Source organism: Glycomyces algeriensis (genome assembly GCF_027622855.1).
GTDB lineage: Bacteria > Actinomycetota > Actinomycetes > Mycobacteriales > Micromonosporaceae > Glycomyces > Glycomyces algeriensis.
The window spans coordinates 1-185436 of record NZ_JAPZVR010000008.1; the positions used below are offsets into that span (position 1 = coordinate 1).

Sequence of the window (185436 nt, forward strand, 5' to 3'; positions counted from 1 at the left end):
TTTGTTTGGTGGTGAGAGCGGAAGTGACACACCCGGTCCCATTCCGAACCCGGTCGTTACGGCTTCCAGCGCCGATGGTACTGCACTCGAGAGGGTGTGGGAGAGCAGGACACCGCCAAACATTTACGTAAAGGAAAGGCCCCCACCTCACGGTGGGGGCCTTTTCGCATGCTCTGATTCAGGAAGAAGTCGAGAGCGCGTCTCTCATCCTCGCCACACCGACTCCGATGCCGAAGATCGCCCCTGTCACCAGGAATGTCAGTAGCGAGACGGTCACTAGCGCGATCGCGATTCCGATCGCACCTACGACGCTGAAAAATGTGCTCACGTGGCCTCCTCCGTTGCAGGCTCGACGACTGGGGTACTTGCCCTCCCTGTATTGTCCCACATCGCTGGATAGGACGTAGCGGGCGTCACAAGTTAGTTAGGTCACAGTAGTGGATAGAGATTCAGTTTCGCGTCTTCCTGGCACAGGGCTGCCATCGTCGGCTTCGCGGCGGTTGGCCGCTGTCGGGAGGGATCCGATCAACCTGCATCGAGCACTCGCGCATGCGCCGGCGCTGCTGGCACCGGTGCTCGACCTCATTCATGCGCTGCGGTTCGACGCGGCGGTGTCACGCGGGCTCCGTGAGCTGATGATCTGCCGCATCGCTCAGCTCGAGGACTCCGCATACGAACTGGCGCATCATCTTCCGATGGCGGCCGAGTCCGGTCTGGACTCCGAGCAGCTCGGGGCGCTCGAGCGGTGGCGTGAGGCCGAATGCTTCAGTGCGCCGCAGCGGGCAGTGCTCGGGTACGCCGAGCACCTGGGTGCCGGGGCGGCGCGTGACGACGCGGCGCTCGACGCGTGCTTCAGCCCGTCCGAGCAGACCGAGCTCACGGTCACCGGGGCCACGTACATCGCGTTGGCGCGGATGCTGCGGGCACTCGATGTGCAGATCGACGAGGGACTTTCCGGTTGATCGCATGCCCGGCGGGGTAAGGCTGATTGCGGCAAACAGTGATCTACAGGGCGAATCCATCTTAGGATTTCGGCACGTATGGTACCGGTTCGAGTCGGCAGCGGGAGTGAATGATGGCCACGGACAATGACGGTCTGAAGCGCGGGGCGCCCCAGGTGGGCACTGCTTCGGCGGTGTTCGTCTCGATCGCCGCCGCTCTCGGCGGGTTCCTGTTCGGGTACGACACGGCCGTGATCAACGGGACCACCGGCGCGCTCGAGACGCAATGGGGGATCGGCTCGGTCGAGACCGGTGTGGTCGTCTCCTCGGCGCTCCTTGGTTGTGCGGTCGGCGCCTGGTTCGCGGGCTCGCTCGCGAACAAGTTCGGGCGGCCGAGGGTCATGATGCTCGCGGCGGTCATCTTCTTCATCACCTCGCTGGGCAGTGCCTTGGCGACGGGACCGGTGGACTTGACCGTCTGGCGTGTGGTCGGCGGTCTGGCGATCGGTGCGGCGAGCGTCATCGCTCCCGCGTACATCGCCGAGATCGCGCCGGCGCACCTGCGCGGGCGGCTCGGTTCGCTGCAGCAGTTCGCGATCGTGCTCGGTATCTTCTCGGCGCTGCTGGTGAACTACGGCATCCAGGCTTCTGCGGGCGGCGCGAGCGGTGAGGTCCCTTGGGGCGGTACGGCTTGGCGGTGGATGTTCGCCGCGGCAGCGGTGCCGGCGTTCGTGTACTTCATGTGCTCGCTGAACATCCCCGAGTCGCCGCGGTACCTCGTGGCGAAGCACCAGGAGGACAAGGCCAAGGAGATCCTGGTCAAGTACGTCGGCGGGGACGTCGACACGAAGATCGTGGAGATCCGGGAGTCGCTCCACAGCGACCGGCCGCCGCGCATCTCCGATGTGCGCGGTCCGCGCTTCGGGCTCCTGCCGATCGTGTGGGTGGGCATCTTCCTGTCGATGTTCCAGCAGTTCGTCGGCATCAACGTCATCTTCTACTACTCGACCTCGCTGTGGCAGTCGGTCGGGTTCAGCGAGAACGACGCGTTCCTCACCAGCGTCATCAACTCGATCGTGAACATCGCCGGTACGATCCTCGCGATCTACCTGGTGGACAAGGTGGGCCGCAAGAAGCTCCTGATGTGGGGCTCGATGCTCATGTTCATCGCGCTCGGCACGATGGCGCTCATCTTCGCGACGGCGAACGTGGACGCGGAGAACAACCCGGTGCTCGGCGACGCCCAGGGCGTCATCGCGCTCATCGCGGCGAACGTGTTCGTCTTCGGGTTCGCGTTCACCTGGGGCCCGGTCGTGTGGGTGCTGCTGGGGGAGATGTTCCCCAACCGGATCCGCGCCTCGGCGCTCGGTGTGGCCGCGGCTGCGCAGTGGATCTCGAACTGGCTCATCACCGTCACGTTCCCGGAGCTCGCGCAGACCGGCCTGTTCCTGGCGTACGGCCTCTACGCGGCGTTCGCGCTGATCTCGTTCTTCTTCGTGGGCAAGATGATCAAGGAGACCAACGGCGTCGAGCTGGAGGACATGGAGGCGCTCGATTCGGGCTCCTACAAGTCCGGCATGTGACACGCGCACAGCAATGAGGGCCGCCCCTTCCGGGGCGGCCCTCATTCGTTTCCTTGCGGTGAAACGCTATTCGTAGGCGATCGCGCCCAGGATGTTGGTCTTCGCGGCTCTTGCCGCAGGGGCGATGGCGGCGAGGAGTCCGACGAGGACGGCCGCTGCCAGGTACCCGGCGATGAGCGTGACGGGGACGGCGAAGACGTCGACGCCGCTGTCGGCCAGCGCGTTCTGGAGCGCCCAGCCGAGCCCGAGGCCTACGGCGATGCCGAGGACCGCTCCGAAGAGGGCGATGGTGACGCTCTCGACGATGACCATGCGGACGGTCTGCCCGCGGGTCATGCCGATCGCCCTGAGCATGCCCAGTTCGCGGGTGCGCTCGAGGACCGACAGGATCAGCGTGTTGACGACGCCGATGACGGCGACGATCATCGCCAGGCCGAGGAGCAGCTGGATCGCGATGATCGCGAAGTCGAAGAACACCGTGACCTCGGCGACGAACTCTTCGTGGTTCTGGGCGCTGACCTCGGGTTCTCCGGCGAGCGCGTCGTCGACGGCCGCGGTGACGGCGTCGATGTCGGCGCCGTCGGCCACGTCGACCAGGGCCATCATCGGCTTGGTCGTGTAGAACTCCTCGACGTAGGCGGGGGAGACGTACCAGCCGTCGGTGTTCTCGTTGTCGGCGAGGATCGCGCTGACGGTGAACTCGTGCGCTTCGGTGCCGCGGCTGAAGGTGGCGTTCACGGTGTCGCCGATGCCGACGCCGAGCTCGTCGGCGGCCGACTGGTTGACGGCGATCTCGTCGTCGGCGAGTGCCCCGGTGCCGCCGTCGGCGATCTCGCCGCCGAAGAGGTCGACGATCCCGCCGAAGTCGGTGGTGGTGTTGACGTACTGCTCGGTGCCGTCGATGTCGGCGATGTCGTAGTAGACCTCCACTGCGGCTTCGACGTCGTCGATGGCGCGGATGTCGTCCATGACCGCGGGGTCGAACGACGCGGGGAGCTCGGATACGGCCGGGCCGGTGACGAAGAGCTCGGCCTTGACCGCTTCGCCGAAGTAGTCCTCGATGCTGGCCTTTACGCTGGTGAGCAGGGTCGCGGTCGCGGTCACGAGGGTCACGCCGATCATGAGCGCGGAGGCGGTGACGGCGGTGCGCCGCGGGTTGCGTCCGGCGTTTCGGCGGCCGAGCTTCCCGGCGAAGTTCCACGACCACAGCCGGCCGAGCGCCCCCACGAGGGGCTTGGAGAGCCAGGCGGTGAGCATGGTGACGCCGACGAATACCAGGCCGGCGCCGACGGCGGTGCCCGCGAGGTCGGCTTTGTCGCCGCCGAGGTTGTGGGTCAGGCCCAGGGCCATGGCCGCGCCGCCCGCGAGGGTGACGATCGTGCCGGTGACGGTGATGCCCGTGATCGGCCGGTCGGCCTTGGCGGCGGCGCGCATCGCTTCGACGGGCGGGACCTTGGAGGCCCTGACGGCGGGGACGAGGGCGGCCAGCACGGTCACGCCGATCCCGACCGCCAGCGCGGCGAGGATGGCGGTAGGCGGCACGGCGACGCTGACCTGGCCCGCGTCGAGGAACGAGTTCGCGATCGCGGCGGTCAGGCCGGCGCCTCCCGCGACGCCCACGGCGGCGCCGACGACGGCGGCCACGGTGCCGAGGATGAGGGCTTCGGCGAGGATCGAGCGCACGACCTGGCCGCGGCCGGCGCCGATGGCGCGCATCATCGCGATCTCCTTGAGGCGACCGGCGATGACGATCGAGAAGGTGTTGGCGATGAGGAACACCGAGACGAACACGGCGATGAGGCCGAAGCCGAGCAGGAAGTTGCCGACGAGCCCGGTCAGCTCGGCGGACTGGGCGGTCGCCTCGGCGTTGTAGTCCTCCCAGGTCCTGACCTGCGATTCGGCGCCGACAACGGGTTCGAGTGCGGCGGCGAGGTCGTCGGCGTCGGTGCCGGGGGCCGCCTGGATGGCGAGGGCCGAGTAGGCGTCCTCGCCGTCGAAGAGGAGGCGCTGGGCTTCGGCGGTGGTGAAGGTGATCTCGGTGCCGCCGCTGATGGAGTCGCGGCCGCCGGAGTAGCCGTAGACGCCGACGATCTCGTACGCGGTCTGGTCGGTGGTCGGCGTGTACGCGGTGACCGTCTCGCCCAGGCCGAGGCCGGAGTCGGCGGCGAACTTGGCGGAGACGGCGACTTCGCCGTCAGCCTCCGGGGCTCGGCCGTCCCGCAGTTCGCGGTCGTGGGCCTCGTCGGCCCAGTTGGCGGCCATGGTGGGGGCGAGCCCGCCGACGACCTTGCCGTTGTCGCCGATGGCGCTGATCGTGCCGGAGACGGTGAGGCCGATCCGTTCGACGCCCTCGGTGGCTTCGACGTTGGCGAGGGTCTCGGCGGAGACGCCCTGCTGGATCAGGCTGTCGCCCCGGGATTCGGGTGCGACCGGTTGGACGAGCACGTCGGAGCCGGCGAACGACTCGGCGTTCAGTGCATCCACAGTGGCCTGGATGGAGGCGGTCAGGACCAGGGCGGCGGCGATGAACGCCGAGCCGAGGACGACCGCGAGACTGGTGAGCGCGAGGCGGGCCTTGCGGGCCGCCATGCCCTTGAGTGCGGCGCGGAGCATGGGGTCAGGCGGCCTCTCCGGCGAGCGGGACGCGGGTCTCGAAGCCGCGCATCGTGTCGATGACGTCGTCGGCGGTGGGATTCGGAAGGTCGCGGACGATCTGCCCGTCAGCGAGGAACACGACCCGGTCGGCGTAGGCGGCGGCGGACGGGTCGTGGGTGACCATGACGATGGTCTGCCCGAAGTCGTCGACGGACTTGCGCAGGAAGCCGAGGACCTCGCCGCTGGAGCGGGTGTCGAGGTTGCCGGTGGGCTCGTCGGCGAAGACGACCTCAGGGCGGGTGGCGAGGGCGCGGGCGCAGGCGACGCGCTGCTGCTGGCCGCCCGAGAGCTCGGTCGGCTTGTGCGACAGGCGTTCCTGGAGGTCGAGGGTGCGGATGATCTGGCTGATCCACGCCGGGTCGGCCTTCGCGCTGGCGATGGAGGCCGGGAGGAGGATGTTCTCTTCCGCCGTCAAGGTGGGGAGCAGGTTGAACTGCTGGAAGATGAAGCCGATCTTGTCGCGGCGGAGCTTCGTGAGGGCCTTGTCGCCCAGGCCGGTGATGACCGTGCCGCCGATGTCGACGGTGCCGCGGTCGGTGGTGTCGAGGCCGGCGAGGCAGTGCATGAGCGTCGACTTGCCCGAGCCCGAGGGGCCCATGATGGCGGTGAACTGGCCGGAGGCGAACGCCACGGACACATCGCGCAGGGCCACGACCTGGGCTTCGCCGGAGCCGTAGGCGCGCCACAGTCCGGTGGCGGTGACGGCGGCGCGGCTGTGCTGCTGCTGCAGACCGGGGGTCCGCTGCGGGGCGTGGGGAGTGCTGAGTGGCACGGGAGCGCCTTTCTGATCGGGTGTCTTTCCTGTTGCCACAAGGCTATTGAGCGCCGCTCCCGGGCGCTTCGGTCCGCGGGCCGGAGTTCCGTCCTCCCCGAGGCGGAGCCTCCGGCGCCGGGTCGGCCGAAAGACGGAGCCCGGAACGGCCCGTGGCTCGGCCTTCCGGCCGTCCCCGGGCAGACGGGAGGGGCGGCGTCTGACAACGCCGCCCCTCACCTGGTTTCCGGTATGAAGCTATTCGTAGGCGATCGCGTTCAGCACGTTGAGCTTCGCCGCGCGGGCCGCCGGGGCGATCGCCGCGAGGAGGCCCACGGCCACGGCCGCGACCAGGTACGTGACGATGAGGGCCCACGGGAGCGCGAAGCTCGTCAGGCCCTCCTCCTCGAGCGCCTGCTGCACGGTCCAGCCGAGGCCGATGCCGACCGCGATGCCCAGGACCGCGCCGAAGAGGCAGATGATGACGCTCTCGACGGTGATCATGCGCCGGGCCTGCCCGCGGGTCATGCCGATCGCGCGGAGCAGCCCCAGTTCCCGGGTGCGTTCGAGGACCGACAGGACCAGGGTGTTGACGACGCCGATGATCGCGATGATGATCGCCAGCGCGAGCAGGATCTGCACGGACGCCAGGAGGACGTCGAGCTGACCGGTCTGCTGCTCCACGAACTGGGCGTTGTTGGTGACGCTCACTTCGGGCTCGTCGGCGAGGATGTCCTCCACCTCGGACTGGACCGCGCCGACGTCGGCGCCGTCGTCGACCTGGATGTACGCCTGCATCGGCTTCGGCACGGTGAAGTTCGGGATCTGCGCCGGCGAGACCCACCAGCCGTCCGTCAGCTGCGAGTCGTCGAGGATCGCGGTGACCTGCAGCTGCGCGGTGACGTCGTTGGCGAACGCCACTTCGACGGTGTCGCCGAGCGCCAGGCCCCGGTCTTCGGCGGCGGACTCGTTCACCACGAGGCCGTCGTCCGGGAGGTTCTCGACCGACCCGTCCGCGACGGTGCCGCTGAAGATGCCGAGGCTGGTCGGGAGGTCCTCGCTGGCGTAGAGCATGGTCGGCTCGGCGTCGATCTCGGCGCCGAAGAACTCGCCGTAGAGGTCGCCGACCGCCGCCACGTCGGGCAGGGCCTTGATCTCGGCGAGTGTCTCGGGCATGAACGTGGGGATGTTGGCCCCCTGCTGCCCCATGACGATGAGGTCGGACTCGAGGTTGGAGTCCGTGAGCTCCGTCGTGGTCTCCTTGAAGCTGGAGACGAGCGTGGCGATGCCGGTGACGAGTGCGACGGCGATCATCAGCGCGGACGCGGTGATCGCGGTGCGCCGCGGGTTGCGTCCGGCGTTGAGCTTGCCGAGGCGGCCCGCGAAGGACCACGACATGACCGCGCCGAGCAGCGCGACCAGCGGCCGCGACAGGATCGGCGTGAGCAGTGTGATGCCGACGAACGCGATGCCGACGCCGCTGAGGAACCCGCCCAGGCCGAGGTCGCCGAGGTTGTCGGTGAGGCCGAGCGCGATCAGCACGCCGCCCACACCGGTGACCGCGAGGCCCGCGATGGTGATGCCGCGCAAGGGCTTCGGCGGGTTGACGGCGTCGCGCATCGCCGCCACCGGCGGCACGCCGGAGGCCTTGATCGCGGGGACGAACGCGGAGAGCACGGTGACGCCGATGCCGACGGCGAGCGCCCACAGGGCCGTGGCCGGGACCTGCAGCTGGACCGCCAGGCCGCCCATCACGGTGGAGCTGACCAGCTGGGACAGGCCCCAGCCGAGCAGGACGCCGAGGCCGAGGCCGAGGATGGAGGCGATGACGCCGATGACGGCGGCTTCGGCGAGGACCGAGCCGACGACCTGGTTGCGGGCCGCGCCGATGGCGCGCAGGAGCGCGAGTTCGCGCTGGCGCTGGGCGACGATGATCGTGAAGGTGTTGATGATGAGGAACACCGAGACGAACACGGCGACGAGTCCGAAGCCGAGGAAGATGTAGCCCATGATGTCGGCGACCGCGGCGAAGCCCTGGGCGGCTTCCTCGCTGGCCTCTTCGCCGGTCTGGACGCGGTAGTCGGAGCCGATCGCGGCGGCGATGTCGTCGGTGGAGGCGTCGCCGCCTTCGACGTAGATCGCCATGTAGGCGTCTTCGCCCTGGGCGAGCAGGCGCTGCGCCTCGGTGACGGTGAAGCCCATCTGGGTCTCGCCGGCGATGGAGTCGCGGTCGCCGCTGAGGCCGAAGACGCCGACGATCTCGTACTCGGCGCGGTCGGCGGTGTAGGAGTAGGCGGTGACGGTGTCGCCGATGTCGAGCCCGGCGTCCTTCACGAACTGGGTGGAGACGATGACCTCGTCGTCGGCCTGCGGGCTGGTGCCGTCGCGGATCTCGTTGAGGCCGGTCGACTGGTCGTTCCAGTTGAAGCCGATGGTGGGGGCGAAGGCGCCGACGAGCTTGCCGTCGTCGCCGATGGCGTTGATCTGGCCGGAGACGTCGCCTTCGGCGGATTCGACGCCGTCGACGCCGCGGACGGTCTCGAGGACGTCGCCGGGGATGAGGGTCGCGCTGGGCGTGTTGCCTTGGGCGGCGGCGGGGTCCTCCGCGGAGGACACGACGGCGTCGACGTCGGTGAAGGCGTCGGCGATGACGCCGGTGACCGACTTCTCCATGGTGGCGGTGAGGATCATCGCGGCGGCGACGAACATCGTGCCGAGGACGACGGCGAGGCTGGTGAGGACGAGGCGGGCTTTGCGGCTCGCCATGCCCTTGAGGGTGGCGCGCAGCATGGCTAGGCGTGCTCCCCTTGTGCGGCGGCGACGAGCTCTTCGAAGTGCTTCATCTTGTCGATGACCTTGTCTGCGGTCGGTTCGGACATGTCCTCGACGATCTGGCCGTCCGCGAGGAAGACCACGCGGTCGGCGTAGGCGGCGGCGGACGGGTCGTGGGTGACCATGACGATGGTCTGCCCGAAGTCGTCGACGCTGGTGCGCAGGAAGCGGAGCACTTCGGCGCCCGAGCGGGTGTCGAGGTTGCCGGTGGGCTCGTCGGCGAAGACCACTTCGGGGCGGGTGGCGAGGGCGCGGGCGCAGGCGACGCGCTGCTGCTGGCCGCCCGAGAGCTCGGTCGGCTTGTGGGAGAGGCGGTCGGCCAGGTTGAGGGTCTTGATGATCTGGTCGAGCCAGGCCGGGTCCGCCTTGGCCCCGGCGATGGCCGCGGGCAGGGTGATGTTCTCTTCGGCGGTGAGCGTGGGGAGCAGGTTGAACTGCTGGAAGATGAAGCCGATCTTGTCGCGGCGGAGCTTCGTGAGGGCCTTGTCGTTCAGGCCGGTGACGGCGGTGCCGCCGATGTGGACGGTGCCGCGGTCGGTGGTGTCGAGGCCGGCGAGGCAGTGCATGAGTGTCGACTTGCCCGAGCCCGAGGGGCCCATGATGGCGGTGAACGCGCCGGATTCGAACTGGACCGAGACGTCGCGGAGAGCGACGACCTGGGCCTCGCCCATGCCGTAGGCCTTCCAGAGGCCTTCGGCTGATACGGCGGTGGTCTTGACGGGGGATGTGGTGGACACGACGCTCTCGCTTTCGGTGCAGGTGTCGATGTGCCGAGGGATATCGGTGTGTGTTTGGTTTCCCGGTCCGCGAGACGCCGCTCGCGAAGTCGTTGTGCCAGAGGAGCGCTGACTAATGACGTCGGCTCGCCTGATTGTGACATCATACCTGATGTCATTCGGCGTCGTGGCGCTCATGGCCATGTTCGACGATATTGGACGGCGGGCAGGCGCGCATCCGCTTCGCGGACGGTCTTCGTCTACGTCGAGAGGCGGAGTCGGGAGGCGAGGCGCGGTACCGGGGTAGGACGGACCCGGGGGCGGCCTCAGTCGGTGCTGCCGGGCTTGACCAGGCCGCTCTCGTAGGCGAGGACGACGGCCTGGACGCGGTCTCGGACGCCGAGCTTGGTGAGCAGGTGGCCGACGTGGGTCTTCACGGTGGTCTCGCCGACGGTGAGGGTCTCGGCGATCTCCGCGTTCGTGAGGCCTTTCGCCAGGAGCAGCAGGACCTCGCGCTCGCGGGCGGTCAGGCAGTCGACGATCGCGGGCTTGACGTCGCCGTCGCTGCCGCGGTGCTCGGCGAAGCGCCCCAGGAGGGTCGAGAGGATGTGCGGCGCGACGACCGCGCCTCCCCTGTGGACGGTGCGGATGGCCTCGACCAGGTCCGCGGCGGGCGCGTCCTTGGTGAGGAACCCTGCCGCGCCGGCCCGCAGCGCCCCGACGACGTACTCGTCGAGGTCGAACGTGGTGAGCACGAGGACCCGGGTGGGCAGGTTGGCCTGCACGATGTCGGCCGTGGCGGCGACGCCGTCGCGGCGGGGCATGCGGATGTCCATGAGCACGACGTCGGGCACGAGCCGCCTGGTGAGGTCGAAGGCCTCGACGCCGTCGCCGGCCTCGCCGACGATGTCGATGTCGGTCTCGGCGCCGAGGACCATCTTGAAGCCCGCGCGCAGCAGCTGCTGGTCGTCGGCGAGGAGGAGGCGGATCGGCCGGTCGTTCAACGTATGACTCCCTGGAGGTGGGCGTTCTTGGGGAAGCGGGCCTCGACGAGGTAGCCGCCGCCGGGCCGGGGCCCGGCTTCGAGGGAGCCGCCGTACAGCGTGGCGCGCTCCCGCATGCCGATGAGGCCGTGGCCGCCGGAGAACCCCGAGACGACGGGAGCGCCGTGGCCGGAGTCGCCCACGGAGATCCGGAACTCGGCGTCGCCGTAGTCGACCACGACGCCGGCCCTGGCCTGCGGCCCGGCGTGCTTGATGGTGTTCGTGAGGGCCTCCTGGGCGATGCGGTAGACCGCCAGGCTCACGCCCGTCGGCAGCGGGTACTCCTCGCCGCGGACGGTGTAGCGCACCGGCAGGCCGGCGTCCTTGGTCTGCGCCACCAGCGCCCGCAGCGAGTCCACTGTAGGCTGCGGCTCGAGGTCGGCGCTGCCGCCTTCGTCGCGTCCCTGCCGCAGCACGGTGAGGATGTCCCGCATCTCCCGCAGTGCGGTGCGCGCGGTCTGGTTCACCGTGGTGAGCGCGTCCTCGGCCGCCTCGGGGTCGTGGCGAAGGACCCGCTTGGCCCCTTCGGACATGACCCCGATGACCGAGATGTGGTGGGCGACCACGTCGTGCAGCTCTCGGGCGATGCGCCGCTGCTCGTCCGCGACGGCCTGCGCCGCGAGCGCCTCCTGGCGCTCCTCGGCGAACCGGGCGCGCTCGGAGAGCTCCACGACCTTCTCGCGCCGGTTGCGGATGACCCAGCCGATCCAGAAGACGGTGGACGCCAGGGCGATGTTGAGCATCGTGATCAGGGAGCTCGTGAGGTGGTCCCCGCCCCTGAAGGCGGCGGACTGCACGAACAGCACCACCGGCACCCAGATCGCGGCAGCGGCCACCAGCGCCCGGGGAAGCGGCAGGTACGCGGCGGCGGTGTAGGTGAGGACGAACATGCCGACGCCGCTGTCCATCACCATGCCCTCCAGCGGCGCGACGAAGAACGCGACGCCCATGACGAGCAGCGACAGGACGATGCCGCCCCACAACCACGCGCGGCGCAGGCTGATCGCGGCGAACGGGACGGCCATGAGCCCGGCCTGGGCCCAGGTGAGCGTCAGGTCGGGGGTGAGTGCCGCCGAGACCCCGTAGAAGCCGAGGTACCCGGCGGCGGAGACGATCGCCAGGAGCGTGTCGGCCAGGAGCGGCCGCTCGCGGATCCGGCGCTTCAGGCGTGTGAAAGTGGAGGCGGCATGCACGCTCTACACCGTATCCGCCGTTCCCGCCCGTTTCATCGAACGCGAGAATGATCCGCGAGTACGCCTCAGGTAGGAGGAGTGCCCTCCACCGGCAGCCCGTCCACGGGCATCGCCAGGCCCGGCAGCACGGTCGTCAGCGGGTACGCCGGCGGCTCGCCGCCGAACTCCGGGCACAGCTTCTGGTGCGCGCACCAACCGCACAGCTTCGACTTCTGCGGCCGGAAGTCGCCGGTGGCGATCGCCTCGCGCATCACCGACCACAGTGCCTTGAGGGTCTTCTCGAACCCCTCCAGCTCGCGCTCGTCGGGGGAGTAGTCGAGCATCTGCCCGTCCCCGAGGTACATGAGCCGCAGCAGGGTCGGCACCGTCCCCCGGGTGCGCCACCACACGAGGGCGTAGAACTTCATCTGGAACAGCGCCTTGTCCGCGAACCGGTCCGGCGGGCGCTTCCCCGTCTTGTAGTCCACGAGCCGCACGAGCCCGGCCGGATTGACGTCGGCGCGGTCGATGAACCCCTTGAGCGAGGTGCCGTCGTCCAGCGTGGTCGTCACCAGGCACTCGGTGCGGTGCGGCTGGAGCCGCTGCGGGTCCTCCATCGCGAAGTACGTCTCGACCAGGCGCCGCACGTTCCGCAGCCAGTCCGACTCGTCGTCGAGCCCTTCGAACAGCGCCGCGTACTCGCCCGAGGCCTGGAGCTTCGCCCATTCCGGCTCGATCATCGCCAGCGCCTGCCGCGGGGTGCGCCTCCCGGCGTCCAGCTCGTACAACCGCTCGAGCACCGAGTGCACGAGCGTGCCCTGCACCTGGGCCTTCGACGGCGGCTCCGGCAGGCGGTCGACCGCCCGGAACCGGTACAGCAGCGGGCACTGCTTGAAATCCCCGGCGCGCGAAGGGGAGAGCTGGGTCGGACGGGTGGCTGCCATGCCCCGAGCATATGACGGGCCCCCGACATCCCGGCTCGCCGCACCCCCAACCAAACATAACGCGTGTACTGTTTAGACATGACCATCGACGCGAACGCCGCCCGCTCCTTCGGCCCCGCCGCCGACCTCTACGACGCCATCCGGCCCACCTACCCCGCCGAAGCCCTCCGCTGGCAGACCGGCGACACCCCGCAGGACATCGTCGACCTAGGCGCCGGCACCGGCCTCCTCACCCGCGGCCTCATCGCGCAAGGCCACCGCGTCACCGCCGTCGAACCGGACGACCAGATGCGCGCCAAGCTCACCGCCTCCAGCCCCGGCCTCGCCGCCGCCCACGCCGGCGCCGCCGAAGCCCTCCCGCTGCCCGACGCCAGCGCCGACATCGTCACCGCCGGCCAGGCCTTCCACTGGTTCGACCGCGAACGCGCCCTCCCCGAGATCCGCCGCGTCCTGCGCCCCGGCGGCCTCCTCGCCCCCATCTGGAACGTCCGCGACGACCGCACCGGCTGGGTCGGCGCCCTCACCGTGGCCATCGGCTCCTCCCAAGGCGAGCGCGACGCCCTCGCCGCCACCGAGCCGGGCTACTTCGGGCACGGCTTCGGCGAACCCGAGTACCGCGTCTTCCGCCACGACATGCCTCTCGACCGGGCCGGCCTCCGCCGCCTCGTGCAGTCCCGCTCCTACTACCTCACCGCCGACGACAATGGGCAGGAGCGCATCCTCGCCGTCGTCGACGAGGTCGCCGACACCCACCCCGACCTCCGCGGCAGGGAGACCTTCGCGATGCCGTACCAGACGTACGCGATCAAGGTCCGCCCCGCCTAGGGGATCGGAATCCTCTCAGGCTCGCCCGCCCGCATGGTTCCCCAGGGCCGCGAGGCGGGCGGGCGCGTAGCATTGCCGCCGATGTCGACTGCAAACGCGCTGGCCTTCCGCCGATCCGGATTCACCCTGGTCCGCTTCAAGGGCATCCCCGTCACCCTCGGCTACACCTGGCTGCTCCTGGCCGCCGTGGTCGTGGTCGTCTACGCCCCGATCGTGCAGCGCTCGGTCCCGGGACTGAGCACCGGCGCCGCGCTCGTCGTCGCGGCCCTGTTCGCCGTCACCCTCCTCATATCGGTGTTCCTCCACGAGCTCGGCCACGCCCTCGTGAGCCTGCGCGCCGGCATCGGCGTGCGCCAGATCAACCTCGACGCCCTCGGCGGCTTCACCGAGATGGAGCGCGAGGCCCCCCGGCCCGGGACGGCCGCCGCGATCGCCCTCGCCGGGCCGGCCGTCTCCGCCGTCCTCGGCGGCATCGGCCTCGCCGGGCTCTTCCTCACCGAACCGGGCTCCCTCATCTGGCAGTTCGCGTTCCAGATCTGCGTCGCCAACCTGCTCGTCGCCGTCTACAACCTGCTCCCGGGGCTGCCGCTCGACGGCGGCAAGGCCCTCCAGGCGGGGATCTGGGCCGCCACCGGCGACCGCTGGACCGGGTTCCGCGTCGCGGGGTGGGCCGGGCGCGTCGTCGCCGTCGGCACCATCGCGGCCGGCCTGTGGCTGTACGCCTCGAACTGGTTCTCCGCGTTCGGCCTGATCCTCCTCATCTTCGTGGCCTTCGAGCTGTGGCGCGGCGCGACCAGCGCGATCCGCGCCGCCCGCATGGGCCCGCGCGTCAAGGCGCTCGACGCCGCACTGCTGGCCCGACCGATCGTCCTGGTGCCCGCCTCGGCGACGCTGGGGGAGGCGCTGAGCGCCGCTGAGGGGCGCGAGATCGTCGCCGTCGACGGCAAGCCCGTCGGCGTCCTCGACCGCGCCGCCGCCGAGGCGGTCCCCGCCGACCAGGTGGCCGCGATGCCCCTGTCCGGGCTGCTGCGCTCGGCCGGGCAGGTCCCGGGGCTCAAGGCCGAACTCAAGGGCCAGGCGCTGGTGGACGTGATCGGCAAGAGCGGCGCGGAGCGGTTCTTCGTGGTCGATGAGGGCCGCCTGACAGGGCTGCTCTACACCGCAGACGTGGTCAAAGCCCTCCGTTAAGATGCTTCGGACCTATAGAAGGAGTTCACCGAAGTGGCATTTGACCTGCTGGGGCCGGGCGACCGCGTCCAGCTGACCGACGCGAAGGGCCGCATGGCCACGATCACCCTCGCGGAAGGCGGCGCGTTCCACACCCACCGGGGCAGGCTCTTCCACGACGACCTCATCGGCAAGCCCGACGGCGTCACGGTCACCACGGAGGGCGGCACCGCTTACCTGGCGCTGCGCCCGCTCCTGCCGGACTACGGCCTGTCGATGCGCCGCGGCGCCCAGGTCATCTACCCCAAGGACATCGCGCAGATCCTCACGTTCGGCGACATCTACCCCGGTTCGCGGGTCGTGGAGGCCGGGGCCGGGTCGGGCGCGCTGACGAACTGGCTGCTGCGGGCCACCGGCCCGACGGGGCACGTCTACTCCTGGGAGCTGCGCGAGGACTTCGCGAAGATCGCCGAGGAGAACGTCAGGGGCTACTACGGCGAGGTGCCCGAGCACTGGACCCTGACGGTGGGGGACGTGGCCGAGGCCGATCTCGAGCCGGTCGACCGGGTCGTGCTCGACATGCTCTCGCCGTGGGAGGTGCTGGACACTGTGGAGCGCATCCTGCGGCCCGGGGGCGTGTTCATCGGGTACGTCGCCACCACCACGCAGATGTCGGAGCTCGTGGAGGCCCTGCGGGAGCGCAAGACCTTCACCGAGCCGGCGGCCTGGGAGTCGCTCATGCGCGGCTGGCACCTCGAGGGCCTGGCGGTGCGCCCCGACCACCGGATGATCGCCCACACCGCGTTCCTCATCACCGCCCGCAAGCTGGCCCCGGGGACGGTGGCGCCGATGCGGAAGCTGAAGCCTTCGAAGGGGCAGCAGGCGCTGCGGGAGCGCAAGGAGCGGATCGCCGCCGAGGCCGAGGCCCGGGCGACCGAGGCGCTGCGGGCCACTGAGGACGACGCCGCCGGTTCGTAACGATCCGGTCACATTCTGAGTCGGATTCACGACTCTGCAAGTGCTGAAACGAGATTCGGGCGGGTGACGCGATCGCGTCACCCGCCCGAATCCGGTTCCCGCTAGTCGTCCGCGCCGGGGCCGGCGACTGCGGTCTTGTCCTGCCGGTCGCGGACGTAGATGCACTCGCCGGGGCAGTCGTGGGCCGCGTTCACGATGTCCAGGCGCAGGTGTTCGGGCACGTTGACTTGCGAACCGGCCGTAGTCAACAGCTCACCGTTAGGATCTTTCACGTAGGCGAGCCCGTCGATGTCGAACTCGAAGACCGAGGGCGCGTACTGCACGCAGAGCCCGTCGCCGGTGCAGGCGTCCTGGTCGATCGATACCTCGAGTTCACGTTCCTCAGCCATGTCCCCCAGATTAAATGAACTCAAGATGGTGGACCAATGTCGGTGTCGAGTCTTACTATTGGCCTCCCCAGCCAGCTACGGTTGGAGTAAGAAAACCATCTCCTGGGAGGTGTGACCCGTGGCACGAAGCAACGATGACCGTCGACAGAACCTGGGCCAGGGCTCAGAGCACGACGAACTGTCTGGACAGGTCGAAGAGCTCCAGGAAGAACTGGCCGCGGCGCGACGCCGTCTCACCGAAACGCCCCGACACATGCACATTCTGGAGGAGCGGCTCGCTGCAGCCCAATCCCAGATCGACCGCCTGTCGGAGCAGAACGAGCGGCTCGTGGCCACCTTGAAGGAGGCCCGCGAGCAGATCGTCTCGCTGAAAGAGGAGATCGACCGGCTCGCACAACCGCCGTCCGGTTACGGCGTATTCCTGGGCGCCCGTGAGGACGGCACTGTCGACGTCTTCACCTCCGGGAGGAAGTTCCGCGTCTCGCTCGCGCCGTCGATCGACGTCGAAGAGCTCGAACGCGGCCAGGAAGTCCTGCTCAACGACGCCATGAACGTGGTCGAGGTGCTCGCGTACGAGCGCATCGGCGAGGTCGTGACGCTCAAGGAGCTCATCGAGACCACCGACGGCAGCCCGCCGGACCGTGCGCTGGTGACCAGCCACGCCGACGAGGAGCGGGTCGTGCTGCTCTCCGAGGCGCTCATCAACGGGCCCCTGCGCGCCGGCGACTCGGTCATGATCGAGCCGCGCGCCGGGTACGCCTACGAGCGCATCCAGAAGAGCGAGGTCGAAGAGCTCGTCCTCGAAGAGGTCCCCGACGTCGACTACTACGACATCGGCGGCCTCGACGGACAGATCGAGATGATCCGGGACGCGGTGGAACTGCCGTTCCTGCACGCCGACCTCTTCCGCGAGCACGAGCTGCGGCCGCCGAAGGGCATCCTGCTGTACGGCCCGCCGGGCTGCGGCAAGACGCTCATCGCCAAGGCCGTCGCCAACTCGCTGGCCAAGAAGGTCGCCGAGATGCGCGGCGAGGAGGCCTCCGGCCGGAGCTACTTCCTCAACATCAAAGGCCCCGAGCTGCTGAACAAGTACGTCGGCGAGACCGAGCGGCACATCCGCCTGGTCTTCCAGCGGGCCCGCGAGAAGGCCAGCGAGGGCATGCCCGTCATCGTCTTCTTCGACGAGATGGACTCGATATTCCGCACCCGCGGATCGGGCGTCTCCTCGGACGTCGAGAACACCATCGTCCCCCAGCTCCTGTCGGAGATCGACGGCGTGGAGGGCCTGGAGAACGTCATCGTCATCGGCGCCTCGAACCGCGAGGACATGATCGACCCGGCGATCCTGCGGCCCGGCCGCCTGGACGTCAAGATCAAGATCGAGCGGCCCGACGCCGAATCGGCGAAGGACATCTTCTCGAAGTACATCACCTCGACCCTGCCGCTGCACGACGACGACCTCGCCGAGCACGACAAGGACCGCGACGCCACCGTGCAGTCGATGATCCAGGCGGTCGTCGAGCGGATGTACTCCGAAGTGGACGAGAACCGCTTCCTGGAGGTCACCTACGCCGACGGCGACAAGGAAGTGCTCTACTTCAAGGACTTCAACTCCGGCGCGATGATCGAGAACATCGTCGCGCGGGCGAAGAAGATGGCCATCAAGGACTTCCTGACGCACCAGTCGAAGGGCATCCGGATGAGCCACCTCATCGACTCCACAGTCGACGAGTTCCGCGAGAACGAGGACCTCCCCAACACCACCAACCCCGACGACTGGGCCCGCATCTCCGGCAAGAAGGGCGAGCGGATCGTCTACATCCGCACGCTCGTCTCCGGCAAGGGCGCGGACTCCGGCCGCAGCATCGACACCGTGTCGAACACCGGCCAGTACCTGTAGTACCCGCAACGACCAGCGCTTCGATCGGCCGGCGGACGCCCGCCGGCCGATCGGCGCACCTCAGAACGTGTCAGACCCCGCGGCACCGGGTAACCGGTCGCCATGAGGACCCAGAACCTGAACGGTGCGAGACTCGGCGGCCCGGAAAACCAAACGTCTCCGATCGGAGGGAGCGCCGCCGCGCCCGAAGGGACTAGGCTCGAGAGCATGACCGTACGCCGCATTATGGGCACCGAGATCGAATACGGGATCTCCGTGCCGGGCCAGCCGGGCGCCAACCCGATGGTGACCTCCTCCCAGATCGTGAACGCCTACGCCGCCCGCCCCGAGCTCTCCAAGGGCGGACGGGCCAGGTGGGACTACGAGGAGGAGACCCCCCTGCGCGACGCGCGCGGCTTCACCTACACCGGGGCCCTCTACGACCCCGCGGAGAACCTCGCCGACGAGGACTCCGGTCTCGCGAACGTCATCCTCACCAACGGCGCCCGCCTCTACGTCGACCACGCGCACCCCGAGTACTCGACCCCCGAGGTCACCAACCCGCGCGAGATCGTCCTCTTCGACAAGGCCGGCGAGATGACCATGGCCGAAGCCGCCCTCCGCGCGGCCCACACCCCCGGCATCGGTCCGATCAACCTGTACAAGAACAACACCGACAACAAGGGCGCCTCCTACGGCGCGCACGAGAACTACCTCATGTCGCGCCAGACCCCCTTCGCCGACATCGTCGCCCACTTCACGCCGTTCCTGGTCACCCGCCAGATCTACTGCGGCGCCGGGCGCATCGGCATCGGCCAGGACGCCTCCGAGCACCGCTTCCAGATCTCCCAGCGCGCCGACTTCTTCGAAGTCGAAGTGGGCCTGGAGACCACACTGAAGCGGCCCATCATCAACACCCGCGACGAACCGCACGCCGACGCCGAGCGGTACCGCCGCCTCCACGTCATCATCGGCGACGCCAACCTCGCCGAGTACGCCACCTTCCTCAAGGTCGGCACCGCCTCCATCGTGCTCGCCATGATCGAGTCCGGCGCCTTCGACGGCACCCTCGGCATCGCCGAGCCCGTCGCCGAACTCCGCGCCGTCAGCCACGACCCCAGCCTCAAGCACAAGATCGAACTGCGCAACGGCAAGCGCGTCACCGCCATCGAACTCCAGCAGTCCATCCTGGAGCAGGCCGAGGCCTACTGCGGCGCCGACGCCGACCCCGACACCCGCGAGGTCCTCGACCAGTGGGCGTACGTGCTCGACGCGCTGGCCCGGGACCCCATGGAACTGGCCGACATGCTCGACTGGCCCGCCAAGCTCTCGCTCCTGAACCGCTACCGCGAACGCGAGAACCTCGACTGGGGCGCCGCCAAACTCCAGGCCATCGACCTGCAGTACCACGACGTGCGCCCCGAGAAAGGCCTCTACCACCGGCTCGTCGCCCGCGGCAAGATGAAGCGGCTCCTCACCGACACCGAGATCATCGACGCGATGACCGAGCCGCCCAGCGACACCCGCGCGTTCTTCCGCGGCCGCTGCCTCGCCCGCTACCCCTCCGAGGTCGTCGCGGCCTCCTGGGACTCCGTCATCTTCGACGTGGGCGCCGACTCGCTCGTGCGAGTGCCCATGATGGAGCCCGAGAAGGGCACCAAAGCCCATGTGGGGGAGTTGTTCGAGCGCTGCGAGGCCGCCAAGGACCTCCTGGACATCATCACCGCCGAATGAGGCGCATGGTTCGTCCGCGGGAATAAAGCACGGCAGTGCAGCGTCGTATCTGGCGTGCTGTCGTACTCTCGCGGTACGGTTTAGGCACCGTCAAGGTAGAAGGGAACACCTATGGCAGCGAAGGACTCCGGCGGGCAGTCGCAGTCGCAGCGGTCGCGGCAGGAAGCAGATGCCGAGGCCACCGAGGCCGCTGTAGACCCCGAGATTGCCGAACGCCACGAAGCCATCACCGAAGAAGTAGACGACCTGCTCGACGAGATCGATGAAGTCCTGGAGACCAACTCCGAGGAGTTCGTCCGCTCGTTCGTGCAAAAGGGCGGCCAGTAGCAGCCCCCCTGCCGGTGTAGGGCCACCTGATGCGACGCCTAGAGGCGCATCGGGGGCTCTGCCCCACCCAGGCCCTCCGGCCCCCCGGGTCCGAAGCGGCCAACCGCGCCGCAGCCGGCGCACTTTCTAAATAGAGGACTAGGGAGGTCATGTCGTGACAGGTCAAGGATTCCCAGGCAAACTGCCCAACGCGTATATGACGGCTGGAACCTCCTCCTTCTCGGAGTTCCTCATGCAGGTGGCACCCGAAATGCTGCCGGGGCGCAGGCCCCTGCCGCCCGGCGACTTCGCCGCCGTCAGCGCCCACGCCACCACCATCGTCGCCCTGCGCACCGCCGAAGGCGTCGTCATGGCCGGCGACCGCCGCGCGACCATGGGCAACTACATCTCCAGCCGCGACATCGAGAAGGTCTTCCCGGCCGACGGCTACTCGCTCGTCGGCATCGCGGGCACGGCCGGCCTCGGCATCGAACTGGTCAAGCTCTACCAGCTCGAACTCGAGCACTACGAGAAGATCGAAGGCGCCCCGCTCACCTTGAACGGCAAGGCCAACCGCCTCGCCACCATGCTGCGCGGCAACCTCGGCATAGCCCTCCAGGGCCTCGCCGTCGTCCCCCTCTTCGCCGGCTTCGACGTCGACGCCGACACCATCGAGGAAGCCGGCAAGATCTACAGCTTCGACGTCGTCGGCGGCATCTACGCCGAACGCGACTTCGACTCCATCGGCTCCGGCTCCATGTTCGCCAAGAGCTCCCTCAAGAAGCGCTACCGCCGCGACATCGGCACCGACGAAGCCGTCAAGATCGCCGTCGAATCGCTCTACGACGCGGCCGACGACGACTCCGCCACCGGCGGACCCGACCCGACCCGCGACCTCTACCCCGTCGTCATGACCGCCACCGCCGAAGGATCCAAGCGGATCGACGAGGCCGTCGTGGCCGACGTCGCCCGCACGGTCATAGCCGCCCGCACCGAGAACCCCTACGGATAAGGAGAGGAGCCGGACATGGCCATGCAGTTCTACACCAGTCCCGAGCAGATCATGCGGGACCGGGCCGAGTTCGCCCGCAAGAACATCTCCCGCGGCCGCAACGTCGTGGTGGTCTCCTGCGCGGACGGCGTCCTCCTGGTCGCCGAGAACGTCTCCTCGGCCCTCCACAAGGTCTACGAGCTCTACGACCGCATCGGCTTCGCCGCCGTCGGCAAGTACAACGAGTTCGAGAACCTCCGCACCGCCGGCGTCCGGATGGCCGACCTGCGCGGCTACTCCTACGACCGCCGGGACGTCAACGCCGCCAGCCTCGCCAAGGCCTACGCCCAGACCCTCGGCGCGATCTTCTCGGAGCAGACCAAGCCCTTCGAGGTCGAGATCTGCGTCGCCGGAGTCGGCACCGGACCCGAAGCGGACGAGCTCTACCGGCTCACCTTCGACGGCTCCATCAACGACGAGCCAGGCTACCTCGCCATGGGCGGCGACGCCGACCAGCTGAAAGAGGTCCTGGCCGACGGCCACGACCCCGAGGCCCCGCTCGCCGACGCGTTCGCGCTGGCGCTGCGGGCGCTCTCCAGCTCGGGCGGCAACGGCACGCCGCGCGAGCTGACCAAGGAGGTCCTGGAGGTGGCGGTCCTGGAGCGGGCGCGCCCCGGCCGGGCCTTCCGCCGCATCGAGGGCCTGGCCCTGGACGCGCTGCTGGCCGGTCCCGCATCGGCGGCCGAACCCGAGGCCGAAGCGGCCGCGGACGAGGCCTCGGAGACCGACGAGGCCTGACGGCCGCCCTGCAACGCACCGCTTGAGGCCGGGCCGAGCGGGTACCCGCGCTTCCGCGGGCCCGCCGGCCCGGCCGGCAACCGCCCCAGGCGATTGCCGGCTTCGACCGACCGACACTCCTTCGAGTACCTGCCGTCCCTCTCAAGTGGACGGACCGTCCCGGCGGGACCGCACCAAGCCAGGTGCATACCGCCGTAAATCGAACAATCTCCATAGTGCCCGTCGCGGTATGGAACCGTTCGACCGCGAGGGGTGTTCTCCTCAACCGAATCGGGGTAGGGTTTCGACATGGACAGGCGCATTTTCGGACTGGAGACCGAATACGGGGTCACTTGCACTTTTAGGGGACAGCGCCGCCTGTCTCCGGACGAAGTGGCCCGCTACCTCTTCAGGCGTGTGGTCTCCTGGGGCCGCTCCTCCAACGTGTTCCTCCGCAACGGCGCCCGCCTCTACCTCGACGTGGGCTCCCACCCCGAGTACGCCACCCCTGAGTGCGACTCGATCGAGGACCTGGTCAAGCACGACCGGGCCGGTGAACGCATCCTCGAAGGCCTCATGATCGACGCGGAGAAGCGCCTGCACGACGAAGGCATCGCCGGGGACATCTACCTGTTCAAGAACAACACCGACTCCGCCGGCAACTCGTACGGCTGCCACGAGAACTACCTCGTCAGCCGCCACGGCGAGTTCGGGCGCCTCGCCGAGGTGCTCATCCCGTTCCTGGTCACCCGCCAGCTCATCTGCGGGGCCGGGAAGGTCCTCCAGACCCCGCGCGGCGCGCGCTTCTGCCTGTCGCAGCGCGCCGAGCACATCTGGGAGGGCGTCTCCTCGGCCACGACCCGCTCGCGGCCGATCATCAACACCCGCGACGAGCCGCACGCCGACGCCGAGCGGTACCGCCGCCTGCACGTCATCGTGGGGGACTCGAACATCAACGAGGTCACCACGATGCTCAAGGTCGGCTCGGCCGACCTGGTGCTGCGGATGATCGAGACCGGTGTGACGATGCGCGACCTCACCCTGGAGAACCCGATCCGGGCTATCCGCGAGATCAGCCACGACACGACCGGCAAGCGCCTGGTGCGCTTGGCGAGCGGCCGCGAGGCGTCCGCACTGGACATCCAGCGCGAGTACCTCGAGAAGGCCATCGACTTCGTCGACCAGCGCGGTGCCGACGCGGGCACCAAGCGGGTCATCGACCTGTGGGGCCGCGTGCTCCAGGCCGTGGAGTCCGAGGACCTCGACTCGGTCTCGCGCGAGATCGACTGGGTCGCGAAGTACAAGCTCATCGAGCGCTACCGCGAGAAGCGGGGCCTGGCGCTCTCGAGCCCGCGCGTGGCCCAGCTCGACCTGGCGTACCACGACATCCGGCGCGGCCGGGGCCTGCACCACCTGATGGAGAAGCGCGGCGAGGCCGAGCGGATCACGCACGACGTGGAGGTCTTCGAAGCGAAGGAAGTGCCGCCGCAGACCACGCGGGCGCGCCTGCGCGGGGAGTTCATCCGCAAGGCGCAGGAGAAGCGCCGCGACTTCACTGTGGACTGGGTGCACCTGAAGCTCAACGACCAGGCGCAGCGGACGGTCCTGTGCAAGGACCCGTTCCGGTCGCGTGACGAGCGGGTCGACAAGCTCATCGCCAGCATGTGAGGCGAGCGATGACCGATCGGAACGGCGCGGCCGAGCCGCAGCACGCCGAGGAGCCTGCAGGGGAGGGGCGAGGCCCGGCAGGGCGCCGCCCGGACCCGCTGAGCTCGCTCGACCCGGTGGCCGCCTACGAGCGGCGCACGACGCGGATCCGCGACGAGATCGCACGCAACCGCCGCGGCGAGTACACGGTCCCGACCTGGGTCCTGGCCGTGGCACTGGCAGCGGTCGTCGGCCTCTGGCTCCTGGTCCTCTTCGTGCTCTAGCAACAACACCGATCGATGAACGCCCCGCCCGCGCTACAGCGCGGGCGGGGCGGTTCGCGTTCGGGGCACACCGAGTGTCCGATCGGCGCCGGGGAAGGGCCCCCGGTTGCAAAGGTAGTGCGGCGATCCTGAAGGGGAGCTGAAGCACCTGACATGCGGTCCGCGAAGTGCAGTGGTTGCGGCGCACGCCAAGAGCGCGATCGGCGCTGGGAAAAAGGGCCCCCGGTTTCGAGGCTAGTTCCCTGAACCTGAAGGGGAGCTGAAGCGGGATGACATCCGGTCCGCGGACCACCGTCTGCGCTGCGCTTGCGCGGGTGTTCGGCGCGGTGGGGGAGCTGTGCTCAGTCGCGGCGGGTGGCTATCTGGGCCGCGTGCCTTCCCGCTGCGGCTGCGGCGACGAAGTACACCCGGTCGCGGTCGAGGCCTCTGCCCATGGTGGACAGCTTGACCGGCAGGGCCTCCATGGCCTCGACCAGGCCGGAGCAGTCGATCTCGATCTGGCGGTGCCGCTCCGGGAGCTCCGAAAGCTGGCGCCTGATGCGGCCTTCGAGGGCCGCCGGGAGCTCGTCAGGCACCGGCACATCGGCCGCCGCCAGCGCGACCTTCGCGTACGCCGTCATCGAGTGGTGCGAGATGCCCTGGTGCCGTTCGCGCGCATCGCCTTCGGAGATCCGCAGCGACGCCACGGGCCTGCCGCCGAGTACCGACGCGGCGTTGACCGCTTCGCCCGCCGCGGTCCCCGAGAAGCCCCACACCGTGCCGGTCCCGAGGTTCCCCGGTCCCTGCGCCACGATCGCGATGTCGGCGCCGCCGACCACCCGCGCCGCGATCAGCGCATTGTGGACGTTAGTGGCCTCGAGGTCCCCGCCGAAGCACTGACCCGCGGTCACCGTCGTGCAGAGCCGTGGCGAGAGCTGGTCGAGCTGGCGCGAGAACCACGCCGGCAGCGCACCGCCGTCGGTCATCACATAGGCGACCCGCGCCTCCGGCGCGGTCGCGTGGATGCCGGCGAGCACCGGGGCGAGCGCCGAGTGCAGGTCCGCCACGACCACGGGCATCCCGCCGAGGTCCTCGCAGGCCTCCACGGCCGCACGGTGCGGCGAGTCGTCCTCGTCTACGGCCAGGCGCATCGCCTGCATCGGCGTGTACCGGGCCTTGACGATGTGCCCCGGCCCCTCCACGTCCGCAGGGAGCCGGTCCGGCACGGCCACGACCAGCGCGTACCCGCCCGTGCCCAGGCCCTTCGCGATGGCGTTGCAGTTGAGCAGCACCCGGTCGCCGACCTCGGGCGCCCCCACGAGCTCGTCGTACGCCAGGCCCCGGCACGAGAACGCGTCCTCGCCCTCGCGGGCCTCGACATCGACTTCGAGTTCGGTGCACCCGCGCCAACCGCCGCGCACGCCGGTGACGGTCCCGTTTCGCCATCTGATCACGCCCGGACAGTATCAAGCGCAACCGGAACCGGTGCAGCACGGCGAGCCCGCACCGGCCCCCGCCCGGTCCCGCCACGCGCGCGGGCAGGCGTGCTGGCAGCGCCTCCACCGCCTGGCATAGGCTGGGCGGGTGTCCAACGATCGCACTGAACGACTGGTGAACCTGGTGCTCTGCCTGCTGTCCTCGCGGCGGTTCCAGACCTCCACCAAGATCGCCAGGACCGTGCCCGGCTACGAGCACAACCACGACGACAAGAAGGCCCACGACGCGTTCCAGCGCAAGTTCGAACGCGACAAGGCCGAGCTGCGCCGCATCGGCATCCCGCTGCAGTCCGGCATCGACTACCTCGGGGACGGCGAACCGGGCTACCGGATCGCCCGCTCCGACTTCGAGCTGCCGCAGATCGAGTTCACCGACGCCGAGGCCGCCGCCGTGGCCGCCGCCGCGCGCCTGTGGCAGCAGCCCGAGCTCCAGTCCGGCTCCTCCGACGCGCTCCGCAAGCTCCGGGCCGCCGGCATCGACGTCGAGTCGCACGCCGCCGCGTCCCCGGTCAAGTCCCTGCCCGGCGCCGAAGCGGCCCTCGCGCCGTTCCTCGAAGCGGTCGCCTCGCGCCGCGTCGTCGTCTTCGACTACTTCGGCCCCCGGGACGAGTCCGCCCAGCAGCGCCGCATCCAGCCCTGGGGCTGCGCGGCCTGGCGCGGCCGCTGGTACGTCGCCGGCTACGACCTCGACCGCGGCGCCCAGCGCTGCTTCCGGCTCTCGCGCATCAGCGGGAAGGTCCGCCTCACCGGCCCTGAAGGCGCCTTCACGATCCCCGACGGCGTGGACGTCCTCGGTTTCGCGTCCGCCTCCGAGGAGCACCAGCTGCCGAGCCGCGCCACGGTCCTCGTCCGGCCCAAGCGCGCCTGGGGCGTGCGCCGCCGCGCCGACCAGATCGGCCCGCGCACCGCCGAAGGCGACCAGGCCTGCTTCTCGTACACCGACACCGCCGCGACCGCCGCCTGGCTGGCCTCGTTCGGCGCGGACGTCCTCGTGACCGAACCGCCCGAACTGGTCAAAGAGACCATCGCCTGCCTGCAGGCCCTCGCCGACGAGGAGACCCCGTGACCCAGAACCGGCTCGCCCGCCTGCTCAACCTCGTCCCGTACCTCGTCGCCCGGCCCGAAGGGGTCCCGATGGCCGAGCTCGCGGCCGACTTCGGCGTCGACGCCGACCAGATCCAGTCCGACCTCACCATGCTGTGGATGTGCGGACTGCCCGGTTACGGCCCCGGCGACCTCATCGACCTCGCGTTCGACGCCGACGAGGTCCGCGTCCTGTTCGCCGCCGGCATGGACCGCCCGGTCCGCCTCGCCGCCCACGAGGCCCTCGCGCTCTCGGTCGCCCTGCGGGTCCTCGCCGACACGCCCGGCGTCGGCGACCGCGCCGCGATCGCCTCAGCGCTCGACAAGCTCGCCGCCGCCGCGGGCGAGGCCCCCGCCGACGTCACCGTCCGCGACACGGTCACCGACCCCCGGGCCGAACGGTATGCGGCGCTCGTCGCCTCCGGACACGCCGCCCGCATCACCTACTACTCGGCCAGCCGCGACACCACCTCCGAACGCGTCGTCGACCCCATCGAGGTCGTCGCCGCCGACGGGCACGCCTACCTGCGCGCCTGGTGCCGCACGGCGGGGGAGATCCGGCAGTTCCGCATCGACCGCATCGACGCGTGCTCCGAACTCGACGAGCCCTCCGAACCGCTGCGCCTCACCAACCAGCCCGCGCCGACCGCGTTCCTCGCCTCCGAGCTGCCGCGCATCCAGCTGCGGCTCGGGCCCGGCGCGAAGAACGTCATCGACTCCTACCCGTGCGACGAGGTCCTCGGCGAGAGCGACGGCCGCCGCCGCGTCACCATGCGCGTCCGCGACCTCGACTGGGCCCGCCGCTTCGTCCTCGGCCTCGGCGGCGAAGCCGAAGTCCTCGCCCCCGAGGAACTGCGCGACGCCGTCCGCCAGACCGCCCGCGCCGCGCTGGCCCGGTACCAGCCCGCCTGAGGGCGTTCCCGGAACCCGGGCTCCCGAACTCCGGCCGACCCGCCGCCGGGCCCGCTCGAACCGGGCGGCGCCCGGCGCTAGACTGACCCGATGATCTGGGCGATATCGGTCGTGCTGGCACTCGCCGGACTCGTGCTTCTGGCCATAGCTGCCACACGCCTCCTCGGCGGCCTCAAACAACTCGGATTCGGCCTCGAACGTGTCCAAGAACGCGCCGGAGAGCTACAGGACCTGCAAGAACGCCTGAACGCGACGCTCGCGGAGGCCGAACGCACGGCCGCGTCACTCCCCAAGAAGTGACGCATCTCCGTCTCCGCCGCCACATTCTGATAAAGATCAGGGTTCCCGAAGCCTCCAGTGTTGACGGAAGTGTCAAACGTCGGTCATGCTTGTCCGGCTCGACGATGTCGTAGCCACGCCACCGCAGGTGAACCCGGTACCAAGCCGAGACTCAGCCTCCGTGGCAGCCGCCTCCCAAGCGGCATACGATGGTTAACGTCACCGACATATATCCGGAGGGACCGAACAATGGGTGCATTGAAGCCCTGGCACATCATCATTCTCGTCGTTGTCATCTTGCTGGTGTTCGGCTCCAGGAAGCTTCCCGACATGGCGCGTGGTCTGGGTCGCTCTATGCGGATCCTCAAGTCGGAGACCGAGGCCATGAAGAAGGACGGGACCAACCCCGACGACGACGGCGACACCCGCGCTGAGCCCAAGCACACGCGCGAGCCGCTCGACCCGCCGGCGCCGGTCAACGAGTCCGTGATCGACGGCGAATCGGTCGACCACAAGAAGACCCGCTAGCCCGGAATCGGCCGTAACGAATATGGCTGACGCACCGCCGAGGCGTGCCAGGCGAGAACGCCAACCGTCGAAGTTCCAGCGCGCCGCCGACGGCTCCATGACACTCATGGAGCACATCGCCGACCTGCGGAACCGCTTGCTCATCTCGGTCATCGTGATTCTGGTCGGCACCGCTGTCGCGTTCTACTTCGCCGACGACCTCATCAAGTTCCTGTCGGCCCCGTACTGCTCGGCGCTCGGCTCCGGGGGGGTCGAGGAGACGGGGGACGGGGCGAAATGCGAAGCGGTGCTGAACTCGCCGATCTCGCACATCACCCTGATGCTGAAGATCGCGCTCTACTCAGCGCTCGTCGGGACGGCGCCGGTCTGGCTGTACCAGCTGTGGGCCTTCATCGCGCCCGGCCTGCACCGGAACGAGCGCAAATACGCCTACCTGTTCATCGGCATCGCCGCCCCGCTGTTCCTCGCGGGCGCAGTCCTCGCCTACTTCGTGGTCGCCCACGGCATGGAGTTCATCATGCTGCTGGCGAGCCAGGATTTCGTCATCCTGCTGAACCTCGAGGACTACCTCACCTTCTTCATCTCGGTGATGATGGTGTTCGGCATCGGCTTCGAGTTCCCGCTGATCATGTTGATGCTCAACGTGATCGGGTTGGTCAACGCCAAGCGGATGCTCGGCTGGTGGCGGATCGTGGTCGTGGTGAGCTTCATCTTCACAGCGGTCTTCACACCGACGCCCGACCCGTTCGGCATGACGGCGCTCGCGATCTGCATGCTCATCCTGTACCTGGCAGCCTGCGGTGTCGCGTTCCTCAACGACAAGCGCAAGGGCATCACCTACGACGACGACGGTCTCGACGACGAAGAGGCCAGCGACATCGGTTCCTCCGATGTAGACCTGGCCGCTGACGCCAGCATCGGCGCCAGCAGCCTTGACGACGATGACTATCCCGGGGAGCCCGAGCGGCGAGGCCGCTTCGGACGCCGCGCGGAAGGCTACGACGACATCACCTGAGTCCGCTGAGGACACAGGATCGAGCACTGAATGAGGGCCCCACTGCAAAAGCGGTGGGGCCCTCATTGCGTCTGAACTTGCGTCTGGAAAGCGCCGGCTAGCAGCCGCTGCGCACCAGCCGTAGCACCGCGTCGAGGCCGACCATCCGGCCCGCCTCGGCGTGCGGCAGCAGGTAGCAGCGGGCGCCGATCCGCGCCGCGCCCGCGTCGGCCATGGTGTCGCCCACCATGAGCACCCGGCTCGGCTCCACGTCGAGCGCGTGGCAGGCCGCGTAGAACATCTTCTCGTCAGGCTTGCAGTAGCCGACCTCGTAGGACAGGATCCACTCGTCGATGAACCGGTCGATGCCCAAGCGCCGCAGAATCGGACGCGCGTCGAAACCGATGTTCGAGACCAGCGCGATCGGATACCCCTGGGCCTTCAGCGAGACGAGGGTGCCGATCGTGTCGGCGTACGCGACCCAGCCCTCAGGGGAGGCCATGCGGTCGTACAGCGCCTCCGCGAGGCCCTCGAACACCCCGTGGGCCTGCCCCGCGAGCTCGGAGTACGCCTCGCGGTGGGCGTCCTCGTCGAGGTCGCGGTCGGCCCAGGCGTCGGCGAAATGCGGCCGCACCCGCGGCTCCATGCCCGAACCGGGCCAGCCCTGCGCGCCGATCGCATCCGCCAGCGCGGTCACGGCGAGCGGGTTCAGCCGCTTCCCGCAGGACTCGGCAGCGAGCGACACCGAACGGGTCAGTGGTTCGAGCTGCGCCAAGGTGCCGTGGAAATCGAACAGGACCGCGTCGACCCCACCGCGTCCCGCATCGTCATCTCCTGGTGAGGAATCCCGGTGCACAAACGGACGATACCCGGCCGTGTAGGCGTCGTCACAGCCGGGTACGGAAGCGCGTTACCGGAGTGCTCTTGTCGGGGCGGCAGACTAGTGTTGTGGCCATGGTTACCGCCGACGTTCCTTACGCCGACGACCGCTCCCCGGCACAACGCCACGCCGCCGCGCAGGCGCGTCGGCAGTGGCCGCAGCTGGCGGCCTTCGCAGGGGACTACCCGTTCGAACTCGACGACTTCCAGGTCGAGGCCTGCCGCATCCTCGAGAGCGGCCACGGCGTGCTCGTGTGCGCGCCCACGGGCGCGGGCAAGACCGTGGTGGGCGAGTTCGCCGTGCACCTGGCGCTGGCCGAGGGCCGGAAGTGCTTCTACACCACCCCCATCAAGGCGCTGTCGAACCAGAAGTTCAACGACCTCGTCGCCGCGCACGGCGCCGAGAACGTCGGGCTGCTGACCGGCGACACGGTCGTCAACGGCGAGGCCCCGATCGTCGTGATGACGACCGAGGTGCTGCGCAACATGATCTACGCGGGCTCCTCCACATTGCAGGGACTGCGCTATGTGGTCATGGACGAGGTGCACTACCTCGCCGACCGCTTCCGCGGGGCCGTGTGGGAGGAGATCATCATCGAACTCCCGCAGGAGGTCCGGGTCGTCTCCCTCTCGGCGACGGTCTCGAACGCGGAGGAGTTCGGCGACTGGCTCAAGAGCGTCCGCGGCTCCACTGAGGTCGTGGTCTCCGAGACCCGCCCGGTGCCGCTGTGGCAGCACATGATGGTGGGCGGCGCGCTGCTCGACCTGTTCGAGCCCGACGGCGACTACGTCTCCAAGGAACTGCTCAAGAAGGACGCCCGTGCGCGCGAGCGCAACGAGGGCCGCACCGGCGGCCGGCGCCGCGGCGGACGCCCCTATGTGGACCGCGGCCGGGTGATCTCCCGGCTCGACCAGGCGTCGCTGCTGCCGGCCATCTACTTCATCTTCTCGCGCGCCGGTTGCGATGCGGCCGTTGACGAATGCGTGCGCGCCGGACTGCGGCTCACCGACGGTCGCGAGCGGGACGAGATCGTGGGCTACGCGACCGGCTCCGTCTCCCACATCGACCCCGCCGACCTCGAAGCGGTCGGTTTCGAGCGGTGGCTCGCGGGCCTGGCGGCCGGCATCGCCGCCCACCACGCGGGGCTCCTCCCCGTGTTCAAGGAGGTCGTAGAGAAGCTCTTCGAGCGCGGCCTCCTGAAGGCCGTCTTCGCCACCGAGACGCTCGCGCTGGGCATCAACATGCCCGCGCGGTCGGTGGTCCTGGAGCGGCTCATCAAGTACGACGGGTCCGACCACGTCATGCTCACCCCCGGCCAGTACACGCAGCTGACCGGCCGGGCCGGGCGGCGCGGCATCGACGTCGAGGGCCACGCCGTCACCGTCTGGGCCGAGGACGTGCGCCCTAAGGAGCTCGCCGGGCTCGCCTCCAAGCGCACCTACCCGCTGAACTCCAGCTTCGCGCCGTCGTACAACATGGCCGTGAACCTCATCGGCGCCGCTGGAGTCGAACGCGCGCAAGAGGTGCTGGCCTCATCCTTCGCGCAGTTCCAGTCCGACTCCGAGGCCGTGCACATCGCCGAGCAGGCCCGCACGCTCAACCGCCGGGCCGCCGAGGCCGCCGAGGCGGCCTCCTGCCACAAGGGCGACTTCCTCGCGTACTACGACATCACGCAGCAGCTCGCGCAGGCCGAGCGCGGCGCGCAGAAGCGCCGCAAGGGCGCACTGCGCGACGAGGCGCGCACCAACCTGGAGAAGCTCCGCGGCGGCGACGTCATCTGGATCTCCCGCGGCAAGCGCACCGGCTGGGCCGTGTTCCTGCGGCCCACCGGCGGCTCGCGCCACCACGACCCGCGCTGGTCGGTGCTCACCGCCGACGGCTGGGCCGGGACGCTCGAGAGCGCCGCGTTCGACGGCGGCGTCGAGGTCGCCACCCGCATCAACGTGCCAAAGCGCTTCGACCGGCGCGACCCGAAGTCCCGCACCGACCTCGCCTCGAGCCTGCGCGAGGCCACGCGCGACCGCTCGCGGCCGACCCGGCGCGGCGGCGCGGCCGAGACCCCGGAGATCGCGCGCCTGCGCGAGGAGGTCAAGGACCACCCGTGCCGGTCCTGCCCGGACGCCGGGCAGCACACCGTGCACGCGTCCCGCTGGTCGCGGCTCAAGCGCGAGGCGGAGCTGCTGCGCAGCCGCTCCGAGCGGCGCGAGCACTCGCTGGCGCGGCAGTTCACGGCCGTTCGCGAGGTCCTCAGCGAGTTCGGGTACCTCGACGGCGAGACCGTCACCAGCGACGGGCGGCTGCTGCGCAACCTGTTCGTGGAGACGGACCTCCTGGTCGCGCAGTGCCTGCGCGACGGGATCTGGGAGGGTCTGGACGCGCCGTCGCTGGCGGCGATCGCGTCGACGGTCATCTACGAGTCCCGGTTCGAGGAGGACGAGTTCTTCGTGGCGGTGCCCGGGCCGATCGTGGACCCGGTGGCCAAGACCGTGCGGCGCTGGGAGGCGATCCGGCGCGCGGAGAACACGCGCGGCCTGTCGCTGATCTCGCGTCCGCAGATGGGTCTGGCCTGGCCGATCTACCGGTGGACGCGCGGCGAGGAGCTCTCGAAGGCGCTGGCGGCGGCCGACGGCCCGTGGCCGATGCCCGGCGGCGACTTCGTGCGGTGGGCGCGGCGCACGGCCGACCTGCTGCACCAAATGGGGACTGCTGCAAGATATCTCGACACCGAGTCATCCCATAAGCTTGCGGACGCCGCTTACGACGCGGTCGACGCGATCCGCCGAGGCGTCGTCGCCGACGTCTGAGTCCTGACGCCGCGGTCCGCCCGCAGGCGCTGAACCGGAAGGAATCCCTGTGCACCGCAGTCGAATCTCGACCGTCCTGATCGACACGCAGGAAGCCGACGCGGCGACGGCGTTCTGGTCTGCCGCGCTGGGCGTGCGGGCGCGGCCGAACGCGGGGGAGGAGCAGTTCACCGAACTCGAAGGCGCGCTGCCGGGACTCGTGACCGTGGTGCAGCGCCTCGACGACGGCGAGCCGCGCATGCACGTCGACATGGAGACCGACGACCTCGACGCCGAGACCGCACGGCTCATCGCGCTGGGCGCCACCGAGGTCTCGCGCTGGCTCGAGTGCCGGACCCTGCGGGCGCCGGGCGGCCACATCGTGTGCGTGATCCCGGTCCACTCGGACCGCGCGGAGTTCGAGGCGGCGGCGACGGTCTGGGAGTAGCCGGAGGGGTGGGGCGGACGGCGTGCGGCCGGCGCCGCCCGCCTCAACCGGGTGCCCCGGGTTACCCGCCCATTCCCACCTTCACCACTACCAGTGAAATAAGGCTACTGTCCCATACGGGTACGACAACAGACCTGAACTGCGAAAACGCTTGATACCGGGCTAGTGGACCGGGGCTTCGATCGCCTCGTGGAACCGCTTGAGGGCCGAGCCGACGCCCCATGCTGCCGCGAGGGCTTCGACCTGCGCGGGGTCCTTCGGGGCCTTCGGCAGGGTCGCGTCGATCAGGGGGACGTCGACGTCCGCCACCACCGTGGAGGCCCTGACCGCCCTGTCGAGGTAGTCGCCCGCCTCGATGATCGCCTTGCGCTGGCGGTCGGGCAGGTCCGAGCCGTCGTCGGCCGCAGCCGCCTTGAGACCCGCGATGCCGCCGAAGGTGTTCACGAGCGTGACGGCGGTCTTCGCGCCGATGCCCTTGACGCCCGGGAGCCCGTCGGACGGGTCGCCGCGCAGCACCGCGAAGTCCACGTAGTGCGCCGGGGCCACGCCGAACTTCGTCGCGACCGCCTCGCCGCCGAACAATTCTGCTTTAGATATCCCGCGCGCGAGGTATACGACCTTGCGGTCGCGCTCGTCGTCGACGAGCTGGAACAGGTCCCGGTCGCCGGTCACCACCAGCACCGGTTCGGCGGTGCGCGCCGCGAGCGTCGCGATCACGTCGTCCGCTTCGTACTCCGGGTGCGTCGCCGTCGCGATGCCCAGGGCCGGCAGCAGCGCTTCGATGGCCGCGACCTGGTCGTCCATGCCCTCCGGGGTGTCCTCGGAGCCGTCCGGGAGCGCCCGCGCGGCCTTGTACCCGGGCATCAGGTCGATCCGCCAGTCCGGCCGCCAGTTCCCCTCCAGGCAGCACACCATGCCGGTGGGCTCGTACTTGCGCGCCAGCACGGCCAAGCCGTCGAAGAAGCCCCGCACCGCCCCCGAGCGCCGCCCGTCCGGAGCCTTGATCGAGGAGGGGAGCCCGTAGTAGGCGCGGTACCACAGCGAGGCGGCGTCGATGAGCATCAGCATGCCCACCACTGTCTCACGACTGTGCACATTGTCGGTCCGCAAGCACCCTCGCGGACCATGCGAACCGCGAATCGGCTCCGCCGTGCCGCGACACAGCGTGAGAACGCCGCTTCGACCCCTTGATTTAGTGCGAAACCTGCCACATTTTCCACCGGCTGGAACAACGATGGGGGTGTCCGGCCGGAATGATCGGCGCATCAGCGAACTATGAGGAGCCCTCAGGTGAACACCAACGCCCGCCGCGCCGCCGCCGCACTGGCCCTGATCGGGACCGGTCTGGCCGGCGCCGCCTGCACGTCGGACTCCGGCGACGACTCCACCCTGACCGTCTGCACGAACGTCCCGTTCGAGCCGTTCGAGTACATGGACGGCAGCGACTACGTCGGCTTCGACATGGACCTCATGAACCTCCTCGCCGAGCGGCTCGACCAGACCGTCGAGGTCGTCGAGATCGACTTCGACTCCATCGGCTCCGGCTCGGCCCTGAACGCCGGCACCTGCGACATCGCCGCCGCCGGCCTCTCCATCACCGAGGAGCGCCAGGAGGCCATGGGCATGTCCGAGGCCTACTACCGCGCCGACCAGGCACTCGTCGTCCCCGGCGGGTCGAGCGTCGCCGCCCTCGAGGACCTCTCCGGCATGCGGGTCGCCGTCCAGTCCGGCACCACCGGCGAGACCTGGACCAACGACCACGCCGAGGAGTACGGCTACGAGCCCGTCGCCTTCGAGACCATGGGCGACATCGCCTCCGCGCTCACCTCCGGCAGCGTCGACGCCTCCATCGCCGACCTCGCCACCTGGAACGCCATGATCGCCAACACCCCCGAACTCACCCTCGTGCAGCCCATCGAGACCGAGGAGCACTACGGCTTCGCCGTCCAGAAGGACGACACCGAGCTCCTCGACGAGGTCAACGCCATGCTCAAGGAGGCCTTCGAGGACGGCACCTACGCCGAGCTGTACGAGAAGTGGATCGGCGAGCCCTACACCGGGGACGCCGGTCAGTAGTGGGCGCCGCAACCGAAGCCACCGAACGGCGCATGACGCCGACCCAGCGCCGCCGCCTCTCCCGCGGCATCCAGTACGCCGTCGTCGCCGCCGTCGTGATCGCGCTGGCGGTCGTGGCCGACTGGGGCCGCATCGCCGACTCCTTCTTCCAGGTCGACATCGCCGCCGCGATGTTCCCCGAGGTGTGGACGCCGTTCTGGAACACGATCGTCTACACCCTGCTCGCGTTCGTGTTCGGCATGGTCGTCGGCGTCCCGATCGCGCTCATGCGAGTCTCGGACTTCGGCCCCTACCGGTGGTTCGCCACCGCCTACGTCGAGGTCTTCCGCGGCCTGCCCGCACTGCTCGTGCTGTTCCTCGTCGGCTTCGGCGTGCCGGCGGCCTTCCCGGGCATCCAGTACCCCGGCGGGGTCTACGGCCAGGTCGCCATCGGCCTGGGCCTCACCTCCTCGGCCTACATCGCCGAGAGCGTCCGCGCCGGCATCCAGGCCGTCCCCAAGGGCCAGGTCGAGGCCGCCAGGTCGCTGGGCATGAGCCACACCCGCACCATGATCACCGTGGTCCTGCCGCAGGCCCTGCGGATCGTCATCCCGCCCCTCACCAACGAGCTCGTGATGCTCACCAAGGACTCCAGCCTCGTGTTCGTCCTCGGCGTCACCACCGCGACCATGGAGCTGTCCAAGTTCGCCCGCAACGAGCTCACGTCGGAGGCCAACGCCACCCCGCTGCTCGTCGGCGGCCTGCTCTACCTGCTGCTGACCATCCCCCTCGGTCTGCTGGCCCGCCGCCTGGAGAAGCGAGGAGAAGCCCGATGAACACCGAAGCGACCCCGATCGTCGAGATCCAGGGCCTGCACAAGCGATTCGGCGACAACGAGGTCCTCAAGGGCATCGACCTCCAGATCGCCGAAGGCGAGGTCGTGTGCCTCATCGGCCCCTCCGGGTCCGGCAAGTCCACGCTCCTGCGCTGCGTCAACCTCCTGGAGACCCCCACCGAGGGCACCATCGTCGCGGCCGGCCACGACTTGACCGCCCGCGACGCCGACCTGGACCTCGCCCGCCGCGACATCGGCATGGTGTTCCAGCACTTCAACCTGTTCAGCCACATGACGATCCTCGACAACCTCGTCGTGCCGCAGGTGCGCGTCTGCAAGATCCCCAAGGCGAAAGCCGTCGCCGAGGCCCGGCGGCTCCTCGCCGAGGTCGGCATCGAAGGCAAGGAGCAGGCCAAGCCCTCGCAGCTGTCCGGCGGGCAGCAGCAGCGCGTCGCCATCGCCCGCGCCCTCGCCGTCAAACCCCGGCTCATGCTCTTCGACGAACCCACCAGCGCCCTCGACCCCGAGATCGTCGGCGAAGTCCTCGCCGTCATGAAAGGCCTAGCGGCCGAAGGCATGACGATGCTCGTGGTCACCCACGAGATGAGCTTCGCCCGCGAGGTCGCCGACCGCGTGCTGTTCCTCGACGGCGGCGTCATCGTCGAATCCGGGCCGCCCGCCGACGTCCTCGCCAACCCCAAGACCGAACGGGCCCGCAGCTTCCTCCACCGCGTCCTGCACCCCGTCGACTGACATCATGGGAGGCATGAGCCTCCTCCAGAAGACCGTTCCCGCAACGGCCGAGCGCGTCCTGTGGCGCGGCGGCCGCGTGCTCAGTCCGACGAGTCCCGCCGCCACGGCCCTGCTCACCGTCGCCGACCGCATCACCTGGGTCGGCCCCGAAGCCGACGCACCCGCCGCCGACCGCACCGAAGACCTCGGCGGCGGGCTCGTGACCCCCGCGTTCGTCGACTCCCACGTGCACCTCACCGCCACCGGCGGCGCCCTCGCGGGCCTGCACTTCGCCGCCGACCGCTCCGCCGCCGCCGTCCTCGACCACCTCGACGCCTTCGCCCGCACCGCCCCCGCCGACGCGCTCATCCTCGCCGGAGGCTGGGACGAGACCACCTGGGACGACCCCGCCCTCCCGACCGGCGAAGCGATCGAACGCGCCGCCGGCGGACGCGTCGCCTACCTCTCGCGCGCCTGCGGCCACACCGGCATCGCCACCCCCCGCCTCCTCGCCGAGCACCCCGAACTCGCCGCACACGACGGCTACGACCCCTCCGGCGTGCTCACCCGCGCCGCCCACAAGGCCGCCCGCGCCACCCTCGGCGCCCGCGTCCCCGTCAGCCAGCGCCTCGCGCTCGCCGAGTACGCGCTGGCCCGCGCCGCCCGCAGCGGCATCGCCGCCGTCGTCGAGCACTTCATACCGGTCGCGGCCGACCCCTTGGGGGAGAAGGAGTTCCAAGGCCTCGTCGAGCTCGGGCAGCAGCCCGGCAACCCCTCCGTGCACGGCTGGTGGGGAGAGCTGCGCGCCGCCGCGAAGGCCCGCGACCTCGGCGCCCACGGCTGCGGCGGCGACCTCTCCGCCGACGGCTCCCTCGGCGCCCGCACCGCGTTCCTGCGCGAGCCCTACCGCGACGCCGACACCCTCGGCGCCGAGTACCTGACCGCCGCCGACGTCGCCGCGCACCTCCTCGACTGCCACGAGGCGGGCCTGCCCGCGGCGTTCCACGCCATCGGCGACGGCGCGATCGCCAACGTCCTCGCAGGTCTGGACGCCGTCGAGCCCGTGCTCGGGCTCGACGCGATCCGCCATGCGCGCCACCGGATCGAGCACGCCGAACTGCTCGACGCCGCGCTCATCGCCCGCATGGTCCACCACGGCGTCCACGCCTCCGTGCAGCCCGCGTTCGACGCCGCCTGGGGCGGCCCCGACGGCATGTACGCGACCCGGCTCGGGCGCGAGCGGGCCCTCGCCGCGAACCCGTTCTCGAAACTCGCCGGCGTCGGCGTCCCGCTCGCCTTCGGATCCGACGCCCCGGTGACCGCCCTGGACCCCTGGGGCGGCGTGAGAGCCGCCGTGCGCCACCGCAACCCGGTTTCGCGGCTCGCGATGGCCGCGGCCTTCACCGCGGCCACCAGAGGCGGCTGGAGGGCCCTGGGGGTGGACGACGCCGGGGCGCTCGCCCCGCACACCCGCGCGAATTTCGCGGTGTGGGAGCTCACGGACGGGGGACTTCCAGACCTGAGCGACCCGCACGTCCCCGATCCGAAGTGCTCGATGACCGTCGCCGACGGCCAGCTGATCTGGTCGGCTGCCTGGCCAGCGCCGACTCCGCGCGACCACTGACGCGAGAAAATTTGTGGAACCAAAATTCCGACCCGGTTGACGCCATCGGCGCAGTTTGGCTTACGGTGGTCTGGTCCTCGGCGGACGACCGGAAACGGAAGCCCGCCGAACGTCGGGGGCGACTCGACTTGCTTTGCTCCCACGCAGACTGGACAAGGTGGCAGCGCGGCCGCACTGCTACCGGCGGCCAGGTCCAGATCGCGGGGGTCGGCGGAGGAAGGCGGGCCGGTCGCCGGTGGTGGACCCGCAGCAGACGCAGGAGATCCCTAGACAACAGCTCGTAGACGCTCAGCCAGACGGGTGCGAGTTGGTCCGAAGATCACCAGCTGACGCGGCAGGGGACACCGGCCGTACAGGGACTGGGAGAAACCCGTGCGAGGGGCGTAGCCGGACACAGCTACGCCCCTTTGCCATACCCGAAGTAGGCTAGAGCCCCGAAGGCGAGGGCCCCTCGCCGCAGCCGTGGCCCGGCACCGCGTACCAGCGAGGAGCGCCCTACTTGAGCACCGTGATCGACGACGACCGCGACGCCGCCCCCGCGCCCGAGGCGACGCCTCCCGCGCCCAAGCGCCGCCCGCTCCTGCTGACCGACTCCCCGCTCGGCCGCCGTCTCACCCTCCCCGCCGCGCTCGTGCTCGCGATCGCCTCCGGCCTCCTGGCCGTCCTCGCCTTCCCGCCCTACGGCGCCTGGCCCCTCGCGGCCGTCTCCGTCGCCGGATTCGGCGCCGCCGTCCACCGCCGCGCCCCCGGCGGCCTCGGCGCCGCCTTCGGCATTGGTTTCGTCTATGGGATGGCGTTCTTCCTGCCCCTCCTCGCCTGGTCCTCCACGCAGGTCGGCCAGTGGCCCTGGCTGTTCCTGTGCGCGCTCGAAGCACTCGGCATGGGCCTGCTCGGCATGTTCCTCGCCGCCTGCTCGCGCCTCGTCGACACCCGCCGCTGGACCCTCGCGCCCCTCACCGGCGTCGCCTGGGTCGCCGAAGAGGCCCTGCGCTCACGCCAGCCCTTCGGCGGCTTCCCCTGGGGCAACCTCGCCTTCAGCCAAGCCGAATCGCCCACCGCGGCCGCCATCTGGCTCGGCGGCGCCCCCTTCCTGAGCTTCCTCGTCGCCCTCTCCGGCGGCCTCCTCCTCGCCGCGGGCTTCGCGCTCGGCAGGCACCTCCAGGGCCCCCAGGACGCCCCTCGCGGCGCCGGGATCCGCAAGGCCGCCGCCTTCACCGCCGCCGCGGCCCTGACCGCGCTGGCCCCCCTGGCCCTGCCGGTCAACGCGACCGCCCCCGACGGCGACACCGTCAACGTCGCGGTCGTCCAAGGGAACGTCCCGCGCCTGGGCCTCAGCTTCAACGAGCAGCGCCGCGCGGTCCTCGACAACCACGTGCAGGCCACCCTCGACCTCGCCGCCGACGTCGACGAAGGCCGCGCCGAACGCCCCGACCTCGTCATGTGGCCCGAGAACGCCTCCGACATCGACCCCCTCGCCAACCAGGACGCCTACGACCTCATCAGCGAGGCCGCCGCCGCGATCGACACGCCCATCGTCCTCGGCGGCATCGTCCACAACGAGGACGGCACCCGCTCGAACATGACCATCGTCTGGGACCCCGAAGACGGCCCGGTCTACATGTACTCCAAGCGCCACCCCGTGCCCTTCGCCGAATACGTCCCCTACAAGGGCTTCTTCAGCACCGTCGCCGGATGGATCGACCCGCGCATGTCCGAAGGCCTCGACAACGTCGCCGGATTCGAGCACGGCCAGAACGCCGGCATCGTCGAGGTCGGCGACTACACCCTCACCGGCCTCATCTGCTTCGAGATCGCCTTCGACGCCGAGACCCGCGACTCCGTCCGCGACGGCGCCCAACTCATGGCCGTCGGCACCAACAACGCCACCTTCGACACCAACGAGGCCCAGCAGCAGCTCGCCATGGTCGCCCTCCGCTCCATCGAGCACGGCCGCGACGGCCTCATGGCCTCCACCGTCGGCGTCTCCGCCTTCACCAGCCACACCGGCGAGGTCTCCCAGGCCACCGAGTTCAACACCGCCGCCGTCATCCAATCGGATCTGACCCTCTCTGACCGCTCGACTCCTGCCTCCACAGTGGGTATCCTTCCTGAAGCGGTCCTCACCGGAGCGGCACTGGTGGCCCTGGCCTGCGCCATCTTGACCAACCTCAAGCACCGCCGCAGCCAGACCTAGAAAGCCGAAGCCATGAGCCAGCAACCGGACCGGTGCCCCGCCGGCACTGACACCAGTCCGGCCATTGTGGCCATTCCGACGTACAACGAGCGCGACAACATCGAGACCACCGTCGACCTCGCCCTCACCGGCTGCGACCGCATCGACATCCTCATCGTCGACGACTCCTCGCCCGACGGCACCGGCGACATCGCCGACGCCCTCGCCGCCGCCCACGACCGCGTCCACGTCCTCCACCGACCCCAGAAACAGGGCCTCGGCGCCGCCTACCTCGCCGCCTTCGACTGGGCCGCGCAGCGCGGTTACCGCACCGTCGTCGAAATGGACGCCGACGGCTCCCACGACCCCGCCGACCTGCCCCGGCTCCTCGCCGCCCTCGACGACGGCGCCGACGTCGCCATCGGCTCCCGCTACATCCCCGGCGGCGCCGTCCGCAACTGGGCCCGCCACCGCCTCCTCCTCTCCCGCGGCGCCGGCGTCTTCACCCGCGCCATGCTCGGCCTGCGCGTCAAGGACGTCACCGCCGGCTACCGCGCCTACCGCCTCGACGGCCTCCAGAAACTCCAGCTCGACACCGTCAACTCCGTCGGCTACTGCTTCCAGATCGACCTCACCTGGCGCGCCGTCAAAGCCGGCTTCGACATCCGCGAAGTCCCCATCGTCTTCACCGAGCGCCGCGCCGGCGCCTCCAAGATGAGCGGCGCCATCACCGTTGAGGCCCTTTGGAACGTGAGCCGCTGGGGCCTGGCCCACCGCGCACGCCAACTCAAGAGCGCCCTCCGGCGTGGCAGAATCGAAGGGTGACGTACCAGCAGCAGCCTCCCGCGGCGCCCAAACGCGCTCCGCTCGCCTTCCGGCTCGCGCTGGCCGCCTGGGTCATCGCCGAGGCCGCCGCCTTCTTCGGCCTGGCCTACCTCATCGGCTTCTTCTACACGATCCTCATCGCCGTGGGCACCACCGTGCTCGGCGTGGTCCTGGTGACGAACGCGGGCAAGAAGTCCTTCCGGGCCGCCCGCGACTACCTCAACTCCGGCGGCGACCCCACCCGCGAGCTCCCGAACGGCTACGTGATCGCCGGTGCCGTGTGCCTCATCATCCCGGGGTTCGTCACCGACTTCGTCGGCCTGCTCCTGTTCTTCCCGCCCACCCGGCTGATCTTCCGGGGCCTCGGTCGCTGGCTCGCCGCGAGCGCCCCGGTGATGCGCTTCGGCGGCGGGGACGTCATCGACGGCGAAGTGATCGACGAGCGCAGCGCAGGCGACGTGAGGACAGGCGAGCGCGGCTTCGACGCGGACGCGCCGGTCAAGTACGGGGACACGAAAAACGGGCCCAGGTCCATCGACCCGGGCCCGTGAGCCTCATCGGCGCCCGATCACGGGCGCCTCGCGTTCGCTAGCCCTCGACCGCGCTATCGGGCGGCTCGCTAGCGCTCGCCGCGACGCGCGCGCATCTCCTGCAGGCGCTCGTCGAGGATCTCCTCGAGCTCCTCCATCGAGCGGCGCTCCAGCAGCATGTCCCAGTGGGTGCGCGGCGGCTTGACCTTCTTGGTCTCCGGCTCCTCGCCGTCGACCAGCTTGGCCGTGGAGCCGTCGAGACGGCACTCCCACGTCAGCGGGATCTCTGCTTCGACCGCGAACGGCACCTCGAAGCGGTGCCCCTGCGGGCAGACGTAGTCGCGGGTCTGGCGCGGGGCCAGCTCCGTGTTGCGGTCAGACTCGTAGCTGACGGCACCGAGACGGGAGCCCCTCAGCATTCTGTCGCCCATGTTCCCCTGCACTTCCTCTGGAGCAATCGCTCTGCCACACGCTCGCCGGCCCGGTCAGCCCTGGGCCTGCGCATTCTCTCCCCAGCCGATCACGCCGATTCCTGGGGTTTTCGCTTCGTACAACGCCGGGACGCGGCCGGATCCTTCCCGGCACCGCCCGTACCGGGCGCCGCTGTCGCGATGCGGACCCCCAAGTGTGGCCCGGCGCTCCTGCGGCCGCCCACGGACGTCCCCTTGAAGTGTGACACAACACCGGTCGGTATCCGCGCGACCGAGCACGTGAGATGCCGCTCGTCCCGTTCCGCGCCCGGGATCCCCCTGGTAAACGCCGTCCAGCCTGCTCTCGCCGGGCGGGTGCGAAGGGGGCGCGGGGGACCGGTGAACGCCGAACGGGTCGCACCAGGCGTGGAGGCGCCCAGTAGGGTGTGCATCAGGCTAGACGCGTTCACTGCTCGCAAGCGTCGCCCAGAGGGAGTATTCACATGCACGTTCTTGGAATCGACTTCGGAACCTCGAACACCGTTGCGGTTCTGCGTTCGGCCGACGGACGCGTACGACCCCTGCTGTTCGACGGCGCCCCCATCCTGCCCTCGGCGGTGTACTACAACTCCGACGGCCGCATGCTCGTCGGCCGCGACGCCGAGCGCAACGCCCGCATGGACCCGGCCCGCTTCGAGCCGAACCCGAAGCGCCGCATCGACGACGGCTCCCTGTTCCTCGGCACCTCCGAGATCCCGGTGCCGCAGGTCTTCGCATACGTGCTGCAGCAGGTGGCCCTCGAGGCCCAGCGCCAGGCGGGCCAGATGCCCGGCCAGGTCCGCCTCACCCACCCCGCCCGCTGGGGCGAGCGCCGCCGCTCCATCCTCGTCGACTCCGCCCGCCTCGCCGGACTCCCCGCCCCCCAGCTCATCCCCGAGCCCGTGGCCGCGGCCTCCTACTTCACCTCGGTGCTCGGCACCGCCGTCCCGCCCGGGCGCTCGCTCGCGATCTACGACCTCGGCGGCGGCACCTTCGACGCCACTGTCGTGCGCCGCACCCAGACCGGGTTCGAGGTCCTCGCGGAAGAGGGCATCGGCGACATCGGCGGCCTCGACTTCGACCACGGCATCGTCGAGCACCTCGGCAAGACCTACGGCGCCTCCCACCCCGACGACTGGAAGCGCCTCCTCAGCCCCGCCGACGACCGCGACCGCCGCTACCGCCGCATGCTCTACGAGGACGTGCGCGGCGCGAAGGAGACCCTCTCGCGCACCGCGAGCGCCGACATCCACCTGCCCGCGCTGGAGGTCGACGCCCACCTGACCCGCGCCGAGTTCGAGGAGATCGCCCGCCCGCCGCTGGAACGCACCGTGGACTGCCTCCAGCGCGCGATCCAGGCCGCCCGCATGAACCCGGCCGACCTCGTCGGCATCTTCCTCGTCGGCGGCTCCTCGCGCATCCCCGCGATCTCCCAGCTCATCCACTCCAAGCTGGGGGTCCCGCCGCAGACCTTCGAGCAGCCCGAGACCGTCGTCGTCGAAGGCGCCGTGCGCGCCGCCTCCGGCCCGGCCCCCTCCGAGCAGCCGATGACCCGCCCCACCTCGGGCGGCCCCGTCTCGCCCGCCGGGCACATGTCCGCGCCCCGCCCGCCGGTCCAGGCGCCCGTCCAGGCCCCGCAGATGCTGCCGCCCCAGACGAACTACCCGCAGCCGTCCCAGGCCCCGCAGCAGACCTACCAGCAGCCGCAGGCGCAGCACCCTGTGAAGCGACCGCTGACGCAGGAGCCGGCGGTCCTGGTCACGGGCGCCGCTGTGATCGTCCTGATCGTCATCTTCTTCGTGCTCCTGTCGACGATCCTCAACGGCTAGCGCGACACCGCCGCGCCCGGAGCGTCACCGCGAGGCGGTGAAGCCGGCGCGGCGGTTCAGTTCGCCGATCTGGCGGTCGAGCCAGTCGATCTCCGTGAGGTTCGTCGACCGGTGGATCTGCATGAGGCCCTTGCGGAACGGTGAGTCGAGCCGCTCGGGCGGAATCGGTACGCCCTGCTCGTCGAAGAACAGCTGCGCGGGCTGGTCGAGGAACTCGCGCCGGCGCGCGAGCACGAGCGCCTGCTCGCGCGGGTTCTCCAGGTGGTGCAGGAACGCGAGCAGCACGTACCACTTGTTGTCGTCGGTGATGAACCCCGCCTCGGGGTCGCGCAGCCACCGGCGCAGCTGGTCGGTGCCCGACTGGGTGATCTCGAGCATGTGGCGCGGCGCCGCGACCGACCCCGGCGCGGTGCGCCGGGTGAGGCACTCCGCGTCCTCGAGCTTCTTGATCGTGGGGTAGAGCGTCCCGTCGGCGACCGGCCTGACGTGCCCGGCGAGGCTCGCGACCCGATTCTTGAGGTCGTAGCCGTGGAGCGGGAAGTCCCGCAGGAATCCGAGAATGGCCATCTTCAGCATGCGTCCATTATGGCAGTAATAACAAGATATATCGACTCCGAGGTAGAATACCTCGTTGTCAGTCAACGTGATCGGTCGTCGAGCAGCACGAGCACGGGCTTCGCCCGCGCACTCGCCAAGAAGGACAAAGCCTCCCGTTTTCGCTGCTCAGCAAGCGAATACGGGAGGCATAGGCGGCGCTCTCGAGGGGCGTCAGAGGATGTCGAAGAACCAGAGGGCGAGATAGCCTGCGGCGGCGATGAATGCGATGACCGCGAGGAGGACGAGCCATCCGGCGGCGGCTTCCATGATGCCGGGGCGGCCGCTGTCGCCGGTCGCGGCGGCGACGGGCTCCCAGACGGTGTCGTCGATGATCCGCATGGGGGCCAGGGCTTTCGCGGGCGGGTACCAGGCGCGCGCCTGCGATTTGACCGCGGTGCGGTTGGCGGGCTGCAGGCGCCCGCGCCGGTTGTAGGCGAACAGGGCCACTTCGGACTCGTCCGCGAGGGCCGCGATGTCGGGGTCCACGGGCATCGTGGCGTATAGGCGCCGTTTGCGGTCGGGGGAGCCGGTGCCGACGATCATCGGGATGTCGGCGGCCGTGATCGCCAGCCCGGGGGACTTGGCGGCGACCACGGACTTCGTGGACTCGACGGTCGCCTCCCACTGGGGGCTGCCGATGACCTCGCCTTCGACCTTGTCGAGGTGCTTGAGGTGGGCCTGGACGAGGCTCAGGAGCGCAAAGGTCTGCGGCGGCACATCGGACGGCATGTTCATGTGTGGAAGTGTCACATACGGTCGGGCTCGGTCCGCGACCGTGCTTCTGCGCGCCGTGGTTCAGAAGGGCTCGATCTCGGCCCCGAGCAGTTGGAGCCGCTGGGCGAGCTGCTCGTAGCCGCGGTGGATGACGTCGACGTGCCGCAGTTCGGAGGTGCCCTGCGCGCGCAGCATCGCGAGCAGGAGCACCACGGCCGGCCGCAGCGCGGGCGGGCACACGACCTCGGCGCCGGTCCATTGCACCGGGCCTTCGACCTGGAGCCGGTGGGGGTCGAGCAGCCGCACCTTCGCGCCGAGCCGGTTGAGCTCGGTCAGGTAGATCGCGCGGTTCTCGTACACCCAGTCGTGGATCATCGTCCCGCCCTTGGCGCAGGAGGCGATGACCGCGAAGAACGGCAGGTTGTCGATGTTGAGGCCCGGGAAGGGCATCGGGTGGATCTTGTCCGCCGCCGCGCGCAGGGGCGAGGGGTGGACGGTGAGGTCGACCAGGCGGGTGCGGCCGTTGGCGGCCAGGTACTCGTCGCTCCTGGAGTACGCCAGGCCCATCTCCTCGGCGAGGGCGAGCTCGATCTCCACGAACTCGATCGGAGTGCGGCGCACGGTGATCTCGGATTCGGTGACGATCGCGGCCGAGACGAGGCTCCAGGCCTCGATCGGGTCCTCGGCGGGCGCGTAGTCCACGGTCGTGTCGATCTCGGCGCGGCCGTAGACGGTGAGGGTCGTGGTGCCGACGCCGTCGATGCGCACGCCGAGCTTCTCGATGTACCAGCACAGGTCCTGCACCTGGTAGTTGCAGGAGGCGTTGCGGATGACGGTGACGTCGGGGAAGCGGGCGGCGGCCATGATCGCGTTCGCGGTCACGGTGTCGCCGCGTTCGGTCAGGACGATCGTGCCGGGCCGCTCCACGTGCTCCTTGACGGTGGCCCGGTAGCTGCCCTGCGAGCGTTCGACGGAGAGCCCGAAGCGGCGCAGGGCGGTGAGGTGCGGTTCGACGGTGCGGTCGCCCAGTTCGCAGCCGCCGGCGAAGGGCAGCTCGAACTCGGGGTAGTCGTGCAGGAGCGGCCCGAGGAACATGATGATCGAGCGGGTGCGGCGGGCCGCGTCCGCGTCGATGCGGGTGAGGTCGAGGCGTTCGGGCGGCTGGAGGCGCAGGTCGCCGTCGGGGCCGAGCCATTCGTAGGCGACGCCCATGGAGCCCAGGACCCGTAGGATGCGGTTGACCTCCTCGATGCGGGCGACGCGCCGCAGCACGGTCGGGCCCCGGTTGAGGAGGCTGGCGCACAGGAGTGCGACCCCGGCGTTCTTGGAGGTCTTCACGTCGATCGACCCGGTCAGGGCGGTGCCTCCGCGCACGCGCAGGTGCCGGGGGCCGGTGTGCGCGGGATCGCCGCCGTAGTCGAACATTCGCTCAGCGTAACGGAGTTCAGTGTCCAGTAGGGTCGATCACGTTCACTGGTTAGCCCAGCTCAGCACTGGTGTACGCGGCCGCGCCGCAGCTCACGCCTGCGTTTCCGGAAGCGGCCCGATGCCCTCTGCGGCGCGCACCTGCTCGTTCAGCAGGTCCATGACGGCCGCGACGGAAGGGCGCCGCGCGCCTCCGCGGAGCGTCACGGCCTGGAAGTGCCGGAACGGGGTGAACGGCCCGGAGACGGGGACGCGCACGAGGTCGAGGTGGTGGGGGAGGTCGACGAGGCGGGGGATGAGCGCGACGCCCATCTTGTGGGCGACCATGACGGCGATGACGTTCCACTCGCGCGCCTCGCCGGTGACCGTGGGCCGGAACCCGGCGTTCGAGCAGGCGGTGAGGACGTGGCGGCGGTGCATGGAGCCGGGCACGCCGATGATCCACGGCTCGCGCTCGAGTTCGCGCAGGTCGACCGCCTCGCTCTCGGCGCACCAGTGCCCGCCGGGCACGACGAGGTCGAAGGGGTCGTTGAAGACCGTCTGGGCGTCGAAGCGGATGTCCTCGGGCGGCGGGTTGTCGGGCGTGGCCTCGACGAGCGCGAGGTCGCCCTCCCCGGCGAAGAGCAGGTCGAAGCATTCCGAGGCCTCGGCCTCGCGCAGCCGCAGTTGGAGCGCGGGGTACCGCTCGCGGGCGGCGTCGACCAGCGGCGCCAGCAGTGTGGCGATGGCCGTGGGGAACCCGCACAGGCGCAGCATCCCGGACGGCTCGCCCTCGGTGGCCTGGAGTTCGGCCTCGGCCAGGCGCCACATCGCCTCGATGGCGTCGATGTGGGCGATGAGGACCTGCGCGGCCGAGGAGAGCCTGACGCCGCGCCCGACCGGTTCGAGGAGCGACACCCCGAGGTCCTTGGCGAGCAGCCGGATCTGCTGCGACGCCGCTGAAGTGGACATGTGCAGGGCTTTCGCCGCGCCGGAGACGGTGCCGTGGTGGGCGATCGCCCGCAGCACGTGCAGTCTCCTCAGGTCGATCACGGTGTGGCCCCAATCGCTTAAGTGTTCGCTTCACGATGAGTTTCGCAAACTAGCGTCACCGAGGTGTTGTAGCCCGGACGATTGGGACCTTAACCTCGTATTGAGCGTGAGAACGGTGCGTGAATGCCGCTGCGGGCGGTATCGGCCGGCGCTCATCCCTGGAACGAAACCCGAAGCCTTGTAAGGAGGACGCGGTGATGCAGTGCTGCCCGTTTTGCGGTTGGCCCGACGACGATCCGGTGACGACCGTGTCCCGGCACCGGAGCGCCTCGGGCGTGACGGTGTGGACGCGCTGCATCTGCGGGTCGCTCCAGACGCGCATCCTGCGCGGGGCGGTCATGGAGGTCTGCGCGCGGAGCAGACTGAGCGGCCATCCGGCCGCGACCCTGTAACCCCTCGGTCCTCCTCCTCTCTTCTCCTTGACGCCACCGCGCCATCGCCGGCGCGGGGCACCTTCCTGCCTGCCTTTCGTTCTTTCGAGGAAACCTCATGCACGACTTCGACATCCGCATCATGTTCCAGATCATCGGTGCGCTCCTCTACATCACCAACTTCCTGCTCCTGCAGACCCACCGCATCCACGCGACCAAGCCGGCCTCGCTGCTGCTGGTCATCTCCGCCTGCTCGATCCTGCTCACCGCCGCGATCATCGGCCACGACTGGGGCCTGATCCTCCTCGAGGGCACCTGGCTGTTCCTGGTGACCACGACCTTCGCCATCCGGCAGCGGTCGGCCCGCCGCCAGGCCGTCCTCGAGCGCGAGGCCGCGGACTCGGCCGTGGCGCCGATCCGCCCGGCCCCCGTGGTCGAGCTCGAGCCGGTGCAGGCGCCTGTGGTGCGCGAGCGCGAACTGGCGGGCGCCGCCGCCTAGCGGCCGGAGCCGGTTAGGCTCGGGGCGTGGCAATCCGAGTGCTGATCGCAGACGACCAGGAGATGGTCCGGGCAGGGTTCCGGGCCATCATCGACGCCCAGCCCGACATGGAAGTGGTGGCCGACGCCCCGGACGGGGTGGTCGCGGTGTCCGAGGCGCGGCGGCTCAAGCCGGACGTGTGCCTCTTCGACATCCGCATGCCGCGCCTGGACGGGCTCGAGGCCACCCGCACGCTGCTGGCCGGGGCGAACGGCACCGCCCCGCGGATCGTCGTCGTCACCACGTTCGACACCGACGAGTACGTGTACGGCGCGCTGCGCTCGGGCGCGACCGGGTTCCTGCTCAAGGACTCCGGGCCGACCCTGCTGGTCGAGGCGGTCCGCGCCGCGGCGAGCGGCGAGTCGCTCATCTCCCCGTCCGTGACGGTGCGTCTCCTCGAGCGACTCACCGAGCCGGTCCCCGAGGGGCCCAAGGCCTCACACGTGCTGACCGAGCGCGAACTCGACGTCGTGGAACTCGTGGCGCGCGGCAAGACCAACGCCGAGATCGCCGAGACCCTGTTCGTCTCGGTCTCCACGGTCAAGACGCACCTGGAGGCCGTGCGCGCGAAGCTCGGGGTCCGCAACCGCGTGGGCATCGCGGCGTGGGCCTGGGAACACGGCGTCGTCGGCTGACATGCGCACGCTCGCCGTCGCCAGCGCGGAGACCGAGACCGTGGTGAACCGGTCGCGGTTCGTCTGCACGCTCTACCGGGTCGGGTCCGATGCCGAAGCGCGGGAGCGTATCGGTGCGCACCGGCGGTTGCATTGGGAGGCGTCGCACAACTGCACGGCTTATGTCCTGGACGACGGGCAGTCGGCTCGTTCCAGTGACGACGGCGAGCCGGCGGGGACTGCGGGTGTGCCGATGCTGGAGGTGTTGCGGGGGCGTGGTCTCACTGATGTGCTGGCGGTGGTGACCCGTTATTTCGGTGGGGTGAAGCTGGGTGCGGGCGGGTTGGTGCGGGCGTACGGTGGGGCGGTCTCGGCTGCGGTGGATGCGGCGGGGACGGTGGAGTTGGCGCATTGGCAGCGTTTGACGGTGCGGGTGGATTACGGTCCGGCGGGGAGCATCGAGGGTCTGCTGCGGTTGCGTGAGGACGTGCGTCTTGTCAACGTGGAGTTCGGTGCCGAGGTGGTGTTCGACGTGGCCTGCTCGGACGTGGAGTTGCTGGTCGACTGGTTTGCGTCCCAGTCTGCGGGCGCGGCTGAGGTGGAGCCTGCGGGGACGTTCCGGGTGGAGTTGTAGCATGCCAGTTGTGACCGATAACAAGACTGTTGCTGAGCTCCCGAACCCGTTCATCCTCGAGCGCGCCGATCCGCAGATCACCAGGCACACGGACGGGCGGTACTACTTCACCGCCACGGTTCCTGCCTATGACCGGATCGTGCTGCGCGGGGCCGACTCCCTGCTGGGGCTTCGCGATGCCGAGGAGACGACGATCTGGGTCCAGCACCCGGAGGGCCCGATGGGTTCGCACATCTGGGCTCCGGAGCTGCACTGGATCGACGGCGCCTGGTACGTGTACTTCGCGGCGGGCGAGGCCGAGTCGGCCACCGCCGATGTGTGGCGGATCCGCATGTACGTCCTCGAGAACCGCAACCCCGACCCCCTGGTCGGCGAGTGGACCGAGAAGGGGCAGATCGAGACCCCGATCGACTCGTTCTCCCTGGATGCGACGACGTTCGCGCACAACGGCGCCCGCTACCTGTGCTGGGCGCAGCACGACCCGGGTCTGGAAGGGTCGAACACGAGCCTGTTCCTGGCCGAGCTCGCGGACCCGTGGACGATCAAGGGCGCGCCGGTGGAGCTCTCCCGTCCGGAGCTGGCGTGGGAGACGATCCGGTTCGCCGTCAACGAGGGGCCTTACGCGATCGTGCGCAACGGCAGGGTCTTCATCACCTACTCGGCGTCCGGTACCGGTGCCGAGTACTGCATGGGGCTGCTGACCGCCGATGCGGATGCGGACCTCCTGGACCCTGCTTCGTGGACGAAGCACCCGGAGCCGGTGTTCACGACGAACGCGGCGAACGGGATCTTCGGGCCCGGGCATAACGCGTTCACGGTGGACGAGGACGGGAACGACCTGCTGGTGTTCCATGCGCGTGCGTATGAGGAGATCGTGGGCGACCCGCTGGACAACCCCGATCGGCACTGCCGGGTGCAGCCGTTCGGCTGGAACGAGGACGGCACGCCCGACTTCGGGGAGCCGCTTCCGGAGACCGAGGAGTAGTACATGACCGACCGGACCATCGTCATCACGGGTGCGACCGACGGGCTCGGCCGCGCCCTCGCCACTGTTCTCGCCCGTGAACCCGACACGCTGATCCTCCACGGCCGCAACCAGGCCCGGCTGGACGAGCTCGCCGGGGAACTGGCCGACGCTCCGGCGGTGGTGCACACCGTGCGGGCCGATCTCGCCGAGCTCGCGCAGGTGGACGACCTGGCCGATGCGGTCGCGGGGATCACGGACCGGGTCACGGTCCTGGTGAACAATGCGGGGATCGGCGGCGGTGAACCCGACGGGGAGGACCGGCGGGTGAGCGCCGACGGGTACGAGCTGCGTTTCGCCGTGAACCACCTCGCGGCGTTCGCGTTGACGCAGCGGCTGCTGCCGCTGCTGGAGCGGGGCGCTCCCGCGCGGGTCGTGAACGTGGCGTCGCTCGGCCAGGTGCCGATGGACTTCGACGACCCGTTCATCGAGCGCGACTACTCGGGGGCGCGGGCGTACCGCCAGTCGAAGCTGGCGATGATCACGACCGGGTTCACACTCGCCGAGCGGTTGGACGCCGCGCGGGTGACGGTGAACAGCCTGCATCCGGCGACGTACATGCCGACGAAGATGGTCCTCGAGTGGGTCGGGCACAGCGTCGATTCGCTGGAGACGGGTGTGGCGGCGACGCTGCGGCTCATCCTGGACCCGGAGCTCGACGGGGTGACGGGGGAGTTCTTCGATCGCATGACCCTGTCACGGGCGCTGCCGGAGGCCTATGACCCGGAGGTGCGGCGGCGGCTGTGGGATCTGAGCGTCCGGCTGACCGAGCGGGCGGCCTAAATCAATTAGTCGTCGGTGCTGCGGCGCAGCTTCTTGACGTCCGAACGGCGGCGCTTGTCCTCCAGGCGTCGCCGTTTCGCGCCCTTGGAGGGCTTCCGGTCCTTGCGCGGGGGCGGGGGTGCGGCGATGGCGCGGCGCATGAGTTCGGCGAGGCGTTCCTGGGCGGCTTCGCGGTTGCGCAGTTGGGAGCGGAACTCTGAGGCGGCGATGACGACCGTGCCGTCGACGAGCCGGTCGCCGAGGCGCGCGAGGGCCCGTTCGACGAGTGCGGGCGGGAGTGCCTTGGTGCCGGCGAGGTCGAACACGAGCTCCACGCGGGAGTCGGTGGTGTTGACGCCTTGGCCGCCGGGCCCTGAGGACCGCGAGAAGCGCCACCGCAGTTCGCTGTCGGGGAGGGCGATGGTCTCGGTGATCTGGACGGGCATGGCGGTCTCTCAGCGGTCGAGGGCGGTGTGGGCCCAGCGGACGAGCATGTCGAAGATCGGGCGGCGGCGGTCGAGCACTGCGGCGTCCTCGGCGGCGGTGTCGTAGTCGGCGCTGGCGATCGGCCGGCCCGCGGCGAGTCCGGTGAGCATCGCCGGGGCGAGCCAACAGTACTTGGCGGCGCCGGTGGCGGCGACGGCTTTTCGGGTGGCGGGTTCGTCGCGGATCCCGGCTTCGGCGAGGCCGGCGAGGTAGGCGTCGGTGAGGGCGGCTTCGGTCTCGGCGAGGCGCTCGACGGGTTGGAGGCCGTCGAAGAAGGTGTCGGCGATGAGGTTGGCGAGGTCTTCGCCGATGGCGCCGCGGCCGGTGAAGGACCAGTCGAGGAGGACGGGCTGCTCGCCGCGCCGGACGAGGTTCATGGGCCAGACGTCGAGGTGGCAGCTGGTCTGCGGGAGGTGTTCGGCGATGTGGAAGAGGTCGTCTCGGCGTTCCCAGATCAGGCGGAGGCCCTCGCGGGTGTCCTTCGGCCAGTGGGCGGCGGCTGCCGGGTGGTCCCAGGGGATCGCGGGGAAGTCGCGGCGGCCCGCGTACTGGCGCAGGAAGCGGCGTGACTGCCAGGGCTGCTCGGGTTTGTCGCGTTGCAGCGCTTGGACGATGCCGAGGCGATGGGCGAAGTCGGCGAGCATCGGCACGGTCCAGTCGCGGCCGTGGACGCCGTCGACGGCTTCGAGCCAGAGTTCGCGGCTGCCGTCGGGGCGTTCGCCCGCGGCGAGGAGCGCGGGCGCCCCGATGCCGGCTTCGGCACCGTAGGCCGCGGCGAATCCGGTGGTGTAGGCGAGGTATTCGCGCTGCCAGGAGTTCCAGTGCCGGGGGTCGGCGGAGGCCTTCCAGTGCTCGCCGCCGGTGCCGTTCGGGGTGAGGTGCTTGAGGACCGCGTCGCCGCCGGGTCCGGCGACGCGCCAGATGCCGCCGGTGGCCTGGTTGCCGGTGTTGTGCTGGAGTGCGGCGGCCGTGTGGACCGCGGCGCCGATGGGGGAGTGGAGGAGGTCGGTGAGCACCGGCCGATTCTGCCACCACTCCCGCAGACCGCTTGCACGGCCGGGCTAGTGGCCGGTTTCGAGGAGTTCGGCCGTCGATTCGGCGGCCCGGCCGCCGTTGCCGCGGCTCGGAGGCGTGATGTCGTCGCCGGTGCACGAGGCGGTCTCGGTGCCGCAGGAGCGCACGTCGAAGGCGACGATCGTGCGCAGCGGACCGGGCCCGGGCTCGGCGACGTTGTAGCGGGTCCAGGCGGCGAAGGCGCTCGGCGCGGCCTGGAGGTACGGGTCGGTGGCGTAGGCCTGGCCGGTGCGGGGGTCGCCGGACCAGTCCTCGTTGACGGGGACGCAGGCGGGGACGAACAGCGCGCCCGGTTCCGGAGCGACCCGGACCGGTCCTCGGACGACCGTGCCCGGAGCGCCCTGGTGCTCGGTCGGGATCGCGTACTCGGGCCGCAGGTGGAGGTCTTCGAGGGCCGCGTACAGGTTCGGATCGTCGCAGTCGTGGTACTGGCCGCCCATCATGGGGCTCCACCAGTTCGGGCCCCACACGCCGGTCTCGTCGGAGTCGCCCAGGTTCAGGCCGACGCCGAGGTGGTCGACGAGGGCGGTGCCGTCGGCGGGGTCGAGCGCGGCCGTCTGGGTGACGAAGAGCTTGTCGGGGTCCCACTTGCCCGGCTCCGGGTGGAGCGGCGGGTGCCGGTCGCTGCGCGAGCAGGCCTGGACCGCCGTGGTGCCGCCAGGGGTGGCGAGCCGGGCGTTGAGGCAGTTCGTCCCCGCTGCGGTGGTGGCGTCCGCGGCGATCGCGAGGCGGTGGCCGCTCCCGAACGCGTCGGTGTAGGCCTCGACGCGGACCTCGGTGAGCGCCAAAGGTGCCTCCCACGCGAGTTCGAGGACCAGCTCCCCGGATTCGAGCCGCGCGGTCGCGGCACTCGCGGGCTCGTCGATGCCGCCGGTCAGGCCGGCGGTGTCACGGACCGCGGGCGCGGCGGCGATCTCCGCCGCATTCCAGTCGCGGCGCTCGGTCTGCGCAGGAGCGAGGCCGCGCACACCGTCCCAAGCGGCCGCCCAGTCGGTGTGCCACGCGGTCAGTGCGAGCACGGCCGCCAGGATCGCGGTCCACCGGGCCCGCACGGGCGGGCCGTCGAGAGCGTCCTTGTGGAGGAGTCGGGGCATCCGGCGATGCTACCGACTCCCCGGTTCCCTTGGGGGCCAGCGCTAGTCGGTGAAGTCTTCCAGGGACATGACGACGGTGCCGGTCTCGTCGGAGGCGTCGAGGTCGACCTTGAAGACCATCGCCCAGTCCTTGTCGCCGGCCGGGTCGTCGATGGTCTGGCGCCAGGTCCAGGTCCGGCCGGTCTTGGCGATGTCGTAGTAGTCGTTGCCGCGGGCGGGGCCGGCGGTGCCGATGTCGTCGTGGGCTTGGAAGTACCGCTCCAGGGCGGCGTCCCATTTGGAGACGGGCCAGCCGGTGTCGAGTGCGGCCAGGGCGTCGACGCGGTCGGCGGCGGCGAGTTCGACGTGGCGGAACGCGGCGTTGCGGACGGCGATGGTGAAGGCCCGCTCGTTGTCGGTGAACGCCCGGGCGGGGCGGCCGGTGTCGAGGTTCTCGTCTTCGGCGGGGTTGGTGAGCTGCTCCCACTCGTTGATGAGGGAGGAGTCGGTCTGGCGGATGGTCTCGCCGAGCCAGGCGGTGAGGTCGTCGAGTTCGTCGCCGCCGGTGTGCTCGGGGAGTGTCTGGATGAGTGCCTTGTAGGCGCTGGAGAGGTAGCGCAGCAGCAGGCCTTCGCCGCGCTGGATGCCGTAGAGCCCGATGTACTCGCCGAAGCTCATGCGGCCCTCCCAGATCTCGCGGAGGATCGACTTGGGTTCGAGCTGGTAGTCGGCGGCCCACGGGTGGCTGGTGCGGTAGGCGCTGAAGGCGTCGTCGAGGAGTTCGGCGAGTGGCTTCGGGTAGTCCACTTCGGCGTCTTCGAGCTGGTTCATGCGGTCGTAGTAGTCGAGGCCGTCGGCTTTCATCGCCTCGATCGCGGCGCCTTTGGCCTTGCTGCGCTGCGCGGCGAGGATCTGCCCGGGGCCTTCCAGGGTGGCTTCGACGATGGAGACGACGTCCATCGCGTACGTGTCCGACTCGGTGTCGAGCAGTTCCAGGGCTGCGAGGGCGAACGGGGCGAGCGGCTGGTTGAGTGCGAAGTGGTCGGGCATGTCGACGGTGAGGTCGACCTTGCCGTCCTCGATGAGGATGATCCCGGCGTCGCGGAGGGTGCGGGCGATGGTCAGTGCGGTGCGGGCCATCTTCAGCTGGGTGGCGCGGTCGGCGTGGGAGTCCTCGATGAGGGTCCGCACGTGCGTGAAGGTGTTGCCGGGGCGGGCGAGGAGGTTGATGAGCATCGCGTGGGTCATGCGCATGCGCGACTGCAGCGGTTCGGGGGGTGCCTCGGAGAGTGCGGCGAACGTCTCGTCGGACCATCCGACGAACCCCTCGGGGGGTTTCTTCTTCGCCATCTTCTTGCGCTTCTTGGGATCGAGGCCGAACTTCTGCATGGCCTTCTCGTTCTCGACTACGTGGTCGGGGGCCTCGCAGACGACGAAGCCCTCGGTGTCGAACCCGGCGCGGCCGGCGCGGCCGGCGATCTGGTGGAACTCGCGCGAGCGCAGGCGGCGCGTGCGGCGGCCGTCGTACTTCGTGAGGCCGGTGAACAGGACGGTGCGGATCGGCACGTTGATGCCGACGCCGAGCGTGTCCGTGCCGCAGATGACCTTGAGCAGGCCTTGCTGGGCGAGGCGTTCGACGAGGCGCCGGTATTTCGGGAGCATGCCGGCGTGGTGCACGCCGATGCCGGAGCGGACGAGCCGGGCGAGGGTCTGCCCGAACTTGGTGGTGAACCGGAATCCGCCCAGGGCGGCGCTGATCGCGGTCTTCGCGTCCTTGTCCACGAGGTTGAGGCTGGACAGCGCTTGCGCGGTATCCAGGGCCGAGGCCTGCGTGAAGTGCACGATGTACGCCGGGGCGCGGTTGTTGTCGACGAGGTTCTCGACGGTCTCGTGCAAGGGGGTCTTGCGGTACTCGTAGTGCAGGGGCACGGGGCGGGTCGCGGAGGCGATGAGCGCGGTCTCGCGCCCGGTGCGGCGGGTCAGGTCGGTCTGGAAGAACTCGGTGTCGCCGAGTGTGGCGGACATGAGCGTGAACTGGGCGCGGTGGAGCTCCAGGAGCGGCACCTGCCAGGCCCAGCCCCGGTCGGGTTCGGCGTAGAAGTGGAACTCGTCGGCCACGACCGAATCGCAGTCCAGGGCCGCGCCCTCGCGGAGTGCGAGGTTCGCGAGGATCTCGGCGGTGCAGCAGATCAGCGGCGCGTCGGGGTTGACCGCGGCGTCGCCGGTGAGCATGCCGACGTTCTCGTGCCCGAACTGCTCGCACAGCTCGAAGAACTTCTCGCTCACCAGCGCTTTGATCGGCGCGGTGTAGAAGGAGGTGCGCTGGTTCGCGAGCGCGTTGAAGTGCGCGGCGGCGGCGATGAGGGACTTGCCGGACCCGGTGGGGGTGCTGATGATCGTGTTCTGGCCGGTGCAGATGGCCAGGAGGGCCTCTTCCTGGTGCTCGTAGAGGACGATCCCGGTGTCTTCGGCCCATTGCGCGAAGGCCGTGTAGACGTCGTCGGGTTCGGGCGTGTTCGAGGACGGCAGGTAGTCGATGAGGCTCACGGGGTTCAATGGTGCCCGTTCGCTCTGGCGCGGGGCGAGCCGGGTCGCTCAGTGGTCGTAGGTCACCAGGACGGGGGCGTGGTCGGACCAGCGCTGGTCGTGGGCGGCGGCGCGGTCGACCCAGGCTTTGGTGGCCTTGTCGGCGAGGGGGGTGGTGGCGACGTGGAGGTCGATGCGCCAGCCGGCGTCGTTGTCGAAGGCGCGGCCGCGGAAGGACCACCAGGAGTAGGGGCCTTCGACGCCGGGGTGGAGGGCGCGGACGACGTCGACGAAGGTGCCGGTGGCGTAGAGGTCGGTGAGCCAGGCGCGTTCGTTGGGGAGGAAGCCGGCGGTCTTCTTGTTGGACTTCCAGTTCTTGAGGTCGGCTTCGGCGTGGGCGATGTTCCAGTCGCCGCAGACGAGGAGTTCGCGGCCGGCGGCCTGGGCTTTGGGGGCGGCTTCGGCGAGGTATTCGGCGAAGACGGCCATGAAGCGCTCCTTCTCGACCTGGCGGGGGGTGTCGGTCTCGCCGGAGGGGAGGTAGAGGCTGGCGACGGTGAGGCCGGGGAGGTCGACTTCGGCGTAGCGGCCGTGGTCGTCGAAGCCGCCGCCGAAGCCGGTGCGGACCGCTTCGGGTTCGGTGCGGGTGAGGACGGCGACGCCGGCGCGGCCTTTGGCGACGGTGGAGGGGGCGACGTGCCAGTGCCAGCCGCCGGCTTCGAGGGCTTCGGCGGGGATCTGGTCGTGGGCGGCGCGGACTTCCTGGAGGAGCACCACGTCCGCTTGGGTCTGCTCGAGCCAGGGGATGATGCCCTTCTTGGCGGCGGCTCGGATTCCGTTGACGTTGGCGGTGGCGATGGTGCGCATCGGCCCAGCCTAACGCGGTCGGGGGCGGTCGACTGGACGCGGCGCGGCGGGGTGTGGCGAAGGTCCGGCGGCCAGGGAGCCGGAGGGGGCGCCGGGACCCCATAGACTGCTGGCATGACTTGGGAGGCGGGCGTGCTGGTGCGCCGGGGCGGTGCGTGGGTGCGGGGTTGTGCGGCCGTGCTGGCGGTGGTCTGCGCGGTGCTGGCGGCGCCTCCTGCGGTGGCCGCGGCGGCCGAGGAGGACGAGGCCGCGGGCATCATCGTGGTCGGGGTGCCGGGCCTGGCGTGGACGGACCTCGACGCGTCGGTGACGCCGAACATGTGGGCGATGGCGGGCGCGGGGGCGTCGGCGTCGATGAGTGTGCGCACCATCGGGTCGTGGACGTGCCCTGAGGCGGGCTGGTTGAGCTTGGGCGCGGGTGAGCGCGCCGGCGGTGCGGCACCGCGCGATGCGCAGTGCGCGGCGCAGTCGCGGCTGCCGGCGCCGGTGGAGGACGGCGAGGGCTGGTCGGTTCAGGACTGGCAGGCGCTCGTGGACGCGAACGAGTCGTTCAACTACGGGGCCCGGTTGGGGTCGCTGGCCGATGCGGTGGCGGCGATGGCCGCCGAGCAGGAGGCGGCGGCCTTGGAGGCCGAGCATGCGGGCGAGCCGGTCGTGGCGCCTGATCCGGGCGCGTGCGTTGCGGGCATCGGCGACGGCGCCGCGCTGGCGGCTGCGGACACGGCCGGGCGGATCTCGTTCTGGGCGCCCGATCTGGGGTCGCTGGGTGCGGCCATGAGTACGTGCGATGTCGTGGTCGTGGACCCGGGCGTGATCGTGGGCGACACGGCCGACGAGGCGCCGGACACGGGCACGGACTACGACCAGTTGGGTCAGGACGACGTCGGCGTCGGGTCGGACGAGCCGTCAGGTGCGCTCGACGACGGCGAGATCGAACCGGAGGCGGCGTCGGTGCGCGAGCGCGCGGCCGCCGAGGCCGACGCGGCGGTCGGTGAAGTGCAGGCGGCGCTCCCGGAGGACTGGCGGCTGCTGGTCGCCGGTGTCGCGGACGCGTCGGCGCCGTCGGCGCTGCACCCGGTCCTGTACTCGGGTGCCGGTGTGGAGCCCGGTGAGCTGACGTCGGCGACGACGGGCCGTGACGGGTACGTGCAGCTGGTGGACGTGACGGCGACGGCGCTGGGCGCGATCGGCGCTGACGTGCCCGCGACGGTGGCGGGCGCCCCGATCCAGGTGCTGCCCAACGGGGACCATTCGAGCGCGTCGGCGGTCGCGCGGGGCATCGACGAGACGGACGCGTCGCAGTCGGTGATCGCGGTGAGCTTCGTGTTCTATTCGGTGCTGTCGGCGCTGGGCGTGCTCGGGGTGGCGGCGGCCGTGTGGCTGCTGTGCGGCTCGGACCGGTTCCGGGGCTTGGCGCGGACCGTGTGCCTGGCGGTCGCGGCGATGCCGGTGGCCGGCGTGGCCGCGGGCATCCCGCACTGGTGGCGGGCCGAGGAGCCGACCCTGGCGTTCTGGGGACTCATCGCCGGCGGCATGGCCGTGCTCACGGTGGCGGCGTCACTGCCGTGGACGCGGCACGGCGCCCGACCGGTCCTGGTGATCGCCGGGACCGCGGCACTGCTGATCGCCGTGGACCAGGTGTCGGGCGCGACCTGGCCACTGCACACCCCCATGGGGTACACGGCGCAGGCCGGCGCGCGCTTCACGGGCCTGGGCAACTACGCGTTCAGCATCTTCGCGGCCGCCGTGATCCTCCTGGTCGCGTTCCTGCCGTGGAAGGGCCGGGCCCGCGTCTGGGGGCCGGTCGCCATCGGCGTGTGCGCGGTGGTCATCGTCGGCGCCCCGAACCTGGGCCGGGACATGGGCGGGACCCTCACCCTCGTGGCCGCCGGCATCCTGTGCTGCTGGAAGCTCTGGGGCCGCAGACTCACCGTCAAAGCCGTGATCCTGGCCGGCGGCATCGCGTTCGCGGTGTTCGCCATCGGCGGGTTCCTCGACTACCTGCGCCCGCAGGAGGACCAGACCCACCTGGGCCGGTTCGTCGGCTCGGTCCTGGACGGGACCGCCGCCAACATCCTCATCCGCAAGGCCGACGCCGCCATCGGCACCATCGGGCGCCCGCTCACCTGGTTGTCGCTCGCCGCGCTCATCGGCGCGGTCGTCATCTGGCGCCGCCGCGCCCCGATCCGCACCGACGAAGTGGGCGCCGCCGTCATCGGCCTCACGGCCGTCGCCGTCCTCGGCGCGGTCGTCAACGACTCCGGGATCGCCGTCACCGGGTTCACCACCGCCCTCGGCTTCGGCCTCCTCGCCGTCGCCGTCGGACCCCGCACCGAACGTGCCCAACCGGCCACACCGGACCCCGTCGCAGCCGCCCCCACCAGCGGAAACTGACCCGCGCACCCCGGGTCCGCCCAGCGCGGGCCCGGCGCCGGGTAGGGTGAGGCCCATGCGCGTGGCCACGTGGAACATCAACTCGCTCAAAGCCCGCCTCGACCGGCTCCTCGCCTGGCTCGAGACCGCCGAGCCGGACGTGGTCTGCCTCCAAGAACTCAAATGCGCCGACGCGGACGTGCCGATCGAGGCGATCAGCGCCGCCGGGTACGACACGGCGTCGTGGGGCCTTGGCCGCTGGAACGGCGTCGCGATCCTCTCCAAGGTCGGCATCGCGGACGTGCGCCGCGGCATCAGCGGCCAGCCCGCGTTCGGCGACGAGACCGAACCGCGCGCGATCACCGCGACCTGCGGGCCCGTGCGCGTCCAGTCCCTCTACATCCCCAACGGCCGCGACGTCGCCGACCCGCACTTCCCGTACAAGCTCGCGTTCCTCAAGGCCCTCGCCGCGGACGCCGCCGCCGACGCCGCCGGCGATCTCCCGTTCGCCGCCATGGGCGACTTCAACATCTGCCCCACCGACGACGACGTGTGGGACGTCGACGAATGGCCGGGCACCACCCACGTCACCAAGGATGAACGCGACGCCCTCGCCGCCGTGCAGGCCGCGGGGCTCGCCGACGTCTTCCCGCGCCCCCTCAAGCACGCGCACCCGTTCACGTTCTGGGACTACCGCAACCTCGACTTCCCGAAGAACCGCGGCCTGCGCATCGACCTGGCGCTGGCCAACCCCGCCTTCAAGGCGGCGGTCACCGACGCGTACGTCGACCGCAACGAACGCAAAGGCAAAGGCGCCTCCGACCACGCCCCCCTCGTGGTCGACCTCGACCTGTAAACCCGGCCGCCGCCCCGCCAGGGCGGACGACCCGACCCTCCGGAAGTAGACCTCCACCCGTGCGCAGCAAGCAGATCCTCCCCGTAGTACTCCTCGCCGTCCTCGTGGCGTTCTTCCCGGCGCCGGCCTCGGCCGAACCCGACGAGAAGACCCTCGAATCGGACCTCGCCGCGGCCATCGACAAGGTCGCCGACGCCGAGGACGCGGTCGACGCCGCCAACGCGCGCGCCGCCGAACTCGAGGTCAAGATCGCCGACACGCAGGCGCTGTTCGACGAACTCACCGTCGACCTCAACGAGTACGCGGTCTACCTCCACACCGAGGGCGAACTCGAGACCACCAACGCGATCCTCTCCTCCGAGAACAGCCGCGACCTGGTCGACGCCATGACCTACACCGGGTTCCTCGGCAGCGAGCGCGCCGCGCTCATGAACGAGGCCGGGGCCCTCCTCGACGAGCTCGAGGCCCAGCGGGCCGCGCACGCCGACGAGATCAAGACCGCCGAGGACGCCCTCGAGGACGCCGAGAAGGCCGCCGACGAGCTCGAAGAGCAGCTCGAGGACCTGCGCGCCGAAGAGGCCGCCGGGCCCGGCTCCGACGGCGGCGCCCCCGCCGCCGAAGGCTACGGCGGCGACGGCGGCGGCTGCACCGAGGACGACCCCACCACCGACGGGTGCCTCACCCCCCGCACCCTCCACATGTACAACGAGACCAAAGAGGCCGGGTTCGACCACTACGTGTCCTGCTACCGCTCCGGCGGCAGCGGCGAGCACCCGCTGGGCCGGGCCTGCGACTGGGCCGCCGACGAGTCCGGGTTCCAGAACGAGGACGCCTCCGGCTCCGACAAGGAGTACGGCGACCAGCTCGCCGCCTGGTACGTCAACAACGCCGACAGCCTCGGCGTCGAGTACGTGATCTGGTACCGCGAGTTCTGGTCCTCCTCCTCGGGCTGGCGCTCCTACTCCGGCGCCGGCGGCGACCCCGCCTCCGACCACACCAACCACGTCCACGTCTCCATGCGCTAGAAGGCGACACGATGACCAGCATCCGCGACCAGTACCGCACCGCCGCCCGCACCGCCCTCGCCCTCGTCGAGGACACCGCGGTCGCCAAGGCCTGGGCCGAGCCGTCCGCGCTCGCGGGTTTCACCGTCGGCGGCCTCGCCGCCCACCTCGCCCAGCAGATCACCTCGGTCACCGCCGGCCTCGCCGCCGACCACGCCGGCAAAGCGCACGTGACCCTGTTCGAGCACTACGACCGGGCCGCCTGGCTCGCCGCCGACCTCGACAACGACTACAACACCGGCATCCGCGACGGCGGTGAGCAGGCCGCCGAAGCCGGACCCGCCCACGTCGCCGCCCAGACCCGGGCCGCCCTCACCGCGCTCGACACCGCCCTCGCCGTTATGGACGGCACCGAGACCAGCGGCAACACGCGCTGGCCGTACGCGATGACCCTCGACGACTTCCTGCGCACCCGCATCATGGAGATCGTCGTCCACGGCGACGACCTCGCCTACTCCGTCGCGATCGACACCCCCGCGTTCGACCAGGACGTGTTCGACACGGCCGCGTGGATGCTCGCCCGCCTCGCCGCCAAACGCCACGGCCAGGCGAACCTCGTGCGCGCCCTCGCCCGCGCCGAGCGCGCCCCGGAGTCCATCAGCGGCCTGTGACGCCCCGCCCAGGGTGTGGCCGCCCGCTTTCGGGGTGTGCTACGGTTCGCCCCATGTCTACGGCAGTTCGTTGGTATCGCGGCTTTACGCCGGCTCCGGGTGGAGCCAGGCGGCGCACGCGCTGACCGACGAACACACCCGGAGCCAGCAAGGCAGCGACACGAGTCGCTGCCTTTCGTCGTAAGGCGGGGCCGGCACCGGGGAGACCACGAGTGGACGGGACCCGCCTCGCCACCAGAGATGGGAACCGCACCCGATGACCGCCGACCGCTCACCGCAGACCAACGACCTGCGCGTCACCGCCTTCCAGCCGCTCGTCGCACCCGCCGCGCTCCGCGCCGAACTCCCGCTCGGCGACGCGCGCGCCGCCCTCGTCGAACGCACCCGCAATGAGGTCAAAGCCGTCCTCGACGGCACCGACGACCGCCTCCTGGTCGTCGTCGGCCCCTGCTCCGTGCACGACGCGGTCGCCGCCAAGGACTACGCGCAGCGCCTCGCCGCCGCCGCGGCCCCGCTCGGCGACGCGCTCATGGTCGTCATGCGCGTCTACTTCGAGAAGCCCCGCACCACCGTCGGCTGGAAGGGCCTCATCAACGACCCCCACCTGGACGGCACCCACGACGTCGAGCTCGGCCTGCGCCTGGCCCGCCAAGTGCTCCTCGACGTCCTCGACACCGGCCTGCCGGTCGGCTGCGAGTTCCTCGAGCCCACCAGCCCGCAGCACATCGCCGACGCCGTCTCCTGGGGCGCGATCGGCGCCCGCACCACCGAGTCCCAGGTGCACCGCCAGCTCGCCTCGGGCCTGTCGATGCCCGTCGGATTCAAGAACACCACCGACGGCGACCTGGCCTCGGCCATCGACGGCTGCCGCGCCGCCGCCGGCGACCACGTGTTCTTCGGCGTCGACGAGGACGGGCGCGCCTCCATCGTCTCCACCAGCGGCAACCCCGACTGCCACATCATCCTGCGCGGCGGCCGCGGCGGCCCCAACTACGGGCCCGACGACGTGCGCGACGCCCTCGCGCTCCTGGCCAAGCACGACATGCCGCAGCGCCTCGTCGTGGACGCCAGCCACGCCAACTCCGGCAAGGACCACGTCCGCCAGGCCGAGGTCGTGCGCGAGGTCGCCGCCCGCATCGGAGCGGGGGAGCAGGGCATCGCCGGCCTGATGATCGAGAGCTTCATCGAACCCGGCCGCCAAGAGCCCGCCCCCCTCGAGACCCTCGTCTACGGCAAGTCCGTGACCGACGCCTGCGTCGGCTGGGACGACACCGAAGCGCTCCTGGGCGAACTCGCCGCAGCCGTCCGCCAGTCCCGGACCTGACACGCGAGAGCGGGGCCCGCAGCTTGCGCTGCGGGCCCCGCTCTCGCGTTGCGCGCCTAAGCGATGCGGATCGTGTTCCAGCTCATCGCCGGCAGCTCCACAAAGGCCACACCGTCCTTGACGGTGATGCCGCCGTTGGCCACCGGGGCCACCCGGGTCTGGTCCTGCAGCGTGTTCTTCGCGTCCGGGTCCGCATCGGTCAGCGTCGAGCACGTCACGTCCCCGAGCCCGCCGAGCGAACCCAGGTCGATCTCCAGCGTCAGCGGCGTCTCGAGCTCGCGGTTGACCGCGAACACCGTGAACGTGCCGTCCTCGTTCGCGACCGCCACCGAGTGGAGCGCGGCCACGTCCCCGTACTTCTCGGTCGCGAACACCGGCGAGTCCGCGTTGACGCGCAGCACCTTGCCGCGCCCGAACTTCGAGGCCTCCGCGAACGGGAAGAACGTTGTCTGGCGCCACGCCGGCCCGTCCGGCTCGGTCATGATCGGCGCGATCACGTTCACCAGCTGCGCCAGGCACGCCGCGGTGACGCGGTCGCAGCGGCGTAGCAGCGTGATCAGCAGCGACCCGAACACGACCGCGTCCATCGCCGAGTACACGTCCTCGAGCTGCCGCGGCGCGACCGCCCACGGCTCCTCACGCTCACCGGTGGGCGCGTTCTGGTACCACACGTTCCACTCGTCGAACGAGATGTTGATCTTCTTGTCGCTCTTCAGCTTCGCGCCCACGGCGTCCGCAGTGGCGGTGACGCCGTCGATGAACAGCTCCATGTCCTGCGCCGAGGCCATGAACGACTTGAAGTCGCCGTTCTGCGGCTGGTAGTAGGCGTGGGCGGAGATGTAGTCCACCGACTCGTACGACTGCGTCAGGACCTCGGCCTCCCAAGCCCCGAACTCCGGCATGCCGCGCGAAGAGGACCCGCACGCGACCAGGTCCAGCTCAGGGTCGATGTACCGCATCGACCGCGCGACCTGGTCGGCGGTGCGGCCGTACTCGTGGGCGGTCTTCTGCCCGATCTGCCAGGGGCCGTCCATCTCGTTGCCAAGGCACCACAGCTTGATCCCGTAGGGCTCCTCGTCGCCGTGGGTGCGGCGCAGGTCCGACCAGTAGGTGCCGCCGGGGTGGTTGGCGTACTCGAGGAGGTCGAGGGCCTCCTGCAGGCCCCGGGTGCCGAGGTTGACGGCCATGTTCGGCTCGACGCCGACCGTGCGGCAGAACTTCATGAACTCCGAGAGCCCGAACTGGTTGGTCTCGGTGGTGCCCCAGGCGAGGTCCAGGCGGCGCGGCCGGTCCTCCTTGGGCCCGGTGCCGTCCTCCCAGCGGTAGCCGGAGACGAAGTTCCCGCCGGGGTAGCGGACCATCGTCGGTCCCAGCTCGCTGATGAGGTCGAGGACGTCCTGGCGCAGGCCGTCGGCGTTCGCGCTGGCGTGCCCCGGCTCGTAGATGCCGGTGTAGACGCACCGGCCCAGGTGCTCGACGAACGAGCCGAACAGCCGCTCGGGCACGTCGGCGACGGTGAAGCGCGGATCGAACTCGATGCGCGCGCGGTGGTGCTCGGCCATAATCGCCTCCTGGAAGGGTTCACTGGTGCTCGCCGGCGGCCCGCAGGGCGCGCGAGCGCTTGCCGGGCCGGTTGCGGTGACGCTACCAGACCCGAACTTTACCGTTACAGGAACGCTCGCGGGGCCGTCGCGACCTCGTCACAGCTCCTGCGACGTCGAGGCCCGTGCGACCAGTTCGGGCTGGAAGACCACGTTGCGGTGGGTGTGCCCGGCGCCCTCGCCGATCTCGTCGAACAAGAGCTGCGCGGCTGTGCGCCCCAGCTGCGAGCGCGGCTGGCGGATCGATGACAGCGGCACGGCCGCGGCGGCCGCGAAGTCGATGTCGTCGTAGCCGATGATCGCGCACTCCTGCGGGACCTTCACGCCGTGCATCGTCAACGCCTGCAAGGCACCCAGCGCCACGAGGTCGTTCGCGCAGAACATCGCGGTGGGCCGCTCCTCGAGACCGAGCATCTGCTCCACGGCCTCGCGCCCGGCGGCGAAGTTCAGCCCGGCGGTGGTGAAGACGTCGAGCGCTACACCGGTCTCGTCGCACACCTCGCGGCAGCCGGCGAGGCGGTCGGCGACCTGCGGGATCGAGGCCGGTCCGCCGACGAACGCGATCCGGGTGTGCCCGCGGTCGGCCAGGTGCTGGGCCGCGAGGCGGCCGCCGTGCACGTCGTCGACGGCGACGGAGCAGTGCGGGTGCCGCCCGGCGCCGCGGTCGACGAGCACGAGGGGGATGTCGTGGCCCGAGAGCCGCTCGATCCAGGAGGCGGAGGTGTCGTCGACGGGGGTGATGAGCAGGCCCAGGACCCGCTGCTCCTCGAGGATCTCGAGGTGGCGGCGCTCGCGGCGCACGTCCTCGCCGGAGTCGCAGACGGTGACGACGCCGCCGGCGGACTCGATGAGCGGTTCGGCGCCGCGCACGACGTCGGTGAAGAACGGGTTGGCCACGTCCAGCACGACCACCGCGACGGTGCGCGAGCGCCCGGCCCGCAGCTGGCGGGCGGAGTCGTTGCGGACGTAGCCGAGTTCGGCGATCGCGGCCTGCACCCGCGAGCGGGTCTCCTCGGCCACGGCCTCGGGCCGGTTGAGGACGTTGGAGACCGTTCCGACCGACACGCCCGCGGCGCGCGCGACGTCCTTCATGCTGGTTGTGGTCATCGTCACCTCACGAATGCTATCGGGAGCCCAGGGTAGTGCAGGGGTGCGCATCGACGGATCGACTGCTCTCACTGCCGGGCAGTGCCCGGCCCGTCGTTTGAAACGGTTCAACGGTAATCCCGGAGCTTGAGGAGCATATACCGAACCGTGTTCGAATTTCTTCCCGGTCTTGCCTTGACAACCTGAGGCCCGAGGGTTTTAACTTATCGAAATCCCTTCATGAATCGATTCAAAATGTGCGGGGCATCGACCGCGCACATCCCAGAGGAGGAACCCCTTGGCAGCCCCGACCAACGGCTTGCAAGCGCCTTCAAAGGCGCGCGTGTGCTTCACGCTCCGCGTCCAGCCCGATCGGCTCGACGAATACCGCGAACGCCACGCCGCCGTCTGGCCCGACATGCTCGCCGCACTCGCCGAGACCGGCTGGTCCAACTACTCGCTCTTCCTCGGCGACGACGGCCTCCTCGTCGGCTACCTGGAGACCGACGACTTCGACGCCGCCCGCTCCCAGATGGCCGACCGCGAGGTCAACGCCCGCTGGCAGGCCGAGATGGCCCCGTTCTTCGAAGGCACCGGCGGCGCCAACGCCGACGACGCCTTCAACATCCTCCCCGAAGTGTTCAACCTCGAGACCCAACTGGCCCAGGCCGCAGGTGAAGGAGCCGGCAAATGAGCGACCGCACTGAGAACGCCAAGCAGGTCCTCGCGGCCCAGACCATCGAACTGCCCTCCTGGGCCTTCGGCAACTCCGGCACCCGCTTCAAGGTCTTCGCCCAGCACGGCGTCCCCCGCGACCCCTACGAGAAGATCGCCGACGCCGCCCAGGTCAACCAGTACACCGGCGCCGCCGGATCCGTCGCCCTCCACATCCCCTGGGACAAGGTCGACGACTACCAGGCCCTCGCCGCCCACGCCGCCGACCACGGCATCGCCATCGGCACCATCAACTCCAACACCTTCCAAGACGACGACTACATGCTCGGCTCCGTCTGCCACCCCGACCCGGCCGTCCGCCGCAAGGCCACCGCGCACCTCCTCGAATGCGTCGACATCATGGACGCCACCGGCTCGCGCGACCTCAAGCTCTGGTTCGCCGACGGCACCAACTACCCCGGCCAGGACTCCATCGCCGACCGCCAGGACCGCCTCGCCGACGTCCTCGCCGAGGTCTACGCCCGCCTCGGCGACGACCAGCGCCTCCTCCTCGAATACAAGCTGTTCGAGCCGGCGTTCTACACCACCGACGTCCCCGACTGGGGCACCGCCTACGCGCACTGCCTCAAGCTCGGCCCCAAGGCGCAGGTCGTGATCGACACCGGCCACCACGCCCCGGGCACCAACATCGAGTTCATCGTCGCGCTGCTGCAGCGCGAAGGAAAGCTCGGCGGGTTCGACTTCAACTCGCGGTTCTACGCCGACGACGACCTCATGGTCGGCTCGGCCGACCCGTTCCAGCTGTTCCGGATCATGCACGAGCTGGCGCTGCGCGGCGCCGTGGGCCCGGACTCGGGCATCGCGTACATGCTCGACCAGTGCCACAACATCGAGCCGAAGATCCCCGGCCAGATCCGCTCGGTCATGAACGTCCAGGAGGCGACGGCCAAGGCGCTGCTCATCGACACCGACGCGCTCGCCGAGGCGCAGGCCGCCGGGGACGTGCTGGGCGCCAACGCCGTGCTCATGGACGCGTACAACACCGACGTGCGCCCGCTGCTCGCCGAGCTCCGCGAAGAGCAGGGCCTCGCGGCCGACCCGATGGCCGCCTACGCCGCCTCGGGGTACGCCGAGAAGATCAAAGCCGACCGCCAGGGCGGCCAGGCCGCCGGTTGGGGGGCCTAGGCGAATGGGTGCGGTACAGGACCTCATCGCCCGGTCGAATCGGCTGGGCGCGGACAAGCGGAACACGAACTTCGCGGGCGGCAACACGTCGGCGAAGGGGACGGAGACCGACCCGGTCACGGGTGAGCCGGTGGAGCTGTTGTGGGTCAAGGGCTCCGGCGGTGACCTCGGCACCTTGACCGAGGCCGGTCTGGCGGTGCTGCGGTTGGACCGGATGCGGGCCATGGTCGGCACCTACCCGGGTGTGGACGCCGAGGACGCGATGGTCGGCCGGTTCGACTACTGCCTGCACGGCCGCGGCGGGGCCGCACCGAGCATCGACACTGCGATGCACGGCCTGGTCGACGCTGCGCATGTCGACCACCTCCACCCCGACTCCGGGATCGCGTTCGCCACGGCCGCCGACGGTCCGGCCCTGACCAAGGAGTGTTTCGGCGACCGCGTGGTGTGGGTCGACTGGCGTCGCCCCGGGTTCCAACTGGGCCTGGACATCGCCGCGATCAAAGCCGCGAACCCGCAGGCCATCGGGTGCATCCTGGGCGGTCACGGCATCACCGCCTGGGGCGACACTTCCGAAGCGTGCGAAGCGAACTCCCTGGAGATCATCCGCGGCTGCGAAGCGTTCATCGCCGAACGCGGCAAGGCCGACCCGTTCGGCAAGCGGATCGCCGAGCCCCTGCCTGAACAGGCCCGCGCCGAGCGGGCCGCGGCCCTCGCCCCGGTCATCCGCGGCCTGGCCTCCCACGACAAGCGCCAGGTCGGGCACTTCACCGACGACGCCGTCGTCCTCGACTTCCTCGCCTCCGAGCGGATGCCCGAACTTGCGGCCCTGGGCACCTCGTGCCCGGACCACTTCCTGCGCACCAAGGTCCGGCCCATGGTCCTGGACCTTCCGCCAACCGCGCCCCTCGCAGACACGATCGCGCGCCTCCAAGAACTCCACACCGCCTACCGCGAGGACTACGCCGCCTACTACCAGCGGTTCGCCAGCGCGGACTCGCCGGCGATGCGCGGCGCGGACCCGGCGATCGTCCTCGTCCCCGGCGTCGGCATGTTCTCCTTCGGGCCCGACAAGAAGACCGCCCGCGTCGCCGGCGAGTTCTACGTCAACGCCATCAACGTGATGCGCGGCGCCGAAGCGATCTCCACGTACGCGCCGATCGACGAAGCCGAGAAGTTCCGCATCGAGTACTGGGACCTCGAAGAGGCCAAACTCCAGCGGCTCCCGGCGCCCAAGCCCCTCGCCGGACGCATCGCCCTCGTCACCGGCGCCGCCGGCGGCATCGGGAAGGCCACCGCCGAACGGCTCGCCGCTGAAGGCGCCTGCGTCGTCATCGCCGACCTCGATCTCGCGAAAGCGCAGGCGACCGCCGCCGAGATCGGCAACGCCGACACCGCGGTCGGCATCGCCTGCAACGTGACCGACGAAGCGGACGTCACCGCCGCGATCAACGCCGCGGCGCTCGCGTTCGGCGGTGTCGACCTCATCGTCAACAACGCCGGGCTCTCACTCTCCAAGCCCCTGCTGGAGACCACGGCCGCCGACTGGGACCTGCAGCATGACGTGATGGCGAAGGGCTCGTTCCTCGTCTCCCGGGAAGCCGCCCGCCTGATGGTCGCGCAGCGGATGGGCGGGGACATCGTCTACATCGCCTCCAAGAACTCCGTGTTCGCCGGGCCCAACAACATCGCGTACTCCGCGACCAAGGCCGACCAGGCCCACCAGGTCCGCCTCCTCGCCGCCGAACTCGGCGAACACGGCATCCGCGTCAACGGCATCAACCCCGACGGCGTCGTCCGCGGCTCCGGCATCTTCGCCGGCGGCTGGGGCGCCGAACGCGCCGCCGTCTACGGCGTCAAAGAAGAGAAGCTCGGCGAGTACTACGCCGGCCGCACCCTTCTCAAGAAAGAGGTGCTGCCGTCCTCGGTCGCCGACGCCGTCTACGCGCTCGTCGGACCCGACCTCGGCCTGACCACCGGCGTCCACCTCCCCGTCGACTCGGGCAACCCGCAAGGATTCCTGCGGTGACGCTCCTGGCCGCCGTCGACCTCGGCGCGACCTCCGGTCGCGTCATGGCCGCGCGCCTGCGCGGGGACCGGATCGAACTCGCCGAGGCCGCCCGGTTCCCCAACCGTTCGGTCAAAGTGCGCGGACGCCTCTACTGGGACGTCCTCGGCCTCTGGTCGGGCGTCCTCGAAGGCTTGCGCGCCGTCGGCGACGCCGCCGCGATCGGCGTCGACTCCTGGGCGGTCGACTACGGCCTGATCGATGCCGACGGCCACCTCGTGGCCAACCCCGTCAGCTACCGCGACGCCCGCGGCGCCGCCGCGAAAGCACGCGTCCTCGAACACGTCAGCGCCGCCGACCTGTTCGCCGCCACCGGCATCCAGCCCCAGCCGTTCAACACCGTCTTCCAACTCGCCGCCGAGACCGCCAGCGCCGACCGGGCGCTGCTGATCCCGGACCTCATCGGGTACTGGCTGTCCGGGGTCCGGGCGTGGGAGGCGACGAACGCCTCCACGACCGGGCTCGTGGACCTGGGGACCGGCGACTGGTCGGCCGGGCTGGCCGGGCGGGTCGGGGTCGACCTGGGTCTGCTCGGTCCGGTCACGGCGACCGGGACGGTGCTGGGTCCGGTGCTGCCGGAGGTCGCCGAGGCGACGGGGCTCGCCGCGTCGACGCAGGTGGTCGCGACGGCCAGCCACGACACGGCTGCCGCGGTCGCTGCGGTGCCGTATGAAGGGGATCGTGCCGCGTACATCTCGTGCGGGACGTGGTCGCTCGTCGGTGTCGAACGCGATGTTCCCGTCACGAGCGCTGAGGCGCTGGAGGCGGGGTTCACGAACGAGCGGGGCGCGGACGGTTCGATCCGGTTCCTGCGCAATGTCGCCGGGTTGTGGCTGCTCAACGAGTCGGTCAACGTGTGGCGGGCGCAGGGGCTCGCGGTGGACCTCGGGGGGCTGCTCGCCGAGGCGGCGGCCGTGGAGCGGCTGCGGTCGGTCGTGGACCCCGATGATGTGCGGTTCGCCGACCCGGGGGACATGCCGGCGCGGATTCGCGCCTATTGTTCCGAGACCGGGCAGCCGGTTCCGGAGACGTCGGCGGAGGTGGCGGCGTGCGTGCTGGACTCGCTCGCGCTGGCCCATCGCCGGGCGGTCGCGTCGCTGGAGGCCTTGACCGGGGATCCGGTTGAAACGTTGCACATCGTCGGTGGCGGTGCGAACAACGCGCTGCTGTGCCAGTTGACGGCCGATGCCACCGGTCGCACGGTCCTGGCCGGTCCTGACGAGGCCACCGCTTTGGGCAATGCCCTTGTCCAGGCCCAGGCGCTGGGGCTCATCGCTCCCGGTGCCCCGGCGCGGCGGGCGGTCGCCCGCGCCTCTGCCCGGCCGCGCCGCTACGAGCCCCGGGGCGCGGATGCGCCCTGGGGGCGTGCGGTGGCGCGGCTCCAGCCCGCCCGTGTCGCCTGAGGCGGCGCGGGGCAAGCGAACTGAATAGATCCTGAAGGCCCGCTTCGGCGGGACCCCTCTTATAAGAAGGAGCAATCAACGATGATGCGCAACCCTCACGGCCTCCGGCGCCGTTCGATCCTCACCGGTGCTTCGGCCGCCGCGGTCCTCGCCGCTGCCGCCGCGTGCGGTGAGGACGGTCCGGCCGGCACTGCCGACGACCCGATCGAGATCAACTTCGAGTGGTGGGGCGACGAGACCCGCGCCGAGCTCACGCAGCAGGCGGTCGACCTGTTCCAGGAGAAGAACGCCGGCATCAAGGTGCAGACGAACTTCGCGGACTTCCCGACGTACTGGGAGGGCATGACCGGTCGGATGGCCTCGCGGGACCTGCCCGACGTGTTCCAGATGGACTACTCGCGGCTGCGCCAGTTCGGCACCAGCGGCCTGCTCCTGCCCCTTGAAGGGGTCGTCAAGACCGACGACTTCCGGGCGGGTTTCCTGGACACCGCGACGCTCGACGGGCAGCTGCTCGCGGTCCCGGTCGCGGGCAACACCCTCGGCCTGATCTACCGCGCGGACTGGTTCGAGGGCAACGGCATCGCCGCGCCCGCGCCCGGTTACAGCTGGGACCAGTACGCGGCCGACATCTCGACGCTGACCCCCGCGCTCGGCGAGGGCAAGTGGGGCGGCGGCGACTGGGCGGGCGTGTACCACTTCATGGAGCTGTGGCTGCGCCAGCAGGGCGGCAGCTTCTACACCGAGGACGGCAAGGCCCTCAACTTCGAGGCGGCGCAGCTCGCCGAGTGGTGGACCTCCACCGCCGAGCTGTACGCGGCGGGGATGGTCCCGCCGGTGGAGACCACCATCGAATGGGTCGAGGGCGGCCTCGTCCAGGACAAGCTGGGCTCTGAGATCGGGTGGGACAACTTCATGCCCGGTTACGCGCCGACGGTGGAGGCCAACGGCGGGGCGCTCGCGCTCGCCGCGCCGCCGTCGCTGGACCCGGCGAACCTGGGCCTGTACCTGAAGCCGTCGATGCAGTTCGTGATCTCGGGTGCGACCGAGCAGGCCGAGGCTTCCGCGAAGCTCATCGACTTCCTCCTCGGCGACGCCGAGGCGATCAAGATCCTCGGCACCAGCCGCGGTGTTCCGGCGACCAACGCCGGCCTCGCGGGCGTGGAGATCGACCCGGCCACCCAGGCCGTGCTCGACTACGAGGAGTCCGTCGCCCAGTACCTGACCACGCCGCCGCCGGCCCCGCCGGCCGCGACCGGCGCGATCGAGGTCAAGTTCGGCGAGATCTACCAGCAGGTCCAGTACGGCGAGATGACCGCGCCGGAGGCTGCCGAACTGTTCTTCACCGAGGCCGAGACGCTGCTCGCCGCCGAGCAGTAAACCGATTTAAGGATCCTTCACCGTGTCAGCTTCACCCTCCACGACCGCGCGTCCCGCGGCGAAAGGGGCCGGAGCGCCGACCGCAGGCGGGGGACGGGGTTCGGCCAAGCGCCGCACCCCGATCTCCCGCCGCGGGGAGCGGCTCGTCGGCTATACCTTCATGACCCCTTGGATCATCGGGTCGCTCGTCTTCACCGTCGGGCCGATGCTGTGGTCGCTGTACCTGTCGTTCACCGACTACCACCTCATCCTCGGCGGCGACTTCATCGGCCTGGACAACTACCGGGCGATGTTCGACGACCCGATGTTCGGCCGGGCCGTCAAGGTGACGCTGCTGTACGTGCTGCTGGCCGTGCCGTTGAAGCTCATCGCGTCGCTGGCGGTGGCGATGCTCCTGACGCAGTCGCGGCGGGGCATCGGGTTCTACCGGGCGGCGTTCTACATGCCTTCGCTGATCGCCATGAGCGTGGGCATCGCGATCGTGTGGAAGGCGCTGTTCGCCGCCGGCGGCCCGCAGGACCAGTTCATGTCCTGGTTCGGGTGGGAGGGCGGCGGGTTCATCGGGAACCCGTCGGTGTCGATCCTGATGCTGGTGCTGCTCAGCGTGTGGACGTTCGGCGCGCCGATGGTCATCTTCATGGCCGGGCTCCTGCAGGTCCCGGCCGAGCTGCACGAGGCTGCCGAAGTTGACGGGGCGGGGAAGTGGCACCGGTTCGTGCACATCACGATCCCGATGCTGTCGCCGGTGATCTTCTTCAACGTGCTCATGGAGACCGTGCACGCGTTCCAGCTGTTCGGTCCGGCGTTCATCATCGGCGGCACGGCCGGCGGTCCCGCCTGGTCGACGCTGTTCTACACCGTCCGCATCTACGCGCTGGCGTTCGTGGACCTGCGCATGGGCTACGCGTCGGCGTGGGCGTGGATGCTGGTGCTCGCGGTCGGCGTGGTCACGCTGATCATGTTCCGGGCGGCGAAGAACCTCGTGTACTACGCAGGGGAGGACAACAAATGAGCGTCGCGACCGAAGCGCCGCGGGTGATCGCGCGCAAGAGGCGGACCGGGGCCGACCGGGCGAAGTCCGTGGCGTGGCACGTCGCCCTGCTGGCGGTGCTCGTGGTGGTGCTGTACCCGGCGTTCTGGGTGCTGACCGCGTCGGTGCGGGAGACCTCGGACATCCTGACGACGATCTCGCCGATCCCGACGTCGATCACGTGGGAGAACTTCGCGTCGGCCTTCGACGGGCTGGCGGGGATCCCGCTGTGGCGGTTCTTCTGGAACTCGTTCGTGATCGCCGCGCTGTCGGTGGTCGGCATCCTCGCGTCCTGCTCGATCACGGCGTACGCGCTGGGGCGCCTGGAGTTCCCCGGGCGCAAGGCGATGTTCGCGGTGGTCATCGCGACGCTGCTGCTGCCGGGCCAGGTCATGCTCATCCCGCAGTACCTGATCTTCGCGGAGATGGACGTGGTCAACACGATCTTCCCGCTGGTCATCGGGAAGTTCCTGGGGTTGGACGCGTTCTTCGTGTTCATGTACGTGCAGTTCCTGCGGGGGATCCCGCGCGAACTGGACCAGGCGGCGACGATCGACGGGGCCGGGCACTTCCGGATCTTCTTCTCGATCATGCTGCCGCTGCTGCGCCCGGCGATCGTGACCTCCTCGATCTTCACGTTCATCTGGTCGTGGAACGACTTCATGGGGCCCTTGATCTACCTGCACGAGATCGAGAAGTTCCCGCTGCCGCGCCTGCTGCAGTCCTACAACAACACCGAGGCCGTCTCCAACTACGGCGGCATGATGGCGATGACGCTGCTGTCGCTCGTCCCGGTGGTGCTGTTCTTCCTGGTGTTCCAGAAGTTCCTCATCAAGGGCATCGCCACGTCCGGTGTGAAGGGCTAGCGTGGCGGTCGTGGCACGCAGGAGGCAGGCATTCGGCGAGGGGTTCGCGCTCCTGGCCGAGTGCCTGCTGACCGGTGTGTGGCTGGTGCTGGCGGCACTGCCTGTGGTGACGCTGCCGGCGGCGCTGGCGGCGGCGGCGCGGCACGTGGCCGCCTACGTCGACGGCGAGTCGACCGGCTGGGGCGGCTTCTGGGCGGACTTCCGCATCGCGTGGCGCGAGTCGTGGCGTACGGGCCTCACGGTTGTGGGCGCCGCGCTGCTGCTGGCGCTGAACCTGCTCGTGCTGGCCCAGGAGGGCGTCCCGGGCCGCCCGGGGTTCGCGCTGGCGACGTTCGTCGTCGCGGGCCTGGCGGCGGCGGTGCTGCTGCGCGCGGCGGCCGCGTGGGCGCCGGGGGCGCGGTGGCGGTCCCTGTTCGCCGGGGCGCTCGCCGAGACGCGGGGCGACGCGTCGGGCACGGGCATCCTGGTCGGCGGCGTGGCGGTGCTCGCGGTGTGCGCGTGGATGCTGTGGCTGCTGGTGGTGCCCATGTCGGGCTGCTTGATCGGCGCGGCGGTCGCGGTGCGGCGGCGGCGCTTCGCCCGCGAAGCGGAGGACCGGGAGGTCTGATCCGAGGGCCGTGACGCCCCGGGACGGTCCGTTCGGGCCGCCTCGGGGTTGTTTCCTGTCACGTTTTCGGGACCGCCCCGCACCCATGTACCTCCCTAGTGGACGGTGTGGTGCGGGTCCCAGCTCGACCGCTCCCTCCCGGACCCGCCCGGAGGCCCCTTCAGCGGTGCGCAAATTCCGCGGTACAGGTGTCGGAGCCTCCGGTTAGAATCCAGATACACACCCACCGAACCGGACTTGACGAACCGCCCGCCGCACCGTCGGGCGAGAGGAGACCGACCCAGGGCACGCGGTCGCGCAGCGTCAGCGGGCCCCGCCGAGAGGACCGCCTTGAGCAAACCAGCAGCAGCGCCGCTCCCCGGTTGGGGCGTGTGGACGTGGCCCAACCTGGTCACCGCCGTGCGCCTCCTCGGCATCCCGCTGGTGTGCTACCTCCTGCTGGCCACCCAGTACTACTGGCAGGCCGCGATCATCCTCGCCGTCGGCGGCGGCACCGACTGGGTCGACGGCCAGCTCGCCCGGCGCCTGAACCAGGTCTCCAAGCTCGGCCGGCTCCTCGACCCGTTCGTCGACCGGCTGTACATCCTCTCCTCCCTGCTCATGCTCACCTTCCTGGGCCTCCTGCCGTGGCTGTTCGCGATCGTGGTGCTCCTGCGCGACGCCGTCATGGTCTCGATGGTCATCGTCCTGCGCTGGCACGGCTACGCGCCCCCGCAGGTCCACTTCCTCGGCAAGTGCGCCACCGCGATGGTGTTCATGTCCTTCCCGGTGCTCGTCATCGCCGGCCTCGTGGCCGACGCCGACGCCTGGGCCGCCCCGCTCGGCTGGGCGCTGGCCTGGTGGGGGCTGGGCCTGTACTGGCTCGCCGCCTTCGTGTACCTGCGCCAGGCCGCCGGGCTCCTGCGGACCGGCCGCCCGCAACCGAGCGTGGCCGCGTGAGTCCCGCGCGCCCATGATCACGAGCCGCGGCCCCGCCGCAGGCCGCCCGCGCCCGGGCGATACCGTCATGATCGTCCGACCCGCCTCCCGGCGGGGTTGCCAAGAAGGGAGCGCCAGGTGATTCCGGAGCAGTTGCGTTACACCGCGGAGCACGAGTGGATCGAAGCGCGAGAGGGCAAGGTCGTGCGCATCGGCATCACCGAGTTCGCGCAGAACGCGCTCGGCGACGTGGTATTCGTCCAGCTCCCGGAGGCAGGCGCCGAGGTTCGGGCCGGAGAGGTGGTCGGCGAAGTCGAGTCGACCAAGAGCGTCTCCGACGTGTACGCTCCGTTGACCGGTAAGATTCTTTCGTGCAATGACGAATTGTCGGAATCCCCGGAATTGGTGAACAGCGACCCCTATGCGGCGGGCTGGATGTTCGACATCGAGGTCGAGGATGCCGGCGCGCTCGCTGCTTTGCTCGACGCCGGAGCGTATGCGAAGCTTACGGAGTGACCAGAGGGTCCAGACTTGCAGAAGGTGGCAATCCATGACGCGTTCGAATGACGAGTTCCCTCCGCCGGATGTGACGGCCACGATGAACCTGTCCGCTCTCCAGGAGAGCGGCGAGGTCGACGCGGAGACGAACGCCGCGAACCTGGCGAGCTCGCTTCCCGCGGGAACCGCGCTGCTGCTCGTCCGCCGCGGACCGAACGCGGGCGCTCGCTTCCTGCTCAACCAGGAGGTGACCACCTCCGGGCGGCACCCCGATTCCGACATCTTCCTCGACGACGTGACCGTATCGCGGCGCCACGCCGAGTTCCACCGCGACGCGGCCGGATTCACCGTCCGCGACGTCGGCAGCCTCAACGGCACCTACGTCAACCGCGAGCGCGTGGAGACCGCGGGCCTGGGCAACGGCGACGAGGTCCAGATCGGCAAGTGGCGACCCGTTGGAGGCGAACCGGTGCGGATGATGACCGTAGTCGGGGTCCGCGTGGAACTCCCGAGCAACCAGCCGGTGGTCCTGCTCAAGGAGACCGAAGGCCACCGGTACCTGCCGATCTGGATCGGCACCGTCGAGGCCGCCGCGATCGCCTACCAGCAGCAGGACGTGCAGCTCTCCCGTCCGCTCACCCACGACCTCCTGCGCGACGTGCTCGACGCCCTCGACGTCACCCTCACCGCCGTCGAGATCACCGAACTGCGCGACACCGTCTACTTCGCCGAACTCGTGCTCGACGGCCGCACCCGCGTCTCCTCCCGCTCCTCCGACGCGATCGCGCTCGCCCTGCGGGCCGAAGCCCCCATCTGGTGCGCCGACGCCGTCCTCGACGAAGCCGGCGTGGTCCTCCCCGACACCCAGGAGGACGAAGTGGAGAAGTTCCGCGAGTTCCTCGAAGAGGTCACGCCCGAGGACTTCGGCGAGGGCGAGTAACCCCCCGCGAGCTGCCCGAGCTTTTCTCTCGTTCAGCCCATGGTGGAGGGTCGGGAAGCTTACGCTCACCTCGACACCACCTAGGGGAGGAAAGCCATGGACGCCCACAGTGAACCCGCAGGCCGACCGGCCGTCCCCCCCAACCAGATCCGCGGCTGGAGAGGCACCGCCGCCTGCCGCGTCGTCGGCATCTCCTACCGCCAACTCGACTACTGGGCCCGCACCGGCCTCGTCGAACCCTCCATCCGCCGCGCCTCCGGATCGGGCTCCAACCGGCTCTACTCCTTCCGCGACATCATCGTCCTGAAGGTCATCAAGCGCCTCCTCGACGCCGGCGTCTCCCTCCAGAACATCCGCAAGGCCGTCGAGGCCCTGCGCTCCCGCGGCGTCAAGGACCTCGCCGAGATCACCCTCATGTCCGACGGCTCCACCGTCTACGAATGCCGCTCCGCCGGCGAGGTCATCGACCTCCTCCGCGGCGGCCAGGGCGTCTTCGGCATCGCCGTGCGCACCACCGTCACCGAAGTCATGGGCCGCCTCGCCACGCTCCCGGGCGAAGCCCCGGTCAAGACCCCCACGCGCCTGCACCCGCCCGAGCAGACCCAAGGGCGCCACACCGGGGCCGTGCCCGGTCGACGACGCACCGCCTCCTGACCTACCATGGCCGCAGAGCCGCAAAACCGGGCGGGAGAGATCGTGGGCCACACGCGCTACACGGCACCGAAGGGGCAAGTCCCTCACTTCAAACTCTCAGGTACCAGGACCGCCCGGCACAGGCCGCTCTGGAGCTAGCAAGGCGCTGGTGACAGACGGGGGAGACCGCAACCGCCGTCGACCTGTCACCGGAGAGCCCCATGACCGACCGCTCATTCGCCGCCCGCCACATCGGCACCAGCGCCGCCGACCAGGACGCCATGCTCAAGACCGTCGGCCAGCCCGGCCTCGACGCGCTCATGGACGCCTGCATGCCCGCCCTCATCCGCTCCAGGGACGGCCTCGCCCTCCCCGCGGCCGTCTCCGAGACCCAGGCCCAGGCCGAACTCGCCGAACTCGCCGCCCAGAACCGCCCCGCCCGCTCCATGATCGGCCTCGGCTACTACGGCACCCACACCCCCGCCGTCATCCGCCGCAACGTCCTGGAGAACCCCTCCTGGTACACCGCGTACACGCCCTACCAGGCCGAGATCTCCCAAGGCCGCCTCGAAGCGCTCCTGAACTTCCAGACCATGTGCACCGACCTGACCGGCCTCGACATCGCCGGCGCGAGCCTCCTCGACGAGGCCACCGCCGCCGCCGAAGCCATGCTCCTCGCCCGCCGCGGCGCCAAGAAGACGGCCGGGGACGTCTTCGCCGTCGACCACCGCGTCCTCCCGCAGACCCTCGCGGTCCTGCGCACCCGCGCCGAACCGGTCGGCATCACCCTCCGCACCGCCGACCTCACCGACCCCGCCGCGATCCCCGACGGCGCCTTCGGCATCCTCCTGCAGTACCCCGGCGCCGACGGCACCGTCCACGACTGGACGCCCACCATCGAAGCCGCCCACGCGGCCGGCGCCCTCGTCACCGTCGCCGCCGACCTCCTCGCCCTCACCCTCCTGACCGCCCCCGGCGAACTCGGCGCCGACATCGCCGTCGGCTCCACCCAGCGCCTGGGCATGCCCATGGGCTTCGGCGGACCCCACGCCGGCTACATGGCCGTCCGCGACAGCCTCCAGCGCCAGCTCCCCGGCCGGCTCGTCGGCGTCTCCCGCGACTCCTCCGGCGCCCCCGCCCTGCGCCTCGCACTCCAAGCCCGCGAGCAGCACATCCGCCGCGAGAAGGCCACCAGCAACATCTGCACCGCCCAGGTGCTCCCGGCCGTCATCGCCGCCTCCTACGCCGTCTGGCACGGCCCCGAAGGCCTGCGCGGCATCGCCGAGCACGCCGCCCGGTCCGCCGCCCGCCTCGCCGCGTCCCTCGAGGCCGCCGGCATCACCCTCGCCGGCGACGCCTGCTTCGACACCGTCACCGCGACCGCGCCCGGCCACGCCGACGCGATCGTCGCAGCAGCCGCCGCCGCAGGCGTCAACCTCCACCGCGCCGACGCCGACACCGTCACCATCGCGTGCGACGAGACCACCACCGACGCCGACCTCCACGCCGTCTGCGACGCCTTCGGCGCGAGCCTCGCCGCCACCGCCGCGATCCGCATCCCCACCGGACTGCGCCGCGAGTCCGCGTACCTCACGCACCCGGTGTTCACCGCCCACCACTCCGAGACCGCGATGATGCGCTACCTCAAACGCCTGGCCGACAAGGACTACGGCCTCGACCGCGGCATGATCCCGCTCGGCTCCTGCACCATGAAGCTCAACGCCGCCGCCGAGATGGAGCCGATCAGCTGGCCCGAGTTCGCCGACGTCCACCCCCTCGCCCCCGCCGACCAGACCCGCGGCTGGCAGGCCCTCATCGAGCAGCTCGAGACCTGGCTCGCCGAAGTCTGCGGCTACGCCGCCGTCTCCGTCCAGCCCAACGCCGGCTCCCAAGGCGAACTCGCTGGACTCCTCGCCATCCGCGCCTGGCAGCACGACCGCGGCGAGACCGACCGCGACCTCTGCCTCATCCCCGCCAGCGCCCACGGCACCAACGCCGCCTCCGCGGTCCTCGCCGGGATGCGCGTCGTCGTCGTCGCATGCGACGAGACCGGGAACGTCGACCTCGCCGACCTCGACGCGAAGATCGAGCAGCACGCGGACCGCCTCGCGGCCATCATGGTCACCTACCCGTCCACGCACGGCGTGTACGAGGAGACGATCGTGGAGGTGTGCGCGAAGGTCCACGACGCGGGCGGGCAGGTGTACGTCGACGGCGCGAACCTCAACGCGCTGCTGGGGTGGGCGAAGCCGGGCCGGTTCGGGGCGGACGTGTCGCACCTGAACCTGCACAAGACGTTCTGCATCCCGCACGGCGGCGGCGGGCCCGGTGTGGGTCCGGTGGCCGTGGCCGAGCACCTGGTGCCGTTCCTGCCTTCGGACCCGATGGCGGCCGAGGCCGGGCCGGTGGGCCCGGTGTCGCAGGCGCGGTGGGGTTCGGCGGGGATCCTGCAGATCCCGTGGATGTACCTGCGGATGATGGGCGCCGAAGGCGTCACCGCGGCGACGGCGTCGGCGGTGCTGGCGGCGAACTACATCGCGGCGCGGCTGCGCGAGCACTACCCGGTGCTGTACACCGGCAAGCACGGGCTCGTCGCGCACGAGTGCATCCTCGACCTGCGGGAGCTGTCGCGGACCTCGGGCGTCACCGTGGAGGACGTGGCGAAGCGGCTCATCGACTACGGGTTCCACGCGCCGACGATGTCGTTCCCGGTGGCGGGGACGCTCATGGTCGAGCCGACCGAGTCGGAGGACCTGGCCGAGCTGGACCGGTTCTGCGACGCGATGATCGCCATCCGCGCCGAGATCGACGCGGTCGCGTCCGGCCAGGTCGCGGTGGAGGACTCGGCGCTGCGCGCCGCCCCGCACACCGCGGCCGTGGTCACGGCCGACGCGTGGGACCGGGCGTATGCGCGGTCGGCGGCCGCGTGGCCGGCCGGGACCGGGCAGGCGCACGCGTCGCAGGGTTCGACGAGCGCGGCGAAGTACTGGCCGCCGGTCGGGCGTATCGACAATGCGTGGGGGGACCGGAACCTGGCGTGCACGTGCCCGCCTGTCGAGGCCTTCGGGGAGTAGCCGAACGCGGGCCCCGCTCACCACAGTGGGCGGGGCCTGAGGCAGGGGCTTTACACTGGGCGCCGACGATTCCCCCCAGGAGTGAAGCTGATGGTTTTCGGTACCACGCACAAGGTGAGGTCGCACCGGCTCGGGCGGCGACGCAAGAAGGGCGGCAATCGCATGGTGGTGGCCCCCTGGATCGTGATCACCCTCGTGTGCGTGGTCGTCGCCTCGGGCCTGACCTGGGGTTTCGTGGCCCTCATGCGCTCGGGCTGCTCGGGCCCGATCTACCGGGTGAGCGTCGCGGCCGCGCCGAGCCTGGCCGGGACCCTGCAGGACGCCGCGCAGGCGTGGGAGGCGACCGGGCCGGAGGCGAGCACGGGGCAGTGCATCGGCGCGGAGATCCGCGAGGTGGGGGCCGCCGAGGCCTCACGGGCCATCAGCGGCGACTGGGACGAGGTCTCGCTGGGCAAGCGGCCCATCGCGTGGGTCCCGGACTCGCAGGCGTGGGCGTCGTGGCTGGCCTCGAACGAGACCACCGCCGGGTACGTGAACTCGGACCCGCTCGTGCTCGGCCAGGCCGCCTCGGTGCTCGCCGTCCCGTCGTCGAAGGCCGCTGAACTGGGCTGGGAGGGCGCGCCGCCGACGTGGGCCGATGTCCTCGCCGCCGCCCAGGAGGGGACCATCACGCTCGCCGCCGCGAATCCGCGCACGTCCACCGAGGGCCTGGTGGCGATGCTGAACGCCACCGGCGACGGTTCGGGGACGTTCGCCCCTGAGGCCATGGACACGTGGAAGGCCGCGATCGGCAGCACCGCGCTGGCCGACAGCGCCGGTGAGCAGCTCGCGGCCTATATCGACGCGCCTGATCCGGCCCGGGTGGTCACGGCCCTGGACTACCAGGTGGAGGACTTCAACCGCGACAACGCCCCGGCCGATCCGCTCGTGGCGGTGACGCCGTCCGATTCGCGGGTGAGCGCCGTGGCCACGTACCTGGTGCTCGGCGGGGGCTGGGTCTCGGAGTCGGATGCGGCGATCGCGGAGGCGTTCGGCGGCTACCTCGAGGGCGAGGTCGGCTCCGGCGGGTTCGAGGACACCGAGCTGGCGCCCGTGGACGACCCCGCGGCGGCGCTGGCGCAGACCACGCCCGAGGTCGTGGGCGAGGCCGTGCGGACCTGGCAGGTCGGGCGCGAGGACCTGCACGTGCTGTTCCTGGTCGACCGGTCCTCGACCACGAACGGCGAGACCGTCGCGTACAACGGTGAGGACCTCACGGCGGGGGACGCGGCGGTGCAGACGGCGATCGCGACCGTGCGAGCCATGGAGTCGACCTATCGGGTCGGCATGTGGGAGTACGGGGTCGGCGCGGGGGAGGACGTGCCGTACCGGGAGGTCTCGGGCTTGACCGAGCTCTCGGAGGACGGGCGCGGCAACCTGGAGACCGACCTGTACGACGTCTCCGACAACAGCTATGAGGGCGGTTCGCCGCTGTACGACACGCTGGTGGCCGCGAGCGAGTTCATGAACGGGCAGGCCGCCGACGGCGCGCTGTCGGTGATCGTGGTGCTGACCAATGCGAGTCAGGACGAGGTCAGCGCGGGCAGCGCGGAGGCCACCGCGGAGCAGCTGGCCGGCCCGACGGTGGTGTACACGGTCGGGTTCGGCGAGACGGACCCGGCGAATTTGACGACGCTCGCCGAGGCCACCGGGGGCGCCTATATCGACGCGCCGGAGGAGGGCGACGTGCTCGCCGCCATCGGCGGCTGAACGAGCGTCCGGTGAGGTGAGCCACACGGCTCGGGCCGCGGGGCCCGGACCCGGTGATACTGGAGCCATGCCGAACTTCCGCGCCGTCCGCCCCGCCCCGCCAGGGGCGCCCGCGGCGTGCCGGGACCGGCTCGTCGAGGTTGACCGGCTCGAATGGCGCCTGGGCGACGGCGGCGATCCGGCCGTGCTCGCCGCCGGGTTCCGCGCCCGCCACCTCGCCGGCACTGCCGGCCATGCGGAGCACGCCGAGCATGACGGTTCGGTCTGCGGCGTGGCGGTGCTCGTCTCGGCCGCCGCCGGGGCGTTCATGATCGGGGGCGCGACCGGCGCCCCCAGCCCGGTTCCGGCCGTGCCGGACCTCGCGCTCGTCGCCTACGCGCACGGCCCCGCCCGCGAGCGCGACACGCCCGGCCCGTTCACCGTCGACGCGTGGGAGGCCTCCTGGTCGGGCGCCGACCACGCCAAGGCCGTCACCGCCGTCCAGGACGCCATCGCCCGCGGCGACGTGTACGTCGCCAACATCGTGGGCCACCGGCGCGCCCGCTGGAGCGGCGACCCCGCCGCCCTCGCCGAAGCGGCCTCCACAGTGACCGGTGCGACCTGGGGCGGCGTCCTCGCCGGCGACGACTGGCTCGTCGCCTCCGGGTCGCCCGAGTGCTTCCTCACCGCCGACGACGCGACCGCGGCGACCTACCCCATCAAAGGCACCGCACCGGCCACAGAGGACGGACGGGCCGCACTGCTGTCCTCCGTCAAAGAACGCGCCGAGCACGTCATGATCGTCGACCTCGAACGCAACGACCTCGCGCAAGTGGCCGCCCCCGGCACCGTCACGGTGAAGGACCTCTTCCATATCGGCCGCTGGGCCAACCTGTGGCAGGCCGAGTCCACCGTCACCGCCGACCTCGCCCCCGGCACCGGCTTCACCGACCTCCTGCGCGCCATGTGCCCGCCCGGATCGGTCACCGGCGCACCCAAACTCGCCGTCCTCGACCTCGTCGGCGGCCTCGAACCGGTCGGCCGCGGCCCCGCGATGGGCGCCTTCGGGTACCTCACCGGCCGCCAGGCCCGCCTGGGCGTCACCATCCGCACCGTCGCCCTCGACGCCGAGCACGCCCACATCTGGTCCGGCGGCGGCATCACCTGGCGCTCCGACCCCGAAGCCGAAGTGGCCGAAGCCGAAGCGAAAGCCGCCGGCGTCGCCGCCGCCCTCGCCTAAGCGCGCGCCGAACGCCAGATCGCCAGCGTCTGCTCCTTCGCCTGCTCCCGCAACGCATCCGGCCACTCCGCCCGGTACAGGCGCAGCCGCGGCGTCGAGGAGTCGAGCTCGACCACGCACCCCAGCGCCATCGGCGGATCGGGGTGCACGCGGCGCAGCCACACGGTCCCGTTATTGCCGTCGTCCCCGCTCACTTGAATAGTGCGATGCTCCAATTGGAACTGCCCTAGGATTTTCGGCTCGCTCATGCCCGAGTCCTCACCGTTTGTGTCCCACCGTTAGAAGGAACCGCGGAGGACTCGTGTCAGCGAAGCGCCCGCGCGGGCCCGCCTCAATCTTTGCCACCCCCGCGCAGCCGTGTCAATACCCGGCCGGGCACCTGCGAGGGTGAACTCCACTGGGAGCGGTCCATTGCGGAGGCCCCGCACGAACCCGTACGTTCACCCGTCCGGGTGTGAAAAGCTGAGGCACGTGAGCGATGACGAGGATTTCAACGACATAGCCGAAGCCGCCTTCGACCTGGCCCGCACCGGCGAAGCCGAGCGACTGATCCGCTTCGTCACCACGGGCCTTCCGGTCGACCTGGTGAACGGCTCCGGCGACTCCCTGCTGATGCTGGCCGCCTACCACGGCCACGCCGACACCGTCCGCGCCCTGATCAAGGCCGGCGCCGACATCGAACGACGCAACGACCGCGACCAGTCCCCGCTCGCCGGAGCGGTCTTCAAGGACTACCGCGACGTCGTCGCCGTCCTCCTCGACGCCGGCGCCGACCCCGACGCCGGCACCCCCTCCGCCCGCCAGATCGCCGCCATGTTCGCCAGAGACACCTTCACGTAGTCAGAGGGCCTGCATGCCCTGCGGCAACCGCCCCCAGGCGTGCAGGTCCGTCAAATGCGCCTCCAGCGACGCCGCGAACGCCCCCGCCGCCTTCGTCAGCGGCGCCTCCCGCCGCGCCGCCAGCGCGATCGTGCGGCTCGCCCCCGGCGGCGCCAGCGGCGTCGCCCGCAGCCCCGGGCGCCCCGCCGCGATCATCGCCGGCAGCAGCGCGATCCCCAGCCCCGCCTCCACCAGGGACGCCACCGCGTCCGTCGCGCCACCGTCCACGCCCGTGCGCGGCGTGAACCCCGCCGCCTCGCACGTGGAGATCGTCAGGTCCCGCAGGTCGTAGCCGTGCGCAGGGAGCACGAACGCCTGCTCCCGCAGCTGCGGCAGCCCGATGAACCCCTGCCGCGTCAGCGGCGGCAGGTGCGCCGCCGAGGCCACCACGAGCGCCTCCGACAGGAGCGGCTGCACGCTCAACCCGGCCACCTCGGCCATGTCGCCCACCGTGAACGCCAGGTCCAGGTCCCCGGCCGACAGGTGGTCGGTCAGCGGCCCCGAGCCGTCCTCGGTCAACGTCACCGTCACCCCCGGGTGCGCCTCCAGGTACCGGGTCAGCAGCGGCGCGATCAGCCACGAGCACAGCGACGGCGTCGCCCCCAGGCGCAGGTGCCCGGCGCGCACGGCGAGCACGTCGTCGATGTCCGACCGGGCCGCCGTCACCGCCGCCGTGATCCGCCGGGCGTGCGGCAGCAGGGTCTGGCCCGCGTCGGTCAGTTCGATCCGGCCCCGCGCGCGCGTGAACAGCGGCGCGCCCAGCTCGGATTCGAGCGCCTGGATCTGCTTGCTCAATGACGGTTGTGTCACACCGAGGTCTTCGGCCGCATGAGTGAAATGCCGGGTTTGTGCGACAGCGAGAAAGGCCTGGAGTTGCTGCGGACGCATGTTCATAACCTAACGGCATCAAAGAGGGCCACGCCATGAATTGGACCCGTGACCCGCATCGCGTCTAGCCTCTGGACGTGTCTACGGATTTGCAGAAACGCCCCGCCGCGAGGCCGGACCGACGCCCCCGAGCGCCCCAAGCACCATGGCGCTCCAACATCGGCCTGAAGATCGCCATGGCGGTCTCCGGCATCCTCCTCGTGCTGTTCCTCGTCGCCCACATGGCCGGCAACCTGCACGTGTTCGAGGGCCGCGAGGAGATGAACGAGTACGCCCACGGCCTGCGCACCCTCGGTGAACCGCTCCTGCCCCACGAGAGCATCCTGTGGATCCTGCGCATCGGCCTCATCGCCTGCGCCGTCGTCCACATCTGGTCCGCCGTCGTCCTCACCCGCCGCGCCCTCCAGGCCCGCCCCGTCCGGTACGCGTCCAAGAAGCCCGCCAAGGGCGAGTCGCGCCACGCCGTCGCCACCATGCGCTGGGGCGCGATCGTCGTCTTCCTCTTCATCATCTGGCACCTGCTGGACCTCACGTTCCGCACCGTGAACCCGGTCAAGGACGTCCCCGACGCCTACGGCGCCGTCATCGCCACGTTCAGCCCCGAGCGCTGGCCGGTCACCGTGTTCTACCTGCTGGCGCTGTTCGCGCTGTTCTTCCACCTGCGCCACGGCATCTGGTCGGCCGTGCAGACCATCGCCGGCCCGGACACGAAGTGGCGCAAGCGCACTCAGGCGATCGGCCTTTTCGTCGCCCTCATCATCGTCTTGGGGTTCGCCATCGTCCCCATCTCGGTCACGTTCGGACTGGTGAACTGATATGAGCACTGACTTCTACCGCGAGGGCGCACCCGCCCTGGACACCAAGGCCCCCGCCGGGCCCATCGCCGAGCGCTGGGAGAAGCGGCGCTTCTCCGGGCGCCTGGTCAACCCGGCCAACCGCCGCAAGCTGCGCGTCATCGTCGTCGGCACCGGCCTGGCCGGCGCGTCCGCCGCCGCCACGCTCGGCGAGCTGGGCTACCGGGTCGCCAACTACTGCTTCCAGGACTCCTCGCGCCGGGCGCACTCGATCGCCGCGCAGGGCGGCATCAACGCCGCGAAGAACTACCGCAACGACGGCGACAGCGTCCACCGCCTGTTCTACGACACCGTCAAGGGCGGCGACTTCCGCTCCCGCGAGTCGAACGTGCACCGCCTCGCCGAGGTCTCCACCGAGATCATCGACCAGTGCGTCGCCCAGGGCGTCCCGTTCGCCCGCGAGTACGGCGGCCTGCTCGACAACCGCTCCTTCGGCGGCGCGCAGGTCTCGCGCACGTTCTACGCCCGCGGCCAGACCGGCCAGCAGCTGCTCCTGGGCGCCTACCAGGCCCTGCAGCGCCAGGTCGCGGCCGGCACCGTGGACCTGCACACCCGCCACGAGATGCTCGAGCTCATCATCGTCGAAGGCAAGGCCCGCGGCATCGTCGTGCGCGACCTGGTCACCGGCGAGATCTCCACCGAGCTCGCCGACGCGGTCGTCCTCGCCACCGGCGGGTACGGCAACGTGTACTTCCTGTCGACGAACGCCATGGGCTGCAACGTCACCGCCGGCTGGCGCGCGCACCGCAAGGGCGCCTACTTCGCCAACCCCTGCTACACGCAGATCCACCCGACCTGCATCCCGCAGTCGGGCGAGCACCAGTCGAAGCTCACGCTCATGTCCGAGAGCCTGCGCAACGACGGCCGCGTGTGGGTGCCCAAGAAGAAGGGCGACGACCGCCACCCGGCCGACATCCCCGAGGACGAGCGCGACTACTACCTCGAGCGCCGCTACCCGGCGTTCGGCAACCTCGTGCCCCGCGACATCGCCTCCCGCGCCGCCAAGGTGGTGTGCGACGAGGGCCACGGGGTCGGCCCCGGCGGGCTCGGCGTCTACCTCGACTTCGCCGGCGCGATCGAGCGCCTGGGCAAGAAGGCCGTGGAGGCCAAGTACGGCAACCTGTTCGACATGTACGAGCGGATCACCGGCGAGAACCCGTACGAGCGCCCCATGCGCATCTACCCGGCCGTGCACTACACGATGGGCGGGCTCTGGGTCGACTACGACCTCTCCTCGAACATCCCCGGCCTGTTCGTGACCGGCGAGGCGAACTTCTCCGACCACGGCGCCAACCGCCTGGGCGCCTCGGCGCTCATGCAGGGCCTCTCGGACGGCTACTTCGTCCTGCCGAACACGATCTCGGACTACCTCGCCGACGGGCCGTTCGACGCCCTCGACGAGACCCATGAGGACGTCGTCGCCGCCCGCAAGGACGTGGACGACCGCATCAGCTTCTTCCTCAACAACGACGGCGACCGCACCGTCGACTCGTTCCACCGCGAACTGGGCAAGATCATGTGGGAGTACTGCGGGATGGAGCGCACCGACGAGGGCCTGCGCAAGGCCATCGGGCTCATCCGCGGCCTCAAGGAGGAGTTCTACCGCCGCGTCAAGGTCACCGGCAAGGCCGAAGCGCTCAACCAGGAGCTCGAGAAGGCCGGCCGCGTCGCCGACTTCCTCGAACTCGGCGAGCTCATGTGCATCGACGCCCTGCACCGCACCGAGTCGTGCGGCGGGCACTTCCGCGCCGAGTCCCAGACCGAGGACGGCGAGGCCAAGCGCGACGACGACAACTTCTCGTACGTCGCGGCCTGGGAGTACGGGGAGGACGCGCCCGTCCTCCACAAGGAAGCCCTCGAGTTCGAATACGTCAAGCCCACCCAACGGAGCTACAAGTGAAGCTGTCCCTGCGCATCTGGCGCCAGCCCGACGCCCAAGCCCCGGGCGAGATGGTCTCCTACGAGATCGACGAGGTCTCCGAGGACGCCTCGTTCCTGGAGATGCTCGACGTCCTCAACGAGCGCCTCATCAGCGAAGGCGACGACCCGGTCGCGTTCGACCACGACTGCCGTGAAGGCATCTGCGGCGCCTGCTCGCTGGTGATCGACGGCCAGCCGCACGGCCCGCAGGCCGCCACCACGACCTGCCAGCTGCACATGCGCAAGTTCAAGGACGGCGACTCGATCGACATCGAGCCGTACCGCGCCGGCGCGTTCCCGGTGATCAAGGACCTCGTCGTCGACCGCTCGGCGTTCGACCGGATCATCCAGGCCGGCGGGTACATCTCCGCGCCGACCGGGACCGCCCCGGACGCGCACGCCGTGCCGATCCCCAAGCAGGACGCCGACGCCGCGTTCAGCGCCGCCGCGTGCATCGGCTGCGGCGCCTGCGTCGCCGCCTGCCCCAACGGCTCGGGCATGCTCTTCATGGGCGCCAAGGTCACCCACCTGAGCCTCATGCCGCAGGGCCAGCCCGAGCGGGCCACGCGCGTGCTCGGCATGGTCGCCGCCCACGACGACGCCGGCTTCGGCGGGTGCACCAACACCGGCGAGTGCGCCGCCGCGTGCCCCAAGGAGATCGGGCTCGACGTCATCGGCAAGCTCAACCGCGACTTCCGCAAGGCCGCGGTCCGCGCCGCTTAACGGACAGCGCATGGAAGAAGCCCCCCGGCGCAAGCCGGGGGGCTTCTCGTTTCTCCTGCCCCGCGTGAGCGGGGAGACCCCAGGGGATGTCTACGCCCCACGTGAGTGGGTAATGCCGCCCCATGTAAACAACGAACCGGGCGCGGTCTGGTCGCGGCGCTTGACCGTGACCCGTGTCTCTCTTCGGGAACCTTGCAGTTGACGCAGCGTCAGCCAATACCGTCGTAACCGCACCGCGAACGAAGGAGCGCCATCGATGGACGTCTGGACGACCGCCGAGGTCGCCCGCCTGGCCGGCGTCTCGGCGCGCACCCTGCGCCACTACGACGCCATCGGCCTCCTCGAGCCGGCCTCCCACGACCGCGGCGGCCAGCGCCGCTACGGCCGGCCCGAGCTGCTGCGGCTGCAGCAGATCCTCCTGCTCAAACGCCTCGGCCTGCGGCTGGACGTCGTGGCCGAGATCCTCGCGGGCGACCTCGACACCGTCGCCGCCCTCCAGCGGCACGCCGCCGAGATCGACACCGAGCGCTCCCGCCTCGACCGCCTCGCGGCCACCGTCGAGGCGACCATCCGACAACTCGAAGGAGGCCAGCCCATGGCGCCCGAAACCTGGTTCGGCGGACTCGACCCCGCCACCGAGGCCCACTACCGCGACGAGGCCCGCAGACGCTGGGGCAACGCCGTCGTCGAACGCGCCTGGAGCGTCCTGCAGGACCTCACCCCTGAGGAGCGCCGGGCGATCCCCGAGGCGTTCAACGACATCAACGCCCGCCTGGCCGCACTCCGCGCCGCCGGGAAGGCCGCGGACGACCAGGCGGTGCAGGAGGTCGTCGTCGACCACTACTGGCTCATCGCCAAGCACTGGGGCGACGAGCCGACCGCCGAGGCCTACCGGGGCCTGGGCGTGCTCTACACCGACGAGCCGCGCTTCAAGGACACGTACGAGCAGGTGGGGGAGGGCTTCGCCGCGTACATGCGCGAGGCGATGAACGCCTACGCCGCCGCGAACCTCTGACCCGCGCAGTGGCGGTCGGAGCCGCTGCTTCCCGCGCCCTGTTGTGTATGATCGTGTGCATGACTCGGCATAACATCAACATCGACGACGATGTCTGGCGGATCGCCGCCGCATCGGGCAATGCCAGCGCCTACATCGAGCAGGCGGTCAAGGATCGCTATCTGCATGAGCTTGAGAACGCGGCCGGCGTGATCGTGGCGGCACTGCCGCAATCGGAGATCGACGACTGGCGTGCCTGGGGAACCTCGATCGCCGACGACGCCACGGGCGGTCAGCGGTGAGCCATGTGCCCGGGCAGGTTTACCGCCGCATGGATCGGCCCGATGCGCTGGTCGTGGTGCTCTCCTCCGAGCAGAGCAACCACCGCACCGGCTGGGTGACCGTATGCATGTACAGCCTCACCGGCCTGGTGGGGAATCTGGCCGATGCGAGTCAGTTCCACAGCCTTGCTCCCGCGCCCGGCTATGTCACCTGGACCATCCACCAGTCGGTTCCGGCCGCCGAGCTCGTTGCGCCGGTGGGCGACGTCGAGACTGCTGCGATCGCTGCGGCCCGGTTCGCCATGGAAGCTCGTTTCAGCCATTAGCGCAGGGAGACCAGAGCACGGGCGGCCCGATAGGGCCGCCCGTTGTCGTTTCGTCCCGTTAGGCTGTGCGGCATGCGCGCACCCCGAGTCCTGTACCGCTGGTATGCGAGGCGCTTGCGCCGCAAGCTCGACGGCGGCCTGCTGCCGGGGCATGTGGCCGTGGCGATGGACGGGAACCGGCGGTGGGCCCGGCAGCAGGGCTTCGACGATCCCGGCGTCGGCCACCGGTACGGGGCCGAGCACTTGGAGGACCTCCTCGACTGGTGCGCCGGGATCGGCATCGGGCACGTCACCGTCTACGTGGCCTCCCAGGACAACCTCACCAAGCGCGCCACCGGCGAGGTGGCGCACCTGATGGCGATGATCGAGGAGATCGTCGCCGAGCGCCTCATGCGCCCGGGGAACCGGTGGCGGCTGCACCTCGCCGGGCGCCTGGACCACCTGCCCGACTCGACCGCGCACGCGCTCAAGGCCGCTGTCGAAGCGACGAGCGGCCGCACGACCGGGCACCTGACGATCGCGATCGGCTACGACGGCCAGGCCGAGATCGTGGACGCCGTCAAGTCCCTGCTGGAGGCCGAGGCCTCCCGCGGCACCGCCGCGGGCGACCTCGCCGAGCGGTTGACGGCGTCCGACATCGGCGCCCACCGGTACACCCCCGACCTGCCCGACGCGGACCTCATCATCCGCACCAGCGGCGAGCGGCGGCTCTCGAGCTTCCTGCTGTGGCAGTCGGCGGGAGCCGAGCTGTACTTCTGCGACGTCTACTGGCCGGGGTTCCGGCAGGTCGACTTCCTGCGGGCGCTGCGGGACTACGCCAGGCGCCGTTCGGCCTAGGGCCTGTCGGTCACCGCCGCTTCCTGATGCACGGGAGAGGCGCTAGACCGTCCAGGGCGGGGTGATCTTCGCGTCCTCCTTGCCGGGCATGTACGCCTGCATGCCGGCCGGGCCGGTGCAGAGCGCGGTGAAGCCGTCCGGGCCGGGGGTGATCTGGCGGGTCGCGTCGGCGGCGATCACGATCGTGTCGCCGGCGGCGAGGTCGGCCGCCTCGCCGTCCACGGTCACGGTGAGGGCGCCGCCGAGGACGGTCCAGACCTGCTCGGCGTCGATGTAGTGAACGGGACCGGTGGTCCCGGGCGCGGCCTCGACCTTCCACAGCGGGGCGGCGGCGCCGCCGAGCGCGGGGGAGGCGAGGGTGGTCATGACGGCCGCGGGGGTCTCGGCGCGGCGGGATTCGGTGCTGCGGACGATGCGCAAGAGGCGTACTCCTAAGATGGACAACATGGTTACCCAGATAGTAAACCAAGTTGTCGAACATGGTTGAGGCGACCCCCGGGTACGAGCTCCCGCTGCGCCTCTTCGCGGCATTCCGCTCCATCATCGACGAGGTCCACGCCGAACTCGCCCGCGAAGGCCACCCCGACATCCGGCCCATGCACGGGTTCGTCTTCCAGGCCATCGGCGTCCACGGCACCACCGCCGTCGAACTCGGCGCCCGCCTCGGCGTCAGCAAGCAGGCCGCCGGCAAGACCATCGCGAACCTCGAGCAAGGCGGCTACGTCGAACGCGCCGCCGACGCCCGCGACGCCCGCCGCAAAGTCGTGCGCCTCACCGGCAGGGGCGTCGACGTCCTCGACCGCTCCGCCCGCCTCTTCGACCAGATCCAGACCCGCTGGGCCGAGGCCATCGGCGAGGACCGGCTCGCCGCACTCCACGCCGACCTGCGCACCCTCACCCCCGGTGAGCTCTTCCAGCTCGACACGCCCGGCTGGTTCGGCGCCGACCGCTAACCGCGGGCCCTCGCCGTGGGCCGCGATGAACCGATGCGCCGCCAGCACCAGCGGCTCGTGCTCGGCCGCCGCATGCCGCGTCCGCAGCCGGTCGCACAACTCCGCCAGCGCCGCCGCGAGGTCGGTGAGGATCGGCCCCTGCTTGCCGGTGGCCGTGAGCGCCATGAGCATCGCCAACCAGGCCGGCCCGTGGTCGCGGAAGTTCAAATGCAGGTTCCGCTCCCCGGCCCGGTCGGCCGCGGTGAGCAGGTAGTGCACCTCGGTGGCGATACGCCACGCCAGGTTCGGGTGCGTCGGGGCCAGCACGTCCACCGCGGGCTCGGCGGTATGGAGCGCCACGGCCGCGAGTCCGGGATCGCAGCGGGCGCTGATCGTCGCCGGCGCGTCCCGCCCGGCCGGGTCGGGGCACAGGCGCTCGATCAGGCGCGGATCCAGGAACGCGCCCATGCGCATCGCCGTCTCCAGCGCCGCGCGCAGCGACAACGGAATCGGCGCCGCCGGCGGCACCACGCCCGGGAAGTACCGGTTGAGGAGATCGACCGCGCCCTTCGCGTGCGCCGGACGCCCGGCGGCCGCGTGCAGCGCCGCCGCCAACCGCAGGCTGTCGCGCAGGAGCACCGCCGTGCCGTCCAGGCCGATGCCATCGGCACCGAACCCGCCCGGCGCGGCCTGCCGGGCCGCGATGAGCATCCGGGCCGCCTGGTCGGCCGCCCCGACGGCCAGGTCCGGGTCCGCCGCGCGGGCGAACACCCGCGCGGCCCGCGCGATCGCATCGGCCAGGATCGTGAACCCCGGACTCGCCGGATCGGCCGGGTCCACATCGTCGAGCAGCCCCAGCGCCGCGTCCGCCTCCGTCGCCGCCGTCAAGAGCCGGCCCGCGCCGACCGCGGCCTCGGCCAGGTCCAGGCGCGCCGCGGCCCGCTCCACCGGCCCGGCCTCCAGGCCCGCAGTGATCACTACCCGCTCCCGCTGCACCGCGTACGCCAGTGCGACCTCGCCCACCGCCGAGTGCGACGCCGCCAGGTCCGCCAAGAGCTCCGCGAAGTCGCTCCGCGTGCCCCGGTCTTCGGGATGCACGGCCAGGCAGCCGCGGAACTCACCCACCGCATGCGCATAGACGGCAAGGGCGCCTTGATGATTGCCCGCGGCCGCCAGCTTCGCGGCATCGCGGTGCGTCCGTCGGGCATGGCGCCGATTGGGCATGCGGACTCCTCAGCGAGGGATCGAGGCGGTCAATCGCGCCGTCGGGACGAACGGCGCGTCGGCTTCGGGCCCTTCATCGTAGACGCACCCCGCCGACGCGCGGATCCGCCGATCAGCCGATGACGACCTGCTCGGGCCCCGGGTGCCCCAGGAACCGGTCGTGCGAGATCTCCCACCCGTACGCCCCGGCATTGGCGAACACCAGCCGGTCCCCGACGGCCAGCGCCGAGACGAACTGGCCCCCGTTGAGCACGTCCCGCGGCGTGCACAGCTCACCGCACACCCGCACCTCCACATCGGACCACACCGGGCCGGTGCGCGGACCCGGCACCACCGTGAACGGATGCGAGTACCCCCACGCCGCCGGCAGCCGGAAATGATGCGTCCCGCCGCGCACCACCGCGAACGCCTGCCCCCGCACCGTCTTCAAGTCCAGGACCTCGGCCACGTACCAGCCCGCCGGCGCCGCCGCGTACCGGCCCGGCTCGAACACCAGCTCCGCCCCGCCCGCGTCCAGCCCCCGCAGCCCCTCGGCCAGCGCGGCCAGATCGATCCGCGCGCCCCGCGGATCCGCCCCGAGCCCGCCGCCCACGTTCACATACCGCAGCGCGAACCGGCCCCGGGCCGCCGCCCGCGACCACGCGACCGCATCGCGCACATGCCACGCGTACGCCTCGGCCTCAAGGCAGTTCGACACCGCGTGCAGATGGAACCCGACCACGTCCAGACCCAGGTCCAGTGCCCGCTCCAGCGCCGCCGGCACCTGCGCCTCGTCGATCCCGAACGGCGTGGGCACCCCCGTCATCTGATGCGTCCCCGGCAGCGCCCGCCCCCGGTTGACGCGCAGCGCCACCGGCCCGGCGAACCCGGCCGCCGCCAGGCCCTCGAGCTCGCGCACACTCTCGGCGTGCATCCACAACGGCACCTCGCACGCCGCCGCCGCGGCCAGATCCGCCGGGGTCTTCGCCGGACCCGAGAACGCCAACCGCTTCGCCCCCGCAGCCCGGGCCGCGGCCAGCTCACCGCCGGAGGCGCACTCGACCCCGTCCGCCGCGGCCGCCGCCGCGGCCAGCACCGCCGGGTTCGCGCAGGCCTTCATCGCGTACAGCACCGTGTGCCCCAGCGCCTCGCGCACCGAACCCAGGAACGCGGTGACCCCGGCCGGGTCGTAGATCCACGCGCTGGCGGGCGACTGCAGGGCCCTGACATGCCGGTCGAGAGTCGGGTGGGCATGGACCCGGGCGGTGGCGAGCGGATTGTCCACTATGGTCTCGATCTCCTCGCCCGGGTGCAGGCGCATGGTCAGCAATGCCTTCGTGGCCTGCTTCGGCCCCAGGTAGGCCTCGCGTTCGGCGGCCGAGAGCCGGCCGCCGATCTCATCGGCCAGGTCGGCCCAGAACGCGGCCCCGTCCAGGCCGAGGTCGCGTTCGAGGACGGCGACGAGTGACGCGAAGTGGTTCTGGAACAGCGTGTAGGCCACTTTGGACCGGACCTGGTCCATGCTCGCGGCGTTCACCGGGCTGTCTTCGGGCAATTCCAGGTCCCACGGCAGCGTGGGCAGGTGGATGCGGGCGCCGCCGAGGTCGCGCGAGACCGGGAAGACCGGGTCGGGCCCGCGCATCGCGATGATGCTGTTCTGCAGGTGCGCCTCCAGGCCGATGCCGGCCTCGGCCTTGGTGAGCACCGGGTGGGCGAACAGGCGCGCGTACGCGCGGATCCACGCGTCCGGATCGCCGGACCAGCGGGCGTACTCGGCCGCGAGACTCAAACCGGTCACCGGGGAAGTCGCCGTCAGCGCCGTCGCCGGCACGTACACGAGGTCGCTCGGCTCGATCGAGGCGAGCGGGGACCGGGCGAGCGCGGTGAGCTCCCTTGACCCCGGCAGCCATACACCGGCAGTGTCGGCGAGGATCCGGTGCTCGGATTCGAGCCCGTTGTGGCCGATGCGGTCGATCGCCTGCAGCAGCGCGGCCAGGCGCGGGCCCAGCAGCGCGGTCGCGGGGGAGATGTCGCGCCGCGTGGAGGTGACGTGGATGCCCAGCGCGAGTTTCAGGAACCCGGGCGCGTCGTGCCCGGCGAGGGTGCGGATCGCGGCGGTCGGCCAGGCCGGGACGGTCGCGTCCAGCACCTCGAGCCGCCCGGACGCGAACAGGTCCCGGTAGCCCGGCAGGACGCGGTGCTCCAGCTGCCACGGGTGGACCGGCAGCACCGGGTCGGGCAGGTCGAGGCCGCGCAGCATCGGGTGATTGCGGAGGTCGTCGCCGGAGCGCTCCAGGACCCCGGCGCGGTCGGCGACGAGGCGGACGCGGATCGGTCGGGTCGCCTCCAGGTCGTACCGCTCGCGGTCGCGGCGGTCCCAGCCCAGGCGGGTGCGCGCGCACGGATGCAGCTGGTGCCCTTCGGTCGCGAGGGTCTCGAGCAGCCGCGCGGTGGTGTGCACGTCCCGCCCGCACGCGGCGACGAGCTCGGCGAGGGTCCCGGCCCCGGCCCGCGCCGCCAGCGCCGCGAGGTGCCCGCCGCGCCGCTCGGCCCGCACCCGGGCGTGCGCCAGGCCGTCTCGCGCGGAGTGGAGTTCGGCGGCGAGGTACGCGGGCACGCCCGCGCCGATGATCGCCTCGAGGGCCATCACCGGGTCCTCGTCGGGCCCGTCGACTTCGAGCTGGTTGAAGGCCCGTTCCCGGGCGCCTTCGGGCCGGGGCCGGTCGCGGAAGCCGCCGAGGTTCTCGCGCCATGCGGCGGCCTTGATCTGCGAGGCGAGGTTCACGCCGCCGCCACGGGGTTCTCGACGCTCACCCAGATGTCCTCGGTCGGCTTGGCGGCCAAGCGCATCGCAGTGGTGGCCTTGATCGGCCACGGGTGCCGCAGGACCGCGTCGGCGATCCACGGGTCGAGGTCGAGGTCGCGGACCGCGCTGGCGACCGTGGACCACCACTTCCCCGGGTCGGTGTCGGACCACTCGGCGAGTGCCCCGACGATCGCGGTGAGCGTCGTGGGGAAGAGCGCCGCGAGGAGTTTCGTCAGGCGCGCTTCAGGATCGGCCTCAACGAGGTCGCCCTCGACATCCGCCCACCCGTCAGCTGCAGGGACCCGGACGCCGCCGAAGTCCCGGTACACCAAGCTGACCGGCCGGTCCCCGGTGAAGGACGCGAGCGTGTTCTGCCCGTGCGCCTCGAGGGCGACGCCGGTCGCGGCGAACAGCCGCAGTGGCGCGAGCGCGACTCGGGTGAACGCGGCCCACCAGGCCTCCGGGTCGTCGCCGGTGAAGGCGACGGCGATCGGGCGGCCGTCGGACGGGCACGGCTCCGCGAGCGCCGCGAACGGGACCGTCCGGGGATGGCCGAGCGTATGCGGGGCGGGGCGCACGATCGCGGCCAGCCTCCGGTCGCGCTCGCCGTCGGCGGCCACGGCGCTGACGGCGGCTTCGGGCACGAGCGTGATGCCGCAACGGCGGGCCTCAGGGGCCAGCAGCTGCGCGATCGCCGGACCGTTGTGCATGGAGGCGGGCGAGACGTGCCGGACGGCAGAGGTCAACTGGAGGTCCACTGCGGTCTTGACGTGCTGACCGCCGATCGAGACGGTCCGCAGGCTCATCAGCGGCGCAGCGCCTTCGTGGACGTGGACTGGCGCGTCGAGTCCGTACCTGCGTGCCTGCCAGGGGTGCACGGGCACGCCGGTTCCCCCGGCGGGCGGGTTCGCGCCGTTGCGCCGGACCGTGTCGAAGGCGTACTCGCCCAGCGCGAACCTGGCCCGGTGCTCAGGCGCGTAGGCGCGGATCTCGTCGTCGGTGAGCTCGCCCCGGCTCCTGGCGAGCGGGTGGGTCGGATGCCCGAGCAGGACCGCCTGCTCGAACCAAACGCTCGGATCGGCGTGGAACGCGCTGGCGGCGGCCCACAGGTCGGTCGGGTGCGGCCGTGCCGCTTCGAGTGCGAGCGCGGTGCCGCGCACGGCGGCGGCGATCTCGGCGGTGAACCGCTCGGCGTGCGGCGAACCGGCGCTCAGCGACGCGGCGAGTTCGACCGCGGTGGCCCCGGTCGCCTTGCCCGGCAATGGTTCACGCTCGGCGGCGGCCTTGAGCCGGTCGGCGACGATCGCATCGGCGCGGCGTGCGAAGGAGGAACCCGCGGCCGGTTCCGGCTCGGCGCTCCTTGCGGTCCTCCGGGGTGCGGCGGGTCCGGCAGTGGCCGCAGCCGACGAGGCGAAACCGCTGCCGCCCGCGCTGCCCGGCCGGCGTCGGCCGTCGTCGATCGCGTCGGCGCGGCGAGCCATGGGTGACTCCGCGGTTGCGGTGGGGCCGTTGCCGTCCGGGCCGGCCGGCACGAGGCGCCCGTCGTCGATCGCGCCGGCAGGCCGATCGGCTCCGGATGCCGCATCAGTGGCCGAGCCTGAGCCGCTGCCTTCGGCGCCGGCCGCGCCGGGACCGCCGTTCGCTTCACTGCCGCCGGTGACCGATCGTCCGGGATCCGAACCGGTGGCGGGAACGGTGCCGCTGTCGCCGGTTCGGCCGCCGCGCTTCGGAGCGTCCGTGTTCGCGGCGGCGTCGGCGTCTCGGTCGGTGGCGTTCACAGCCTGCACTGTACTGGCGGAACCCGCCGGTGTGGAGGGTGCGATTGCTCACGGAGCGTGCGGTTACCCTGCGGCAGAGCCGAACTCGGCCTCCTGATCGCCGATGCGGAGACGGCGCCCGCGCTCGCCCGGAACCCGTCCGCGCGGAGGCCGTGGCAGCAGCGTTCGCGCGCGAGATCCCTGAGTCGATCGAACGGCCGGTCTCACCTGAGGCGAGGCCGGGGACGGCGGCCTCAGGTGCGCACGGCCGGGGTCCGGTCGTCGGTGCGCGGGCCCGGGATGGCGGCGAGGCGCATCCGCAGGGCCTGGAGCACCGGCAGGTCGTAGACCATGCCGCCGGCGGCGAGCCACAGTCCGATGTCGGTGGCGGCCTGGCCGACGGCGACGTCGTGGACGGCGGCGGTCTCGCCCGCGCGGGCGGTCTCGGGGAGGGTCGGCCACAGCACCCAGCCCTGCACGTTCGCGTCCGGCAGCGCCGCGTCGAGGGCCTTGACGGCGTCGGCGAGGTTCACCGAGTCCACATCGGCGCTGTCGCGACCGACCGGCGCGCACAGCAGTGCGATCCGGTCGCCGCAGACGATCGCGTGCGGCACGCGCGTCTCCATGTCGACCGGCAGCGCCACGAACAGCCTGGCCGCGGGCAGGTTGGTGAGGACTTCCCGCAGGAGCTTCCCGGTGGACCGGTCGGCCTTCGGGCGGGTGCCGGCGGGCCCGAACGCGTTGAACTGGCGCAGGGCCCCGCCCACGGAGCGGCGCAGCGCGAGCGTGTACCGCAGGCGCTTAACCGTCCACGCCAGTGCGGCGCCGGTGAGCACGTACAGGCCCAGGGCCCAGCCCCAGGGCGTGGAGAGCCCGGCGAGCCAGATGACGGCGGCGGCGAACAGGACCGCGATGACGAGCCGGCCGGTGGGCGGGTTCGGTGCGGAGTCGGGGCGGCGTCTGAGGGCCCGGCTGGTCTGGACGAGCACGATGATGGCGATGGCGATCGTGACGGGGATGGCGAGGGCCAGGAACAGCCAGCCGTCGGCGGCGAACGCCTGCCCGAGGTAGCCGAGTCCGCAGAAGGCCCAGACGGCGGCGACGGCCGCGGTGAGTCCGGCCGCGGCCCAGGTGGAGGGCCGGTGGACGGGCCTGGTGAGGCGGAGGCGGGCGTGCCAGGGGACGGCGATGAGGGCGCCTTCGGTGGGGAAGCCCTGCGCGGCCGGCTGCGGTGCGGGCGAGACGTTCCAGCCGCGGACTTTGCGGTGGGAGGGCTTGGCGGCGGCCCTGCCGTAGCGGCGGGCGGCGCGGCGGCCGAAGCGCAGCAGGTCGTACTCGCGGCGCAGCCCTGGGTGGGAGAGGGTCTCCCAGGCGCCTTGGACGAGGTGGAACTCGTCTTCGTCGCCGCCGCGGTCGGGGTGGGTCTCGCGCAGGCGGCGGCGGTAGGCGGCTTGGATGTCGGCCTTCGGGGCCTGCGGGCTCACCCCGAGGACGCGGTAGTGGTCTGGTTCGTTCACCACGCGGCTCCCGGTCGTTCGTGCGGGGACGGGCCGGTGCCCGAGAGGGGAGGCGGGCGTCGGTCTCGACGGTAATGGAGTCAATCTACCGCCGTATTGCCGCTTCGGGTGTCGCCAGGTCCGACATTTTCATACGGATGCGTCTCATTCATCGCGGCATGCGACGGCGATAGTGACACAGTGGAGTCGCCTTGTGCCGACGGGTGCGACCGGGTGCACGTCGCCAGTGCGCCGATGCCGTTCCGCGTCAGCGACTTTCGCACTGAGTGCGCGCTTGCCGTGCTCGGTGTCCCATTCGGCGGCCCATTGGCGCGTTGCCCAGTGGTGGCGACATCGGACAGTGCGCAATGTCGCCGGCCTCCATTGCCGATCGGGTCCCTTGCGGGCCGGAGGCGTCGGTGCCGGGCCGCGGACCGCGGTCCGACCGGTGCGGCGGGCGGCGTGCCGGGGCCGGCCCGAGCGGTCGGTCAGCCCTGCCAGAACCGGGCGAGCGCGGACGCGGCGGGGTCGTCGACGTCGGCGATCGCGTACTCGGAGGCCTCGACCGAGCTGCCGGAGTTCACCCACGGCTCGGCTTCGGCCGAGCCGAGCACGTCCAGGTCGACCCACGGGTAGCCGTCGACCGGCTCGGGGACGTCCAGGTCCAGTTCGGGCGGGAAGCTCGGCGGGTTGTCGGCCTCGTCGACGAGCATGTCCTCGTACGTCGCGGCGTAGGCCGTCTCGTCGCCCGCGGGGGCGTCGTCGGCGTCATCGGCTGCGTCGTCTTCGAAACCGGCGTCGACGCTGAAGTCCTCTTCGAGCGCCTCGTCGCCCTCGAAGTCGGTGTCGGCCCCGTCGAACGCGAACGCGTCGAGGTCCTCGTCGCCGGGAACCTCCCCGTCGTCGAACTCGTCCAATCCGGGGGCGTCCGCGTCGTCGTCGAGGCCGTCGGCGTCGAAGTCCGCGTTGCCTTCGGGCTCGAAGGCGTCGAACTCATCCATCACGCATCCTCCTCGCCTGGGACGAGGGTGCGGGCCTTGGCCAGCACCTCGTCGAGCTGTTTGACCTTGGCGGCCATGGAGTCGCGGCGCTGCTTGAGCGCCGCCTGCTTCTTCGCCCGGGCGGCCTGGTCGGCCTTCTGGGCGTTCTCGGCGGCCGAGATCCGGGCGTCGAACTCAGCGGCGCGGCGCTCGAGGGCGTCGTCCAGCGTGGAGTTGAACACGAACTCGACCTCGGTGAACCGGAAGCTGATCTCCTCGTTGAGATTGGCCCGCGCCTCGGCGATGACCCGCTGGATCCACTGCTTCGCGGCCTGGCGGTTGCCCTGGATCTTGCGGCGGTAGAGCAGGAACGCGGCGGCGGCGAGGCCGATGCCGACACCGGAGGCGGTCAGGGCGATCGCCCCGACCCCGGCGACGGCGCCGAGGCCGATCGCGCCGGCGCCCATGGTGACCGCGCGTCCGGCCATCATCGCGACACCCGCAGAGGAGGCCACGAGGAGCGCGCCGTCGGAGTTGTCGCCGCGGCGGGCCCGCCCGGAGGCGGCCGTGCGCAGGCCGGCGGAGATCGAGTTGGTGGCCTGGCGCAGCTCGTCGTCGTTGAACACCTGCCGCAGCACGCGTTCGGCCAGGAGCACGAACCGCTGGTGCAGTTCGCCCGAAAGGCGCGCGGCGATGCCCTGCAGGGCGATGTCGACCCGGTTCGGCAGGGATTCGAGCGCGGCCTTGTTGGCCTTCTCGACCTCGTCGAGGAGGGCCTCCTCGAGCTCCTGCAGGTGGGTGCGCAGGCGGCCCTGGACCTCGATCTTGGCGCGCTGGGTCTCGACGCGGAGGGCGAGGTTCGCCTTCTTCGTCTCGGTGCGCCGCAGTGCGAGGGCCTGCTTCTTCTCCTCCTTGAGGCGGTTGGCCGCCTCAGGGTCGGGGTCGTAGGCCTTCATGTCCGCGGCGGCCGAGACCGACAGCCGCTGGAACTCGGTGCGCACCGCGCGCACGACGTTCGCCGCGACGAGGGCCTTGCCGGCGGTCGCGACCTTGACCAGGGCCCGCTGCATCTTGCCGATGCCGGACTCCTTGGCCAGGGCCTGGCGGGTGGGGCCCTGCGAGTTGAGGGCGTGCTCGGCGAGCATCGCCGACACCGGGTAGTGCGGGGCGTTGCGGAACCGCGGGGCGTGCGCCTCGATGAGCGACCGGTTCTCCTCCATGACCGTGCGCCACCCGGGGTAGGTGTCGGTCTTGGTCAGCGCGAACACCACGAAGTTGACGCGCTTGGAGGCCTCGGTGAGGAAGTCCAGCTCGGTCTTGGCCATCGGGGACGACGCGTCGGTGACCATGATCAGGCACGTGGCCCGCCCGACCGCTTCGAGCGCGATCTGCGCGTGGTCGGGGTCGAGGCCGCCCGTGCCGGGCGTGTCCACCACGGACATGTGCTTGAGCAGCGCCGACGGGTGGCCCACGAGCATGCGCCGCGGCGGCACCATCCCCGGGGGCATCGTCCCCAGGCGGGTCGCCCAGTTGCGCAGGTCGCCCACGCCCAGGAGCATCGGGTCGGCCGCGCCGGGCTGCCAGGCGCGCACCGAGGCCTGCTCGGCCCACGCGAACTCGAGGTACGCCGTGGTCGCCACCTGGGCGTCCACAGGAGACAGACCGGGCATGCCGAGGAGGGCGTTCACCAGTGACGACTTGCCGCGCTTGGTCTCGCCCACGACGACGGCGACCGGCTTGTCCGGCTGCCAGCGCGACACCTCGTCGACTTCGGCCGCGGCCTTGGCGTCCACGGTCCGCAGGGACGCGTTGCCGGCCTTGGCCGCGCGCACGCACAGCTTGTGGATCTGCTGGGCCGGGTTCGGCTTGGCGGGGGCGGCGGCCTTCTTCGCCGGGGCCGGCTTCGCGGCCGGCGGCGGGGTGGCGGTGTCGGTCATGCCCGCACCTGGCCGCGGTAGACGGTGACGATGGGGTGGCGCAGGAGGCGGCCGCGGTCGGTGTACCCGATCTGCTCGGTGCGGGCGATGATGCCGTCCTCGGCGGGGGACCCGGCGGCGATCGTGCCGCCGGCCTCGTGCACCGACGGGTCGAAGCGCTGCCCGGTCGCGTCGACCTGGGCCACGCCGACCTTCGCGAACGCGCCGTCCAAGTGCTGGGCCAACGCGGGGGAGGTGGCGCGGTCGCGCATCCAGATGCACGCCTCCACCAGGGCGTTGCGGTCCGACATCGCCTGGGCGGACTGGGCGGGACCCTGCAGCTGCTGCACCGGGATCGGACCCGACGGGGCGGGCGCGAACGGCGCACCGGAGACCGGCGGCGCCGGCGGGGAGACCGGCCCCGGCCCGGCCGGAGCAGGCGCGATCGACCGTCCGGTGAGGACGGCCACGATCGCGGCGACGAGGACCGACCCGGCCCCGACGGCCAAGGTCACCGGATCGAACCCGCCGGTGAGGAACACCGCGCCAAGGGCGGCGGCGGCGAAGCCCACGAGGGCTCCCACCAGCGGTCCGCCGAGTCGATTCGTCACAATGCTCTCCTTAGGTCGTGCAGTCGTCCCGCGCGGGGGCCGGGTTCGGGGGCTCATCCGAGCCGCTGGGCGAGTAGATGGAAACCACGATGCACCACGTTCGCCACCCGCGCCTGGGCCGGCGTCGCGCCGCCGTTGGCGAACGCCCGCCAGCGCGCGGCGGCCTCGATGGCGGCGCGCCGCAGCTGCGGGCGGGCCTCACCGGGCAGGCCGAGGACGACGCTCGCGTCGTCGGTCAGCGCCAGGCGCGCGACCTCGGCCTCCATGGCCTCGGGCAGGGCGACCTGACCGGTGGTGACCTGGGCGGCGGCCTCCAGGAGCGGCAGCCGGTGGTACTCGGGGCGGGCGACGATCGACTCGACCGCGCCCCGCAGCAGGTCGCGGTCGGCGGCCGGGCCCGAGGCCGCGGCGGCGTCCAGGCGGGCGAGCGCCCACCCGGCCTTGATGACGTCGGCGCGGACCCCGAAGATCTGGTGCAGCGTCTGGCGCAGGCGCGGGAACCCCGAGGCCGCGAACAGCAGCCGCACGAGCTCACCGGTCGCCAGGTGCGGGTTCGCGCCCAGGTGCGCGATCGCGAAGTGGATGCCGTACAGGTCGAGCCGCTCCAGCAGGCGCTGGCGCTGGTGCTGGTCCACCGGGCCCTCGGTCGACAGGAACAGGCCCGCGGAGGCGAGCATCAGGGCCCGCTTGTCCTCGTCCAGCCCGGCGAGGGTCCGCAGTGCCTCGCAGTCGGCGGCCGTCAGCAGGCCCGCTTCGGCGGTCTCGGCGAGCAGCCCCACGACCGGGACCACGTCGCACACCGACCGGCGCAGGACCGCGGCCTGGTCCCCGGCGATCGGGCCGGCCACCGGCCACGGGTCCTGGCCCGGGCCGGGCGCGAGCTTGTCCGCCTTGTTGTACAGGCCCAGTGCGTTCATGGGGGAGGACGACAGCTGCTGGGAGGCCTTCGCGAACGCCTGCAGCGCTTCGACGTCGTCGGCGCGGACCTGCTGGGTGAACACGTAGATGATCGCCTCGGCGGACTCGACCGCGGCGCGGGAGTCGTCGTCGACGTCGTCGGCGATCGGCGCGGCGAACAGCATCTCGCGCGCGGCATCGGAGATGTCGGTGTTGACCGACTGCAGACCCGGGGTGTCCACCACGGTCAAGTCCCGCAACCGGTCCGAGGACAGCTGCACGTCGATCATCGCGGCCTCGTCGGCCGGGATCGGCAGGGTCGTCGGGATCATCCCGTTCGCGTCCAGCGGCACCGCGTGCTTGGTCCCGTTGCGCGCCACCACGTCCACGCGGTCGGCCGGGCCGTACCGGAACTGGGTCACCACGCGCGTGCACTCACCGGCCGCGGTCGGCGCCACGCGGCGTCCGATCAACGCGTTGACCAGTGTCGACTTTCCGGCTTTCAACCGGCCGGCGACCGCGACGCGCAGCGGCTGACCGAGCCTGGAGGCCACCTCCTCGACCACGGGGCGAGACGCGCCGCTGACCTTGCCGGCCAGCTCTTCGCACATGCCCGCCACACTCGTGGTGAGTTGCCCTGCCACCATGCTCTCGCGTCCGCCCTCTCATCGTTCACTTGGCACCTCGCCGCCGACGCCGGTCTGCGGCATCGAAGGTTCCGCAATATCATGAGAGGCGTCGGCGTTCCGTCGACAAGGACGACGATACAAACCGCAGCCGCCCGGCCGCCTCCCCCATTCGTGCCACAGCGTAAGGAGCCCCCTTTTGGCCGCCCCGCCGCCCACCCCCGGTCTGGCCCGACCACGCGTCGACACCGTGCCCGCCGACCCCGGCCGCGGTGACCGCGACGCAGCGCTCCACGCCATGGCCGCGGCGCTGGCCGGCCCGGGCCTGGTGGTCGTCACCGGCCCGCCCGGCTGCGGCCGCACCCGCCTGCTCGAGCGGCTCGCGCAGGCCTCCAAGCGCCCCGTCCACGCCGGCGGCGGCCTCGCCATGCTCTCCGGCGCCCCCGCGCTGGCCCTGGAACGGGCGACCCGGGCGCGCATGCCCGCCGACGACCTCCCGCTGCTGGCCGAGGCGGTCTACTCCCGCACCCGCGGCGGCCTCCTCGTCATCGACGACCTCCAGTGGTGCGACGCCGCCACGCTCGCCGTCCTCCCCGTCCTCGCCGAGCGCCTCCCGGTCGCCGCGGCCCTGCGCACCCCCAACCGCCTCACCGAGGCCGCCCTCGCGCGTCTCCTCGCGAACGCCACCGTCGTTCCCGTCCCCGACCTGACCGACGCCGAAGCCGCCCGGCTCGTCGCCGAAGCCGCACCCGCGCTGCCGCCCGCGCGCGCCGCCGCCCTCACCGTCCGCGCCGGCGGCAACCCCCTCGCCCTGACCGCGCTCGCCAAACGGGCCGCGCACCTCGACGCGGGCGAGACCGACCTCGACCTGGAGAACCCCGGCGACCCGGCCGCCGCCGCGGCGGCCGCGATCGCCGACCTGCCCCGCGCCGGCCGCACCGCCCTGGCCGCACTGGGCCTGCTGGGCCGCCCGGCCCACCCCAGCCTCCTCGGCGACGGCGCCGCCGTCCTCCAAGAGGCCGGCCTGGCCGTCCCCGACGGCGCCCACCTGCGCGCGGCCAGCCCGTGGATGGCCGAGGTCGCCGCCGGCATCCTCGACCACGAGGCCCGACTGCAGATGCACGAGCACCTCGCCGACGCCACCACCGGCGTGGAATCGGCCCGCCACGCCCACGCCGCCGGCCTCGCCGACCGCGCCCTCGCCACCGCGCTCGCCGCGGCCGAGTCCGCCGGCCCCCAGGCCCGCGCCGAAGCGCTCCTGCTCGCCGCCGACCTCGACCCGTCCCACGCCGTACCCGCCGCCCGCGCCGCACTCGCGGCCGGCCGCACCCGCGCCGCCCTCGCCGTCCTCGACAGCACCGCCGACGACGACGGCGAGACCGCCCTCGCCCGCGCCTGGGCCCTCCTGGCCCTCGGCGAATCCGGGCAGGCCCGCGCCGCCCTCCAACACGCCCCCGCCGGGCCCGAGACCGACCAGCTGCGGCTCCTGACCGCCCCGCCCGCAGAGAAAGCCGCCCTGGCGCTCGAACTGCGCGACGCCCACCCCGACCTGACCCACGCGGGCCTGGCCGCCGCCCTCGCCGGCGACGACCCGGACGCGCTGGCGTTCGCCGAAGCACTCGCCCGCGACGCGGGCGACTCGACGACCGCGTTCTGGTGCGCCTGGTCCCGGGTGATCGCCCTCGCCGACGCCGCCCGCCTCGTGGAGGCCGAAGCGGTCGCCCACGAAGCGGCCGACCGCGCCGGCGCCGCGGGCGCCTACTCGTGGCAGACCCGGTTCCTCGCCGCCGCCGCCTGGTGCCTGGTCCTGTCCGGCACGGGCCTGGACAACGTCATCGCCGCCGCCCAGTCCCTGGCCGACCACGCCCTCCCGGCGGTCGCCGACACCCTCATCGACGCCGCGATCGCCCTCGCCGAAGCCGACACCGGCGCCCTCGGCGCCGCCCGCGCCCGCCTCGCCCGCCTCAAAGACGCCCCGGCCGCCCTCGAAGGGCTCGTCTCCTGGCTCGAGCACGAGACCGCCTGGCTCGACGGCCAGCCCGGACCCGAAGCGCCCGAAGCCCGGCCCGGCCTCGTCGGCGGCCTCGCCCACATCACCGGCCGGTGGATCGCCTACGACACCGGCACCGAACCGGTCGCCGCCGACCTCGCGCCCTGGCCCGTCCCGGTCGCCTCGACGCTCTCGGCCTGGGACAAGGCCGCACCCGGCCCGTTCGCGCAGGCCGCGACCGCCTGGGACGGCCTGGCCGCCCGCGAGCAGGTCCGCTGCCTCCTCGCGCTGGCCGCCCACGCCGGGGACGCGAAGGCCGCCGTCACGGCCCTGGAAGCGGCCGAGCGGATCGCCGACGACCACGGATTGATCGTCCTGGCCGGGCGCGCCCGCCGGGGCCTGCGCAAGCACGACGTGCGCCGCGACCGCCGCTCGGCGCGCGGCGGCGGGGGACTGACCGACCGCGAGAGCGAGGTGCTGCGCCACGTCGCCTCCGGGCACCCGTCGCGGCGGATCGCCGAGATCCTCGGCATCACCGCCGAGACCGTGGAGACCCACATCCGTTCGGGCATGCGCAAACTCGGCGCGAAGACCCGCACCGAGGCCGCCGTGATCCTCACGGCCGCCGAGGGCGGTGCGCCGTGACGGGGGAGCAGGTGCCGCTGCACGTGGTCGGCGCGACCGGGGACGCGGACGCGATCGTGCGCCGCTGCGCGGCCGCCGGCTGGTCCGCGCACCGCGGGTTCGCGCTTCTCGAACCGGCCTGGGACCTGGCCGAGCGGCACCTGGTGTGCCACGGGCAGATCGGCGACGACCACACCGCCTCGCAAGCGGTCCTGGCGGCCGCCCGCGGGGCCGGGATCGTCGCGGTGGCGACCGGCGCCCTCGCCCTCAGCCTCGCCGCGGACCTGCGCCGCATCGGACCCCTGGGCCTGACGCCGGGGAAGGCCGAAGCGGCCGACGGCCTCGACCTCGACGCCGAGCAGCGGGCCCTCCTGGGCCGCCTGGCCGCCGGGTCGACGATCGCCGCCGCCGCCGAAGCCGAGTTCGTGTCCCTGCGCACCGCCAACCGCCGCATCGCCGCCGCCCGGCAGTCCCTGGGCGTCAAGACCACCCGTGAAGCGGTCATGATCTACATCAAGCACGCCCGCGACTGAACCACCCGGGGGACTCCCACATCGGACGCGCCGGCGGCGGACGAGACTTCGGCCAGTCCGGTGACCGGCCCGGCGGCGAGCCCGGTCGGGCTCTCGATCGGCCCCGAAGCTCCCGAAGACCTCATCGCCGACCCGGATCAGGCGCGCACGACGCCGCCCCAACGCAAGCGCATCAGCCCCCGTCGCCGATAGCGACCGAACCGCTCGAGCATCAGGCCGTGACCTGCAATAACACTCGAGTGTCGGATCCGTGTGGGAGTGTGGTCCTTTTCGGTTGGTCGGAGGCGGATGCGGGTGGGAAGGGGCATGCCCTATGCGGCGAAGCCGATCCGAGTCCCGAGTGCATCAGCCCTCGACGCCGGCGCGGCCGGACCCCGCAGACAGCCGGGACCAGCACACAGCCGGGCCCGATGCGCGAACGCACCGGGCCCGTCGGCATTTCGTCTTCGCTTGCGCTACTTCAGCTCGGCGAGGCGCGCTTCGGCCTCCTCCAGCTGGCGGCGCAGCCGCGACGCCTCCTCGGCGGCCTCGGAGCGGATCTTCTCGACCACCTCGTCCACGACCTCGGCGACCTCGTCCGAACCCGCCGCCTGGCACATCGCCAGCGCGTTCGAGTGCGCGACCTTGGCGCCCTTGACGACCGTGCGGGCACCGCGGGTCGCCGCGATCGACCACTCGCCGTCCTCATAGGTCAACGTGATCGACAGCTCCGAGTGCTTCGCGGCCGCAGCGCGCGGCCGGGCGACCTTCTTCTTCGGAGCCGCCACCTCGGCGGCGACGGCGGGCTGAGACACCTCAGGTGCGGTCACGGGTTTCCTCTCACTCACAGGTTTCGGTTTCGGCTCGTCCGGGAGCAGGCCCGGACCCGAAGGCGCGACCGGCTCACTCGGCTCGCTCGCGCGCTGGCGCGGCGCGCGGCGCGCGCCCTCACCGGGCGCGGGCAGGCGCAGTTCGGCGGCGGAGAACGACAGCTCGTCGGACCCGAACGCGACATGGACGAAGTCGTCCACCCCGGCCGGATCGAGGGCGACGACCTTCCCGGCGCGCCCGGCGACCTGCCCGGCGGCGTCGGTGAACACCACCTTCGGCTTCTTTCCTTGCGCCAGCACCGCTTCGAGATGAGCGATGTCGGCACTCGACAGTGACATCGGGGGCTCCTTCACAAGGTTGCGGCGGACACCGTCCTGTCGAACGGCGCCCGCGGGCCGGCCCTGGGCCAGCCGGTTGCTGCATCCTCCAATACGTACCCCGCGGGTACGACACCACCCCGCACGGAAGTCGCCCACGTCCGCCCCGCACCCCGAAACGCCACCGCCGCACCACCACCCGCACCACCACCCCCGCCACGCGCCCGGCCCGGAATATCGGCTGCGGTTCAGTCCCGGGCCATGTCGGGTTCCCCCCACCGCCCACCCGCCCCCCTACGCTCTGACCATGAGAGTCGCACTCGTCACCGAGTCATTCCCGCCCCAGGTCAACGGCGTCGCCCGCTCCGTGGCCCGCGCCGCCGCCCACCTCACCGCCCGCGGCATCGAACCGGTCGTCATCGCCCCCGCACCCGGCCCCGGACCCCGCCCCGCCTTCGACTGGCCCGTCGTCCACGTCCCCTCCATCCAGATCCCCGCCTACAAGCACTTCCGCGCCGGCCTCGCCACCCGCGCCCTCGACGACGCCCTCGACGCCCACCGCCCCGACGTCGTCCACCTCGCCAGCCCCTTCGGCTACACCGCCCGCGCCGCCGCCTGGGCCGAACGCCGCGCCATCCCCACCGTCGCCGTCTGGCAGACCGACCTGCCCGCCTACACCCGCGCCTACCACCTCACCGCCTTCGAACAACTCGTCTGGCACCGCCTGCGCTCCATCCACTCCCGCGCCCGCGTCAACCTCGCCCTCTCCGAATGCACCGCCAAAGCCCTCGCCGCCCAAGGCATCGGCGGCCTCGCCGTCCTCCCGCACGGCGTCGACACCGACCGCTTCCACCCCCGCCACCGCGACCAGAACCTCCACGACGCCCTCACCCCCGACCACGAACTCCTCGTCGGCTACGTCGGCCGCCTCGCCCGCGAAAAGCAGCTCCACTGGCTCACCGACCTCGCCGCCACCCCCGGCATCCGCCTCGTCATCGCCGGCGACGGCCCCCGCCGCCGCGCCCTCGAACGCCTCCTCCCGCAGGCGACCTTCCTCGGCGCCCTCCACGGCACCGACCTCTCCCGCCTCTACGCCTCCCTCGACCTGTTCGTCCACACCGGACCATTCGAGACCTTCGGGCAGACCATCCAGGAAGCCCACGCCTCCGCCGTCCCCGTCATCGCCGTCGACGCCGGCGGCGCCGCCGAACTCGTCGACCCCGGCGTCGACGGCACCCACTTCCCACCCGGCGACACCACCGCGCTGGCCGCCACCGCCCACGCCCTCGCCGACCGCCGCGACCTCCTGCGCCGATGGGGCGAAAAGGGCCGCCGCAAAGTCCAGACCCGCACCTGGGAAGCCGAAGGCGACGCCCTCATCGGCCACTACGAGCGGGCACTGGCACTCGGGCCGGCACGCGCCCCGCGCCCCGCCGTCCCCACGGCTTGACGTACGACAGCACCACCGCACCCAGGTACACCGACGACGACACGATCGGCGCCGCCAGCACCTGACCGTCCAGCACCTGCAACCGCTCCGGGTCCAGACCCGCCGCCATCGCCGCCAGACCCGGCCGCAGCGAGAACACCGTCAACGCGAACGTGACCGCCGTGGCCACCAGCTTCACCAGCACCCACGTGTACGCGACCGTCCACTTCGTGCCCAGCATGAGCACCAGCCCCGACACCAGCGCCCCCGCCCCCAAAGGCACCGCCAACACGCCCGCCAGCACCGACATCGCCGAACCCGCCGCATACTGCTCGGCCGCATCACCCGTGCCCACGGCCCACACCCCCAGCACCAGCAGGCACAGGCTCAACCCGAGCCAGGCCACGGACGAGACCACATGGACGATGACGAAGACCCGGTACGCCGGGCGGCGAAGCTTGAACATGCCCCCACCATCCCCGCCCGGCACGCGACCGCGCCTCCACGCGCGGACGTATCCGTGCCTACGCCCAAACGCCGACCCCCGCTAGATCGCCTCCGCCGAGACCGCCCTCGTGTCCATACGCGCCCACCGCAACCCGATCAGCGGGAACAGCAGCACCGACAGCATCGCCGCCCCGATCATCGCCGCCGCGACCGACTCGTCCACCAGGCCCCGCTCCGCCGCCGTCGACGCCGCCACCACCACGATCGGCAGCTCCGTCGCCGCGAACGCCGCCAGCACCCCCCGCTGCGGCCGATCCAACACCCGCGCGAACACCGCGAACGTCGTCACCCCGCGCACCACCGCGAACGCCGCCAAGAACACCGGGATCAACACCAGCGCCAACGGCGAACCCAGCAGCTGATCCAGATCGAACGTCACCCCCGTGTACACGAAGAACACCGGCACCACCGCACCGAACCCGATCCCGTCCAACTTCGACTGCACCAGCGCCTCCTCCCGCTCGTCCAACGCCGACAACAGCACATGCATGCACACCCCAGCCGCGAACGCCCCCAACGCGATGTCCACACCCACCTCCGCCGCCAGCAGCACCGCCGCCAGCAGCACCAGCACCGACAACCGCACCGCCAACTGCGCACTCGTCCCCATCGTCGCCGACAGCAACCGCGACACCCGCGCCGAACGCCGCAGCGAACCGAACGCCGCCGCCGCCACCGCCAACCCCACCAGCAGGATCACCAGCGTCGTCCGCCCCGAATGCTGACCCTCCGAATAGAACAACGCCAGCAACGCGATCGGCGCGAACTCGCCCACCGCCCCCACCGCCATCAGATACGGCCCCACCGGCCCCGCCAGCAACCCCGAATCACGCGCGATCGGCAGAATCGTCCCCAACGCCGTCGAACACAACCCGATCGCCAGAATCAGCACCGCATCCACACCCGCCAGCGCCAACCCGCCCCCCGCCAGCACGAACGACAACACCCACCCCAGCGACGCCAACGTGATCGGCCGCCCCCGCACCGCCCGGAAATCGATCTCATACCCCGCCAAGAAGAACAGCATCGCCAACCCCAGCTGCGACACCACCTCGAACAACGCGTGCGCCTGCACCAACCCCAGCACCTGCGGACCGATCACGATCCCCAGCACGATCTCCACCACCACACTCGGCAGCCGCACCCACCGCTCCACCCGGTCCACCAGCAGCGGCGCCGCCACCGCCGCACACGCCAGCACCAGCAACTCGACCGGCACCGCCCCGTCCATCACGTCCACGGCCGGAGCTTAACGGCCCCACCAGCCCGAACACCCCCAATCGGGGCTTAACCCCACCCGCATTCGGGGGACCACACGCACTACCGGCAAGTAACACACAGGGATACCGTCGAACCATGGCACTGGCGATCAACGACACCGACACCAAACCCCGACTCCGCGGCTGGCTCCACCTCGCCGCCTTCCCCACCGCGATCATCGCCGGCCTCATCCTCATTGCGACCGCACCCACCCTCACCGGCCGCCTCGCCACCGCCGTCTACGTCGCCACCTCCGCCGCCCTCTTCGGCATCTCCGCCCTCTACCACCGGACGAGACTCACCGAACGCGCCACCACCCGCCTCAAACGCCTCGACCACGCCAACATCTACCTCATCATCGCCGGCACCTACACGCCCATCGCCACCCTCGCCCTCGACGGCACCGCCCGCACCGCACTCCTGGCCGGCATCTGGGCCGGCGCCCTCGCCGGCGTCGCCTTCCGCACCCTGTGGCTCGGCGCCCCGCGCTGGCTGTACACGGTGCTGTACATCGGGCTGGGTTGGGCGGCGGTGTTCGTGATGCCGCAGCTCCTGGCGGGGGCCGGGACGGCGGCGACGGTCCTGATCATCACCGGCGGCGTGCTGTACACGGTCGGCGGCGTCATCTACGCGCTGAAGCGGCCCAACCCGTCGGTGCAGTGGTTCGGGTTCCACGAGGTCTTCCACGCGTTCACCGTGGCCGCGTACGCGGCGCAGTTCGTCGCGGTCGCCCTGGTGATCCACGGCGCGAACTGACGCACCGCCGAACCCCTGACCTCCCGTCGCCTTCCCTGAGCGACCCGCGCCACCCGTTATCATTGGGGCCCTAGCCGAGGAGGTCCCGATGAGCGACAGGCAGGCACGCGGCGTCGAACGCCAGATCCAGGAGGCCGAGGCCCGCGGCGAGTTCAAGAACCTCCCCGGCGCCGGGAAGCCGCTGCCGGGCATCGGGCAGCCGCTGCACGAGGACTGGTGGCTCCGCCAGCAGTCGACCCGCGAGAACATCGGTCTCGACGCCCTCCCGCCGGCGCTGCGACTCGCCAAGGAGATCGAGCAGCTCCCCGAGACCCTCGACGCGCTGGGAGACGAAGCCGCCGTGCGCGAGGCCCTCGACGCACTGAACGTCCGCATCCGCAAGGCCCTCATCGGCCCGATCGACGGCCCGCCGCTGCGGTTCGGCCTGCGCGACGTCGACGACGAGGTCCGGTCCTGGCGCGAGCGGCGCGGCTGAGTCCGAGCCCACACCACCATCACTTGACGGTGTCAAGATTCGTGCTGCATCATGAACTTGACACTGTCAAGAAGCGTGCACTGGTGCGCCCCCTCGGAAAGGCCCGACCCATGGTCCCCATCATCACCCTCACCGCCGCCACCCTCCTGGCCCGCCTCGCCGGACTCCTCGGCGCCGACGCCCTCGACTGGCAGACCTCCCTGCGCATCGGCCTCGCCGCCATGTTCCTCATCACCGGCATCGTCCACTTCGTACCCAAGTTCCGGGACGACATGATCCGCATGATCCCCGAACGCCTGCCCCGGCCCGCCGCGCTGGTCGCCCTCACCGGCGTCCTCGAACTCGCCGGCGCCGCCGGCCTGCTCGTCCCCGCGACCGCACCCGCGGCCGCGATCGGCCTCGCACTGCTCCTGGTCGCGATGTTCCCCGCGAACGTCTCCGCGGCCCGCCGCGGCGTCCCCCTCGCCGGGAAGCCCGCCACCCCCCTGGGCATCCGCACCGCCGAGCAGATCCTCTTCATCGGCCTCGCCGTGCTCGCCGCCCTCTGACACCGAAGCCCTCCGACACCACAGGGAGCGGACACGCCGAAGGCCCCGGACCGCATCGGTCCGGGGCCTTCGGCACTCGCTATGCGACCGGCCGGCCCAGCGTCAGGTACGCGAACCCGAGCAGCCCGCGGTGCCCGCGCAGCCACCAGTCCCGGTGCCTGTCGGTCTGCTCGCGGATCTCGGCCGCCCGCGGGTGCCCGGGGTTGGCCAGCAGCCAGACCTCCTTGTCCGCCAGGAACTGCGACTCGAAGTCGTCCCATTCGGACTGCTCCACCGACTCCACCCGCAGCGGCCGGAACCCGGTCGCGACCGCCGCGTCCACGAACTCCGGCAGCGGCATCCAGTCCCCGGTCGACGTCTCCGGCCACATCGCGGCCAGCTCCGCCTCGGTCGGCACCCGGTTCCACACGCCGTCGCCGATCAGCAGCCGCCCGCCGGGCTTCACGATCTCGTACAGGGCCCGCAGGGCGTCGGCGGCCGTGCCGAACGCGTGCACCGCGCCGATGTTGATCACCAGATCCGCCGGTTCGGTCCAGTCCTCGCCCCGGTACTCCACGAACTCGAGCCGGTCGGCGATCCCGCGCCGGGCGGCGCCGGCCCGGCCCCGCTCCAGCAGCTCCAGGTCCGAGTCGACCCCGTACGCCTTCGCGCCCGGCACCTTCGCGGTCACGCGCTGCAGGAGTTCCCCCCAGCCGCAGCCGATGTCGACGATCACCTGCGGTTGCGCCGCAGCGCACTCCTCGACCTGCCGGTCGAAGCGCCACGGGGCGATGGGGGAGTTGCAGTCAAGGAAGCCGTATCGTGTCGGCGCGTCATGTCCAGTCATCGGACGACACGGTAGCAACACCCGTCCCGGCCCGCAATCGGATTGCCCCGCCCTCGCCCGCCCACTACCGTGGCCCCCATGATCACCGTCCACGCCTACGTCCACGCGCTACCCGCGCACCGCGACGCCTACCTCGAGGGCCTGCGCGCCCTCCAGGCCGCCACCCGCGCGAACGACCCCGGGTGCCTGCGCTACGAGTTCTGGGCCTCCATCGACGACCCGAACGCCTTCGTCTGCGTCGAGGAGTGGACCGACATGGACGCCCTCACCGCCCACCTCGACGCCCCGCACCACATCGCCGGCAGCGCCGCCCTCGACCCCTACCGGTCCCGCCCCGGCGAGATCCAGATCTTTCAATCCACCCCCATCGGCCTCTGACGCCACAACCCAGTGGGAGACTCGCACACATGACCGACCTCAAGACACACCTGGGCCGCTATCTCCAAGCCGGCCGCGACGCCGTCCTGTGGAAGCTCGAAGGCCTGGGGGAGTACGACATCCGCCGCCCCCTCACCCCCACCGGCACCAACCTCCTCGGCCTCGTCAAACACCTCGCCAGCGTCGAGATCGGCTACTTCGGCGAGACCTTCGCCCGACCCTTCCCCGAGACCCTGGCCTGGCTCGACGAGGACGACGCCCACGCCGACCTCTGGGCCACCCCCGACGAGAGCCGCGAGTACATCACCGACCTCTACCGCCGCGTCTGGGACCACTCCGACACGACCATCCGCGACCTCGAACTCGACGCCGAGGGCAACGTCCCCTGGTGGCCCACCGAGCGCTCCGCCGTCACCCTCGGCCAGATCCTCACCCACATGGTCGCCGAGACCCACCGCCACGCCGGGCACGCCGACATCGTCCGCGAAGGCATCGACGGCGCCATCGGCATGCGCCAGGGCAACGACAACCTCGGCCGCGACGACGATCAGTCCTGGTCGGACTATTTCGACCTCGTCGAACGCAACGCCCGCAAAGCCGCAGGCCACTGACCCCGCCGGGCCCCGCCACCCCCGGGGCCCGACCCGCACCGGATGTCGCACCCGGCTGGCACACTCACCGCATGACCGACCCCAAGACCCACCTGCACCACTACCTCCGCAACGCCCGCGCCGCCGTCCTCTGGAAGCTCGAAGGCCTGGGGGAGTACGACATCCGCCGCCCCCTCACCCCCACCGGCACCAACCTCCTCGGCCTCGTCAAACACCTCACCTGCACGACCGCCGACTACTTCGGCACCGTCTTCGACCGGCCCTTCCCCGACCCCCAGCCCTGGTTCGACCCCGACACCGCCCCAGGCGCCGACATGTGGGCCACCCCCGAAGAACCCACCGCGTTCCTCATCGACCTCTACCACCGCACCGGCGCGCACGCCGACTCCCTCATCACCGAACTCGACCTCGACACCGAAGGCCGCGTCCCCTGGTGGCCCGCCGAGGACGCCACGGTCACCCTGCACCGCATCCTCGTCCACATGATCGACGAGACCAACCGCCACGCCGGCCACGCCGACATCATCCGCGAACTCATCGACGGCAGCGCCGGACTGCGCCAAGGCGCCGACAACCTGCCCGCCCACAGCCCCGAGCAGTGGACCGCCCACTACAACGCCGTCGAGCAGGCCGCACGCCAAGCCGCCACCCGCTAGACGGCACCGGGCCCCGGCAGCACCACGCCACTGGGGGGCCCGAACCCCGAACCGGACAAAACACGCGCACCAGCCCAGGGGAGGAGCACTACGAAGCAGAACTACCCTTCCGGTCCTCCCGCTCCACCAACCGCGCCTCCGCCGCCAGCGCCCGCTCACGCCACGACTCCACCGCCGCCCGCGCCTCCGCACCCGCAGCCTCAGCGCCCTCCGCACGCGACACCGACACCCGCGCATCAGCGACCGCACCGGCAAGCTCACCGCGCAACCGCTCCACATCGGCCACCAGCACCGCCGCCCGGGACGCCGCCTGCTCGGCATCCCGCCGCGCCACCGCCACCTCCGCGACCAGCGACTCCACCCTGGACCGCTCCCGGTCCCGCTCACCGATGAACCCCAGCGCCCGCGTCTCGGCCCGCTCCAACGCCGCCTCACCGGCCCGCAACGCCTCCGCAGCCTCCGCCGCCACCTGATCCGCCCGCGCCCGGGCCGCCTCAGCCGCGCCCCGCGCCGACACCGCCTCCTGCTCGGCCTCCTCACGCGCCACCACCGCAGCATCCCGCTCCGCCAACGCCGCCGCCCGCGCCTGCGCAGCCGCACGCGCCAACCCCTCGGCCTCCTCACGACCGGCCACCGCCGCAGCCGCCTCAGCCCGCGCCGACACCGCCTCCTCACGAGCCGCCTCCGCGTCCCGCACCGCCGCCAGCCGCGCCGCGACCGCCTCCTTCGCCCGCCCCTCAGCGGCCGCCAACGCACCGGCCACCCGCTCGGCCTCGACCCCCGCAGCCGCCAACTCCTCACGCAGCGCCGACACCCGCGACGCCACCTCGTCCCGCTCCGCCCGCGCCGCCGCCACCGACGCCGCCGCATCCGACCGCACCTCGGCCAGCCGCGCCTCCACCTCGGCCGGATCGGTCTCCGCCCGCAGCGCCTCGGCGAGCGGCGCCAGCGCCGACGCCATCGACTGCTCGATCTGCTCGTACAGCTCCTCAGCCCGCGCGAGCGCACCCTCAAGGCCCGGCGTCGACCGGCGCAGCTCGCGCTGGCGCTTGGCCTGGGCCGCGCAGTCGCCCTCAGCGCAGTACAGCCGCGGGCGTCCGCGCCCGGGCTGCTGCGGGATCGGCGTCCCGCACCGCTTGCACAGCGTCGCGCCCTTCACGGGCGTCTTGGTGGTCGTCGTGGCGGTAGTCGTGCCTGTTTTCGTCATGCACACAACCTACCATTATTAATTTCCGTTTTTAATATTTAAATAACGGAAAAACAAGCGTGTCGCCTCCAGATACATAACTCACGAGAAGTGCCGTTCCCGCAAGTAATGATGATTCCGGGCCTGACACGACCTCCCGTGAATCGAGGGGTCGTTCGTCGGGTCGGTAACCCCATTGACGCGATCGGCCGCGGCCGCCGGGATTCGGAGCCGCCGTGGGCGAGCGGACGGCGGCGTGGCGGACGCGCGGCGGACCACGGTCCCGGCGGGCGCGAGCCTGATTTGCCGCAGACGCCGTGAACCGGTCAGGAATCGAGAAGCCGTGCACCCGCCGCCGCCGTTAGCGTGAGAATCACTGAGCGACGGAAGGAAACACCATGACCGACGGACTCTCCAACGAAGAACGCGCCGCCGTCAAAGCGCGCGCGAAAGAACTCAGGGACGCCGACCGCGGCAAGGACAAGGACGAGGCCGCGCTCCTCAAGGCCATCGCGGAGATGGACGAGCCGGACCGGGCGCTGGCCCAGCGTATCCACGCCGTCGTCACCGCCGCCGCCCCGGAGCTCGTGGCGAAGACCTGGTACGGCCAGCCGGCGTACGCCCGGCCGGGCAAGGGCGGGAAGGTCGTGGTCTTCTTCCGCAGCGGCCTGAAGGACAAGGAGCGGTACTCCAGCCTCGGCTTCTCGGCCGAGGCGAACCTCGACGAGGGCGGCTTCTGGCCGACCTCGTACGCCGTCACCGATCTGGACGAGGCCGCCGAAGCGGCCCTGTTCCAGCTGGTCAAGCGCGCCGTGTCCTGATCCCCCGCGTGTGCGGTGCGAAACGGCGAATCGCGGCCCGGCGCCGTCTCCGCTTGCGAGGATGGCGGTGACACCGCTTCGACGAAGGGAGCCCGCGATGGGTTCGATCCTCAATCCGTACATCGCATTCGATGGCGACGCACGGGAGGCCATGGAGTTCTACCAAAGCGTCCTCGGCGGCGAGTTGAAGGTGATGACCTTCGGCGAGTCCGGCATGCCCGGGCCCAACGCCGACCAGGTCATGCACGCGCAGCTGTCCTCGGACGCCGGCTACACGCTCATGGCCTCGGACATGCCGCCCGGCGTGGAGCACAAGCCCGGAACGAACGTCTCGATCAGCCTCTCCGGCGACGACGCCGACCGGCTCCGCGGCTACTGGGAGGCCTTGAGCGACGGCGCCGAGGTCAGCATGCCCTTGGAGAAGCAGATGTGGGGCGACGAGTTCGGTGCCCTGGTCGACCGGTTCGGGATCAACTGGATGGTCGACATCACCGCTTGAGAACGAGCGCGGCACCGCAAAGCGGGTGCTGGACCCTAGGTCCAGCACCCGCTTCCTTCTTCGTTACTTGCGGGAATCTAGCTGTCGGGTCGTCGCGTCTCAGTTGAGGCCGCGCGGGATCCGCCAGAACGCGACCCCTGCCAGGAGGGCCGAGAGTACGGCGGCGATGCCGAACTCGATCCATTGGAAGTCCCAGTACCGGTCGGCGGGCTGGTACGTGACGTCGAACGTGGCGCCGAGGTCGACCATGCAGTCGTCCGGGGTGCCGCCCACGGTGTCGCAGGCTTCGATGTCCTCCGCGGTGACGTCGGTGCCGTCGGCTTTGTGGACGACGATGTACTCCGAGACGACCCAGGCGCCGGGGATCGTGTAGCCCTGGACGCCCGCGCCCTGCGGGCCGATGCCGAAGGAGTCGATCTGGCCCACGGTGTTGGCGTCGTCCCAGGCGATGGTCTCGGTGACGGGCTCGGCGAACTGCGGGCGGAGCACATTCGCCATGACGAGCTGGAACATCACGAAGACCACGAGCGTGACCGCCATGGCCACGAGGGTCTTGCGAGTCAGGACGCCGATGACGACGCCGAGGGTGAACGCCAGCAGCGCGTACCCGAACGGGGCGAGGTCGCGGGCGGCGAACGTCAGCGGTTCGAACCGGCTGTCGACCACCTTGTCGAACGGCCCTGCGGCCCAGGTCAAGAGGAGGCTCAGCGCGCCGGTGAACAGGACGCTCACTCCCCCGACGAGCGCGAGTTTCACGGCGAGCCAGCGGGCGCGGGTGACCGACTGGTTCCACACCAGCCGGTGGGTGCCGGTCTCGAGTTCGCGGGTGATGAGGGGTGCGGCCCAGAACGCGCCGATGAGCGCCGGTGCGGCGAGCAGGAGCAGTCCGATGAGGAGGAGCCCGGAGCCGAACTGCTCGGCGAGGGTGTGCGCGGCGTCCTCGCAGGCGCTGGTGCAGTCGGTGATGTTGATGCGGTAGGCCTCGCGGATGTCGCCGGCGAGGAACAGCAGGTAGACGGCGGCGGCGACGACGAGGCCGGCGGTCCACAGGGTCTGGGCGCGCATTTGGCGCCAGGTCAGCCAGATCATGCGCGGGTCTCCTGGAGGGTCGGGGCGGTGAGGCCTTCGGCGCGGTGCAGGTAGGTGAGGACCATGTCCTCGAGTCCGACCGAGTCGGCGCCGGGGAGCTCGAGGTGGTCGCCGGTGGTGTCGTGGACGATGAGGGTGGTCTGGCGGTCGGTATGGTCGGCGGCGATGACCTTGACGCCGTCGGGCAGTGCGTCGAGGGTGCCGCGGGGGCCGACGAGCCGGTGGTGGGCTGCGAGGAGGTCCTCGATGTCCCCCGCGACCTGGACGCGGGACTCGGCCAGGACGATGAGGTGGTCGCAGACGCGTTCGACGTCCCCGATGAGGTGCGAGGAGAGGATCACGGAGACCTCGAGTTCGGCGACGAACTCCATGAGGTTCTGCAGGAACGCGCGGCGCGCGAGGGGGTCGAGGGCGGCGACCGGCTCGTCGAAGATGAGCAGCCGGGGCCGTTTCGCGGCGGCGATGGTGAGCGCGAGCTGGGCCTTCTGGCCGCCGGAGAGGCGACCGGCCTTCTTCGCGGGGTCGAGGCCGAGCCGTGCGATGCGGTCGCGGGCGAAGGCGTCGTCCCAGGTGGGGTTGAGGTGCTCCCCCAGGCTCAGGTGGTCGGCGACGGACAGGCCCGCGTAGACCGGGGTGTCCTGTGCGACGAAGCCGACGTCGGCGAGTTGGGCGCTGTCGGCGGCCGGGGTGCGGCCGAGGACCTCGATGCGGCCGCTGGTGGGCCGGATGAGCCCGGATGCGAGGGCCAGGAGCGTGGACTTACCGGCGCCGTTGGGGCCGACGAGGCCGACGATGCGGCCGGCGGGGATGTCGAGGGTGGCTTCGGCGAGCGCGGTGTGCTTGCCGTAGCGCTTCGTGAGTGCGGTGGTGCTCAGGACTGGGGTGCTCATGGGGTCACCTGTGGTGCCTTTCTGATGGTGGTGTCGAAGAGGGCTTTGATGGCGGCGTCGTCGAGTCCGGCGGCGCGGGCGGTGGTGATCCACTGGTGGAGTGCGGTGCCGAGTTCGGCGTGGGCGTCGAGGCTGGCGTCGGCGAGGGTCGCGGTGACGAAGGTGCCGCGTCCGGGCTGGGGTGCGACGAGGCCTTGGCGTTCGAGTTCGCGGTAGGCCTTGAGGACGGTGTTGGGGTTGATGGCGATCTTGGCGACGACTTGCTTGACCGTGGGCAGCTGGTCCCCCACGTCGAGCATGCCCAGTCGGAGGGCTTGCTGGACCTGCTGGACGAGTTGCATGTACGGGGCCACGCCGGAGCGGGGTTCGAGGTGGAAGTCGATCACGAAGTTTCTCTATTTCACTAGGATGTTAGCACTATAGAACTATGGGGGTGCCCGCGTCAATCGCGGGGTCCCGCTACTCCCCTGCCGGGGCCTATCGTCCCTGGTTGCGGGGGTGCTGCCGGGCTTGGCGCTCGTTGCCGAACTTGTAGGCGCCGGTCCAGCGGGCCATCACGAGCTGCTCGTCCCCTGCGGCGATCTCGTCGAGGAACGTCGCCGCGCGGTGGCCGCGGAGGGTCGCGGCCGCACGTCCGCGGTGCGTGATGACGATGGTGCCGTCACTGCGCTGCGTCCAGCTGAATCCCGAAGGCGCGCTCACGCGACGGGGCTCGCCGCGCTCCGGGCGGCCTTCGCGGCCTTGGCGGCTTTCGCGGTGGCGAAGGCCGCGAGGATCCCGCCGATGAACCCGAACAGGTGCGCCTGCCAGGACACGTGCGGGTGCGAGGGCAGGATGCCCCAGATCAGCGACCCGTAGACGATCACGATGAGGACGCTGATGAGGATGTCGGCGATGCTGCGGATGAAGACGCCGCGCGCGATCAGGTAGCCGAAGAGCCCGAAGGCGACCCCCGAGGCGCCCACGGTCACGCTCCACGCGGGCGAGAGCAGCCACACGCCGAGCCCGGAGACGACCAGCGAGCAGGCCAGCGCGATCCACATGCCGCGCCAGTCGCGGAGTGCGGCGATGGTGCCCATGACGGCGAGGGGGATGGTGTTGGAGATGAGGTGGGGGGCGCCGGCGTGGAGGAGGGGTGCGGCGGGGATGCCGGGGAAGAGTCCTTCGGTGCTGCGGGGGTGGATGCCGAAGTTGGTGAGGTGGGCGGGCAGGACGATGTCGATGATGAGGATGAGCCACATGAGGGCGATGAGGGTGCCCCAGAGGATGAGGGCGCGGCGGAGGGGGTGCATGCGGGTGGGTGCGGTGGGGTTGGCCATCGTGGTCCTTGGTGAGGTGCAGTGGGGGTCGTCGTATTGAAGGGTAGTCGGTGGGGTGGCGTGTGCGGGGGTTCGCTCGGGTCGGGCGTGAGGGGGTGCGGGGTTGGGCGCGGGTGGTAGGTTCCCTCGGTGGCATTGAGCCTGCTGAGTCGAGTTTGGAAGCCGGTGGCCGCTGCGTGTGTGAGCGTGGGGCTGCTGGCCGGTTGCGGCGTGGATGACGGCGCCGCTGAGGAAGGGAATGCTGACGTGGTGCAGATCAGTGACGGTGTCGAGGTGTCGGTTTCGGCCGAGATGGACTCGCGGCCGGTGGTGACGGTGCCGAGCGGTGAGGAGCCGCCGAAGGAGCTGTTCACGGCTGACGTGGTCGAGGGTTCGGGTGCTGAGGCGAAGGCCGGCGACTCGGTCTCGGTGCAGTACGCGGGGTTCAACTGGTCGAACGGCAAGGAGTTCGACGCGTCGTGGAACCGGGGGGCGCAGCCGTTCGCGGTGTCGCCGCTGGGTTCGGCGCCGGTGATCCAGGGCTGGAATGACGGCCTGTTGGGCGCGCAGGTCGGTGACCGGCGTCTGATCGTGATCCCGCCGGAGCTCGGTTACGGTGCGGCGGGTGCGGGTGGCGTGATCGGCCCGAACGAGACGCTCGTGTTCGTGGTGGACGTGGTGTCGATCAACGGCCGCTCCTAGCGTCTGGAGAGTTTTTGAGGGGGTGCCGCGCTTGTGCGCGGCGCCCCCTCGTGTCGTGTGCCTAGCCTCCGGCGATGGACGGGAGGATCTGGATGTCCTTGCCGTCGACGGGTGTGTCGAGGCCTTGGAGGCGGCGGCTTTCGTCGTCGCCGATGTAGATGTTGACGTAGCGGCGCAGTTTTCCGGCTTCGTCGCGCAGCCGGCGGCCGAGGCGGGGGTGGGCGGCGGCGATCTGGTCGAGGACGTCGGCGAGGGTGGCGCCCGGTGGGGCGTCGACGTCGAGGTGGCGGGCCCCGCCGCATTCGGAGGCGAGTGCGGCGGGGAGTTTCACGTCGATGGTCACGGGGTCTCCATGGCGCGCACGCAGAGGACGTCGGGCAGGTGGGCGGTGACGAGCTGCCACCGGCCGGTGTCGTCGGCGGCCCAGACGTCGCCGCAGCGGGTGCCGAAGTACCAGCCGGGGTCGGCGGCGCCGTCGGTGCAGGCGCCGTCGCGCATGACGGTGCCGAAGTAGGGCTCTTGGGGCAGGCCGGTGCCCCAGGCGTTCCAGGTGTCGCCGCCGTCGGTGGTGCGCCAGGCGCTGATCTGGTGGTCGGGCGGGGTGCGGTCCATGGATTCGCCGACGGGCCAGGCCATGACGGTGCCCGCCTGGGTGGGGTGGGCGACCATGGCGAATCCGAAGTTGGACGGCAGGTGCTGGGAGATGTTGGTCCAGCCGCCGTCGGGCCGGGTGGCGCGGTAGGCGGGGCCGTGGGACTGGGCGTAGAGCGTGCCGTCGGCGTCGCGGGTGACCTTGTGGATGCACTGGCCGGAGTCGGGTTCGGTGTCGGGGCCGTAGTCGACGCTGATGCCCTTGGTGATGCCGTTCCAGGTCTTGCCGTCGTCGGCGGTCTGGTAGATGCCGCCGGAGGAGATGGCGACGGTGAGGTGCTGGGGGTCGGCGGGGTCGGGGACGATCGTGTGGACGGCGGGTCCGCCGGCGCCGGAGGCCCAGGTGGTGTGCTCGGGGTGGTCCCAGAGGGCGCGGTTGAAGGTGAAGGTCTGGCCGCCGTCGTCGGAGGTCCAGAGGCTGGTGGGTTCGACGCCGGCCCAGACGCGCTGGCCGGGGCCGAAGGCGAGCTGCCAGATGCGTTTGACGGTGTTGGTCTGGTCGGTGTCGGGCTGGTCGATGCCGGCGGTGTCGGAGAAGTCGAGGGGCCGGTAGGGCAGGTCCTGGGGGAAGGCCATGGGGGCGTTCTCGGGTTCGGACCAGGTCTGGGCGTAGTCGTCGGAGCGCCAGATGGAGGGTCCGAAGAAGGTGGAGGCGCCGATGAGGATGCGGCCGGTGGCCGGGTCGCAGGCGGCGGCGTAGATCTCGGCGACGGCGGTGAAGCCGTCGTCGTCGAGTTGGTGGGGGCCCTTGAGATCCCAGGTGGTGCGGTCCGTGCTGTGGGCGGTGAACAGGCCCTTGCGGGTGCCGATGAGGACGAGGTAGGCCATGGCGGGCTCCTTTGCCGTGTCGTGGTGGCTACTCGTCCCCATCGTCGCGCCCGGGTGTGACGTTTTCAGGCGGTTGCGGGTTTCACTCGCCCAGGAGTGTCGCGATGTGGGCGGTGACTTGGGCGGGGGTGCGGTGGGTGGTGTCGATGAGTTCGGTGGCGTCGCGCATCCAGGTGTCGAGTGCGGTCTCGTAGGCGGCGCGGTGGTCGAGGCGCCATCGGCGGGCGGTGGGTTCGTCGGTGTCGTGGTCGACACGGTGGCGGTGGGTCGCGGCGTCGGTGTGGAGGGTGAAGGCGCGCAGGGGGATTCCGGCTTTGGTGAAGCCGTCGGTGAGTTCGGTCCAGTATTCGTGCTGGAGGACGGTCTGCGGGATGACGAGGGTGCCGCCGGCGTATTCGAGGACTTGGCGGGCGGTCTCGATGGTGAGGCCGCGCCAGGGGTCGAGTTCTTTGAAGTCGGTGTGCGGTAGGTCGCCGATGATGCCGCGCAGGAGGTAGCCGATGTGCTCGGAGTCGAAGACGCGGGCGGGGAGCGCGTGTTTGAGGTGGTTCGCGGTCGTGGTCTTGCCGGCGCCGTAGGTGCCGTTGAGCCATACGATCATTCGGGGGAATCTAGCAGGAGCGGGCCTGTTCGTGCGGCGCCCTTTGTGTTACGTTGCGAACACCCCGGGCGCACTGCTGCGTCGACCCGCCCGTCTCGTGTCCCGTTAGGACGTTCCCTATGCGCGCCTCCCGTCTGCTCCTGGTCCTCCCGCTCGTGCTGGCCGCCGGCTGCTCCGACCTGTCCGGCCTGGCCGACGACCCGTCGTCGAGCGTCCCTGCCGGGACCGGTTCTGAGGTCTCGAACGAGTTCAGCGACACCGCGCCGTTCACCGTCACCGTGGATCCGGCGGGGTTGACCGCGGACATCGAGGCGCTCGAGGTCGCCGACGAGCGCGACGACGGCTACGACCGGTCCCTGTTCCCGCACTGGAAGGACGACGACGGCAACGGCTGCGACGCCCGCGACGACGTCCTCGTGAAGCAGGACCGCTCCGGGGCCCTCACGGAAGGCGACTGCGACGCGGCCATGACCGGCGAGTGGGTGTCGATGTACGACGCGGAGACCGTGACCGCCTCCGGGGACATCGACATCGACCACTTCGTGCCGCTGAAGGAGGCCTGGGGCTCGGGCGCGGTCGACTGGACCACCGAGGACCGGCAGGCCTACGCGAACTGGCAGGAGAACAACTGGCACCTCATCGCTGTCACCGCCTCGTCCAACCGCTCCAAATCGGACCAGGACCCGGCCGAGTGGATGCCCGAGGACGAGTCCGTGTGGTGCGCCTACATCTGGGCGTGGGTCGCGGTCAAGACCGAATGGAACCTGAGCGTCGACGCCGCCGAGCAGACCGCGCTCCTGGACTACACCGCCAGCGCCTGCTAGCCGAGTGCGGGCCAGGCGACGCCGAGCCGGTCGGCTCGGGCGTGTTCGGCGGCGGCCGCGACCGGCCGCCGCCTTCCGGGTCTACTGGTTGAGGTTGGGGCCGAGGTTCTCCCGCAGGGTGTCGAGGGCTTCGTCGATGCGCTGCAGGGTGTCGCCGACGAGCATGCCGACGGGTTCGACGAGCCAGTCGCGGGGGATCATGCCGTGCGCGTGGATCTGGACCCAGCCGCTGATCGGATCGGCGTTGGAGCATTTGACGGCGAGGGGGCGGGGAACGCGCCGGATCGGCGCCGCCCATACCCGGCCGTCGGGCGGGTTCTGGTTCCAGTCGTCTCGGGAGATGAGCACGGCGACGGGCGGTTGGGACGTGCCGCCGGTGCCGGGTATCCGGGAGGTGTAGACCTCGCCGCGTCGGTATTCGTTGGGCTGCTGCGCCACGCTGCTCCTATTCGGGTTCCTGCCAGAGTGCGGCCGTCGTGGTGTCGACCGCGTCGTACCAGCCGCTGAGCCCGCCGTCGTCGGCGGTGTCGGCGCGCAGTTGCGCCTGGAGCGCCGCTGCGCGGGCGGCCCGTGCGATGAACTCCGGGGTCGACAGTCCGGCGTTGGCGGCCGCGGTGTCGATGAGGTCCCGGTCGAACGGGTCGAACCGGACTGTGGTGCCGATTTTCGCTGACATGGGGCGTGCTCCTTCGCTGCGAGACCATTACATCATATGGCGCATCACTTCTGATTCGCAACATGCTGCGTCTGATGATGCGTCGTAGGCGGGGGGTGAGCGGTGCTCGCACTGGCGTAGGTTGCCGTCCATGGCTACTGAGATGTGGGAGGCGCGGGCCGACGCGCTGTGGGACCGGTTCGACGACATGGACGAGGACGCGTTCGTCCAGGCGATGCTGGACCTCGCCGCCGAGTGCGACCCGGAGGACCCGGTCGCGCTGTTCGAGGTCGGCGGCGCCCATGACTCGACCGGGCGCACCGCGACCGCGGTCGGCTACTACGAGCGGGCGGTCGCCGCCGGGCTCTCCGGGGTCCGCCGCAGGCGCGTGTCGATCCAGATGGCCTCCTCCCTGCGCGAGATCGGGCAGCCCGAACGGGCCCTGGAACTCATCGAGGAGGAGCAGGCCCGCGGGTCGGACGCGTACGACGGCGCGCTGGCCATGTGCAGGGCGCTCACCCTCGCCAAGCTCGGCCGCGACCGCGAGGGCCTGTCGGTCGCCCTCATCGCGCTGGCCCCGCACCTCCCCCGCTACCAGCGGTCCACCGTGGCGTACGCGCGCGGCCTGGTCGGCGAGGCGCCGGAGGGTTAGGGCCCGGCGCTGCCGTCGCTTCGGGCGAGCGGAGCCGCCGGGGCGCGGCGGGCGGTAGGTTCGACGGCGTGGATCCTCGATTGACCGTGGCCGAACTGGACCCGGACCGGTGGCCGGATTTCCTGGCGCTGGCCCGGCAGATGGGCGGCAACCGGTCCTGCTACTGCATGTGGTGGCGCGAGGAGCGCGGTGAGCGCTTGCGCCGGCCGCGGGCGGAGGCGGCCCGCGAGGTGGTCGGCCAGGGGCCGCCGGGGTTGATCGCCTACGAGGGCGGCACGCCGGTGGGCTGGTGCGCCGTGGCGCCGCGCTCGGCGTATCCGCGGCTCAACACCGCTCGGGACACCCGGCCGTCGGCCGACGCCGGCGATCTGGACCGCGTATGGGTGGTGTCCTGCTTCTTCGTGCCCGAGGCGTGGCGGGGGCGCGGCGTGTCCCGGAGGCTGCTGGAGGCCGCCGTCGACTTCGCCTACCGCAGTGGCGCGACGGCGGTGGAGGGCGTGCCGATCGACCCCGCCGTGGTGGACCGCAGCCCGGGCGGCTCCTATACCGGGACGCTGCCGATGTTTCTGGCCGCCGGGTTCGAGGAGGTCGCACGGCCGACCCCGAAGGCGCGGGTGACCGTGAGGCACCGTCGCGACTGACCGGTGGGTGGGCTGGGAGGATCGGGGGCATGCGATTTCTGGCGGTCCCCGGGCGGGGCGTTCCCAAGGCGACGCATTGGCAGCGCGAGTGGGCTTCGCGCCCGGGCTGGGCGTGGGCGCCGGAGCCTCCGGGGCCGCCGCTGGTGCTCGCCGACCGCGTTGCGGCCCTGGACCTCGCGATCGGCGCCAGCGGGGAGCCGGTGGTCTTGGTGGCCCATTCGGCGGGCTGCATCGCGACGGTCATGTGGGCGGAGCGGCACCGCGGCCCGGTGTCGGCGGCGCTGCTGGTGACCCCGCCGTGGCTGCGCGAGGCCGAGCCGGATGCGGCGGCGGACTGGCGGGTGCCGATGGCGCCGTTGCCGTTCCGGGCCGTGCTGGTGGCGAGCCGCACCGACCCGTACTGCACGTTTGCGAGCGCTGGCGTCTACGCCGAGGCGTGGGGTGCGGAGCTGTTCGACGCCGGGGACGTGGGGCACCTGGACTCGAAGACCGGGTTCGGGCCCTGGCCGGCCGGGGAGGCCCTGGTGGCCGGCCTCGGTTGAGCGGGGCTTTGCGGCGGGTCAGTCGAGCGGGTCGGCGAGGACCTGTGCGAGGTTGGCGGCCTGGACGCCTTCGGGGTCGGTGCCGGAGACGCCGGACATCATGATGAGCGCCTTCCACAGGGTCCAGGCCCGGGCGCGCGCCCACGTCCCGTCGTCGAGGCCGGCGGCGTCGCGGAACCGGGCCCGGTCGGGTCCGGTGAAGTAGGTCCAGGCGATCTGCAGGTCGCAGGCGGGGTCGCCGACGCCGCACGTGCCGAAGTCGATGAGCGCCGTCAGTGCGCCGCCCGAGGTGAGGAGGTTCCCCGGCGCGATGTCGCCGTGGAACCACACCGGCGCCCCGGTCCAGACCGTGCGCATCGCGCTCTCCCACACCGCGGTGCACGCGGCCGCGTCGACGGTGCCGGCGAGGATCCGCAACGATTCCTGGACCTGGTCGGCGTAGGCGCTGGGGTGGCAGCCGCGGTAGAACGAGTGCGCCCCCGCGGCCGGTCCCCCGGCCGATGGCACGTGCCGCAGTTCGGTGAGGATCGCGCCGAGGTCGGCGGCGAGCCGGGACCGGTCGACGTCGCCGGCGTCCATGAGGGCCTCGCCGTCGAGCCAGCGCCGGACCGACCACGGATGCGGGTACTCGGGTGAGGGCGTGCCGGTGGCGACGGGTGCGGGGACCGGGACCGGCAGGTGCGCGGCGAGCACCGGCAGGGCCCGGTCCTCTTTCGCGACGGCGGCGACGTAGCCGGGGCCGCTGGGCAGGCGGACCGCGAGTGTCTCGCCGAGGCGGAAGGTGCGGTTGTCCCAGCCTTGGCGGGGGACGGGTGCGACGGGCAGGTGGGCCCATTGCGGGAACTGGTCGGCGACGAGCGTGGTCACGAGGTCGGCGGTGATGTCGGTCAAGGGGGGCCTTTCACGGGGTCGCGGCGAGGTCGAGGGTGCGGCGGGCGCGGTGGGCCGGTGCGGCGGCGGGGACGCGGACCACGGTGTAGCCGTGCTCGGTGTAGGCCTCGACGTGGACGTGTTCGACGCGGCGGGCCTCGTCGAGGCCGATGCGGCGCACCGGGGTCGCGGTGATGGATCCGAGCAGGTCGAACAGGAGGACGCGCGGCTCGTAGAGGCCTTGGATGCGGTCGAGTTCGGCGGCGAGGACCGGGCCGACGGGCGCGCCGGTGTACCGGGCGAGGGCGAGGGTGCAGACCGGGGACCGGTCGAACCACTGGACCGGCCCCGGCAGTGCTGCGGCTTCGGTCTGGCGGTCGCGTTGGAGGGCGGCGACCCGTTCGGTGAAGTCCGTTCGCTCCCATGGGGTGTCGTCGCCGTCGGCTTGGGCGGCCTCGATGAGGTCGGTGGCGGCTTCGGGGACGACGGTGTGCCCGGCTGCGGCCAGGAGCCGCAGGACGGTGGTCTTGCCGGCGCCGGGGGCGCCGGTGACGATCTGGCGGCGCAACAGGGGTGCTCCTCAGTGCTCGGTGAGGCCGCAGGCGGTGCGGACGACGGCTTTCGCGTCGCCTTCGAGGTGGTGTTCGAGGCGGGCGGCGGCGTGCCGGTACAGGGCCAGGGCCGCCCGGCATCCGGCTTCGTGTCCGGCCCCGGTGATGCCGGCGGCGTCGTCCCACGCGGTGGCCCAGGCGGGGCCTTCGGCGGCGGCGACGGCGTCCCACAGGTCGTTCTCGGAGTCGCAGACCAGCCGGTCCGCGACCGACATCGCGTACCCCAGTTGGAGGGCGAGGATCGCCCGGTTGGCGGCCGCGGCCCGGGGCCGCCCGCGGTCGAGCATGCCGCGGGTCTTGTGGACCTCTTCGGCCAGGCCGACGAGTTCCCCTGCGGCCCAGCGGTCCGCTTCGGCGCCGATCTCGTCCCAGGTCCAAGAGTCTGCTCGGGCCTGGAGCCGGGCCAGGTGCCCCTCGGGGTCGTGGAGCAGGCGTGCCCGCCGCCACGCGCCGACGGCGACGACCGCCTCCCACGGGCGCGTGAAGGCCCCTTCGAGGTCGGCGAGGGTCTTGCGGGTCAGGGTGACCATGCGGCCCTCGACCTGCCGGATCTCCGTCCCGGCATCGGACGCCGCGGCGAGGAACAGGTCGATGTCGGAGTGGGGGTGGTCGGTGCCCTGGGCGACCGACCCGAACAGGGCGACGCCGAGCGCACCGGGCGCCAGGTCGGCCGCGAGCCGCTCACTGATCGCCAGCGCGTGGAGGGTGTGGTGCACGCGTCGAGTATTCACACCCGCGGGGCGGGGTGTCGACCGGTTTTCAGACGCTGCGGTAGTACGCGATCTTCCCCGAGATGTAGTCGCGTTTCGCGGCGAGGTCGTCCAGGGAGGCGTCCACGGCGACCCGGTGGGCCTCCAGGAGCCGGATCCGCTCGGGGATCGTGTGGTCGCCGTCGCGCACGAGCGCGGCGAAGCGGGCCATCTGCTCCACGGGCATCCCGGTGTCGCGCAGGCATTTGAGGGTGCCGAGCCATTCGAGGTCGCCGTCGGTGAACCGCCGCTGCCCGGTCGCGTTGCGCCGCACCTCGTCGATGAGGCCGATCCGCTCGTAGTACCGCAGGGTGTCCATGGAGAAGCCGGAGCGGCGAGCGCATTCGCCGATCGTGTACACGGGGGCCGTTGCATTGTCTGCCACGAGCAATGACGATACCTCACGTCGGCTGCCTGCGGGTTTGCGTTGGAGTCCACTCCAGGTCTTAGCGTCGGCACCACAGAAGCGAACGAGAGGAGACCGCTGTGGAGCGGATCGCATTGGGGACGAACGAGATCGCGGTGTCGCGCCTGTGCCTGGGGGCCATGGCCCTGGGCGGCGTGCAGGACGAGGCGACGAGCTTCGCGATCCTGGACCGGTTCGTGGAACTGGGCGGGAATTTCATCGACACCGCCAACTGCTACATGTTCTGGATCGACGGGGGCACCGGCGACGAGTCGGAGCTGCAGCTGGGGCGCTGGCTTGCCGCGCGCGGCAACCGCGACGACCTGGTGATCGCCACGAAGGTGGGCCGGCGGCCGTCGTTCCCCGGCGGGGGCATGGACCATTCGGAGCCGTTGACGCCCGAGCGGATCGCCGCGGGCCTGGACGAGTCGCTGGAGCGGCTCGGCACGGACCGGGTGGACCTGTTCTGGTCGCACCGCGACGACCGGGACACGCCGCTGGAGGACACCGTGGCCGGGTTCGACGCGGTGGTGCGGGCCGGGAAGGCCCGGATGGTCGGGGCGTCGAACCACGCCGGGTGGCGGGTCGAGCGGGCCCGCGCGATCGCGGAGGCCACCGGTGCCGCGGCGTACACGGCGATGCAGAACCGGTACTCGTACCTGCAGCCGCGCCCGGGGACCGTGCTCCCCGAGGGCGGGCACGTGCACGCCGCGGCCGACGACCTCGACTATGTGGCCGGGACGCCGGGGACGGCGCTGCTGGCGTACTCCTCGCTCCTGACCGGGGTGTACACGAACCCGGCGAAGCAGCTGGGCGAGCATTACCGCCACCCGGGGACCGAGGCGCGCCTGCGGGTCCTGGACGAGGTCGCGGCCGAGACCGGGGCGACGCGCAACCAGGTGGTGCTGGCGTGGCTCGCCGGGCACGAGGCGCCGGTCATTCCCCTGGTGGGGGTGTCGTCGGTGGCGCAGCTGGACGAGGTCGCGGCCGGGTTCGACGTGAAGCTCGACGCCGACCAGTGGGCGCGCCTGACCGCGGCGGCCTAGCGGGCGTCAGCCGAGGAAGCTGAGCCTGACGGTCCGGTCGGGGTTGTCGCGGTTGGTGTCGACCAGCAGCACCGACTGCCAGGTGCCCAGGGCGAGGCGCCCGGCGATGACCGGGAGCGTGGCGTGCGGCGCGACCAGGGCGGGCAGGACGTGGTCCCGGCCGTGCCCGGTCGAGCCGTGCTGGTGGCGCCACCGGTCGGTGCGCGGGAGGAGGTCGGCGAGGGCGTCCAGGAGGTCCTCGTCCGACCCCGCCCCGGTCTCGATGACGGCGATCCCGGCGGTGGCGTGCGGGACGAACACGTTGAGCAGGCCGTCGCGGGCGCCGTTGGCGGCCAGGAACGCCTCGCAGTCGCCGGTGAGGTCCTTGACGGTCTCGCGGCGTCCGGTGTGGACGGCGATGGTGGTGCTGTAGAACGCCGAATTCATAACCGCCGATCTTGCCACGCCGCACCCTGTCGTACCGTCGGGGTATGTTGCGTCCATGGCGGCGAGAGGGGATCAATGCGGACGTATGCAGTGCTGCTGCGGGGCGTGAACGTGGGCGGGCACCGGAAGGTGCCCATGGCCCGGCTGCGCGAGGCGCTCGAGGCGGCCGGCTTCGACCGGGTCCGCACCTACATCCAGTCCGGGAACATCGTCCTCGACACCGAACTGGACGCGGGCGCGGCGGGCAAGGCCGTCGCGGCGGTGATCCTCGCCGAGTTCGGGCACACCGTGCCGGTCATGGTCCGCACCGGCGCCGACCTGGACCGGGTCATGGGCGCGGACCCGTTCGCGGGCCGGGGCCTGGACGAGTCGAAGGTGGCCGTGACGTTCCTGTCCGGGCCCGCCCCCGACCTGACCGTCCCCGCCGGGCAACCCGAAGAGGCCCACGTCGACGGCACCGAAGTGTGGGTGTACTACCCCGACGGCATGGGCCGCTCCACACTGGAGCGGACCGGGTTCTGGAAGCCCCTCGGCGGCCTCGACGCCACGGCCCGGAACCTCCGCACCGTCCGGAGACTGCGCGACATGGCCGCCGACGACACACGGGAATGACTGCGGGAGTTGGACTATCGTGGGACGCATGTCCGCTGAGATCGCAGGGATCGACTGGAGCAACCGGCCCGCACCGGCCCCGCCCGGCGCCGACCCCTACCGCGCCTACCTGGACACCCTCGGGTCCGCCGAATCGCGGCGGACCATGCGCGGCTGCCTCGACCGCATCGCGCAGCTCCTCTCCGGCGACCCCGACACGAACGGCGAAGGCCAGCCCTGGCACCTGCTCCGCTACGAGCACACCTCCCGGCTGCGCGCGGCCATGATCGACGCCGGCTGGTCCGGCGCCTACGTCAACAAGCACCTCGCGGCCCTGCGCCGCGTCCTCAAAGAGGCCTGGCGGCTCGACCTCATGGCCGCCGACGACTACCAGCGGGCCTGCGACCTCCAACCGGTCAAAGCCCAGCGCCTCCCCGTCGGCCAGCAGGTCGACGCCGAAGCGCTCGGCGCCGCCCTCTACGCCTGCGACGCCGACCCCGGCCCCGCCGGCGCCCGCGACGCCGCCGTCCTGGCCACCCTCTACTCCACCGGCTGCCGCCGCTCCGAGATCGCCTCCATGCGCCTGGCCGACTACGACCCCGCCGAGCGCTCCATCCGCATCGTCGGCAAAGGCAACAAGGAACGCGCCGTCTACGTCACCGAAGCCGCCCAAGCCCGCATCGACCGCTGGACCGCCGTCCGCGGCAACGACGCCGGCGCCCTGTTCTGCCCCATCAACAAGGCCGGGCGCCTGCGCCGCACCGGCAACCAGCTCTCGGGCATGACCGGCCAGGCCATCGCCGACCTCCTCATGAAACGCCTCATCGAAGCCGGCCAGCGCCGCCACACCCCCCACGACTTCCGCCGCACGTTCATCGGCGAACTCCTCGACGCCGGCGTCGACCTGGCCATCACCCAGTCCCTGGTCGGCCACGCCTCCCCGGCGACCACCGCCCGCTACGACCGCCGCCCGGCCCGCCGCTCCCGCGAGGCCGTCGACCGCCTCCAGCTCCCCGAATCGTGATGTCGATTTCTGGCTAGCCGTTGTCGGTCCCGCGGGGCAGTCTTGGGGCATGGACTTTCACGCGATCATCGGCGACGAAGAGCGGATCCAGGCCGCCGTCGCCGGACGCGACGCCCGCTTCGACGGCTGGGTGTTCCTCGCCGTCACCTCCACCCGCATCTACTGCCGCCCCTCCTGCCCGGCCGTCAAACCCAAACGCGAACACCAAAGGTTCTACCCGTCCGCGGCCGCCGCCCAGGACGCCGGCTACCGGGCGTGCAAACGCTGCCGCCCCGACGCCTCCCCCGGCTCCCCCGCCTGGGACTGGCGCACCGACGTGTGCGCCCGCGCCATGCGCCTCATCGGCGAAGGCGTCGTCGACCGCGACGGCGCCGCCGGCCTGGCCTCCCGCCTCGGCTACTCCCTGCGCCAACTCGAACGGCTCCTCATCGCCGAAGTCGGCGCCGGGCCCGCCGCGCTGGCCCGCGCCCAGCGCGCCCAAGTCGCCCGCACCCTCATCGAGAGCACCGACCTGCCCATGGGCCAGGTCGCGTTCGCCGCCGGGTTCGCCTCCATCCGCGCGTTCAACCGCGTCGTCGCCGACGTCTTCGCCTGCTCCCCCACCGAACTGCGCACCAAAGCGAAGGGCCGCACCGTGTCCGGCGGCGGCGCGATCACGCTCCGCCTGGCCTACCGCGAACCGTTCGAACCCTCCAACCTGTTCGGCCACCTCGCCGCCGCCGCGGCCCCCGGCGTCGAAGAATGGCAGGGCGGCGCCTACCGCCGCACCCTGCGCCTGCCCCACGGCCCCGGCACCGCTGCCTTGCGCCCCGGACCGGGCTACATCGAATGCCGCCTGCGCGTGGCCGACCTGCGGGATGTGACCATGGCGGTCGCCCGCTGCCGCCGCGCCCTGGACCTGGACGCCGACCCCCACGCCCCCATGGAGGCCCTCGCCGCCGACCCGGCCCTGGCACCCCTGGTCGCCAAGACCCCCGGCCGCCGCGTCCCGCGCAAAGCCGACGGCCCCGAGTACGCGATCCGCGCCGTCATCGGCCAGCAGATCGCCACCGCCTCCGCCGCGACGATCGCCGCGGGCCTGGCCGAACGCTACGGCGAGGCGGTCGAGGACCCCGACGGCGGCCTCACCCGGCTCTTCCCGTCACCGCAGGCGCTGGCCGAGGCCGACCCCGCGCACCTGCCGATGCCCGGCAAACGCAAGGCCACGGTGCTGGCGCTGGCGCGGGCCCTGGCGGAGGGCCGGGTCGACGTGGGGCCGGGCGTGGACTGGGCGAAGGCCCGCGAGGACCTGGCGGGCGTGCCGGGGGTGGGGCCGTGGACGATCGAGATGATCGCGATGCGGGCTCTGGGCGACCCGGACGCGTTCCCGGTGAAGGATCTGGGCGTGATCAAGGGCGCCCGGCACCTGGAGCTGGGGGCCGGGCGGGCGTTGGAGGCCCGTTCGCAGGCGTGGCGGCCGTGGCGGGCGTACGCGGTCCAGTATTTGTGGGCCTCCAGTGAGCATCCGACGAACCACCTGCCGACCGAAGTGAAAGCGAGCGTGTGATGAACAGCAGTGCCAGGCATCTGACGATGGAGTCCCCGCTGGGGCTCATGGCCGTCTCGGCGGTCGACGAGGGCGTCACCTACGTCCACATGGGCGTGGAGGAGATGAAGGACGCGTGGGGCCCGGAGGAGGCGACGCCGGTGCTGGAGGCCGCGGTCGACCAGCTCGAGGCGTACTTCGCGGGTGATCTGCAGGAGTTCGACCTGCCGTTGGCGGCGCAGGGGACGGCGTTCCAGCACCGGGTGTGGACCGAGCTGTGCCGCATCCCCTACGGCGAGACAGTGTCCTATCTGGATATTGCGGAGCGGCTGGGCGACCGGAAGGCGGTGCGGGCGGTGGGGTTGGCGAACGGGCGCAACCCGATCGCGATCGTCGTCCCCTGCCACCGGGTGATCGGCTCGAACGGGAAGCTCACCGGCTACGCCGGGGGCCTGTGGCGCAAGGAGCGGCTGCTGAACCTCGAGCGGGGCGAGCCGGCCCTGTTCGCCTAGGGGCCCTAGATGAGGGTGACGTTGAGCTGGACGGTGACGGCGTCGTCTTCGACGATGATGTTCGCGGCGTAGCAGATCTCGTCGTTGCAGGCGGCCGGGAGGGTCCCGGTGGTGGTGCCGCTGGGGGTGGTCCCGGCCAGCAGCGGGGCCTCCATGGCGTTGTCGGCGATGAAGTCGTCGAACGCGTCGGAGGGGATCTCGACGGTGACCTCGGCCCGGTCGCCGGGGTTCGGCGACTCCATCTGGGTCAGGTCCGAGTCGGTGACCTCGGTGCCGTCGGGGAAGGTCAAGTGCGTCGCGGACTCGACGGTGGCGATGCCGGGCTGGGGCCCGCCTTCGACGGCCCAGCCGACGGCCCACACGGCCGCGAGCAGGCCGGCGGCGACGCACGCGAGCCAGACGGCGGCGATGAGGGCGCGGCGGACCGTCGGCTGCGGCGGGGGTTTCATGGCCGCGACCCTACCCGAATCCCCCGAGTGACCGTCATGTCCACCCGTTCGCGGCTATTGCGCGAAGGCCTCGAGCAGGTCGTAGAACGCCGCGGCGCGGGCCGAGTCGCCGGTCACGGCGAGCGACTCGACGGGGACGCGCCGCCACATCCACAGCATGATCGTGCCCGCGTCGGCGCGGACGTGCGCTGGCGCGTCGGGCGCGGTCCCGTCGGCGACGGTGACCGTGCCCGCTTCGACCCGTGCGGTCCAAGACTGTGCTCCGGTGTCGAGGGCGATGGCCAGGCCGTCGTTGCCGGCGAGGGGTGCGGCGACATGGTCGCGGTAGGCGCGTGAGCCCCAGGCGAGCATCACGGTGAGCATCTCGTCGATGCCGTCGGCGGCCAGCGCCGCATCAACGGGGCTGATGGGCGTGCCGGCGGCGAGTTCGGCGTCGGCGCGGTGGACGAGGGTCTCGTGCGCCATGCGGCGGATCCAGAACCCGACGGTCTGGTCGGGGCCGTACCAGGTGTGGGCGAGGCTGTCGGGGCCGCGGTCGTCGAACTCGGCGAGCAGGTCGGCGAGGGCGGCGTCGAACCGGTCGGCGGGGGTGCCGGGCCGGTCGATGCGGTAGTCGTCGCCCGGGTCCTTGAGGAGCCGCATCGACTGGATCTTGTGGTCGTAGGTGTCGGTGACGTGGTCGAGCAGGTCGGCGACGGTCCATGCCGGGCAGGTGGGCACCCTCGCGCCGGGCGCGGCCGCGGCGGCGGCGGTCCGCAGGAGGGCGGCTTCGGCGACGAGATGGGCTCGGAGAGCGGGGAAGTCCATCGGGTGATCGTCCCACGCGGGTACGACAGCCCCTGCGATGCCGTTGTGCCCCAAAGATCGTGCGGCCCGGCGGTTTGCCGGGCCGCATGGCGGTCAGCGCCGTGTTTCGAGCATTTCGACGGCGTCCTTGGCTTCTTTCAGGCCGACGCCGGTGAGTTCGCGGTAGACCTTGATGGCCTGGATCTTCTTGCCCTGGCCGATGAGCGCGCGGACCTCGGTGAGGGGGTCGGGGGCGGGGGGCGCGTAGTCGTGGAGGCCCAGGTGCTGCATGACCAGGTCGAGTTTGCGTTCGATGCGGGCCAGGGCTTCGGCGGTGGGGTCGTATCGCATGGGGCTCCTCGGGTGTCGGTGGTGCGGCCCATCGTAAAACGCTACTGCCGGTGGGCGCGCCAGCCGCCGGCGGCGGTGATGTCGGTGCCCGAGGCCGCATTGGCGCAGAACCCGGTGGCCCAGGTGCCGTCGTCGAGTTCGACGGCGCCGAGGGTCATGGGTGCGGGGAGTGCGGCGAGGAACCGGCCGAGTGCGGCCGGGCTGAGGCGCCACCGTTCACCGGGCAGGCTCGCCCCGGTGGCGTCGCGGATGACGAGGGGTTTCGGTGGGGCCGTGTCGAGGGCGTACATCCGGTAGGCCCCGGCGGTGCGGACCTCCCCTTGGTAGCGGGCGCCGAGGTCGGTGAGCTGGTGGTTGAGGGGCATGCCGGTGAGGTGGGCGCCGAAGACGACGAGGTCGGTCCCGGTCGGGGCGAACAGGGGTGCCGCCGTGTCTTGGAGGCGGGCGGTGAGGTCGATGGCGACCTGGTCGGCGAAGGCGGGGACGATGAGGCTGACGCCGAACCCTTTCGAGCCGACGGTGCCGGCGGGGAGGGCGACGGCGGCCATGTCGAGGAGGTTCACGAAGTTCGTGTAGGTGCCCATGCGGGCGTTGACGCCGATCGGGTCGGCCGCGACCTCGGCGAGCCGGGGGTGCAGGGGCGCGGTCGGCAGGAGCAGTGCGTCGAATCCGGCCAGGAGCGCTGCGGCGTCGCGGCGGACGGCGCGGAGCCGCTGCTGGTCGGCGGCGAGGTCGGCGCCGGAGAACTTGACCGCTGCGCGGACGATCGCGGCGACGGTGGGGTCGGTGTCGTCGGCGTCGAGGTGCGTCCCGAAGGCCGCGAACCGTTCGGCGACGAGCGCGCCTTCGTAGAGCAGGAGCGCGGCGTCCAGCAGCGGCTGCACGTCGATCGGTTCGACGGTGGCGCCGGCATCCCGGCACCGGTCGACCGCGGCCGTCCACAAGGGCGCGAACGCGGGGTCGAGGGCGTGCAGGGCTTCGGGTCGGGGGACGGCGATGCGCGGTGCGGGGGGTGCGGCGAGGGGCGCGTCGGCGGGCCAGGGACGGGAGGCGGGGTCGGCGGGGCTGGGTCCGGCCATGGTCCGCATCGCGGTGACGGCGAGGTCGAGGCCGGGGGCGAACACGGTGAGGCAGTCGTAGGAGGCGCAGGCGGGGACGACCCCGTCGACGGGGACGAGACCGAGCGTCGCCTTGATGCCGATGAGGCCGTTCAGCGCCGCGGGGACGCGCCCGGACCCGGCGGTGTCGGTGCCGAGCGCGAAGTCCGCGATACCGAGCGCCACGACGACGGCGGATCCTGAGGAGGATCCGCCGGAGATCAGGTCGGGGTCGGCGGCGGACCGGACGGCCCCGTAGGGGCTGCGGGTGCCGACCAGGCCGGTCGCGAACTGGTCGAGGTTGGTCTTGCCCAGGCAGATCGCCCCGGCCGCGCGCAGCCGGGCGACGGCGGTCGCGTCCCGTTCCGGGGTGTACGCGAACGAGGGCGCGGCGGCGGTGGTGGGCAGGCCGGCGACGTCGATGTTGTCCTTGGCGGCGAACACGGTCCCGGCCAGCGGCAGCACCTGGCCGGCGGCGAGGGCGGTGTCGATGCGGGCGGCTTCGGCGAGGAGGTCGTCCTCGCCGCGCAGCGTGATCCACGCTTCGGGCCGGTCGGCCCGGGCGAGGCGGGCGATGGCGGCGCGGACGCGGTGCACGGCACTGGTGTTCACGGTTTCCCCTATCTGATTGTCGGCGGGCGGCTACGGCGCACTGATGACGAGCAGCGGCGTGCCGGGTCCGGCCTGCTCCCCGGGCCGGGCGAGGACGCGGGTGACGGTGCCGGTGACGGGTGCGGTCACGGGCATCTCCAGTTTCATCGCTTCGAGGACGACGACGGTGTCACCGGCGCTGACCGCGTCCCCGGCGGCGATGGTGACGCGCCACACGCTGGCGGCCATCGGCGCTTCGACGAGGGTCTCACCCGGGGCGAGGTCGATGACGGTCCCGGTGGCGGGTGCGGCCTCGTGGTGGTCGCGGTCGAACTCGCCGGCGTCGGCCCACCGCTGCCGTTCGGCGTCGAACGCGGCGGCCTGCCGGGCCTGGAACACGCCGATCTCGGCGGCGTTGTCGGCGAGGAGCCGCCGGTAGTCCGCGTAGGCGAAGGTGCCGGGGCGGATGTCGATGCGGGCGCGCCCGGCGGCGAGCTCCCGGCGCGTCTCGGCGAGCTCCTCCTCGGTGACGCGTTCGAAGACGACGCGGTCGAAGAACCGCAGCAGCCACGGCAGGCCGTCGTGGAAGGACGCGAGGTCGCGCAGGCCCGCCCAGATCGGCGCGGTCCGGCCCACGAGCTGGTACCCGCCCGGGGAGTCCATGCCGTAGATGCACATGTACGACCCGCCGATGCCCACGGTGCCTTCGGCGGTCCAGGTCCGGGCGGGGTTGTACTTGGTGGTGACGAGCCGGTGCCGGGGGTCCACGGGGACGGCCGCGGGCGCACCGAGGTAGACGTCGCCCAGGCCGAGGACGAGCCATTCGGCGCTGGTCGCGATGCCCGCGACGTCCTCAATGGACGCGAGGCCGTTGATGCGGCGGATGAACTCGATGTTGGAGGGGTTGAACAGGGCGTCGTCGCGGACGTTCGTGGCGTAGCGGGCGATGGCCTCGTCGACGACCGCGTCGTTCCAGGAGATCGGCAGCCGCACTTCACGGGAGGGCACGGTCATGTCGTTGATGTCGGGCAGGTCCTGCTCGAGCTCGACCAGGAGCCCGGTGAGGGCCCGGATGGGGAGCACGTCGGGGTCGACGTGCAGGTGGAGGGAGCGGACGCCGGGCGTGGTGTCGATGAGCCCGGCCGGGGCCGCCGCCCCGAGCGCGTCCATGAGTGCACCCACGCGCATGCGCAACCCCAGGTCCAGGTGCATGGGCCCGTACTCGAGGAGGACCGCGTCGTCCCCGGCCCGCCGGTACGCCACCGCCGGCCGGTCGCCGTCGGGCGCGATGGCCGCCAGGGTCGCGTCGTCGCCGGCGGCGCCGATGAGCGGCACGGGCGCGGCGACCGGGTTCGCGCGCAACCGGTCGGCCTCGGCCTCGGCGACGGGCACGAAGCGGACGGTGTCGCCGGGGCGCAGCTGCCCGAGCTTCCACCGGTCCGACGTGGTCACGGTGAACGGGCACGCGAACCCGCCCAGGCTCGGCCCGTCCGGGCCCAGAAGCGCGGGCGTGTCGCCGGTGAAGTTCACCGTCCCGACCGAGTACGGGTTGTCGTGCAGGTTGGAGGGGTGCAGCCCGGCTTCGCCGCCGTCCGTGCGCGCCCATTCGGGGCGCGGACCGTCCAAGCGCACGCCGGACCGTCCGGCATGGACCTGGACGCTCCAGTCCGCGGCGTAGATCCGCTCCATGTCACTGGTCGTGAAGTAGTGCGGGGCCGGCTGCGGCCCGGGCGTGACCGCGAGGTCCCAGGCGTGCCCGAACGCGGGACGCTCCGACACGGGCACGGGTGCGGCGCGGCGTCCGGCGGCGCTGGCGGGGAGGAGGCGGTCGCCTGCGCGGAGCTGGTCGCCGGTGTAGCCGCCGATGCGGCCGGGCGGGAAGGTCGCGGCGGAGCCGAGGAACGTGGGGACGTCGAGACCGCCTTGGAAGAGGACGTAGGTGCGGGCGCCGGCGTCGGCGATGGCGCCGACCGCGAGGACGCCCCCGGCGGGGACGCTGATCGGCTCCCATTGCGGTGCGGGGGCGCCGTCGAGGGTGACCGGTGCGGGTGCGCCGGTGACGCACACCGTTGCGGCCGTGGAGAACCGCAGGGTGGGGCCGGTGATGGTGCATTCGAGGCCGGGGTCGCCTTCGGGGTTGCCGAGGGCGCGGTTGCCGAGCCGGAACGAGTAGTCGTCCATGGGCCCCGACGGGGGGACGCCGACCTGCCAGTGGCCGATGCGGCCGGGCCAGTCCTGGACGGTGGTGAGGACCCCGGCTTGGAGGACGTCGATGCGCGGGGAGGTGTCGCGGATCGACGCGACGGTCCCGGTGTCGTGCAGTACGGCTTTGATGCGGTCGTCGGTGGCGGCGGCGCGGAGCTGCCCGAGGTTGGTGTGGACGCCTTCGATCCGGGTCGCCGCGAGCGCGTCGGCGAGTGCGGCCCAAGCGCGCTCGCGGGTGTCGCCGGTGGTGATGATCTTGGCGAGCATCGGGTCGTAGGTGGCCGGGACGTCCAGGCCCCGTTCGATCCACGTGTCGACGCGGGCGTTCCCGGGGAAGTCGACGCAGGTGAGGAGTCCTGCGGAGGGGAGGTGGTCGCGGGCGGGGTCCTCGGCGTAGACGCGCGCTTCGACGGCCGCGCCGGACGCGGGCGGCCCCGAGTCGGGCAGGCCGGTGAGGAAATCGGTGTCGCCGGCGGCGGCGCGGATCATCCATTCGACGAGGTCGATGCCGAGGATCTGCTCGGTCACCGGGTGCTCGACCTGCAGGCGCGTGTTGAACTCCAGGAACGACGCCTCCTCGCGTTCGGTGTCGTAGATGAACTCCACGGTGCCCGCGGACTGGTAGGCCGCCGACGCCGCCAGCGCCCTGGCCGCGGCGTGCATCTGCTCGCGGACTGCTTCGGGCAGGCCCGGGGCGGGGGCCTCCTCGATGACCTTCTGGTGGCGCCGCTGCAGGCTGCAGTCGCGATCGGACAGACTCACGACCCGCCCTTCGCCGTCACCGAAGACCTGCACCTCCACATGCCGGGCCCGGCGCACATACCGCTCCAGGTACACCGCGTCGTCCCCGAAGTTGTCCAACGCCAGGCGCTTGACCGTGGCGAACACGTCCGCCAGCGCCGCCGCGTCCTCGGCGACACGCATGCCGATCCCACCGCCCCCGGCGGCGGCCTTCACGATCACCGGAAACCCGACCCCCACCGCAGCATTCAGCGCGTCCTCCACGGTGGGGAGCGCGGCCGTGCCCGCCGCCAACGGCACCCCCGCCGCCGTGGCCGCCCCGCGGGCGGTCACCTTGTCCCCGAACAGCTCCAACTGCCCCGGTGTCGGGCCGATGAACACGAGCCCGGCCTCAGCGCAGCGCCGCGCGAACGCGGCGTTCTCCGCCAGGAACCCGTACCCCGGATGCACCGCCTGCGCACCGGTGTCCTTCGCCGCGGACAGGATCGCGTCCACGTTCAGATACGACTCGGCCGGCGCGGCCGGCCCCACGCACACCGCCTCGTCCGCCTCCCGCACATGCAGTGAAGCGGCGTCGGCCTCGGAGTAGACGGCGACCGTACGCACGCCCAGCCGGTGGGCGGTGCGGGTGATGCGCCGGGAGATCTCGCCGCGGTTGGCGATGAGGATGCGGTCGAACACGACAGGTCTCACTCTCAAGAAAAGGGGGGTTAGGGGCGGACGGCGTTCGCCAGATGCGCCCAGGTCAACGCGGCCTCGGCCCGGCCGACCACGATCTGCCGCGACGTCTCGATATGCCGGGTGAGGATCTGCGTCGCCTCCTCGTACCGGCCCTCCAGCGCGCCCTCGGCGATCGCGATGTGCTCGGCGATCGTGTCGGCCATCCGCTCGGCCGTGAAGTAGTCGAACATCCGCGCCGGCCGGATCCGGTTGTTCACCAACTGCAGCGACTCCGCCAACTGCGGATTCCCCGACGCCGCCAGCAGCGTCAAGTGGTAGCGCTCATCGGACTCCACGAACCCCGCGTCCGGCCCCGGCGGCGCGTCCCGCAACCGGTACCACCGCTCCAGCTCCGGCCCCAGCACGTCCGCGTCGTGCCGGACCTCCGGATCCGCCGCCGCCCGCGCCAACCCCCGCAATTCGAGGGTCAACCGCACCTCGTACAGGTCGTTGAGCTGATCGATTCGCGGCCGGTACGGATACAGCCCGTCCACCTCACGCGACACCAGCCCGTCCGCCGCCAGGCGGCTCAACGCCTCCCGCACCGGCGTGCGCGACACCCCGTAATTCCCGGCCAGCCGCTCCTCACCGAGCCGCTTCCCCGGCTCGTACCGCCCCGCCATCAGATCCGCACGCAACGCCACGTACACGCGCCCCGCCAACGGACCCTCCACATCGGGCAGCACCGTGAAACCACTCATATCGCCATCGCCTCCCGCACCCGCTCCACCGCACCCGCACCGGTCCCACCAGTGGACGCGACCCGCCCCGACCGCAGCACCGCGAACCGCGACGCCGCCTGCAACGCGAACCCCAGATGCTGCTCAACCAGCAGCACCGACAACCCGCCCCGACCCGCCAAATCCACAATGGTCGACTCGATCTCGGCCACCACGTTCGGCTGGATCCCCTCCGTCGGCTCGTCCAGGATCAGCAGCCGCGGCTCCGTGATCAACGCCCGCGCGATCGCCAGCTGCTGGCGCTGGCCGCCGGAGAGGAGGCCGGCCTGGCGGCCCAGGAGGGGGCGCAGGGCGGGGAACAGGTCGAGTTGGGCGTCGATGAGGGCCTTGCCGCTCTTGCGGCCGTCGGCGACCAGCCGCAGGTTCTCCCCCGCGGTCAGGTGCGCGAAGCACTGCTGCCCTTGGGGAACGTACGCCATGCCGGCTTTCACGCGCTTGTTGGCGGGCCTGCGGTTGACGGCCTCGCCGTCGAGCTCGATCGAGCCGGACATGACGGGGATGAGCCCGACGACCGCGCGCAGCAGCGTGGTCTTCCCGGCCCCGTTGTGGCCCATCACGGCCACCACCTCGTCCGCCCCGACCTCGAGGTCGACGCCGTGGACGACGGGGGTGCGCCCGTACCCGCAGGTGAGGTTACGCAGTCGCAGCATCAATGGCCTCCTGCTCGTGGGAGGCGCCCAGGTAGACCTCCTGGACGCGCGGATCGTTCGAGACCTCGTCCACCGAACCGGAGGCGAGCACCGCACCCGCGTGGAGCACGGTGACGCGGGACGCGAAGGCCCGCATGAAGTCCATGTCGTGCTCCACCACCGCGACCGCGCGGGTCTCGGCGATCTCGTGCAGGAGCCGCCCGGTCGTGTCCCGCTCCTCATGCCCCATCCCGGCGATCGGCTCGTCCAGGAGCAGCACGTCCGCGTCACCCACCAGGAGCATCCCGATCTCCAGCCACTGCTTCTGGCCGTGGGCGAGGATCCCCGCCGGCGTCTGGGCCTGCCCGGCCAAGCCGATCTGCTCCAGGACCGCGACCACGTTGTCCGGCAGCACCGTGCGCCGCCGCAGCAGGCTCCACGGCGACCGCCCCGCACCGGCGGCGATGTCGAGGTTCTGCGCGACGGTGAGCTGCTCGAACACCGTGGCGGTCTGGAACGTCCGCCCGATCCCGCGCCGCGCGATGTGGTGCACCTTCTTGCCCCGCAGCTCGACGCCGTCCTTGACGACCGAACCCGAGTACTTCGCCAGCCCGGTGACGGCGTCGACGAGCGTGGTCTTCCCCGCCCCGTTCGGGCCGATGAGGAAATGCACCTCGCCCCGGTCCAACGTCAGGTCGACACCGTTGACGGCCTTGAAACCGTCGAAGTCGACATGGATGTTCGTGCAGGTGAGCGCGGTGGTCATGCGGCGGCCTCCACAGTCGCGGACTTGGCTTGGAACCTCTTGGTGAGCGCCGCGACCGAGGCGATCCCGCCCGGCAGCAACGCGATGACGACGATGAACAGCAGCCCCTGCGCGTACGTCCACGCCGAAGGGAACTGCTCCGACAGCGCGGTCTGCGCCCACGCCACCGCCAGCGCCCCCACGACGGGCCCGACCAGGCTCGCCCGCCCGCCGATCGCCACGCCGAGGATGAACATGATGGACGGCACGATCCCGATGCTCGCCGGCGAGATGATCCCCACCACCGGCACGAAGATCGCCCCCGCCACCGCCGCGAACAGGGCCGCGGCCGCATAGGCGACCACTTTGATGTTCGCCGCGTCGTACCCCAGGAACCGCACCCGCTCCTCGGCGTCCCGCACCGCGACGAGGAGCTCCCCGTACCGCGAGCGCCGCAGCTGCAGCGCGACCGCGACGACGACCAGGAGCACCCCGGCGGCGATGAAGTACAGCATCTGCTGGTTCACCGCATCGTCCAGGTTGTACCCGAAGAAGTACCGGAACCGCGACAGCCCGTTGAACCCGCCCATCGACTGCTGCCCGATGAGGAGGATCGCGAACGCCCCCGCCAGCGCCTGGGACAGGATCGCGAAATACGCGCCCTTGACCCGCCGCTTGAACACCGCGAACCCCAGCAGCACCGCGAACCCGGTCGGCAGCACCAGGATCATCGCGATCGTGAACACCGGCGACGCGAACGGCACCCAGTACGCCGGCAGCTCCCGGATCCCGGCCAGCTCCATGAAATCGGGGACCGCGCCGTGACCGTTCCGGAACTCGGCGTCCGCCATCTTCATGTGCATCGCCATCAGATACGCGCCCATACCGAAGAACACGCCCTGACCCAAGGTCAGCATCCCGCCGCGCCCCCACGCCAACCCGATCCCGACCGCCACGATCGCATAGCACAGGAACTGCGCCAGCAACCCCAACCGGAACCCCGACAGCAGCAGCGGCGCCGCACCGAACAGGACCAGCGCCGCAGCACCGAACCCCGACCAGACACCCGCACGCGTCGCAAAGAACCTGCTCATGCCAGACTCCTCGTCCGCAGCGTGAACAACCCCTGCGGGCGCAGCTGCAAGAACACCACGATGACCACGAACACGCCCACCTTCGCCAGCGACGCCGTCGAATACGTCTCGAACACCGCCTGGAACGTCCCCAGCGCCACCGCAGCGACCACGGCGCCCTTGATCCGCCCCATACCGCCCGCGACCACCACCAGGAACGCGTCCACCAGATACGACTGCCCCGTCGTCGGACTCGTCGACCCGATCAACGTCAACGCCACCCCGGCCACACCGGCCAGACCCGACCCGATGAAGAACGTCCCCGCATCAACCGCACGCGACGAGATCCCCGCCGTCTCAGCCAGGTCCCGGTTCCCCACCACCGCCCGAATCCGCCGACCCGCCGCCGTGAACCGCAGCACCAACGCCACCACCGTCACCGCCACGACCGCCAGCGCCAGAATGAACAACCGCGTCTTCGGCACCGCCGTCCCCAACAGATCCACACCACCGCGCAGGAACTCCGGCACCGTCACATTCACCGCCGGCGCACCGAACACATCCCGCGCCACCTGCTGCAGCACCAGACCCACCCCGAACGTCACCAGCAGCGTGTCCAACGGCCGCTGATACAAGTGCCGAACCAGCAACCACTCCAGCACCAGGCCCATGGCCCCGCCGACCAGGAAACCCACGGGCAGGGCGATCAGGAGGGACACCCCGGCATCCCCCACGACCTGCTGCGTCACGTACGCCGTATAACAGCCCGCCATGATGAACTCGCCGTGCGCCATGTTGATCACGCCCATCTGACCGAACGTGAGCGACAAACCCAACGCCGCCAGCAGCAGGATCGAACCGGTACTCAACCCGGTGAACAACTGCCCTACCAGAAGATCCACAGCACCTCCCTCCCGACCGCCCGCACCACTACTCGGACACCTGCAGGTCAGCAGCCCACTCGTAGCCCTCCAGGAACGGATCCGGCTCGATCGCGCCCGCCGACTCCCACACCGTGTACAGCAGACCGTCAGCCCGGATCTCCCCGATCCGCGCCGTCTTCGTCACGTGGTGGTTCTCCCCGTCGATCACCACAGTCCCCTCAGGACTCTCGAACGAGACCCCGTCCGCGCTGGCCTGGATGTCGGCGACGTCGAAGGATCCGGCCTTCTCGGCGGTCGCGGCCCACAGGTACACGGAGTTGTAGGCGGCTTCCATGGGGTCGGAGGTGACGCGGTCGGCGCCGTACTCGGCTTTGAACGCGTCCACGAAGGTCGTGTTGGCCGGGGATTCGATGGTCTGGTAGTAGTTCCAGGCCGCGAGCTGGCCTTCGATGTTCTCGATGCCGATGCCGCCGACCTCTTCTTCGGCGATGGAGACGCTCATGACGGGCATCTGCTCGGCGGTGAGGCCGACGTTCGCGTACTCGCGGAAGAACGCGACGTTGGAGTCGCCGTTGAGGGTGTTGAACACGGCGTCGGCGCCGGAGGCGCTGACCTGGTTCACGATGGTGGAGAACTCGACGGAGCCGAGCTGGGCGTAGTCCTCGCCGACGATCTCGATGCCCTTGTCGGCGGCGTAGGCGTTGATGATCGCGTTGGCCGTGCGGGGGAAGACGTAGTCGGAGCCGACCAGGTAGAGGGACTTGACGCCGGTCTCGGCGAGGTAGTCGAGGGCGGGGATGATCTGCTGGTTCGTGGTCGCGCCGGTGTAGAAGATGTTCTCGGACGCTTCGAGGCCCTCGTACTGGACGGGGTAGTACAGGAGCGAGTCGTTGTCCTCGAAGACCGGGAGCATGGCCTTGCGGGAGGCGGAGGTCCAGCCGCCGAAGACGGCGGCGACGCAGTCTTCGCGGATGAGCTTCTCGGCCTTCTCTGCGAACACGGTGGGCTCGGAGGCCCCGTCTTCGGCGACGATCTCGATCTGCTTGCCCTGGACGCCGCCGGCGGCGTTGATCTCGTCGACGGCGAGGTAGATGGCGTCGCGGACCGTGGTCTCGGAGATGGACATGGTGCCGGACAAGGAGTTGAGGGCGCCGACCTTGACGGTGTCGCCGGAGGTGTCCACGCACGACTCGGCCGCGGCGGTCTCCTCCCCGGCGCGCGAGCCGCACGCCGAGGTGAGGGCGAGCGCGGTCACGGCCGCGGTGGCGGCGAGGGAGCGGGTGAGGTCTCGGGGGTGGAACGTGAATCGCTGTGGCATGCGGTGGTCGACCTTTCGCGGGGTGGGCGTCCCGGTTCGATGGGGACCGGGCCTGCAAGGGGTGTCGCCGCAGGCAGCGGCGGTGTACAGGTGCGTATACAGCGTCGTATCCGCTATGGGTCCAAGCTAGGGTCGCGATGTTTCACCGCCGTGCACGTCAAGAACGGCGGTATGAACTCCCGTTGCGGGCGCGTAAAAAAGCCCGCACGGTCACCGAGCGCGAAAGCGAGGCCGCTGGTCCGCGCACCGCGTGAAAACGATGCGCCCCAACGCGGTGACACCGCTCCCAAAGATCGATATGGTTGAATCCCAAAGCAACTCGCGAACAAGGGAGCACCACCGCATGCGCAACCGCACCGCCGACGCCAAGCCCCGCAAGCGAACCCCCGCACTCCTCCTCGCCCTCACCGCCACCGCGCTCCTCGCCACCGCCACCCCCGCAGCGGCCGCCCCCGAAGCCACCGCCGCCGGCGACACCTGCAACCTCACCGAAGCCCTCTGCCTCTATGAAGGCACCGACTTCACCGGCGCACGCTTCAACGTCAGCTCGCTCGTGGAACCCGGCACCTGCGTCAGCCTCGTCGACCACGGCTGGGCCGGCCGCGTCAACTCCGCCATCAACACCCACACCCAGTCCGCCGCGCTCTTCGCCAACGACGACTGCGTCGGCGGCCCCTACCAGGTCCCCGGCTCCAGCTCCATCGCCGACCTCGGCGGCTTCGAACCCCTGAGCGTCTGGATCGCCGGATAACCACGCACCACGAACGGGCCGCCGGGGAAACCCGGCGGCCCGCACGCTTCCCCGGCGCTAACCAGTTGACACTCCGACCTGGAGTGTCCAGGATCAACCGATGCCGACCCACCCCGTCAACGTCTCCCCCGCCACCCGCAGCCGCGCCGAGCACAGCGGCGAGACCGGCCGCCGCTGGCTCAACGACCTCCCCGCCCTCGTCGACACCTACGAGCAGCGCTGGGCGATCACCGTCGCCGACCCGTTTCCCGGCGCCGGCGAGGGTTACGTGGCCCGCGCCCAACGCCACGACGGCACCCCGGCCGTCTTCAAACTCAACCTCCCCCTCGAATACCGGCGCAGCCAGATCGACGTCCTCGAACGCGCCCGCGGACACGGCTACGCCCAGGTCTACGCCGCCGACCACGACGACCAGGCACTACTCCTCGAAGCCCTCGGCCCCACCCTCGACGACCTCGAACCCGCCCCCGAACGGCGCATCGCCGTCCTCACCGCACTCCTCACCCAGGCCTGGACCGTGCCGATCGACGAGGCCACCCTCTGGTTCGGCGAACGCAAGGCGAACGACCTCGCCGCGATGACCGAACGGAACTGGCGGACCTTCGGCAAGCCCTGCTCCGCCGCGGTCGTCGACCTCGCACTGCGATACGCCGACCGCCGCGCCGCGGCGCACGACCCCGACCGCTGCGTCTACGCCCACGGCGATCCGCACGCAGGCAACGCCCTGCAGGTCGAACAGCCCCGCACCGGGGCCGAATCCGGGTACGCGTTCATCGACCCCGACGGCGGCGCCATCGAACCGGCCTACGACCTCGGCGTGGTCCTGCGGGACTGGGACGCCGAGATCGCCGCGGCCCCCGACCCGCTCGCCTTCACCCGGCACCTCTGCTCACAACTCGCCGCAGCGACAGGCGTCGACCGGCAGGCGGTCTGGGAGTGGGGGTTCCTCGAGCGCGTCGCCACGGGCCTGTGGGTCCTCGAGTTCGGCCAGCACTGGGGCCTGGAGAAACTCGCCAACGCCGAGCGACTGCTCGAAACCGCCTGAGCGCCTCGAACCACTGGACTTCCGGGCGGTCGCCGACCGGCTCGACTGAACCCCTAGGCCGCTTCCTTGAGGCGGGCCAGGAAGAACTCCCGCACATCGGCGGCGAGCAGCTCCGGGACCTCCATCGCCGCGAAGTGGCCGCCGCGCTCGAACTCCGACCAGTGCCGCACGTCGAACAACCGCTCGGCCAAGGGCCGCACCGAGAGCGTGATGTCGTGCGCGAACACCGCCACCCCCAGCGGCACCCGGCACGGCTCGCCCGGCGCGCCGCGCTGCGTGTCGCGGTGCAGCCGCGCCGAAGAGGCCGCCGTCGCCGTCAGCCAGTACAGCGAGATGTCGGTGAGCATCCGGTCGTCGCTCACCGGCGTCGCCGGGTCCGTCCACTGCGCGAACCGCTCGGCGATCCACGCGAGCTGACCCACCGGCGAATCGGTGAGCGCGTACCCGATCGTCTGCGGCGTCAAGGCCTGCAGCGCCTGGTACGGCGGCCGGTTCGCCATGAGGGCCCGGACCGTGTCGAGCCGCGCCTCGTCCGATGCGGACAGTTCCAATCCGGCGTCCGGGTCCGGGCGCGTCGGCAGGTAGTTCACGTGCACGCCGATCACGTGCTCCGGCGCGAGAGCGCCGAGCGCGGTGGAGACGCCCGCACCGAAGTCGCCGCCCTGCGCCCCATACCGTTCGTACCCGAGGCGGCGCATGAGCTCGGCCCACGCCCGCGCGACGCGCGGCACGCCCCACCCGCCCTCGCTGGTCGGCCCGGAGAACCCGTAGCCGGGCATCGAAGGGATCACCAGGTGGAAGTCGCGCGAGAGCGGCTCGATCACGTCCAGGAACTCCAGGAACGAACCGGGCCACCCGTGCGTGAGGACCAGCGCCACCGCGTCCGGGTTCGCGGACCTGACGTGGACGAAGTGGATGTTCTGGCCCTCGATCTCGGTGGTGAAGTGCGGCAGCTCGTTGAGGCTCGCCTCCTGCTCGCGCCAGCTGTAGCCGGTGCGCCAGTACTCGGCGAGCGACTTCAGCCGCGCGAGCGGGAACCCGTAGTCGGACCCGGCACCGTCGACCTCGTTCGGCCAGCGCGTGCGGGCCAGCCGGTCGTTGAGGTCGTCGAGGTCGGCCTGCGGGACGTCGATGCGGAAGGGCGTGATCTCGGTGGTGCTCATGGCGGTCTCCAGGGGTCGCGATGTTCATTTGAACAACTAACGTTCATGAAACTAACGATATCATATTCGTTAGTCCCACCAACGATCTGTCGGAACCGTCACACACCAAGAGGCCGAGAACCCAGCGGCTCCCGGCCCCCCGCCACACACATCCCCAGCTAGCGCTTCACCTCCCGGCACTCGAGGATGCCGGCGTGACTCGTGATCCGCAGCACCTCACCGCCCGCGAAATACGCCTCCAACCGCCGCTCGATCTCCTCCATCAGCCGCCCGAACTCCCCTGACGACAATGCGAAGAAATCCTCCTCAGACCGGAACGCAGCCATCAACGGCCCCGGCTCCGGCAACTCGATCACCCCCGGCAGATCATGCAGCACAACCGAAGCGAACCGCTCCGACACCATCGCCTGGGCGATCTCCAACGAGAACCGATCGACGAGCACCGAACGCGCCAAACGCAGATCGGTACCGAGCACCGCCTTCGCCGCCTCCCGCCAAAGCGGCTCGTACTCGAGCTTGTCGTCCGACGCGAGCGTCGAGACGAACAAGGTCCCACCCGGAGCGAGCACCCGCTGCAACTCATCGAGCGCCGCCGCAATGTCAGGCACGTGGTACAGCATGTGCATCGCCAGCACCACATCCGCCGAACCATCAGCGAACGGCAGCTCCGCGACATCCGCGACCACCGTCGGCTCCGGCACCGTCTCGAGGATGCCCGAGGCCAAATCGACCCCGATCACCTCCGCACCAGGGAACGCCTCACGAAGACGAGCCGTATAACGGCCATTGCCGCAACCGACATCGAGCACCCGCCCCGGCTCCCCCGAGACACGCGAGACCACAACCCCGGGAAGGTCGTAGTCAGGAGTCTTATAGGCATAGAGCCCTTGCCGGACCGCGAGACCGTCCTCGCTGCGGTAATTGTCGACCTTCTGGAACCGCTCATCCGTGGTCTGTCGCTGCATCGCCCGGTCCTTCCGCGTTCTTGTCGAATCCCGCCGAACACACGGGCCCACTGCTTTCGCGTACGAGTATTCCACGCACCACCCCCGCACCCCGGTTGCGCCTGCAGCACAACCGCATTCCACCCCGCGATACCCGATTGCGCGCTGGCGGCGAGTCTGCTGTGATGGCCGCACCCCTCGCACCGACCGGTGCACCACCGAAGGAGCCCGCTTGCCGCCCACCGCCTACGCCGACGCGGCGCTCACCGCGGCCGAGACCGCCCTCCACGCATATGGCCTGCCCGCACCGCTCACTGTGGAGCCGATCCGCCTGCTCAACAACGCGGTGTACGCGGTGACCACCGAGGACGACCACCGTTTCGTCCTGCGTGTCCACCGGCCCCGGTACCGCCTCCCCGAGCACACCCGGTCCGAACTCGCCTTCCTCGCGGCCGTCTATGGAGACCTGGCCGCTGCCGGTGTCCGCGTGCCGAAACCGTTGCGGACCAAGGACGGAGCGCTGACGGTCGCCGTCACCCCGCCCGACTCGCCGACGTTCCATTGCGACCTGCTGACCTGGGTCGACGGCCGCGTCCTGCGCCCGGGAACCGGCCTCGGCCCCAGCGGCGTGCGCGCCATCGGCCGCGCCCTGGGACTGCTACACCAGGCCGCCGAGTCGTTCACCGCGTCCGCGAACTTCAACCTGCCGACCTGGAACGCCGAAGCGCTCTTCACCGAAGCCTCGCCCTACCGGCCCGGCCCTTTCCGCGATCTGCTGAGCCCGGCAGACCGCTCGGTCTTCGACACCGTCGCCGACCGGACCGCCGCACTCTTCGACCGCCTCGGCACCGGCGCCGACGTGCACGGGATCGTCCACCACGACTTCATCCTCGGCAACTGCCACCCCGTGCGCACACCGCAGGGCTGGAGTATCGGTGTGATCGACTTCGACGAGAGCGGCCGGGGCCACTACCTCGCCGACCTCAGCCCGGTCTTGGGCAACCTCAGCGACTACCCCCACTTCAGGCGCCTCCGCGCCGCCCTCCTCGAGGGCTACCGCTCCGTGCGGGATCTGCCGGCCGAACATGAGGCGCACTTCCCGCTGCTCATGGCCGCCCGCCATGCCGCCCAATGCCTGTGGGCCGCGGGCCTGGTGCACAGCAACGGCAGCCCCGAGGTCGACACGGCCGACCACATCGCCTACCGCATGTGGGAGGTGCGCCGCTGCCTGGCGATGGGCGCCGGTTCCTGAACGCCCGCGCGGTACTGCGCCAGTAGCGCAGAGCCAATAGGATCAGCACCGGTCGTGCCCGCCCGCACGCCGGTCGCCCCGCCCGGCACCGTGCGCCGCGCCTTTGGAGGTTCAGCACCCTTGTCCACGTTCGTGAAGGGCCTCGCCTGGACCGTCGCGCTCCTCTCCGGCATCGCGACCATCTTCGCCCTGTTCGGCGGCCAGCAGTGGCTCGAGCAGCAGGGCTGGACGCTCGCCCCGAGCGCCGCGCCGACCACCGAGGCCGTCGAGACCGCCGAATCCGAGGACACCCCGCAAGAGGCCGCCGCCACGAGCGGCACCGGCGACACCGAACCGGAGCCCTCGGACACGGGAACGGGCTTCAGCTGGGACGGCGTGATCGCCTGGTCCGAGCGCACCTTCGACAACCCGCTCTGGGGCATCCCCGCCATCGGCGGCTCGATGCTCCTCGCAGGAATCGCGGGCGCTCTCTGCCTCCACGCGACCTCCCCGATCACCGTCCTCGGCGGCATCCTCCTCGGCCTGCTTGCACTGGCCTGCGCCGCGGCCGTCATCCTCGTCGGCTTCCTGCTGCACGCTGCCGACCCCGGCTACCTCGGCTGGTTCGTCATCCTCACCGTGTTCAGCGCTCCGCTCGGATATGCCGCACCTGTCTTCTCGGACCGCTACTGAACACCGCTCACCGGCGGGTGAAGACGACGCCCAATTTGTCCAGCGCCGCACCGGCGCGGCCGTGGAACCCGGCGATCTGCCAGCCGGCCGGGGCCGTGAACGTCGTGCAGTCGCCCGTGACCGTGCCGCCCTCGAGCGTCCGGCCGGTGCTGGTCGTGAAGCGGGCGTAGAAGATCCGGGTGTGGCCGCTGTGCTCGGCCCGGCAGACGCGGAGGGCGGTCGCGTACTCGCCCGCCGCCAGCGTCAGCTCCTTGAGCGTGCCTCCGCTGCCGCCGTGGTCGAGGACGGTGCCGTCGGTCAGGGTCGCGCCGATCCGGTCGACTCGCTCCCCCGCGCGCAGGCGCAGCACGCGGGCCGCGTCGCCCGCGTCGAGGTCGTCCACATCGGTGAAGACATCGCCGTGCGGGCCGCCGAACTGGTCGCTGAGGGCGAGGTCGCCGCCCGTGGACCAGGAGAAGTCCACACTGATCGGGTAGTGGTCGGAGAGGTTGCCGCCGTTCGCGTCCCTGAACGCGGCGTGGTCGTTGCGGTACCGGTTCGCGTCGAGGGTGACGTGGTCGCCAGAGCGGTAGAGGACCTTGTCGACGACCTCGCAGGCCGCATCGACGTGGGCGTCGTCGCAGACGAGCGCCTCGTCGCCCTCGTTCGGGGCGTCGCCGCCGCGGACGAGCTCGACCCAGGCGTCGGTGAGGCCGCCGGCCGCCGCGAACTCGGCGACGCCGTCGCCGCGCGTGTAGCGGGTGTTGGTGTCGCCGTACACGATCGCGGCGTTCCCGGCCGAGTGCGAGGCCATGTACGCCGCGACCTGCGCGAGGTTGGCTTCACGGGCGGCGATGTCGGCCGGTTCGCTCCCGGCGTCGGTGTGCAGGTTGTACAGGTCGACCCACACGCCTTCGGCGAGGCGGGCGCGCATGAACGTGAAGCCCTTGGGCGTCAGGCAGTCGCCCGAACCGGAGGAGCACTGGCTCCACTTGACGCGCTCGAAGTCCTCGAACGGCAGGTCCGACAAGGTGTTGAGGCCGTCGCCGAAGGGCACGCCGCCGCTCGTGGAAGTCCGGTGAGGATGGTCGTCCGCCGCGTACAGCGCCGCATGGTAGTTGAAGTCCTCCTGGACCTGCACGATGTCGTAGGCGCCCAGGCGGGAGCCGATGATCGGTGTGTTGGTCTCGGGATCGCCGTCGCCGAGCCCGAGCGGCAGGCCCGCGATGTTGTAGGAGAGGACGGAGAGCTCGCCGCCCTGCGCGGCCTCCTGCGCCGCGACCGGTTCGGGCGCGGCGGCGAGGGTGAGGGCGGCGAGCGAGGTCACCGCGGTGAGCAGTGCCAGGCGGGGAGGGAGGTGCATGCGGCTCCAGAGGGCTTGCGGCCGAGAGGGACTCGGTTGTTCGGTGGTGGCGCCCTCAGATTGCCCGATTCAGGCGAAATGTTCAAGACTGCCGCGAGAACCCCGCCCCGCCTGGCGGTGAACGCTCGCGCTCACACGGTCAGGCCGAGCGCCAGCAGCACGATGGAGGAGGCCAGGAACAGGAACGTCCCGACGGTCTCCTTCGGCCAGAAGTCCGCCAGCACATGCGTGTGGACCGCGCAGGTCCAGAACAGGACCAGGCCGGCCGCCGCCGCGAGGCCGACGATCGGGAACGCCAGGCCGAGCAGGAGGCCGAGACCGCCGGCGACCTTGAGGACGCCGATCGGGAAGACCAGCAACGACTGCGGCACGTTCGCGCCGTCCATGAGCGGCAGGATGACCTTGAGGCGGACCATTGCGCCGATCCCCGAACCGAGGTTGAGGACGCCGAACGTGATCGCGAGGACGAGATAGAGCGTGGACATGAGGTGTCTCCTTGTTGTCAGTAAGCGGTGGTGAGGTAGGTGTGCGAGGCGCTCCGGTCCTCGATCGCGGTGAGCATCGCGCGGGCGACGGCGGCCACGTCGTGGCCGGCTTCGAGCGCCTGGGCGAGTACGGCGCGGCCGTCCCCGCCCGTCGCTGCGATGGCGGTGTGCTTCATTGGATGCCTCGGATTCGCGCCGCATCGGCGCACAGTGGTGGAGCACCGCTGCCGGCGGACCGGCACGGCATGGAGGGCACTGAGCGTCAGTGCAGCGTGGTGAGCTTCTGTGGGTTCGTGACCGCGTAGACCGCGGCGACCCGGTCGAGTTCCGGGGTCAGGTCGAGCATGAGGACGCCGACGACCCGGCCCTCGCGCCACATCAGCGCCGCAGGCGAGCCGTTCACGGGCCGGAACGCGACTTCGAGCCCTTCATGGCGGCGGAACCGGCGGCTGACCAGCAGCGCCGCGATCCGCTCGGCGTCGCGCATCGGCCGCGGCCCGGCCGCGGGACCCAGGCCCCCGCCGTCGCAGGTGAGCACCACATCGGGCGCCATGAGGCCGAGCAGGCCGTCGATGTCCCCTCCGGAGACGGCGGCCATGAACCGCTCGGTGACCTGCCGGTGCACCGCCGGGTCCACCGCGAACTTCGGGCGCCGCGCCTGCACATGCGACCGGGCACGGTGCGCGGTCTGCCGCACCGACGCCGGTGAGCGCCCCAGCAGCACCGCGACCTCCCCGTGCGCGTACCCGAACACGTCGGCGAGCACGAACACCGCCCGCTCGGCCGGGGTCAGCGATTCGAGGACCACCATGAGCGCCAAGGAGACCGACTCGGTCAGCAGCGCCGGCTCGGCGGCGTCGGGCGCCGCCTCGGTGAGCACCGGCTCGGGCAGCCACGGCCCGATATAGGTCTCGCGGCGGCGCTTCACCGCCTCCTGGCGCCCGATCGCGGCGTTGATACCCACCCGCACCAGGTACGCGCGGGCATGCTCGATCGGCGCGCCGTGCGAACGGCGCTCCCACGCCAGCCAGACGTCCTGGAGCACGTCCTCGGTGTCGGCGACGGTGCCCAGCATCCCGTAGACGATGCCGAACAGCAGCTCGCGGTGCTCATTGAACACCGCGGCCGGTGGATCGGGTACTGCGTTCACGGCGGCCCTCCTCAGCGTTTTCAGCCTGTCGCATTCCAAGAGCCGAACAGGGCCGCCGTTTGTGACACCCGGATCGCGATCGTGACCGGGCTCGCAGTCGTTCTTCTGGTGAGAGCGCGGCGAAGCCGCGCACGTTTGAGTCTTTCTGTCTGTTTCTAGGAGAGAGGCGTTAAGCCTCGGTTCCGATATATATCAGAGATTTCAGCACATGCTTGCCCGGTTCGAGGACGCCCCTGAGCACCGGCAACACCGTTGCGGGCCAGTACAAGTGCGTGCCCGGCATCGGCTCGATGAGCGCGGCCTTCCGCTCCCCCGTGCTGTCGATCAACTCCGAACGCAGACCCGCGCTCGCCACCACCACATGCGAGTCGTCGACCTCCGAGACGTGACCGGCCTTGGGAACGCACCAGCCGCCCTCCGCCGTGTGCAGCACCCGCTCGGTCTCGATCACGTGCACGCGCGCATGCCACCCGTCGACCGCCGCCTCCAGCGAGGTCGTGATGGTCACGTCCTCCCACGGCTGCCAGTTCACCGTGAGCACGCCCTTCTCATCGATCGACCCCTCGTCGGAGTCCTCCCGGCCGCGCCAATGCCGGCCGTCCTCGGACAACAGCAGCGCCCCGTCCGGCACGGCCGACTCCAGTCCCGGACCGCCCGTGGCATGCGAGAACCCCGCCAGCGTCGAATACGCGAGCTTCCCGTACGCGGCCTCACCGGTACGCGCCCACGGCACCCACGCCTGGCCGTTCAACCTCGTCACATGGCCGCCACGGTCGCGAACGTGCACCGCCCGCGCCGCCTTGTGCGGCTCGACCACCGGGCCCGGCAGCGCCGCCTCCACCGTCCAGAACGGATGGTCGGCCGGGGCCAGGAGCCCCGCGAAGATCTTCGTCGCCCACCACGGGGAACCCGCGGTCAGGTACTGCTCCGCGACCGCGTTGTTCGGGTAGGCGTAGCCCACCGTGAGCCGCCCCTCCGGGTCGAGGATCGGCTTGTCCCACCACCACTCGAGATGGCGGCGGCTGAACCCCGCGGCCTCGGCCCACGGCACCGCCTCCACATCCGCGGCGGCCAGCGCGCCCCACAGGCAGCCCTGCGCGAACCGGTAGCCCAGGCTGCGCCCGTAGGGGACGGCCGCGCCGTCCGCACTGAACCATGACCGGAACTTGCGGGCGAACGCCGAAGCGTTCGCCACGTACCGGTCGTCGCCGGCGAGCTTGTAGTGCAGCAGCGCGTACGTGTGGAACGCGAACGGGTTGTAGTAGTCCACGCGCCCGCCCGGGCCGTCCTCGAAGACGGCGTCGCCGAGCGCGAAGTCGCCCATGCGCTCGAGGTGGCCGTTCGCGACGGCCGGGTCGTGGGCGATGCCGAGCCGCTTGAGGCCGTGGCCGGCGAACACCGGGAAGTAGTGCCAGTTCATGTCGGCCACCGGGCCGTTGTAGGCGCCTTGGAGCCAGGCCGCGAGCTTGTCCTTCGCTTTGGGGTCCAAGGGGTCCCAGAGTTTCTCGGGGGCGAGGGCGAAGGCCCAGCCGACCGCGGCGGCCTCGACGATGCGCTGGCCGCCGTTCGCGGCGTCGCCCACGTACCAGGGGTCCTCGGGGTCGACGGCCCGGGCGAGGGTGGCGGCGAGGGAGGCCCACAGGTCGTCGGGGACGGCGTCCTTGGCGGCGGCCAGGCCCCAGAGAGGGCGGGTCAGGAGTTCGAACCAGTCCTCGGCGTGCGAGTGGTTCGACATGGTGACGGGTGTGGCGTCGGGCCCGGCGGCGGCCAGCTCGGCGGCCGGCCTCCCGATCGCGAGCGCGGCCGAGGCCCACCCGGTGCGGCTGTGGTCGAGCGGTCCGAATGTTCGCAGCGGTGAGGTCACGCTGGCAGACGCTATCAATGCCGTCCCGGCACGGCAAGGGGTCCCGCCGAACCGGGGCGGGCCGTGTGGGTTATTCACGGCACTATCCGTGATGAAACAGGGTGGTTCGGACGATTGGAACCTTGCAGGATGAGGTGCAGCACATCGGCTGCGGCTCAAGGAGGTTCCGGCAATGGACGACAGGTACGCGGCGTTCACCATGGCCGACCCGGCCTTCTACGACGCGATGTACTCGGCCGAGACGGCCGGCCGGTCGTTCGACGTCGCCGAGCGGGAGCTCCCGAAAGGCTGGCGCCGCTCGGAGTCCGACGACTGGCTGACCATGCGCCGCGACGACACCGCGCTACCGCAGCAGGGCTGGAAGATCCACGCCTCGGCGACCATGGACGGCGCGGAGCGGGTGCTCGCGGCGGTCTGGGACTACTGCGTGCCGCGAGGTGTCCAGTTCAAGTTCCTGCGCTCGTCCTCGGCCCTGCTGGTGCGCGTGTCGAAGTACGCGCCCCGCGGCTACTCGGGAAAGCTCGTCACGATCTACCCGGGCTCCGACGAGGAGTGCGAGCGCATCCTCACCGAATTGGGAGCGATCCTCGACGGCGAGGAGGGGCCCTACATCCTCAGCGACCTGCGCTGGGGCAAGGGCCCGCTGCACGTCCGCTACGGCGCCTTCGCGAACCGGTACACGACCGACGCCCGCGGCGCGGTCGTCCCGGCCCTGCTCGACGGCGAGGGCCGCCTCGTGGCCGACCGCCGCGACCCGGTGTTCCACATCCCCGACTGGGTCGAGCTCCCCGCCTTCCTCGCGCCCCACCTGGAAGCCCGCAGCGCCGTCAAGGTCGACGAGATCCCCTACACGATCGAACGGGTCCTCCACTTCTCCAACGGCGGCGGCATCTACCTCGCCCGCGACCGCGACGGCCGGCAGGCGGTCCTGAAGGAAGGACGCCCGCACGCCGGCCTCGACGCCTGGGGCGCCGACGCGGTCGCCCGCGTCGAGCACGAGCACCAGGTGCTGGAGCGCCTCGCCGGCATCCCGGGCGTGCCCGAGTCCCGCGGCGTGTTCTGGCTCGGCGAGCACCGGTTCCTCGCCATGGAGTACGTCGAGGGCGAGGTCCTGAGCAAGGCCGTCGTCACCCGCTACCCGCTCGTCGACGCCGACGCGACCGCCGAGGAGTACGCCCGGTTCACCGCCTGGGCCGTCGACGTGCACGACCAGATCGCCGCCGTCGTCGCGCAGATCCACGAGCGCGGCCTCTCCTACGGCGACCTCCACCTGTTCAACGTCATGGTCCGCCCCGACGGGCGCGCCTGCCTCCTCGACTTCGAGGTCGCCGGCGAGGTCGACGCCGAACGCCGTGCGGGCCTGGGCAACCAGGGCTTCGCCGCCCCGCGCTCCCTCACCGGGGCCGCCGCCGACCGGTACTCCCTCGCCTGCATGAAACTCGCCCTGTTCCTGCCGATGACGAACCTCCTCGGCCTCCACCGGCTCAAAGCCCGCCACTTCGCGCAGATCATCCGCGAGCGGTTCCCCGTCCCCGACGGCTGGCTCGACGACGCCGTGGACCTCATCGCCCCGCCCGAGTACGCCTACGAAGCGCCGAGCACCGAACCCGACGACTGGCCCGCCGTGCGCGACGCCATCACCCGCGCCATCGTCGCCAGCGCCACCCCCGAACGCGACGACCGGCTCTTCCCCGGCGACGTGCAGCAGTTCGAATCCGGCGGGCTCGGCCTCGCCTTCGGCGCCGCCGGCGTCCTGCACGCCCTGGACGCTTCGGGCGCAGGACGGTTCGAGCGGTTCGAGGACTGGCTCCTGCAGCGCGCCACCAGCCCGGCCCCCGGCTCACGCCTCGGCCTCTACGACGGCCTCTGCGGCGCCGCCTTCACCCTCGACCGACTCGGGCACCACCAGGCCGCACTCGACACAGTGGACGTCGTCCTCAGCGAAGACTGGAAGTCCCTCGGCGGCGACCTGTTCGGCGGCCTCACCGGCATCGGCCTCAACCTGCTCCACCTGGGCGCCGCACGCGGCGAACCCGACCTCACCGAGACCGGCCTGGCCTGCGCGGGCCTCGTCGCCGACCGGCTCGAAGCCGAGACCGCCGGCGAACCCCGCAGCGGCGGCCGCGAACCCTGGGCCGGACTCATGCGCGGCGGCGCCGGACGCGCCACGCTCCTCATGCGCGCCTTCGACACCACCGGCGACACCGGCTACCTCGACGCCGCCGCGACCGGCCTCCGCGCCGACCTCCGCCGCAGCGTCGTCCGCTCCAACGGCTCCCGCGAGATCGACGAAGGCTGGCGCACCATGCCCTACCTCGAGGCCGGCAGCGTCGGCCTCGCCACCGCCCTCGACGCCTACCTCGCCCGCCGCCCCGACACCGCATTCGCCGAGGCCTCCGCGCAGCTCGCCCTCGCCGCCCGCTCCCCCATGTACATCCTCCCGGGGCTGTTCACCGGCCGCGCCGGCATCCTCCTGTACCTCGCCGGACGCAGCCCGGACCCGGCCACCGACCCGGCCGTGCGCGACCAGGCCCGGGCGCTCGCCTGGCACGCCCTCCCCTACGCGGACGGCATGGCGTTCCCCGGCACCGGGCTCCTCCGGCTCTCCATGGACCTCGCCACCGGCAGCGCGGGCGTCCTGCTCGCCCTCGCCGCGGCACTCCAAGCGGGCCCCCACGCGGGGCTCCCGCTGATCGGCAGCTCCGCTGCCCCGCAGACGCCCGCGCCTCGCGCGCAGGTGAACCCAGTTTCCCAGTAAGAACGACGAAAGGACACGAACATGGCTCTCCTCGACCTGCAAGGCATGGAAGGCAACAACGAGCTCAACACGGCCGGCAGCAGCAACAGCGGGCACTCCTGCCCCTCCAACCTGAGCGCCACCCTCTGCGGCGGCACCAGCAGCCTGAGCATCCTGCTCTGCCACTAGCCGATCCTGAACCTCGGCCCCGGACGGCGCACTGCCGACCGGGGCCGAGGTCGATGAACGGAGCCGCCCATGGCCACCCCCGCACTCGCACTCGGCACCGTCGTGCGCCGCTCCCGCCGCACACTCCCCCTACTGGGCGCCTCCGCGCTCGCCGGGACCCTGAGCCTGCTCGCACTGCCACTGGCACTCGCGAACGCGGTCGACAGCGCAGTCGCGGGCCACGGCGCCCACACCTGGACATGGATCGCGGCGGCGCTCATCCTCCTCGGCGTCGCATGCGACCTCGTCGACGCCTTCACCGAGACCACCTGCACGGCAGACGCGGCGGCATGGCTGCGCCAAGGCCTCGTCCGACGCATGCTCGGCATCCCCCACCGCATCCGCGAATTCGACACCGGCGACCTCGTCGCCCGCACCTCGGCCGGCGCAGCGGACGCCGCCCAAGCCGGCCCCGGCGTCATCGGCGCACTCGCCGCGACACTGCCGCCCGTGGGCGCGCTGGCGATGCTGCTGTGGCTCGACTGGACGCTCGCGGTCGCGTTCGCGGCCGGCCTGGCCCTTGTGGCGATGGTGCTGCGGCTCTTCGCGAAGGAGACCGCCGCCGCCGCGATGGGGTACCAGCGCGTGCAGGGGACGATGGCGGCGCGGCTGACCGAGTCGATCGGCGGCAGGCGCACCATCGCGGCCGCGGGCACGGTCGACGCCGAGACCGAGCGCGTCCTCTCCGATCTCCCCGAACTCGCCGTGCACGGGAGAGCGAGCTGGCGGGCCCTGTCGGCGGCCGGAGCGCGGGCGGCGTTCGCCGGTCCACTGGCGACGGTCGGCGTGCTGGCGGTCGCCGGGTTCCTCGTCGGGCAAGGGCGGCTGAGCGCGGGCGAGGTGCTGGCGGCAGGCCAGTACGCGATGCTCGGCGCGGGCCTGGGCTCACTGACCGGGGTGGTCGGCGTCCTCGCCCGGGCGAAGGCGGCGGTGGCGCGGCTCAGCGAGGTCCATGCCGTGCCGATGCTCGAGTACGGCGACCGGACACTGCCGAACGCGACGCACGATAACGGCGAGGCGGCACGGCCCGGCACCGCCCACGCTCCTCCGGCGCCCAGTGTTGCGAACGCCGACCGATCATCCACCGCCGCACCGGCGTTCACGCCGACCGGCTTGCGGAGCGCCGCTCCCTCTGGCGCACCGACCGGGCCGCGCATCGTCACCTCGCCCGCTGATCCGGCCGAGGTCCCTACGACCCGCGGCCTGCTCGAACTGCGCGCGGTGACCGTGCAAGGCCCGGCAGGACCGATCCTCGAAGACGTCGCGTTCACGGTCCCGGGCGGCGCGGTCGCGGCAGTCGTGGGCGCATCCGGGTCAGGGAAATCGGTGCTCGCGGCGGTGGCTGCTCGGCTGCGCGACCCCGACTGCGGCGAGGTGCGGTTGGACGGGGTCCCGTTGCCCGCCTTGTCGGCCGAGGCATTGCGGGACGCCGTTGGTGTCGCGTCGGAACGACCGGCGCTCGCCGGAGCGACCCTCGCCGACGCGATGGGCCCTGGCAGGCCGCGGGAAGCGGTCATGGCCGCGGCGGCGGCGGTCGGCGCGGACGGCTTCGCCGAACGCCTCCCGGACGGCTACGACACGCCGCTGGAGCGGGTCCCGATGTCGGGCGGGGAAGCCCAGCGGATCGGTCTCGCCCGCGCGTGGCGCGCCGAACGGCTGCTGGTGCTGGACGACGCGACCGCCGCCCTCGACGCGGTCAGCGAACTGCGGATCGCCGAAGCCCTGGCCGCGAGCGGCCGGACGAGGCTCGTTGTGACGCACCAGGTCCGAGTCGCGGCCCAGGCGGATCTGGTGGTGTGGCTGGAGGCGGGCAAGGTGCGCGCAGTGAGTTCGCATCGAACCCTGTGGACGGATCCCGACTACCGGGAGGTCTTCCACCAATGACCCGAGACCAGCACCCGGGCCTCGCTGCGACAGTGCAGCCACCCGGCACGACACCTCACGCCGTCGCCGTCGCCGTCGCCATCGCCATCGCCATCGCCATCGCCATCGCCATCGCCATCGCCATCGCCATCGCCATCGCCATCGCCATCGCCATCGCCATCGCCATCGCCATCGCCATCGCCATCGCCATCGCCATCGCCATCGCCAAGGATTGTCGGTCCCTCAATGCACCCTTGTATCGGGGGCCCATCGCACGACGCTCCCGACCCCGGGGGTCGGTCACCCCCGCACTGCCACGCCCGCGCGCGATCGTCGCGCGGGCGATTGCGAACCGGCATACCCGCGCTCGAGGACCGGTCATCCCAACAGCTCATGCGAACCTCCGCCACCGCCACCGCAGTTCACGCCCCTGGGCAATGCACCGGGCGAACCATCCGACAACGCAGTGGCATATCACGCATCACTCCTCGCGCCGTTCACACTGCTCACCCCGCTCACATCACTCGGCGGCCACGTCATGAGGGTCCTCCTGCGTTACGCCGCTTCCGGACTGCGCCCGAGAGCGCTCCTCGCACTCTTCCTGTGGTCCATCCCCGAAACACTCCCGACCGCGCTGTTCGGGCTCATGATCGCCCGCGCCCTCGACGACGGGTTCCTCGCCGGGCGCCCCTGGACCGGCGCCGCCTGGCTCGGCGGACTCATGGCCGCCGCGGCCATCGGTGCGTTCGGCACCCGCGGGCTCTACGCCACCCTCGGCGCCACAGTGGAGCCGTTCCGGGACCGCTTGGTGCGCCATGTGATATGTCACGCGCTACGTACCTCAGTCGCCGGTCGACCCGACTCGGGAGCCGTCTCCCGCCTCGCCCGACAGGTCGAGATCGCTCGCGACTCGTACGCGGGTGTGGTGCTCGCCGTCCGCGGATGCCTCGTCACCGCAGTCGGCGTCTCCGTAGGCCTCCTCGCGCTCGATCCGCGCCTCGCGCTGTTCGTGCTGCCGCCGTTCCTGCTGGGGCTCTTCGCCTTCATCGCCACAATCGGCTTCGCCGCCGCACGGCACTGGCGCGCAGCCGAAGCCGACGAGAGCATGGCCGAGCACATCGGCCAGGTCGCGGCCGCCGCGACCGACCTTGCGGGCTGCGGCGGCGAAACATACGGCGAGGCGTTCACCGCCGGACCAATCGCGCGTCTCGCCGCCGCCGAGCGGGCCCTAGCCGGAGCGGCGGCGCTGCGCGCCGTGTGCTTCGCAGTGGGCGGATGGCTGCCACTGCTGGCGGTCCTCGCCGCCGCGCCATGGCTCGCCGACCGCGGCCTCACCGCCGGCGCGCTCACCGGAGCGCTGCTCTACGTCCTCACCGGCATCCAGCCCGCTCTCAACACTCTGGTCTCCGGCCTCGGCAACAGCGGCCTGCGCCTGTGCGTCGCCCTGAGCCGCATCCTCAACGGCGGCAATAGCACTGCCTCCGCAAGCCCACTCGAAGCCGCGAGCATCGCCGGTGGCCCCGGAGACGGCACGGGCACCACCGCTCCCCGCGATGGCGCAAGCCCTCACCCCACCGCCGCGAACCAGCCCGTCGCAATAGTGGCCACCGCTGACCCCATCGGCGGCACAGGCACCCGCGCCACTGCCATCGCCTCCCTCGACGCCACCAGACCCGCCTCCAACCCCAGCGATGAAACGGGACCCGCTACCGACCTCATTGACCTCCCCTCCGAGACTCCGCGAACACCCCCGGCCGCCGCCGCACCGCCGCACTCCCGCGCCGCGTCCGAGCCGGGCGGCGCCGCGGTCCAACCCGCCCGACCGCGGGGCACGCACCATCCCGAACCGTCAGACCCTTCCGGCACCATTGCATCGGGGGCGCTCCAGTTCGGACACACCCGACTCCGGGGAAAGGACGAACCCGACCTTTCCCCCGACGACCAGCCACCCGCCCTCGCCGCCCGCGGCCTGACCTTCGCCTACGGCCCGCACGCCGCACCGGCCGTCGACGACCTCGACCTCACCGTCCCCGCAGGCGACCACCTCGCGATCATCGGCCCCAGCGGCATCGGCAAATCCACCCTGGCCGCACTGCTCTGCGGGCTCCTGCGACCCGACGCGGGCACAGTCGTCTACGGCCGCACCGAAGCCGACGCCTTCACCGCGGCCGAGCTCGCCCAGCGCCGCGTGCTCATCCCCCAGGAGGCCTACGTCTTCACCGGCACCGCGCGCGCCAACCTGAACTACCTCGATCCGGACGCCACCGACGCCGAACTCACCACCGCGGCCGCCGCTGTCGGCGCCGCGAACCTCGTCGACCGGCTCGGCGGCCTCGACGCGGTCCTCGACCCGCGCCGACTCTCGGCCGGGGAGCGCCAGCTCATCGCGCTCGCCCGCGCCTACCGCTCCCCCGCCCCGATCGCGGTCCTCGACGAGGCCACCTGCCATCTCGACCCCGCCGCCGAGGCCCGCGCTGAGGCGGCCTTCGCCGCCCGCGGCACCCTCGTCGTCATCGCTCACCGCGCGAGCTCCGCGATGCGGGCCCGCCGGCTGCTCGTCCTCGACGGTGACAGCGCGATCATCGGCGACCACGCGCACCTGCGGGGCACGTCAGCGCTGTACCGGAGCCTGCTGGCGCACTGGGGAGCCGACGATCATCTGGACGCGCGGGACCCGTTGCCGCCCAAGGCGACCGACGATCGCGTCGCAGCAGGTCAGATCCAGCCCGCCTCCTGAGCGATGCGGACCGCGTCGATCCGGCTGCGCGCCCCCGACTTGTGGATGGCGTTCGACAGGTAGTTGCGGACCGTCTCCACCCGCAGGAACAGCAGCTCGGCGATCTCGCGCGTCGTGGCGCCCGTCCCGACGTGGCTCAGGACCTCCCGCTCCCGCTTGGTGAGCGGGTTGCGGCGGGCCCGCATGGCCGCCAGCGCGATCGATCCGTCGATCACGACCTCGCCGTCGGTGAGGCGGTGGATCGCGTCGATGAGCTGCTCGAAGGTCGCCTCGGTGGTCATGAACCCGACGCGCGGCACGAGCCGCGTGAGGTCCTCGGAGAGCCCCGCGGTGCGGGTGGGGTCGACGAGGAGGAGCACGCTCATTTCGGGCAGGGCCGCGCAGAGCGCTTCGGCGCGTTCGGGAGGCAGTAAACCGGTGTCGTGGACGAGTACGTCGGGCTGCAGTCGCAGTGCGGCGGCCAGCGGGTCCTCATCGCGGTCAGTGTCGTCGATGAGGGCGATGCCCTGCTCGCCGGACAGTCCTCGGCGCAATGCCGTGCGCCAGAGGCATTGGTCGTGCTGGACGAGTACGCGGATCATGGACTCCCACCTGTGTCACCTTCGCAAGTCCCTGCCGACACCCACCCGTCGTGTCCGGGATCCTGGTACAGGCCTTAGGGTACCGGTCCGCAAAGGACACCAAACGCGAGGAAATGTCAGATCAGCGACAAATGGTGATCGGGCGGGATATTGGCACATCGCAATGCCCCGAAAAACGCCGGAAGGGCCCGTCCGCGGTGCCGGCGAAGGCCTCGCCGGACCTGGACAGGCCCTTTTGGAATGTGACACGTGATATGTCACTGTGTTTTCAGGCGGCGCGTGCCGTCCTTCCGCCCGCGTCGTCCGTTTCACCGGCGGGCGCCGGCGCCTCGAGTGCCACCGGCGGGGCCGCGATCGCGAGTACGACTGCGGTGTCGGCGGGCTGGTCGGGGTGGGTGCGCTGCCACCGGCGGGCGAGCCAGCCGAGGAAGAGCCCCATCGCCAGCATGGTGACGACCGAGCCGACGAGCGACTGCAGCCCCGGTCCGGCGATCCACGCGATCGCCAGCCCCAGCCCGACCGAGTACACGGCCCACAGGACCCCGCCGAGGGCGGCCATGCGCGCGTACGGCGGCTTGGCGGTGCCGGCCGCCGCCCACGCCAGCGCGGTGCGCCCGGCGGGCAGGAACCGCGCCACCATCGTCGTCCGGTAGGGGTGGTCGCTGATGGTGCGCTGCAGGAGCGTCTCGAGTTTCACGACCGTGCCGGTCACGAGGCCGCGGACGGCGCGGGGACTGCGGCGGGCGAGGCCCGCGCGCAGGGCCCGGAACAGCCGGTAGCCCAGGAACTCGCCGAGCCAGGAGGCGACGGCGGCGCCGACGAGCAGCACGCCGATGAGGAGCGGGTTGCCGAAGACGAGCCCGGCGGCGGCGGTCACGAGCGTCGCGCTCGGAAGCACGGGTGCGAAGAAGTCCGCGACCACCATGCCGATGAGGATGAGCATCGCCCAGAAGAAGACCGTCATGGGTCCCCCCGTTCACCGAGTGCCGGAGAGGGACCGGGCCGGGGGTTGGCCCGGTCCCCTTCGGGCATCGGCTACTTGGACGCTCCGACGAGCTCGCGCTCGTCTTCGCTCGGGGCGTCCTTGGTGAGGTGCTCCTGGAGCTTGTCCCCTTCGACGTCCACGTTCGGGAGGATCCGGTCGAGCCACTTGGGGATCCACCACGAGCCGCGGCCGATGAGGGCCATGATCGCGGGGATGATCGCCATGCGGACCACGAACGCGTCGAAGATGACGGCGGCGGCCAGCGCGAAGCCCATCGAGGCGATGAGCGCTTCACCGCTGAAGATGAACGCCGCGAAGACGCTGATCATGATGAGCGCGGCGGCGACCACGACCCGCGAGGAGTGGCCGTAGCCCTCCACGATGGCCCGCTTCGGGTCGGCGCCGTGCACGTAGGCTTCGCGGACGCGGGTGACCAGGAAGATCTGGTAGTCCATCGCGAGGCCGAAGACGAGGCCGATCATGAGGATCGGCATCATCGACATGATCGGGCCGGGCTGGTCGACGTTGAACAGCTCTGCGCCCCAGCCCCACTGGAAGACCGCGACGAGGGCGCCGAGGGCGGCGAACACGCTGAGCATGAAGCCGAGCGTGGCCATGATCGGCACGAGGATCGAGCGGAACACCAGCAGCAGGATGAGCGCCGCGAGGCCGACGACGATGAGCATGTACGGCAGCAGCGCGTCGTTGAGGTTGTCGGAGATGTCGATGTTCAGTGCGGTGGCGCCGGTGACGGCCCAGTTCGCGTCGGTGTCGTCGGCGAGGAAGCCGCGGATCTCGTGCACGAGTTCGTTGGTGGCGTGGTCGGACGGTCCGGTCTCCGGGATGACGGTGACCATGACGGTGTCCAGGTCGGCGTTCGGGAACGCCTGGCCGACGACGGCGATGCCGTCGATGTCGTTCAGCTCTGCGGTGATGTCCTGCGCGGCGGTCATCGCGTCGACGCCGTCTTCGAGGTCGCCGACGATGATGAGCTGGCCGTTGAAGCCCGCACCGAAGCCCTCGCTGATGAGGTCGTACGCCTGGCGCTGGGTGGTCTCCGTGCCGGAGGTGCCGGCGTCGGGGAGGCCCAGTTCGAGGTCGAGCGCCGGGTAGGCGAGCGTGCCGAGGCCGACGATGCCGACGAGGGCGACCAGGATCGGGTGGCGGGTGATGAACCCGGCCCAGCGCTTGCCGCCGTTGGGCTTGGCGTCGTGAAGGCCTTCGGCGATGCGGCGGCGCTGCCGCTTGGTGAAGATGCGCTTCCCGGTGAACCCGGCGAAGGCCGGGAGCAGGGTGACGGCGATGAGCACGGCGATGACGACGGTGACGGCGGCGGCCACGGCCATCTCGGTCAGGAACGGGATGTTCACGACCGACAGGCCCAGGAGCGCGATCACGACGGTGAGGCCGGCGAAGAACACGGCGGAGCCGGCGGTGCCGACGGCGCGGCCCATGGCCTCGGCGCGGGCGCGCTTGTCCTCGACGCGGCCGTCCGCGGCGAGTTCGTTGCGGTAGCGGGAGAGGATGAACAGCGCGTAGTCGATGCCGACGGCGAGGCCGATCATGGAGGCCAGCGTGCCGGTGGACTCGCTGACGTTCATGAAGGAGGTCGCGGCGAGGATGCCCGCGGTGGTGAGCATGACGCCGAGCACGGCGGTGATGATCGGCAGGCCCGCCGCGAGGAGGGCGCCGAAGGTGATCACGAGGACGACGAGCGCGACGCCGATGCCGATGAGCTCGGTCGTGCCGGTCTCGGGCATCGGCTGGAGGACGTCGCCGCCGACCTCGACGCGGACGCCCGCGTCCTCGGTGTCGGCGATGGCGTCTTCGAGGTAGGCGATGGTGCCCTCGTCGAGCTCCATGGCGGGCTCGGCGTAGGCGACCTGCATGACGGCGATGGTCTGGCCGTCGGCGGCGATCATGCCGATCGGGTTGCCGGCCTCGTCGGTGGCGAAGGGGCTGGTGACCGAGGCGATCTGCGGCGAGTCGGCCATGGTGGCCGCGAGGTCGTCGATGACGGCCTTGTTGGCCTCCGCGGTGAGCGGTTCGCCGTTCTCGGACTCGAACACGATCTGCGCGGTGCCGCCGTCGGCGTTCGCGTCGGGGAAGCGGTCTTCGAGGAGGTCGAAGGCCTCCTGGGATTCGGTGCCGGGCAGGACGAACTCGGGGTTCGTCTCCTGCTGCATGGTCGCCGCTGCTGCGCCGACGCCGCCGACGATGAGGATCCAGACGGCGAGGACGAGCCATCGCAGTCGGTAGGACCCTCTGCCGAGGCGGTAGAGGAAGGTGGCCACGCTGGGTGCTCCTTACAAGGGTTCACCGTCCGGCTCCGCCGCCTCGTGGCGTTCGAGGGTCGGTCGCTTTCAAGCAGTGCCGTTGCACGGCAATGCCTTTGAGCGACGTGACCTTCGACGCCTATTGGGTGTGCGGCGGCGGGGCCGGTCGGCTCGGGTGGTGTTCGCCGGCGTCGTCGACGGCGGGTTTCCTGGTGTGTTGCAGCTATGGGGTGTGGTTATGCGTCTGGTTCGGGGCCCTCGGGGAGGGGCCGGGCGATGCCGGCCTCCATCTGCGCGAACGCCTGGGTGATGGCTTCGGCGAGGGTGCGTCCGCGGGGGTTGGCGAACCAGTCCTCGTTGGAGATCTTCATGGTGACCAGGGCGCTGCCCAGCACGAGGCGGGGGTACGGGTGGTCGGTGCTGCGCCCGGTGGCCTCGGCGACGATCCCGAGGAGTTCGGCGAACAGCTCCATGAACTGGCCGGCCTGGACCTTGATGAGCTCGGGCGAGCTGTGGATGAGCTCTTCGCGGCACTGCATCTGGGCGATGTCGAACCGCTCGTCCATGCGCATGCCGACGCAGGCGTCGCGCAGGGCGTCCCACACGGGCTGCTGCGCGGCGCGGTCGCGTACGGCGGCGATGAACTCCCCGGTGACCTCGTTGAAGTCGTGGAGGAAGGCCGCTTCCTTGTTCGGGAAGTAGTTGTGGAAGGTGCGGGTGGAGACCCCGACCTCGGCGGCGATCTCGTCCGCGGTGACCGCGTCGAGGCCGCCTTTGCTCACGGCCAGGCGGAGCGTGGCGTCGCTGAGGGCCGCCTTGGTGGCGGCCTTCTTGCGTTCGCGGAGTCCAGACTGGTCGGCCATAGGAGCAACCCTAGTGGGAGTTGCTCACGTTCACAAGATGCAAATGAAGAAATTTTGCAGCAGGCGCAAATTTTCCTGGTGGGAAGCGTTTATGTGAGCGGAGCCACGCAGGTGACGCCCGGGACCGTCCATTCGGTCGCCGGCTCGGACGCGCCCGACGGATCGACCCGCATGACCTGGCCGGAGTGCTGGCAGGCCACGAGCAGCGTCCCGTCGCCGGTGAGCACGGCGTCGCGGGGCCAGGCCCCGCCCACGGGCACCGTGCGCACGAGCGCACCGTCGGCCGGGTCGATGACGGCGACCTGGTCGCTCCCCCGCACCGTGACGTACACGAGGCCGCGCTCGGGGTCGGGGACCACGGCCGCCGGGAGCGGCTGCGGCGCGTCCTCTTCGAGGCCGATGTCCGGCAGGGCCGCGAAGTCGGCGACCTCGCCGCTCGGCAGGGGCACCGGGTCGCCGAAGGCGAAGACGGCCGAGTGCTCGTCGAAGGTGCCGACCGCGACCGCGTTCGACAACTCTCCCACCACGATCGCGCGGTCGCCCACGAACGCCAGGTGGCGCGGCCCGAATCCGGGCTCGAGCGCGGTGGCCGCGGCCGGGGTGAGCTTGCCGTCCTCGCCGAGGTCGAACGCGTGGATGCGGTCGGCGCCCAGATCGACGGCCAGGACGCGTCCCATGTGACATACCACCTGGTGCGCGTGCGGGCCGGTCTGGCGGTCCGCGTGCGGGCCGGTGCCTGAGAGATTGAAGACGTCGGTGGCCTCGCCCAGGGTGCCGTCCTCGCCGATCGGCAGGACCGCGACCGAGCCGCCGCCGTCGCCGTCGCCGTAGTTGGCGACCAGCAGCCAGCGCCCGGTCGGGTCGACGGTGCCGTGGCAGGGGTTGTCGCCGCCGGTGGACTGGCCCTGGCCGGCCCGGTCGAGCGCGAAGTCCTCGCCGAGGCGCCAGGCCGCGGCGAAGCCGGGTTCGGTGTGGGTGAGGGTGTAGACCGCTTCGGGGCCGACGTGGACCCACGTCGGGTTGACCACCGCCGCCGCCGCGCCGAGTCCGTCGGGGCCGGCCACGATGAGCCCGGGGCCGCCTTCAGTGGTGTAGTCGCCTAGGAGGTACCGCATGTGCCCGATCCTAGCGGCCCGCCGAAGCGGCGACGCGCGCTCGGGCTCCTCGCGTCCGCGCAGGGGCTCCCGGCCCGGCGGGGAGGAGACGGCGCGGGCTCCGGCTCCTACACTTGAGGGCATGGCCGAGGACAGCAAGACCGACGCGCAATGGCGCGAGCAGCTCAGCCGCGACGAGTACAAGGTGCTGCGCGAAGGCGGCACCGAGGCGCCGTGGACGGGCGAGTACGTCGACGAGAAGCGCCGGGGCGTCTACCGGTGCCGCGCGTGCGGCGCCGAGCTGTTCGCCTCCGACACGAAGTTCGACTCCCGGTGCGGGTGGCCTTCCTTCTGGACGCCCATGGCCGGCGACAGCGTGCGGCTCCTCGAGGACGACAGCCTCGGCATGCGCCGCACCGAGGTGCGGTGCGCCAACTGCGACTCGCACCTCGGCCACGTGTTCTACGGCGAGGGCTGGGACAACCCGGACGACGCCCGGTTCTGCATCAACTCGATCAGCCTCACCCTGGAGCCGGTCGCCGACACGCAGTGAGGCGGGCCGGTCCTGTTGGGCGCGAACCGCTCCGGGCAGTGCCATATCACATGTCACACGGTGCGGCCGTGCTGAACGCGCCCCGCTGCGCCCGGCCGCCCTCAGGCGCCCTCGCGCGTCCCGACTAAGCTCTCCCACGTCCCCTGCTCCCCTAATCAGAAGCGAGGCCGAGGGTGGAACCCGGGAACCTGATCGCTGGCCGTTACCGCCTAGAGCAGCGCCTCGCCGCGGGCGGCATGGGCGCGGTGTGGCGCGGCACCGACACCCGGCTCAACCGCGTGGTCGCCGTCAAACTCCTCCACTCGGGGCTGTCCGGCAACGACCGGTTCCGGGCCCGCTTCCACCAGGAGGCGCAGGCCGTCGCGCAGCTGCAGTCCCCCGGGATCGTCAGCCTCTACGACTACGGCGAGGAGCACGCCCCCGAAGGGCTCGTCTCCTACCTCATCATGGAGCTCGTGCGCGGACAGGCGCTCGACACCGTGCTGCGCGAGCGGGGCCGCCTGTCCCCCAACGAGACGCTGAAGATTATGGCGTCCTCGGCCGAGGCGCTCCACATCGCCCACCAGGCGCACATCATCCACCGCGACATCAAGCCGGGGAACCTGCTCGTCGGCTCCGACGGCACCGTCAAGATCGTCGACTTCGGCATCGCCGCCGCCAAGGGCGGCGCCGGGCTCACCGAGACCGGCACCGTCATGGGCACCCTCGCCTACGCCTCGCCCGAGCAGCTCCAGGGCTCGCAGCTCACCGGCGCGACCGACCTGTACTCGCTGGGCATCGTCGGCTACGAGTGCCTCGCCGGACGGCCCCCGTTCGCGGGCAACGAGCCGACCGCCGCGATCGCCGGCCACCTCACCGGCCAGCCCGCCCCGCTCCCTCCCGACGTCCCCGCGCCGATCGCCCAGATCATCATGCGCTGCCTGGCGAAGGACCCCCGCCAGCGCTTCGCCTCGGCCGCCGAGCTCGCGCAGGTCTGCAAGTCCGGCGGCATGGGCGGCGGCACGACGGCGATCCTCGCCCCCGCGCCGAGCCCCTACCAGTCCGGCCAGTCGCCGCAATCGTTCCAGCAGTCGCCGTCCACCCAGGTGATGACGCCGGGCGGGGTCGGGGCCATGGCCGCCGGCGTCGCGCCCGCCCACACCTCGGTCCAGCCGGTGCACCGCGACGAGTACGGCAGCCCCACGACCGGCCAGTACGGCGCCGGCGGCCCGCCCGAGCGCCCGCTGCCGCCGCCGCGCGATGCGGAGGAGCCCAAGCGCAACCCGACCGGTCCGATCCTGGTCGTCGTGGCCGGCATCGCGGTGCTCGTCATCGCCCTGTTCCTCCTGAAGCCCTGGGACAACAGCGGCGACGATGACGACAGGACCGCCGGCGAGGACACCGCCGGCACCTCGCAGGCCGAGGCGACCGAGGAGAACACCGAGGTCGCCGAGGAGTCCAGCGACGACTCCGGCGACTCCGAAGAGGACGACTCGGACAACAACAACAACGAGGACGAGGAGACGACCTCCGACGAGCAGACCTCCGAGGACGCCCCCCACCTCGTCGAGATCGACGACTACACCGGCCGGGACGTCAACGACGCCATGGACGAGCTCGAGGGCGACGGCTTCACCTCGGTCACGGCGGTCCCCACCGCCACCGAGACCGGCGAGTACGACACCTGCGAGGTGCTCTTCCAGAATCCCGAGGCCGGCAGCGAGGTCGGCTCCGAGACCGAGATCGAACTGAGCTACGTGGCCAACGACGAGTCCTGCCCGGACGGCGTCGCCGCCGGCTGATCCGGCTCGGACCATCGACGACACGGACGAGGTGCGCCCGCTCACCTCGTCCGGTCGCCGCTCCTGACGGGCCTCGGCGAGAATGGTCGGCATGCCGCAACCGCCCGCGCTGCCCGACCTGCCGATCCGCGACGCCCTGCCCGCGCTCGTGGAGGCCGTGGCCCGCACCGGAACCGCGGTGCTCGCCGCGCCTCCCGGCACCGGCAAGACCACGCTCGCGCCGCTCGCCCTCGCCGGCCTCATCCCCGCGGACGGCAGTGACGCGTCACGTGTGACACGTGATGTGCCACAGCGCCGCGTCCTCGTGGCCGAACCGCGGCGGCTCGCCACCCGGGCGGCCGCCGTGCGCATGGCCGCGATCCTCGGCGAGCAGGTCGGCGGGCGCGTCGGGTACCAGATCCGGGGCGAGTCCCGGCGGTCCGCCGCCACCCGCGTGGAGGTCGTGACCACCGGGGTCCTCCTCAACCGGCTGATCGCCGATCCGGAGCTGCCCGGCGTCGACCTCGTGGTCCTCGACGAGTGCCACGAGCGCCACCTCGAGACCGACACCGCCTGCGCGTTCCTCGCCGAGACCCGCCGGTTCCTGCGCCCCGAACTCGGCCTGGTCGCCGCCTCCGCGACCGCCGACATCGGCCTCTGGACGGCCCTGCTCGGCACCGAGGACGCCCCCGCACCCGCCGTGAGCTCCGAGCCGATGCGCCACCCCGTCCAGATGCACTGGGCCGCACCGCGAGAGCGCGTCAACGCCCCTGACGGCATGCGGGTCGACCCGCGGTTCCTCGCCCATGTGGCCCACACGGTCGAACGCGCCCTGGACGCCGATGACGGCGACCTCCTGGTCTTCCTTCCCGGCGCCGCCGAGATTCGTCGCGTCGCTGAGCGCTTGTCGCACTTGACTACCGAAAACCTCGGAGTCGATATATATCAATTGCATGGCTCGGTTGCGTCGGCCGAACAGGACCGTGCGCTCACGGCAAGCCCCCACCGCCGCCGGATCGTCCTCGCCACCGACATCGCCGAGTCCAGCCTCACCGTCCCCGGCGTGCGGATCGTGGTCGACGCCGGCCTCGCCCGCCGGCCCCTCATCGACCACGCCCGCGGACTGCCGGGCCTGACCACCGCCTACGCCTCCCGCGCCGCCGCCGACCAGCGCGCGGGCCGCGCCGGACGCGAAGGCCCCGGCGCGGTCTGGCGCTGCTGGAGCGAAGCCGAGCACCTCCGCCGCGCCGCCCAGCCCGCCCCTGACATCGCCTGCTCCGACCTCACCGCGTTCCGCCTCCAGACCGCCTGCTGGGGCACCCCCGTCGCAGACCTGGCCCTGCCGGGGCCACCGCCCGCCGGCGCGATCGAAGCGGCCGAGGCGACCCTGCGCTCGCTGGGCGCCGTCGACGACGACGGCGCGGCGACCGCTCGGGGCCGGGCGCTCGCCCGCATGGGCGTCCACCCTCGGCTCGCACGCGCACTCCTCGACGGGGCCACGCGGGTCGGCGCCGAGAAGGCCGCCGAAGTCGCCGCGCTCCTCAACCTCGACCGCCGCGCGCGAGGCGACGACCTCCTCGCCCAGTGGCGCCGGCTCCGCACCACCCGCGACCGCCAGTGGGAATCCGAGGTCAAACGCCTGAACCGGGCCTTGTCGAGCGCCCGGAGCGCTGACGGCGCGACCGAGGAGCGAACCGCTGCGACGCAGGGCCGAGGGCCTGCGCGGACGTCCGCATCGGGATCCGCCCCGCGGCGCGTCGCGGTCGGCGACGACGAGGCCGCCGCCACCGTCATCGCGCTCGCCTTCCCCGAACGGGTCGCCAAACGCCAAGGGGGCCAGGCGTTCACCCCGATCAAGGGCCGGGCGAACGAGACGAACCGGCCCGGCGTGGCCGTGACCGCGGGCCAGTGGCGCACCGTCGCCGGGACCGGCGCGGTCGCCGCCGAAGGCTCCTCACTCGCCGGGAGCCCGTGGCTCGCCATCGCCGACGCCGACCGCTCCCCCGGCCGCGCCGCCGCGATCATCCGCGCGGCCGTCCCCATCGACGGCGAACTCGCCTGCGAACTGGTGGGCGACAGCGTCACTGAGCGCGTCGAATGGGACCCCGAGCGCCGCGACGTGGCCGCGCGGCGCGTGCGCTCGCTCGGCGCGATCGAGGTGTCCGCCGAGCCGCTGCGCCAGGCCGATCCGGCACTGGTCGCCGCAGCCCTCGCCGAAGGGCTGCGGCGCGAAGGCCTGGGCCTGCTCCACTGGTCGGAGGAGTCCAAGCGGCTGCGCGACCGCATGGCGTTCTGCCGCAGGGCGATCGGGGAGCCGTGGGCCGAAGTGTCGGACGCCGCGCTCAGTGCGGGCACCGACTGGCTGGAGCCGTGGTGGTCACGCGCCCGGCGCAGGTCCGATGTGGAGCGGATCCCGGTCGGGCAGGCGCTGCGGAACCTCCTGCCGTGGCAGGCGGGCATCGACGAGACCGCACCCGAGACGCTCGCGGTGCCCACCGGCCGCGAGGCCCGCGTCGACTACACCGGTGAGGTCCCGGTGCTGGCCGTCAAGCTGCAGGAGATGTTCGGGGCCGTCGACACCCCGCGCATCGCGGGCGTGCCGGTGCTCCTGCACCTGCTGAGCCCGGCCGGGCGGCCGCTCGCGGTGACCGCCGACCTCCGCTCGTTCTGGGAAGGGCCCTACCGGGACGTGCGCAAGGAGATGCGCGGCCGCTACCCCAAGCACCCGTGGCCCGAGGATCCGTACTCGGTGGCGCCGACCGCGAGGACCAAGCGGCACCTGCGCTGAACCGGAACGCGCTACGCGGCGCGGATCCATTCAGCAGTGCTCACGGCCAATCCCCGACGGGCAGCAGCATGGAGGTGCCCCACAGCGCCGACGCGATCGTCGCGAGCGCGAACAGGAAGATCCAGCCGCCGGCGGGCATCGCGGTGATCCCGGCGAGCTGGTCGGCGTCCGACTGGCCCGCGCCGTGCCTGCGGCGGCGGCGCCGCGAGCCCAGCTCCAGCACCGGCATCACGGACCCGAGCAGCAGGAGCCACGCCCCGAGGTAGGCCGCGACGGTCTGCACGATCGCGTTGCCGTACCAGGTGGCGGCGAAGACGCCCGCGCCGACGACGATCAGCGCCAGCGCGCCGTACCAGTTGCGGATGAACACGAGCATGACCGCCAAGAGCACCACCGTGATCCACAGGAGCAGGACGATGCGTCCGGCGCCGGTGAGGGCGGCGGCGAGGAGGCCGAGGGCGGCGGGGGCGATGTAGCCGGCGAAGAGGGTCATGGCGGCGCCGAAGCCGGTGGGCCTGCCGCGGGAGAAGGTCAGGCCGGAGGTGTCGGCGTGGAGGCGGATGCCGGTGAGGCGGCGGCGCATGAGGACGGCCATGAGCGCGTGCCCGCCTTCGTGCGCGATCGTGACCAGGCCGCGGGTCCAGCGCCACAAGGGGGTGTAGAGGACGGCGGCGGCCGCGGCGGCCAGGCAGGCGAGCATGACCCAGACGGGCGGGGCGTCCTGGGTCTGGGCGAGCGTGTCGATGACGGTCTCGATGGGTTCCACTGGGCCTCAGACTTTAGGGGTGAATCGGTCGCGCGGTGAAGGATGATCGTAGCCGCGCCCGTATGGTAGAGGGGGTAGAGGCACCTCCTCGTGGAAGGACGGCCCCCATGGGCACCGACGACCGCTCCGATCCTCACCTGAACTTCCTCGAGACGACCGACCGGCTCGTGGAGGACCTGGCGATGCACAACCTCAAGGCCCGCGAGAAGCTGCGGGAGGGCATCGCGTGGCTGGAGGCCCGCCGGGCGGACGCGGACCCCGCCGAGAACGCCGACATCGAGATCCTGCTGGCGCAGTGCCATGACGCGCTCAAGCGGATGGAGTCGCTGCGGGGCGCCTACCAGGATGTTCGGGCGATAAACGCGGCGGCGCACGCCGAGCACGTGGAGTGGCTGGAGAAGCGGATGCTGGGCGGCACCGAGTCGCCCGAGGAGCTGCGGGAGCGGCAGGTGCGGCTGGAGCGGTTGCGGGAGGAGCGCCAGGCGCGGATGGGCGATCTGCAGCGGCGCTCGCGGGAGGCGCGGCAGCCGCCGGCGGCCGAGGGCGACGAGGACCCGCACTGAAGCCACGAGGTCGCTTCGCCGGGAAGTGACCGTTCACCATGGGCTGCAAGGGCTTACCGGCGGCGATGGACGCCCGGCCGGTAACGGTTCGGCCACAACCCATTGACATGTACCGATTCGTTCGGTAGGAATGAATCCTGAACCGAATGAGAGAGCGCTCTCTCAAGATCGATCTGGAGCCAGATCAGACCTGAGAGAGCGATATCTCGAACCCTCGGCAAAGGAGCCGTCATGGCACGAGTGCAGACCTCCGAACGACAGCATCCACCCCGGTCTCCCCGGCACCGATCCACGAAGCGCAGGCTCGCCCGAGTCGTCGCCGCCCTCACCGCGGGCGCCGCGGTGATCGCGGCGGCGGGACTCACCGTCGCGAACGCCGGCGCCCAGGAGTCCCCCGAGGCCGCCCAGGCCTGGAACCTGGCCTGGTCCGACGAGTTCAACGGCGCGAACGGATCGCAGCCGTCGACCGCCGACTGGATCTACGACATCGGGCACGGCTACCCCGGCGGGCCCGGCAACTGGGGCACCGGCGAGATCGCCGCCCACACGAACAGCCCGGCGAACGTCTCCATGGACGGCAACGGGAACCTCGAGATCACCGCCCTGCGCGACTCGGCCGGGCAGTGGACCTCGGCGCGGATCGAGACCGTCCGGGCCGACTTCAAGCCGCCGTCGGGCGGGACGCTCAAGGTCGAGGGGCGGCTCCAGCTGCCGCAGGTGGCCGGCGAGGCGGCGCTCGGCTACTGGCCCGCGTTCTGGTCCATGGGGGCGCCGTTCCGCGGCAACCACTGGAACTGGCCGGGCATCGGCGAGATCGACTTCATGGAGAACGTGAACGGTCTGGACTGGACGTTCGGGACGCTCCACTGCGGCGTGGCCCCGGGCGGCCCGTGCAACGAGTTCAACGGGCTCGCCGGGCAGACCTACTGCGGCGGTTCGTGCCACAGCGGCTTCCACACCTACGGGATGGAGTGGGACGAGTCGGGGGCCGCCGGCCAGCTGCGCTGGTACGTGGACGGAACGCTGTTCCACACCATCGACGAGGGCGACCTGCCGGCGGACACGTGGGCCCAGATGACCGACCACGCCGGGTACTTCCTCCTGCTGAACCTGGCGATCGGCGGGGCCTTCCCCGACGGCGTGTCCGGGCGGACCACGCCCACCGCGGCCACGGTCCCCGGGCATTCGATGCTCGTCGACTACGTGCGGGTGTACACGGCCGCGGGCGACGGCACGGGCAATCCGACCGACCCGCCCACGACCGTCGACCCGACCGACCCGCCCGGTGACGGCATCGACGCCTACAGCCCCATCCAGGCCGAGGCGCACGTCGACCAGAGCGGCACCGGCACGGAGAACACCGCCGACACGGGCGGCGGCCAGAACGTGGCGTGGATCGGGAACGGCGACTGGCTCCGGTTCGACGACGTCGACTTCGGCTCGCAAAGGCCGATCGACTTCGTGGCCCGGGTGGCCTCCGGGGCCGGCGGCAGCGTCAGCGGCCTCGTGGAGGTCCGGGTCGACAGCCGCACCTCCGCGCCGATCGGGTCGTTCGCGATCGCGAACACCGGAGGCTGGCAGCAGTGGCGGACGGTGCCCGCGAACGTCTCGGGGGTCACCGGCGTCCACGACGTCTACCTGACCTTCACCAGCGGGCAGCCGAACGACTTCGTCAACCTCAACTGGTTCCACTTCCGGCACTGATCCGAGGGCGGGGGGGGGGGCGCGGTGCCGCCCGCCGCGCCCCCCCCCCCCCCCCCCCCCCCCCGGGGGCGCCCCTCCGTCCTGGTCCCGGGGGGGGGGCCGGGCCCCCCCCCCCCCCGCCCCCCCCCCTCCCGCCACTCCCCCACGGCAGTGGCATATGACATGTCACGCGTGACGCACCAAGGCACGCGCGACCACCACGACTTCGCGGGCCCTGAAGCACCGAATGGCCGAGGGGCCCGCGATCCAGGCTGAGAGAGCGCTCTCTCTGCCTGCTGCAAGCCCGGCCCGGCCGCTCCGGCGGCCAGGCCGCCACCGCACCCCGCGACCGACGCGGGGAGCGGATCCCTCACCACCCAGCGAACACAGTGGAGAACCACCGATGAACACCAGACCGATCCGAGCCGCCATGGCGGGTGCCGCCGCGGCGGCGCTCGCGCTGACCGCCGCATGCTCCGGCGGCGGGGACGACGACGGCAAGATCACCCTCAGCGTCGGCCTGTTCGGCGACTTCGGATTCGGGCCCCTCTACGAGGAGTACACGAAGCTGCACCCCGAGATCGAGTTCGAGGAGCGCATCGCCGAGTTCGCCGACCACCACACCAACCTGACCACCCACCTCGCGACCGGTTCGGGCACCGCCGACATCGAGGCCGTCGAGGTCGGCTACATCTCCCAGTACACCGCCCAGCCCGACCGCTTCCACAACCTCCTCGACCTCGGCGCGTCCGACCTCGAAGGCCAATGGCTGGACTGGAAGTGGCAGCAGGCCCTCTCCAAGGACGGCGAGGCCCTCATCGGGCTCGGCACCGACGTCGGCGGCATGGCCATGTGCTACCGCCGCGACCTCTTCGAGCAGGCCGGCCTCCCGGTCGAGCGCGACGAGGTCTCGGCGCTGTGGGCCGAGTCCTGGGAGGACTACGTGAACGTGGGCCGCCAGTACTCGGAGGCGACCGGCGGCGGCTACTTCTTCGAATCCTCGGGGAACATGTTCCGCGCCATGGTCGAGCAGGCCGACGAGGGCGTGTACGACCGCGAGGACAACCTCGTCGTCGAGTCCAACCCCGCCATCGGCGAGGCGTGGGACCTCACCGTGGAGGCCATCGAGGCGGGCATGTCCAACCGCCTCCAGGCCTGGACGCCCGAATGGAACGCCGGGTTCAACGAGGGCACCTTCGCGACCATCATCTGCCCGGCCTGGATGACCTCCTACATCGAGACGAACGCACCCGACTCGGTCGGGCTGTGGGACATCGCGACGGTGCCGGGCGGCGCCGGGAACATGGGCGGCTCGCACCTCGTGCTGCCCGCGGCGGGCGAGCACCCCCAGGAGGCGTACGCGTTCCTCGAGTGGCTCACCGCGCCCGAGCAGCAGCTCAAGGTCTTCGAGTCGACCGGGAACTTCCCGTCCACGCCTGCGCTGTACGAGGACCCGGCGCTCACCGGGATGACGAAGGCGTACTTCAACGACGCGCCGGTCGGGCAGATCTTCACCGCCGCGGCCCAGGCCGTCGAGCCGCAGTACCAGGGACCGCTCCAGGGCGACGTGCTCGCCACGATCGGCCAGGGCCTCGGCCGGATCGAGGACGGCAGCCAGACGCCTGAAGAGGCCTGGAGCCAGGTCGTCAGCGACCTCGAATCGTTCTAGCCCCTTGAGGGAGCGGGGCCGCGCGGCCCCGCTCCCGCCGACCTGAAAGCGACCCGATGACCATCGCCGCCAAGCCCGCCGCCGACCCGGCCGGCCGCTCCTCCCCCGCCGCAGGCCGCCCCCGCCCCGAGCGGCGCCGCTTCATGCACCTGCGCTACCGCCTCGACCTCAAGGCCTCGCCGTACCTGTACATCGCCCCGTTCTTCGCGCTGTTCGCCGTCTTCGGGCTCTTCCCGCTCGGCTACACCGCCTGGGTGTCCGCGCACGACTGGAGCCTGCTGTCGGACGAGCACGCGTACGTGGGGCTCGGCAACTACCAGACCCTCCTGAGCGACCCGTACTTCTGGAACGCCCTGGGCAACACGCTGTCCATCCTCCTGCTCGCCACCGTCCCGCAGCTGCTGGCGGCCCTGCTCCTGGCGCACCTGCTGACGCTGCGGCTGCGCGGGCAGACGTTCTGGCGCATGGGGATGCTGCTGCCGAACGTGGCCTCCGTGGTGGCCGTCGCCGTCATCTTCAGCCAGCTGTTCGGCCGCGACTTCGGGCTCGTCAACTGGGTCCTCGAATCGCTCGGGGCCGGGCGCGTCGACTGGCAGACCGGCAGTGCCACGTCACATATCGCCATCGCGGTGATGGTGGCGTGGAAGTGGACGGGCTACAACGCGCTCATCTACCTCGCCGCGATGCAGGCCGTCCCGCGCGAGGTCTACGAGGCCGCGCACCTGGACGGCGCGTCGCGGATGCAGCAGCTGTTCCACGTCACGGTGCCGATGATCCGCCCCACCATCGTGTTCACGGTGATCGTCTCGACGATCTACGGACTGCAGATCTTCGCCGAGCCGCAGCTGTTCGGCGGCGGCGGTCCCAACGGCGTCACCGGCGGCGCCTCCCGGCAGTTCCAGACCCTCACGCTCTACCTGTACGAGCACGGCTTCAACCGCGGCTTCGAGTTCGGCTACGCCTCCGCGGTCGCGTGGACGATGTTCCTCGTCATCATCGTCATCGCCCTCCTCAACTACCTGTTCATCCGCCGCATCAGGAGCGCTTCATGACCCGCCCGGACCTCGCCGCCGCACCCGCGCCGGACACCGACTCCCGATGGGCCGGCCGCACAGCCTTGCCGGGCCGGCCGACCCATCGGGCCCGGGCCCGCATGCGGGCCCTGCGCGAGCAGCCGGGCCGCCTCGCCTACCTCACCATGGTGGCGGTGCTGTTCTTCTCGGGCTTCCCGCTGTACTACAGCTTCGTCGTCGCCTCCCGCGACAACTCGGCGCTGGCCCAGGTGCCGCCGCCGGTGCTGCCTGGGGCGAACCTCGTGGCGAACGTCGAGCGGGTCTTCGCGACGGTGCCGTTCGGCACGGCGCTGTGGAACTCGGCGGTCGTGAGCGTCTCGGTGACCGCGTCCGTGGTGTTCTTCTCGACGCTCGCCGGGTTCGCGTTCGCGAAGCTCGAGTTCAAGGGCGCCAAGGTGCTGCTGCTGGCGGTGGTCGCGACGATGATGGTGCCCGTGCAGTTGGGCGTCATCCCGCTGTTCATGCTCATGGTCGAGCTGGAATGGACGGACACGCTGTGGGCGGTCATCGCACCGGGCCTGGTGAGCGCGTTCGGGGTCTTCTTCATGACCCAGTACCTGCGGGGCGCCCTGCCGGGGTCGCTCATCGAGTCGGCCAGGATGGACGGCGCCTCGACGTTCCGGATCTTCTGGCAGATCGTGCTGCCCGCCGCGCGGCCCGCGGCCGTGGTGCTCGGCGTGCTGACATTCCTGACCTCGTGGAACGACTACTTCTGGCCGCTCATCGTGCTCTCGAGCCCGGAGCAGCAGACTGTGCAGGTGGCGCTGTCGACGCTCAGCGGCGGGTACGTGACCGACCAGGCGTTGGTGCTCACCGGGACCATGCTGGCTACGCTTCCTCTGCTGGCGGTGTTCGCGCTCTTGGGCAAGTACATGATCAGCGGGATCATGCAGGGCGCGGTCAAGGGCTGAGACGTACGGAGGCGGAAGCATGCGGCGAGCGGAGGCGGTGACCGGCGGCGGGGCGGGGGGGGGGGCCCCCCCCCGCCGCCCC

The 185436-nt window shown here is 71.3% G+C and carries 178 protein-coding genes, 1 rRNA gene, 1 pseudogene and 1 riboswitch; of the genes and pseudogenes, 102 read left to right on the top strand and 78 right to left on the bottom strand.

Annotation, left to right across the window (positions count from 1 at the left end; genetic code table 11):
- The first annotated feature begins 4 nt into the window (after window positions 1-4).
- The 3 genes from rrf (at window position 5) to O2L52_RS15825 (ending at window position 2524) form a co-directional block, all read left to right on the top strand.
- A 5S ribosomal RNA gene (gene rrf, locus O2L52_RS15815) occupies window positions 5-121 on the top strand.
- 379 nt (window positions 122-500) lie between these two features.
- The gene (locus O2L52_RS15820; RefSeq protein ID WP_270116669.1) at window positions 501-962 is read left to right on the top strand and encodes a carboxymuconolactone decarboxylase family protein; all 462 of its coding nucleotides are present in this window, start codon (window positions 501-503) and stop codon (window positions 960-962) included.
- A gap of 113 nt (window positions 963-1075) precedes the next feature.
- Entirely contained in the window at window positions 1076-2524 is a 1449-nt protein-coding gene (locus tag O2L52_RS15825) for a sugar porter family MFS transporter (protein ID WP_270116670.1), read from the top strand.
- A 66-nt stretch (window positions 2525-2590) separates the two neighbouring features.
- Here O2L52_RS15825 and O2L52_RS15830 read toward each other — a convergent pair whose 3' ends face one another.
- The 7 genes from O2L52_RS15830 to O2L52_RS15860 form a co-directional block, all read right to left on the bottom strand.
- A complete protein-coding gene (locus tag O2L52_RS15830; RefSeq protein WP_270116671.1) occupies window positions 2591-5137 on the bottom strand; it encodes an ABC transporter permease in 2547 nt (848 codons plus the stop codon).
- Between the two features lie 4 nt (window positions 5138-5141).
- The gene (locus O2L52_RS15835; RefSeq protein WP_344474408.1) at window positions 5142-5909 is read right to left on the bottom strand and encodes an ABC transporter ATP-binding protein; all 768 of its coding nucleotides are present in this window, start codon (window positions 5907-5909) and stop codon (window positions 5142-5144) included.
- A 279-nt stretch (window positions 5910-6188) separates the two neighbouring features.
- Window positions 6189-8720, bottom strand: a complete 2532-nt coding sequence (locus tag O2L52_RS15840; RefSeq protein WP_270116673.1) for an ABC transporter permease — start codon at window positions 8718-8720, stop codon at window positions 6189-6191.
- A 2-nt stretch (window positions 8721-8722) separates the two neighbouring features.
- Window positions 8723-9433 carry an ABC transporter ATP-binding protein gene (locus O2L52_RS15845; protein WP_309299882.1) on the bottom strand — a complete coding sequence of 237 codons (711 nt, stop codon included), beginning with the start codon at window positions 9431-9433 and terminating at the stop codon, window positions 8723-8725.
- Between the two features lie 371 nt (window positions 9434-9804).
- Window positions 9805-10482 (bottom strand): response regulator, encoded by a 678-nt coding sequence (locus O2L52_RS15850; RefSeq protein ID WP_270116675.1) that lies wholly within the window; start codon window positions 10480-10482, stop codon window positions 9805-9807.
- Window positions 10479-11714 (bottom strand): sensor histidine kinase, encoded by a 1236-nt coding sequence (locus O2L52_RS15855; protein WP_270116676.1) that lies wholly within the window; start codon window positions 11712-11714, stop codon window positions 10479-10481. Before O2L52_RS15855 ends, O2L52_RS15850 begins: the two co-directional genes overlap by 4 nt.
- Before the next feature lie 65 nt (window positions 11715-11779).
- Entirely contained in the window at window positions 11780-12637 is an 858-nt protein-coding gene (locus O2L52_RS15860; protein WP_270116677.1) for a RecB family exonuclease, read from the bottom strand.
- Window positions 12638-12715: 78 nt separating this feature from the next.
- Here O2L52_RS15860 and O2L52_RS15865 point away from each other — a divergent pair, with 78 nt between their 5' ends.
- From O2L52_RS15865 to O2L52_RS15875, 3 genes are all read left to right on the top strand, one after another.
- Window positions 12716-13462 (top strand): class I SAM-dependent methyltransferase, encoded by a 747-nt coding sequence (locus tag O2L52_RS15865; RefSeq protein ID WP_270116678.1) that lies wholly within the window; start codon window positions 12716-12718, stop codon window positions 13460-13462.
- A gap of 81 nt (window positions 13463-13543) precedes the next feature.
- Window positions 13544-14650 carry a M50 family metallopeptidase gene (locus O2L52_RS15870; RefSeq protein WP_270116679.1) on the top strand — a complete coding sequence of 369 codons (1107 nt, stop codon included), beginning with the start codon at window positions 13544-13546 and terminating at the stop codon, window positions 14648-14650.
- Between the two features lie 33 nt (window positions 14651-14683).
- Entirely contained in the window at window positions 14684-15607 is a 924-nt protein-coding gene (locus O2L52_RS15875; RefSeq protein WP_270116680.1) for a tRNA (adenine-N1)-methyltransferase, read from the top strand.
- A gap of 101 nt (window positions 15608-15708) precedes the next feature.
- On the opposite strand, the gene O2L52_RS15880 is transcribed toward O2L52_RS15875, so the two are convergent.
- Window positions 15709-15996, bottom strand: coding sequence for a ferredoxin (locus O2L52_RS15880; RefSeq protein WP_270116681.1), 288 nt, complete (start codon window positions 15994-15996; stop codon window positions 15709-15711).
- Window positions 15997-16114: 118 nt separating this feature from the next.
- On the opposite strand from O2L52_RS15880, the gene arc reads away from it, so the two are divergent.
- From arc to O2L52_RS15915, 7 genes are all read left to right on the top strand, one after another.
- Window positions 16115-17896 carry a proteasome ATPase gene (gene arc / locus O2L52_RS15885; protein ID WP_270116682.1) on the top strand — a complete coding sequence of 594 codons (1782 nt, stop codon included), beginning with the start codon at window positions 16115-16117 and terminating at the stop codon, window positions 17894-17896.
- 207 nt (window positions 17897-18103) lie between these two features.
- Window positions 18104-19609 (top strand): depupylase/deamidase Dop, encoded by a 1506-nt coding sequence (dop, locus tag O2L52_RS15890; protein WP_270116683.1) that lies wholly within the window; start codon window positions 18104-18106, stop codon window positions 19607-19609.
- A 111-nt stretch (window positions 19610-19720) separates the two neighbouring features.
- Window positions 19721-19936, top strand: a complete 216-nt coding sequence (locus O2L52_RS15895) for a ubiquitin-like protein Pup (protein ID WP_030155908.1) — start codon at window positions 19721-19723, stop codon at window positions 19934-19936.
- 196 nt (window positions 19937-20132) lie between these two features.
- A complete protein-coding gene (gene prcB / locus O2L52_RS15900) occupies window positions 20133-20927 on the top strand; it encodes a proteasome subunit beta (RefSeq protein ID WP_270116684.1) in 795 nt (264 codons plus the stop codon).
- 15 nt (window positions 20928-20942) lie between these two features.
- Window positions 20943-21704: a proteasome subunit alpha gene (prcA, locus tag O2L52_RS15905; RefSeq protein ID WP_270116685.1), complete on the top strand. Its 762-nt coding sequence runs from the start codon at window positions 20943-20945 to the stop codon at window positions 21702-21704.
- A 288-nt stretch (window positions 21705-21992) separates the two neighbouring features.
- Window positions 21993-23351 (top strand): Pup--protein ligase, encoded by a 1359-nt coding sequence (gene pafA / locus O2L52_RS15910; RefSeq protein WP_205327493.1) that lies wholly within the window; start codon window positions 21993-21995, stop codon window positions 23349-23351.
- An 8-nt stretch (window positions 23352-23359) separates the two neighbouring features.
- On the top strand, window positions 23360-23614 hold the full coding sequence (locus tag O2L52_RS15915) for a hypothetical protein (RefSeq protein WP_270116686.1): 255 nt from the start codon (window positions 23360-23362) through the stop codon (window positions 23612-23614).
- Window positions 23615-23955: 341 nt separating this feature from the next.
- On the opposite strand, the gene O2L52_RS15920 is transcribed toward O2L52_RS15915, so the two are convergent.
- Entirely contained in the window at window positions 23956-25047 is a 1092-nt protein-coding gene (locus O2L52_RS15920) for a DUF3866 family protein (RefSeq protein WP_270116687.1), read from the bottom strand.
- A gap of 130 nt (window positions 25048-25177) precedes the next feature.
- Here O2L52_RS15920 and O2L52_RS15925 point away from each other — a divergent pair, with 130 nt between their 5' ends.
- The 5 genes from O2L52_RS15925 (at window position 25178) to tatC (ending at window position 28906) form a co-directional block, all read left to right on the top strand.
- On the top strand, window positions 25178-26155 hold the full coding sequence (locus O2L52_RS15925; protein ID WP_270116688.1) for a helix-turn-helix transcriptional regulator: 978 nt from the start codon (window positions 25178-25180) through the stop codon (window positions 26153-26155).
- Window positions 26152-27084 (top strand): helix-turn-helix transcriptional regulator, encoded by a 933-nt coding sequence (locus O2L52_RS15930; RefSeq protein WP_270116689.1) that lies wholly within the window; start codon window positions 26152-26154, stop codon window positions 27082-27084. The genes O2L52_RS15925 and O2L52_RS15930 overlap by 4 nt, the downstream gene beginning before the upstream one ends.
- Before the next feature lie 90 nt (window positions 27085-27174).
- Complete coding sequence (locus O2L52_RS15935; protein WP_270116690.1) at window positions 27175-27384, top strand: hypothetical protein; 210 nt, start codon at window positions 27175-27177, stop codon at window positions 27382-27384.
- A gap of 228 nt (window positions 27385-27612) precedes the next feature.
- Window positions 27613-27891, top strand: coding sequence for a Sec-independent protein translocase subunit TatA (gene tatA, locus O2L52_RS15940; RefSeq protein WP_270116691.1), 279 nt, complete (start codon window positions 27613-27615; stop codon window positions 27889-27891).
- A gap of 22 nt (window positions 27892-27913) precedes the next feature.
- Window positions 27914-28906, top strand: coding sequence for a twin-arginine translocase subunit TatC (tatC, locus tag O2L52_RS15945; protein WP_270116693.1), 993 nt, complete (start codon window positions 27914-27916; stop codon window positions 28904-28906).
- Between the two features lie 97 nt (window positions 28907-29003).
- Here the strand turns inward: tatC and O2L52_RS15950 are convergent, their stop codons facing one another.
- Entirely contained in the window at window positions 29004-29741 is a 738-nt protein-coding gene (locus O2L52_RS15950) for an HAD family hydrolase (RefSeq protein ID WP_270116695.1), read from the bottom strand.
- A 98-nt stretch (window positions 29742-29839) separates the two neighbouring features.
- Here O2L52_RS15950 and O2L52_RS15955 point away from each other — a divergent pair, with 98 nt between their 5' ends.
- Both O2L52_RS15955 and O2L52_RS15960 read left to right on the top strand, forming a co-directional pair.
- Window positions 29840-32569: a DEAD/DEAH box helicase gene (locus O2L52_RS15955; RefSeq protein ID WP_270116696.1), complete on the top strand. Its 2730-nt coding sequence runs from the start codon at window positions 29840-29842 to the stop codon at window positions 32567-32569.
- 49 nt (window positions 32570-32618) lie between these two features.
- Entirely contained in the window at window positions 32619-32996 is a 378-nt protein-coding gene (locus tag O2L52_RS15960) for a VOC family protein (RefSeq protein ID WP_270116698.1), read from the top strand.
- A 162-nt stretch (window positions 32997-33158) separates the two neighbouring features.
- On the opposite strand, the gene O2L52_RS15965 is transcribed toward O2L52_RS15960, so the two are convergent.
- Window positions 33159-34064, bottom strand: a complete 906-nt coding sequence (locus O2L52_RS15965; protein ID WP_270116699.1) for a 5'-3' exonuclease — start codon at window positions 34062-34064, stop codon at window positions 33159-33161.
- A gap of 222 nt (window positions 34065-34286) precedes the next feature.
- Here O2L52_RS15965 and O2L52_RS15970 point away from each other — a divergent pair, with 222 nt between their 5' ends.
- From O2L52_RS15970 to O2L52_RS16000, 7 genes are all read left to right on the top strand, one after another.
- The gene (locus O2L52_RS15970) at window positions 34287-35072 is read left to right on the top strand and encodes a transporter substrate-binding domain-containing protein (protein WP_270116700.1); all 786 of its coding nucleotides are present in this window, start codon (window positions 34287-34289) and stop codon (window positions 35070-35072) included.
- Window positions 35073-35104: 32 nt separating this feature from the next.
- The gene (locus tag O2L52_RS15975; protein WP_270116701.1) at window positions 35105-35887 is read left to right on the top strand and encodes an amino acid ABC transporter permease; all 783 of its coding nucleotides are present in this window, start codon (window positions 35105-35107) and stop codon (window positions 35885-35887) included.
- A complete protein-coding gene (locus O2L52_RS15980) occupies window positions 35884-36639 on the top strand; it encodes an amino acid ABC transporter ATP-binding protein (RefSeq protein WP_270116703.1) in 756 nt (251 codons plus the stop codon). The genes O2L52_RS15975 and O2L52_RS15980 overlap by 4 nt, the downstream gene beginning before the upstream one ends.
- A 13-nt stretch (window positions 36640-36652) precedes the next feature.
- Window positions 36653-38242: an amidohydrolase gene (locus tag O2L52_RS15985; protein ID WP_270116705.1), complete on the top strand. Its 1590-nt coding sequence runs from the start codon at window positions 36653-36655 to the stop codon at window positions 38240-38242.
- Window positions 38243-38750: 508 nt separating this feature from the next.
- Complete coding sequence (lnt, locus tag O2L52_RS15990) at window positions 38751-40436, top strand: apolipoprotein N-acyltransferase (RefSeq protein WP_270116883.1); 1686 nt, start codon at window positions 38751-38753, stop codon at window positions 40434-40436.
- A gap of 12 nt (window positions 40437-40448) precedes the next feature.
- Entirely contained in the window at window positions 40449-41240 is a 792-nt protein-coding gene (locus tag O2L52_RS15995; RefSeq protein WP_270116707.1) for a polyprenol monophosphomannose synthase, read from the top strand.
- A complete protein-coding gene (locus O2L52_RS16000) occupies window positions 41237-41791 on the top strand; it encodes an FxsA family protein (RefSeq protein WP_270116710.1) in 555 nt (184 codons plus the stop codon). Before O2L52_RS15995 ends, O2L52_RS16000 begins: the two co-directional genes overlap by 4 nt.
- A 68-nt stretch (window positions 41792-41859) precedes the next feature.
- On the opposite strand, the gene O2L52_RS16005 is transcribed toward O2L52_RS16000, so the two are convergent.
- Window positions 41860-42201 (bottom strand): RNA polymerase-binding protein RbpA, encoded by a 342-nt coding sequence (locus tag O2L52_RS16005; protein WP_205327476.1) that lies wholly within the window; start codon window positions 42199-42201, stop codon window positions 41860-41862.
- Window positions 42202-42683: 482 nt separating this feature from the next.
- Here O2L52_RS16005 and O2L52_RS16010 point away from each other — a divergent pair, with 482 nt between their 5' ends.
- On the top strand, window positions 42684-44048 hold the full coding sequence (locus O2L52_RS16010) for an Hsp70 family protein (RefSeq protein ID WP_270116711.1): 1365 nt from the start codon (window positions 42684-42686) through the stop codon (window positions 44046-44048).
- Between the two features lie 24 nt (window positions 44049-44072).
- Here the strand turns inward: O2L52_RS16010 and O2L52_RS16015 are convergent, their stop codons facing one another.
- The 4 genes from O2L52_RS16015 to O2L52_RS16030 form a co-directional block, all read right to left on the bottom strand.
- A complete protein-coding gene (locus O2L52_RS16015) occupies window positions 44073-44624 on the bottom strand; it encodes a PadR family transcriptional regulator (protein ID WP_270116713.1) in 552 nt (183 codons plus the stop codon).
- A 192-nt stretch (window positions 44625-44816) separates the two neighbouring features.
- Window positions 44817-45380 (bottom strand): hypothetical protein, encoded by a 564-nt coding sequence (locus O2L52_RS16020; protein WP_270116714.1) that lies wholly within the window; start codon window positions 45378-45380, stop codon window positions 44817-44819.
- A gap of 60 nt (window positions 45381-45440) precedes the next feature.
- Window positions 45441-46784 (bottom strand): UDP-N-acetylglucosamine 1-carboxyvinyltransferase, encoded by a 1344-nt coding sequence (locus O2L52_RS16025; protein ID WP_270116715.1) that lies wholly within the window; start codon window positions 46782-46784, stop codon window positions 45441-45443.
- 93 nt (window positions 46785-46877) lie between these two features.
- On the bottom strand, window positions 46878-47816 hold the full coding sequence (locus O2L52_RS16030) for a LysR family transcriptional regulator (RefSeq protein ID WP_270116716.1): 939 nt from the start codon (window positions 47814-47816) through the stop codon (window positions 46878-46880).
- A 239-nt stretch (window positions 47817-48055) separates the two neighbouring features.
- On the opposite strand from O2L52_RS16030, the gene O2L52_RS16035 reads away from it, so the two are divergent.
- From O2L52_RS16035 to O2L52_RS16060, 6 genes are all read left to right on the top strand, one after another.
- Complete coding sequence (locus O2L52_RS16035; protein ID WP_270116717.1) at window positions 48056-48208, top strand: hypothetical protein; 153 nt, start codon at window positions 48056-48058, stop codon at window positions 48206-48208.
- A gap of 97 nt (window positions 48209-48305) precedes the next feature.
- On the top strand, window positions 48306-48686 hold the full coding sequence (locus tag O2L52_RS16040; RefSeq protein WP_270116718.1) for a hypothetical protein: 381 nt from the start codon (window positions 48306-48308) through the stop codon (window positions 48684-48686).
- Between the two features lie 26 nt (window positions 48687-48712).
- The gene (locus O2L52_RS16045) at window positions 48713-49360 is read left to right on the top strand and encodes a response regulator (RefSeq protein WP_270116719.1); all 648 of its coding nucleotides are present in this window, start codon (window positions 48713-48715) and stop codon (window positions 49358-49360) included.
- A 1-nt stretch (window position 49361) separates the two neighbouring features.
- Complete coding sequence (locus tag O2L52_RS16050; RefSeq protein WP_270116721.1) at window positions 49362-49973, top strand: IMPACT family protein; 612 nt, start codon at window positions 49362-49364, stop codon at window positions 49971-49973.
- 1 nt (window position 49974) lies between these two features.
- The gene (locus O2L52_RS16055; protein ID WP_344473903.1) at window positions 49975-50958 is read left to right on the top strand and encodes a glycoside hydrolase family 43 protein; all 984 of its coding nucleotides are present in this window, start codon (window positions 49975-49977) and stop codon (window positions 50956-50958) included.
- Window positions 50959-50961: 3 nt separating this feature from the next.
- The gene (locus tag O2L52_RS16060) at window positions 50962-51780 is read left to right on the top strand and encodes an SDR family NAD(P)-dependent oxidoreductase (protein ID WP_270116723.1); all 819 of its coding nucleotides are present in this window, start codon (window positions 50962-50964) and stop codon (window positions 51778-51780) included.
- Window positions 51781-51785: 5 nt separating this feature from the next.
- On the opposite strand, the gene arfB is transcribed toward O2L52_RS16060, so the two are convergent.
- The 5 genes from arfB to O2L52_RS16085 are packed head-to-tail and all read right to left on the bottom strand — an operon-like array spanning window position 51786 to window position 57785.
- Window positions 51786-52205 (bottom strand): alternative ribosome rescue aminoacyl-tRNA hydrolase ArfB, encoded by a 420-nt coding sequence (arfB, locus tag O2L52_RS16065; protein ID WP_344473906.1) that lies wholly within the window; start codon window positions 52203-52205, stop codon window positions 51786-51788.
- A 9-nt stretch (window positions 52206-52214) separates the two neighbouring features.
- Window positions 52215-53261 (bottom strand): hypothetical protein, encoded by a 1047-nt coding sequence (locus tag O2L52_RS16070; RefSeq protein ID WP_270116724.1) that lies wholly within the window; start codon window positions 53259-53261, stop codon window positions 52215-52217.
- A 45-nt stretch (window positions 53262-53306) separates the two neighbouring features.
- Window positions 53307-54413 (bottom strand): hypothetical protein, encoded by a 1107-nt coding sequence (locus O2L52_RS16075; protein ID WP_270116726.1) that lies wholly within the window; start codon window positions 54411-54413, stop codon window positions 53307-53309.
- A gap of 42 nt (window positions 54414-54455) precedes the next feature.
- The gene (locus tag O2L52_RS16080) at window positions 54456-56948 is read right to left on the bottom strand and encodes a DEAD/DEAH box helicase (RefSeq protein ID WP_344473909.1); all 2493 of its coding nucleotides are present in this window, start codon (window positions 56946-56948) and stop codon (window positions 54456-54458) included.
- 39 nt (window positions 56949-56987) lie between these two features.
- The gene (locus O2L52_RS16085) at window positions 56988-57785 is read right to left on the bottom strand and encodes an exodeoxyribonuclease III (protein ID WP_270116728.1); all 798 of its coding nucleotides are present in this window, start codon (window positions 57783-57785) and stop codon (window positions 56988-56990) included.
- A 114-nt stretch (window positions 57786-57899) separates the two neighbouring features.
- Between O2L52_RS16085 and O2L52_RS16090 the strand changes: the two genes are divergently transcribed.
- The 5 genes from O2L52_RS16090 to O2L52_RS16110 all read left to right on the top strand — a co-directional run bounded on the left by O2L52_RS16090 (window position 57900) and on the right by O2L52_RS16110 (window position 64013).
- On the top strand, window positions 57900-60179 hold the full coding sequence (locus O2L52_RS16090) for a hypothetical protein (RefSeq protein ID WP_270116729.1): 2280 nt from the start codon (window positions 57900-57902) through the stop codon (window positions 60177-60179).
- Window positions 60180-60234: 55 nt separating this feature from the next.
- Window positions 60235-61014, top strand: coding sequence for an exodeoxyribonuclease III (locus O2L52_RS16095; RefSeq protein WP_270116730.1), 780 nt, complete (start codon window positions 60235-60237; stop codon window positions 61012-61014).
- Between the two features lie 59 nt (window positions 61015-61073).
- The gene (locus O2L52_RS16100; protein ID WP_270116731.1) at window positions 61074-62039 is read left to right on the top strand and encodes a coiled-coil domain-containing protein; all 966 of its coding nucleotides are present in this window, start codon (window positions 61074-61076) and stop codon (window positions 62037-62039) included.
- An 11-nt stretch (window positions 62040-62050) separates the two neighbouring features.
- Entirely contained in the window at window positions 62051-62689 is a 639-nt protein-coding gene (locus O2L52_RS16105; RefSeq protein WP_270116732.1) for a maleylpyruvate isomerase N-terminal domain-containing protein, read from the top strand.
- A 256-nt stretch (window positions 62690-62945) separates the two neighbouring features.
- Entirely contained in the window at window positions 62946-64013 is a 1068-nt protein-coding gene (locus O2L52_RS16110; protein ID WP_270116733.1) for a 3-deoxy-7-phosphoheptulonate synthase, read from the top strand.
- A gap of 56 nt (window positions 64014-64069) precedes the next feature.
- Here the strand turns inward: O2L52_RS16110 and arfA are convergent, their stop codons facing one another.
- Complete coding sequence (arfA, locus tag O2L52_RS16115; protein ID WP_270116734.1) at window positions 64070-65575, bottom strand: arabinosylfuranosidase ArfA; 1506 nt, start codon at window positions 65573-65575, stop codon at window positions 64070-64072.
- Window positions 65576-65713: 138 nt separating this feature from the next.
- On the bottom strand, window positions 65714-66721 hold the full coding sequence (locus tag O2L52_RS16120; RefSeq protein ID WP_270116884.1) for a LacI family DNA-binding transcriptional regulator: 1008 nt from the start codon (window positions 66719-66721) through the stop codon (window positions 65714-65716).
- Window positions 66722-66998: 277 nt separating this feature from the next.
- Between O2L52_RS16120 and O2L52_RS16125 the strand changes: the two genes are divergently transcribed.
- The 16 genes and pseudogenes from O2L52_RS16125 to O2L52_RS16195 all read left to right on the top strand — a co-directional run bounded on the left by O2L52_RS16125 (window position 66999) and on the right by O2L52_RS16195 (window position 84942).
- Window positions 66999-67394, top strand: coding sequence for an L-rhamnose mutarotase (locus O2L52_RS16125; protein ID WP_270116735.1), 396 nt, complete (start codon window positions 66999-67001; stop codon window positions 67392-67394).
- Window positions 67391-68560, top strand: a complete 1170-nt coding sequence (gene rhaI / locus O2L52_RS16130; RefSeq protein ID WP_270116736.1) for an L-rhamnose isomerase — start codon at window positions 67391-67393, stop codon at window positions 68558-68560. Before O2L52_RS16125 ends, rhaI begins: the two co-directional genes overlap by 4 nt.
- Before the next feature lie 4 nt (window positions 68561-68564).
- Window positions 68565-70589, top strand: a complete 2025-nt coding sequence (locus tag O2L52_RS16135; RefSeq protein ID WP_270116737.1) for a bifunctional aldolase/short-chain dehydrogenase — start codon at window positions 68565-68567, stop codon at window positions 70587-70589.
- A complete protein-coding gene (locus O2L52_RS16140) occupies window positions 70586-72031 on the top strand; it encodes a rhamnulokinase (RefSeq protein WP_270116738.1) in 1446 nt (481 codons plus the stop codon). Before O2L52_RS16135 ends, O2L52_RS16140 begins: the two co-directional genes overlap by 4 nt.
- A gap of 81 nt (window positions 72032-72112) precedes the next feature.
- Entirely contained in the window at window positions 72113-73408 is a 1296-nt protein-coding gene (locus O2L52_RS16145; protein WP_270116739.1) for an ABC transporter substrate-binding protein, read from the top strand.
- A 22-nt stretch (window positions 73409-73430) separates the two neighbouring features.
- Complete coding sequence (locus O2L52_RS16150) at window positions 73431-74420, top strand: carbohydrate ABC transporter permease (protein WP_270116740.1); 990 nt, start codon at window positions 73431-73433, stop codon at window positions 74418-74420.
- On the top strand, window positions 74417-75304 hold the full coding sequence (locus tag O2L52_RS16155) for a carbohydrate ABC transporter permease (protein ID WP_270116741.1): 888 nt from the start codon (window positions 74417-74419) through the stop codon (window positions 75302-75304). Before O2L52_RS16150 ends, O2L52_RS16155 begins: the two co-directional genes overlap by 4 nt.
- A gap of 10 nt (window positions 75305-75314) precedes the next feature.
- Window positions 75315-75911, top strand: coding sequence for a DUF624 domain-containing protein (locus tag O2L52_RS16160; RefSeq protein WP_270116742.1), 597 nt, complete (start codon window positions 75315-75317; stop codon window positions 75909-75911).
- 330 nt (window positions 75912-76241) lie between these two features.
- Window positions 76242-76850, top strand: a complete 609-nt coding sequence (locus O2L52_RS16165) for a CDP-alcohol phosphatidyltransferase family protein (RefSeq protein ID WP_270116743.1) — start codon at window positions 76242-76244, stop codon at window positions 76848-76850.
- 117 nt (window positions 76851-76967) lie between these two features.
- Window positions 76968-77345, top strand: a complete 378-nt coding sequence (gene gcvH / locus O2L52_RS16170) for a glycine cleavage system protein GcvH (protein WP_270116744.1) — start codon at window positions 76968-76970, stop codon at window positions 77343-77345.
- 34 nt (window positions 77346-77379) lie between these two features.
- A pseudogene (locus O2L52_RS25320) lies at window positions 77380-77784 on the top strand (FHA domain-containing protein); the annotation flags it as partial.
- Between the two features lie 12 nt (window positions 77785-77796).
- Complete coding sequence (locus O2L52_RS25325; protein ID WP_309299872.1) at window positions 77797-78267, top strand: bifunctional nuclease family protein; 471 nt, start codon at window positions 77797-77799, stop codon at window positions 78265-78267.
- Between the two features lie 96 nt (window positions 78268-78363).
- Complete coding sequence (locus tag O2L52_RS16180; protein ID WP_270116746.1) at window positions 78364-78921, top strand: MerR family transcriptional regulator; 558 nt, start codon at window positions 78364-78366, stop codon at window positions 78919-78921.
- A gap of 21 nt (window positions 78922-78942) precedes the next feature.
- Window positions 78943-79043: riboswitch (glycine riboswitch) on the top strand.
- Window positions 79044-79121: 78 nt separating this feature from the next.
- Complete coding sequence (gcvP, locus tag O2L52_RS16185) at window positions 79122-81974, top strand: aminomethyl-transferring glycine dehydrogenase (RefSeq protein WP_270116747.1); 2853 nt, start codon at window positions 79122-79124, stop codon at window positions 81972-81974.
- A gap of 90 nt (window positions 81975-82064) precedes the next feature.
- Complete coding sequence (locus O2L52_RS16190; RefSeq protein WP_270116749.1) at window positions 82065-83723, top strand: vWA domain-containing protein; 1659 nt, start codon at window positions 82065-82067, stop codon at window positions 83721-83723.
- A gap of 67 nt (window positions 83724-83790) precedes the next feature.
- Window positions 83791-84942: a chorismate-binding protein gene (locus O2L52_RS16195; protein ID WP_270116750.1), complete on the top strand. Its 1152-nt coding sequence runs from the start codon at window positions 83791-83793 to the stop codon at window positions 84940-84942.
- Here O2L52_RS16195 and O2L52_RS16200 read toward each other — a convergent pair.
- The gene (locus tag O2L52_RS16200; RefSeq protein ID WP_270116751.1) at window positions 84939-85190 is read right to left on the bottom strand and encodes a hypothetical protein; all 252 of its coding nucleotides are present in this window, start codon (window positions 85188-85190) and stop codon (window positions 84939-84941) included. The two genes, O2L52_RS16195 and O2L52_RS16200, sit on opposite strands and share 4 nt — an antisense overlap.
- Window positions 85191-85413: 223 nt before the next feature.
- Here O2L52_RS16200 and O2L52_RS16205 point away from each other — a divergent pair, with 223 nt between their 5' ends.
- The gene (locus O2L52_RS16205; RefSeq protein ID WP_270116752.1) at window positions 85414-85782 is read left to right on the top strand and encodes an ankyrin repeat domain-containing protein; all 369 of its coding nucleotides are present in this window, start codon (window positions 85414-85416) and stop codon (window positions 85780-85782) included.
- Here O2L52_RS16205 and O2L52_RS16210 read toward each other — a convergent pair whose 3' ends face one another.
- Window positions 85783-86709 (bottom strand): LysR family transcriptional regulator, encoded by a 927-nt coding sequence (locus O2L52_RS16210; RefSeq protein WP_270116753.1) that lies wholly within the window; start codon window positions 86707-86709, stop codon window positions 85783-85785.
- Window positions 86710-86786: 77 nt separating this feature from the next.
- Here O2L52_RS16210 and O2L52_RS16215 point away from each other — a divergent pair, with 77 nt between their 5' ends.
- The 7 genes from O2L52_RS16215 (at window position 86787) to uppS (ending at window position 92644) form a co-directional block, all read left to right on the top strand.
- Window positions 86787-87524, top strand: a complete 738-nt coding sequence (locus tag O2L52_RS16215; protein WP_270116754.1) for a succinate dehydrogenase cytochrome b subunit — start codon at window positions 86787-86789, stop codon at window positions 87522-87524.
- A gap of 1 nt (window position 87525) precedes the next feature.
- Window positions 87526-89463: a fumarate reductase/succinate dehydrogenase flavoprotein subunit gene (locus O2L52_RS16220; RefSeq protein WP_270116756.1), complete on the top strand. Its 1938-nt coding sequence runs from the start codon at window positions 87526-87528 to the stop codon at window positions 89461-89463.
- Window positions 89460-90206: a succinate dehydrogenase/fumarate reductase iron-sulfur subunit gene (locus O2L52_RS16225; protein WP_270116758.1), complete on the top strand. Its 747-nt coding sequence runs from the start codon at window positions 89460-89462 to the stop codon at window positions 90204-90206. Before O2L52_RS16220 ends, O2L52_RS16225 begins: the two co-directional genes overlap by 4 nt.
- A gap of 256 nt (window positions 90207-90462) precedes the next feature.
- Window positions 90463-91221 carry a MerR family transcriptional regulator gene (locus tag O2L52_RS16230; RefSeq protein ID WP_270116760.1) on the top strand — a complete coding sequence of 253 codons (759 nt, stop codon included), beginning with the start codon at window positions 90463-90465 and terminating at the stop codon, window positions 91219-91221.
- 59 nt (window positions 91222-91280) lie between these two features.
- Window positions 91281-91502: a hypothetical protein gene (locus O2L52_RS16235; protein ID WP_270116762.1), complete on the top strand. Its 222-nt coding sequence runs from the start codon at window positions 91281-91283 to the stop codon at window positions 91500-91502.
- Window positions 91499-91807, top strand: a complete 309-nt coding sequence (locus O2L52_RS16240) for a hypothetical protein (protein WP_270116765.1) — start codon at window positions 91499-91501, stop codon at window positions 91805-91807. The genes O2L52_RS16235 and O2L52_RS16240 overlap by 4 nt, the downstream gene beginning before the upstream one ends.
- 72 nt (window positions 91808-91879) lie before the next feature.
- Window positions 91880-92644 carry a polyprenyl diphosphate synthase gene (uppS, locus tag O2L52_RS16245; protein ID WP_270116766.1) on the top strand — a complete coding sequence of 255 codons (765 nt, stop codon included), beginning with the start codon at window positions 91880-91882 and terminating at the stop codon, window positions 92642-92644.
- Between the two features lie 42 nt (window positions 92645-92686).
- Here the strand turns inward: uppS and O2L52_RS16250 are convergent, their stop codons facing one another.
- The gene (locus O2L52_RS16250; RefSeq protein ID WP_270116768.1) at window positions 92687-93064 is read right to left on the bottom strand and encodes a cupin domain-containing protein; all 378 of its coding nucleotides are present in this window, start codon (window positions 93062-93064) and stop codon (window positions 92687-92689) included.
- 176 nt (window positions 93065-93240) lie between these two features.
- Here O2L52_RS16250 and O2L52_RS25330 point away from each other — a divergent pair, with 176 nt between their 5' ends.
- Complete coding sequence (locus O2L52_RS25330; RefSeq protein WP_333490220.1) at window positions 93241-93597, top strand: MarR family winged helix-turn-helix transcriptional regulator; 357 nt, start codon at window positions 93241-93243, stop codon at window positions 93595-93597.
- A gap of 33 nt (window positions 93598-93630) precedes the next feature.
- Window positions 93631-94923, top strand: coding sequence for a hypothetical protein (locus O2L52_RS25335; protein WP_309299870.1), 1293 nt, complete (start codon window positions 93631-93633; stop codon window positions 94921-94923).
- On the opposite strand, the gene O2L52_RS16260 is transcribed toward O2L52_RS25335, so the two are convergent.
- The 7 genes from O2L52_RS16260 to O2L52_RS16290 all read right to left on the bottom strand — a co-directional run bounded on the left by O2L52_RS16260 (window position 94913) and on the right by O2L52_RS16290 (window position 105889).
- A complete protein-coding gene (locus O2L52_RS16260) occupies window positions 94913-97564 on the bottom strand; it encodes an IucA/IucC family protein (protein ID WP_270116771.1) in 2652 nt (883 codons plus the stop codon). The two genes, O2L52_RS25335 and O2L52_RS16260, sit on opposite strands and share 11 nt — an antisense overlap.
- Window positions 97561-99363, bottom strand: a complete 1803-nt coding sequence (locus O2L52_RS16265; RefSeq protein ID WP_270116773.1) for an IucA/IucC family protein — start codon at window positions 99361-99363, stop codon at window positions 97561-97563. The genes O2L52_RS16260 and O2L52_RS16265 overlap by 4 nt, the downstream gene beginning before the upstream one ends.
- Before the next feature lie 233 nt (window positions 99364-99596).
- The gene (locus tag O2L52_RS16270; protein WP_270116774.1) at window positions 99597-100859 is read right to left on the bottom strand and encodes a J domain-containing protein; all 1263 of its coding nucleotides are present in this window, start codon (window positions 100857-100859) and stop codon (window positions 99597-99599) included.
- A 467-nt stretch (window positions 100860-101326) separates the two neighbouring features.
- Entirely contained in the window at window positions 101327-101839 is a 513-nt protein-coding gene (locus tag O2L52_RS16275; RefSeq protein WP_270116776.1) for a hypothetical protein, read from the bottom strand.
- Window positions 101839-103755 carry a dynamin family protein gene (locus O2L52_RS16280; protein ID WP_270116778.1) on the bottom strand — a complete coding sequence of 639 codons (1917 nt, stop codon included), beginning with the start codon at window positions 103753-103755 and terminating at the stop codon, window positions 101839-101841. Before O2L52_RS16280 ends, O2L52_RS16275 begins: the two co-directional genes overlap by 1 nt.
- A complete protein-coding gene (locus tag O2L52_RS16285; protein ID WP_270116779.1) occupies window positions 103752-104345 on the bottom strand; it encodes a nucleotide exchange factor GrpE in 594 nt (197 codons plus the stop codon). The genes O2L52_RS16280 and O2L52_RS16285 overlap by 4 nt, the downstream gene beginning before the upstream one ends.
- A gap of 53 nt (window positions 104346-104398) precedes the next feature.
- Window positions 104399-105889: a dynamin family protein gene (locus O2L52_RS16290; RefSeq protein ID WP_270116781.1), complete on the bottom strand. Its 1491-nt coding sequence runs from the start codon at window positions 105887-105889 to the stop codon at window positions 104399-104401.
- 178 nt (window positions 105890-106067) lie between these two features.
- On the opposite strand from O2L52_RS16290, the gene O2L52_RS16295 reads away from it, so the two are divergent.
- Both O2L52_RS16295 and O2L52_RS16300 read left to right on the top strand, forming a co-directional pair.
- The gene (locus O2L52_RS16295) at window positions 106068-108503 is read left to right on the top strand and encodes a LuxR C-terminal-related transcriptional regulator (protein ID WP_270116782.1); all 2436 of its coding nucleotides are present in this window, start codon (window positions 106068-106070) and stop codon (window positions 108501-108503) included.
- Window positions 108500-109015, top strand: a complete 516-nt coding sequence (locus O2L52_RS16300) for a LuxR family transcriptional regulator (RefSeq protein WP_270116783.1) — start codon at window positions 108500-108502, stop codon at window positions 109013-109015. The genes O2L52_RS16295 and O2L52_RS16300 overlap by 4 nt, the downstream gene beginning before the upstream one ends.
- 455 nt (window positions 109016-109470) lie before the next feature.
- Here O2L52_RS16300 and O2L52_RS16305 read toward each other — a convergent pair whose 3' ends face one another.
- On the bottom strand, window positions 109471-110163 hold the full coding sequence (locus tag O2L52_RS16305; protein WP_270116784.1) for a hypothetical protein: 693 nt from the start codon (window positions 110161-110163) through the stop codon (window positions 109471-109473).
- A gap of 286 nt (window positions 110164-110449) precedes the next feature.
- Here O2L52_RS16305 and O2L52_RS16310 point away from each other — a divergent pair, with 286 nt between their 5' ends.
- The gene (locus O2L52_RS16310; RefSeq protein ID WP_270116785.1) at window positions 110450-111592 is read left to right on the top strand and encodes a glycosyltransferase; all 1143 of its coding nucleotides are present in this window, start codon (window positions 110450-110452) and stop codon (window positions 111590-111592) included.
- On the opposite strand, the gene O2L52_RS16315 is transcribed toward O2L52_RS16310, so the two are convergent.
- Both O2L52_RS16315 and O2L52_RS16320 read right to left on the bottom strand, forming a co-directional pair.
- On the bottom strand, window positions 111519-112037 hold the full coding sequence (locus tag O2L52_RS16315) for a hypothetical protein (RefSeq protein WP_270116787.1): 519 nt from the start codon (window positions 112035-112037) through the stop codon (window positions 111519-111521). The two genes, O2L52_RS16310 and O2L52_RS16315, sit on opposite strands and share 74 nt — an antisense overlap.
- Before the next feature lie 81 nt (window positions 112038-112118).
- The gene (locus O2L52_RS16320; RefSeq protein WP_270116886.1) at window positions 112119-113309 is read right to left on the bottom strand and encodes a cation:proton antiporter; all 1191 of its coding nucleotides are present in this window, start codon (window positions 113307-113309) and stop codon (window positions 112119-112121) included.
- Window positions 113310-113434: 125 nt separating this feature from the next.
- On the opposite strand from O2L52_RS16320, the gene trhA reads away from it, so the two are divergent.
- The 3 genes from trhA to O2L52_RS16335 all read left to right on the top strand — a co-directional run bounded on the left by trhA (window position 113435) and on the right by O2L52_RS16335 (window position 115117).
- A complete protein-coding gene (gene trhA, locus O2L52_RS16325; RefSeq protein ID WP_270116788.1) occupies window positions 113435-114094 on the top strand; it encodes a PAQR family membrane homeostasis protein TrhA in 660 nt (219 codons plus the stop codon).
- A gap of 88 nt (window positions 114095-114182) precedes the next feature.
- Window positions 114183-114569: a DnaJ family domain-containing protein gene (locus O2L52_RS16330; protein WP_270116789.1), complete on the top strand. Its 387-nt coding sequence runs from the start codon at window positions 114183-114185 to the stop codon at window positions 114567-114569.
- A gap of 110 nt (window positions 114570-114679) precedes the next feature.
- Window positions 114680-115117 carry a DoxX family protein gene (locus O2L52_RS16335; protein ID WP_270116791.1) on the top strand — a complete coding sequence of 146 codons (438 nt, stop codon included), beginning with the start codon at window positions 114680-114682 and terminating at the stop codon, window positions 115115-115117.
- Between the two features lie 79 nt (window positions 115118-115196).
- Here O2L52_RS16335 and O2L52_RS16340 read toward each other — a convergent pair whose 3' ends face one another.
- On the bottom strand, window positions 115197-115943 hold the full coding sequence (locus O2L52_RS16340) for an SAM-dependent methyltransferase (protein ID WP_270116793.1): 747 nt from the start codon (window positions 115941-115943) through the stop codon (window positions 115197-115199).
- A gap of 78 nt (window positions 115944-116021) precedes the next feature.
- Here O2L52_RS16340 and O2L52_RS16345 point away from each other — a divergent pair, with 78 nt between their 5' ends.
- The 3 genes from O2L52_RS16345 (at window position 116022) to O2L52_RS16355 (ending at window position 117588) form a co-directional block, all read left to right on the top strand.
- On the top strand, window positions 116022-116321 hold the full coding sequence (locus tag O2L52_RS16345) for a putative quinol monooxygenase (RefSeq protein WP_270116794.1): 300 nt from the start codon (window positions 116022-116024) through the stop codon (window positions 116319-116321).
- A 29-nt stretch (window positions 116322-116350) separates the two neighbouring features.
- Window positions 116351-116932 (top strand): DinB family protein, encoded by a 582-nt coding sequence (locus O2L52_RS16350; protein ID WP_270116795.1) that lies wholly within the window; start codon window positions 116351-116353, stop codon window positions 116930-116932.
- 71 nt (window positions 116933-117003) lie between these two features.
- Window positions 117004-117588, top strand: coding sequence for a DinB family protein (locus O2L52_RS16355; RefSeq protein WP_270116796.1), 585 nt, complete (start codon window positions 117004-117006; stop codon window positions 117586-117588).
- An 88-nt stretch (window positions 117589-117676) separates the two neighbouring features.
- Here the strand turns inward: O2L52_RS16355 and O2L52_RS16360 are convergent, their stop codons facing one another.
- Window positions 117677-118795 (bottom strand): coiled-coil domain-containing protein, encoded by a 1119-nt coding sequence (locus tag O2L52_RS16360; RefSeq protein WP_270116797.1) that lies wholly within the window; start codon window positions 118793-118795, stop codon window positions 117677-117679.
- A gap of 377 nt (window positions 118796-119172) precedes the next feature.
- On the opposite strand from O2L52_RS16360, the gene O2L52_RS16365 reads away from it, so the two are divergent.
- Entirely contained in the window at window positions 119173-119595 is a 423-nt protein-coding gene (locus O2L52_RS16365) for a hypothetical protein (RefSeq protein ID WP_270116799.1), read from the top strand.
- Window positions 119596-119692: 97 nt separating this feature from the next.
- Window positions 119693-120094 carry a VOC family protein gene (locus O2L52_RS16370; RefSeq protein WP_270116801.1) on the top strand — a complete coding sequence of 134 codons (402 nt, stop codon included), beginning with the start codon at window positions 119693-119695 and terminating at the stop codon, window positions 120092-120094.
- A gap of 99 nt (window positions 120095-120193) precedes the next feature.
- Here the strand turns inward: O2L52_RS16370 and O2L52_RS16375 are convergent, their stop codons facing one another.
- From O2L52_RS16375 to O2L52_RS16395, 5 genes are all read right to left on the bottom strand, one after another.
- Complete coding sequence (locus O2L52_RS16375) at window positions 120194-121183, bottom strand: ABC transporter permease subunit (protein WP_270116802.1); 990 nt, start codon at window positions 121181-121183, stop codon at window positions 120194-120196.
- Window positions 121180-122073 (bottom strand): ABC transporter ATP-binding protein, encoded by an 894-nt coding sequence (locus O2L52_RS16380; RefSeq protein ID WP_270116803.1) that lies wholly within the window; start codon window positions 122071-122073, stop codon window positions 121180-121182. Before O2L52_RS16380 ends, O2L52_RS16375 begins: the two co-directional genes overlap by 4 nt.
- Complete coding sequence (locus O2L52_RS16385) at window positions 122070-122459, bottom strand: GntR family transcriptional regulator (protein ID WP_270116805.1); 390 nt, start codon at window positions 122457-122459, stop codon at window positions 122070-122072. The genes O2L52_RS16380 and O2L52_RS16385 overlap by 4 nt, the downstream gene beginning before the upstream one ends.
- 91 nt (window positions 122460-122550) lie before the next feature.
- Window positions 122551-122775, bottom strand: a complete 225-nt coding sequence (locus O2L52_RS16390; RefSeq protein ID WP_270116806.1) for a hypothetical protein — start codon at window positions 122773-122775, stop codon at window positions 122551-122553.
- Window positions 122772-123392 carry a rhomboid family intramembrane serine protease gene (locus O2L52_RS16395; protein WP_270116807.1) on the bottom strand — a complete coding sequence of 207 codons (621 nt, stop codon included), beginning with the start codon at window positions 123390-123392 and terminating at the stop codon, window positions 122772-122774. The genes O2L52_RS16390 and O2L52_RS16395 overlap by 4 nt, the downstream gene beginning before the upstream one ends.
- 291 nt (window positions 123393-123683) lie before the next feature.
- On the opposite strand from O2L52_RS16395, the gene O2L52_RS16400 reads away from it, so the two are divergent.
- Window positions 123684-124073 (top strand): FKBP-type peptidyl-prolyl cis-trans isomerase, encoded by a 390-nt coding sequence (locus O2L52_RS16400; protein WP_344474420.1) that lies wholly within the window; start codon window positions 123684-123686, stop codon window positions 124071-124073.
- 61 nt (window positions 124074-124134) lie between these two features.
- On the opposite strand, the gene O2L52_RS16405 is transcribed toward O2L52_RS16400, so the two are convergent.
- The 3 genes from O2L52_RS16405 to O2L52_RS16415 all read right to left on the bottom strand — a co-directional run bounded on the left by O2L52_RS16405 (window position 124135) and on the right by O2L52_RS16415 (window position 126153).
- Window positions 124135-124416, bottom strand: a complete 282-nt coding sequence (locus tag O2L52_RS16405; protein WP_270116809.1) for a MoaD/ThiS family protein — start codon at window positions 124414-124416, stop codon at window positions 124135-124137.
- Window positions 124413-125552, bottom strand: coding sequence for a WD40/YVTN/BNR-like repeat-containing protein (locus tag O2L52_RS16410; RefSeq protein WP_270116810.1), 1140 nt, complete (start codon window positions 125550-125552; stop codon window positions 124413-124415). The genes O2L52_RS16405 and O2L52_RS16410 overlap by 4 nt, the downstream gene beginning before the upstream one ends.
- Before the next feature lie 82 nt (window positions 125553-125634).
- The gene (locus O2L52_RS16415) at window positions 125635-126153 is read right to left on the bottom strand and encodes an AAA family ATPase (protein ID WP_270116811.1); all 519 of its coding nucleotides are present in this window, start codon (window positions 126151-126153) and stop codon (window positions 125635-125637) included.
- A gap of 119 nt (window positions 126154-126272) precedes the next feature.
- Between O2L52_RS16415 and O2L52_RS16420 the strand changes: the two genes are divergently transcribed.
- The gene (locus O2L52_RS16420; protein ID WP_270116812.1) at window positions 126273-126977 is read left to right on the top strand and encodes an HNH endonuclease family protein; all 705 of its coding nucleotides are present in this window, start codon (window positions 126273-126275) and stop codon (window positions 126975-126977) included.
- A gap of 81 nt (window positions 126978-127058) precedes the next feature.
- Here O2L52_RS16420 and O2L52_RS16425 read toward each other — a convergent pair whose 3' ends face one another.
- Both O2L52_RS16425 and O2L52_RS16430 read right to left on the bottom strand, forming a co-directional pair.
- A complete protein-coding gene (locus O2L52_RS16425; protein ID WP_270116813.1) occupies window positions 127059-127415 on the bottom strand; it encodes a type II toxin-antitoxin system PemK/MazF family toxin in 357 nt (118 codons plus the stop codon).
- A gap of 7 nt (window positions 127416-127422) precedes the next feature.
- Complete coding sequence (locus O2L52_RS16430) at window positions 127423-127653, bottom strand: type II toxin -antitoxin system TacA 1-like antitoxin (protein WP_270116814.1); 231 nt, start codon at window positions 127651-127653, stop codon at window positions 127423-127425.
- Between the two features lie 130 nt (window positions 127654-127783).
- Between O2L52_RS16430 and O2L52_RS16435 the strand changes: the two genes are divergently transcribed.
- The 3 genes from O2L52_RS16435 to O2L52_RS16445 all read left to right on the top strand — a co-directional run bounded on the left by O2L52_RS16435 (window position 127784) and on the right by O2L52_RS16445 (window position 129467).
- A complete protein-coding gene (locus O2L52_RS16435; protein ID WP_270116815.1) occupies window positions 127784-128284 on the top strand; it encodes a tetratricopeptide repeat protein in 501 nt (166 codons plus the stop codon).
- Between the two features lie 68 nt (window positions 128285-128352).
- A complete protein-coding gene (locus O2L52_RS16440; protein ID WP_270116816.1) occupies window positions 128353-128925 on the top strand; it encodes a GNAT family N-acetyltransferase in 573 nt (190 codons plus the stop codon).
- Between the two features lie 29 nt (window positions 128926-128954).
- A complete protein-coding gene (locus O2L52_RS16445) occupies window positions 128955-129467 on the top strand; it encodes an RBBP9/YdeN family alpha/beta hydrolase (RefSeq protein WP_270116817.1) in 513 nt (170 codons plus the stop codon).
- 18 nt (window positions 129468-129485) lie between these two features.
- On the opposite strand, the gene O2L52_RS16450 is transcribed toward O2L52_RS16445, so the two are convergent.
- The 4 genes from O2L52_RS16450 to O2L52_RS16465 are packed head-to-tail and all read right to left on the bottom strand — an operon-like array spanning window position 129486 to window position 132082.
- Window positions 129486-130358 carry an aminoglycoside phosphotransferase family protein gene (locus tag O2L52_RS16450; protein ID WP_270116818.1) on the bottom strand — a complete coding sequence of 291 codons (873 nt, stop codon included), beginning with the start codon at window positions 130356-130358 and terminating at the stop codon, window positions 129486-129488.
- Window positions 130359-130368: 10 nt separating this feature from the next.
- On the bottom strand, window positions 130369-130905 hold the full coding sequence (locus O2L52_RS16455) for an AAA family ATPase (protein WP_270116819.1): 537 nt from the start codon (window positions 130903-130905) through the stop codon (window positions 130369-130371).
- A 12-nt stretch (window positions 130906-130917) separates the two neighbouring features.
- Complete coding sequence (locus tag O2L52_RS16460) at window positions 130918-131664, bottom strand: nucleotidyltransferase domain-containing protein (RefSeq protein WP_270116820.1); 747 nt, start codon at window positions 131662-131664, stop codon at window positions 130918-130920.
- A 43-nt stretch (window positions 131665-131707) separates the two neighbouring features.
- A complete protein-coding gene (locus tag O2L52_RS16465) occupies window positions 131708-132082 on the bottom strand; it encodes a MerR family transcriptional regulator (protein ID WP_270116821.1) in 375 nt (124 codons plus the stop codon).
- Between the two features lie 101 nt (window positions 132083-132183).
- On the opposite strand from O2L52_RS16465, the gene O2L52_RS16470 reads away from it, so the two are divergent.
- Window positions 132184-133149: an aldo/keto reductase gene (locus O2L52_RS16470; protein ID WP_270116822.1), complete on the top strand. Its 966-nt coding sequence runs from the start codon at window positions 132184-132186 to the stop codon at window positions 133147-133149.
- 6 nt (window positions 133150-133155) lie between these two features.
- On the opposite strand, the gene O2L52_RS16475 is transcribed toward O2L52_RS16470, so the two are convergent.
- On the bottom strand, window positions 133156-133575 hold the full coding sequence (locus tag O2L52_RS16475) for a secondary thiamine-phosphate synthase enzyme YjbQ (protein ID WP_270116824.1): 420 nt from the start codon (window positions 133573-133575) through the stop codon (window positions 133156-133158).
- A gap of 75 nt (window positions 133576-133650) precedes the next feature.
- On the opposite strand from O2L52_RS16475, the gene O2L52_RS16480 reads away from it, so the two are divergent.
- From O2L52_RS16480 to O2L52_RS16495, 4 genes are read left to right on the top strand one after another with little or no spacing between them, the layout of a single operon-like run.
- Window positions 133651-134187, top strand: coding sequence for a DUF1697 domain-containing protein (locus O2L52_RS16480; protein WP_270116826.1), 537 nt, complete (start codon window positions 133651-133653; stop codon window positions 134185-134187).
- A 28-nt stretch (window positions 134188-134215) separates the two neighbouring features.
- Window positions 134216-135190: a tyrosine-type recombinase/integrase gene (locus O2L52_RS16485; RefSeq protein ID WP_270116828.1), complete on the top strand. Its 975-nt coding sequence runs from the start codon at window positions 134216-134218 to the stop codon at window positions 135188-135190.
- 49 nt (window positions 135191-135239) lie between these two features.
- Window positions 135240-136736 (top strand): AlkA N-terminal domain-containing protein, encoded by a 1497-nt coding sequence (locus O2L52_RS16490; protein ID WP_270116830.1) that lies wholly within the window; start codon window positions 135240-135242, stop codon window positions 136734-136736.
- On the top strand, window positions 136736-137227 hold the full coding sequence (locus O2L52_RS16495) for a methylated-DNA--[protein]-cysteine S-methyltransferase (RefSeq protein WP_270116832.1): 492 nt from the start codon (window positions 136736-136738) through the stop codon (window positions 137225-137227). Before O2L52_RS16490 ends, O2L52_RS16495 begins: the two co-directional genes overlap by 1 nt.
- Before the next feature lie 5 nt (window positions 137228-137232).
- Here the strand turns inward: O2L52_RS16495 and O2L52_RS16500 are convergent, their stop codons facing one another.
- From O2L52_RS16500 to urtA, 11 genes are all read right to left on the bottom strand, one after another.
- Window positions 137233-137676 (bottom strand): hypothetical protein, encoded by a 444-nt coding sequence (locus O2L52_RS16500; RefSeq protein ID WP_270116833.1) that lies wholly within the window; start codon window positions 137674-137676, stop codon window positions 137233-137235.
- A 54-nt stretch (window positions 137677-137730) separates the two neighbouring features.
- Complete coding sequence (locus O2L52_RS16505) at window positions 137731-138483, bottom strand: maleylpyruvate isomerase family mycothiol-dependent enzyme (protein ID WP_270116834.1); 753 nt, start codon at window positions 138481-138483, stop codon at window positions 137731-137733.
- Between the two features lie 93 nt (window positions 138484-138576).
- Window positions 138577-138813 (bottom strand): ribosomal protein bL12, encoded by a 237-nt coding sequence (locus tag O2L52_RS16510; RefSeq protein ID WP_270116836.1) that lies wholly within the window; start codon window positions 138811-138813, stop codon window positions 138577-138579.
- Between the two features lie 41 nt (window positions 138814-138854).
- Window positions 138855-140522 (bottom strand): allophanate hydrolase, encoded by a 1668-nt coding sequence (gene atzF / locus O2L52_RS16515; protein ID WP_270116837.1) that lies wholly within the window; start codon window positions 140520-140522, stop codon window positions 138855-138857.
- Between the two features lie 30 nt (window positions 140523-140552).
- Window positions 140553-144128, bottom strand: a complete 3576-nt coding sequence (uca, locus tag O2L52_RS16520; protein WP_270116838.1) for an urea carboxylase — start codon at window positions 144126-144128, stop codon at window positions 140553-140555.
- A 29-nt stretch (window positions 144129-144157) separates the two neighbouring features.
- Window positions 144158-144868 (bottom strand): GntR family transcriptional regulator, encoded by a 711-nt coding sequence (locus O2L52_RS16525; RefSeq protein WP_270116839.1) that lies wholly within the window; start codon window positions 144866-144868, stop codon window positions 144158-144160.
- Complete coding sequence (gene urtE / locus O2L52_RS16530) at window positions 144865-145557, bottom strand: urea ABC transporter ATP-binding subunit UrtE (RefSeq protein WP_270116841.1); 693 nt, start codon at window positions 145555-145557, stop codon at window positions 144865-144867. Before urtE ends, O2L52_RS16525 begins: the two co-directional genes overlap by 4 nt.
- Window positions 145541-146302, bottom strand: coding sequence for an urea ABC transporter ATP-binding protein UrtD (gene urtD / locus O2L52_RS16535; protein ID WP_270116843.1), 762 nt, complete (start codon window positions 146300-146302; stop codon window positions 145541-145543). The genes urtE and urtD overlap by 17 nt, the downstream gene beginning before the upstream one ends.
- The gene (urtC, locus tag O2L52_RS16540; protein WP_270116844.1) at window positions 146299-147375 is read right to left on the bottom strand and encodes an urea ABC transporter permease subunit UrtC; all 1077 of its coding nucleotides are present in this window, start codon (window positions 147373-147375) and stop codon (window positions 146299-146301) included. The genes urtD and urtC overlap by 4 nt, the downstream gene beginning before the upstream one ends.
- Window positions 147372-148256 (bottom strand): urea ABC transporter permease subunit UrtB, encoded by an 885-nt coding sequence (urtB, locus tag O2L52_RS16545; RefSeq protein ID WP_270116846.1) that lies wholly within the window; start codon window positions 148254-148256, stop codon window positions 147372-147374. The genes urtC and urtB overlap by 4 nt, the downstream gene beginning before the upstream one ends.
- Before the next feature lie 28 nt (window positions 148257-148284).
- Complete coding sequence (urtA, locus tag O2L52_RS16550; protein WP_270116847.1) at window positions 148285-149556, bottom strand: urea ABC transporter substrate-binding protein; 1272 nt, start codon at window positions 149554-149556, stop codon at window positions 148285-148287.
- A gap of 343 nt (window positions 149557-149899) precedes the next feature.
- Here urtA and O2L52_RS16555 point away from each other — a divergent pair, with 343 nt between their 5' ends.
- Entirely contained in the window at window positions 149900-150307 is a 408-nt protein-coding gene (locus O2L52_RS16555; RefSeq protein WP_270116848.1) for a peptidase inhibitor family I36 protein, read from the top strand.
- A 100-nt stretch (window positions 150308-150407) separates the two neighbouring features.
- Entirely contained in the window at window positions 150408-151352 is a 945-nt protein-coding gene (locus tag O2L52_RS16560; RefSeq protein ID WP_270116849.1) for an aminoglycoside phosphotransferase family protein, read from the top strand.
- Window positions 151353-151405: 53 nt separating this feature from the next.
- On the opposite strand, the gene O2L52_RS16565 is transcribed toward O2L52_RS16560, so the two are convergent.
- A complete protein-coding gene (locus O2L52_RS16565; protein WP_270116850.1) occupies window positions 151406-152515 on the bottom strand; it encodes an epoxide hydrolase family protein in 1110 nt (369 codons plus the stop codon).
- Between the two features lie 158 nt (window positions 152516-152673).
- Window positions 152674-153480, bottom strand: coding sequence for a class I SAM-dependent methyltransferase (locus O2L52_RS16570; RefSeq protein ID WP_270116851.1), 807 nt, complete (start codon window positions 153478-153480; stop codon window positions 152674-152676).
- Window positions 153481-153691: 211 nt separating this feature from the next.
- On the opposite strand from O2L52_RS16570, the gene O2L52_RS16575 reads away from it, so the two are divergent.
- The gene (locus O2L52_RS16575) at window positions 153692-154711 is read left to right on the top strand and encodes a phosphotransferase enzyme family protein (RefSeq protein ID WP_270116852.1); all 1020 of its coding nucleotides are present in this window, start codon (window positions 153692-153694) and stop codon (window positions 154709-154711) included.
- A gap of 120 nt (window positions 154712-154831) precedes the next feature.
- Window positions 154832-155383: a hypothetical protein gene (locus tag O2L52_RS16580; protein ID WP_270116853.1), complete on the top strand. Its 552-nt coding sequence runs from the start codon at window positions 154832-154834 to the stop codon at window positions 155381-155383.
- 7 nt (window positions 155384-155390) lie between these two features.
- On the opposite strand, the gene O2L52_RS16585 is transcribed toward O2L52_RS16580, so the two are convergent.
- The 5 genes from O2L52_RS16585 to O2L52_RS16605 all read right to left on the bottom strand — a co-directional run bounded on the left by O2L52_RS16585 (window position 155391) and on the right by O2L52_RS16605 (window position 160224).
- The gene (locus O2L52_RS16585) at window positions 155391-156725 is read right to left on the bottom strand and encodes a jacalin-like lectin (RefSeq protein ID WP_270116855.1); all 1335 of its coding nucleotides are present in this window, start codon (window positions 156723-156725) and stop codon (window positions 155391-155393) included.
- A gap of 131 nt (window positions 156726-156856) precedes the next feature.
- On the bottom strand, window positions 156857-157210 hold the full coding sequence (locus tag O2L52_RS16590; protein ID WP_270116856.1) for a DoxX family protein: 354 nt from the start codon (window positions 157208-157210) through the stop codon (window positions 156857-156859).
- A gap of 17 nt (window positions 157211-157227) precedes the next feature.
- Window positions 157228-157386: a hypothetical protein gene (locus O2L52_RS16595; protein WP_270116859.1), complete on the bottom strand. Its 159-nt coding sequence runs from the start codon at window positions 157384-157386 to the stop codon at window positions 157228-157230.
- Between the two features lie 86 nt (window positions 157387-157472).
- Window positions 157473-158360, bottom strand: coding sequence for a sigma-70 family RNA polymerase sigma factor (locus O2L52_RS16600; RefSeq protein WP_270116860.1), 888 nt, complete (start codon window positions 158358-158360; stop codon window positions 157473-157475).
- 169 nt (window positions 158361-158529) lie between these two features.
- Complete coding sequence (locus tag O2L52_RS16605) at window positions 158530-160224, bottom strand: DUF2264 domain-containing protein (protein WP_270116861.1); 1695 nt, start codon at window positions 160222-160224, stop codon at window positions 158530-158532.
- Between the two features lie 172 nt (window positions 160225-160396).
- Here O2L52_RS16605 and lanKC point away from each other — a divergent pair, with 172 nt between their 5' ends.
- The 3 genes from lanKC (at window position 160397) to O2L52_RS16620 (ending at window position 165073) form a co-directional block, all read left to right on the top strand.
- Window positions 160397-162982 (top strand): class III lanthionine synthetase LanKC, encoded by a 2586-nt coding sequence (gene lanKC, locus O2L52_RS16610; RefSeq protein WP_270116862.1) that lies wholly within the window; start codon window positions 160397-160399, stop codon window positions 162980-162982.
- 21 nt (window positions 162983-163003) lie between these two features.
- On the top strand, window positions 163004-163150 hold the full coding sequence (locus tag O2L52_RS16615; RefSeq protein WP_270116863.1) for a SapB/AmfS family lanthipeptide: 147 nt from the start codon (window positions 163004-163006) through the stop codon (window positions 163148-163150).
- A 69-nt stretch (window positions 163151-163219) separates the two neighbouring features.
- Window positions 163220-165073, top strand: a complete 1854-nt coding sequence (locus tag O2L52_RS16620) for an ATP-binding cassette domain-containing protein (RefSeq protein ID WP_270116864.1) — start codon at window positions 163220-163222, stop codon at window positions 165071-165073.
- A 55-nt stretch (window positions 165074-165128) separates the two neighbouring features.
- On the opposite strand, the gene O2L52_RS16625 is transcribed toward O2L52_RS16620, so the two are convergent.
- Window positions 165129-165275, bottom strand: a complete 147-nt coding sequence (locus O2L52_RS16625; protein WP_270116865.1) for a hypothetical protein — start codon at window positions 165273-165275, stop codon at window positions 165129-165131.
- 243 nt (window positions 165276-165518) lie between these two features.
- On the opposite strand from O2L52_RS16625, the gene O2L52_RS16630 reads away from it, so the two are divergent.
- Window positions 165519-167789, top strand: a complete 2271-nt coding sequence (locus tag O2L52_RS16630) for an ATP-binding cassette domain-containing protein (protein WP_270116866.1) — start codon at window positions 165519-165521, stop codon at window positions 167787-167789.
- On the opposite strand, the gene O2L52_RS16635 is transcribed toward O2L52_RS16630, so the two are convergent.
- From O2L52_RS16635 to O2L52_RS16655, 5 genes are all read right to left on the bottom strand, one after another.
- Entirely contained in the window at window positions 167768-168370 is a 603-nt protein-coding gene (locus tag O2L52_RS16635; protein WP_270116867.1) for a response regulator transcription factor, read from the bottom strand. The genes O2L52_RS16630 and O2L52_RS16635 overlap by 22 nt on opposite strands.
- A 268-nt stretch (window positions 168371-168638) precedes the next feature.
- Window positions 168639-169334: a DedA family protein gene (locus tag O2L52_RS16640; RefSeq protein WP_270116869.1), complete on the bottom strand. Its 696-nt coding sequence runs from the start codon at window positions 169332-169334 to the stop codon at window positions 168639-168641.
- Between the two features lie 71 nt (window positions 169335-169405).
- Window positions 169406-171649 (bottom strand): MMPL family transporter, encoded by a 2244-nt coding sequence (locus O2L52_RS16645; RefSeq protein WP_270116870.1) that lies wholly within the window; start codon window positions 171647-171649, stop codon window positions 169406-169408.
- Window positions 171650-171867: 218 nt separating this feature from the next.
- Window positions 171868-172494, bottom strand: a complete 627-nt coding sequence (locus O2L52_RS16650; protein ID WP_270116871.1) for an acyl-CoA-like ligand-binding transcription factor — start codon at window positions 172492-172494, stop codon at window positions 171868-171870.
- A gap of 89 nt (window positions 172495-172583) precedes the next feature.
- Window positions 172584-173609, bottom strand: a complete 1026-nt coding sequence (locus O2L52_RS16655; protein ID WP_270116872.1) for a lactonase family protein — start codon at window positions 173607-173609, stop codon at window positions 172584-172586.
- A gap of 121 nt (window positions 173610-173730) precedes the next feature.
- Here O2L52_RS16655 and msrB point away from each other — a divergent pair, with 121 nt between their 5' ends.
- The 3 genes from msrB to hrpB all read left to right on the top strand — a co-directional run bounded on the left by msrB (window position 173731) and on the right by hrpB (window position 178689).
- On the top strand, window positions 173731-174141 hold the full coding sequence (gene msrB, locus O2L52_RS16660) for a peptide-methionine (R)-S-oxide reductase MsrB (RefSeq protein WP_270116873.1): 411 nt from the start codon (window positions 173731-173733) through the stop codon (window positions 174139-174141).
- A gap of 173 nt (window positions 174142-174314) precedes the next feature.
- Window positions 174315-175922, top strand: coding sequence for a serine/threonine protein kinase (locus O2L52_RS16665; protein WP_270116874.1), 1608 nt, complete (start codon window positions 174315-174317; stop codon window positions 175920-175922).
- A gap of 91 nt (window positions 175923-176013) precedes the next feature.
- Window positions 176014-178689: an ATP-dependent helicase HrpB gene (gene hrpB, locus O2L52_RS16670; protein ID WP_270116875.1), complete on the top strand. Its 2676-nt coding sequence runs from the start codon at window positions 176014-176016 to the stop codon at window positions 178687-178689.
- Between the two features lie 40 nt (window positions 178690-178729).
- Here hrpB and O2L52_RS16675 read toward each other — a convergent pair whose 3' ends face one another.
- Window positions 178730-179455 (bottom strand): M50 family metallopeptidase, encoded by a 726-nt coding sequence (locus O2L52_RS16675; RefSeq protein WP_270116876.1) that lies wholly within the window; start codon window positions 179453-179455, stop codon window positions 178730-178732.
- Window positions 179456-179562: 107 nt separating this feature from the next.
- On the opposite strand from O2L52_RS16675, the gene O2L52_RS16680 reads away from it, so the two are divergent.
- The 5 genes from O2L52_RS16680 (at window position 179563) to O2L52_RS16700 (ending at window position 185354) form a co-directional block, all read left to right on the top strand.
- Window positions 179563-180018, top strand: coding sequence for a hypothetical protein (locus O2L52_RS16680; protein ID WP_270116877.1), 456 nt, complete (start codon window positions 179563-179565; stop codon window positions 180016-180018).
- Window positions 180019-180249: 231 nt separating this feature from the next.
- Window positions 180250-181722, top strand: a complete 1473-nt coding sequence (locus O2L52_RS16685; RefSeq protein ID WP_270116878.1) for a glycoside hydrolase family 16 protein — start codon at window positions 180250-180252, stop codon at window positions 181720-181722.
- A gap of 382 nt (window positions 181723-182104) precedes the next feature.
- On the top strand, window positions 182105-183370 hold the full coding sequence (locus O2L52_RS16690; RefSeq protein ID WP_270116879.1) for an ABC transporter substrate-binding protein: 1266 nt from the start codon (window positions 182105-182107) through the stop codon (window positions 183368-183370).
- Window positions 183371-183426: 56 nt separating this feature from the next.
- A complete protein-coding gene (locus tag O2L52_RS16695) occupies window positions 183427-184422 on the top strand; it encodes a carbohydrate ABC transporter permease (protein ID WP_270116880.1) in 996 nt (331 codons plus the stop codon).
- A complete protein-coding gene (locus O2L52_RS16700; RefSeq protein WP_270116882.1) occupies window positions 184419-185354 on the top strand; it encodes a carbohydrate ABC transporter permease in 936 nt (311 codons plus the stop codon). Before O2L52_RS16695 ends, O2L52_RS16700 begins: the two co-directional genes overlap by 4 nt.
- Window positions 185355-185436 lie beyond the last annotated feature (82 nt).

What these genes read in the sequence shown, in the direction of transcription:
- O2L52_RS15825 (WP_270116670.1), top strand. Translation starts at nt 1,076, where the DNA reads ATGGCCACGGACAATGACGGTCTGAAGCGCGGGGCGCCCCAGGTGGGC.
- O2L52_RS15830 (WP_270116671.1), bottom strand. Translation starts at nt 5,137, where the DNA reads ATGCTCCGCGCCGCACTCAAGGGCATGGCGGCCCGCAAGGCCCGCCTC.
- O2L52_RS15840 (WP_270116673.1), bottom strand. Translation starts at nt 8,720, where the DNA reads ATGCTGCGCGCCACCCTCAAGGGCATGGCGAGCCGCAAAGCCCGCCTC.
- O2L52_RS15845 (WP_309299882.1), bottom strand. Translation starts at nt 9,433, where the DNA reads ATGGGCGAGGCCCAGGTCGTCGCTCTCCGCGACGTCTCGGTCCAGTTC.
- O2L52_RS15860 (WP_270116677.1), bottom strand. Translation starts at nt 12,637, where the DNA reads ATGGCAGCCACCCGTCCGACCCAGCTCTCCCCTTCGCGCGCCGGGGAT.
- O2L52_RS15865 (WP_270116678.1), top strand. Translation starts at nt 12,716, where the DNA reads ATGACCATCGACGCGAACGCCGCCCGCTCCTTCGGCCCCGCCGCCGAC.
- O2L52_RS15870 (WP_270116679.1), top strand. Translation starts at nt 13,544, where the DNA reads ATGTCGACTGCAAACGCGCTGGCCTTCCGCCGATCCGGATTCACCCTG.
- O2L52_RS15880 (WP_270116681.1), bottom strand. Translation starts at nt 15,996, where the DNA reads ATGGCTGAGGAACGTGAACTCGAGGTATCGATCGACCAGGACGCCTGC.
- dop (WP_270116683.1), top strand. Translation starts at nt 18,104, where the DNA reads ATGACCGTACGCCGCATTATGGGCACCGAGATCGAATACGGGATCTCC.
- O2L52_RS15895 (WP_030155908.1), top strand. Translation starts at nt 19,721, where the DNA reads ATGGCAGCGAAGGACTCCGGCGGGCAGTCGCAGTCGCAGCGGTCGCGG.
- prcB (WP_270116684.1), top strand. Translation starts at nt 20,133, where the DNA reads ATGACGGCTGGAACCTCCTCCTTCTCGGAGTTCCTCATGCAGGTGGCA.
- prcA (WP_270116685.1), top strand. Translation starts at nt 20,943, where the DNA reads ATGGCCATGCAGTTCTACACCAGTCCCGAGCAGATCATGCGGGACCGG.
- pafA (WP_205327493.1), top strand. Translation starts at nt 21,993, where the DNA reads ATGGACAGGCGCATTTTCGGACTGGAGACCGAATACGGGGTCACTTGC.
- O2L52_RS15915 (WP_270116686.1), top strand. Translation starts at nt 23,360, where the DNA reads ATGACCGATCGGAACGGCGCGGCCGAGCCGCAGCACGCCGAGGAGCCT.
- O2L52_RS15935 (WP_270116690.1), top strand. Translation starts at nt 27,175, where the DNA reads ATGATCTGGGCGATATCGGTCGTGCTGGCACTCGCCGGACTCGTGCTT.
- tatA (WP_270116691.1), top strand. Translation starts at nt 27,613, where the DNA reads ATGGGTGCATTGAAGCCCTGGCACATCATCATTCTCGTCGTTGTCATC.
- tatC (WP_270116693.1), top strand. Translation starts at nt 27,914, where the DNA reads ATGGCTGACGCACCGCCGAGGCGTGCCAGGCGAGAACGCCAACCGTCG.
- O2L52_RS15955 (WP_270116696.1), top strand. Translation starts at nt 29,840, where the DNA reads ATGGTTACCGCCGACGTTCCTTACGCCGACGACCGCTCCCCGGCACAA.
- O2L52_RS15965 (WP_270116699.1), bottom strand. Translation starts at nt 34,064, where the DNA reads ATGCTGATGCTCATCGACGCCGCCTCGCTGTGGTACCGCGCCTACTAC.
- O2L52_RS15975 (WP_270116701.1), top strand. Translation starts at nt 35,105, where the DNA reads ATGACGCCGACCCAGCGCCGCCGCCTCTCCCGCGGCATCCAGTACGCC.
- O2L52_RS15980 (WP_270116703.1), top strand. Translation starts at nt 35,884, where the DNA reads ATGAACACCGAAGCGACCCCGATCGTCGAGATCCAGGGCCTGCACAAG.
- O2L52_RS15985 (WP_270116705.1), top strand. Translation starts at nt 36,653, where the DNA reads ATGAGCCTCCTCCAGAAGACCGTTCCCGCAACGGCCGAGCGCGTCCTG.
- O2L52_RS15995 (WP_270116707.1), top strand. Translation starts at nt 40,449, where the DNA reads ATGAGCCAGCAACCGGACCGGTGCCCCGCCGGCACTGACACCAGTCCG.
- O2L52_RS16005 (WP_205327476.1), bottom strand. Translation starts at nt 42,201, where the DNA reads ATGGGCGACAGAATGCTGAGGGGCTCCCGTCTCGGTGCCGTCAGCTAC.
- O2L52_RS16010 (WP_270116711.1), top strand. Translation starts at nt 42,684, where the DNA reads ATGCACGTTCTTGGAATCGACTTCGGAACCTCGAACACCGTTGCGGTT.
- O2L52_RS16015 (WP_270116713.1), bottom strand. Translation starts at nt 44,624, where the DNA reads ATGCTGAAGATGGCCATTCTCGGATTCCTGCGGGACTTCCCGCTCCAC.
- O2L52_RS16020 (WP_270116714.1), bottom strand. Translation starts at nt 45,380, where the DNA reads ATGAACATGCCGTCCGATGTGCCGCCGCAGACCTTTGCGCTCCTGAGC.
- O2L52_RS16025 (WP_270116715.1), bottom strand. Translation starts at nt 46,784, where the DNA reads ATGTTCGACTACGGCGGCGATCCCGCGCACACCGGCCCCCGGCACCTG.
- O2L52_RS16040 (WP_270116718.1), top strand. Translation starts at nt 48,306, where the DNA reads ATGCACGACTTCGACATCCGCATCATGTTCCAGATCATCGGTGCGCTC.
- O2L52_RS16050 (WP_270116721.1), top strand. Translation starts at nt 49,362, where the DNA reads ATGCGCACGCTCGCCGTCGCCAGCGCGGAGACCGAGACCGTGGTGAAC.
- O2L52_RS16055 (WP_344473903.1), top strand. Translation starts at nt 49,975, where the DNA reads ATGCCAGTTGTGACCGATAACAAGACTGTTGCTGAGCTCCCGAACCCG.
- O2L52_RS16060 (WP_270116723.1), top strand. Translation starts at nt 50,962, where the DNA reads ATGACCGACCGGACCATCGTCATCACGGGTGCGACCGACGGGCTCGGC.
- arfB (WP_344473906.1), bottom strand. Translation starts at nt 52,205, where the DNA reads ATGCCCGTCCAGATCACCGAGACCATCGCCCTCCCCGACAGCGAACTG.
- O2L52_RS16075 (WP_270116726.1), bottom strand. Translation starts at nt 54,413, where the DNA reads ATGCCCCGACTCCTCCACAAGGACGCTCTCGACGGCCCGCCCGTGCGG.
- O2L52_RS16085 (WP_270116728.1), bottom strand. Translation starts at nt 57,785, where the DNA reads ATGCGCACCATCGCCACCGCCAACGTCAACGGAATCCGAGCCGCCGCC.
- O2L52_RS16090 (WP_270116729.1), top strand. Translation starts at nt 57,900, where the DNA reads ATGACTTGGGAGGCGGGCGTGCTGGTGCGCCGGGGCGGTGCGTGGGTG.
- O2L52_RS16095 (WP_270116730.1), top strand. Translation starts at nt 60,235, where the DNA reads ATGCGCGTGGCCACGTGGAACATCAACTCGCTCAAAGCCCGCCTCGAC.
- O2L52_RS16105 (WP_270116732.1), top strand. Translation starts at nt 62,051, where the DNA reads ATGACCAGCATCCGCGACCAGTACCGCACCGCCGCCCGCACCGCCCTC.
- O2L52_RS16110 (WP_270116733.1), top strand. Translation starts at nt 62,946, where the DNA reads ATGACCGCCGACCGCTCACCGCAGACCAACGACCTGCGCGTCACCGCC.
- arfA (WP_270116734.1), bottom strand. Translation starts at nt 65,575, where the DNA reads ATGGCCGAGCACCACCGCGCGCGCATCGAGTTCGATCCGCGCTTCACC.
- O2L52_RS16120 (WP_270116884.1), bottom strand. Translation starts at nt 66,721, where the DNA reads ATGACCACAACCAGCATGAAGGACGTCGCGCGCGCCGCGGGCGTGTCG.
- rhaI (WP_270116736.1), top strand. Translation starts at nt 67,391, where the DNA reads ATGAGCGACCGCACTGAGAACGCCAAGCAGGTCCTCGCGGCCCAGACC.
- O2L52_RS16135 (WP_270116737.1), top strand. Translation starts at nt 68,565, where the DNA reads ATGGGTGCGGTACAGGACCTCATCGCCCGGTCGAATCGGCTGGGCGCG.
- O2L52_RS16145 (WP_270116739.1), top strand. Translation starts at nt 72,113, where the DNA reads ATGATGCGCAACCCTCACGGCCTCCGGCGCCGTTCGATCCTCACCGGT.
- O2L52_RS16155 (WP_270116741.1), top strand. Translation starts at nt 74,417, where the DNA reads ATGAGCGTCGCGACCGAAGCGCCGCGGGTGATCGCGCGCAAGAGGCGG.
- O2L52_RS16180 (WP_270116746.1), top strand. Translation starts at nt 78,364, where the DNA reads ATGGACGCCCACAGTGAACCCGCAGGCCGACCGGCCGTCCCCCCCAAC.
- gcvP (WP_270116747.1), top strand. Translation starts at nt 79,122, where the DNA reads ATGACCGACCGCTCATTCGCCGCCCGCCACATCGGCACCAGCGCCGCC.
- O2L52_RS16190 (WP_270116749.1), top strand. Translation starts at nt 82,065, where the DNA reads ATGGTTTTCGGTACCACGCACAAGGTGAGGTCGCACCGGCTCGGGCGG.
- O2L52_RS16195 (WP_270116750.1), top strand. Translation starts at nt 83,791, where the DNA reads ATGCCGAACTTCCGCGCCGTCCGCCCCGCCCCGCCAGGGGCGCCCGCG.
- O2L52_RS16200 (WP_270116751.1), bottom strand. Translation starts at nt 85,190, where the DNA reads ATGAGCGAGCCGAAAATCCTAGGGCAGTTCCAATTGGAGCATCGCACT.
- O2L52_RS16210 (WP_270116753.1), bottom strand. Translation starts at nt 86,709, where the DNA reads ATGCGTCCGCAGCAACTCCAGGCCTTTCTCGCTGTCGCACAAACCCGG.
- O2L52_RS16220 (WP_270116756.1), top strand. Translation starts at nt 87,526, where the DNA reads ATGAGCACTGACTTCTACCGCGAGGGCGCACCCGCCCTGGACACCAAG.
- O2L52_RS16230 (WP_270116760.1), top strand. Translation starts at nt 90,463, where the DNA reads ATGGACGTCTGGACGACCGCCGAGGTCGCCCGCCTGGCCGGCGTCTCG.
- O2L52_RS16235 (WP_270116762.1), top strand. Translation starts at nt 91,281, where the DNA reads ATGACTCGGCATAACATCAACATCGACGACGATGTCTGGCGGATCGCC.
- uppS (WP_270116766.1), top strand. Translation starts at nt 91,880, where the DNA reads ATGCGCGCACCCCGAGTCCTGTACCGCTGGTATGCGAGGCGCTTGCGC.
- O2L52_RS25330 (WP_333490220.1), top strand. Translation starts at nt 93,241, where the DNA reads ATGCACGGGTTCGTCTTCCAGGCCATCGGCGTCCACGGCACCACCGCC.
- O2L52_RS25335 (WP_309299870.1), top strand. Translation starts at nt 93,631, where the DNA reads ATGCGCCGCCAGCACCAGCGGCTCGTGCTCGGCCGCCGCATGCCGCGT.
- O2L52_RS16275 (WP_270116776.1), bottom strand. Translation starts at nt 101,839, where the DNA reads ATGGATGAGTTCGACGCCTTCGAGCCCGAAGGCAACGCGGACTTCGAC.
- O2L52_RS16280 (WP_270116778.1), bottom strand. Translation starts at nt 103,755, where the DNA reads ATGACCGACACCGCCACCCCGCCGCCGGCCGCGAAGCCGGCCCCGGCG.
- O2L52_RS16290 (WP_270116781.1), bottom strand. Translation starts at nt 105,889, where the DNA reads ATGGTGGCAGGGCAACTCACCACGAGTGTGGCGGGCATGTGCGAAGAG.
- O2L52_RS16305 (WP_270116784.1), bottom strand. Translation starts at nt 110,163, where the DNA reads ATGTCACTGTCGAGTGCCGACATCGCTCATCTCGAAGCGGTGCTGGCG.
- O2L52_RS16310 (WP_270116785.1), top strand. Translation starts at nt 110,450, where the DNA reads ATGAGAGTCGCACTCGTCACCGAGTCATTCCCGCCCCAGGTCAACGGC.
- O2L52_RS16315 (WP_270116787.1), bottom strand. Translation starts at nt 112,037, where the DNA reads ATGTTCAAGCTTCGCCGCCCGGCGTACCGGGTCTTCGTCATCGTCCAT.
- O2L52_RS16320 (WP_270116886.1), bottom strand. Translation starts at nt 113,309, where the DNA reads ATGGACGGGGCGGTGCCGGTCGAGTTGCTGGTGCTGGCGTGTGCGGCG.
- trhA (WP_270116788.1), top strand. Translation starts at nt 113,435, where the DNA reads ATGGCACTGGCGATCAACGACACCGACACCAAACCCCGACTCCGCGGC.
- O2L52_RS16330 (WP_270116789.1), top strand. Translation starts at nt 114,183, where the DNA reads ATGAGCGACAGGCAGGCACGCGGCGTCGAACGCCAGATCCAGGAGGCC.
- O2L52_RS16335 (WP_270116791.1), top strand. Translation starts at nt 114,680, where the DNA reads ATGGTCCCCATCATCACCCTCACCGCCGCCACCCTCCTGGCCCGCCTC.
- O2L52_RS16340 (WP_270116793.1), bottom strand. Translation starts at nt 115,943, where the DNA reads ATGACTGGACATGACGCGCCGACACGATACGGCTTCCTTGACTGCAAC.
- O2L52_RS16345 (WP_270116794.1), top strand. Translation starts at nt 116,022, where the DNA reads ATGATCACCGTCCACGCCTACGTCCACGCGCTACCCGCGCACCGCGAC.
- O2L52_RS16350 (WP_270116795.1), top strand. Translation starts at nt 116,351, where the DNA reads ATGACCGACCTCAAGACACACCTGGGCCGCTATCTCCAAGCCGGCCGC.
- O2L52_RS16355 (WP_270116796.1), top strand. Translation starts at nt 117,004, where the DNA reads ATGACCGACCCCAAGACCCACCTGCACCACTACCTCCGCAACGCCCGC.
- O2L52_RS16360 (WP_270116797.1), bottom strand. Translation starts at nt 118,795, where the DNA reads ATGACGAAAACAGGCACGACTACCGCCACGACGACCACCAAGACGCCC.
- O2L52_RS16365 (WP_270116799.1), top strand. Translation starts at nt 119,173, where the DNA reads ATGACCGACGGACTCTCCAACGAAGAACGCGCCGCCGTCAAAGCGCGC.
- O2L52_RS16370 (WP_270116801.1), top strand. Translation starts at nt 119,693, where the DNA reads ATGGGTTCGATCCTCAATCCGTACATCGCATTCGATGGCGACGCACGG.
- O2L52_RS16375 (WP_270116802.1), bottom strand. Translation starts at nt 121,183, where the DNA reads ATGATCTGGCTGACCTGGCGCCAAATGCGCGCCCAGACCCTGTGGACC.
- O2L52_RS16380 (WP_270116803.1), bottom strand. Translation starts at nt 122,073, where the DNA reads ATGAGCACCCCAGTCCTGAGCACCACCGCACTCACGAAGCGCTACGGC.
- O2L52_RS16395 (WP_270116807.1), bottom strand. Translation starts at nt 123,392, where the DNA reads ATGGCCAACCCCACCGCACCCACCCGCATGCACCCCCTCCGCCGCGCC.
- O2L52_RS16400 (WP_344474420.1), top strand. Translation starts at nt 123,684, where the DNA reads ATGGACTCGCGGCCGGTGGTGACGGTGCCGAGCGGTGAGGAGCCGCCG.
- O2L52_RS16410 (WP_270116810.1), bottom strand. Translation starts at nt 125,552, where the DNA reads ATGGCCTACCTCGTCCTCATCGGCACCCGCAAGGGCCTGTTCACCGCC.
- O2L52_RS16415 (WP_270116811.1), bottom strand. Translation starts at nt 126,153, where the DNA reads ATGATCGTATGGCTCAACGGCACCTACGGCGCCGGCAAGACCACGACC.
- O2L52_RS16420 (WP_270116812.1), top strand. Translation starts at nt 126,273, where the DNA reads ATGCGCGCCTCCCGTCTGCTCCTGGTCCTCCCGCTCGTGCTGGCCGCC.
- O2L52_RS16430 (WP_270116814.1), bottom strand. Translation starts at nt 127,653, where the DNA reads ATGTCAGCGAAAATCGGCACCACAGTCCGGTTCGACCCGTTCGACCGG.
- O2L52_RS16435 (WP_270116815.1), top strand. Translation starts at nt 127,784, where the DNA reads ATGGCTACTGAGATGTGGGAGGCGCGGGCCGACGCGCTGTGGGACCGG.
- O2L52_RS16445 (WP_270116817.1), top strand. Translation starts at nt 128,955, where the DNA reads ATGCGATTTCTGGCGGTCCCCGGGCGGGGCGTTCCCAAGGCGACGCAT.
- O2L52_RS16475 (WP_270116824.1), bottom strand. Translation starts at nt 133,575, where the DNA reads ATGAATTCGGCGTTCTACAGCACCACCATCGCCGTCCACACCGGACGC.
- O2L52_RS16480 (WP_270116826.1), top strand. Translation starts at nt 133,651, where the DNA reads ATGCGGACGTATGCAGTGCTGCTGCGGGGCGTGAACGTGGGCGGGCAC.
- O2L52_RS16485 (WP_270116828.1), top strand. Translation starts at nt 134,216, where the DNA reads ATGTCCGCTGAGATCGCAGGGATCGACTGGAGCAACCGGCCCGCACCG.
- O2L52_RS16490 (WP_270116830.1), top strand. Translation starts at nt 135,240, where the DNA reads ATGGACTTTCACGCGATCATCGGCGACGAAGAGCGGATCCAGGCCGCC.
- O2L52_RS16495 (WP_270116832.1), top strand. Translation starts at nt 136,736, where the DNA reads ATGAACAGCAGTGCCAGGCATCTGACGATGGAGTCCCCGCTGGGGCTC.
- O2L52_RS16500 (WP_270116833.1), bottom strand. Translation starts at nt 137,676, where the DNA reads ATGAAACCCCCGCCGCAGCCGACGGTCCGCCGCGCCCTCATCGCCGCC.
- O2L52_RS16505 (WP_270116834.1), bottom strand. Translation starts at nt 138,483, where the DNA reads ATGGACTTCCCCGCTCTCCGAGCCCATCTCGTCGCCGAAGCCGCCCTC.
- O2L52_RS16510 (WP_270116836.1), bottom strand. Translation starts at nt 138,813, where the DNA reads ATGCGATACGACCCCACCGCCGAAGCCCTGGCCCGCATCGAACGCAAA.
- O2L52_RS16525 (WP_270116839.1), bottom strand. Translation starts at nt 144,868, where the DNA reads ATGAGTGGTTTCACGGTGCTGCCCGATGTGGAGGGTCCGTTGGCGGGG.
- urtE (WP_270116841.1), bottom strand. Translation starts at nt 145,557, where the DNA reads ATGCTGCGACTGCGTAACCTCACCTGCGGGTACGGGCGCACCCCCGTC.
- urtD (WP_270116843.1), bottom strand. Translation starts at nt 146,302, where the DNA reads ATGACCACCGCGCTCACCTGCACGAACATCCATGTCGACTTCGACGGT.
- urtC (WP_270116844.1), bottom strand. Translation starts at nt 147,375, where the DNA reads ATGAGCAGGTTCTTTGCGACGCGTGCGGGTGTCTGGTCGGGGTTCGGT.
- urtA (WP_270116847.1), bottom strand. Translation starts at nt 149,556, where the DNA reads ATGCCACAGCGATTCACGTTCCACCCCCGAGACCTCACCCGCTCCCTC.
- O2L52_RS16555 (WP_270116848.1), top strand. Translation starts at nt 149,900, where the DNA reads ATGCGCAACCGCACCGCCGACGCCAAGCCCCGCAAGCGAACCCCCGCA.
- O2L52_RS16560 (WP_270116849.1), top strand. Translation starts at nt 150,408, where the DNA reads ATGCCGACCCACCCCGTCAACGTCTCCCCCGCCACCCGCAGCCGCGCC.
- O2L52_RS16565 (WP_270116850.1), bottom strand. Translation starts at nt 152,515, where the DNA reads ATGAGCACCACCGAGATCACGCCCTTCCGCATCGACGTCCCGCAGGCC.
- O2L52_RS16570 (WP_270116851.1), bottom strand. Translation starts at nt 153,480, where the DNA reads ATGCAGCGACAGACCACGGATGAGCGGTTCCAGAAGGTCGACAATTAC.
- O2L52_RS16585 (WP_270116855.1), bottom strand. Translation starts at nt 156,725, where the DNA reads ATGCACCTCCCTCCCCGCCTGGCACTGCTCACCGCGGTGACCTCGCTC.
- O2L52_RS16590 (WP_270116856.1), bottom strand. Translation starts at nt 157,210, where the DNA reads ATGTCCACGCTCTATCTCGTCCTCGCGATCACGTTCGGCGTCCTCAAC.
- O2L52_RS16595 (WP_270116859.1), bottom strand. Translation starts at nt 157,386, where the DNA reads ATGAAGCACACCGCCATCGCAGCGACGGGCGGGGACGGCCGCGCCGTA.
- lanKC (WP_270116862.1), top strand. Translation starts at nt 160,397, where the DNA reads ATGGACGACAGGTACGCGGCGTTCACCATGGCCGACCCGGCCTTCTAC.
- O2L52_RS16615 (WP_270116863.1), top strand. Translation starts at nt 163,004, where the DNA reads ATGGCTCTCCTCGACCTGCAAGGCATGGAAGGCAACAACGAGCTCAAC.
- O2L52_RS16620 (WP_270116864.1), top strand. Translation starts at nt 163,220, where the DNA reads ATGGCCACCCCCGCACTCGCACTCGGCACCGTCGTGCGCCGCTCCCGC.
- O2L52_RS16625 (WP_270116865.1), bottom strand. Translation starts at nt 165,275, where the DNA reads ATGGCGATGGCGATGGCGATGGCGATGGCGATGGCGATGGCGATGGCG.
- O2L52_RS16635 (WP_270116867.1), bottom strand. Translation starts at nt 168,370, where the DNA reads ATGATCCGCGTACTCGTCCAGCACGACCAATGCCTCTGGCGCACGGCA.
- O2L52_RS16640 (WP_270116869.1), bottom strand. Translation starts at nt 169,334, where the DNA reads ATGACGGTCTTCTTCTGGGCGATGCTCATCCTCATCGGCATGGTGGTC.
- O2L52_RS16650 (WP_270116871.1), bottom strand. Translation starts at nt 172,494, where the DNA reads ATGGCCGACCAGTCTGGACTCCGCGAACGCAAGAAGGCCGCCACCAAG.
- O2L52_RS16655 (WP_270116872.1), bottom strand. Translation starts at nt 173,609, where the DNA reads ATGCGGTACCTCCTAGGCGACTACACCACTGAAGGCGGCCCCGGGCTC.
- msrB (WP_270116873.1), top strand. Translation starts at nt 173,731, where the DNA reads ATGGCCGAGGACAGCAAGACCGACGCGCAATGGCGCGAGCAGCTCAGC.
- hrpB (WP_270116875.1), top strand. Translation starts at nt 176,014, where the DNA reads ATGCCGCAACCGCCCGCGCTGCCCGACCTGCCGATCCGCGACGCCCTG.
- O2L52_RS16680 (WP_270116877.1), top strand. Translation starts at nt 179,563, where the DNA reads ATGGGCACCGACGACCGCTCCGATCCTCACCTGAACTTCCTCGAGACG.
- O2L52_RS16685 (WP_270116878.1), top strand. Translation starts at nt 180,250, where the DNA reads ATGGCACGAGTGCAGACCTCCGAACGACAGCATCCACCCCGGTCTCCC.
- O2L52_RS16690 (WP_270116879.1), top strand. Translation starts at nt 182,105, where the DNA reads ATGAACACCAGACCGATCCGAGCCGCCATGGCGGGTGCCGCCGCGGCG.
- O2L52_RS16695 (WP_270116880.1), top strand. Translation starts at nt 183,427, where the DNA reads ATGACCATCGCCGCCAAGCCCGCCGCCGACCCGGCCGGCCGCTCCTCC.
- O2L52_RS16700 (WP_270116882.1), top strand. Translation starts at nt 184,419, where the DNA reads ATGACCCGCCCGGACCTCGCCGCCGCACCCGCGCCGGACACCGACTCC.